The 230,686-nt window shown below is 35.8% G+C and carries 250 protein-coding genes, 3 tRNA genes and 1 other annotated feature (2 of these 254 cut by a window edge); of the genes, 211 read left to right on the top strand and 42 right to left on the bottom strand.

Annotation, left to right across the window (positions count from 1 at the left end; all coding sequences use genetic code 11):
• Nucleotides 1-1,108 carry the 5' portion of a hypothetical protein gene (locus G6534_RS07030; RefSeq protein WP_059073533.1) on the bottom strand. The gene continues 83 nt to the left of window position 1, outside the view, so 1,108 of the gene's 1,191 nt are visible here — the first part of the coding sequence; it begins with the start codon at nucleotides 1,106-1,108; the stop codon falls past the left edge of the window.
• Nucleotides 1,109-1,327: 219 nt separating this feature from the next.
• On the opposite strand from G6534_RS07030, the gene G6534_RS07025 reads away from it, so the two are divergent.
• The 27 genes from G6534_RS07025 (at nucleotide 1,328) to G6534_RS06895 (ending at nucleotide 27,809) form a co-directional block, all read left to right on the top strand.
• Nucleotides 1,328-2,527 carry a metal-dependent hydrolase family protein gene (locus G6534_RS07025; protein ID WP_059073534.1) on the top strand — a complete coding sequence of 400 codons (1,200 nt, stop codon included), beginning with the start codon at nucleotides 1,328-1,330 and terminating at the stop codon, nucleotides 2,525-2,527.
• A 15-nt stretch (nucleotides 2,528-2,542) separates the two neighbouring features.
• Nucleotides 2,543-3,742: a metal-dependent hydrolase family protein gene (locus G6534_RS07020; RefSeq protein WP_182082536.1), complete on the top strand. Its 1,200-nt coding sequence runs from the start codon at nucleotides 2,543-2,545 to the stop codon at nucleotides 3,740-3,742.
• A gap of 114 nt (nucleotides 3,743-3,856) precedes the next feature.
• On the top strand, nucleotides 3,857-5,260 hold the full coding sequence (locus G6534_RS07015) for an MFS transporter (RefSeq protein ID WP_420826958.1): 1,404 nt from the start codon (nucleotides 3,857-3,859) through the stop codon (nucleotides 5,258-5,260).
• Between the two features lie 115 nt (nucleotides 5,261-5,375).
• Nucleotides 5,376-8,033 carry a DNA polymerase I gene (gene polA, locus G6534_RS07010; protein WP_059073537.1) on the top strand — a complete coding sequence of 886 codons (2,658 nt, stop codon included), beginning with the start codon at nucleotides 5,376-5,378 and terminating at the stop codon, nucleotides 8,031-8,033.
• A gap of 17 nt (nucleotides 8,034-8,050) precedes the next feature.
• Entirely contained in the window at nucleotides 8,051-8,869 is an 819-nt protein-coding gene (gene mutM / locus G6534_RS07005; protein WP_238788881.1) for a DNA-formamidopyrimidine glycosylase, read from the top strand.
• On the top strand, nucleotides 8,866-9,459 hold the full coding sequence (gene coaE, locus G6534_RS07000; protein ID WP_059073539.1) for a dephospho-CoA kinase: 594 nt from the start codon (nucleotides 8,866-8,868) through the stop codon (nucleotides 9,457-9,459). The genes mutM and coaE overlap by 4 nt, the downstream gene beginning before the upstream one ends.
• A 21-nt stretch (nucleotides 9,460-9,480) precedes the next feature.
• Nucleotides 9,481-9,954, top strand: coding sequence for a transcriptional regulator NrdR (gene nrdR / locus G6534_RS06995; RefSeq protein ID WP_057815490.1), 474 nt, complete (start codon nucleotides 9,481-9,483; stop codon nucleotides 9,952-9,954).
• 11 nt (nucleotides 9,955-9,965) lie between these two features.
• The gene (locus tag G6534_RS06990) at nucleotides 9,966-11,321 is read left to right on the top strand and encodes a DnaD domain protein (RefSeq protein WP_182082535.1); all 1,356 of its coding nucleotides are present in this window, start codon (nucleotides 9,966-9,968) and stop codon (nucleotides 11,319-11,321) included.
• A 1-nt stretch (nucleotide 11,322) separates the two neighbouring features.
• Nucleotides 11,323-12,231, top strand: coding sequence for a primosomal protein DnaI (dnaI, locus tag G6534_RS06985; protein WP_059073542.1), 909 nt, complete (start codon nucleotides 11,323-11,325; stop codon nucleotides 12,229-12,231).
• Nucleotides 12,232-12,532: 301 nt separating this feature from the next.
• Nucleotides 12,533-14,500, top strand: a complete 1,968-nt coding sequence (gene thrS / locus G6534_RS06980; protein WP_059073543.1) for a threonine--tRNA ligase — start codon at nucleotides 12,533-12,535, stop codon at nucleotides 14,498-14,500.
• Nucleotides 14,501-14,556: 56 nt separating this feature from the next.
• Nucleotides 14,557-15,543 carry a zinc-binding dehydrogenase gene (locus G6534_RS06975; protein ID WP_059073544.1) on the top strand — a complete coding sequence of 329 codons (987 nt, stop codon included), beginning with the start codon at nucleotides 14,557-14,559 and terminating at the stop codon, nucleotides 15,541-15,543.
• A gap of 263 nt (nucleotides 15,544-15,806) precedes the next feature.
• Nucleotides 15,807-16,340 carry a translation initiation factor IF-3 gene (gene infC, locus G6534_RS06970; protein WP_029606492.1) on the top strand — a complete coding sequence of 178 codons (534 nt, stop codon included), beginning with the start codon at nucleotides 15,807-15,809 and terminating at the stop codon, nucleotides 16,338-16,340.
• 14 nt (nucleotides 16,341-16,354) lie between these two features.
• Complete coding sequence (rpmI, locus tag G6534_RS06965; RefSeq protein WP_057815472.1) at nucleotides 16,355-16,552, top strand: 50S ribosomal protein L35; 198 nt, start codon at nucleotides 16,355-16,357, stop codon at nucleotides 16,550-16,552.
• 35 nt (nucleotides 16,553-16,587) lie between these two features.
• Complete coding sequence (gene rplT / locus G6534_RS06960; RefSeq protein WP_010019355.1) at nucleotides 16,588-16,944, top strand: 50S ribosomal protein L20; 357 nt, start codon at nucleotides 16,588-16,590, stop codon at nucleotides 16,942-16,944.
• 68 nt (nucleotides 16,945-17,012) lie between these two features.
• Nucleotides 17,013-17,540, top strand: a complete 528-nt coding sequence (locus G6534_RS06955; RefSeq protein ID WP_059073545.1) for a YqeG family HAD IIIA-type phosphatase — start codon at nucleotides 17,013-17,015, stop codon at nucleotides 17,538-17,540.
• Complete coding sequence (gene yqeH / locus G6534_RS06950; protein WP_119317891.1) at nucleotides 17,527-18,639, top strand: ribosome biogenesis GTPase YqeH; 1,113 nt, start codon at nucleotides 17,527-17,529, stop codon at nucleotides 18,637-18,639. The genes G6534_RS06955 and yqeH overlap by 14 nt, the downstream gene beginning before the upstream one ends.
• 10 nt (nucleotides 18,640-18,649) lie before the next feature.
• Nucleotides 18,650-18,964, top strand: a complete 315-nt coding sequence (locus G6534_RS06945; protein WP_059073547.1) for a YhbY family RNA-binding protein — start codon at nucleotides 18,650-18,652, stop codon at nucleotides 18,962-18,964.
• A gap of 15 nt (nucleotides 18,965-18,979) precedes the next feature.
• Nucleotides 18,980-19,618: a nicotinate-nucleotide adenylyltransferase gene (locus G6534_RS06940; RefSeq protein WP_082666887.1), complete on the top strand. Its 639-nt coding sequence runs from the start codon at nucleotides 18,980-18,982 to the stop codon at nucleotides 19,616-19,618.
• Nucleotides 19,611-20,213 (top strand): bis(5'-nucleosyl)-tetraphosphatase (symmetrical) YqeK, encoded by a 603-nt coding sequence (yqeK, locus tag G6534_RS06935; RefSeq protein WP_059073549.1) that lies wholly within the window; start codon nucleotides 19,611-19,613, stop codon nucleotides 20,211-20,213. Before G6534_RS06940 ends, yqeK begins: the two co-directional genes overlap by 8 nt.
• A 1-nt stretch (nucleotide 20,214) precedes the next feature.
• Nucleotides 20,215-20,571, top strand: a complete 357-nt coding sequence (rsfS, locus tag G6534_RS06930; RefSeq protein ID WP_182082534.1) for a ribosome silencing factor — start codon at nucleotides 20,215-20,217, stop codon at nucleotides 20,569-20,571.
• Nucleotides 20,571-21,302, top strand: coding sequence for a class I SAM-dependent DNA methyltransferase (locus G6534_RS06925; RefSeq protein WP_182082533.1), 732 nt, complete (start codon nucleotides 20,571-20,573; stop codon nucleotides 21,300-21,302). Before rsfS ends, G6534_RS06925 begins: the two co-directional genes overlap by 1 nt.
• Before the next feature lie 8 nt (nucleotides 21,303-21,310).
• Entirely contained in the window at nucleotides 21,311-22,405 is a 1,095-nt protein-coding gene (locus G6534_RS06920; RefSeq protein WP_059073551.1) for a nucleotidyltransferase family protein, read from the top strand.
• Nucleotides 22,405-22,962, top strand: a complete 558-nt coding sequence (locus G6534_RS06915; RefSeq protein ID WP_059073552.1) for a YceD family protein — start codon at nucleotides 22,405-22,407, stop codon at nucleotides 22,960-22,962. Before G6534_RS06920 ends, G6534_RS06915 begins: the two co-directional genes overlap by 1 nt.
• A 68-nt stretch (nucleotides 22,963-23,030) precedes the next feature.
• Nucleotides 23,031-24,455: an NADP-dependent phosphogluconate dehydrogenase gene (gene gndA, locus G6534_RS06910; RefSeq protein WP_059073553.1), complete on the top strand. Its 1,425-nt coding sequence runs from the start codon at nucleotides 23,031-23,033 to the stop codon at nucleotides 24,453-24,455.
• A 198-nt stretch (nucleotides 24,456-24,653) separates the two neighbouring features.
• Nucleotides 24,654-25,340, top strand: coding sequence for a response regulator transcription factor (locus G6534_RS06905; RefSeq protein WP_010019368.1), 687 nt, complete (start codon nucleotides 24,654-24,656; stop codon nucleotides 25,338-25,340).
• Nucleotides 25,337-26,428: a sensor histidine kinase gene (locus G6534_RS06900; protein WP_059073554.1), complete on the top strand. Its 1,092-nt coding sequence runs from the start codon at nucleotides 25,337-25,339 to the stop codon at nucleotides 26,426-26,428. The genes G6534_RS06905 and G6534_RS06900 overlap by 4 nt, the downstream gene beginning before the upstream one ends.
• A gap of 484 nt (nucleotides 26,429-26,912) precedes the next feature.
• On the top strand, nucleotides 26,913-27,809 hold the full coding sequence (locus G6534_RS06895) for a peptidoglycan recognition protein family protein (protein ID WP_182082532.1): 897 nt from the start codon (nucleotides 26,913-26,915) through the stop codon (nucleotides 27,807-27,809).
• A 44-nt stretch (nucleotides 27,810-27,853) separates the two neighbouring features.
• Here the strand turns inward: G6534_RS06895 and yidC are convergent, their stop codons facing one another.
• Nucleotides 27,854-28,849: a membrane protein insertase YidC gene (gene yidC, locus G6534_RS06890; protein WP_059073555.1), complete on the bottom strand. Its 996-nt coding sequence runs from the start codon at nucleotides 28,847-28,849 to the stop codon at nucleotides 27,854-27,856.
• 59 nt (nucleotides 28,850-28,908) lie between these two features.
• On the bottom strand, nucleotides 28,909-29,184 hold the full coding sequence (locus tag G6534_RS06885) for an acylphosphatase (RefSeq protein WP_057815446.1): 276 nt from the start codon (nucleotides 29,182-29,184) through the stop codon (nucleotides 28,909-28,911).
• A gap of 64 nt (nucleotides 29,185-29,248) precedes the next feature.
• Here G6534_RS06885 and G6534_RS06880 point away from each other — a divergent pair, with 64 nt between their 5' ends.
• The 13 genes from G6534_RS06880 to G6534_RS06820 all read left to right on the top strand — a co-directional run bounded on the left by G6534_RS06880 (nucleotide 29,249) and on the right by G6534_RS06820 (nucleotide 41,143).
• Complete coding sequence (locus tag G6534_RS06880; RefSeq protein WP_059073556.1) at nucleotides 29,249-30,010, top strand: TrmH family RNA methyltransferase; 762 nt, start codon at nucleotides 29,249-29,251, stop codon at nucleotides 30,008-30,010.
• 300 nt (nucleotides 30,011-30,310) lie between these two features.
• Entirely contained in the window at nucleotides 30,311-31,357 is a 1,047-nt protein-coding gene (gene pheS / locus G6534_RS06875; protein WP_182082531.1) for a phenylalanine--tRNA ligase subunit alpha, read from the top strand.
• 4 nt (nucleotides 31,358-31,361) lie between these two features.
• Entirely contained in the window at nucleotides 31,362-33,767 is a 2,406-nt protein-coding gene (gene pheT, locus G6534_RS06870; RefSeq protein WP_182082530.1) for a phenylalanine--tRNA ligase subunit beta, read from the top strand.
• Nucleotides 33,768-33,822: 55 nt separating this feature from the next.
• Nucleotides 33,823-34,971 (top strand): endolytic transglycosylase MltG, encoded by a 1,149-nt coding sequence (mltG, locus tag G6534_RS06865; RefSeq protein ID WP_152999943.1) that lies wholly within the window; start codon nucleotides 33,823-33,825, stop codon nucleotides 34,969-34,971.
• 96 nt (nucleotides 34,972-35,067) lie between these two features.
• Nucleotides 35,068-35,544: a transcription elongation factor GreA gene (greA, locus tag G6534_RS06860; protein ID WP_059073558.1), complete on the top strand. Its 477-nt coding sequence runs from the start codon at nucleotides 35,068-35,070 to the stop codon at nucleotides 35,542-35,544.
• A 51-nt stretch (nucleotides 35,545-35,595) separates the two neighbouring features.
• Nucleotides 35,596-35,892, top strand: a complete 297-nt coding sequence (locus G6534_RS06855; RefSeq protein ID WP_059073559.1) for a HesB/YadR/YfhF family protein — start codon at nucleotides 35,596-35,598, stop codon at nucleotides 35,890-35,892.
• A 36-nt stretch (nucleotides 35,893-35,928) separates the two neighbouring features.
• A complete protein-coding gene (locus G6534_RS06850) occupies nucleotides 35,929-38,025 on the top strand; it encodes a peptidoglycan D,D-transpeptidase FtsI family protein (protein ID WP_369833480.1) in 2,097 nt (698 codons plus the stop codon).
• An 88-nt stretch (nucleotides 38,026-38,113) separates the two neighbouring features.
• Nucleotides 38,114-38,263, top strand: a complete 150-nt coding sequence (gene rpmG / locus G6534_RS06845) for a 50S ribosomal protein L33 (RefSeq protein ID WP_010019383.1) — start codon at nucleotides 38,114-38,116, stop codon at nucleotides 38,261-38,263.
• A gap of 50 nt (nucleotides 38,264-38,313) precedes the next feature.
• Nucleotides 38,314-38,892, top strand: coding sequence for a 5-formyltetrahydrofolate cyclo-ligase (locus tag G6534_RS06840; RefSeq protein ID WP_059073561.1), 579 nt, complete (start codon nucleotides 38,314-38,316; stop codon nucleotides 38,890-38,892).
• On the top strand, nucleotides 38,867-39,544 hold the full coding sequence (locus G6534_RS06835) for a rhomboid family intramembrane serine protease (protein ID WP_059073562.1): 678 nt from the start codon (nucleotides 38,867-38,869) through the stop codon (nucleotides 39,542-39,544). The genes G6534_RS06840 and G6534_RS06835 overlap by 26 nt, the downstream gene beginning before the upstream one ends.
• Nucleotides 39,537-39,764, top strand: coding sequence for a YqgQ family protein (locus G6534_RS06830; RefSeq protein ID WP_010019387.1), 228 nt, complete (start codon nucleotides 39,537-39,539; stop codon nucleotides 39,762-39,764). The genes G6534_RS06835 and G6534_RS06830 overlap by 8 nt, the downstream gene beginning before the upstream one ends.
• On the top strand, nucleotides 39,761-40,723 hold the full coding sequence (locus G6534_RS06825; RefSeq protein ID WP_059073563.1) for an ROK family glucokinase: 963 nt from the start codon (nucleotides 39,761-39,763) through the stop codon (nucleotides 40,721-40,723). Before G6534_RS06830 ends, G6534_RS06825 begins: the two co-directional genes overlap by 4 nt.
• 12 nt (nucleotides 40,724-40,735) lie before the next feature.
• Nucleotides 40,736-41,143 carry a rhodanese-like domain-containing protein gene (locus G6534_RS06820; RefSeq protein ID WP_059073564.1) on the top strand — a complete coding sequence of 136 codons (408 nt, stop codon included), beginning with the start codon at nucleotides 40,736-40,738 and terminating at the stop codon, nucleotides 41,141-41,143.
• A 58-nt stretch (nucleotides 41,144-41,201) separates the two neighbouring features.
• On the opposite strand, the gene G6534_RS06815 is transcribed toward G6534_RS06820, so the two are convergent.
• A complete protein-coding gene (locus G6534_RS06815) occupies nucleotides 41,202-41,396 on the bottom strand; it encodes a DUF3042 family protein (RefSeq protein ID WP_010019390.1) in 195 nt (64 codons plus the stop codon).
• Nucleotides 41,397-41,480: 84 nt separating this feature from the next.
• Here G6534_RS06815 and miaA point away from each other — a divergent pair, with 84 nt between their 5' ends.
• The 3 genes from miaA (at nucleotide 41,481) to G6534_RS12285 (ending at nucleotide 44,193) form a co-directional block, all read left to right on the top strand.
• On the top strand, nucleotides 41,481-42,398 hold the full coding sequence (gene miaA, locus G6534_RS06810) for a tRNA (adenosine(37)-N6)-dimethylallyltransferase MiaA (protein ID WP_059073566.1): 918 nt from the start codon (nucleotides 41,481-41,483) through the stop codon (nucleotides 42,396-42,398).
• Between the two features lies 1 nt (nucleotide 42,399).
• Complete coding sequence (locus tag G6534_RS06805) at nucleotides 42,400-43,650, top strand: methionine gamma-lyase family protein (RefSeq protein WP_182082529.1); 1,251 nt, start codon at nucleotides 42,400-42,402, stop codon at nucleotides 43,648-43,650.
• Between the two features lie 411 nt (nucleotides 43,651-44,061).
• Nucleotides 44,062-44,193, top strand: a complete 132-nt coding sequence (locus tag G6534_RS12285) for a hypothetical protein (protein WP_010019394.1) — start codon at nucleotides 44,062-44,064, stop codon at nucleotides 44,191-44,193.
• Between the two features lie 230 nt (nucleotides 44,194-44,423).
• Here G6534_RS12285 and G6534_RS06800 read toward each other — a convergent pair.
• The 3 genes from G6534_RS06800 to G6534_RS06790 all read right to left on the bottom strand — a co-directional run bounded on the left by G6534_RS06800 (nucleotide 44,424) and on the right by G6534_RS06790 (nucleotide 45,343).
• Nucleotides 44,424-44,497, bottom strand: a tRNA-Arg gene (locus tag G6534_RS06800).
• Nucleotides 44,498-44,619: 122 nt separating this feature from the next.
• Nucleotides 44,620-44,693: transfer RNA gene (locus G6534_RS06795), tRNA-Arg, on the bottom strand.
• A gap of 464 nt (nucleotides 44,694-45,157) precedes the next feature.
• Complete coding sequence (locus tag G6534_RS06790; RefSeq protein WP_010019396.1) at nucleotides 45,158-45,343, bottom strand: hypothetical protein; 186 nt, start codon at nucleotides 45,341-45,343, stop codon at nucleotides 45,158-45,160.
• A gap of 187 nt (nucleotides 45,344-45,530) precedes the next feature.
• Between G6534_RS06790 and G6534_RS06785 the strand changes: the two genes are divergently transcribed.
• The 15 genes from G6534_RS06785 to recN all read left to right on the top strand — a co-directional run bounded on the left by G6534_RS06785 (nucleotide 45,531) and on the right by recN (nucleotide 57,444).
• Complete coding sequence (locus G6534_RS06785) at nucleotides 45,531-46,931, top strand: carboxylesterase family protein (protein ID WP_059073568.1); 1,401 nt, start codon at nucleotides 45,531-45,533, stop codon at nucleotides 46,929-46,931.
• A 146-nt stretch (nucleotides 46,932-47,077) separates the two neighbouring features.
• Nucleotides 47,078-47,323, top strand: a complete 246-nt coding sequence (locus tag G6534_RS06780) for a hypothetical protein (protein ID WP_059073569.1) — start codon at nucleotides 47,078-47,080, stop codon at nucleotides 47,321-47,323.
• Between the two features lie 192 nt (nucleotides 47,324-47,515).
• Nucleotides 47,516-48,973: a hypothetical protein gene (locus G6534_RS06775; RefSeq protein WP_152999944.1), complete on the top strand. Its 1,458-nt coding sequence runs from the start codon at nucleotides 47,516-47,518 to the stop codon at nucleotides 48,971-48,973.
• A gap of 44 nt (nucleotides 48,974-49,017) precedes the next feature.
• Nucleotides 49,018-49,085 (top strand) — a sequence feature (ribosomal protein L21 leader region).
• Between the two features lie 9 nt (nucleotides 49,086-49,094).
• Entirely contained in the window at nucleotides 49,095-49,406 is a 312-nt protein-coding gene (gene rplU / locus G6534_RS06770; RefSeq protein ID WP_059073571.1) for a 50S ribosomal protein L21, read from the top strand.
• Between the two features lie 2 nt (nucleotides 49,407-49,408).
• Nucleotides 49,409-49,753 (top strand): ribosomal-processing cysteine protease Prp, encoded by a 345-nt coding sequence (locus tag G6534_RS06765; RefSeq protein ID WP_056945147.1) that lies wholly within the window; start codon nucleotides 49,409-49,411, stop codon nucleotides 49,751-49,753.
• Between the two features lie 12 nt (nucleotides 49,754-49,765).
• Nucleotides 49,766-50,038, top strand: a complete 273-nt coding sequence (gene rpmA / locus G6534_RS06760; RefSeq protein ID WP_057815145.1) for a 50S ribosomal protein L27 — start codon at nucleotides 49,766-49,768, stop codon at nucleotides 50,036-50,038.
• 138 nt (nucleotides 50,039-50,176) lie between these two features.
• The gene (gene efp, locus G6534_RS06755) at nucleotides 50,177-50,737 is read left to right on the top strand and encodes an elongation factor P (RefSeq protein WP_057815143.1); all 561 of its coding nucleotides are present in this window, start codon (nucleotides 50,177-50,179) and stop codon (nucleotides 50,735-50,737) included.
• 27 nt (nucleotides 50,738-50,764) lie between these two features.
• On the top strand, nucleotides 50,765-51,184 hold the full coding sequence (locus G6534_RS06750) for an Asp23/Gls24 family envelope stress response protein (RefSeq protein ID WP_010019407.1): 420 nt from the start codon (nucleotides 50,765-50,767) through the stop codon (nucleotides 51,182-51,184).
• Between the two features lie 5 nt (nucleotides 51,185-51,189).
• A complete protein-coding gene (nusB, locus tag G6534_RS06745) occupies nucleotides 51,190-51,594 on the top strand; it encodes a transcription antitermination factor NusB (RefSeq protein WP_010019408.1) in 405 nt (134 codons plus the stop codon).
• A gap of 38 nt (nucleotides 51,595-51,632) precedes the next feature.
• The gene (locus tag G6534_RS06740; protein WP_082666891.1) at nucleotides 51,633-52,481 is read left to right on the top strand and encodes a bifunctional 5,10-methylenetetrahydrofolate dehydrogenase/5,10-methenyltetrahydrofolate cyclohydrolase; all 849 of its coding nucleotides are present in this window, start codon (nucleotides 51,633-51,635) and stop codon (nucleotides 52,479-52,481) included.
• Nucleotides 52,474-53,823 (top strand): exodeoxyribonuclease VII large subunit, encoded by a 1,350-nt coding sequence (gene xseA / locus G6534_RS06735; RefSeq protein WP_059073573.1) that lies wholly within the window; start codon nucleotides 52,474-52,476, stop codon nucleotides 53,821-53,823. Before G6534_RS06740 ends, xseA begins: the two co-directional genes overlap by 8 nt.
• The gene (locus G6534_RS06730) at nucleotides 53,816-54,052 is read left to right on the top strand and encodes an exodeoxyribonuclease VII small subunit (RefSeq protein ID WP_059073574.1); all 237 of its coding nucleotides are present in this window, start codon (nucleotides 53,816-53,818) and stop codon (nucleotides 54,050-54,052) included. Before xseA ends, G6534_RS06730 begins: the two co-directional genes overlap by 8 nt.
• A 2-nt stretch (nucleotides 54,053-54,054) precedes the next feature.
• Nucleotides 54,055-54,903: a polyprenyl synthetase family protein gene (locus G6534_RS06725; protein ID WP_059073575.1), complete on the top strand. Its 849-nt coding sequence runs from the start codon at nucleotides 54,055-54,057 to the stop codon at nucleotides 54,901-54,903.
• A gap of 10 nt (nucleotides 54,904-54,913) precedes the next feature.
• Nucleotides 54,914-55,738 carry a TlyA family RNA methyltransferase gene (locus G6534_RS06720; protein WP_059073576.1) on the top strand — a complete coding sequence of 275 codons (825 nt, stop codon included), beginning with the start codon at nucleotides 54,914-54,916 and terminating at the stop codon, nucleotides 55,736-55,738.
• Between the two features lie 8 nt (nucleotides 55,739-55,746).
• Entirely contained in the window at nucleotides 55,747-57,444 is a 1,698-nt protein-coding gene (gene recN, locus G6534_RS06715) for a DNA repair protein RecN (RefSeq protein WP_182082528.1), read from the top strand.
• On the opposite strand, the gene G6534_RS06710 is transcribed toward recN, so the two are convergent.
• Nucleotides 57,436-57,756 (bottom strand): hypothetical protein, encoded by a 321-nt coding sequence (locus G6534_RS06710; protein ID WP_059073578.1) that lies wholly within the window; start codon nucleotides 57,754-57,756, stop codon nucleotides 57,436-57,438. The two genes, recN and G6534_RS06710, sit on opposite strands and share 9 nt — an antisense overlap.
• 178 nt (nucleotides 57,757-57,934) lie before the next feature.
• Between G6534_RS06710 and gmk the strand changes: the two genes are divergently transcribed.
• The 13 genes from gmk (at nucleotide 57,935) to G6534_RS06645 (ending at nucleotide 71,290) form a co-directional block, all read left to right on the top strand.
• Nucleotides 57,935-58,546, top strand: a complete 612-nt coding sequence (gmk, locus tag G6534_RS06705) for a guanylate kinase (RefSeq protein WP_082607430.1) — start codon at nucleotides 57,935-57,937, stop codon at nucleotides 58,544-58,546.
• 6 nt (nucleotides 58,547-58,552) lie between these two features.
• Nucleotides 58,553-58,810 (top strand): DNA-directed RNA polymerase subunit omega, encoded by a 258-nt coding sequence (rpoZ, locus tag G6534_RS06700; protein ID WP_057815128.1) that lies wholly within the window; start codon nucleotides 58,553-58,555, stop codon nucleotides 58,808-58,810.
• A 69-nt stretch (nucleotides 58,811-58,879) separates the two neighbouring features.
• A complete protein-coding gene (priA, locus tag G6534_RS06695) occupies nucleotides 58,880-61,288 on the top strand; it encodes a primosomal protein N' (protein ID WP_182082527.1) in 2,409 nt (802 codons plus the stop codon).
• 13 nt (nucleotides 61,289-61,301) lie between these two features.
• Entirely contained in the window at nucleotides 61,302-62,252 is a 951-nt protein-coding gene (gene fmt, locus G6534_RS06690; RefSeq protein ID WP_059073580.1) for a methionyl-tRNA formyltransferase, read from the top strand.
• Nucleotides 62,242-63,564 carry a 16S rRNA (cytosine(967)-C(5))-methyltransferase RsmB gene (gene rsmB / locus G6534_RS06685; RefSeq protein ID WP_182083282.1) on the top strand — a complete coding sequence of 441 codons (1,323 nt, stop codon included), beginning with the start codon at nucleotides 62,242-62,244 and terminating at the stop codon, nucleotides 63,562-63,564. The genes fmt and rsmB overlap by 11 nt, the downstream gene beginning before the upstream one ends.
• Nucleotides 63,565-63,583: 19 nt before the next feature.
• Nucleotides 63,584-64,330, top strand: coding sequence for a Stp1/IreP family PP2C-type Ser/Thr phosphatase (locus tag G6534_RS06680; RefSeq protein WP_182082526.1), 747 nt, complete (start codon nucleotides 63,584-63,586; stop codon nucleotides 64,328-64,330).
• A complete protein-coding gene (gene pknB / locus G6534_RS06675) occupies nucleotides 64,331-66,283 on the top strand; it encodes a Stk1 family PASTA domain-containing Ser/Thr kinase (protein WP_059073582.1) in 1,953 nt (650 codons plus the stop codon).
• A gap of 3 nt (nucleotides 66,284-66,286) precedes the next feature.
• A complete protein-coding gene (rsgA, locus tag G6534_RS06670) occupies nucleotides 66,287-67,180 on the top strand; it encodes a ribosome small subunit-dependent GTPase A (protein ID WP_182082525.1) in 894 nt (297 codons plus the stop codon).
• A 14-nt stretch (nucleotides 67,181-67,194) separates the two neighbouring features.
• Complete coding sequence (gene rpe / locus G6534_RS06665; RefSeq protein ID WP_182082524.1) at nucleotides 67,195-67,869, top strand: ribulose-phosphate 3-epimerase; 675 nt, start codon at nucleotides 67,195-67,197, stop codon at nucleotides 67,867-67,869.
• Entirely contained in the window at nucleotides 67,866-68,525 is a 660-nt protein-coding gene (locus G6534_RS06660) for a thiamine diphosphokinase (RefSeq protein ID WP_059073585.1), read from the top strand. The genes rpe and G6534_RS06660 overlap by 4 nt, the downstream gene beginning before the upstream one ends.
• Before the next feature lie 618 nt (nucleotides 68,526-69,143).
• Complete coding sequence (locus G6534_RS06655) at nucleotides 69,144-69,998, top strand: MetQ/NlpA family ABC transporter substrate-binding protein (protein ID WP_059073586.1); 855 nt, start codon at nucleotides 69,144-69,146, stop codon at nucleotides 69,996-69,998.
• 21 nt (nucleotides 69,999-70,019) lie between these two features.
• Nucleotides 70,020-70,493 carry an S-ribosylhomocysteine lyase gene (locus G6534_RS06650; RefSeq protein WP_010019432.1) on the top strand — a complete coding sequence of 158 codons (474 nt, stop codon included), beginning with the start codon at nucleotides 70,020-70,022 and terminating at the stop codon, nucleotides 70,491-70,493.
• 20 nt (nucleotides 70,494-70,513) lie between these two features.
• On the top strand, nucleotides 70,514-71,290 hold the full coding sequence (locus G6534_RS06645) for an SDR family NAD(P)-dependent oxidoreductase (protein ID WP_059073587.1): 777 nt from the start codon (nucleotides 70,514-70,516) through the stop codon (nucleotides 71,288-71,290).
• Nucleotides 71,291-71,339: 49 nt separating this feature from the next.
• On the opposite strand, the gene G6534_RS06640 is transcribed toward G6534_RS06645, so the two are convergent.
• Nucleotides 71,340-71,846 carry a type 1 glutamine amidotransferase domain-containing protein gene (locus G6534_RS06640; protein WP_059073588.1) on the bottom strand — a complete coding sequence of 169 codons (507 nt, stop codon included), beginning with the start codon at nucleotides 71,844-71,846 and terminating at the stop codon, nucleotides 71,340-71,342.
• A 152-nt stretch (nucleotides 71,847-71,998) separates the two neighbouring features.
• On the opposite strand from G6534_RS06640, the gene G6534_RS06635 reads away from it, so the two are divergent.
• On the top strand, nucleotides 71,999-73,141 hold the full coding sequence (locus G6534_RS06635; protein WP_059073589.1) for a trans-sulfuration enzyme family protein: 1,143 nt from the start codon (nucleotides 71,999-72,001) through the stop codon (nucleotides 73,139-73,141).
• Nucleotides 73,142-73,178: 37 nt separating this feature from the next.
• Here the strand turns inward: G6534_RS06635 and G6534_RS06630 are convergent, their stop codons facing one another.
• Together G6534_RS06630 and rpmB are read right to left on the bottom strand one after the other, a co-directional pair.
• Nucleotides 73,179-73,976: a hypothetical protein gene (locus tag G6534_RS06630; RefSeq protein ID WP_059073590.1), complete on the bottom strand. Its 798-nt coding sequence runs from the start codon at nucleotides 73,974-73,976 to the stop codon at nucleotides 73,179-73,181.
• An 87-nt stretch (nucleotides 73,977-74,063) separates the two neighbouring features.
• Complete coding sequence (gene rpmB, locus G6534_RS06625) at nucleotides 74,064-74,249, bottom strand: 50S ribosomal protein L28 (RefSeq protein WP_010019437.1); 186 nt, start codon at nucleotides 74,247-74,249, stop codon at nucleotides 74,064-74,066.
• Between the two features lie 196 nt (nucleotides 74,250-74,445).
• On the opposite strand from rpmB, the gene G6534_RS06620 reads away from it, so the two are divergent.
• The 14 genes from G6534_RS06620 (at nucleotide 74,446) to rplS (ending at nucleotide 90,034) form a co-directional block, all read left to right on the top strand.
• Complete coding sequence (locus G6534_RS06620) at nucleotides 74,446-74,814, top strand: Asp23/Gls24 family envelope stress response protein (protein ID WP_057815097.1); 369 nt, start codon at nucleotides 74,446-74,448, stop codon at nucleotides 74,812-74,814.
• A 64-nt stretch (nucleotides 74,815-74,878) separates the two neighbouring features.
• Nucleotides 74,879-76,519: a DAK2 domain-containing protein gene (locus G6534_RS06615; protein WP_182083281.1), complete on the top strand. Its 1,641-nt coding sequence runs from the start codon at nucleotides 74,879-74,881 to the stop codon at nucleotides 76,517-76,519.
• Nucleotides 76,520-76,594: 75 nt separating this feature from the next.
• Entirely contained in the window at nucleotides 76,595-78,628 is a 2,034-nt protein-coding gene (gene recG / locus G6534_RS06610; RefSeq protein WP_182082523.1) for an ATP-dependent DNA helicase RecG, read from the top strand.
• Between the two features lie 12 nt (nucleotides 78,629-78,640).
• The gene (gene plsX / locus G6534_RS06605) at nucleotides 78,641-79,645 is read left to right on the top strand and encodes a phosphate acyltransferase PlsX (protein ID WP_059073591.1); all 1,005 of its coding nucleotides are present in this window, start codon (nucleotides 78,641-78,643) and stop codon (nucleotides 79,643-79,645) included.
• Nucleotides 79,646-79,656: 11 nt separating this feature from the next.
• On the top strand, nucleotides 79,657-79,899 hold the full coding sequence (gene acpP / locus G6534_RS06600) for an acyl carrier protein (RefSeq protein ID WP_010019442.1): 243 nt from the start codon (nucleotides 79,657-79,659) through the stop codon (nucleotides 79,897-79,899).
• Nucleotides 79,900-80,478: 579 nt separating this feature from the next.
• Entirely contained in the window at nucleotides 80,479-81,168 is a 690-nt protein-coding gene (rnc, locus tag G6534_RS06595; RefSeq protein ID WP_059073592.1) for a ribonuclease III, read from the top strand.
• A gap of 10 nt (nucleotides 81,169-81,178) precedes the next feature.
• Nucleotides 81,179-84,724, top strand: a complete 3,546-nt coding sequence (gene smc / locus G6534_RS06590) for a chromosome segregation protein SMC (protein ID WP_182082522.1) — start codon at nucleotides 81,179-81,181, stop codon at nucleotides 84,722-84,724.
• Nucleotides 84,725-84,733: 9 nt separating this feature from the next.
• Nucleotides 84,734-86,125, top strand: a complete 1,392-nt coding sequence (ftsY, locus tag G6534_RS06585) for a signal recognition particle-docking protein FtsY (RefSeq protein ID WP_182082521.1) — start codon at nucleotides 84,734-84,736, stop codon at nucleotides 86,123-86,125.
• The gene (ylxM, locus tag G6534_RS06580) at nucleotides 86,125-86,466 is read left to right on the top strand and encodes a YlxM family DNA-binding protein (protein WP_010019449.1); all 342 of its coding nucleotides are present in this window, start codon (nucleotides 86,125-86,127) and stop codon (nucleotides 86,464-86,466) included. The genes ftsY and ylxM overlap by 1 nt, the downstream gene beginning before the upstream one ends.
• A 9-nt stretch (nucleotides 86,467-86,475) precedes the next feature.
• The gene (gene ffh / locus G6534_RS06575) at nucleotides 86,476-87,912 is read left to right on the top strand and encodes a signal recognition particle protein (protein ID WP_119317945.1); all 1,437 of its coding nucleotides are present in this window, start codon (nucleotides 86,476-86,478) and stop codon (nucleotides 87,910-87,912) included.
• 90 nt (nucleotides 87,913-88,002) lie between these two features.
• Nucleotides 88,003-88,275, top strand: coding sequence for a 30S ribosomal protein S16 (gene rpsP / locus G6534_RS06570; protein ID WP_010019451.1), 273 nt, complete (start codon nucleotides 88,003-88,005; stop codon nucleotides 88,273-88,275).
• 57 nt (nucleotides 88,276-88,332) lie between these two features.
• Nucleotides 88,333-88,839, top strand: a complete 507-nt coding sequence (rimM, locus tag G6534_RS06565) for a ribosome maturation factor RimM (RefSeq protein ID WP_059073595.1) — start codon at nucleotides 88,333-88,335, stop codon at nucleotides 88,837-88,839.
• A complete protein-coding gene (gene trmD, locus G6534_RS06560; protein ID WP_182082520.1) occupies nucleotides 88,839-89,567 on the top strand; it encodes a tRNA (guanosine(37)-N1)-methyltransferase TrmD in 729 nt (242 codons plus the stop codon). The genes rimM and trmD overlap by 1 nt, the downstream gene beginning before the upstream one ends.
• 113 nt (nucleotides 89,568-89,680) lie before the next feature.
• Nucleotides 89,681-90,034 (top strand): 50S ribosomal protein L19, encoded by a 354-nt coding sequence (gene rplS / locus G6534_RS06555; protein WP_059073596.1) that lies wholly within the window; start codon nucleotides 89,681-89,683, stop codon nucleotides 90,032-90,034.
• 215 nt (nucleotides 90,035-90,249) lie between these two features.
• Here rplS and G6534_RS06550 read toward each other — a convergent pair whose 3' ends face one another.
• Nucleotides 90,250-90,885 carry a MurR/RpiR family transcriptional regulator gene (locus G6534_RS06550; RefSeq protein ID WP_182082519.1) on the bottom strand — a complete coding sequence of 212 codons (636 nt, stop codon included), beginning with the start codon at nucleotides 90,883-90,885 and terminating at the stop codon, nucleotides 90,250-90,252.
• Nucleotides 90,886-91,011: 126 nt separating this feature from the next.
• On the opposite strand from G6534_RS06550, the gene G6534_RS06545 reads away from it, so the two are divergent.
• Nucleotides 91,012-91,995, top strand: coding sequence for a Gfo/Idh/MocA family protein (locus G6534_RS06545; RefSeq protein ID WP_059073598.1), 984 nt, complete (start codon nucleotides 91,012-91,014; stop codon nucleotides 91,993-91,995).
• Nucleotides 91,996-92,026: 31 nt separating this feature from the next.
• Here the strand turns inward: G6534_RS06545 and G6534_RS06540 are convergent, their stop codons facing one another.
• Together G6534_RS06540 and G6534_RS06535 are read right to left on the bottom strand one after the other, a co-directional pair.
• Nucleotides 92,027-92,581: a hypothetical protein gene (locus G6534_RS06540; RefSeq protein WP_059073599.1), complete on the bottom strand. Its 555-nt coding sequence runs from the start codon at nucleotides 92,579-92,581 to the stop codon at nucleotides 92,027-92,029.
• A gap of 19 nt (nucleotides 92,582-92,600) precedes the next feature.
• The gene (locus G6534_RS06535) at nucleotides 92,601-93,218 is read right to left on the bottom strand and encodes a histidine phosphatase family protein (protein WP_059073600.1); all 618 of its coding nucleotides are present in this window, start codon (nucleotides 93,216-93,218) and stop codon (nucleotides 92,601-92,603) included.
• A gap of 314 nt (nucleotides 93,219-93,532) precedes the next feature.
• On the opposite strand from G6534_RS06535, the gene serC reads away from it, so the two are divergent.
• A complete protein-coding gene (gene serC, locus G6534_RS06530) occupies nucleotides 93,533-94,618 on the top strand; it encodes a 3-phosphoserine/phosphohydroxythreonine transaminase (RefSeq protein WP_182082518.1) in 1,086 nt (361 codons plus the stop codon).
• Nucleotides 94,618-95,787 carry a phosphoglycerate dehydrogenase gene (locus G6534_RS06525; protein WP_182082517.1) on the top strand — a complete coding sequence of 390 codons (1,170 nt, stop codon included), beginning with the start codon at nucleotides 94,618-94,620 and terminating at the stop codon, nucleotides 95,785-95,787. Before serC ends, G6534_RS06525 begins: the two co-directional genes overlap by 1 nt.
• 26 nt (nucleotides 95,788-95,813) lie before the next feature.
• Here the strand turns inward: G6534_RS06525 and lexA are convergent, their stop codons facing one another.
• Nucleotides 95,814-96,437: a transcriptional repressor LexA gene (gene lexA, locus G6534_RS06520; protein ID WP_059073601.1), complete on the bottom strand. Its 624-nt coding sequence runs from the start codon at nucleotides 96,435-96,437 to the stop codon at nucleotides 95,814-95,816.
• Between the two features lie 95 nt (nucleotides 96,438-96,532).
• Between lexA and G6534_RS06515 the strand changes: the two genes are divergently transcribed.
• From G6534_RS06515 to purD, 13 genes are all read left to right on the top strand, one after another.
• On the top strand, nucleotides 96,533-96,775 hold the full coding sequence (locus G6534_RS06515) for a DUF896 domain-containing protein (protein ID WP_059073602.1): 243 nt from the start codon (nucleotides 96,533-96,535) through the stop codon (nucleotides 96,773-96,775).
• 61 nt (nucleotides 96,776-96,836) lie between these two features.
• Entirely contained in the window at nucleotides 96,837-97,058 is a 222-nt protein-coding gene (locus tag G6534_RS06510; protein ID WP_057815059.1) for a YneF family protein, read from the top strand.
• 241 nt (nucleotides 97,059-97,299) lie between these two features.
• The gene (gene purE, locus G6534_RS06505; protein ID WP_059073603.1) at nucleotides 97,300-97,782 is read left to right on the top strand and encodes a 5-(carboxyamino)imidazole ribonucleotide mutase; all 483 of its coding nucleotides are present in this window, start codon (nucleotides 97,300-97,302) and stop codon (nucleotides 97,780-97,782) included.
• Nucleotides 97,775-98,905 carry a 5-(carboxyamino)imidazole ribonucleotide synthase gene (gene purK, locus G6534_RS06500; RefSeq protein WP_082666888.1) on the top strand — a complete coding sequence of 377 codons (1,131 nt, stop codon included), beginning with the start codon at nucleotides 97,775-97,777 and terminating at the stop codon, nucleotides 98,903-98,905. The genes purE and purK overlap by 8 nt, the downstream gene beginning before the upstream one ends.
• 2 nt (nucleotides 98,906-98,907) lie before the next feature.
• Nucleotides 98,908-99,615 (top strand): phosphoribosylaminoimidazolesuccinocarboxamide synthase, encoded by a 708-nt coding sequence (gene purC, locus G6534_RS06495; protein WP_059073604.1) that lies wholly within the window; start codon nucleotides 98,908-98,910, stop codon nucleotides 99,613-99,615.
• A 10-nt stretch (nucleotides 99,616-99,625) separates the two neighbouring features.
• Entirely contained in the window at nucleotides 99,626-99,874 is a 249-nt protein-coding gene (gene purS / locus G6534_RS06490; RefSeq protein WP_010019470.1) for a phosphoribosylformylglycinamidine synthase subunit PurS, read from the top strand.
• The gene (gene purQ, locus G6534_RS06485) at nucleotides 99,875-100,549 is read left to right on the top strand and encodes a phosphoribosylformylglycinamidine synthase subunit PurQ (RefSeq protein ID WP_059073605.1); all 675 of its coding nucleotides are present in this window, start codon (nucleotides 99,875-99,877) and stop codon (nucleotides 100,547-100,549) included.
• Nucleotides 100,549-102,759: a phosphoribosylformylglycinamidine synthase subunit PurL gene (gene purL, locus G6534_RS06480; protein WP_059073606.1), complete on the top strand. Its 2,211-nt coding sequence runs from the start codon at nucleotides 100,549-100,551 to the stop codon at nucleotides 102,757-102,759. The genes purQ and purL overlap by 1 nt, the downstream gene beginning before the upstream one ends.
• A complete protein-coding gene (gene purF / locus G6534_RS06475) occupies nucleotides 102,744-104,150 on the top strand; it encodes an amidophosphoribosyltransferase (protein ID WP_059073633.1) in 1,407 nt (468 codons plus the stop codon). Before purL ends, purF begins: the two co-directional genes overlap by 16 nt.
• A gap of 12 nt (nucleotides 104,151-104,162) precedes the next feature.
• On the top strand, nucleotides 104,163-105,182 hold the full coding sequence (gene purM, locus G6534_RS06470; RefSeq protein WP_182082516.1) for a phosphoribosylformylglycinamidine cyclo-ligase: 1,020 nt from the start codon (nucleotides 104,163-104,165) through the stop codon (nucleotides 105,180-105,182).
• On the top strand, nucleotides 105,179-105,760 hold the full coding sequence (gene purN / locus G6534_RS06465; RefSeq protein ID WP_059073608.1) for a phosphoribosylglycinamide formyltransferase: 582 nt from the start codon (nucleotides 105,179-105,181) through the stop codon (nucleotides 105,758-105,760). The genes purM and purN overlap by 4 nt, the downstream gene beginning before the upstream one ends.
• Nucleotides 105,760-107,301: a bifunctional phosphoribosylaminoimidazolecarboxamide formyltransferase/IMP cyclohydrolase gene (gene purH, locus G6534_RS06460; RefSeq protein WP_182082515.1), complete on the top strand. Its 1,542-nt coding sequence runs from the start codon at nucleotides 105,760-105,762 to the stop codon at nucleotides 107,299-107,301. The genes purN and purH overlap by 1 nt, the downstream gene beginning before the upstream one ends.
• 12 nt (nucleotides 107,302-107,313) lie before the next feature.
• Complete coding sequence (gene purD / locus G6534_RS06455) at nucleotides 107,314-108,570, top strand: phosphoribosylamine--glycine ligase (RefSeq protein ID WP_059073610.1); 1,257 nt, start codon at nucleotides 107,314-107,316, stop codon at nucleotides 108,568-108,570.
• Between the two features lie 51 nt (nucleotides 108,571-108,621).
• On the opposite strand, the gene G6534_RS06450 is transcribed toward purD, so the two are convergent.
• Complete coding sequence (locus G6534_RS06450) at nucleotides 108,622-109,251, bottom strand: lysophospholipid acyltransferase family protein (protein WP_182082514.1); 630 nt, start codon at nucleotides 109,249-109,251, stop codon at nucleotides 108,622-108,624.
• A gap of 62 nt (nucleotides 109,252-109,313) precedes the next feature.
• Here G6534_RS06450 and G6534_RS06445 point away from each other — a divergent pair, with 62 nt between their 5' ends.
• The 19 genes from G6534_RS06445 (at nucleotide 109,314) to ribF (ending at nucleotide 130,486) form a co-directional block, all read left to right on the top strand.
• Nucleotides 109,314-110,042, top strand: coding sequence for a tRNA1(Val) (adenine(37)-N6)-methyltransferase (locus G6534_RS06445; RefSeq protein WP_182082513.1), 729 nt, complete (start codon nucleotides 109,314-109,316; stop codon nucleotides 110,040-110,042).
• Nucleotides 110,032-110,313 carry a GIY-YIG nuclease family protein gene (locus tag G6534_RS06440; protein WP_059073613.1) on the top strand — a complete coding sequence of 94 codons (282 nt, stop codon included), beginning with the start codon at nucleotides 110,032-110,034 and terminating at the stop codon, nucleotides 110,311-110,313. The genes G6534_RS06445 and G6534_RS06440 overlap by 11 nt, the downstream gene beginning before the upstream one ends.
• A 124-nt stretch (nucleotides 110,314-110,437) precedes the next feature.
• Nucleotides 110,438-111,244 (top strand): 30S ribosomal protein S2, encoded by an 807-nt coding sequence (gene rpsB / locus G6534_RS06435; RefSeq protein WP_059073614.1) that lies wholly within the window; start codon nucleotides 110,438-110,440, stop codon nucleotides 111,242-111,244.
• A gap of 70 nt (nucleotides 111,245-111,314) precedes the next feature.
• Nucleotides 111,315-112,190, top strand: a complete 876-nt coding sequence (gene tsf, locus G6534_RS06430) for a translation elongation factor Ts (protein ID WP_059073615.1) — start codon at nucleotides 111,315-111,317, stop codon at nucleotides 112,188-112,190.
• Nucleotides 112,191-112,358: 168 nt separating this feature from the next.
• Nucleotides 112,359-113,093 (top strand): UMP kinase, encoded by a 735-nt coding sequence (pyrH, locus tag G6534_RS06425; protein ID WP_010019489.1) that lies wholly within the window; start codon nucleotides 112,359-112,361, stop codon nucleotides 113,091-113,093.
• Nucleotides 113,083-113,640, top strand: coding sequence for a ribosome recycling factor (gene frr, locus G6534_RS06420; protein WP_059073616.1), 558 nt, complete (start codon nucleotides 113,083-113,085; stop codon nucleotides 113,638-113,640). Before pyrH ends, frr begins: the two co-directional genes overlap by 11 nt.
• 5 nt (nucleotides 113,641-113,645) lie before the next feature.
• Nucleotides 113,646-114,389 (top strand): isoprenyl transferase, encoded by a 744-nt coding sequence (locus G6534_RS12190; RefSeq protein WP_082666889.1) that lies wholly within the window; start codon nucleotides 113,646-113,648, stop codon nucleotides 114,387-114,389.
• Nucleotides 114,390-114,407: 18 nt separating this feature from the next.
• Complete coding sequence (locus G6534_RS12185; protein WP_059073618.1) at nucleotides 114,408-115,202, top strand: phosphatidate cytidylyltransferase; 795 nt, start codon at nucleotides 114,408-114,410, stop codon at nucleotides 115,200-115,202.
• A 20-nt stretch (nucleotides 115,203-115,222) separates the two neighbouring features.
• Complete coding sequence (rseP, locus tag G6534_RS06410) at nucleotides 115,223-116,491, top strand: RIP metalloprotease RseP (protein WP_182082512.1); 1,269 nt, start codon at nucleotides 115,223-115,225, stop codon at nucleotides 116,489-116,491.
• A 14-nt stretch (nucleotides 116,492-116,505) separates the two neighbouring features.
• A complete protein-coding gene (locus G6534_RS06405; protein WP_059073620.1) occupies nucleotides 116,506-118,215 on the top strand; it encodes a proline--tRNA ligase in 1,710 nt (569 codons plus the stop codon).
• 173 nt (nucleotides 118,216-118,388) lie between these two features.
• Nucleotides 118,389-122,687 (top strand): PolC-type DNA polymerase III, encoded by a 4,299-nt coding sequence (locus G6534_RS06400; protein WP_182082511.1) that lies wholly within the window; start codon nucleotides 118,389-118,391, stop codon nucleotides 122,685-122,687.
• A 124-nt stretch (nucleotides 122,688-122,811) separates the two neighbouring features.
• Nucleotides 122,812-123,279 carry a ribosome maturation factor RimP gene (gene rimP / locus G6534_RS06395; protein ID WP_119317972.1) on the top strand — a complete coding sequence of 156 codons (468 nt, stop codon included), beginning with the start codon at nucleotides 122,812-122,814 and terminating at the stop codon, nucleotides 123,277-123,279.
• Nucleotides 123,280-123,289: 10 nt separating this feature from the next.
• Nucleotides 123,290-124,507: a transcription termination factor NusA gene (nusA, locus tag G6534_RS06390; RefSeq protein ID WP_059073621.1), complete on the top strand. Its 1,218-nt coding sequence runs from the start codon at nucleotides 123,290-123,292 to the stop codon at nucleotides 124,505-124,507.
• A gap of 15 nt (nucleotides 124,508-124,522) precedes the next feature.
• On the top strand, nucleotides 124,523-124,831 hold the full coding sequence (gene rnpM / locus G6534_RS06385) for an RNase P modulator RnpM (protein WP_182082510.1): 309 nt from the start codon (nucleotides 124,523-124,525) through the stop codon (nucleotides 124,829-124,831).
• Nucleotides 124,831-125,127 (top strand): L7Ae/L30e/S12e/Gadd45 family ribosomal protein, encoded by a 297-nt coding sequence (locus tag G6534_RS06380; RefSeq protein ID WP_057815008.1) that lies wholly within the window; start codon nucleotides 124,831-124,833, stop codon nucleotides 125,125-125,127. The genes rnpM and G6534_RS06380 overlap by 1 nt, the downstream gene beginning before the upstream one ends.
• A gap of 13 nt (nucleotides 125,128-125,140) precedes the next feature.
• Nucleotides 125,141-127,996 carry a translation initiation factor IF-2 gene (gene infB / locus G6534_RS06375; protein ID WP_059073622.1) on the top strand — a complete coding sequence of 952 codons (2,856 nt, stop codon included), beginning with the start codon at nucleotides 125,141-125,143 and terminating at the stop codon, nucleotides 127,994-127,996.
• A 167-nt stretch (nucleotides 127,997-128,163) separates the two neighbouring features.
• Entirely contained in the window at nucleotides 128,164-128,523 is a 360-nt protein-coding gene (gene rbfA / locus G6534_RS06370; protein ID WP_010019505.1) for a 30S ribosome-binding factor RbfA, read from the top strand.
• A 109-nt stretch (nucleotides 128,524-128,632) separates the two neighbouring features.
• Entirely contained in the window at nucleotides 128,633-129,547 is a 915-nt protein-coding gene (truB, locus tag G6534_RS06365; RefSeq protein ID WP_059073623.1) for a tRNA pseudouridine(55) synthase TruB, read from the top strand.
• A gap of 12 nt (nucleotides 129,548-129,559) precedes the next feature.
• Nucleotides 129,560-130,486, top strand: a complete 927-nt coding sequence (gene ribF, locus G6534_RS06360) for a riboflavin biosynthesis protein RibF (RefSeq protein WP_059073624.1) — start codon at nucleotides 129,560-129,562, stop codon at nucleotides 130,484-130,486.
• Between the two features lie 186 nt (nucleotides 130,487-130,672).
• Here ribF and G6534_RS06355 read toward each other — a convergent pair whose 3' ends face one another.
• The gene (locus tag G6534_RS06355; protein WP_152999947.1) at nucleotides 130,673-130,855 is read right to left on the bottom strand and encodes a hypothetical protein; all 183 of its coding nucleotides are present in this window, start codon (nucleotides 130,853-130,855) and stop codon (nucleotides 130,673-130,675) included.
• 172 nt (nucleotides 130,856-131,027) lie between these two features.
• Here G6534_RS06355 and hrcA point away from each other — a divergent pair, with 172 nt between their 5' ends.
• The 6 genes from hrcA (at nucleotide 131,028) to G6534_RS06325 (ending at nucleotide 139,139) form a co-directional block, all read left to right on the top strand.
• Nucleotides 131,028-132,074 carry a heat-inducible transcriptional repressor HrcA gene (hrcA, locus tag G6534_RS06350; RefSeq protein WP_119317979.1) on the top strand — a complete coding sequence of 349 codons (1,047 nt, stop codon included), beginning with the start codon at nucleotides 131,028-131,030 and terminating at the stop codon, nucleotides 132,072-132,074.
• A gap of 16 nt (nucleotides 132,075-132,090) precedes the next feature.
• Nucleotides 132,091-132,651 carry a nucleotide exchange factor GrpE gene (gene grpE / locus G6534_RS06345; protein ID WP_182082509.1) on the top strand — a complete coding sequence of 187 codons (561 nt, stop codon included), beginning with the start codon at nucleotides 132,091-132,093 and terminating at the stop codon, nucleotides 132,649-132,651.
• Between the two features lie 35 nt (nucleotides 132,652-132,686).
• Nucleotides 132,687-134,552 (top strand): molecular chaperone DnaK, encoded by a 1,866-nt coding sequence (gene dnaK, locus G6534_RS06340; protein WP_059073626.1) that lies wholly within the window; start codon nucleotides 132,687-132,689, stop codon nucleotides 134,550-134,552.
• A 125-nt stretch (nucleotides 134,553-134,677) separates the two neighbouring features.
• Nucleotides 134,678-135,817: a molecular chaperone DnaJ gene (dnaJ, locus tag G6534_RS06335; protein ID WP_010019515.1), complete on the top strand. Its 1,140-nt coding sequence runs from the start codon at nucleotides 134,678-134,680 to the stop codon at nucleotides 135,815-135,817.
• Nucleotides 135,818-135,923: 106 nt separating this feature from the next.
• Nucleotides 135,924-137,771, top strand: a complete 1,848-nt coding sequence (lepA, locus tag G6534_RS06330; protein WP_182082508.1) for a translation elongation factor 4 — start codon at nucleotides 135,924-135,926, stop codon at nucleotides 137,769-137,771.
• A 63-nt stretch (nucleotides 137,772-137,834) separates the two neighbouring features.
• Complete coding sequence (locus tag G6534_RS06325) at nucleotides 137,835-139,139, top strand: dihydrolipoyl dehydrogenase family protein (protein WP_182082507.1); 1,305 nt, start codon at nucleotides 137,835-137,837, stop codon at nucleotides 139,137-139,139.
• Nucleotides 139,140-139,281: 142 nt separating this feature from the next.
• On the opposite strand, the gene G6534_RS06320 is transcribed toward G6534_RS06325, so the two are convergent.
• Both G6534_RS06320 and galE read right to left on the bottom strand, forming a co-directional pair.
• Nucleotides 139,282-139,767 carry a hypothetical protein gene (locus G6534_RS06320; RefSeq protein WP_059075200.1) on the bottom strand — a complete coding sequence of 162 codons (486 nt, stop codon included), beginning with the start codon at nucleotides 139,765-139,767 and terminating at the stop codon, nucleotides 139,282-139,284.
• 224 nt (nucleotides 139,768-139,991) lie between these two features.
• The gene (galE, locus tag G6534_RS06315) at nucleotides 139,992-140,981 is read right to left on the bottom strand and encodes a UDP-glucose 4-epimerase GalE (protein WP_059075199.1); all 990 of its coding nucleotides are present in this window, start codon (nucleotides 140,979-140,981) and stop codon (nucleotides 139,992-139,994) included.
• 146 nt (nucleotides 140,982-141,127) lie between these two features.
• Between galE and G6534_RS06310 the strand changes: the two genes are divergently transcribed.
• The 4 genes from G6534_RS06310 to G6534_RS06295 all read left to right on the top strand — a co-directional run bounded on the left by G6534_RS06310 (nucleotide 141,128) and on the right by G6534_RS06295 (nucleotide 144,845).
• A complete protein-coding gene (locus tag G6534_RS06310) occupies nucleotides 141,128-141,787 on the top strand; it encodes a class A sortase (RefSeq protein WP_082666998.1) in 660 nt (219 codons plus the stop codon).
• A gap of 91 nt (nucleotides 141,788-141,878) precedes the next feature.
• A complete protein-coding gene (recJ, locus tag G6534_RS06305; protein ID WP_182082506.1) occupies nucleotides 141,879-144,188 on the top strand; it encodes a single-stranded-DNA-specific exonuclease RecJ in 2,310 nt (769 codons plus the stop codon).
• A gap of 22 nt (nucleotides 144,189-144,210) precedes the next feature.
• Nucleotides 144,211-144,729, top strand: a complete 519-nt coding sequence (locus tag G6534_RS06300) for an adenine phosphoribosyltransferase (RefSeq protein ID WP_010019526.1) — start codon at nucleotides 144,211-144,213, stop codon at nucleotides 144,727-144,729.
• A 26-nt stretch (nucleotides 144,730-144,755) separates the two neighbouring features.
• Nucleotides 144,756-144,845: transfer RNA gene (locus G6534_RS06295), tRNA-Ser, on the top strand.
• A 113-nt stretch (nucleotides 144,846-144,958) separates the two neighbouring features.
• Here the strand turns inward: G6534_RS06295 and G6534_RS06290 are convergent.
• From G6534_RS06290 to G6534_RS06275, 4 genes are all read right to left on the bottom strand, one after another.
• Entirely contained in the window at nucleotides 144,959-145,558 is a 600-nt protein-coding gene (locus G6534_RS06290; RefSeq protein WP_182083280.1) for an Ltp family lipoprotein, read from the bottom strand.
• A gap of 270 nt (nucleotides 145,559-145,828) precedes the next feature.
• Nucleotides 145,829-146,035: a hypothetical protein gene (locus G6534_RS06285; protein ID WP_059075194.1), complete on the bottom strand. Its 207-nt coding sequence runs from the start codon at nucleotides 146,033-146,035 to the stop codon at nucleotides 145,829-145,831.
• A 36-nt stretch (nucleotides 146,036-146,071) separates the two neighbouring features.
• Nucleotides 146,072-146,566, bottom strand: a complete 495-nt coding sequence (locus tag G6534_RS06280; RefSeq protein ID WP_182082505.1) for a hypothetical protein — start codon at nucleotides 146,564-146,566, stop codon at nucleotides 146,072-146,074.
• Nucleotides 146,567-147,041: 475 nt separating this feature from the next.
• Nucleotides 147,042-147,812 (bottom strand): potassium channel family protein, encoded by a 771-nt coding sequence (locus G6534_RS06275; RefSeq protein WP_182082504.1) that lies wholly within the window; start codon nucleotides 147,810-147,812, stop codon nucleotides 147,042-147,044.
• 117 nt (nucleotides 147,813-147,929) lie between these two features.
• On the opposite strand from G6534_RS06275, the gene G6534_RS06270 reads away from it, so the two are divergent.
• Together G6534_RS06270 and G6534_RS06265 are read left to right on the top strand one after the other, a co-directional pair.
• Entirely contained in the window at nucleotides 147,930-148,709 is a 780-nt protein-coding gene (locus tag G6534_RS06270) for a TraX family protein (RefSeq protein ID WP_059075191.1), read from the top strand.
• 33 nt (nucleotides 148,710-148,742) lie between these two features.
• Nucleotides 148,743-150,671, top strand: coding sequence for a GTP-binding protein (locus G6534_RS06265; RefSeq protein WP_059075190.1), 1,929 nt, complete (start codon nucleotides 148,743-148,745; stop codon nucleotides 150,669-150,671).
• Nucleotides 150,672-150,693: 22 nt separating this feature from the next.
• On the opposite strand, the gene G6534_RS06260 is transcribed toward G6534_RS06265, so the two are convergent.
• Complete coding sequence (locus tag G6534_RS06260; protein ID WP_059073952.1) at nucleotides 150,694-150,984, bottom strand: hypothetical protein; 291 nt, start codon at nucleotides 150,982-150,984, stop codon at nucleotides 150,694-150,696.
• 130 nt (nucleotides 150,985-151,114) lie between these two features.
• Between G6534_RS06260 and G6534_RS06255 the strand changes: the two genes are divergently transcribed.
• Nucleotides 151,115-151,540 carry a universal stress protein gene (locus tag G6534_RS06255; RefSeq protein ID WP_059073951.1) on the top strand — a complete coding sequence of 142 codons (426 nt, stop codon included), beginning with the start codon at nucleotides 151,115-151,117 and terminating at the stop codon, nucleotides 151,538-151,540.
• Nucleotides 151,541-151,581: 41 nt separating this feature from the next.
• Here G6534_RS06255 and G6534_RS06250 read toward each other — a convergent pair whose 3' ends face one another.
• Complete coding sequence (locus tag G6534_RS06250; RefSeq protein ID WP_059073950.1) at nucleotides 151,582-152,106, bottom strand: phosphatidylglycerophosphatase A family protein; 525 nt, start codon at nucleotides 152,104-152,106, stop codon at nucleotides 151,582-151,584.
• A 16-nt stretch (nucleotides 152,107-152,122) separates the two neighbouring features.
• The gene (locus G6534_RS06245) at nucleotides 152,123-152,779 is read right to left on the bottom strand and encodes an HD domain-containing protein (RefSeq protein WP_059073949.1); all 657 of its coding nucleotides are present in this window, start codon (nucleotides 152,777-152,779) and stop codon (nucleotides 152,123-152,125) included.
• 117 nt (nucleotides 152,780-152,896) lie between these two features.
• Here G6534_RS06245 and G6534_RS06240 point away from each other — a divergent pair, with 117 nt between their 5' ends.
• The 3 genes from G6534_RS06240 (at nucleotide 152,897) to G6534_RS06230 (ending at nucleotide 155,543) form a co-directional block, all read left to right on the top strand.
• Entirely contained in the window at nucleotides 152,897-153,460 is a 564-nt protein-coding gene (locus G6534_RS06240) for a peroxiredoxin (RefSeq protein WP_059073948.1), read from the top strand.
• A gap of 349 nt (nucleotides 153,461-153,809) precedes the next feature.
• Complete coding sequence (pnuC, locus tag G6534_RS06235; protein WP_059073947.1) at nucleotides 153,810-154,559, top strand: nicotinamide riboside transporter PnuC; 750 nt, start codon at nucleotides 153,810-153,812, stop codon at nucleotides 154,557-154,559.
• 69 nt (nucleotides 154,560-154,628) lie between these two features.
• The gene (locus tag G6534_RS06230) at nucleotides 154,629-155,543 is read left to right on the top strand and encodes an alpha/beta hydrolase (protein ID WP_182082503.1); all 915 of its coding nucleotides are present in this window, start codon (nucleotides 154,629-154,631) and stop codon (nucleotides 155,541-155,543) included.
• A 46-nt stretch (nucleotides 155,544-155,589) separates the two neighbouring features.
• Here G6534_RS06230 and G6534_RS06225 read toward each other — a convergent pair whose 3' ends face one another.
• From G6534_RS06225 to G6534_RS06215, 3 genes are all read right to left on the bottom strand, one after another.
• Nucleotides 155,590-155,961, bottom strand: coding sequence for a YxeA family protein (locus G6534_RS06225; protein WP_059073945.1), 372 nt, complete (start codon nucleotides 155,959-155,961; stop codon nucleotides 155,590-155,592).
• A 133-nt stretch (nucleotides 155,962-156,094) separates the two neighbouring features.
• Entirely contained in the window at nucleotides 156,095-156,472 is a 378-nt protein-coding gene (locus tag G6534_RS06220) for a hypothetical protein (RefSeq protein ID WP_059073944.1), read from the bottom strand.
• A gap of 375 nt (nucleotides 156,473-156,847) precedes the next feature.
• Nucleotides 156,848-158,029: a tyrosine-type recombinase/integrase gene (locus G6534_RS06215; RefSeq protein WP_182082502.1), complete on the bottom strand. Its 1,182-nt coding sequence runs from the start codon at nucleotides 158,027-158,029 to the stop codon at nucleotides 156,848-156,850.
• 217 nt (nucleotides 158,030-158,246) lie between these two features.
• On the opposite strand from G6534_RS06215, the gene G6534_RS06210 reads away from it, so the two are divergent.
• Nucleotides 158,247-158,456: a hypothetical protein gene (locus G6534_RS06210; protein WP_182082501.1), complete on the top strand. Its 210-nt coding sequence runs from the start codon at nucleotides 158,247-158,249 to the stop codon at nucleotides 158,454-158,456.
• On the opposite strand, the gene G6534_RS06205 is transcribed toward G6534_RS06210, so the two are convergent.
• The 5 genes from G6534_RS06205 to G6534_RS06185 all read right to left on the bottom strand — a co-directional run bounded on the left by G6534_RS06205 (nucleotide 158,442) and on the right by G6534_RS06185 (nucleotide 161,409).
• Entirely contained in the window at nucleotides 158,442-159,389 is a 948-nt protein-coding gene (locus G6534_RS06205; RefSeq protein ID WP_182082500.1) for a hypothetical protein, read from the bottom strand. The two genes, G6534_RS06210 and G6534_RS06205, sit on opposite strands and share 15 nt — an antisense overlap.
• A 98-nt stretch (nucleotides 159,390-159,487) precedes the next feature.
• Nucleotides 159,488-160,156, bottom strand: a complete 669-nt coding sequence (locus G6534_RS06200) for a hypothetical protein (protein ID WP_182082499.1) — start codon at nucleotides 160,154-160,156, stop codon at nucleotides 159,488-159,490.
• A 1-nt stretch (nucleotide 160,157) separates the two neighbouring features.
• Nucleotides 160,158-160,526 (bottom strand): hypothetical protein, encoded by a 369-nt coding sequence (locus tag G6534_RS06195; RefSeq protein ID WP_010019093.1) that lies wholly within the window; start codon nucleotides 160,524-160,526, stop codon nucleotides 160,158-160,160.
• 62 nt (nucleotides 160,527-160,588) lie between these two features.
• Nucleotides 160,589-161,059, bottom strand: a complete 471-nt coding sequence (locus G6534_RS06190; protein ID WP_059074320.1) for an ImmA/IrrE family metallo-endopeptidase — start codon at nucleotides 161,057-161,059, stop codon at nucleotides 160,589-160,591.
• Nucleotides 161,060-161,070: 11 nt separating this feature from the next.
• A complete protein-coding gene (locus G6534_RS06185) occupies nucleotides 161,071-161,409 on the bottom strand; it encodes a helix-turn-helix domain-containing protein (RefSeq protein WP_059074319.1) in 339 nt (112 codons plus the stop codon).
• Nucleotides 161,410-161,552: 143 nt separating this feature from the next.
• On the opposite strand from G6534_RS06185, the gene G6534_RS06180 reads away from it, so the two are divergent.
• The gene (locus tag G6534_RS06180; protein WP_059074318.1) at nucleotides 161,553-161,771 is read left to right on the top strand and encodes a helix-turn-helix transcriptional regulator; all 219 of its coding nucleotides are present in this window, start codon (nucleotides 161,553-161,555) and stop codon (nucleotides 161,769-161,771) included.
• 98 nt (nucleotides 161,772-161,869) lie between these two features.
• The gene (locus tag G6534_RS06175; protein ID WP_010019097.1) at nucleotides 161,870-162,088 is read left to right on the top strand and encodes a hypothetical protein; all 219 of its coding nucleotides are present in this window, start codon (nucleotides 161,870-161,872) and stop codon (nucleotides 162,086-162,088) included.
• Between the two features lie 202 nt (nucleotides 162,089-162,290).
• Here the strand turns inward: G6534_RS06175 and G6534_RS06170 are convergent, their stop codons facing one another.
• Nucleotides 162,291-162,920 (bottom strand): hypothetical protein, encoded by a 630-nt coding sequence (locus G6534_RS06170; RefSeq protein WP_010019099.1) that lies wholly within the window; start codon nucleotides 162,918-162,920, stop codon nucleotides 162,291-162,293.
• A 131-nt stretch (nucleotides 162,921-163,051) separates the two neighbouring features.
• Here G6534_RS06170 and G6534_RS06165 point away from each other — a divergent pair, with 131 nt between their 5' ends.
• From G6534_RS06165 to G6534_RS06030, 29 genes are all read left to right on the top strand, one after another.
• Nucleotides 163,052-163,531: a hypothetical protein gene (locus G6534_RS06165; protein ID WP_010019100.1), complete on the top strand. Its 480-nt coding sequence runs from the start codon at nucleotides 163,052-163,054 to the stop codon at nucleotides 163,529-163,531.
• Nucleotides 163,531-163,713 (top strand): helix-turn-helix domain-containing protein, encoded by a 183-nt coding sequence (locus G6534_RS06160; protein ID WP_010019101.1) that lies wholly within the window; start codon nucleotides 163,531-163,533, stop codon nucleotides 163,711-163,713. The genes G6534_RS06165 and G6534_RS06160 overlap by 1 nt, the downstream gene beginning before the upstream one ends.
• Nucleotides 163,714-163,725: 12 nt before the next feature.
• Nucleotides 163,726-163,959 carry a hypothetical protein gene (locus tag G6534_RS06155; RefSeq protein ID WP_010019102.1) on the top strand — a complete coding sequence of 78 codons (234 nt, stop codon included), beginning with the start codon at nucleotides 163,726-163,728 and terminating at the stop codon, nucleotides 163,957-163,959.
• Nucleotides 163,960-163,971: 12 nt separating this feature from the next.
• Complete coding sequence (locus tag G6534_RS06150; protein ID WP_182082498.1) at nucleotides 163,972-164,223, top strand: hypothetical protein; 252 nt, start codon at nucleotides 163,972-163,974, stop codon at nucleotides 164,221-164,223.
• 61 nt (nucleotides 164,224-164,284) lie between these two features.
• Nucleotides 164,285-164,407 (top strand): hypothetical protein, encoded by a 123-nt coding sequence (locus tag G6534_RS12280; RefSeq protein WP_268750979.1) that lies wholly within the window; start codon nucleotides 164,285-164,287, stop codon nucleotides 164,405-164,407.
• Nucleotides 164,408-164,409: 2 nt separating this feature from the next.
• Nucleotides 164,410-165,339 (top strand): DUF1351 domain-containing protein, encoded by a 930-nt coding sequence (locus tag G6534_RS06145; RefSeq protein ID WP_182082497.1) that lies wholly within the window; start codon nucleotides 164,410-164,412, stop codon nucleotides 165,337-165,339.
• 2 nt (nucleotides 165,340-165,341) lie between these two features.
• Nucleotides 165,342-166,379, top strand: a complete 1,038-nt coding sequence (locus tag G6534_RS06140) for an AAA family ATPase (RefSeq protein ID WP_010019110.1) — start codon at nucleotides 165,342-165,344, stop codon at nucleotides 166,377-166,379.
• Nucleotides 166,376-167,032, top strand: coding sequence for a putative HNHc nuclease (locus tag G6534_RS06135; RefSeq protein WP_182082496.1), 657 nt, complete (start codon nucleotides 166,376-166,378; stop codon nucleotides 167,030-167,032). The genes G6534_RS06140 and G6534_RS06135 overlap by 4 nt, the downstream gene beginning before the upstream one ends.
• A gap of 14 nt (nucleotides 167,033-167,046) precedes the next feature.
• A complete protein-coding gene (locus tag G6534_RS06130) occupies nucleotides 167,047-167,880 on the top strand; it encodes a conserved phage C-terminal domain-containing protein (RefSeq protein WP_202985862.1) in 834 nt (277 codons plus the stop codon).
• A 275-nt stretch (nucleotides 167,881-168,155) separates the two neighbouring features.
• Nucleotides 168,156-168,368 carry a helix-turn-helix domain-containing protein gene (locus G6534_RS06125; protein ID WP_182082495.1) on the top strand — a complete coding sequence of 71 codons (213 nt, stop codon included), beginning with the start codon at nucleotides 168,156-168,158 and terminating at the stop codon, nucleotides 168,366-168,368.
• On the top strand, nucleotides 168,365-168,811 hold the full coding sequence (locus tag G6534_RS06120; RefSeq protein ID WP_182082494.1) for a RusA family crossover junction endodeoxyribonuclease: 447 nt from the start codon (nucleotides 168,365-168,367) through the stop codon (nucleotides 168,809-168,811). Before G6534_RS06125 ends, G6534_RS06120 begins: the two co-directional genes overlap by 4 nt.
• Nucleotides 168,812-168,878: 67 nt before the next feature.
• Nucleotides 168,879-169,640 (top strand): phage antirepressor KilAC domain-containing protein, encoded by a 762-nt coding sequence (locus G6534_RS06115; protein ID WP_182082493.1) that lies wholly within the window; start codon nucleotides 168,879-168,881, stop codon nucleotides 169,638-169,640.
• A complete protein-coding gene (locus G6534_RS06110; protein WP_182082492.1) occupies nucleotides 169,640-169,915 on the top strand; it encodes a hypothetical protein in 276 nt (91 codons plus the stop codon). Before G6534_RS06115 ends, G6534_RS06110 begins: the two co-directional genes overlap by 1 nt.
• Nucleotides 169,905-170,384 (top strand): single-stranded DNA-binding protein, encoded by a 480-nt coding sequence (gene ssb, locus G6534_RS06105; RefSeq protein ID WP_182082491.1) that lies wholly within the window; start codon nucleotides 169,905-169,907, stop codon nucleotides 170,382-170,384. Before G6534_RS06110 ends, ssb begins: the two co-directional genes overlap by 11 nt.
• Nucleotides 170,385-170,399: 15 nt before the next feature.
• Entirely contained in the window at nucleotides 170,400-170,936 is a 537-nt protein-coding gene (locus G6534_RS06100; protein ID WP_182082490.1) for an NUMOD4 domain-containing protein, read from the top strand.
• A 257-nt stretch (nucleotides 170,937-171,193) separates the two neighbouring features.
• On the top strand, nucleotides 171,194-171,379 hold the full coding sequence (locus tag G6534_RS06095) for a hypothetical protein (RefSeq protein WP_010019127.1): 186 nt from the start codon (nucleotides 171,194-171,196) through the stop codon (nucleotides 171,377-171,379).
• 9 nt (nucleotides 171,380-171,388) lie between these two features.
• A complete protein-coding gene (locus tag G6534_RS06090) occupies nucleotides 171,389-171,586 on the top strand; it encodes a hypothetical protein (protein ID WP_182082489.1) in 198 nt (65 codons plus the stop codon).
• Nucleotides 171,587-171,590: 4 nt separating this feature from the next.
• A complete protein-coding gene (locus G6534_RS06085; protein WP_182082488.1) occupies nucleotides 171,591-171,776 on the top strand; it encodes a hypothetical protein in 186 nt (61 codons plus the stop codon).
• 11 nt (nucleotides 171,777-171,787) lie between these two features.
• Nucleotides 171,788-172,156 carry a hypothetical protein gene (locus tag G6534_RS06080; protein ID WP_182082487.1) on the top strand — a complete coding sequence of 123 codons (369 nt, stop codon included), beginning with the start codon at nucleotides 171,788-171,790 and terminating at the stop codon, nucleotides 172,154-172,156.
• Nucleotides 172,153-172,563, top strand: coding sequence for a hypothetical protein (locus G6534_RS06075; RefSeq protein ID WP_182082486.1), 411 nt, complete (start codon nucleotides 172,153-172,155; stop codon nucleotides 172,561-172,563). Before G6534_RS06080 ends, G6534_RS06075 begins: the two co-directional genes overlap by 4 nt.
• A complete protein-coding gene (locus tag G6534_RS06070) occupies nucleotides 172,563-172,769 on the top strand; it encodes a hypothetical protein (protein WP_182082485.1) in 207 nt (68 codons plus the stop codon). Before G6534_RS06075 ends, G6534_RS06070 begins: the two co-directional genes overlap by 1 nt.
• Nucleotides 172,770-172,889: 120 nt before the next feature.
• Nucleotides 172,890-173,135 (top strand): hypothetical protein, encoded by a 246-nt coding sequence (locus tag G6534_RS06065; RefSeq protein ID WP_182082484.1) that lies wholly within the window; start codon nucleotides 172,890-172,892, stop codon nucleotides 173,133-173,135.
• 3 nt (nucleotides 173,136-173,138) lie between these two features.
• The gene (locus tag G6534_RS06060) at nucleotides 173,139-173,339 is read left to right on the top strand and encodes a hypothetical protein (RefSeq protein ID WP_182082483.1); all 201 of its coding nucleotides are present in this window, start codon (nucleotides 173,139-173,141) and stop codon (nucleotides 173,337-173,339) included.
• A gap of 103 nt (nucleotides 173,340-173,442) precedes the next feature.
• Nucleotides 173,443-173,805, top strand: coding sequence for a hypothetical protein (locus G6534_RS06055; RefSeq protein WP_182082482.1), 363 nt, complete (start codon nucleotides 173,443-173,445; stop codon nucleotides 173,803-173,805).
• The gene (locus tag G6534_RS06050) at nucleotides 173,802-174,236 is read left to right on the top strand and encodes a transcriptional regulator (RefSeq protein WP_238788880.1); all 435 of its coding nucleotides are present in this window, start codon (nucleotides 173,802-173,804) and stop codon (nucleotides 174,234-174,236) included. Before G6534_RS06055 ends, G6534_RS06050 begins: the two co-directional genes overlap by 4 nt.
• An 891-nt stretch (nucleotides 174,237-175,127) precedes the next feature.
• Nucleotides 175,128-176,027: a terminase small subunit gene (locus G6534_RS06045; protein WP_182082481.1), complete on the top strand. Its 900-nt coding sequence runs from the start codon at nucleotides 175,128-175,130 to the stop codon at nucleotides 176,025-176,027.
• On the top strand, nucleotides 176,011-177,330 hold the full coding sequence (locus G6534_RS06040) for a PBSX family phage terminase large subunit (protein WP_059074298.1): 1,320 nt from the start codon (nucleotides 176,011-176,013) through the stop codon (nucleotides 177,328-177,330). The genes G6534_RS06045 and G6534_RS06040 overlap by 17 nt, the downstream gene beginning before the upstream one ends.
• A gap of 18 nt (nucleotides 177,331-177,348) precedes the next feature.
• Nucleotides 177,349-178,983: a phage portal protein gene (locus G6534_RS06035; protein ID WP_182082480.1), complete on the top strand. Its 1,635-nt coding sequence runs from the start codon at nucleotides 177,349-177,351 to the stop codon at nucleotides 178,981-178,983.
• Nucleotides 178,983-179,954, top strand: coding sequence for a minor capsid protein (locus tag G6534_RS06030; RefSeq protein WP_182082479.1), 972 nt, complete (start codon nucleotides 178,983-178,985; stop codon nucleotides 179,952-179,954). Before G6534_RS06035 ends, G6534_RS06030 begins: the two co-directional genes overlap by 1 nt.
• Here the strand turns inward: G6534_RS06030 and G6534_RS06025 are convergent.
• Complete coding sequence (locus G6534_RS06025; protein ID WP_182082478.1) at nucleotides 179,929-180,492, bottom strand: hypothetical protein; 564 nt, start codon at nucleotides 180,490-180,492, stop codon at nucleotides 179,929-179,931. The genes G6534_RS06030 and G6534_RS06025 overlap by 26 nt on opposite strands.
• A 165-nt stretch (nucleotides 180,493-180,657) precedes the next feature.
• Here G6534_RS06025 and G6534_RS06020 point away from each other — a divergent pair, with 165 nt between their 5' ends.
• The 24 genes from G6534_RS06020 (at nucleotide 180,658) to G6534_RS05900 (ending at nucleotide 202,743) form a co-directional block, all read left to right on the top strand.
• A complete protein-coding gene (locus G6534_RS06020) occupies nucleotides 180,658-181,308 on the top strand; it encodes a DUF4355 domain-containing protein (RefSeq protein ID WP_182082477.1) in 651 nt (216 codons plus the stop codon).
• A gap of 12 nt (nucleotides 181,309-181,320) precedes the next feature.
• Nucleotides 181,321-181,641 (top strand): hypothetical protein, encoded by a 321-nt coding sequence (locus tag G6534_RS06015; RefSeq protein ID WP_182082476.1) that lies wholly within the window; start codon nucleotides 181,321-181,323, stop codon nucleotides 181,639-181,641.
• Nucleotides 181,642-181,644: 3 nt separating this feature from the next.
• On the top strand, nucleotides 181,645-182,658 hold the full coding sequence (locus tag G6534_RS06010; protein WP_182082475.1) for a major capsid protein: 1,014 nt from the start codon (nucleotides 181,645-181,647) through the stop codon (nucleotides 182,656-182,658).
• 111 nt (nucleotides 182,659-182,769) lie between these two features.
• Nucleotides 182,770-183,126: a phage head-tail connector protein gene (locus G6534_RS06005; RefSeq protein ID WP_182082474.1), complete on the top strand. Its 357-nt coding sequence runs from the start codon at nucleotides 182,770-182,772 to the stop codon at nucleotides 183,124-183,126.
• Entirely contained in the window at nucleotides 183,123-183,446 is a 324-nt protein-coding gene (locus G6534_RS06000; protein WP_182082473.1) for a hypothetical protein, read from the top strand. Before G6534_RS06005 ends, G6534_RS06000 begins: the two co-directional genes overlap by 4 nt.
• Complete coding sequence (locus tag G6534_RS05995) at nucleotides 183,446-183,925, top strand: hypothetical protein (RefSeq protein ID WP_182082472.1); 480 nt, start codon at nucleotides 183,446-183,448, stop codon at nucleotides 183,923-183,925. The genes G6534_RS06000 and G6534_RS05995 overlap by 1 nt, the downstream gene beginning before the upstream one ends.
• 8 nt (nucleotides 183,926-183,933) lie before the next feature.
• Complete coding sequence (locus tag G6534_RS05990; RefSeq protein ID WP_182082471.1) at nucleotides 183,934-184,338, top strand: hypothetical protein; 405 nt, start codon at nucleotides 183,934-183,936, stop codon at nucleotides 184,336-184,338.
• A gap of 60 nt (nucleotides 184,339-184,398) precedes the next feature.
• The gene (locus G6534_RS05985; protein WP_182082470.1) at nucleotides 184,399-185,187 is read left to right on the top strand and encodes a hypothetical protein; all 789 of its coding nucleotides are present in this window, start codon (nucleotides 184,399-184,401) and stop codon (nucleotides 185,185-185,187) included.
• Between the two features lie 26 nt (nucleotides 185,188-185,213).
• Nucleotides 185,214-185,492, top strand: coding sequence for a hypothetical protein (locus G6534_RS05980; RefSeq protein WP_182082469.1), 279 nt, complete (start codon nucleotides 185,214-185,216; stop codon nucleotides 185,490-185,492).
• Nucleotides 185,493-185,871: 379 nt separating this feature from the next.
• On the top strand, nucleotides 185,872-186,372 hold the full coding sequence (locus G6534_RS12180) for a hypothetical protein (RefSeq protein ID WP_238788879.1): 501 nt from the start codon (nucleotides 185,872-185,874) through the stop codon (nucleotides 186,370-186,372).
• A complete protein-coding gene (locus tag G6534_RS05965) occupies nucleotides 186,373-190,965 on the top strand; it encodes a tape measure protein (RefSeq protein WP_182082466.1) in 4,593 nt (1,530 codons plus the stop codon).
• Nucleotides 190,965-191,888, top strand: coding sequence for a phage tail domain-containing protein (locus G6534_RS05960; RefSeq protein ID WP_010019165.1), 924 nt, complete (start codon nucleotides 190,965-190,967; stop codon nucleotides 191,886-191,888). Before G6534_RS05965 ends, G6534_RS05960 begins: the two co-directional genes overlap by 1 nt.
• Nucleotides 191,888-193,672, top strand: coding sequence for a prophage endopeptidase tail family protein (locus tag G6534_RS05955; protein ID WP_182082465.1), 1,785 nt, complete (start codon nucleotides 191,888-191,890; stop codon nucleotides 193,670-193,672). Before G6534_RS05960 ends, G6534_RS05955 begins: the two co-directional genes overlap by 1 nt.
• Nucleotides 193,672-194,376 carry a hypothetical protein gene (locus tag G6534_RS05950; protein WP_182082464.1) on the top strand — a complete coding sequence of 235 codons (705 nt, stop codon included), beginning with the start codon at nucleotides 193,672-193,674 and terminating at the stop codon, nucleotides 194,374-194,376. Before G6534_RS05955 ends, G6534_RS05950 begins: the two co-directional genes overlap by 1 nt.
• Entirely contained in the window at nucleotides 194,376-195,422 is a 1,047-nt protein-coding gene (locus G6534_RS05945; protein ID WP_182082463.1) for a BppU family phage baseplate upper protein, read from the top strand. The genes G6534_RS05950 and G6534_RS05945 overlap by 1 nt, the downstream gene beginning before the upstream one ends.
• Nucleotides 195,422-195,691 (top strand): hypothetical protein, encoded by a 270-nt coding sequence (locus tag G6534_RS05940; protein WP_182082462.1) that lies wholly within the window; start codon nucleotides 195,422-195,424, stop codon nucleotides 195,689-195,691. The genes G6534_RS05945 and G6534_RS05940 overlap by 1 nt, the downstream gene beginning before the upstream one ends.
• Before the next feature lie 17 nt (nucleotides 195,692-195,708).
• Nucleotides 195,709-196,917, top strand: a complete 1,209-nt coding sequence (locus G6534_RS05935) for a hypothetical protein (RefSeq protein ID WP_182082461.1) — start codon at nucleotides 195,709-195,711, stop codon at nucleotides 196,915-196,917.
• Nucleotides 196,918-196,927: 10 nt separating this feature from the next.
• On the top strand, nucleotides 196,928-197,320 hold the full coding sequence (locus G6534_RS05930; RefSeq protein ID WP_182082460.1) for a hypothetical protein: 393 nt from the start codon (nucleotides 196,928-196,930) through the stop codon (nucleotides 197,318-197,320).
• Nucleotides 197,320-197,469: an XkdX family protein gene (locus tag G6534_RS05925; RefSeq protein WP_182082459.1), complete on the top strand. Its 150-nt coding sequence runs from the start codon at nucleotides 197,320-197,322 to the stop codon at nucleotides 197,467-197,469. The genes G6534_RS05930 and G6534_RS05925 overlap by 1 nt, the downstream gene beginning before the upstream one ends.
• A 97-nt stretch (nucleotides 197,470-197,566) precedes the next feature.
• The gene (locus G6534_RS05920) at nucleotides 197,567-197,812 is read left to right on the top strand and encodes a hypothetical protein (RefSeq protein ID WP_182082458.1); all 246 of its coding nucleotides are present in this window, start codon (nucleotides 197,567-197,569) and stop codon (nucleotides 197,810-197,812) included.
• A complete protein-coding gene (locus tag G6534_RS05915; protein WP_010019178.1) occupies nucleotides 197,812-198,093 on the top strand; it encodes a phage holin in 282 nt (93 codons plus the stop codon). Before G6534_RS05920 ends, G6534_RS05915 begins: the two co-directional genes overlap by 1 nt.
• 1 nt (nucleotide 198,094) lies before the next feature.
• Nucleotides 198,095-199,120 carry a GH25 family lysozyme gene (locus G6534_RS05910; RefSeq protein ID WP_182082457.1) on the top strand — a complete coding sequence of 342 codons (1,026 nt, stop codon included), beginning with the start codon at nucleotides 198,095-198,097 and terminating at the stop codon, nucleotides 199,118-199,120.
• Between the two features lie 604 nt (nucleotides 199,121-199,724).
• Nucleotides 199,725-201,653 carry an HsdM family class I SAM-dependent methyltransferase gene (locus tag G6534_RS05905; RefSeq protein WP_182082456.1) on the top strand — a complete coding sequence of 643 codons (1,929 nt, stop codon included), beginning with the start codon at nucleotides 199,725-199,727 and terminating at the stop codon, nucleotides 201,651-201,653.
• A complete protein-coding gene (locus G6534_RS05900) occupies nucleotides 201,637-202,743 on the top strand; it encodes a restriction endonuclease subunit S (protein WP_182082455.1) in 1,107 nt (368 codons plus the stop codon). Before G6534_RS05905 ends, G6534_RS05900 begins: the two co-directional genes overlap by 17 nt.
• Nucleotides 202,744-202,963: 220 nt before the next feature.
• Here G6534_RS05900 and G6534_RS05895 read toward each other — a convergent pair whose 3' ends face one another.
• Nucleotides 202,964-204,253 (bottom strand): glycosyltransferase family 2 protein, encoded by a 1,290-nt coding sequence (locus tag G6534_RS05895; RefSeq protein ID WP_059073943.1) that lies wholly within the window; start codon nucleotides 204,251-204,253, stop codon nucleotides 202,964-202,966.
• Between the two features lie 205 nt (nucleotides 204,254-204,458).
• On the opposite strand from G6534_RS05895, the gene G6534_RS05890 reads away from it, so the two are divergent.
• The 14 genes from G6534_RS05890 (at nucleotide 204,459) to G6534_RS05825 (ending at nucleotide 220,869) form a co-directional block, all read left to right on the top strand.
• Nucleotides 204,459-205,406, top strand: a complete 948-nt coding sequence (locus tag G6534_RS05890) for a LacI family DNA-binding transcriptional regulator (protein WP_059073942.1) — start codon at nucleotides 204,459-204,461, stop codon at nucleotides 205,404-205,406.
• A gap of 93 nt (nucleotides 205,407-205,499) precedes the next feature.
• Nucleotides 205,500-207,158 carry a glycoside hydrolase family 13 protein gene (locus tag G6534_RS05885; protein WP_182082454.1) on the top strand — a complete coding sequence of 553 codons (1,659 nt, stop codon included), beginning with the start codon at nucleotides 205,500-205,502 and terminating at the stop codon, nucleotides 207,156-207,158.
• Nucleotides 207,159-207,173: 15 nt separating this feature from the next.
• A complete protein-coding gene (locus G6534_RS05880) occupies nucleotides 207,174-208,469 on the top strand; it encodes an alpha-amylase family glycosyl hydrolase (RefSeq protein WP_059073940.1) in 1,296 nt (431 codons plus the stop codon).
• A 172-nt stretch (nucleotides 208,470-208,641) separates the two neighbouring features.
• Entirely contained in the window at nucleotides 208,642-209,949 is a 1,308-nt protein-coding gene (locus tag G6534_RS05875) for an ABC transporter substrate-binding protein (protein WP_182082453.1), read from the top strand.
• Between the two features lie 24 nt (nucleotides 209,950-209,973).
• Complete coding sequence (locus tag G6534_RS05870) at nucleotides 209,974-210,837, top strand: carbohydrate ABC transporter permease (RefSeq protein WP_057816014.1); 864 nt, start codon at nucleotides 209,974-209,976, stop codon at nucleotides 210,835-210,837.
• Nucleotides 210,834-211,646 carry a carbohydrate ABC transporter permease gene (locus tag G6534_RS05865; RefSeq protein ID WP_059073939.1) on the top strand — a complete coding sequence of 271 codons (813 nt, stop codon included), beginning with the start codon at nucleotides 210,834-210,836 and terminating at the stop codon, nucleotides 211,644-211,646. The genes G6534_RS05870 and G6534_RS05865 overlap by 4 nt, the downstream gene beginning before the upstream one ends.
• A gap of 57 nt (nucleotides 211,647-211,703) precedes the next feature.
• Entirely contained in the window at nucleotides 211,704-212,324 is a 621-nt protein-coding gene (locus tag G6534_RS05860; RefSeq protein ID WP_152999961.1) for a hypothetical protein, read from the top strand.
• Between the two features lie 88 nt (nucleotides 212,325-212,412).
• Nucleotides 212,413-213,516 carry an ABC transporter ATP-binding protein gene (locus G6534_RS05855; RefSeq protein WP_059073937.1) on the top strand — a complete coding sequence of 368 codons (1,104 nt, stop codon included), beginning with the start codon at nucleotides 212,413-212,415 and terminating at the stop codon, nucleotides 213,514-213,516.
• Nucleotides 213,517-213,575: 59 nt separating this feature from the next.
• On the top strand, nucleotides 213,576-215,819 hold the full coding sequence (locus tag G6534_RS05850) for a glycoside hydrolase family 65 protein (protein WP_059073936.1): 2,244 nt from the start codon (nucleotides 213,576-213,578) through the stop codon (nucleotides 215,817-215,819).
• 62 nt (nucleotides 215,820-215,881) lie between these two features.
• Nucleotides 215,882-216,553: a beta-phosphoglucomutase gene (pgmB, locus tag G6534_RS05845; RefSeq protein ID WP_059073935.1), complete on the top strand. Its 672-nt coding sequence runs from the start codon at nucleotides 215,882-215,884 to the stop codon at nucleotides 216,551-216,553.
• Nucleotides 216,554-216,601: 48 nt separating this feature from the next.
• Nucleotides 216,602-217,588, top strand: a complete 987-nt coding sequence (locus G6534_RS05840; protein ID WP_059073934.1) for an aldose epimerase family protein — start codon at nucleotides 216,602-216,604, stop codon at nucleotides 217,586-217,588.
• Nucleotides 217,589-217,597: 9 nt separating this feature from the next.
• On the top strand, nucleotides 217,598-217,981 hold the full coding sequence (locus G6534_RS05835; RefSeq protein WP_059073933.1) for a VOC family protein: 384 nt from the start codon (nucleotides 217,598-217,600) through the stop codon (nucleotides 217,979-217,981).
• Between the two features lie 126 nt (nucleotides 217,982-218,107).
• Nucleotides 218,108-219,994 (top strand): fructose-1,6-bisphosphatase, encoded by a 1,887-nt coding sequence (locus tag G6534_RS05830; RefSeq protein ID WP_182082452.1) that lies wholly within the window; start codon nucleotides 218,108-218,110, stop codon nucleotides 219,992-219,994.
• A 62-nt stretch (nucleotides 219,995-220,056) separates the two neighbouring features.
• On the top strand, nucleotides 220,057-220,869 hold the full coding sequence (locus G6534_RS05825; RefSeq protein WP_059073932.1) for an HAD family hydrolase: 813 nt from the start codon (nucleotides 220,057-220,059) through the stop codon (nucleotides 220,867-220,869).
• 50 nt (nucleotides 220,870-220,919) lie between these two features.
• Here the strand turns inward: G6534_RS05825 and uhpT are convergent, their stop codons facing one another.
• Together uhpT and G6534_RS05815 are read right to left on the bottom strand one after the other, a co-directional pair.
• Nucleotides 220,920-222,299, bottom strand: a complete 1,380-nt coding sequence (gene uhpT / locus G6534_RS05820; protein ID WP_059073931.1) for a hexose-6-phosphate:phosphate antiporter — start codon at nucleotides 222,297-222,299, stop codon at nucleotides 220,920-220,922.
• A 367-nt stretch (nucleotides 222,300-222,666) separates the two neighbouring features.
• On the bottom strand, nucleotides 222,667-223,347 hold the full coding sequence (locus tag G6534_RS05815) for a YjjG family noncanonical pyrimidine nucleotidase (RefSeq protein WP_059073930.1): 681 nt from the start codon (nucleotides 223,345-223,347) through the stop codon (nucleotides 222,667-222,669).
• Between the two features lie 193 nt (nucleotides 223,348-223,540).
• On the opposite strand from G6534_RS05815, the gene G6534_RS05810 reads away from it, so the two are divergent.
• Together G6534_RS05810 and G6534_RS05805 are read left to right on the top strand one after the other, a co-directional pair.
• Complete coding sequence (locus tag G6534_RS05810) at nucleotides 223,541-224,752, top strand: GH25 family lysozyme (protein ID WP_059073929.1); 1,212 nt, start codon at nucleotides 223,541-223,543, stop codon at nucleotides 224,750-224,752.
• Between the two features lie 190 nt (nucleotides 224,753-224,942).
• Entirely contained in the window at nucleotides 224,943-227,618 is a 2,676-nt protein-coding gene (locus tag G6534_RS05805; protein WP_059073928.1) for a cation-translocating P-type ATPase, read from the top strand.
• A gap of 82 nt (nucleotides 227,619-227,700) precedes the next feature.
• On the opposite strand, the gene G6534_RS05800 is transcribed toward G6534_RS05805, so the two are convergent.
• Together G6534_RS05800 and G6534_RS05795 are read right to left on the bottom strand one after the other, a co-directional pair.
• Nucleotides 227,701-228,108 (bottom strand): iron-sulfur cluster biosynthesis family protein, encoded by a 408-nt coding sequence (locus tag G6534_RS05800; protein WP_059073927.1) that lies wholly within the window; start codon nucleotides 228,106-228,108, stop codon nucleotides 227,701-227,703.
• A gap of 167 nt (nucleotides 228,109-228,275) precedes the next feature.
• Nucleotides 228,276-228,686 (bottom strand): iron-sulfur cluster biosynthesis family protein, encoded by a 411-nt coding sequence (locus G6534_RS05795; protein WP_059073926.1) that lies wholly within the window; start codon nucleotides 228,684-228,686, stop codon nucleotides 228,276-228,278.
• 224 nt (nucleotides 228,687-228,910) lie between these two features.
• Here G6534_RS05795 and G6534_RS05790 point away from each other — a divergent pair, with 224 nt between their 5' ends.
• A complete protein-coding gene (locus G6534_RS05790) occupies nucleotides 228,911-229,870 on the top strand; it encodes a GH25 family lysozyme (protein ID WP_059073925.1) in 960 nt (319 codons plus the stop codon).
• A gap of 38 nt (nucleotides 229,871-229,908) precedes the next feature.
• Here G6534_RS05790 and G6534_RS05785 read toward each other — a convergent pair whose 3' ends face one another.
• Nucleotides 229,909-230,523 (bottom strand): GNAT family N-acetyltransferase, encoded by a 615-nt coding sequence (locus G6534_RS05785; protein ID WP_059073924.1) that lies wholly within the window; start codon nucleotides 230,521-230,523, stop codon nucleotides 229,909-229,911.
• Nucleotides 230,524-230,611: 88 nt separating this feature from the next.
• Between G6534_RS05785 and G6534_RS05780 the strand changes: the two genes are divergently transcribed.
• On the top strand, nucleotides 230,612-230,686 hold the start of the coding sequence (locus G6534_RS05780) for a bacteriocin immunity family protein (protein ID WP_059073923.1). It continues 210 nt past the right edge of the window; only the first 75 of its 285 coding nucleotides appear in the window; the start codon lies at nucleotides 230,612-230,614; its stop codon lies beyond the right edge, outside the window.

Here is a 230,686-nt window from a genome sequence, read left to right as displayed (position 1 = left end):
GTATATTGGCTGTTAAGTAAGCTTCTTCACCCTCATCCGTAGCAACACTATGACAAACTTCAGTTGTAAGAATAAAATCAGCTGGAAAACCAAATAGTGCGGTTAATGAACAGGCAAAAGCCATGTTTTTACTCATACCAAAAGGCTTAGCGAGTGCATATGAAGCTAGGAACATTCCGAAAATTCCAAGAACAATTAAAACTAGAATTTGAACAATGATTCCACCAATAATTTTTGGTGTGGTCATACTTAATTGGGAGAAGATGTATGCTAAAAGACCATACATTAACCAATTAAATACTTTTGCCTTATCCAAAGCACTATCTTCAAAAAAGCCAACTTGATGTGCGATAACACCAAATATTAAACAAATAACATTGGCATTAATAACGCCATTCATTAAACCTGCGACCCAATTGCTAAGCAATGCTACTAAAGCAACGCGCACGATAATAAAGACAGGAGTCTGATACTGAGTAGGAAGATTGAAGACCGGTTTCCTTTTTTCTTCTACGACTTTTTCCTGATTGATCATTTTAGAAACGTCAGAATTAGGATCGTCTTTTTGGCTTTGGTAAATTCCAGCGAGGCGATGTCCCTCTTTTCTGAGTAATAATGATGTCAAAGGATAACCGACCATGGAATGCATAATATACATAGAAACTGGTAGGGCAACTAAAGTAGAGATTCCAGCCGCTTTTAATCCATCTGTCATTAATAATGCGGCTACAAGACCACCAGTTAGCGGTGGGATAGCGGCAACAACGGTGTGCCAATCAAAAATCAAAGTTCCAACTATCAATGTAAAAATCAAAGTTCCAGCAACGCCTAATAAAGCGATACAAACGGCTTTCCATTGATCCAATAATTCTTTTAAATTCATCAAAGTTCCTAAATGGACTAATAACATTGAGACACCAATGCCTATGAATTGAGTATTAAAAGATGCTTGTGAAACGATGTTTTTGGGCAAAATAGTCCAAAAGCCAATGGCAAAACATACTGCAGTAATAAAAATTGATGGGATAAAGGCCTTAGTAGCAGCTGAAACCCAATCCCCGATTAACATGAAGACCATAACAATTGTAAAAGCAATCAGATAATTCATAAGCTATCCTCCTAAAGATTAAAGAATTATTAAAAATTAATTTAATCTTTTTTCATTTATATGTCAAATCTATTTTTGAAGTCATTGAGAAACACTTGCAATCACTGATTTTATAAGGGATTTTGAAATTAATTTTATTATCATATATTTTAATTAAAACGTTGACAATTATTAAAAACAATCTTTGAATTTGGTCAATAATCTTTAGGAGGCATTGCTATGACGCAAACTTTATATAAAAATTTTAAATTATTTGATGGAAATAAATTTAAGATTCAAGAAAATGCTTGGTTCGTTGTTGATAATGAATCAGGTAAAATCACAAAATTAGGATTTAATGAATCACCTGATATGGAGAATGCGGTTGATTTAAAGAATAAGTATGTGATGCCTGGATTGGTAAATGCTCATACACACATTATGATGAATCCTCAGACTAATAAGTTGAACTATCTTTCAGAAGCAGAGGTAACATTTACTGCATTGAAAAATTTAAAGGAGTTGTTGAAGTCTGGAGTTACATATGTGAGAGATTGTGGGTGTGCTTTTGATGTGGATATTAAATTACGCCGTTTACAAGATGAAGGGCAATTAGGTGGAACTGAGATTATGCCTTCAGGACGTCCTATGAGTATGACGGGTGGACATGGTGATTTTACTGAAGGATTAGATGGAGAAACTACTTGGGGTAATTTGGTTGATTCTCAAGATGAAATGAGAAAAGCGGTTAGAAGAGAATTCAAATTAGGAGCAAAAAATATTAAGGTCATGGCAACTGGTGGTGTTATGTCAGCAACCGATCAAATTGATGATACAGAATTAACGGAAGAAGAAATTGCCACCGCGGTTGAAGAAGCACATTCAAAACATATGACTGTGGCGGCTCATGCTGAAGGTGCTAATGGAATTCATAATGCCGTTGTTGCAGGTGTTGATTCAATTGAGCATGCATCTTATATTACTGATGAAGATATTGAACAAGTATTGAAAAAAGGAATTTACGTCTCACCAACATTGATCGCTGCGTATACGATTCCAGAATATGGTGAAGGAAAATTACCACAATATATGCTTGATAAAGCCAATGCATTTATTAAAGACTTTTATGAGCGAATTGGAGCTTGCGTGAAGGCTGGTGTCAAATTGACTTTGGGTACAGATGCTGGAACACCATTTAATGATTTTAAAGATACTGCTAAGGAATTAGAGTTATTAACAACTGTTGGTGCAACGAATGAACAGGCTTTGTCAGCTTCAATCAATAGTTCTAAGCTGATGGGTATTGATGATGAATATGGAACTTTGGAAGTAGGAAAAATGGCTGATTTTTTGGTTTTGGATGATGACCCTGTCGAAGATGTCAAGGCGGTTCAACAGGTTGATAAGATGGTCTACAAAAAAGGTGTCAAAGCATTTTAGAAGGGATTTTAAATTATGACAAAAACTTTTATTCATTTGAATTTATTTAATGGGGTTGATAATAAAATATATGAAGATAGTTATTTAACTGTTGATGATAATGGCAAAATCGTTGCCAAAGGTACGGGTGTTCCTAAAGATTCGACCGCAAAGGTGGATCTTCAAGGTAAATATGTGATGCCCGGATTGATTAATGCACATACGCACATCATGATGAACCCTCAAACAAATAAACTTGAATTTTTATCAGAAGCCGAAGTTACATTTACAGCTTTGAAAAATCTAGATACTTTGTTACATGCCGGTGTTACCTATATTAGGGATTGTGGTTGTCCTTTTGACGTTGATATCAAATTGAAAAGACTTCAAGAAGCTGGTCAATTAGGAGGAACAGAAATTGTAGCCTCTGGTCGTCCAATGACAATGACTGGCGGACATGGTGACTTTAAAGAAGGATTAGATGGAAATGTTACTTGGGGACATCTAGTTGATTCTCCAGATGAAATGAGAAGAGCGGTTCGTCAAGAATTCAAAATGGGTGCTAAAAATATTAAAGTTATGGCTACAGGTGGTGTTATGTCATCAACTGATCAAGTGGATGACACTGAGCTTACTGAAAACGAAATTCATGTAGCGGTACAAGAAGCACATACTAAACACATGACGGTTGCTTCCCATGCTCAAGGAAATAATGGCATTCAAATTTCTTTAGATGCTGGGGTAGATTCGATTGAACATGGAATTTATGTTGATGAAAAGCAAGCTGATTTTATGAGAGAACACAATGTCTTTTTAGTACCAACCTTGAACGCTTGTGCAGGTATTGACAAATATGGCGTTGGTAAAATTCCAGATTACATGATTAAAAAGAATGATTTAGTGAAGAAAGATTTCTTTCAGAATATAGGGATGGCTTTAAAGAAAGGTGTCAAGGTAGTCGTTGGAACGGATGCTGGAACGCCATTTAATAGCTTTGAAACAGGAACTACAGATGAATTGGAATTGATTGTTGGCTTAGGAGTTAGTCCATATCAAGCTTTATTAGGTACAACTCAGTATGCTGCTGAACTGTTAGGTATTACAGACAATTATGGTAGCTTGGACGTTGGTAAAGTAGCTGATTTCTTGGCTTTGGATAAAAATCCGTTGGAAGATATAAAATTAGTTTCCCAACCTGATAAGGCTATTTATAAAAAAGGTGTTTTAGTAAAATAAGTCTATTTCTCTAGAAATAATAAGTTTGTTTGTTTATAATAAACAACATAAATAAACCAAAAAAGCTATGACAGAGCAGATTGTCATGGCTTTTTTTACGATTTGAAGAGAGGTATTGGTTTGAAAGATTCTGTATCAACAAGAGTGAAGCTATCCATCTTGGCAGTCGGTTTACTATCATTTACTGGTATTCTAATTGAAACGTCAATGAATGTTACTTTTCCAACTTTGACTAAAGAATTGAATGTTTCTTTGGGAACGGTTCAATGGTTAACGACGGGTTATTTGTTATTAACAACGATTGTTATGAGTACGACGGCTTATGTTTTAAAAAAATTTAATCCTTTGAAGATTTTTATTTTTGCGGCGACACTTTGTTTAGTTGGCTCGTTAATTTGCTTTATGGCACCTAATTTTCCGGTTTTGATGGCTGGTAGGTTGCTTCAAGCGGTGGCAACTGGATTGTCGACACCATTAATGTTTAATTTGATTTTTGAAGAAATTCCACCTACGAAACTAGGCCTTTACACAGGCTTAGCAGGAGTCGTTATTTCATTAGCTCCCGCACTTGGTCCAACTTATGGCGGCATCATTAATCGTTTGTGGACTTGGAGAGAAATTTTCGTTGGAGTTTTGCCATTAATTATTATTTTATTCGTTATTGGTTGGTTTACGATTCGGGGCAAAGCTTATGGTACAGAAGGGATTTCCTTTGATTACTTGAGCGTTGTTGGTTTAGCAATTATTTTTTCAGTTATTCTATTTACCTTTGATCAAGCTGGTAGTCATGGATGGTTATCAAGTCGATTCCTACTATGGGTAATTATTTCAGCAATTATCGTCGTCATTTTTGCTCGCTATAATAAAAAAAGTCAACGACAATTGATTGACTTTTCAATTTTGAAATTACCAGTTTTAAGATTAAGATTGTTTGGTTATTTCAGTTTGCAATTTATCAATATTGGATTATCGTTTGTTTTGCCAATTTTTGCCCAAACGGCTTTAAAACTAGATTCCGCTCAAGCTGGATTGATGCTCTTACCAGGTTCACTCATGGGAGCAATCGTAGGTCCTATCGCCGGTCATTTGTATGATAAAAAAGGTGCTACTTTTCCTTTAATGATCAGTGGAATTTTATTGACAAGTGGTTCATTATTGTTTTGGTTCCAGAGCGAGAAACTCACGTTGTTAAGCATAACTTTGATTTATATTGTAGTTAGATTAGGCTTCAACTTTGGTTTTGGACCATCATTGTCTGATGGAAGTATGCAAGTTCAAGGACGCAAAAAATCTGATCAAAATTCTTTGTTTAGTATGATGCAGCAATACGCCGGTTCTCTTGGGACAAATGTGTTGTCAGTTGTTATTTCGGCGGTAGCTTTAACTAGTGGTACTAAAAATGAAGTACTAAATACTGTTTTAGGAACAAAAATAGATTTTATCTTGTTAACAGTATTGTCGTTGTGTGTTTTGGTATCAGTGATTTACGTCTATTATCGTTATGAAAAAGAAAATTAATTAATCAAAGTCCTGTAAAATTTAATCAGGACTTTTTTAGTTGGTCGTAAACTGTTACAACAACTCTGTATTTGTTAAAATAGAGGTAGTTAATTTCGGTTTTATTGGAGAATATATGTCAAAAAATAAAAAATTACTTTTAATAGATGGAAACAGTGTCTCATTTCGAGCATTCTTTGCGATGCACAATGTTTTAGATAAATTTGTTAACGGCGAGGGTATCCATACAAATGCTTTGTACGCCTTTAATAACATGTTGGAATTAATCCTAAAGGATGAAAAACCAACTCATGCCTTGGTGGCTTTTGATGCTGGTAAGACTACTTTTAGAACCAAGATGTTTGATGAATATAAAGGAACTCGGGCTAAGACTCCTCAAGAGTTAATGGAACAACTTCCTTTGATTCAAGAGATGTTGAACTATCGTGGCATCAAGACTTATGAATTACCTGATTATGAAGCCGACGATATTATCGGAACGATGTCTCACAAAGCTGAACTGGACGGCATGGACGTGACGATTATTACTGGTGACCGTGATTTGACGCAGTTGGCTACTGACAAAGTAACTGTTAAAGTCAATGTCAAAGGGGTAACTGAAACAGAAAGTTATACGCCAGAACACGTTCAAGAAAAATTAGGTATCACACCTAAGCAAATTATCGATATGAAAGGTTTAATGGGTGATAATTCTGACCATTATCCAGGTGTAGAAAAAGTCGGTGAGAAGACCGCTATTAAGTTGCTCAATCAATATGGTAGTGTTGAAGGCATTTACGAACATGTTGATGAAATGAAGAAGAGTAAGTTAAAAGAGCATTTGATCAATGATAAAGATAAAGCGTTCTTAAGTAAGAAGTTAGCTACAATCGATTTAGAAGCACCGGTTGAGTTGCAATTGGCAGATCTTGAATATCGTGGTGATAATCAAGAACAATTGATGCAATTTTATCAAAAGATGAATTTCAAGACTTTCTTGAGTAGAATGGACATCCCTCAGGAAGATACAGCTGAAAAATTGGCTGATATTAAGGTTTTGGAATTAAATGATGAAGCAGTTGAAAAGATCGTTAATAGTGACAAAGTTCATACCTTGATCGTGGAGGGTTTTGGCGAAAACTATCATACGTCACCAATTATTGGTCTATTGATTTCTGATGGCGAAAATTATTATGGTACGACTGATTTTTCGATCTTAGAGAATTCTCAATTGAAAGATTGGTTAGCTGATGGTTCCAAGGAAAAATACTTGTTTGATAATAAAGCAACGATTGCTCAATTGATCCGCTATGGCTGCAAACTAAGTGGTGTTACTTTTGATATGTTGCTAGTGGCATATTTGCTGGATACTAATGACAACAAACAAGATATTGGTCTAGTTGCCAAAAACTACGATATTAATTTGCCTACTGAAGAAGAATTCTATGGTAAAGGTGTCAAAAAAGCTGTCCCAGAAGATGATAAAGTCTTATTGAATTTCTTGGCTCAAAAAGCTCAAGTAATTGATACTTTAAAAGACAAAATGATGTCTGAACTAAAGGATAATGATCAAGATAGTCTATATGATGAAATTGAATTGCCATTATCGATTGTTTTAGCGGAGATGGAAATTAAAGGTATTACGGTTGAGGTCTCGAAATTAAAAGAGATGGAAAATACTTTTGCTACACGTTTGGCTAAGATTGAACAAGAGATTTATCAAGAAGCTGGTAAGGAATTCAACATCAATTCTCCCAAGCAATTAGGGGTCGTTTTATTTGAAGATTTGAAACTACCAGTTATTAAAAAGACGAAGACTGGTTATTCAACTTCAGTAGATGTTTTGGAGAAATTAAAAGATAAATCGCCAGTAGTTCAAAAAGTGCTCGATTATCGTCAAATTTCTAAGATCCAATCGACATATGTCGTTGGTTTGCAAAAATTTGTTCAACCAGATAACAAAATTCATACTATTTACTTGCAGACTTTGACTCAAACGGGACGTCTATCATCAATTGAGCCTAATTTGCAAAATATTCCAATTCGAATCGATGAAGGAAAGCAAATCAGAAAAGCTTTTGTACCGCAACATCCGGACTGGGAAATCTTTTCAGCCGATTATTCACAAGTTGAGTTACGTGTTTTAGCACACATTTCTGGTGATGAGCACATGCAAGAAGCTTTTAATGAAGATTATGATATTCACGCTCATACGGCTATGAGAATCTTTGGACTTGATAGTACTGATGAAGTAACTCCTAATATGCGTCGCCAAGCCAAGGCTACTAATTTTGGTATTGTTTACGGAATCAGTGACTATGGTTTGTCACAAAATATTGGCATTAGTCGTAAGAAAGCAGCTGAATTTATTGCTTCATACTTTGAACAATATCCTGGCGTTAAAAAGTATATGGATGATATCGTTAAATATGCTCGTGAAAATGGTTATGTAGAAACAATCATGCATCGTCGTCGCTATTTGCCAGATATTCATTCTCGTAATTTTAATATCAGAAACTTTGCTCAAAGAACGGCGATGAATACACCAATTCAAGGTAGTGCGGCAGATATTATCAAAGTGGCCATGATCAATATGCAAAAGATGCTCGAGAAGGAAAATCTCCAAGCTAACTTATTGTTACAAGTACACGATGAAATGATTTTTGAAGCACCAAAAGCTGAAATTGAAACTCTTGAAAAATTAGTACCAAGTGTGATGGATTCAGCAGTCAAACTCGATGTTCCTTTGAAAGTAGAAACTGCTCACGGCAAAACTTGGTATGAAGCGAAATAGGTGATAAAATGCCAGAAATGCCAGAAGTAGAAACAGTTAGACGTGGATTGATTTCTCAAGTCAAAGGTCGAAAAATAACCCACGTTGAAATTCGATATCAAAATTTGATCACTGGGGATGTTAACCAGTTTGTTGAATTCGTAACTGGAGCAACAATCACTGATATTGGACGTCGAGCCAAATTTTTATTGATTCATTTGGATAATGGTTATACAATAATTAGTCATTTACGAATGGAAGGTCGTTATAAAATTTCTAGTGACCCTAGTGCAATTGATAAGCATTCTCACGCCATTTTTACGTTAGATAACGGACAAAAGATGATTTATAATGATGTTCGAAAATTTGGTCGAATGCAGCTTTGGAATACTGACGATTTAAGCAATAATAAATCGATTCAAAAACTAGGACCAGAGCCTTTATCAAAAGACTTTACTTTTGAAAATTTGAAGCCTAGAATTGTACGTCATCGTAAAGATATCAAGACCGTTTTGTTGGATCAATCGGTAATGAGTGGTTTGGGGAATATTTATGTTGATGAAGTTTTGTGGAAAGTAAAGATTCATCCAGAAACACTTGCTAGCCACTTAACCGATGAAGATATTCAAAAGATTATTGAAGTGTCTAATGAAGAGATGAAACAAGCTATTCAAGCTGGTGGATCAACAGTTCGTTCATACATCGATGCTAGTGGTCACAAAGGTAATATGCAAAATAGTTTGAAAGTCTATGGTAAAGAGGGGACACCTTGTCCAAGATGCGGAACAAAAATCAAGAAAATTAAAGTTGGCGGTCGTGGTACGCATTTTTGTCCAAAGTGTCAAGTAATCAAATGAGTAAAATATATGGATTAACTGGTGGAATTGCAGCTGGAAAATCAACCATTTTGGATTTTTTTAAGACTTATGGTTGTAAAGTTTACGATGCTGACCAAATTGCACGCCAAGTCGTTGAAGTTGGAAGCATTGGTTTAAAACAAATAGTCGAAAAGTTTGGTCAAGAAGTCTTGAATGCTGACGGGACTTTGAATCGTAAAAAATTGGCTGGAATCGTTTTTTCAGATAGCGAGCAACTGAAAAATCTGAATAACATTACTAGACCTTTGATTAAGAAACGAATTTTAAAAATAATTGCCGATACTAAGGCATCAGATGAGAAAAACATTTCAATTTTTGAGATTCCTTTGTTATTTGAAGGTGGATATCAGCAGTATTTTGACGGTATAATAACTATTTATGTTAGTGAAGAAGTACAGTTAAAACGTTTAATGAATAGAAATAATATAACCAGAGAAGTTGCTTTAAATAGAATTAATTCACAAATGTCGATGTCAGAAAAACGAGATCGAGCTGATTTTGTGATTGATAATTCGGGAGATTTAACCCATTTAGCAGATGAGTTTGATAAGTTGATATCGCAACTTTGATTTGGAAAAGAGGTTAGAATTTTGATTTGTCCACATTGTCATCATGATTCATCAAAAGTAATCGACAGTCGTCCTAGCGATGAGGGACGCGCCATTAGAAGACGTCGTGAGTGTGAATTTTGCGGCACTAGATTTACGACGTTTGAAAGACTTGAGAAAGCACCATTATTAGTAATTAAGAAAAATGGTAATCGTGAAGAATTCAGTCGTGAGAAATTATTGCGGGGAATCGTCCGTGCAGCCGAAAAACGTCCAGTTACCATGGATCAAATGAATGGAATTGTCGATAAGGTTGAAAATGAAATTAGATCAACTGGTGAGAGTGAAGTGCGCTCACAATTGATTGGTGAACATGTCATGAAGATTTTAGCCAAAGTTGACGATGTCACTTATATTCGTTTTGCCAGCGTTTATCGTGAATTTAAAGATATGAATAGTTTCATGAAAGAAGTTCAAGAAATGATGGCGAACGGAAAAAATATTGATAAGAAGTAAGGGGTGGGCGTGTGTCTAATAATTCAACCGATAGTTTTACACCCTTAGTGGGATATTGGTGCCTACCTAGTGGACGTCTCAATGATGAGGATCGTCACATTTTGACAGATTTATATTTACCAATTTTAGGTACAGAAGCATTTAGTCTGTATCTTTTGTTGTGGGAAAAATTACCTAATAAAGAATTGGTCACTCAACGTAAGCCACATGCAGAACTATTGAGTTTATTGAGTATTGACTTGAAAAGATTTTATGAGGCGCGTATCAAGTGTGAAGCTTTAGGACTGATTCGTACTTTTAGAAAAAAAGATGAGTTAGGGCCTTACTATGTCTATCAATTGTTTGAGCCTTTATCACCAGATGATTTCTTTAAAGACGATTTATTGAGTATTTTTTTATATGAGCAAATCGGCGATAAGAAATATCGTTTATTGGCTGATAAGTACAGTCATTCAGAGCGGATCTTGCAAAATTCTGATGAGATTACTAAAGATTTCTTGGAAGTTTTCAAATTGAATAATGACGATTTGATCAACACTCCTACGGATGTAGAAAATATTCGTAGTGAATTCTCGAAGACCGCTAAGACGCAAAAACCAGTGTTGAATGAAAATGATATTCAACCGCTTGATTGGGAATTGATTTCTGATCGAATTCAACAATCATTTAAGATCAGTCCAGATAATTTATTGGAAAATCAAGATTTGATTATCAATTTGCATGCGTTTTATGGCATCGATGAAATGACGATTATTGAATTTATCGGTAAAACTTGCGATATCGTCAATAATAAAATTGATCCTAATCGCTTGAAAAAGTCTATTCAGGATCGATTTGAGAAGAACGCTAATATATCTGCACGTCAACAACCAGAAACGGTTGAAAATAAAGACGATGAGACACATAACTTTAATCGTTCGGATCAATTGATTTTGCAACAAGCTAAGAAATTAACTCCAGCGGACTTTTTAGCCGCTCAGAAGCAAAAGAGTGGTGGTTTTGTTGGTAAAGTCGAAGCTAATGCTTTGCGAGATATGGCAATGAAGGCATATTTGCCATCTTCTGTTATAAATATTATGGTTTATTATATTTTACAAAGCGCATCAGTTTTATCGACACCATTTTTAGAGACCGTGGCAAATGACTGGAAACAAAACGGCGTTAAAACGCCAGAGCAAGCACTGCAAAGAATTACTGATTTTCAAAATCGGCCTCGTGGCAAACGACGTTATAACAATAAAAACCGTAAAGTCGAACAAGCAACTGATTGGTCGAAAGTTAAAGCTAAAATTCCTACAAATAAGCAACAAGACAATGGAGTTCAATTACAGGATAGATTAAAACGATTAAGAAATAAGGATAAATAACATGGAAAATTTAGGAAACAGACTGGCAGAATATTTAAATTCAAAAAATTTAACGGAGGATTATCGCCGTTTACTTAATGGTGCATTAAAAGATCCCGACGTACAGAAGTTTCTCAAGGAAAATAGTGATTCAATCAATCCCAATGCTCTTTCAACGAGTGCTGCTAGTATTTATGAATTTTATAATAATAAGAATCATGCCAGCGAATTGTCCAAAGGCTATTATCCTAAATTGATCGTCAATAATCACAATATTGAAGTGGCTTATTATCCTAATGAAAGAACTCAAAACAAGGAGAAACGTGATCAATATGAAACTGGTTTTGTCTTGATGGATATGCCATCTGATATCAGAAATGCTAAATTAGATGACTATGGTGGTAGTGGTCGTCAAGATGCATTAGGAAAAGCTTTAGATTTTATCGATAATTATTTGAATCAAAAAAACTTTGTGCCAGGATTGTATCTAGCTGGAGATTTTGGCGTTGGTAAAACATATTTGTTAGGTGCAATTGCTAATGAATTATTCAAAAATGATATTCATACAACGATGATGCATTTTCCAACCTTTGCCGTTGAAATGAAAAACTCTATCGGTACGAACAGTGTCTTGGCGAAAGTGAATAAAATCAAAGGCGCCGAAATTTTGATGCTAGATGATATTGGGGCAGACTCAATGTCTAGTTGGATCAGGGATGAAGTTTTAGGAGTTATTTTGCAATATCGCATGCAAGAGAATTTACCAACCTTTTTCTCTTCCAATTTTTCAATGAAAGAATTGGAAAAACACCTTGCTATCAACCAGCGCGGTGAAGAAGAGCCAGTTAAAGCAAAACGTATTATGGAGCGAGTTAGATACCTCTCTAGAGAAGTAATTGTAACTGGTCCTAATAGAAGATTTGAAAAATAACTTGCATTTCTGAAAAATAAATGTTTCAATAAAGCCATGAAAGATAACACTTCGGTTCTAATTCAGGGAGGGTACGATTACTGGAAGCTTACCCATTACTGGAGTTACCACTTTCACGTAAAACTGTATAATGGCCGGTTACTTTATAACCAAATGAGAGAAAACTGTTATTTGTTGTACAGTTTTAAAGTGGGTGGAACCGCGTAGAAAATACGTCCCTGAAGTATGCACATATCGATTGATATGGATGTACTTCAGGGACGTATTTTTTTGTTATCTAATACTTAGGAGGAAATAGTCTATGTCAAAAATCAAGTTAACATTCCCAGACGATTCAGTTAAGGAGTTTGACGAAGGCACAACAACCTTGGATGTTGCTAAATCAATCAGTACATCTCTAGGCAAAAAAGCTGTTGCCGGTAAAATCAATGATGTCCTAGTAGACCTAGAACGTCCATTGAAACAAGATGGTAAAATCGAAATTATCTCAGCAGAAGATAAAGAAGATGCTCAAAAGGTATTGAGAAATACTGCTGCATTGGTATTCAGTGCTGCTGCTAAGAGTTTCAAGAAAGATCTTCACTTCGGTGAAAAACACACAAATGATGATGGTTTCTTCGTAGATACTGATAGTGCTGATGGTCAAATCAGTGTTGATGAATTACCAAAGATCACTGCTTTGATGAATAAGATCATCAAAAACAATGACAAGATTGAAAGATCAATGATGGACAAGAAAGATCTTGCTGATATGTTCAAGGACGATCCATACAAGTCATCATTGATCAACGCAATTGACTCAGTTCAAATTCCTGTTTACAAATTAGACGATTTTGTTGACTTTGGTTACGATGCTGTACTTGCAAATCTTAAGGCTTTGAAGCATTTTGAATTACTTTCAGTTGCTGGTGCTTATTGGCAAGGTAAGTCAAGTAATCCAATGCTACAAAGAATTTATGGTACAGCCTTCTATAAAGAAGATGGACTAAAAGCTGACCTTAAACGTCGTGCTGAAATTAAAGAACGTGATCACAGAACAATTGGTCGTGATCTTGACTTGTTCTTCGTTGACCCAGAAGTTGGTGCTGGTCTTCCATACTGGATGCCAAATGGTGCAACAATTCGTCGTGTTATTGAAAGATACATCATCGACAAAGAAGTTGCTTGGGGTTACCAACACGTTTACACACCAATCCTAATGAACTTGAATGCTTATAAGACTTCAGGTCACTGGGCACACTACCGTGAAGACATGTTCCCACCAATGGATATGGGTGATGGCGAAATGCTTGAACTACGTCCAATGAACTGTCCTTCACATATTCAAATTTACAAGCACCACAACCGTTCATACAGAGATTTGCCTCTACGTATCGCTGAACTTGGTATGATGCACAGATATGAAAAATCAGGTGCTTTGTCAGGACTACAACGTGTTCGTGAAATGACTCTAAATGATGGTCACACATTCGTTGCTCTTGACCAAATTCAAGAAGAATTCAAACGTACACTACAATTGATGGTTGAAGTTTACAAAGACTTTGATATCACAGATTACACATTCCGTCTAAGTTACCGTGACCCAGCTAATACTGAAAAGTACTTCGATGATGATGAAATGTGGAACAGATCACAATCAATGCTTAAAGCTGCTATGGATGACCTTGGTTTGAAGTACTACGAAGCTGAGGGTGAAGCTGCTTTCTACGGTCCAAAACTTGATGTTCAAACAAAGACAGCTCTTGGAAACGAAGAAACACTATCAACTATCCAACTAGACTTTATGCAACCAGAGAAGTTCCAACTAACATATGTTGGTGCTGATGGAGAAGACCACAGACCAGTTATGATTCACCGTGGTATCGTTTCAACTATGGAAAGATTTATCGCTTACCTAATTGAAATTTACAAGGGTGCCTTCCCAACATGGTTAGCTCCAACACAAGTACGTATCATTCCTGTTAACAACAAACTTCACGCAGATTATGCAAACGAAGTTCTTTCAGAATTACGTGCTAAGAATATCCGTGCTGAACTTGATGACCGTGATGAAAAGATGGGTTACAAGATCCGTGATGCTCAAACAATGAAGATTCCATATACAGTTGTTATTGGTGATGAAGAATCTAAGAATGCCACAGTTTCAGTAAGAAAATATGGTGAAGATGATTCAGCTTCAGAAAATGCTAAGATGTTCGTCAGTTCAGTAGTTGCTGATATTGCTAACTACAGTCGTAAAGATGTTACTGACAAAGCAGACAAAGACTAATCAATAAAGCAAAATGTAAATTCACATTGTGGATTTACATTTTTTTTGGAGGAAAAATGAAAGCATTAACAATTACCCACGATAAAACTCAAATAGCCGATGCAAAAATTACTCAAGTTGCTAAACCTACTATTAATAATGATGAAATTTTAATTAAGGTAAAAGCAGTTGGATTAAATCCAGTTGATTATAAACTAATTGAAGATCATCCACTCAATTGGAATGATCCACATGTTTTAGGGTTAGATGCTGCTGGAGAAATTGTTTCGGTGGGGAGCAAAAATCCTAAAAATTTTCAAATTGGCCAACGAGTCTTTTTTCACAGTGATTTAAATAAAGATGGCGTTTATGCTGAATATGCTAAAGCTAAGTACAATGTCGTAGCCAGGATTCCCGATAATGTTTCCTATCAATCGGCAGCAGCAATTCTTTGTTCAGGATTAACGGCTTATTCTGCCTTGTTTCGAAAAATGAATTTGACTGGTAAACAAAATGTCTTGATTCATGCTGGCGCTGGTGGAGTAGGTAGCATTGCCGTTCAATTAGCAAAATACTTAGGCTTAACAGTAATTACAACTGTTTCGACTAAGAAAGTTAGCTTTGCTAAGAAAATTGGTGCCGATTTTGTGATTGATTATAAAAAGCAAAATACTTCCGAAGAGATCAATAAGATAACTGATGGCGTTGGAGTAGATTTGATCATCAATTTGGTTGGTGGTGTTGAAGTTCAAAAAGATTTGTCGAGATTGGCATATAATGGGGCGGTTATTGATATTTTGAACACACCTGATTTGTCCAATTATGATTTAACCGTTAAAGGTCAAAGCGTACTAAGCGTTAATTTAGGTGGAGCTCATAATGGTGGCAGTATTAGTCAGCTCAATGATTTGTCAGTTATGGCCGAATCATTAGTTAAATTAGTATCTGAAGGAATTGTTGATCCATTGATAACCAAACAAATCAGTTTTGAAGAAATTCCAGATGGGTTACAATTGATCAAAAATCATCAAACTGAAGGCAAAATCGTGGCTGTTTTGGATTAATGTCGAGTTAACTTGATTGTAAAGAATGAAGAATTATGTTAAATTAGAAAAGTTGAAAACGAATTAATTATATTATTTTGACAAGTTATATTGACACTTGGCATTATTATGGTATAGTTAATAACTGTTGAGATTAAGCAGAAGCGCCCGCTTCTCACCTATGCATTCGCCTCTAGGTTAATACGATTGCGTAAATAATATAGTGGGCATGCTTGTGCAGCCCGCTTTTTTTGTGGGCCAAATTACTCCGGAGGTGACTACTCATAGCAAGAGATTTATTAATAAATGATCAAATACGTGCAAAAGAAGTACGATTGATTTCTGAAAATGGGGATCAAGTTGGTGTTAAACCAAAGGCTGAGGCACAACGTTTAGCTGAAGCTGCTAATATGGACCTAGTTCTAATGTCACCGGGTGCTAAACCACCTGTTGCCAGAATTATGGATTATGGTAAATATAAGTTCGATCTACAAAAGAAAGATCGTGAAGCACGTAAAAAACAAAAAACTGTTAGTCTTAAGGAAGTACGTTTAAGCCCAACTATTGAAGAAAACGACTTTAATACAAAGCTTAATAATGCTCGTAAGTTTTTGGCTAAGGGTGATAAGGTCAAAGTTTCTCTTCGCTTTAAGGGTAGAGCAATTACTCATAAAGAGATAGGTAAGGAAGTCTTGGACCGCGTCGCTGATAAGACTAAGGATGTTGCTACAGTAACAACTAAGCCAAAAATGGACGGTCGTAGTATGTTCTTAATGCTTGATCCAATTAACTCAAAAGATAACAAAAAGAAGAAATAGTGGAGGGATTTTCAATGCCTAAACAAAAGACACACCGCGCATCAGCAAAAAGATTTAAGATCACTGCTAATGGTGGTTGGAAGAGAAGCCATGCATATACAAGTCACCGTTTCCACGGTAAGACTAAGAAGCAACGTCGTCAATTAGCTAAGCCAGGTATGGTAGGCTCAAGTGATTTGAAACGTATGAAACGCATGCTCGCAACATACTAATTATTTATTCTTTATAATCAAAAGGAGGAGTCATTATGCCACGTGTAAAAGGTGGAACAGTAACTCGCAAACGTCGTAAGAAAGTTTTAAAATTAGCTAAGGGATATCGTGGTTCAAAACATATCACTTTTAAAGCAGCTCATACTCAAATCATGGTTTCATACCGTTATGCATTCCGTGATCGTCGCCAAGTTAAGCGCGATTTCCGTAAGTTATGGATTGCTAGAATCAATGCCGCTGCAAGAATGAACGAAATCAGTTACAGCAAATTAATGCATGGTTTGAAATTAGCTAACGTTGACATTAACCGTAAGATGTTGGCCCAAATTGCTATTGAAGATCCAAAAGCATTTACAAGTTTAGTAGATACAGCTAAGAAAGCTTTAGCTTAATTTTAAAAACGTAATTTGGATAAACCCAAATTACGTTTTTTTACTAATTCGAAGACGAGGATTAAATTATGTTTAAACCCTATATTATGCTCGATAAAATTACTGATCTGACTGTAGAAGATCTTCAAGAACTACATATTACTAAGATCATGACAGATTTGGATAATACCCTTTTGCCATGGAATAGTAACGAGTATGATTTATCATTGCGTAAATGGCTGAATTTAATGGCCCAAAATAATATTGAAGTGATGATTGTTTCTAATAATAGTTATGAACGTGTAGAAAAGGCCGTTAAAGACTTGCCTGTTAGTATCGTGGCACGTGCGGTGAAACCTTTGCCATTCGTAATCATGAAGCATCTCAAAGAAGAAAACATCGATCCTAAAAATGTTTTATTTGTTGGTGATCAAGTGATGACCGATGTTTTAGCAGGCAACATGGCTAACTTAAAGACCGTCCTAGTCAAACCCTTAGTCAAGACAGATGCCAAGAAGACTCGTATTAATAGATTTTTTGAACGTCCTATCTTAAAAGCAATGCAAAAGCGTGATAAGAATTTATACTGGAAGGATTCATTAAATGACAGAAGATAATGAATTGTACTGCATAGGTTGTGGTGCAAAACTTCAAACAGAAGATAAAGACAAACCAGGTTTTGTTCAAGCTTCTACTTTGAAAAAATATACCGAAGATGATTCAAAAGAATTACTCTGCAAGAGATGTTTCAGACTTCGTAACTACAACGAAATCACTGACGTTGATGTTTCTGATGACGACTTTTTGAAGTTGTTAGACTCAATTTCTCAAAAAGATGCCTTAGTAGTTAACGTAGTTGATATTTTCGATTACGAAGGTAGTGTAATTCCCGGATTGCAACGATTCGTCGGTGACAAGAAGATTTTGATGGTTGGTAATAAAGTCGACTTATTACCAGCTTCAGTTAATCAAAATCGTCTTTTGAACTGGTTGCAACAAAAGAGCAAAGAAAACGGTATTAAATCAGTTGACCAAATTATGGTTTCAGCTGTCAAAGGTATCAACATCGATAAATTGATGGACATGATCGAGAAATATCGTGATGGAAAAGATGTCTATGTTGTCGGAACTACTAATACTGGTAAATCAACTTTGATCAACCGAATTATTAGTTCTAATTCTGATATCAAAGATTTGATCACAACTTCTCGATTCCCAGGAACTACTTTGGATCGAATCGATATTCCTTTGGATGATGGTCATTCATTAGTTGATACACCCGGAATTATTCACCGTTATCAATTAGCTCATTTCTTGAATGCCAAAGATTTGAAGACAGTGACACCTAAGAAGCCATTACGTCCTGCAACTTTCCAATTGCGTGATGGACAAACAATCTTTGTGGCTGGTTTAGCTCGTTTGGACTTTCTAAATGAAAGAACTAATGTAACTTTCTACGTCAACCAAGGATTGCCATTGCACAGAACGAAGACCGTAAATGCCGATGAATTTTATGAAAAACATCTCGGTGATATTTTGACACCACCAACTGATATCAAAGAATTCCCTAAATTCAAGAGTCAAATCTTTTCAGCGCATGAAAAATCAGATATCGTTATTTATGGTTTAGGTTGGGTCACAATTCCGGCTGGAACTAAAGTCAAAGCCTACGTCCCAGATGGTGTTCACGTATCAATCCGTAATGCGATAATTTAAGGAGAATTTAATGATAATTAAAGGAAAAAAGAACCGTTATTTAAGAAGCCAAGCAGCAACGATGAAGCCAGTTATTCAAGTAGGTCGCGATGGTATTACTGAAAACTTACTTAAACAATTGGAAATGTTAATCGAAAAAAATGAACTTATTAAAGTTTCTTTGCTTCAAAACACAATGGTTGAACCACAAGATCTAATCGAAGCTTTAAACGAATTCGATTCAGGTATCGTTCACATTCAAACAATCGGTTCCAAAATGGTTTTCTATAAGAAAGCTTCAAAGATCAAAAATCGTAAATATTCAATTGAATTAGAGAAAATGTAATTTAAGTGACTAATTATGAATACTCAAAAACAATTATTAACTAAAGAAAAATTAGAATTTCATAGTAATTTGCCAAAGCGACACGTCGGAATATTAGGTGGCACTTTTAATCCAATTCATTTAGGACATTTAGTGATAGCTGAACAAGTTTATGAACAATTGTGTTTAGATAAAGTTTTGTTCTTGCCTGATAAAATTCCACCTCACCGTGGCGTCAAGAAGACTATTCCTGATATTAAAAGCGATGATCGGATTGAAATGATCAAATTAGCTATTCGTAACAACATGCATTTTGATTTGGACTTGACCGATATTCGTCGCGGCGGTGTTAGCTATACTTTTGAAACAATCAAGATGCTCAAAGACTTAAATCCTAATACAGAGTATTACTTTATAATAGGAGGAGACATGGTAGAGAATTTGCCAAAATGGTCTCATATTGATGAATTAATTCAAATGGTACATTTTGTTGGAGTTTGTCGAAAAGGCTTTGAGGAAAAATCAAAGTATCCTATACTTTGGGTAAATACTCCGGAATTGGAAATTAGTTCGAGTATGATTCGAGAAAAAGTCAAACAGGGACAATCAATTAAGTATTTGGTTCCTGATGATGTAGCTTGGTATATCAAGGATAGGGGGCTTTATCGTGAGTGAATTTAATTACGAAGGCATCAAAAGTGGATTGAAACGAGCAGACATTTTGAACAGAATGAAAGACACCTTGAGTGATTTTCGTTATAATCATTGTTTGCGGGTTGAAAAAACTTCACGTGCTTTAGCTGCCGAATTTGGTGGCGATGTAGATCGAGCTGGTTTGGCTGGATTATTGCATGACTACGCAAAAGAACGAAGCGATGAAGAATTTATTACTGAAATTAACAAAAAACATTTAGACCCAGAGTTGTTACATGCTAATAACGCTATTTGGCACGGAATTGTCGGTGCTGAGATTATTAAGGATGAGTTGGGTATTTATGATGAAGATGTACTAAACGCTATTAGAAGACACACTGTTGGCTCTACAAACATGACACAAGTAGACAAATGTGTCTTTGTAGGTGATTTTGTTGAACCAGGTCGAGATTTTCCTGGTATCGATGAAGCAAGAAAATATGCTGAAAAATCACTTGATAGTGCTGTAACTTTTGAACTAAAACATTCGATTCAACATTTAGTTGATACAAATAAAGAAATTTATCCAGCAACTTTTGTTAGTTACAATTACTGGATCAAAAAAGGAGAATTATAATTTGGACTCAAAAAAAATGATGGAAATTGCTGTGAAAGCAGCTGATGAAAAGCACGCTAATGATATCAAAGTTCTAAATATCAGCGAAGTAAGTATTATGGCTGACTACTTTGTAATCATGGATGCCGGTTCACAACGTCAAGTTGATGCTATTGTGCAATCTGTTTTGGATAAAGCAGGCGAAAATAACATTGAAATTGGTCACGTTGAAGGAAATCGTAACTCTGAATGGGTTTTGATCGACTTGCATGATGTTGTTATTCACGTCTTCACATCTGAAAAACGTGATTTCTACAATCTAGAAAAACTTTGGTCAGATGCTCCAGAAGTTGATATTTCTGATTTGGTAACTGAATAATGATTTATAATTCTTTTGCCAGCGTTTATAGTGAATTGATGGATGATTCATTGTATAGCAAGTGGGCACAGTACGTCGAAAAACAAGTTACAGGCGACAATAAAAAATTATTGGATGTAGCTTGTGGAACTGGTGATTTAACAATTCTGTTGGCTGATAAATTTCAAGTTACTGGAACTGATCTTTCTGAGCAGATGTTGAAGATTGCTGAACAAAAAGCTCAAAAAGCCAATCAAAAAATCCCCTTTATTCCTAGTAATATGATGGATTTATATGACTTTGATAAGTACGACGTTATCACTTGTTTTGATGATTCAATTTGTTATTTACAAGATGAAGATGAACTAGCAATTGCCTTCAATCAGGCTTTACAACATTTAAATGATGGCGGTAAATACTTATTCGATGCACATTCGCTTTATCAAATGGATGAAGTCTTTCCTGGATACATGTTCAACCATCGGACTGAAGATTCCGCTTTTATGTGGAATAGTTTTGAAGGTGAATATCCACACAGCATCGAACATGAATTAACGTTCTTTAATTGGGATGAGAAAATCAAAGGTTATTCAGTTAATACTGAATTGCACAAAGAAAGAACTTATCCGATTGAGACATTTGTAGCTATCTTAAAAGATATCGGCTTCAAAAAGGTCTCAGTCAGTGCCGAATTTGGTACTTCAGAGGTTAAAGATGATTCAACTCGTTGGTTCTTTGCTGCTGAAAAATAGAGGTTTCTATGACAAAAGTTTATGGTGTAGTGGCCGAATTCAATCCGTTTCATAACGGTCATAAAATTTTTATCGATACGATCAAACAAAAATATCACCCTGATGTCTTGATTGCCGTGATGTCAGGCAATTTTGTACAGCGGGGTGATTTTGCTGTTTTAGATAAGTGGAATCGAGCTAGATTAGCAATTGATTTAGGCGTTGATTTAGTTATCGAATTACCACTAGCTTTTGCTGTCCAACCGGCAGAGTTATTTGCTCAAGGTGCTATGAAGTTATTGAATTTATTAAAAATTGATACCTTAGTATTTGGAACTGAAAAAGAGCTTGATTTTGTCAAAATTGCTCAAAAGATTTTAACAGCCGATAATCAATTCAAACAAGATTATCAACAAAATTCAGCTACTAATTTAACTTCGTATTATCAGCGTTTAGGTATCGATATTGCTGATTTACCTAATCAAATGTTAGGTTTAAATTACGTTCAACAAATAGAGAAGAATCATTATCCAATTAATTTTCAAACGATTCTTAGAAAAAGTGGATTTAGTGCTACTAGCGTTAGAACTGATTTGAAATTAGGTTCTTCTGTTTCTTCTGAGGTGCCTGATTTAACTAATCAGTTGATAAATAAAAATCAAACGTATACTTGGGATGATTTTTATCCATATCTACGTTATCAAATCATAAATTCCGATATTCCAGAACTTCATTCAATCTATCAAATGGTCGAAGGACTAGAATATAAGCTGAAAAAGGAAATTATGATCAGCAATGATTTTGAAGATTTCCTGGACCGAGTGAAGTCAAAGCGTTACACAAGAGCCCGTTTGAGACGTTTGATGATTTACACTTTAATGAATATTCAATCTGAAGAGATTGATAATGTTTATAAAAATCCTTATTTACGAGTATTAGGATTTAGTGGAAATGGTCGTAAATATTTAAACCAACACAAAAAAGACTTTAATTTAATTACTAAAGTTGGCAAAAAAGAGGCCCAAACTTTAGAATTAGAAGTCAGAGCTGATCAAATATTTCAGCTTCAAAGTAAAAAAACACAAGATTTTGGAAAAATGCCTTATATGAAAGGGGTAAATTAATGCTAAATTGGGATGTTCAAGACGTTCGTCGCTACAAAGACAAACCGTTTGAATTTGAGGAAGAACTCGATTTAACTAAAGAATTAACTACACGTTCAGAGGATGTTTTGGACGCTGACAAAGTTTCTGTCAAAGGTCAATTATTCAATGACAATGGTTTAGTTATTTCTGATGTAAAAATCAAGACTACATTGACTGTTCCTTCAACTCGTAGTTTGTTGCCAGTAAAATTACCAGTTGATGTTCGAGTTAATGAAGCTTACAACGTTGATAGCGTGGCCGATGAAGAAGAATTGGAACAATACAATGTTGTTATACCCGTGGATGATGAAAATCCAACTATTAATGTTTATGAATCAGTGATCGATAATATTTTGTTGAGTATTCCTTCAAAAGTTTTAACTAAGAAGGAAAAGGAAGAGAATATTATGCCTTCAGGTAAAAATTGGGAAGTTATTTCTGAAGATGACTTTAAGAGTCAAAAAGAAGAAGAACACGTTAACCCAGAATTTGCCAAATTAAAAAATTTATTTAATAATAATGATGATAAGGAGTAATTATATACTCCTTTTTTATTTTTTTGTTACTATAGGTATGAGAACAAAAATCGGAGGTAGTTATTATAATGGCAAAACCACAAATTGGTGTTATCGGTATGGCTGTTATGGGTAAGAATCTTGCCCTAAACATTGAAAGTCGTGGATATGAAGTAGCAATCTACAATCGTACAGGTTCAAAGACTAAAGCGGTTGTTGAAGAACATCCCGACAAGAAATTGGTACCAAGTTATACAATTGAGGATTTCGTTGACTCACTAGAAAAACCACGTCGTATTATGATGATGGTTAAAGCTGGTGCTGGTACTGATGCTGTCATCAAGCAACTATTGCCTTTGTTGGACAAGGGTGATGTCTTGATCGATGGTGGTAATACATTCTTCGAAGATACTATGGAACGTAATGAACGTTTGGATAAATCTGGAATCAACTTCATCGGTATGGGTGTTTCCGGTGGTGAACTTGGTGCCTTGCATGGTCCTTCATTGATGCCAGGTGGTCAAAAGGAAGCTTATGACTTAGTTGCTCCTATTTTGGAACAAATTTCTGCTAAAGCTGACGAAGATGGCGCACCTTGTGTTACATACATCGGACCAAATGGTGCTGGTCACTATGTCAAGATGGTTCACAATGGTATCGAATACGGTGACATGGAACTTATCGCTGAAAGTTACAACTTGTTGAAGCACTTGTTCAACAATGACGTTGAAAAGATTGCCGAAGTATTCCAAGACTGGAACAAGGGTGAACTTTCAAGTTACTTGATCGACATTACTTCACAAATCTTAACTAGAAAAGATGACGAAGGTACTGACGATTACATCGTTAATAAGATTATGGATAAAGCTGGTAACAAGGGTACTGGTAAGTGGAGTTCACAAAGTGCTCTTGAACTAGGTGTTCCACAATCATTGATCACTGAATCAGTTTACTCACGTTACGTTTCTGCCTACAAAGACGAACGTGTTAAAGCAAGCAAGGTTTTGCCTGCTCCTGAAACAAAACCAGTTGTTAAAGATGTTGACGACTTAGTTGCTAAGATCCGCAAAGCTTTGTACTTCAGTAAGATTATCAGTTATGCTCAAGGATTTGCTCAAATGAAAGCTGCTTCAGATCACTATGATTGGGATCTTAACTATGGTAAGATTGCTCAAATCTGGCGTGCTGGATGTATCATTCGTGCTCAATTCCTACAAAAGATTACTGATGCTTATGATGAAGATCCAAAACTAGATAACTTGCTACTAGACGATTACTTCAAGGGTATCGTTAAAGAATATCAATCAGATGTTCGTGACGTTGTTAGTTTTGCTGTTCAAGCAGGTGTTCCTGTTTCTGGATTTATGGCTGCTATTTCATACTACGATCAATATCGTTCAGAAACATTGCCAGCTAATTTGACTCAAGCTCAAAGAGATTACTTTGGTGCTCATACTTATGAAAGAAACGACAAACCAGGTACATTCCACTATACTTGGTATGAAGAGCAATAATTATAAGTTGATATTAAAATTGGGGCGAAAAATCGCCTCTTTTTTTATGTTTAAAAAAAAATAAAATAAAAGCTTGTCTTCTTTTAATTTTTGCTATATGTTAAAATCATTAATGCATTGCCAAAAGCGTGACACATTTTAATTAATGATTAAGCTATAATTAAAGATAATTTAATATTTTATGTATAGGAGATACGTATGGCTAAAATACTTGTTATTGAAGACGAAGAGAATATGGCAAAATTCGTTCAACTCGAACTTCAACATGAGAATTACGAAGTGACTGTTGAACGTGATGGTAGAACCGGACTGGACGCAGCTTTATCTGAAGATTGGGATTTAATTCTTCTAGATTTGATGCTTCCTGAGTTGAATGGTATCGAAGTTTGCCGTCGTATTCGTCAAGAAAAGAACACACCAATTATTATGATGACAGCACGTGATTCAATAATTGATCGTGTATCAGGATTAGACCATGGGGCTGATGATTATATCGTTAAGCCTTTTGCAATTGAAGAATTGCTAGCTCGCATTCGAGCATTGTTACGACGAATCGATTTGGATATCGATGTAACGAGAAATAATGATCAAGTGCTTAAATATAAGAATTTGGTAATTGATAAGACAACTCAAACATTGAAACGTAATGGTGAAGTGATCGATTTGACTCGCCGTGAATATGATTTGTTGAGTGCCTTGATGGAAAATGTCGGCACAGTCTTGAGTCGTGATGACTTATTAGAACGTGTTTGGGGAACAGGTTCATCAACTGAAACTAACGTTGTGGATGTTTATATCAAATACCTTCGTAATAAAATCGATCGCCTCGGTGCACCTAGTTACATTTCTACTGTCCGTGGTAAAGGGTATGTGATGCGTCGATGAGAATTTCGATTAGATTTAAATGGACCGCTTTGATTTCTATTGTAATTTTGTTGGCTTACATTTTTGTCAGTGTTCTAGCAATGAGAACTGTCCAAAGTGTTGCTTCAGTCAATGAAATCAATAATTTTACTCTGAAATTGGTTATTGGTGGAGTAGTGGTCTTTTTATTGGGAATTGTTTTGTCATTTTATGCTGTTACTTTGGTTTTGAACGATTTAAAGAAAATCAATAAAACAATCGATGACTTGAATAAGAAACCAGACTCAGACTCTCGTATTAAATTACGTAAGAGAAATGATGAAATTTATGATTTAACTATTAATATCAACAAGATGCTCGACCGTATGCAGGCATATACTAATCAGCAAAAAGAGTTCGTGGAAGATGTTTCACACGAATTAAGAACGCCAGTGGCTGTGTTGGAAGGTCATTTGAGTATGTTGCAACGCTGGGGTAAAGATGATCCTGAAGTGTTGAACGATTCAATCAATTCTTCTTTGCAAGAATTAAAACGTATGCAATCCTTGATTCAAGAGATGCTAGATCTTACACGTGTTGAACAGATCGACAGTGCATATTTGGAGCAGACAACTGAAGTTAAGCCTTTGTTTACGCAAGTGGCAAACGACTTCAAAATGTTGCATCCAGATTTTGTGATCAATTTCGATGACGATATCCGTGAGGGTAGTGAAGTTAAGATCTACCGTAATCACTTGGAGCAAGTATTGGTAATTTTGCTGGATAATGCTTTCAAATATTCAGCCGACCGCAAAGAAATCAATTTTGCTGCTTCAACTAACTCAGCTTTGTTAGAGGTGGTAGTCCAAGATTATGGCCTAGGAATCGCAAAAAACGACCTGAAACGCATTTTCAATCGTTTTTATAGAGTTGACAAGGCTCGCTCTAGAAAACGTGGAGGAAACGGTTTAGGGCTTTCTATCGCTAAACGCTTGATTGAAATCTATCATGGTAGCTTAGAGGTTGAAAGCGTCGTTGGTTCTGGGACTGTTTTTAAGATTGAATTGCCATTAGTGCAAGTTAAACCTGAAGAAGAGCAGACTGAAAAAGAAAATGAAACTGAAAAATAATAATATTTATCCAGATTTACTTTTTCTTAAATTAGATTAGTGATAGAATTCCGTCCTCCATAGCAAAGAAAATTTGGCTGGAACAATGTGGGCATGACTTGGAGCCTTTGCTAAGACCAAAACCGGGCAAAGTCTTCAAGCTCGGCCTTATTCTAAGCAATAAATTGCTAAGAATAATTTCACATTTGAGCCAATTTTCTTTGCTATTCCGGACTAGATAGTGGTTTTAATTTAAAAGTTGATAGCGTCTATTCGGTGTCCATTAGGGGTGCCTGAATGGGCGCTATTTTGATTTGTTCGTAATAAATAAATACAGTACTGATCTACAAAACAAAACGGACGACGGCAATTTAACGCTAACCAACTTTTAGTAAGAGCCAAATTGTCCGCAAGTAAAAAAATATTCCTAATATTAAGTTATTGTTACAGCGCTTGTAATAAAGCATTTTTACTAGTAATTTAAAGCTTATAAGGGGATAGAAAAATGAAGAAAAAACTAGGGATAGCTGTTTTAGCAGTGAGTTTTTTGGCTTTTCTATTTATGGGGACAACACAAAATGCTTCTGCTCAAACAGTCAACGATTATATTATTAGTAATCAGATCAAACCGGCGACAATTCAAAATCGGGAGGGGACTTTTAGTGAATGGTTTCCTTACGAAAATGGTGTCGGAAAGCCAGAAGGAATCGTAATTCATGAAACTGCTGATAATAATGCGACAGCTGAAGATGAAGTGAGTTTTTTTAATAACAATTGGCCTAGAGTTGAGGCTTATGTACACGCTTTTGTCGATAACAATGAAATTATCAATATTCACAATACTGACTATGGTGTTTGGGGTGCTGGTCCTACTGCCAATTCCAAATTTATCCAAGTAGAATTGTGTCGGACACATGATTATGATTCATTTGCCCGCTCTATTGCTAATGATGCCTATTACGCTGCTAGCAAGCTGTTACAATACAACATACCTGACAAGCCTGAAAAAACCATTGTTTCACACAACCAAGTGAGTCTCACATATCATGAAACAAATCACAGTGATCCAACGGGCTATTTTAAAAATCAAGGTTACAGTATGTATCAGCTCTACGACATGATTGGATATTATTACAATAATTTAAAGACGACAGGTAATGCTTATGGTGTCAGTGCTGCTACTCAAGAAGCCGTTAATCCTAATTCTACGATTAAAGTTGACAACAAGAATGGCAGTTATGTACCATTGGTTGCCTTTAGTAATAATCAGATGATTAAAATTAAGAACCGAGCACTGGCAAATCATACTGCTTGGTACACTGATCAGACTAAAAATATCAGTGGGGTAACTTATCACCGTGTTGCTACAAATGAGTGGGTTGCCGCAAGTTATCTAGAGTAAAAAAAATAAGTAAAACTCAATTGTGTAGAGTTTTACTTATTTTTTTATTTCTTGTTGCGATTTTGTTTGCCCTTATTCAATTCACGAATGTTTTTGTGCATTTCATTAGCTTCAGCTTTTTGTTTAGAAGTATTAGCTGTAGTACCACTTGTTGTACTTGTACCATCTGCTTGTAGCATTTCATCAAGCATTTCCTTAGTAACAACAATCTTAACTGGATTCTTAGCTAACTCTTCATCAGTTTTCTTTCTGATTCTAGGAGTAACTACATAGTTAGTAATGAGTTGTTGAATGACAATAACGACACCACCAACTAAGAAGTAAAGTGCAAGGGCTGCTGTTGAAATCATAGAAATGAAGAAAGTCATCATTGGACTCATCAACAACATAGTTTGCATTTGTTTTCTTTGTTCCTTTGGAACGATTTGAAGTGACATCCAACCTTGAACTAAGTAGAACAAGGTAGCAACAATAGCAATTACTATACTAGGTTTGCCAAGTGGGATTGAAAGGAATGTAGCTGAACCAATATTTTTAGAATATTGAACGGCTTGATAAATACCAATCAAAATAGGCATTTGTAATAATAGTGGCAAACAACCCATACCACCAGTCAAACTCAAATTGTTAGCCTTGTAAACTTGCATCATTAAGCTACTGATCTTTTGTTGAGCATCAGGACCCTTAGCTTTCTTTTGTGCTTCTTGAATCAATTTCAATTGTGGTTGAACAGCACGCATTTTTTCTTGTTGAGTTGTTGATTTATATTGTTGGTTCAATGATAAAGGAACCAAAATCAAACGAACTACAAAAGAGATAATCATGATTCCCCAAGCGTAGGCATTTGTACCACCGACTGCTTCTGCGGTCTTCATGATCAAATTTTGGAACGGAATCCCTAGCCATTTGTAAATGAAACCATATGGCCCACTAGTTGGAGCATGAAGGTTAGTTGTACCTTGTGCACACCCCGTCAAAACTAGTGTCAGTACTAAGACTAAAGACAGTACTGATAAATATTTGACGTATTTTTTATTCACTTAAATAAACCACCCTTTTAATCGTATACAAAGTAATATACGTTAACTCATTTGACGTTTCAACCAATCACAGTGAATTTTGTGTAATGTTGTAAGTCGTCAGAAAAAGTATAGTCCATTTTGGTAACTTTTCCAAAGGGTGAAGGTGAAGATTTAACACGATTTAAAAAAATATAAAGTACTTTTTGATCTGCTTCAGCCTCAATTGAAACGGATCCGTCGATCTCATTTTGCACGGTTCCATTGACGCCCAGTTCTTGAGCTACTTGAAAAGTTGAGTAACGAAAGCCCACGCCTTGAACGAGTCCATCAACATTAATGGAAAGATGTTTCACACGTATCACCTCAAATCTTTGAATGTGTTAATATCTATATTATAGAACAAGAGGGATGGATTATATGAAGTATATCGAATCGAAAAAAAATGACGAAATTAAACAACTAAAGAAGTTGTCTGCAACTAAAAACATTCGTAAGACTGGTACATACATGATTGAGGGTTTCCATTTAGTTAGAGAAGCCGACCAATATGAACAAGATTTTGTAAAATTATTGGTAACTGAAAAGTACCAAGAAGACCGTCTCGTTAAAAAATATCATGAAATTGCTGTAACTATTTCTGAAGATGTAGCTAAAGACTTGTCAGAAACAAAAACTCCACAAGGAATCTTTGCAGTCATCAAAGTCCAAAATAGTGACGATCTGACAGAATTTTCTGGTAAGTGGGTCATGATGGATGATGTCCAAGATCCTGGTAACGTGGGAACAATCGTTAGAACTGCTGATGCAGCTGGATATGATGGTGTAATTACAAGTATGGATACCGCTGATTTTTACCAACCAAAAGTCCAACGTTCAATGCAAGGTAGTCAATTCCATTTGCCAATTTATCGTATGGATATCGACAAGGCTATCAACTTGGCTAAGAAATCTGGTTTAACTATTTATGGATCAGAGGTAAATGCTCAGGCTAAACCTTATACACAATTAGAAAAACAAGACCAATTCGCTTTGATCATGGGTAATGAAGCCCACGGTGTCAGTCAAAATGTCTTGAACGCTACCGATAAAAATATTTATATCCCAATTCTAGGAAAAGCTGAATCCCTTAACGTAGCGGTTGCAGCTGGAGTTTTGATGTACGGTTTACAAACATTATAAACTTGCGAAACTTTTTAATTTTTGTATAATCATTTGTATAAATAATATTTAAACTTTGACGAAAAATAGTAACTGTGGCATTTATAACAGGAAGAGCCGTTAACTGAGATAGGCTTGATAAATAAAACAGCGAATTCACTTTCTGAGTTTTTAGTTAGTTACTATATAACTACTTGAGTGCATGTTTAACATGAACTAGGGTGGTACCGCGAGTCCTCGTCCCTTATTTGGGATGGGGACTTTTTTATGTGGATACATTTAAAAATTCCAGAATCAGTTTTATCACCAAGGAGGAAGAAAATGTCATTAAATGATACGTTAAAGAATTTAAGAGAAAATGGTATCGATGAAGCTAAACGTGCACAAAAGCTTCAAGAATTAAATGATTTAAGAGTTAACTTATTAGGTAAAAAAGGTCCAATCACTAAAGCCTTGCGTGGTATGAAAGATGTTCCAGCTGAACAACGTCCAGAAATTGGAACTTTAGCTAATAACGTTAAAAAAGATATTCAAGCTGCTATTGAAGAAAAAATGGCGGAACTTAATCAAAAATTAATTGCCAAAAAACTTGAAGAAGAAACAATCGACGTTACTTTACCAGCTACAAAAAAGGTTCAAGGAACAAAACATATTTTGAACCAAACGATTGAAGATATTGAACAATTCTTCATTGGTTTAGGCTATGAAGTTGCTGGTGGCTATGAAGTTGAAGAAGATCACTATAACTTTGAAAGATTGAATATCCCTAAAGATCATCCGGCTCGTGATATGCAAGATACGTTCTACTTGTCAGATGAATTATTGATGAGAACTCAAACTTCAGCTCAAGAAGGTCGTGACATGGAAGCTCATGACTTTACTAAAGGTCCTTTGAAGATGATCTCACCGGGTGTTGTTTACCGTCGTGATGATGATGACGCTACTCACTCACATCAATTCCATCAAATTGAAGGTTTAGTTGTTGATAAGAATATCTCTATGGCAGATTTAAAGGGAACGCTTGATGCATTATGTCGTCACGTCTTCGGTCCTGATCGTGAGATCCGTTTCCGTCCAAGTTACTTCCCATTTACCGAACCATCAGTTGAAGTTGACGTTTCTTGTTTCAATTGTGGTGGTACAGGTTGTCGTATTTGTAAATATACTGGTTGGATTGAAGTATTAGGTGCTGGCTTAACACATCCAAACGTTTTGAAGATGTCAGGCATCGATCCTAATGAATACAGTGGTATGGCCTTTGGTCTTGGACCAGAGCGTTTTGCAATGCTTAAATACGGAGTTAACGACATTCGTGATTTCTATCTCAACGATGTTAGATTCCTAGAACAATTCAAAGGAGTAAATTAAGATAATGAAAATTTCTGTTAATTGGCTAAAAGAATACATTCCAGTCGATCACACGGTTGAAGAAATTGCTAATAAAGTTTCTCTAACTGGTATCGAATCTGGCCCAGTCAAACTCGGTGAGGAATTGACTAATTTGGTTGTCGGGCACATTACTAGCGTAGTACCACATCCAGATTCAGATCATTTAAAACTTTGCCAAGTTGATGTTGGTGAAGAAGAAGAAATTCAAATCGTCTGTGGTGCTCCTAATGTGGCCGCTGATCAATACGTAATTGTAGCCTTGCATGGTGCTCATTTGCCAAATGGCGTGCGTATTAAACGTGGTAAACTTCGTGGACAAGAATCTAACGGGATGATTTGTGGACTTGATGAAGTCGGTGTTCCTGCTCAATACATGCCAAAAGAATTCGAAAATGGTATCTATGTCTTCGATGAACCACAAACACCAGGACAAGATGTTTATGATCTATTAGGTCTTAAAGACGAAATGGTCGATATCGATATTACTCCTAACCGTGCCGATACTTTAGGGATGCGTGGTGCTGCTTGGGAAATCGGTGCAACTTACGATGAAAAGCCTAAATTTACTAAACCAGAATTAAATCAAAGTAAAGTTAAAGATTTGACTGATGCGACTGCAACAGTTGAAGAAAAAGACTTGGTTCCAGATTATTTACTTCGTGAATTAAAAGGCATCAAGGTTACTAAGAGTCCACTTTGGATGCAAAGAAGACTTTGGAATCAAAATATCAGACCCGTCAACAGTGTTGTCGATGCAGCAAATTATGTGATGATCGAATACGGTCAACCAGTTCAAGTTTACGATTTGGACAAATTACCTCAAAAGAATTTAACCGTTAAACTTGCCAAAGATGGCGACAAATTAGTATTAGCTGATACTGAAAAATCCTTAAATCATAACGATTTAGTAGTTACATCTGGTGATGAAGTTTTAGGTTTAGCTGGTATCATTAATGGAACTCGTGCTGCTGTTGATGAAAATACTACCAATATCTTAGTAGAAGCTGGTGTCTTTGACGGAGCCTTTGTTAGAAAAGCTGCTCAAAGACATGATTTGCGTGACGATGCCTCAAACCGTTTTGAAAAAGGTGTTGATAATGGAATCGTCAGTGAAGCCTTAGTCCGCGCTACACAATTGATTGACCAAGCTAGTGATGCCAAAGAAATTTCTGAGGAAATTATCGGTAACTTTACTAAAGCTCAACCTACTGTTATCAAAGGTAGTATCAAGCACATTAATCATTTGATGGGGCTAGAACTTTCAAGTGATGAAATTCTTCAAATCTTTGATCGACTTGGTTTTACTAGTGAATTATCAGGCGATGCGGTAACTGTGACAATTCCTACACGCCGTTGGGATATGGAAATTGAGGCTGACTTAGTTGAAGAAGTAAACCGAATTTATGGTTATGAAAACTTGCCTAATACTTTGCCAGCTGGAATGGAAACTCGCGGTGGCTACAGCGCTAAGCGTGAATTGAGTAATAAATTGCGTGATGCCTTGTTGGCTAGTGGATTGGATGAAGTTATCAATTATTCATTATTGAACAAACAAGAAGTTGATGATTTCAATATTTTAAATTCAGAATATACTAAATTGCTTCACCCTATGACTGAAGATCACGAATACTTACGTAACAGCTTGATTCCAGGCTTAGTCAGAGATATTGCTTATAACCAAGCTAGAAAGAACGATGATCTTCAAATATTTGAACAAGCTCGAGTATTTGATCGAGAGACTGGAAATGATCGTCCAAAAGAATTACCATTTATTTCTGGTGCCATCAGTGGTAATGTCATTGAGGATGCTTGGAACAGTAATGCTAAGCCAGTAGACTTTTATTATGTTAAGGGAATCGTTGAAGAATTGTTGTCATACGTTAATGCTGATGCTGAATTTTCATTTGTTGCAACGGCAGATTATGATAATCTTCATCCTGGACAAACGGCTAAGATTTTGGCTAATGGTCAAATGGTTGGTATTATCGGTAAATTGCATCCAAATTATCAAAAAGCACACAATGTCAATGACACATTTGTTTTTGAATTGAATATTGATGCCTTATTCGACTTGAATACTAGAAATGTCAAAGCAACTAGCGCACCTAAGTATCCAGAAGTCAGCCGTGATCTAGCTATTTTAGTAGAAAAAGATGTTGAAAATGGTCAAATTATTTCTGATATCTTTAATAATGGTGGTAAATATTTGAAGGATGTTAATATCTTTGATGTTTATGAAGGTAAGAATATCAAACCTAACCATAAGTCACTCGGTTATCACTTAGTATTCTTGAATCCTAATGATACTTTGACTGATGAGGAAGTAGAAAAGGCCTTTACATTAGTCAAAGACAGTCTAGTTCAAAAATTTAATGTGGAAATTAGATAAAATTATTGCCAAACTAATGGTATAATTCTAATAAATTAACTCGGGAGGCTGTGTCTTGAGCCAAAAGGATGAAAAAAAAGAAGCATTGAAGCATGAGTCAGATGACAAAATCAAAACTCGCGCCGAAGAAAGATCAGTCGCTAATCATATTGCGTATTGGATTGTTGGTGTGATTGCGGTTTTGGCAGTCGTCGTTGCTATCATTGGCTTTAATTATGTGAATAGTTCATTGCAACCATATAATGCGAATAGTAAAGAAGATATTGTTGTTAAAATCCCAATAGGTTCTTCTAGTAAAGAAATTGCTAAGACTCTTGAAAAGGATAAAGTTATCAAGAGTGCGACAGTCTTTAATTTCTACGTTAAAGCTCAAAACTATACTGATTTTCAAGCAGGGTATTATACTTTCAAGCAATCAATGGATATGAACCATGTTGTTAAGCAGTTGCAAAAGGGTGGTAGTGCCGAACCAACTGGAACAGCTTCGAATACTGTGCTAGTTCGTGAGGGTGTTACAATAGACCAAATTGGTGATCAGATTCAAAAATCAACTAAGTTTAAGAAAAAAGATTTCTTGAAACTGATGAAGGATAAATCTTACATGAAACAACTTCAGAAGAAGTATCCTGAATTGTTGGATTCATCAATGGCTAAGAAAAATGTTAGATATCATCTAGAAGGTTATTTGTTCCCAGCTACTTATGGTCTTTACAAGGGTGAAACTCTAAAAGAATTAGTTAACCAAATGGTCGAAAAAGACAATGAGATCATGAAGCCTTACTTTGAAACTATTAAAGAAAAAGGCTTAACAGTGCAACAAACACTTACTTTGGCATCATTAGTTGAGCGTGAAGGTGTTACTGAAAAGGATCGTAAGAAGATTGCTGGTGTATTCTTCAACCGTATTGATATCGATATGCCAATTCAATCAGATATTTCAGTTATGTATGCATTGAATACTCATAAGACTAAATTGAGTAATAAAGATGTTAGAGTTGATTCTCCATATAACTTGTACAAGAATGCAGGTTATGGACCTGGACCATTTAATACTCCAAGTGTGCAAGCAATAGAGGCTACTTTGAATCCTAGTGATAGGGATGAAAATTATCTATACTTTGTTGCCAACTTGAAGACTGGTAAGGTATATTATTCACATACATTGCAAGAGCATGAAAGTAAAAACTCATCTCTAGGTCAATAATGTATAATTACAGATAATAAATGTCATCTAATCATTACAGGTTAGATGACATTTTGAAATTATCACAATAATGATTTTAAAAAGGAAGATATAACAATGGCAGACAGAAGTTATCCTATGACAGCTGAAGGTAAGAAGAAGCTGGAAGAAGAATTAGAAAATTTAAAGAAGGTTAAACGTCCAGAAGTTATCAATCGTATCAAGATTGCTAGAAGTTTCGGTGACCTTTCAGAAAACTCAGAGTACACATCTGCAAAGGATGAACAAAGTGTAGTTGAGTCAAGAATTTCTCAAATTATTGAAATGCTTCAATACGCTAATGTTATCGATGCTGATGATGTAGCTCATGATGAAATTTCAATCGGTAAGAAAGTTACTGTTCAAGAAGATGGCGAAGAACCTGACGTTTATACAATCGTTGGAGCCGCAGAATCAGATCCTGACAGTGGTAAGATTTCAAACGATTCACCAATTGCTAAGGCTTTATTGGGCAAGCATACAGGTGATGTAGTTACTGTTGAAACACCTGTTGGTAGTTATGAAGTTACTGTAAAAGCCGTTGAAGTTGCTTAATGAAGACGTTTTCTGATATGTTTATCTTAGAAAAAAATTGAGGTGGACGTAATGGAAATTAAGCTAACAGATGAAGCAATCAAATGGTTTGAAAAAGAGTTGGACTTAGTACCCGGTGACGGTGTACATTTTTATGGTAAGGTCTATGGAAAGACTATGGTTCACGATGGTTTTTCAATCGCTATGCGTAAAGAAAAGCCAGTTGATCCAGTAGCCAGTACCGTAGTCGATGGTGTGGTTTATTACATCACTGACAGTGATACGTGGTTTTTTGCCAGATATGATTTGTTGGTAGAGTATGATCCAGACCTCGATGGGCCTAAGTATATTTTTAAATCGAATGAATAATCGTTCGTTTTTTGAAGGATGAATATGAGAAGAATACTGGATATAATAAAGAAAAGAACGGGTAGTCAAGCGAAGTCTACTATTCCATTTCGTCTAAACCTGCTTTTTTTTATTGTCTTTGTGCTATTCGCAATGTTGGTCGCTCAACTTGCTTATTTGCAAATCGTCTATGGTGGCAAATTTGAAGCTGAAGTTGATCGGACAGACAAGACAGTAATGACAGGCAGTGTACCACGTGGAATGATTTATGATTCAAAAGGTAGACTTTTGGTTGGTAATTCAACGCACAATGCCATCACTTATACGAAGAGTGGTAGTGTTAGTTCGTCTGATATTTATACGATTGTTAACAGATTAACTAAGTATATTAGTGTTGATCCTAGTGATTTAACTAGTCGTGATAAGGCTGATTATATTTTGTCAGCTCCAAACAAATCGAAGCAAGTTATTAAGCAAATGCCCAAATCGTATCGTGTTGATAGTAATGGGGATGCTTTGTCTACTACTAAGATTTATGCTAACGAAGTTAAGTATGTTGAAAAACAGGGTATTCATTTGAATGATAAAGACATGCAACGTGCTTCATTATTCAAAACTATGAGTTCTGCTTATTCACTTTCAACGGTATTTTTGAAGGATAAGAATTTAAGTTCTAAAGAAATCGCACAAGTGAGTGAGCATTTAACAGAACTGCCAGGTGTAAGTATCGGTAGTAATTGGGAACGTGATTATCCACAAGGTAAGTCAATCGCAAGTATTATCGGTAGTGTATCAACAGAAAAGCAAGGTATTCCTGATGATGAATTGAATACAATGCTAGCTAGTGGCTATTCTCGAAATGACCGTGTTGGTACTAGTTACTTAGAGAAGAGCTATGAATCGATTCTTTCTGGTACTAAGAGTCAAAAACAAGTTCAAGTTGGTTCCAATAATCAAATTAAAAAGAGTACTACCTTATACAAAGGTCAAAAGGGTGGCAATCTTAATTTGACGATTGACTCTAAGTTCCAAAAGAAGGTTCAAGCCGCTCTAGAAGAACAATATAGTGCTGCTCAATCTGCCGGAATAACACAATATTCTGATGGTGCTTATGTAGTAGCGATGAATCCAAAGACCGGTGCTATTTTAGCTATGGCTGGGATTCACAATAATCCACAAACTGGTAAAACGTCTGAAGATGCTTTAGGTGTTATCAATCGTACCTTCGTTATGGGGTCTGCTGTCAAAGGGGCTACTGTTTTGGGTGCGATGATGGATGGAGTTATTTCTCCAAGCAACAATACTCAAGCTGATGATCCAATTTATTTGCCAGGTACTCCGGTTAAGAAATCAGTTTATCCAGCAGGAACTTTCAGTAGTTTGAATGCCATTCAAGCTCTACAATTTTCATCTAATATTTACATGATGAATTTAGCTTTGAAAGAAGCTAATGCTAAATATACGCCAAATTCATATATTCATATGGATGATGATATCTTTGATAAATTACGTGGCTACTTCAATCAATTTGGTTTAGGTGTCAAAACAGGTATCGATATTTCTGGTGAAACAGCGGGTATCGAAGGTGCTACTCACAATAGTAATGGCTCTTTGAAGACTGGTTCTGCACTGGATTTGTCCTATGGAAACTATGATGCTTATACGTTGATCGAAATGGCTCAATATATTTCAACCATTGCTAATGGTGGTTATCGCTTGAAACCTTACGTCGTACAATCAATTCAAAAGACTAAAGATGATGGAACTAAAGGTGCTTTGACTTCAGTTACTAAGCCTTCAGTCTTGAATAAAGTTGGCGTAACAAACGATGAATTAAATGTTGTTAAAAAGGGTATGTATGCAGCCGTACATGGTAGTGGTTATTGGACAACTGCTACTCGTCTAAAGGATCTTTCACCAGCAGTAGCTGCTAAGACTGGTACAGCTCAATCATTCTACTACAACCCTGATAATCCTTCTTCTGATCCACCAGAAACAATCACTACTAGTTTGGTCAGTTTTGGACCTTATGATGATCCAAACATTGCAATGGCAATTGTCTTCCCTAATCTAACTAGTGAAAGCGGGAGTTATCCTCAATTGCTTGCAAAACAGATTTATACCGACTATTATAAAATGACGGGTCAGAAATAATCTGAATTTAACCTTTTAATATACCCGAAAAAATGATATATTTAATTAGTTGAATTTAGTTAAGTATTTATGAAAGGATGTTCCAAAGATGAGAGTTAATATAACAATGGAATGTACTTCATGCCATGAACGTACATATCTAACAAGCAAGAGCAAGCGTAACAATCCCGATCGTCTTGAACTTAAGAAATATTGTCCACGCGAACGTACTGTTACATTGCATCGTGAAACAAAATAAACAACAGGTTAAAATCCCTGTTGTTTTTTTTTCTAAGGAGTGATCATTAGTTGGATAAAGTAAGTTTCAGAAAAAAACAAATTGATCTTGTGAGCGATTTTATGAAGTCTGATAAGGCTCAGAAAGAAATCAACAACCTTTATTTTCAATTATTTAATGATTTAGATTTTCAAAATGCGCCTTCAGTTGGAATCACTATGAGTACCAACGATGAAATACCGACTTTTCCAATTATCAATCAATGTTTTGAAATGGGAAAAGAAGTCTATATTCCAAAGACTTTTTCTGATTATTCAATGTCTTTTGTTAAATACACGCAAGATACTGAATTAATTGAGTCGGCTTTTGGCGTCAGGGAACCTAAAGATTATGAAAATAACGTGATGAATCCACCTGATCTTTTGATTGTTCCTGGATTGGCTTACTCCCAAGATAAGAATCGTTTGGGATTTGGCTCAGGTACTTTTGATAGATATCTAGCCAAATTTCCAACGAAGACTATCTCCTTAGCTTTAACTAGCCAATATTATTCAGAGCCACTTTGGCCAGTTTATGTGCTAGACAAGCAAATCGATAAGATCATCGTTGCAAAGGATGAACAAAATGCAGATAATCAATCGGCGCTCTAACGCCTACGTAACTTGGTCTTTATTAGCGGTAACCGTGGTAGTTTTCTTACTAGAGACAATTAGTGGTGGTTCACAAAATTTATTAACTTTGATTCATTTTGGAGCCAAAACTAATTATTTAGTACAAGAAGGTCAGTGGTGGCGCTTAATAACACCAATATTTTTACACATTGGTATCTTCCATATTCTGATGAATGGGTTTACACTATTATATGTCGGTCAAATACTTGAACCAATGATTGGTCATTGGAGATTTTTGATAGTTTACATGTTGAGTGGAATTATGGGTAATTTGGCCAGCTTTGCTTTTGGTAGTAACAATGCTATTTCGGCAGGGGCTAGTACTTCATTGTTTGGAATGTTCGCCGCATTCTTATCACTGGCAATAATTTATCGTGAAAATCGTTTTTTGACAGAATTAGGGAAGAGTTTTCTAGGTTTGATCGTCATTAATTTATTGATGGATCTAACTATGTCTGGAATTGATATCTGGGGACACATTGGCGGTGCCGTTGGGGGGCTGCTTTTGGGATATGCTTTGGGTTTACCAAACATTTCTCGTCCAAAGATGATTTTTCGGGCTTTAGCAATAGTAGTAGTTGTTGTGATTTCTTATTATATGTATGCAAAGGGTATGATCGTTTATGGATAATAAGATGAGCTTTACGACCCTCTATGATGTACAACAGTTACTCAAACGTTTCGGTACTTTTGTCCATCTTGGTAAAAGATTATGGGACATTGAACTGATGTTTATTGAGGTCAAACGTTTGTACAAAGATGGATTGATCGACAAAAAGACTTTTATTAGTGCTCAATTGGTCTTAAAACGGGAGCATAGAAAAGAAGAAGAAAAGGACAGATCAAAGTGACAGACAAAAAGTTAATCGGTGTTGACCTTGGTGGTACAACAATTAAATTTGCTATTCTTACTGATAAAGGTGAGATTCAACAAAAATGGAGTATTGAAACAAATATTCTATCTGATGGACAATTGATTATTCCTGACATTATTGATTCAATTAATCATCATATCGACATGTATGATATGAGCGTTGACCAATTCGATGGTATCGGATTAGGTTCACCTGGTACAATCAATCATGAAAAGGGCACAATCAAGGGTGCTTTTAACCTTAACTGGACTAATGAAGTTTATCCAGTACGTGATATTGAAAAGGGAACTGGCCTACCAGTTGTCATTGAAAATGATGCTAACGTTGCTGCTCTTGGCGAAAGATGGCAAGGTGCTGGTAACAACGCTGACGATGTTGTCTTTGTAACACTTGGAACAGGTGTTGGTGGTGGTATCATCGCTAATGGTAAGTTGATTCAAGGACAAAATGGTGCTGCTGGTGAAATTGGTCACGTAACAGTTGATCCTAATGGTTTCATGTGTACTTGTGGTAAGAGAGGCTGTCTAGAAACAATCGCTTCAGCTACTGGTATCGTACGTGTTGCTAGAGACCGTGCTTCAGAATATGCTGGAAATTCAGAATTGAAGGCTATGCTTGATGATGGTCAAGATATTTCTGCTAAGGACGTATTTGATCTAGCCAAGAAAGATGATGACTTGGCCATGATGGTTGTCGATTATGTTTGTGACTCACTTGGATTTGTTCTAGGTAACATCGCTAATACCTTGAATCCTAAGTTTGTTGTTATCGGTGGTGGCGTTTCAGCTGCTGGTGATTTCTTGCTAAACAAAGTTGACAAAGCTATGCGTAAAAACGAATTTGCTACAATCAAGGATTCAACTGAATTAAGACTAGCTAGTCTTGGTAATGGTGCTGGTGTTATCGGTGCTGCTTCATTGATTAAAGTTGATTAGGAGTTTGTATTAATGCAAGTTTTGAATGCCGTTTTATATGTTATTGTAATCGGCTTTTTGGTTTATTGGGTTGGTTCATGGCTCTACTTCTGGTTAAAGGGTAGACAAATGCACGGCGCAATTGATCAAAAGACCTTTGAGGAAACGATGAGAAAAGCTCAAATCGTTGATTTAAGAGAGAAAAATGCTTTTGATGCTAAACACATTTTGGGTGCAAGAAACCTTCCATTTACGCAATTAAAGTACAATGAAGGCGAATTGAGACCTGATCTTCCAGTTTATCTTTATGGAGATAACAAGAACATGTGTGTTCGAGCAGCTCTTAAAATGCAAAAGAAGTGGGGCTTCACTGACGTTAAATGGTTAGAAGACCGTTTTTCCGACTGGGAAGGTAAGACAAAGAAAACCACTAAAATCTAAAAAAATGCTGTGCAGAAAAAAATCTGACACAGCATTTTTTAGTATAATGTTTTTAAGTTTAGCCTTGGTGTGCTTGTAAACTCTTACGGTTAGCACGTCTGCGGTTAGCTTCAATACGTTCGTTTTCTTGGTTTTCTGGTTCGATGACCTTCTTCTTGAAAGCATGTAATGCTCCATAAACTGCTGTAGCTGTTGTTAGTGAACCAACAAGGAAGCCTTTAACAAAACGTAAGTGTTTTTGATTTTTTGCCATAATACATTCCTCCTGTCTTTAGTTCTCATTATGGCGTATTTCCTTTAAAATATCTATAAAAGACTGTCTAAGAGAGGTAATTTTTTGATAAAAGTAGTTGCAATAGTAGGACCGACCGCCGTTGGCAAGAGTGCCTTAGGTTTAAAATTGGCTCAAAAATTCAATGGTGAGATCATTTCCGGTGATTCAATGCAGATCTATCGGAAATTAGACATCGGAACGGCTAAGGACACTCCAGAAGAGTTACAGACTGTTCCACATCACTTGGTAGACATTTGTGATGCCAGTGAACGTTATACAGTTAAAGATTTTCAACAAAAAGCTCGACAAATCATTACTAGTTTAGCTAATGATCAGAAACTGCCTTTGGTTGTTGGAGGAACGGGTTTTTATTTGAGTTCTTTGATCAACAATTTAAATTTAGGTGGTAAGTCAGATAGTGATCCAGCTTTACGTAAAGAACTGATGAAAATCGAACAGACTGGTGGTGTTGACCGATTGCAAAAAATGTTGCAGTCAATCGATCCGAAAGCTTTTGATAAAATTGACATTGATAATACACGCCGTTTGATCAGAGCGATTGAAGTTATGAAAACAACTGGCAAATCGATTACAGAACAGGATAATGGTGAAAAATGGGCTGACTTTTATTTGGTAGGTTTAACGGATGATCGTCAAAAATTGTATGAACGTATTAACCATCGAGTGGATATAATGGCTGAAAATGGCTTAATTAGCGAAGCTAAGTACGTTTATGACAATCGTGATAAATTCCCCCAAGCTAGTAAAGGAATTGGTTACAAGGAACTATATCCCTATTTTGACGGTACAGCTGATTTGACAACTTGTTTGTCAGAAGTTAAAAAGAATTCCCGTCATTTCGCTAAACGTCAATTTACGTATTTCCGCAATCAAATGGATGTGGATTGGTATAATATTAGTGATGATAACGATTATCAAGAAATAATTGAAAAAAATATCGTTAATTTTATGGAGGGGTAAAATGACTAAGTGGAATGCTGCATTTCCAGACAAGTTAAAAAAAGTTATCCAAGAGGTTGATCAACAAATTGCACCAAAACTAGCTGAAATAGATGAACAAGTTTTGGACAATCAAAATAAAGTTTTGGCTGCTTTCCGAGAAGAAAATATCGATGAAAGTAGTTTGCTAGGAACGACCGGTTATGGGGATGATGATCGTGGACGTGATCAATTAGAAGCAGTTTATGCTGATGTTTTCAAAACTGAAGCGGCTTTGGTTCGTCCACAATTCGTTTCGGGGACCCATACATTAGCAACTGCATTGTTTGGGATTTTGCGCCCAGGAGACAATCTTTTGTACGTTACGGGAGAACCATACGATACAATGCAAGAAGTTATCGGGATCGCTGGTAACAAACGTGGCTCTTTAATCGATTATCAAGTTGGTTTTGATTCAGTCAAAATGGATGGAGATAAGGTTGATTTTGATTTGGTGAAACAAAAAATCAAAGAACAAAATCCTAAAGTAATTGCTATCCAAAGATCTCGTGGTTATTCAACTCGCAAAAGTTTGACGGTTAAAGAGATTGCTGAAATCATCAAAGAAGTGAAGACTGTCAGTGATGCAATAATTTTTGTCGACAACTGTTATGGAGAATTTTCAGAGACGGTTGAACCAACTGAGGTCGGTGCTGACTTGATGGCCGGTTCATTGATTAAAAATGCTGGTGGTGGTTTGGCTAAAGTCGGAGGATATATTGTTGGTAAAAAGGATTTAGTTGAACTAGCTAGTTATCGTTTGACTGCACCTGGAATTGGCGCTTCAGAAGGGGCTACAATTGATCGTCAATCAGAAATGTTCCAAGGATTTTTCTTAGCACCCAGAGTAACTGGTAATGCAATTAAAGGCGCTGTTTTTGAAGCAGCTATTTTTGAAAAATTAGGATTAAATGTTTCACCTAAATGGAATGATGATCGAACTGATTTGATTCAAACAATTGAGTTCAATGATCCTGATAAGATGGTTCATTTTGCTAAACTTGTCCAACAATTTTCACCGATAGATTCCAACGTTTCTCCAGAACCTAGCGCCATGTCGGGATATGAAGATCAAGTTGTCATGGCTGCTGGAACTTTTGTTTCTGGAGCTAGTATCGAGTTTTCAGCCGATGGACCTATGAGACCACCATATATTATTTATATTCAAGGTGGTTTGACTTATGAACATGTTAAGATTGCCATTAGTAATGCATGTAAAGAGTTGTTCTTCTAAAGAGTTCGACCTAATTGGTCGGGCTTTTTTTGTTTTATGAAACATTTTTGAGTTAAATTCCCAAAAAATGTCCAAATTCCGAACGTTGTTACTAAATTTAAAAGAGAATCGTAATAAAGGATAGACCATTCTTCTAATATTAGGAAAAAATATCTTTTTATGCCAAAGAAACCGATTAATATTACAACTTTGTGACAAATACTTAATAGACTGGCTAAAAGAAATAATTAATTAGGCTTAACTAAATTATTGATTAAGATTTACTGCAAAGAAGTTTAGTCTTAATAATATGGGAAACAAGAAATACTTTGACCGAACTATTCTCTAAATAAAAAATAAAATAGTTTGTTTCTATTGATTTTTTTTTAAAAGCGAGTATGATAAATAATCAAATGATAGGAGGTAAGCAATATGAGATATAAAGTTACACTTGATACTAAACGTCAATTGTTTACCGTATTTGATAAGAAAAACACTCGGGTTTCTGCATGCGGTAAGTCAATTGAAGAAGCTATGAATAAATTGTTGAGAATGAGCGCATAAAATTTTACAAATATTAGATTTAGAATACAGTTAGTTTACACTTGCTCTAAATCATAGATATGTGCAAGAAGAGATGTTATATTTAACTAGCAACGAAAGTTGCAATTCTATCCTCAACGATAACTAAAAAAGGCCTTTTCCTTAATTGGAAAAGGTCTTATTTTTTAGAAAATGGCAAAAAAAATAATCTATGACATCAGACTAGACGATCATAGATTATTTCGATTAAATGTCACAGGTGAGATTCGAACTCACGACCTACGGTTTAGAAGACCGTTGCTCTATCCAACTGAGCCACTGTGACATCACTCGTACTATTATAGAGAAAAGGATTTGATTATGCAATAATAAATTTGAAATTTTTTAATTAAAAGTTTACTGAAGACAACAAAAAAATCGCCAGATTACTCTAGCGATTTAAAGGTATGTCACAGGTGAGATTCGAACTCACGACCTACGGTTTAGAAGACCGTTGCTCTATCCAACTGAGCCACTGTGACAGCACATTTATTATTATAGATAAAGCAGTCGCTCTATGTCAATCTAATTTTTGATATAAATTAAAAAAAATCTTAATTTGGGCAAAATAAAAGGTTCACTTAAACGTTTAAGTGAACCATCCCTATAAATAATTTACTGACTAACATTACTTTCCGTAAATGAAAGGCTTGTTTTCAGCCTCTAATTCACATAATACCTCACGGTCTTGTGTGGAAGTCTCAGTTCTTTCGGCTTTAAATAATGATTTGATCCATACTGTCAATTTCATGATTGTCATCTCCGAAAATAATGCAGCTTTTAATGTCATCAGCATCTGGACAGAACACAACAGATAAGGTTTCCTTCTCCCTTATCTAACAAAATTATAACAGAATTATTACAAATGACATAAAAATAAGCCTTATTTCAGTAAAAAAATCAATATTTTAAAATGTAATGGTTTACATTTTTTAAATTTGACTATTTAGGGTTCAACTAATTCTTTGCGACGATTTTCGATAATATTTTGAAGTTCTTCGAGGTCTTCAAGAGTTGACTTTTTTCTAATAAAACTACGTGCTGATGAGCGCATGGCGATATAATTTGCGCGTTCACGATGATTCCTGTGCCATTTTTCGTTAGCACGTTTTTGTGCGTCTGTTAATACCATTTATATCTCTCCCTTAAAAACATATCTTTGAAATTATATACAAGGTTATTTAAGTAAACAAGGGAAATTATGAATTTTTTCACACAACTTGTTCTTAAAAATGGTTACATGAAATTCTTGTACAATAATGATATTAGTTTAGAATGTTAATTAATTGATATTTTGTTCATTGGGGGGTCTATTTTTTATGAAGAAGATTATGAAAACTACCACAGGGACATATCACGGGATTGTTGATCATCAACACCTTGATTTTTTAGGAGTTCCGTTTGGATATGGACGTCGATTTAAGCGAGCTGAAGAATTTTCTATGTCAAAATTTGGACCAAATGAAATTAATAAAATTCATTATGCGGTGCATCACGGTGTTCAACCAATGCAAAAAGATGCACTTAACCAAAATAGTAAAATAAACTTTGGTGAAAATTGTTTGAATCTTGATATTTGTACCCCTGATGTAGAAGGAAAGTACCCGATTGTCATCGAATTTTATGGCGGTGGCTTTTTGCGGGGAGGAAATTATACTAAACAAATGTCGTGGCTGGATCATCAGTCCGTTGTTCACGTTGTACCAAACTATCGATTAGGTTTGTTTGGCTGGAGCAAAGTTGAAGGCGGTGATACTAACGTCGGTATGTCAGATCAATTGATGGCAATTCAATGGGTCTTGGATAATGCTGCTAGTTTTGGTGGTGATGTAAAAAACGTTACCTTGGTTGGTATTTCAGCCGGTGCTAAGTCAATTTCAGCGTTAATGGCTTCTAATGCAACTGTTTTGGATCGAATTCAAAAAATCATCTTATTTTCTGGTGGCGTTCAGACGATTCGTGACATGACTACGGCAAAAAAAGTAACTGATATGATTTGTCAGGCTAGTGACATTAAATCAACGAAAGACTTATTTAATTTAACAGACGATGGTCTTCAAATTGTTCAAGAACATTTACTTGATCAACACGTTGCTACTAATTGGTTTGGTCCAGTGATCGACGATGATTTGATTTCAAAAAACTGGCACGAGAAGTTACTTCAACGAGTAAAGAAGACACAGTTTAAGACAATCATCTCTGCAGGGAGCAATGAATTAGAAACTTATAAATCAATGAACATCAATCATCTAGAAAATGATGTTTTCCCTGATTTATTCGGTAAAAATACGAAGGTCTTAAGAGCTGCCTTGTTAAATGACCAGTATTCAAAAAATGATTTTGTACAAATGCTAGGAAATGCTATGTATACTTTACCAGCTAGAAGATTAGCTGAATTATTGACGCAGGAAAGCGATGCTGAAGTTTATTGCAACTACGTCAAAGTAGCTAAGGGACAACATGGTGGAATTCTTCAGTACTTGAATACACCGGTTGAAGAATTAAATATCGACTATCGTAAGAATCAGCAACATTTCTTAAACCTATTATTCGAATTTATCAATGAAGGTAAGCCTTACGAAGAAGATATTAAGTATGAATGGCCAGTATTCGATGACGATCGATTAGTTCTTGAATTGGATCCAGATGATTTAAAGAGTGTTTCCGTCATTAGTCGTAGAATTCCGACTGAATTACCTTGGCAATCATATCTTTTATAAAAAAATAAATATTGATAGATAAGCATTTATAGTGGGACATGAAAAAATAATCTTGCAAACAATAATTTTTAATTTTACAATAAAGTCGTTGTGCTTAAACATTAGGCATTTTTTGTGGTGCCTATAACTTTAGAGGTGGACGAATTTTGAAAAGAAAGTTTGCATTTTTTGTAACGATTGCTTTCATTCTAATAGATGTTTTAGCTGCGTTTTTAACTCAACAAGCGATTATTAGTAATTTGATGGGTATTCTAATCGGAATTGGTCTAATTGTTGCCCTCATATTGATAACAAGAATTCTAACTAAGATGGATTTAAAACGGGGAAAGCTAGTTTTTATGGCGATTTTCTTTTTCATTGTTTTAGGACGCTTGTTTATGACAGTTGCTTAGAAAAATAGAAAATGATTGGGGATTGTGTTTAAGCACAGTCCTTTTTTAGTATAATAATGTCATTATTTAATAAAGGGGTTCTCCGTGATGGCCAGTCGTTCATGGAAAAAGATCATTTTAGGTCTAATATTTTTAATTCTAAGCATTCTTTACACGATACTTTTTTTTAACAAAGCTAGTTTTGGGGAAACAATGACGTTTAACATCGCACATTTAAAAAGCCTTTCTAACGTGCTTGTTTCACCAATCAATTTTGATTTTTGGAATCATACAGGTAGCCAAATGAATTTATTCAGTCCTTGGTTGACGATCTTAACGGGGTGGATGTTCGTTCAGTTTAATGTGATTTATGGGTTCAGTGTCTATTTGACAATAGTTACATTTTTGACATTAGTCAGTGCTTACTTTTTTATGAACAAATTCCACAAAGATACGTTTGAAGCGCTTTTGTTTGCTATTGGCTATACATTTTCTCTAAATCGACTTTTATTGGTTTTTTCCAATCAAAGATTAGAGAATTATTTGGTTCTGATATTTTTGCCGATGGTTTATTTTGGCGCATATCAGTTCTTTACTAATCACGCTTGGAAAACTTTAGTCTGGGGTGAAGCACTAATAGTTTGGACTTCACCATATGTTGCTATAGCAGTGGCTGCAACGTTAGTTGTGGCGTTTGTTTTAATGCCATTTAGTCGTTTAAGTCATTCATGGAATTACGTGAAGAAAACATCACTTAATGTACTCAAAGTAATTAGTATGGGCGTTATAACGACGATTGGCTTTATTGGTCCCTTAGTCATGAAACAGTTGAATTCAAAATGGCAACAGGATCCAATCAAAAACTTTGATTATCTCGATTGGTTTACAAAATTACAATTATCACGTATGCAGTGGTATTTGATGATAGCAATCAGCGTTTTGTTATTGTTATTGATTTTAATGATTTTTTTACAAAGTTCTTTTGCTTATAAAATTATTATTTTCGAAATGATTCCAATAGCATGCCTGTTGATACTGCAACCCAAAATATCAAATGTAGATATTAGTCGCTTGATTTTTGCTTTCCAAAGTATTTTTGATTTTTTCTTCATTATGGTTTTGTGCCGGATGATCATGTTAGTCTTTCAGGAAAGTCCAGCCATCTTGAAACTAGTGATTTTGCTTATTTCAATCGGTGGCTTAGGTTATGTTAATTACAGTCAAGTAAGTACTAGTCCTAAACGAAGTCTTGAAATGGCTGATTCAGTTGATTACAAGAAGTTTGTAGTGAATTATCATGACGTGGCTCAAAAAAATAATAATAAGTTTCTAATCAACGGTAAGCAGGAAAAAGTTTCTTATTATACCAAAGGGTCCGATTATTGGATTCAATACATTAATCCTCAAACGACAACGATCGATATCCCAATTCAATATTCACCTAATTATCAAATTCAAATTAATAATGAATCAGTGTCTGCAAAGAAGACAAAGCAAAATACCGTTCAACTCAAAACTAATCCGGGTAAAAGTATCATTGAAATCCATTCTCGATATGATTGGTGGGGATTAGGATTTTTATTGGTTAATTTATTTGGATTTATGCTGTTAATTTATTTTAGCTTGCAAAACATTCCCTTGAAAAATAAAAAAAATCCTGAGAATAGTTGAAAAAGCAAGTAAAATTTGCTATATTTTATAAGTTGCAATCACTATTGCATCTACAACCGCTCAAAATTAGGTTTAAGCTTAGTGCACCTAGTTGGCGAGTCTTAGAAGGGAGTGTACGTTTATGTACGCAATTATTAAAACTGGTGGTAAGCAATATAAAGTTGAAGAAAACTCTTCAATTTATGTTGAAAAGCTTGATGTCAAAGAAGGAGACGCAGTTACATTTGATGATGTAATCTTAGTTTCTGATGGCAAGTCTGTTAAAGTTGGTAGCCCTGTAGTTGAAGGCGCTAGTGTTTCTGGTAAGGTTGAAAAACAAGGTAAGGAAAAGAAAGTTGTTACTTACAAGTACAAACCTAAGAAGCATTCACATACAAAGACAGGTCACCGTCAACCATATACAAAGGTACTTATCGATAGTATCAAGGCTTAATCATGATTAAAGCTAGTTTTCACCAGAATTCAGATAAACAGATCGATTCCTTTTTAATTAAGGGACATGCTGATTCAGGACCTTATGGTCAAGATTTAGTTTGTGCTGCTGTTTCGGCAGTTACGATCGGTACGATCAACAATCTGGAAAAACTCACTGGGGCTAAGCCTCAAGTGGTCATGGATGAGGTAAATGGCGGCCATCTAGGTTGTCAATTTGACGAAGCAATATCACACGATACTGCCTTGTTATTGGATAATTTGTTTTGGACTCTTAAAGATGTCGAAGGAAGTTATGCCAAAAACATTGAAGTTTCAGTACAAAAAAATAAAATAGATCTTGATTAGGAGGTAAACTTCATGCTTAAGATGAATTTACAATTTTTCTCTCACCACAAGGGTGGTGGATCAACAAGTAACGGCCGTGACTCTGCTGGTCGTAGACTAGGTGCTAAGCGTGCTGATGGCCAAGCTATCACAGCTGGCTCAATTATTTACAGACAACGTGGTACAAAGATTCACCCAGGTGCTAATGTTGGTCGCGGTGGCGATGACACATTGTTCGCACTTACAGATGGCGTTGTTAAGTACGAAAGACTTGGCAAAGACAGAAGAAAAGTTTCAGTATATTAATATATTGATGAAAAAAGAGGACAATGTTCCTCTTTTTTTTATATAATAAGTATGAGTTATTGCCATTAACACCGAAATATTGGTAAGATATTGTATGGTGCTTTATCGGTAAAAATTTACGAATCAAGGGAGAAACAAATGTCAATTTCAGTAAATGATTTTAAAAACGGTTTAACAATTGAAGTAAAAGATGGTATCTGGCGTGTTGTTGAATTTCAACATGTTAAGCCAGGTAAGGGTAGTGCTTTCGTACGTTCAAAGTTAAAGAACTTGAGAACTGGTGCTGTTCAAGAAATGACTTTCAGATCAACTGCTAAAGTTGAAAAAGCTAATATCGAGAACAAGAAGATGCAATATCTTTACGCTGATGGTGATAACTACGTGTTCATGGATACAACAACTTATGAACAACTATCACTTCCAGGCGATGAAATTAGAGACGAATTGAAGTATTTGAAAGAAAATATGGAAGTCAGTGTCATAATGTATGGTGGCGAAACACTTGGTGTTGAATTACCTAATACAGTTGATCTAAAGGTTGTTGAAACAGAAGCTTCAATCAAGGGTGATACACAATCAGGTGGTTCAAAACCAGCTACAATGGAAACAGGTGTTGTTGTGCAAGTACCATTCTTCGTTAACGAAGGCGATATGCTAACAATTAACACACAAGACGGTACTTACATTTCACGTGCCTAATTAATAATTGATTATGGAGATAAGTTTATGGCTGAACAAAAATATGTTTCTCTACAACAAGATAGTGGAAAAATAAACGGTAATGTTGAAATATCACATCAAGTTATTGAGATCCTTTTAGGAATTGCTACAAACCAGGTTGAGGGTGTTTACGAAATGCGTGGAACTATTTCAAGCCGAATTGATTCACTCTTTGGTAGAATCAACCATGGTAAGGGAGTTGATGTGTCGTTTGCAGATAATCAAGTGTCTGCTGATGTCTATGTTTATCTAGAATATGGCGTATCGATCCCTAAAGTATCCTTAGAGATCCAAAAATCAGCCATTGAACAACTTGAATTCATGACCGATTTAGACTTAAGTGAAATCAACGTACATGTTGTCGGATTAATCGCTAAGAAAGAAACTGGCGATATCGAACGTGTAACAACAGATAAAAAGGAATAAAACTAGTGATAAGTAGACATAAGATCAGGGAACTCGCAGTTCAATCACTATTTTCCATCGAAACTACTAAAGACACTCCAGAAGACGCTATCGCATCTACCATGCAACTATGCGATTTGACGACTGAAGCAGTGCCAGATTATTTGACATTCTTGGTTTCGGGAACAAATGAACATCAAGAAGAGCTTGATGAAAAAATTGCTAAGTATTTGAAGAATAAATGGACAGTTCAACGCTTGTCCAGAATTGACCGTGCAATTTTACGCGTTGGGTTATTTGAAATGGAAAACAGTTTAGAAGTACCAAGGAAAGTAGCTATTGATGAAGCAATTCAAATGGCTGGTGACTTTGGCGATAAGGACTCAAAGTCCTTCATAAATGGAATTTTATCTAATTTTGTAGAAGGGTAAAGGCTGATAAATTTATCAGCCTTTTTATGGTGATTAGTATGAAATTATTAGAGGGTAAAAAAGTAGCACAAGCTTTGGATGAAACAATGACTAAGCGAGTTGAAGAATTAAAGAAAAAGGGCGTAACTCCTGGATTGGCCGTTATTTTGGTCGGTGACAATTCAGCCAGTGCCGTTTACGTTCGCAACAAGAAACGTCGTGCCGAAAAACTGGGAATTGACTTTCAATTGATTCATTTTGATGCCACTGTAACTGAAGATGAACTTTTGAAGAAAATCGATGAATTGAATCATGATGAAAATGTTGATGGTTTTATCGTTCAATTGCCAGTTCCTGATCATATCGATGAGGACAAAGTTATTGAAGCTATTGATCCAAGAAAAGACGTTGATGGTTTTACTCCTATTAGCGTTGGTAATCTTTGGATTGGGACACCTTTAACTAAACCGGCAACTGCTTCAGGAATTTTAATGATGCTTGACCATTACAACGTTGATTTAGATGGTAAAAACGTCGTTATCGTTGGTCGTAGCAATATCGTTGGAAAACCAACAGCTGCTTTAATGTTGGATCGTAATGCCACTGTAACGATCACACATTCACATACTAAGAACTTAAAAGAAATAACAAGTAAGGCTGATGTGCTAGTTGTAGCCATTGGAAAGGCCAAATTTATCACTAAAGAATACGTCAAAGACCAAGCAATCGTCGTTGACGTTGGTATGGATCGTGATGAAAATGGCAAGCTTTGTGGGGATGTCGATTTTGATGACGTTAAACAAAAGGCTGCTATGATGACTCCCGTTCCTGGTGGTGTTGGTCCAATGACAATCACGGCCTTAGTAGACCAAGTGATTGAATTAGCCGAAGGCAGGGCAAATGGATAATGAGCAATATTTAACAGTTACCGCTTTAAGCCAATATTTGAAGAGAAAATTTGACGTGGACCCTTATTTGGGACACGTCTATTTGATGGGGGAGATTTCTAATTTTCGATTACGTCCCCATGCTCATCAATATTTTTCTTTGAAAGATGATAAAGCTAAGATTTCTGCGATAATGTTTAAGAGCAATTTTGAAAAAATTAAATTTAAACCTGAAGAAGGAATGCAAGTTCTCGTTCAAGGTCGAATTTCTTTGTATGAGCCAGCTGGATCATATCAGATCTACGTCGAATCTATGGAACCCGCTGGATTAGGAGCTTTGTATGTTGCTTTCGAGCAATTGAAGAAAAAGCTTTCTCAACAGGGTGTTTTTGATTTGCCCAAAAAGCCGATTCCTCAGTTCCCAAAACGAATTGCGGTTGTAACCAGTGAATCAGGTGCGGTTATTCATGATATTATGACGATCGTTGCTAGAAGGTTTCCAATCGTGCAATTAGTCTTGTACCCAGCTCAAGTTCAAGGTGATGAAGCTGCCAAGACTATTGTTGCTCAACTAAAAAGAATCAATGAGGACGGTAATTTTGATACGATCATTATCGGTCGTGGTGGTGGATCGATTGAAGATCTTTGGCCATTTAATGAAGAAATCGTTGCTCAAGCTATCGTTTCAAGCAAGATTCCAGTAATTAGTTCGGTTGGTCATGAGACAGATACGACTATTGCCGATCTAGTGGCTGATTTACGTGCTGCTACGCCGACTGCTGCAGCTGAATTAGCAACACCTGTCTTGAGTGATGTCTTAGAACACCTTCAAGACTTGCATACGAGACTTTACAGCGCTCAAAATAATTTGATCAACAACTACAAAGACCGTGTCCAAACTTTGTCTCAGAACGTCTTTTTACAGCATCCAGAGCGAATTTATGAAGTATATTTGCAAAAAGTCGATAGTTTAGAGGATAAATTACGTCAAAACTTGAATAATTCGTTGAATCGTTCCAAAACTGAATTGATTCAGTATGCAAATCGATTAGTCAGAGTTTCGCCGCGTGATCAAATTTATAGTTATAACAATCAAGTTAATCGCCAGTATCAAATTTTGATTAACAATATCAATAAGATCCTTAATAAAAATCGTAATGTATTTAATAGTCAAGTAGCTACTTTAGATTCATTGAGTCCTTTAAAGACTTTGAGTCGTGGATTCGCTATTCCGATGAACCAGAAGGGCAGAGTGTTGACTAAGGCATCTGATTATCAAGTCGATCAAACGGTGAATTTGAGAGTTAAAGATGGTAATGTTAAATTAATAACCAAAGAAATAAGCGAGGATAATAATGGCTGAAGAAAAGAAAACATTTGAAGAAAATTTGGCAGATTTAGAAGAAATCGTCAAAAACCTTGAAACTGGGAATGTTCCATTGGAAGAAGCCATGGAAAAATTCAAAAAGGGTGTTACCTTGAGTAAGGAACTCGAAAAGACCCTCAGTGAAGCCGAAGAAACGGTTACTAAGATCATGACTAAAGACGGTCAAGAAGTTAATATGAAAAATGATCAAAGTAAGGACGAATAGTTATGGAAATTAAAAAGTTTTCTGATTTTTGCGAGCAAGTTTTGCCAGATTTTAATCAATTCTTAAATGATCGATTGAATTCTGAGATTAAACAAGAAACTTTGAAACAAGCTATGCTTTATTCCCTCAATGCTGGTGGCAAAAGAGTTCGTCCAATGTTGTTTTTAGCTGTCGCTTATTCATCCGGAGTTAAGTTAAAAGACTTACCGAAATACTTCGATATTGCTGGTGCTATCGAATTAGTGCACACTTATTCCTTGATTCACGACGATTTGCCAGAAATGGATGATAGTGATTATCGGCGAGGCAAGTTATCCAATCACAAGAAATTTGGTGTTGGTCCAGCAGTTCTAGCTGGGGATGGTTTGTTGACACAAGCTTTTTATTGGATTGCTAAATCTAGTTTGAATACCGACAAACGAATGGCAGCAGTGAGAATTTTATCGCACAATGCAGGACCTATGGGAATGGTGGCTGGTCAAATGACTGACATTACCATGGAAGATAAAGTGTTGTCCGAAAGTGAATTGACTACCTTGCATAAGGAAAAAACGGCTGACTTAATGATGGCAGCTATTACTATGGGAGCCTTTTGTGCAGATCATGAGTTATCCAAAAACCTAGTTTTGTATGCTCAAGATGTTGGTTTAGCTTTTCAATTGAAAGATGACTTAGATGATTGTGGCGATGGAGAGGATGCAGACAAAAATACTTTTCCAAATCTGATTGGCAAAGAAGCAACTGAAACTAAATTAAATGAATTAGTTAAAGAAGCGTTCAATGCTGTTTTGAAGGAAGACAAATTCGATAAAAACTTACTAGTAAGCTTTTTGGATTATTTTAAAGAATAGGTGACAAATATTGGCAAAAAAAAGAATTGATGTTTTATTAGTTGAACAAAATTTATTTGAATCTCGTGAACAAGCTAAACGCTCAATTATGGCTGGTGAAGTTTATAATCAGGATAATTTGCGTTTTGATAAACCGGGCGAAAAAGTTGATCCAGAGACAGTCTTTCATTTAGCTAAAAATGCTCATTCCAAGTACGTTAGTCGTGGTGGCTACAAGTTAGAAAAGGCCTTGAAGTCATTTGATATTGATTTATCTGACCGTATTTGTTTGGATATTGGTTCGTCAACCGGTGGTTTTACCGATGTGGCTTTGCAAAATGGTGCTACTAAAGTCTATGCTTTGGACGTTGGTTACAACCAATTAGCTTGGAAACTACGTAAAGATGAACGTGTTGTCGTTATGGAACGAGTTAATTTCCGTTATAGCAAACCAGAAGATTTTCACGAAGGTTTACCACAATTTGCGATGACTGATGTTTCATTTATTTCTTTGGAATTAATTTTGCCACCAATGTTCAATATTATTTTGCCTGGTGCTGATGCAGTTTGCTTGATTAAGCCTCAATTTGAAGCTGGTCCAGAAAATGTTGGTAAGCATGGTATCGTTAGAGATCATAAAGTTCATCAAATGGTACTTGAAAAGATCACTAACTTCGCTAAAAATGCTGGTTTTATCGTTTCCGGATTGGACTTTTCACCAATCAAAGGTGGCGAAGGCAATATTGAATTTTTGATGCACATTCAAAAGCCTAAAGAGCCACAAGATGGTGAAATCTTGAATACCGTGTCAATAGAAAAGACCATGGAAGCCGCATACTCAAATCTAAATAAATAGGTGAAATTATGCTTAAAAAACTTATAATCAACAATTTTGCAATTATTAATAAATTACAAATTGATTTTCATCATGGCATGACTGCTTTAACTGGTGAAACTGGTGCCGGTAAGTCAATTATTATCGATGCCTTAGGATTGTTAGTTGGAAGCAGGTCTTCAGTTGATTTTATTAGAACAGGTCAAGAACAATTGAAAGTGCAGGGACTATTTGAAGTAAAATCGAGTAGTCCTCTTTTTGCTATTTTGGATGAATACGGCATCAATCATGAAGATAACCAACTGATCATTAAGCGTGAGATCAACCGCAAAGGACGTAATGTTTGTCGGATCAACAATGAATTAGTGAAAACTAATGTTTTACGACAAGTTGGCAAATTTCTAGTTGAAATTCACGGTCAAAATCAACAACAAGAATTACTGGACGAAGATAACCATATTAATATCTTGGATCGATTTTCCGATGATGATTTTCAAAAAGATTTGTTGGACTATCAAAATATTTTTTCCGATTATCAAGATAAGCGTAGTCGCTTACGAACGATTCAAAAGAATTCTCAAAATCTCGTTCAACGGATCGACATGTTAAAATTTCAAATCGAAGATATCGACAGTGCCAAAGTTGAAGCTGGAGAAGATGATAAATTAGAAGATGAAAAAAATCAGTTGTCTAATTTTGAGAAAATCAGTTCAGCTTTACAAGAGAGTTATCGTGGTCTATCGGAAAATAACGTTGGTGTCGTTGATGCTTTAGGAAATGTCAGAGATCAATTAGAAGACATCATGGATTATGATGATTCATATAAAGAATTGTATGATTCTGTCAATGGCGCTTATTATCAACTTCAAGATAATGCCGCGACGATTGCTGATCAGTTGGAAAATCTAGATTTTGATGAGAATCGTTTAGACAATATTCAAAAACGCTTGATTACTTTAGACAATTTGAAAAAGAAATACGGTCCAACCTTAGATGAAGTGATTGAATTTGGCAAAAAAGCTCATCAAGAACTATCAGAGATTGATATTGATGATGACACTGAGGTTAATTTGGAAAAAGAAATTCAACAGTTGCAAACTAAACTCTTGGATTTGGCCAAAGATTTGTCTAAGAAGCGCCATAAAACAGCAACGTCTTTGGAGAAATCCATTAATCATCAATTAAAAGATTTGTATATGCCAAACGCTAAATTTGGTGTTTCATTTAGTTCACTTGATGACAATAATTTGTCTGACAAAGGAATTGACCAGATTAGATTTGATTTGAAGACTAATCTTGGAGAAGATTTTAAACCTTTGGTAAAAGTTGCCTCTGGTGGTGAATTATCTCGTGTTATCTTGGCTTTTGAAGCTATTATTGCTGCCAAAATGAATGTCGAAACAATCGTTTTTGATGAAATCGATACTGGTGTCAGCGGCCGTGTAGCCCAGGCGATTGGCGATAAAATTTATAAAGTTTCACAATTTCTGCAAGTTCTCTGTATTACGCATTTACCACAAGTGGCAGCTATGAGTGATATTCAATTTGAGATAAAAAAAGAGACCGTCAAAGACAAAACTGAAACTCAAGTTTCGTTGCTTGACGATCTACAAAGAATTGAAGCGATATCCTTAATGTTGGCTGGAACTAAGGTGACTGATTTAACTAGAGAGCATGCTAAAGAATTGTTGGAATTAGCTCAAGGCGAACAAAAACGTTTAGACTAAATTAATTGACTTCAAATTGCCCAAAGTAACTATGCTAAAGAGGCTATTGTTGACTTTGAAAACGTATTTATTTTGATTAACTTGTGAAATAAATTTGCCATGAAGTTGATTGTCGTTTAACATTGTAATAACGACAGAATAATTTCTTTGGAAACTTTGTTCTGCAAAAATTTGTAATTGCATTAATGGCATTTGTTTAAATTGAGTCTTTGTTTCATTCTTGAGATTAAAATCGAAATTATTATTAATAAAACTAGTGGTGTTGTTGATTAGATTTGTAGTGAAACGATTGTGTAATTGTCTTGCTTGCATTTTTAAACCCCCGAACGCTTGTTTGTACCTTCATTATACGAACAAGTGTTCGAAAGAGCAACTCTATTTTTATATTTCTTAAGAAATTTTTATCTTGACGTGGTTCAAAGTCTTGAAAAACATACGAATTTATTGCATTATAGATATCAATATTAAAATAGATAGTAGGGATAGTTTAATTATGTCAAGGGGAATGTTAATCGTTTTATCAGGTCCATCTGGAGTTGGTAAAGGAACTGTTAGAAAAGCAATGTTGAAGAATTCATCAATTAAATTTGATTATTCAGTTTCGATGACAACGCGTCAAATGCGTCCTGGAGAAGTCGATGGAGTCGATTATTATTTCCGAACAAATGAAGAATTTGAAAAGGAAATAGAAAATGGTGGCATGCTTGAATATGCTAAGTATGTCGATCATTATTATGGAACTCCTTTGAAGTATGTCAATCAAAAGCTTGATGCCGGAATTGATGTGTTATTAGAAATCGAAGTCAATGGTGCTATGCAAGTTCGCGAGAAGATGCCTGATGGCGTATTTATTTTCTTGACACCGCCTGATTTGACAAGTTTACGAGATCGTATTACTCACCGTGGTACTGATGATGAGAAGACAATCGACAAACGTATGGAAAAGGCTAAAAAAGAAATTCAAATGATGACTAGCTATGACTATGCCGTTGTAAATGATAAAATACCTAATGCAGTCGAAAAAATTGAAGGTATAATTAAGAGTGAACACTTGAGAGTGCCACGCGTAATTGACCAATATAAAAAAATAATAGGAGATTGATAATTTATGATTATTTATCCATCAATTGATAAACTTTTAGATCGAGTTGACTCTCGTTATTCACTAGCAGTTCTAGCTGCCAAACGTGCTCACGAATTGGAAAATGGTGATGTTGAGTTATTGAGCCATTATGAATCACCAAGAACTGTTGGTCGTGCATTTGAAGAAATTGCTGATGATAAAATCGAAATCGATCCTAATTCAATTCTTCTTGAAAAAGAAGCCGAAAAGGTTGAAGAAGAGAAAAAAGAAGAAAACGAATAAAATTATTCCTTCACTGATTTGCGAATTAGTGAGGGCTTTTTTATTCTTAAGGAAAAATAGGTGGTTTTTATGTCAGTAGCAGAGATAATCGTTGATGTACCGACGATGCAAACAAATCGACCATTTGAATATGATATTCCTGAGAGTTTATCTGAAGTAGTTGTTCCAGGGATGCGAGTTGAAGTACCTTTTGGACGTGGTAAGAGAAAAATCCAGGGCTTTGTTATGAAAGTAAAAGACAGCAGCGACTTTCAAGGAAAGTTGAAACCAATTACTCGTGTGATAGATTTAAAACCAGTCTTGTCAAAAGAAATGCTACAACTGTCGTACTGGTTAGCTGATCAAACTTATTCTTTTCAGATTTCCTGTCTACAAACGATGTTGCCTAGTGTCATGCGGGCTAAATATCAACAATTCGTAATTCCAATAGTAAAAGATGATCCAGAAGTCAAAGTATTATTATCCAATCAAGATAGTCTAGAGATTACGAGTGCGCTCGATGACCAAACGATTCGCTTTATCAATAAATTACGAAAGAATAATAAAGTAGACATTCAATACGTTGTAAAAAATAAAGCCGTTCAAGTAAAACGACAAGCTGTTACAACGGATTTGAATGTCATCCAGCTGCATGAAGCCAAGAGTAAATTGCGAAAGAATGCTTCTTCCCAAATTAAATTGTTAGCTTTTCTAGCTGATCATTTACAAGAATTACCGATAGAATACAACGTTTTAGAAAAAGACCATGGCATCTCAAGATCAGCCATTAAGACAGCAGAAAAAAATGGCTTGCTCAAAACGGTTGAAGTTACAAAATTACGTAAGCCAGTTGGTATCACGCCGGAACAAACGACAAAATTGGCTTTAACGTCTGAACAACAAGTTGCTGTTGATGAAATTTCTCAAGCTATTACTAATGAAGATCCTCAGACTTTTTTGATTGAAGGAGTCACTGGTAGTGGTAAGACGGAGGTTTATTTACAGACAATTAAAAAAGCATTGCAACAAGATAAGACCGCTTTGATGCTAGTTCCAGAAATTTCATTAACGCCTCAAATGGTCAACCGTGTTGTCGGCCGTTTTGGTGATCAAGTGGCGGTGTTACATTCTGGTTTATCCAATGGCGAACGCTACGATGAGTGGACGAGAATTGAAAACAATGAAGTCAAAGTTGTTGTGGGAGCAAGAAGTGCCGTCTTTGCACCATTAAATAAAATTGGCCTAATAATTATCGATGAGGAGCATGAAGCTAGTTACAAACAAGATGATAATCCTCGTTATCATGCACGTGATGTAGCGTTATGGCGGGCAAAAGTCAATAAATGCCCAGTTGTTTTAGGTAGTGCTACGCCATCTTTGGAGTCGAGAGCTCGGGCTGAAAAGGGCGTTTATCATCTGATAAGGATGAAAAAGAGAATTAACAATCAGACTTTGCCACATGTACAAATAGTTGATATGCGCGATTCCGAAAACTCAGCTGTGAAGGGTGATTTTTCGCCAACTTTACAAAAGAGTCTCCAGGAAACACTCGATAATCACGATCAATCGATTGTTTTGTTGAATCGTCGAGGCTATTCATCCTTCATGATGTGTCGTGAATGTGGGTTTGTTTTGAAATGTCCTAATTGTGATGTTTCATTGACATATCATAAAGATTTGAGAAGAATGAAGTGCCATTATTGTGGACATGAGGAGCCAGTTCCTAATATGTGCCCTAATTGTCACAGTAAAAAAATCGGCTTTTATGGTACCGGGACGCAAAACATTGAACAGCAATTAAATGATTTATTTCCAAAAGCTCGTGTCTTACGAATGGACGTTGATACAACGAGAAGAAAGGGTGCTCACGCAAAGATTTTGCAACAATTTGGACAGCATAAGGCTGATATCTTGTTAGGAACACAAATGATTGCTAAAGGACTAGATTTTCCTGATGTAACCTTAGTTGGAGTAATTAATGCTGATACTACTTTGAGTTTGTCAGATTATCGGGCCAGTGAAAGAACCTTTCAATTGTTGACTCAAGTCAGTGGTCGTGCTGGTCGAGCCCAAAAAACTGGCCACGTAGTGATTCAGACCTTTAATCCTGATCACTATGCAATCAAAGACGCGGCTAAACAAGACTATGAAACTTTCTTTAAACAAGAGATGTATCTACGTCACCAATCCAATTACACGCCATATTATTTTACGACTTTGGTCAGTGTCGCAAATCAAGACGAAGGTCAAACTCTGAAGCAAGCTTATTGGTTGAAAAAACAGCTCCAAACAGCTTTATCTAAAGATGCGATTCTTTTAGGTCCAAGTCCAACGATGATTTCTCGGAAACAAAACAAATATTATTATCAAATTATTGTAAAATATAAGCATGAGCCGAAATTGCACGAACGATTGCTTGAAATTTTAAATGAGACCCAAGCGGATGCCAAGAAGGGTTTTACGATTGCAATCGATAATGAACCACAACACATTGATTAGTGAGGATGATTGAATGACGAAAATTATATTTTTAGGAACACCAGATTTTTCTGCAACAGTTTTGAGGGGATTACTAAAAGAAGGTTATGACGTAATTGCTGCAGTTACTCAACCTGATAAGCCTGTTGGTAGAAAACAAAAACTTCAAAAGAGTCCAGTTAAGTTAGTAGCTGAAAGTGAAAACATCAAACTTTTCCAACCTGCTAAATTGCCTGGTAGTCCAGAAGTCGAAGAATTAAAAGCATTGCATGCAGATTTGATTATTACGGCTGCTTACGGCCAATTTTTGCCAACTAGCTTTTTGGAATCAGCAAAAGTAGCTGCTATCAACGTTCACGGTTCACTTTTGCCAAAATATCGTGGTGGTGCACCAATTCAATGGTCACTAATAAATGGTGATAAAGAAACTGGAATCACGATTATGTATATGGTTAAAGCGATGGATGCTGGAGATATTATTAGTCAAGAGAAATTGCCAATTGAAAAAGACGATGACAATGGTAGCTTATTTGAAAAAATGGCAATCGTTGGTCGTGAACTTTTGTTGGATACGATTCCTAAGATTCTAAGTGGTGATATCAATCCTATCAAGCAAGATCCAGACAAGGTAGTCTTTTCGCCTAATATTTCTAAAGAACAAGAACATATTGATTTTACTAAGCCTGCCGAAACAGTCTTTAATCAAATTCGTGCGTTAAGTCCTGATCCAGGTGCTTGGATGATGTTAGATGGTCAAAGAACAAAATTATATAAGACAGAAGTAATTGAATTAAACTCCAATCAAGCTGTGGGCACAGTAGCAGATTTGAGTAAAAAGAAATTGGTTATCGTTGCTGGTGATGGTCAAGGTGTTTCTATTAAAAAAATCCAACCAGCTGGTAAAAAAATTATGGATATTGCCAACTATATGAATGGTTTAGGTAAAAATCTAGAAAAAGGACAACAAGTAATTGATGAAAAATAATCCTCGTGAACTAGCCGTAGAGGCATTAACTAGAGTTTTTAAAAATAAGGCCTATTCAAATATTGAAATCAATAATATTTTGAATAACTCGGATATGTCCGATGTTGACAAACGTTTGATGACAAATATCGTCTATGGCGTTATTCAACATAAATATGTTTTGGAATATCAACTAGAACCTTATTTGAAGGATAAGAAACTCGACTTGTGGTTAGATTTATTACTTCAAACAGCAATTTATCAACTATCATATCTCGATAAGATCCCAGAACATGCTGTTTTGAATGAATCAACTGAAATTGCCAAACAAAAGGCCAATCGTGGTGCTGGTAATTTAGTTAACGCTGTTTTGAGAAACTTCCAACGTCACGGTGCTAGAGAAATGTCTGGTAAAGATACTGTCTATGATTTGAGTAAGTTTTATAGTGTTCCCCGTTGGCTCGTGCAGTTGTTTATCGACCAACAAGGTATGGCTAAAACTAAGGAAATTTTGAAGTCAATTAATCAACCTTCACACGTATCTATTCGAGTTAATACTAATAAGACGACGGTATCGAATTTACAAAAGACACTTCAAAGCAAAGGTTTTGATGTAAAACCAAGCAAAATTTCTTCAGTTGGGTTAATCTGTGAGAGTGGAAACTTAGTTAATACTGATGAATTTAAAGATGGCTTGTATACGATTCAAGATGAAAGTTCAATGCTTGTTGCTCCAGCTCTCGATTTAAAACCCGATAGTCGAGTTTTAGATGCCTGTGCTGCACCTGGTGGTAAAACTACTCATATTGCCAGCTACATCAAAGATGGTGAAGTAACGGCTTTAGATATTCATAAACACAAGACCAAGTTGATTCGTGATAATAGTCAAAGAATGGGCTATAGCGATATCATTAGTACTGGAGCAATTGATGCCAGAAAAGCTAAAGATGTCTTGAATACGACTTTTGATCGTATTTTGGTCGATGCCCCATGTTCCGGTCTTGGCTTGATCAGAAGAAAACCAGAATTAAGATATTTCCGCCAAGAAGAAGATTTGATGAATTTGCAACGAGTTCAATTGCAAATTTTGGATAGTATGGTTGATTTATTAGAGGTCAATGGTAAGTTAGTTTTTAGTACTTGTACTTTTGATGATGAAGAAAATGAAGCAGTCGTAAAGAAGTTCTTAGCTGATCATAAAAACTTTGAGCTTGAACCTGTTAAGCATGAAGCTGTTATGGACAAATCAGTCAAAGACGGCATGTTAAAAGTTCTACCTAGTGATTACTTTACAGATGGTTTCTTTATAGCTACTTTCGTTAGAAAAAATTAAAGAGGTAAGGTCTAAACTGATGGAATATGCGTTACTAACTGATGTTGGAAAACTCAGAGAAAACAATCAAGATTATGTGAATGTTTTCAAGAACAAAAAAGGAATTGTCTTTGGAATTGTGGCCGATGGCATGGGTGGACACCGTGGTGGAGATGTTGCATCTGACATGGCAGTATCTCATTTAGGACATAATTTTGAGGAATCAGAAGTTGACGAAATTAGTGAACTTCGTGAATGGATTATTCGAGAATTAAGTAAGGAAAACGATCGAATCGTCTCTGTATCGAATCAATTTGATGATTTAAACGGTATGGGAACGACGATGGTTGGCGTATTTTTTGTTGGATCCAAAATGATGGTCGTCAATGTCGGTGATTCAAGATGCTACATTTATGCAAATGATGAATTGAAACAATTGAGTGTTGATCATTCATTGGTTCATGAACTTTTGGAGACTGGGCAAATCAGTCCTGAAGAAGCTGAAAATCATCCGCAAAAAAATATCATTACACAAACTCTTGGTGTGTCACAAACGGTTCAACCAAGAGTAAAAGATTTTGATTTGGTTAATAATGCCATTATTCTTTTGTGTACTGATGGCTTGACTAACATGGTTCCAGAAAATGAAATTAAAGATATTTTATCCAAGAAGATGAGTCTTGAGACAAAATGTCATCTTTTAATCGACAAAGCAAATACTGCCGGTGGAAGAGATAATATTACCGCCTTACTCTTTTCTACGAAGGACGACGGAGGTAATCATTAGATGGAAAAAGGTTACCTAGTAGGCGGTCGTTATGAGATTCTAGGTACGCTTGGTGAAGGCGGTATGGCTAATGTTTATTTAGCTAATGACACTTTGTTAAACCGTAAAGTTGCTGTTAAAGCGTTACGGTATGATCTTCAAGATGATGAATCCGTTAAAAGGAGATTTGGTCGTGAAGCCAAGGCAACTAGTGGTCTCTCCAATCCCAATATCGTCAACGTTTTGGATGTTGGTAATGACAACGGAGTTCAATACATCGTTATCGAGTACGTTGACGGTCCTAATTTAAAGAAATATATCCGCACACATTTTCCAATCCCATATCATGAAGTAGTTGATATTATGAAGCAGATTTGTATGGCTGTTTCTGATGCTCATGAACATGGAATTATTCATCGTGATTTAAAACCAGAAAATATTTTGGTTGATGAGAAAAAGGACCCAATTCAAGTTAAGGTATCTGACTTTGGAATTGCCTTAGCTTTGAGTGAACGTTCAATTACTCGGACTAACTCTTTATTAGGTTCAGTGCATTACATGTCTCCTGAGCAAATTAAGGGACGTCCAGCGACAGTGTTGTCCGATGTCTATGCTTTAGGAATTGTTTTGTTTGAATTATTGACGAAACACGTGCCATTTACTGGTGATACAGCTGTGACAGTAGCTTTGAAACATTCCAAAGAGGAAATGCCGGATTTGAAGAAAATCGATCCTGATATTCCTCAACCTTTGGAAAATGTTGTATTGAAGGCTACTGCTAAAGATCCTGATCAGCGTTATCAATCAGTTAAAGAAATGTGCGAAGATTTGAACACATGTCTGATGCCTGAACGCAGTGACGAACCGAAGTTTATTCCAACACCAATCAATGATTTGGAAGAAACTCGTGTAATGGAGCCTATGGACACAAAGCATGAAGAAGATGCTCCCGTTAAACAAAAGCCCAAAATGAGTCACAAAAAGAAAATGATTTTGATGCTTTCGATTATTCCTATCGTTTTGATTTTGTTTATCATCGCGATGGTTATTAAGAGTAATCAAGAGACAACAGTTCCTGATTTATTCAATTTAACGGTCAAACAAGCCAATGTCATGCTCAAAAGTTCTAATTTGACTACGGGCGATATTTCTAAAGAAAATGATGACGATGTTGAAGCTGGTCATGTAATTAAGTCAGTTCCCGCTAAAGGCTTGAAGTTGAAAAATGGGGCTAATGTCAATTTAGTAGTCAGTTTAGGTGCTAAATATTACAAGATGCCAAAATTGATTGGCCAAGATTATGATGATGTTTCCGCTAATTTGAAGAAACGTGGATTTAAGATAAAAATACGTTACAAAGCGACAAATGACTATACGGCCGGAATAATTATTGATCAAAGTATCAAGAGTGGTAAAAAGGTCGTTACTAAAGACAAGCCATTAACTATAACGATTGCTAAAGTAAAAACGGTTAAACCAAAAACGGTCAAAGTCCGTGATTTAACTGGTTATAATTTAAAGAGTATTCAAGATTATGCTACTGAAAGTCATTTGAGACTTGATACTTCGTATGCATATTCTAGTGATATTGAAGAAGGTTTATTAATCAGTCAATCACCAGATGCAAATACAACTGTTGATCAAGGTGCTACTTTGACAGTAGTAATATCTAAGGGTCCAGATCCAGAGAAATCCTCTGATAGCGATGACGAATATTCAAACAATAATACTAGTTCGAATACTACTAAGACAGTCACTAAGGATATAACAATTCCTTATGACGAAAGTGGTGATAACAGTATTACGATTTATATTTCAGATGCTACGCACAGCATTAATTCGCCATATCGGACAATGACTATTAGTGAAGATACACCAGTAACATTAAGTTTTAATTTAAAAGATGGACAGACAGGATCCTATATAGTCGAACGTGATAATAAGACTGTATTAGGCGGTTCAGTCAATAGGTGATGTATGGAAAAAACAGGAAGAATTATAAAATCAATCAGTGGATTTTATGATGTTTTAGATGATGAAAGTAACGAATTGATACGGACTAGGGCGCGTGGAAATTTCCGTAAGCGTAAAATCAAGCCTTTAGTCGGTGATAAAGTTAGTTTTGATTCTACAGGTGATTTAGGCTATATCTTGGAGATATTACCTCGTGAGAATAGTTTAGTTCGTCCGCCAATTGCAAACGTCGATCAAGCGATTGTCGTAACTTCAGCAGCGGAACCTAATTTTTCGAGTAATTTATTGGATAAAATTTTGGTAAATATCGAGCATAATGATATTGAACCCGTAATTTATTTAACAAAGGCTGATTTATTATCTGATGAACAATATGAAAAGTTAAAGACGACTTTAGAAGGTTATCGTGATCATGCGGGGTATCAAGTCTTTTGTGATCGTGACAGTTATAATGATCAACAAGTATCGAAGTTAAAAGCGACATTTGCTGACAAAGTAACAGTCTTTACAGGTCAATCGGGTGCTGGTAAGTCCACGTTACTAAATCATATTGATCATGATTTAGGTTTGGCTACGGCAGAAATTTCTCAAACATTGAATCGTGGTAAACATACAACTCGCCAAGTTTCATTATTTGATATTGAAGGTGGCTTGGTTGCTGATACGCCGGGATTTTCTTCAATTGATCTACAAAATATTGCTGTTGAAGAATTGCCTAAGCTTTTTCCTGAATTTTTGAAGTACAGTAACATGTGTCAATTTCGTGGTTGTCGCCACGTGAATGAACCTAACTGTGCTGTAAAAGAAAAACTTTCAGAAGGTCAGATAATGCAAAGTCGTTATGACAATTATCTCTACTTTTTGAATGAAATTAATTCGTACAAAAAAAGATATTGAGGAGTTGATTTTTAATGACAGTAAAGATTGCACCATCAATTTTATCTGCAGATATTATGAACTTGGAACGAGATGTAAGAGCTGCTGACAAAGCGGGAGCAGATATCTTCCATATCGACATGATGGACGGAAATTTTGTCCCTAATATGTCCTTTAGTCCTAGCGTGGTTGAAGGGATGCGTCGCGTAACTGACAAGCCTTTGGATATTCATATGATGATGGAAAATCCAGATGCTTATATTAAGCCAGTGATCGATGCAGGGGCTGATACGGTCTTGATCCATGCTGAAAGTACTCAACACATTTATCGCTCAATCGATTTGGTAAAAAGTTACGGAGCACGTGCCGGGGTAGTTGTTAATCCTGGAACACCACTAGAAACTGTAAAAGAACTTTTCCCAATTATTGATCAAATCCTTGTTATGACAGTTAATCCAGGTTTTGGTGGACAAAAATTCATTTCTGGAATGACTAAGAAGATTCAACGTTTGGATCAATTGCGTCAAACAGCTGCTGATGACAATTTTGAAATTGAAGTCGATGGTGGAATCAATGCTGACACAATCAGTCAATGTGCTAGAGCTGGAGCTGATATTTTTGTAGCCGGTTCATATTTGTTCAATGGTGAAGCTGGTCTAGAAAAGAGAATCGATGATATTCGTTCTTTGGCTGTGGAAGCAAAACAATGAAACGAGTAAATATTTTGCTAGGGGGTCCTACTAGCGAGTACCCTGACGAATTAAGTAAAAGTATTAAGGGTATCCCTGGTCCTTGGGTTGGAGCAGATCGAGGTAGTTTGCATTTGATGGCTAATGGAATAATTCCTGAAATTGCAATTGGAGATTTTGATTCTATCAGTAAAAAAGAACAAAAACTTCTTCAAGACAATGTGCCAGTCTTTGAAAAGTTTCCCCCTGAAAAGGATGATACGGATTCTGAGTTGTGTTTATTAGCAGCTAGGGAAAAGTACAATGCCCAAGAATATTACGTTTATGGAGCTACTGGTGGTCGAATCGACCATTTTCTAGTTAATTTATTCTTACCATATGACTCTAGATTTTTAGATTTTTATGATAAGTTGTATTATAAATCTGCCACGAATACGATTAGATTCTTCAAACCTGGTCGTTATACGATTTATCATGAGAACTCAATGAAATACGTGGCTTTCGTTAATTTGGGACCCGTGACACATTTAAATTTGTTCGATGCAAAGTACAAATTAAATGATTATAGTGTGGCACATCCCGTTAGCTGGGCTAGTAATGAATTTGTAAAAGATACAATTGATTTTAGCTTTGAAAGTGGTATTGTGGCAGTTATTCAAAGTAAAGATAAAAAATAAATTTAAGACATTTTCTGATGGAAGATGTCTTTTTTTAATGCCTATTAAATCAGGGATTTGAGGAAGTTTTTAAAGTAAAGTTAAATGCCAAAGGGAAATTATTTTCAAAATAACGTTGACAAAGAAAAACTACTAGAGTAAATTAATCACCAATCAAACGATTAAAAATTAATTAATCTTATTAGACGTTGAAGAGAAGAGTAGATCAACTATTAGTTTGAAGAGTGACCATCGGATAGTGAAAAGGTGGAGCGAACGTTGATTGAAGATGAGCTTGGAGTCTTACCTAGGTGCAAGCCAAAGGTACGCAAGGATGCGATATCATCCCGGACATGTTAGTGTCGTTGAGGTATTTTGTGTAAGCAAAATATAAATTAGGGTGGTATCACGGGAAATCGTCCCTACAATTCAGATTTAGGTCTGTTTTGTAGGGGCGATTTTGCGTTGAAGGGGACTTTTAATTTTCCCACAACGTATTGGGGTAGCTCAGTCCCCATAATCAACATCAGAATTTGATATTAATTATTTAACCAATCGAGGAGGCATTTTTATGAAAAGTCTATGGCTTAGACCAACATGAAAAATTAGAGGATTATTAGAATAGAGGAGGAGAAGGAAATGAGAAAAGGGAAAAGTTTAATTGTTACAGTACTTTTAGCACTGTCGGTTATTTTATTGGTCGGCTGTGGAAATCAATCAAAGGCGGCCGATGACGATACCATAGTTGTTGGTTCACAAGGATCCGACCTAGATATTTGGGAACACATTGCTAAGAGTTCCCAAGCTAAGAAATTAGGCTTGAATATCAAAACTAAGGAAATCACTGATGGGGCGCAACTAAACTCTGCCACAAGTCAAGGTCAAGTCGATGTCAATGCTTTCCAATCATGGTCTTATTACAAGGCTTACAACAAACAAAATCCTAAAGGAAAATTGGCTGCTTTAGGAACAACTTATTTGGAACCTTTAGGAATTTATTCAAAGAAGTACAAGAGTGTGGAAGATATTCCCGATGGAACGACAATTGCTATCGCCAACAACCCTGCCAATACATCACGAGGTTTGTTGTTATTACAAGAAGCTGGATTGATCACTTTGAAAAAAGGTTTTGGAGCTTTAGACAATACCAAAGATATTACTGCTAATCCTAAGAACCTTAAATTCAAAGAAATCGATGATACCACCGGTCCTAGAGTTTTAAATGATGTACCAGTAGTTCTCATTTCTAATACAGTTGCTTTGGAAAGTGGACTTCATGTTTTGACCGATTCAATCTACCACGAAAAAATCGATCAAAGTACCAAAGAAAACGTCAATATCCTAGCAACTGCTGATAAGAATAAAAATAATGCTAACTACAAGAAACTAGTTAAGCTCTACCACAACAAGAAGATTCAAGAATACATCAAGAAAAAGTATTACGGAACTAAGATTGAAGTTAATAAACCATTAACATATTTAGAAAATAAATAAAATTTTAAGGAGATAATTATTATGGCTAAAGTTGAAAGTTTTACATTGGATCACACAAAGGTAAAGGCACCTTATGTTCGTTTGATTACTGAAGAACACGGAGCAAAGGGCGATGCAATTTCAAATTATGATTTGCGTCTAGTACAACCTAATGAGAATGCTATTCCTACTGCTGGTTTACATACAATTGAACATTTGTTAGCTGGACTTTTGAGAGATAGATTGGATGGCGTAATTGATTGTTCACCATTCGGTTGTCGTACAGGTTTTCATTTGATTACTTGGGGCGAACATTCAACTACTGAAGTAGCAGAAGCTTTGAAAGGTGCTTTGACAGATATTGCCGAAAATATTGAATGGAAAGACGTTCAAGGAACTGACAAATACAGTTGTGGTAACTATCGTGATCACTCATTGTTCTCAGCTAAGGAATGGTCAAAGAAGATTCTTGAAGAAGGAATTTCTAACGACCCTTACGAACGTCACGTAATCTAAATTAGTAAAGAAGGTTAATCATGAGTCTATTTACATCTTTAGAGAAAAAAATTATCCTCGTCACTGGTGGTTTTCAAGGTATTGGACGTGAGGTAGTGACAACTTTTCAAAACGAAAAAGCAATTGTGATTGCGGCTGATTTGTCATATCAAAATAATGATTTGAAACGATTGAATGACTTCGAATATCAAATTCATCTCGATGTCAGTGATGAAACTAGCGTCAAAAATTTAGCAGCTCAACTAAAAACTCAAAATCTTACTCCCAACATTTTAGTTAATGTAGCTGGAATTTCGACGATGGATTATTTGATTGATAGTCAGACGAGTGATTTTGATAAGACTTTAGCTGTCAATACTCGTGGAACTTACTTAGTCAGCAAGTACATTGTCAAATTAATGGTTGCTGCCAAGCGTCCAGGGAAAGTAGTTTTGATAGCCTCGCAAGCTGGTAAGAATGGCTATCGTGCTATGTCAGCGTACGTTGCTTCTAAGCATGCTGTCCTTGGCTTGACGAAGACTTTAGCAATCGAGGTAGCTAAGGACCAGATCAATGTCAATGCAGTTTGTCCTGGTATTATTGAAACTTCAATGAAACATCGTGAAAGAAAAGATGGTGCAAAAATTAGAGGTTTAACAGCTGATGATATCGAAAAAGAAGATAACAGCCAGGTACCACTAGGACGGACAGGAACTCCCAAAGATGTTGCCAATGTCGTGTTGTTCTTAGCTAGTCCATTGTCAGATTATATGACGGGACAAGGAATCAACGTTACTGGTGGAATGACGATGAATTAAAAAAATAAGCTAGCCAATTTTAAATAACTGGCTAGCTTATTTTAGATAATTATTGTAATTCATTAACGATAGCTTTGTTAAAGGCATCCAAGTCATCAGGAGTACGACTAGTGATCAAGTGACGATCGATAACTACGGGTTCATCTTTAACGATACCGCCAGCGTAGTAAAGATCAGTTTGAACAGTCTTATATGAAGTTAAAGTTCTACCCTTAACTAAGCCTGTTTGCATCAAAAGTTGTGGACCGTGGCAGATTGAAAAGATAGCTTTATCAGCAAGCATAAATTTCTTAGCAAGTTCAACGAATCTTTCATCAGCACGAAGATTATCAGGTGAAAAACCACCAGGAATTAGTAAAGCATCATAATCATCAGCATTGATGTCATCGATACCCTTATCAGCGGTAAATTCTGTTCCATGTTTACCAACTAATTTTTCATTAGCTTTAGTTCCAACTAGGGTTACCTCGTTACCTGCGTCAGTCAAAGCCTTTTTAGGGGATGTGTATTCGATATCCTCGACATCATTAGCCATTACAGCAATAATTTTACTCATAAATTTGTTTCCTCCTCATTAATATAGTAATAGTTTACTCGTAGGGGGTAGGGATAAGTCAAATAATTTCCATTATGAATATTTTTATTGTCTAATAGTAACTCGTGTGAGATAACAGAGTAGTTTGTGAATTTGATTTATGGAGGATTAATATGACAAGTTTTAATACAAAATTGGTTCATGGCGAACCACAAAATGATAACAATACTGGGGCAGTCAACGTTCCAGTTTACAATTCTTCAACTTATATTTATCCATCAGTTGATGCTAAGGTAAAATACGATTATGCACGTTCAGGTAATCCGACGAGAAATTATTTGGAAGAACAAGTAGCACAGTTGGAAAATGGCTGCCGTGGTTTTGCTTTTTCTTCAGGGTCAGCGGCAATCCATGCTGTGTTGGCAATCTTTAAACCAGGCGATCATTTGATTATCGGCAAGGAAATCTATGGTGGAACTTTTAGAATTATCAATGAATTCTTTAAACGTTGGCAGATTGAATTTACTGCTGTCGATACTCAGAATTTAGATGAAATTCGACAGGCAATCAAACCTAATACGAAGGCAATTTATTTTGAAAGTTTTACCAATCCTTTGTTGCACGTGACAAGTGTTGCTGGCGTAAGTAAAGTAGCTAAGGCTAATAATCTTTTGACGATCGTTGATAATACGTTTCTATCACCATATTTACAACGACCACTAGATTTAGGTGCTGATATTGTGATTCATTCAGCCACGAAATATCTCAGTGGTCACTCAGATGTAATTGCTGGTATTGCCGTCGCTAAGGATGAAGACATTGCCGATAAAATCTATTTCAATCAAAATGCTATTGGGTCAACTTTATCTCCTGAAGATTCCAATTTAGTACGTCGTGGGATTCAAACATTGTCAGTGAGAATGGATCGTCACTTGAGTAATGCTCAAAAGATTGTCGAATTTTTACAGACTCGTCCAGAAATTGCTAAGATTTATTATCCTGGTATTGCTGGTAGTAAGAATCATGAAATAGCTGCTAAAGAAGCTGATGGTTTTGGTGGTATCGTTTCTTTTGAATTAGCCGACGGATTGGATTCAACTAAATTTGTCGAGGGGACCAAATTGATTCAACTGGCTGTTAGCTTGGGTGCTGTCGAAAGTTTGATTGAGTTGCCTTACAAGATGACTCATGCTGAACTTTCACCTGAAGAGCAATTAAAGGCTGGTATCACACATCAATTAGTTAGATTGTCAGTCGGAATTGAAGATGTGAGTGATTTGATTGATGATTTAGCACAAAGTTTAGACAGACTATAAAAAATCCCGATAGAATGTAATTACATTTTATCGAGATTTATTTTTTTAGATTTTTTCCATCAATGCTGATTTTTGATTTCTTATCGAACTTAAAATCAATTTGCTCCGTTTCTGGTTGAAAGTCATCAACATCAAATTGACTTTCCAAAATTCTTACTTGTGGTTTATCGTTTACGAAAATAAGATCATTGCCACTGATTTGAGATTTAGTCTTAACCGCTAAGTCATTTTTATAGTCGGTAGTAGTTGAATCAATCGTCAAATTTTTAAAGAAAGTTTTTGAACCTTGGCGTAATTCAAATTTATGCAAAATAGTACAATCCTTTAAATAGACCGTGGAATCTTTTTGAAATAATAATTGAAATTCGGTATTGTCAGCGAATAATTGGCTCTTTTCTAAAGACAAGCCGATAGCTTTAATTTTTTTACCAGTTAAAATTTTTGAATCTTTAAATGAAAAATAGGCATTTTGTCCATAGATCGTATCCCAATAGTCACTCGTTTGCCGGTCAATGATAATGTTTTGTCCATAAACTCTAGCCCCGTCGTAAGCTGACATGGTATTTTCATCGTTTGCAGGGTAGATGATACTTAAATTTTTAAAAATCAAAGTATTTTTAGCGCCAACTGTGAAACTACAATACAGTTTAATGTCTTCTTTATTTGAAGTTTTACCGATGAATGAAATATCACGTCTGATCGTACAAATAAAGGGATTATTTCTGGAAAAGTAAGTTCCAGGCAGCAGTTCGATTACGTCGCCATCTTTGGCGTTGACGATAGCTTGCATCAATTCTTCGTCATTATTTTTTTGAGTGCCAATAGTGATTTTCATAAAATCCCTCCCTTAGTTGATTATTATAGGATAAAATAAAAGAGACCAACAATAAATGTTAGTCTCTTTTAAATTATTAAGTGATAATTATACACGAGTAACTTTTCCTGATTTCAATGCTCTAGCTGAAACCCATACACGTTTTGGCTTACCATCAACCATGATACGAACTTTTTGCAAATTTGGCTTCCAAGAACGTTTTGATTGGTTAAGAGCGTGTGAACGTTTGTTACCGAACACTGTTTTACGGCCTGTAATAATATCTTTTGCCATGGGACCGACCTCCTTTGGCTACATGTTTTTCTTTAAAATATCACCTGACTAATTTACCATATATAAAAGGTTAAAGCAATAGAGTAATTATGGAATAATCGACTTTTATCTAGTTTAATTCTTTAATTAGATTTGTTGCTATGATAGAATTTTATTGTTTATGATAGATTTGGTCCATGAATAGGAGGATCCAGAGATGGCAGTTACAATTAAAACAAAACATGGTGAAATTGAAGTTTCAACAAATACTGTTGCTACAATTGTCGGCGGTGCTGCTTCTGATATCTACGGTATCGTAGGTATGGCAAGTAAGAACCAACTACGTGACGGGATGAATACGATTTTGAACCGTGAGGACTTTTCTAGAGGTGTAGTTATTCATCAAGAAGATGGTAAACTGGCCGTTGATGTCTACATAATCGTTGGATATGGTATTAAAATATCCGAAGTAGCGAAAAATTTAAAAGAAAAAGTAAAATATAACCTAGAAACAATGCTTGGAACGCCAGCTGGCACTGTTAACGTTTATGTTCAAGGAATTAAAGTTCTGGACGATATCGAATAGGTAAAGCTGGTTGGAGGGGAAACTTTTGAGCAAAGAACTAATTACAAAAAAAGAATTTTCAGATATGGTGCGTGTTGCATCGCACAGACTTGAAAAGAATGCTAAGTTTGTAAACTCACTTAATGTCTTTCCGGTTCCTGATGGCGATACCGGAACCAATATGAGCTTAACTATACAAAGCGGTTTTAAGGCCGTAAATGAATCAGAGAGTAATCACGTAGGAACACTTGGAAAAGCTCTTGCAAAAGGACTTTTGATGGGTGCTCGTGGAAACTCAGGTGTTATTACATCACAAATCTTCCGTGGCTTTTCAAAGAGTATCGAAGATAAAGAGTCTTTGACAGCGATGGATTTGGCTAAGGCTTTTGATGACGGTGTAAAAACCGCTTATAAAGCAGTTATGAAACCTGTTGAAGGAACAATTTTGACAGTTGCTAGATTCGGTGCTGAGTCTGCTATGGAAAAAGTTAAGACAACTAATGATACAGTAGAAATCTTAAAAGCTGTTGTAGCCGGAGCTAAAGTAGGACTAGAAAAGACACCATCACTATTGCCAGTTTTAAAAGAAGTTGGTGTAGTTGACTCTGGTGGTCAAGGTTTAGTCTTTATTTATGAAGGCTTTTTAGAAGGTTTAAGTGGCGTTGCCAGTGACGAAGAAGAATATGTCCCTGATGAAAGAGACATGGCTGAAATGGTCAATGCTAACCACCACCAATCCGTTCAAGGTCAGTTCAATACAGATGAGATCAAAAATGGTTACTGTACAGAAATGATGGTTGAACTGGGCAAGAATCCAACTTCTGATGAAAAATTTGAAAATGATAAGTTACGTAGTTATTTAGATAAAATCGGTGACTCTTTAATTGTCGTTTCAGATGATGAAGTTGTTAAAGTTCACGTTCACACTAACTATCCTTACAAAGTTTGGGCAGCTGGTAGAAAATACGGTTCACTTTCAAAAATCAAGATTGATAATATGCGTTTGCAACATGAAACAATCGTTGATGATGACGAACCAATGACACCAGAAGCACAACCACAAGCAGCTATTGACTATGCAGTTATCGCTGTTTCATCTGGTGACGGCTTGACAGAACTCTTCAAGAGTTTAGGTGTAACGCACGTGATCAGTGGTGGACAAACAATGAATCCATCCACTAACGATATTGTCGATGCCATTAATAAATCAAATGCTAAACGTGCCTTAGTATTGCCAAACAACAGTAATATCATTATGGCTGCTAAACAAGCGGTTGATTTAGTTGATATTCCAGTCGCAATCGTTGGTTCTAAGACTATCTCTCAAGGAATGACGGCTATGCTTTCTTTCAATCCTGATGCAGAACTTTCAGAAAATGAAGCAAACATGGAAGATTCTTTGGATACAGTTAAGAGTGGTCAAATTACTCAAGCAATTCGTGATACTGAAATCGATGGTCTAAAGATCACTAAGGGTCATTACATGGGAATTGTCGATGGTAAGATTTTGGTTGACGACGAAGATATCATTTCAGGTACTGAAAAAATGCTTGATAAGATGATTGATGAGGATAGTGAAGTAATCACTATTTTAATCGGTGAAGATGGCAACCAAGATGACGCTCAAAAGATTGCTGACTACTTAGATGATAAGTATGATGACTTAGAGACAGAAATTCACCAAGGTGATCAACCAGTTTATCCTTATTTGATTTCGGTTGAATAATTTTTTAAAGGAGGCAATGATGAAACGTTTGTTTTGTCACGCCTTTTTTTAATTTCAAAGGAAAGGGGAATGTAAATGGATTTAAGAAAGGTGTCACTAGCGCAGTTGCCTAGTGTTGGGCCGAAACGGTTAGAGGCGTTACAGTCATTAGGAATCAACAACGTTTATGACTTGCTGTTTTATTTCCCTTTTCGTTATGAAGATATGCAGGCCAAATCTTTAGATGACGCAGTGGATCAAGAAAAAATCCTTGTTAAAGGCGTAGTTGCCAGTGAACCAGTCGTATCACGCTTTGGCTACAAGAAAACACGTCTAAATGTTCGTTTGATGACTGATAATGAATCAATCATGGTGACTTTTTTTAATCAGCCTTGGTTAAAAGATAAGTTTAAAACAGGTAATGATGCTGCTGTATACGGCAAATGGAATGCCAATCGCCGTTCCTTAATGGGCATGAAAGTAATCGGCATTAATGATAATTCAGTCGATTCAGTTTATTCTGTTAACAAAAATATTCATCAAAAAACACTGATCAATCTGATTAAAGTAGCTTTTGAGAAATATCATGATCAAATTGATACGGTTGTTCCTAGTTACTTGCGACTGAAATATAAATTATTGGATGATGAACAGATTGTTTCGGGAATTCATTTTCCAAAAAATGAAGAACAAAGTGAAGAAGCCAGACGAAGTGCCAAATTTCGAGAGTTCTTCTTGTTCCAATGCGGTTTGCAAAGTATCAAACGAAATGACGATAACAAAAATATCGGTATCGTTGAAAAATACGATCAAAAGTTCTTAGATGACTTCATCCAGAGCTTGCCATTCAAGCTGACTGATGCTCAAAATCGCGTTGTAAAAGAAATTTTGCAAGATATGGCTTCTGATCATCATATGAATCGCTTGTTGCAAGGAGACGTTGGTTCTGGTAAGACGATTGTTTCAGTAATTGCTATGTTGGCTTCGGTGACAGCAGGTTATCAAGCAGCCATCATGGCACCAACTGAAATTTTGGCTCAACAACATTTTGACAAAATCAGTAAGTTGTTAACGCCTTTGAAGATAAGAACTGCTCTGTTAACTGGTTCTTTGACAAAAAAAGAACATGATTTTATCGCCGGCGATATTTTAAATGGTAAGACTAATATCGTGGTTGGAACTCATGCTTTGATACAAGACAGTGTTGAGTTTAAAGATTTAGGCTTTATCGTAATTGATGAGCAGCATCGTTTCGGAGTTAATCAAAGAAAAGCACTGCGGCAAAAAGGCGACAATCCCGACGTTTTAGCGATGACTGCAACACCGATTCCTAGAACTTTGGCAATTACGACTTATGGTGATATGGATGTCTCAAGAATTGATCAATTGCCTGCTGGTCGTAAGAAAATTGAAACTTATTGGATTCGCAGTCAAAAGATTGAACAGATGTATCAATTTGTGGCTAAAGAATTGCAAACGGGTTCACAAGTTTATGTAGTTACACCGTTGATTTCTGAATCAGAAACAATGGACTTAAAAAATGCTGAATTGATTTTTGATAAATTTACAGAATTATTTGGTAAAAAATATAAGATCGGTTTATTGCATGGTCAGATGCCAAATGACCAAAAAGAAGCCGTTATGAATGATTTCAGCGATAAGAAAATCGATGTTTTGGTATCGACAACTGTTATTGAAGTTGGTGTCGATGTTCCGAATGCTTCAGTAATGGTGATTTATGATGCTAATCGATTCGGATTATCACAATTGCACCAATTACGTGGCCGTGTTGGTCGTGGCGATAAACAATCTTATTGTATTTTGATTGCTGACCCTAAGAATGAATCGGCAGCTGAGCGAATGAAGATTTTGACTTCAACTAATGATGGCTTTGTTCTAGCTGAAGAAGATTTGAAAATGCGTGGTGCTGGTGACTTATTGGGAAATCGTCAATCAGGTTTGCCAGAATTTAAAATTGGTAATCCAATCAATGACATCAATATTTTGGAAGTGGCTCAAGAAGAGGCTAGTCGCTTGTTTAATGATGAGAAACTATTCAATAGTCCAGAGACTAAAAATTTGAAGTCGTTTATTAATGAAGAATATGATCAACTAAATAATTTTGATTAGTGAGGGAAAAATATGAAAATAGCTGTTGATGCTATGGGTGGCGATAACGCTCCTAAAGTAATTGTTGAGGGAATCGAAAAAGCTCGCGATGAGTGGAAAGATTTAGAATTCGTTCTCTATGGTAAAGAATCAGAAATTAAGAAGTATTTGCAAAATGACGAAAGAATCAAGATAGTTCACACCGATGAAGAAATCCTTGGAACTGATGAGCCAGTTAGGGCTATCAGAACTAAGAAAAATGCTTCAATGGTCTTGGCTGCTAAATCAGTCAAAGACGGCGAAAACGATGCCTTATTCTCATTGGGTAATACTGGAGCTTTGTTGGCTAGTGGAATCTTTATCGTTGGACGTATCAAACAAGTGTCTCGTCCAGCATTGATGCCAACTTTGCCAGTTACTAATTCTACTAATGGAGTTAATATGCTCGATGTTGGTGCTAATGCAGAAGCAAAAGCAAGTTACTTACAACAATGGGCCATTATGGGTTCAATCTATGCGCACGATGTTAAAAAAATCGACCAACCAAGAATTGCTTTGTTGAACAACGGAACTGAATATGACAAGGGTGATACTTTGCACAAAGAAGCTTATCAACTCTTAAAAGAAACTGAAGGCATCAACTTTATCGGAAACGTAGAATCTGGCGATATTTTAGCCGGAGTTGCGGATGTCATCGTAACTGACGGATTCACTGGAAACGCTGCCTTGAAGGCTACTGAGGGAACAGCAACGATATTGTTGAAGCAATTAAAGGACGCCTTGCTAAATAATGGTATCTTTACTAAAATGGGTGCAGCTATCGTTAGTCCATCACTAAAGGGTATGCGTAAGATGTTTGATACTTCTCAAGCTGGTGGAGCCGTATTGTTAGGCTTGAAATCTCCAGTAATCAAAGCCCACGGTGCAGCTGACAGTAAGACAGTCTATTATACTGTTAAACAAATTTATGATATGTTAACTAACGATACAATTAACAAAGCTAATAAATATTTCGAAAAAATGAACGCCGAAAAATAGGGAGAGTTTTTATGACAGAACAAGCTGTATTTGACAAAATCAAAGCATTGATTGCTGACAAATTTGAAGTAGATGCATCAACAATTACTAAAGAAACATCATTTACAAAAGATTTGGATGCAGATTCTATCGACCTTGTGGAATTTGTACTAGAACTTGAGGATGAGTTTGGTTCAGAAATTCCTGATGATGATGCTGAAAAGATTACAACAGTTGGTGAAGCAGTTAGCTATATTTCTTCACATCAAGGATAAGATTTTTATTTGAATTTTGGTTAAGTATGCCGTCGTCCGCAAAAGCTCTGTGATTGGCTGGAACGCTGCCGACACGACTTGAAACCAATACATGGAACAAAGGCGTATTGTTTCCAAGTTCGGTCTTATTCTAAGCGATAAATCGCTAAGAATAATTTGGCGGCTGAGCCATCACAGAACTTTTGCTACCGACTAGTTTCAATTATTTATTTTAATAACATTGGATTTGCATTAATTGAATGGTGATATCACTGTTTATTTCAATCAGTTAAATGAAATAAATTTAGAAACCACTATTTAATCGGGAGTGAGAGCCCTGGAAAATGCTCAGCCGTGAAATTTCTCTTGGCAATTAATTGCCTAGTGAAAGGTCGAGCTTGAAGACTTTGCCCGGTTTAAGCTTAAAAGGCTCCAAGTCGTGCCCACAGCATTCCAGCGTTTTCCAGGGCCGAACGGACGATGGCAATTTTAATCAATACAATAACGAAATTTAAGGCCAAGCGGTCTTATTTTTTTATCCAGCTAATTATTTAATAGAAAAGTTTAGTATAATTAATATTATTGGAAAGGGGACACGTTATGTTAGATCCAAAATTTTTAGAATTTTTAGATGAAAAGTATGGAATCAAGTTTAACAATAAAAAACTAGTTCAAAGAGCTATGACACATTCCTCATTTGATAACGAGCATAAAGGGCTTGGCATTGGGGATTATGAACGTCTAGAATTTTTGGGGGATGCAGTTTTGGAAATCAATATCTCCCGCTATCTCTTTGAAAAGTACCCAGAATTGCCAGAAGGTAAATTGACACGTTTAAGATCAGATATTGTCAGAACGGACAGCTTTGCTCGTTTTGCCAAAGAAATCCAAATCGATAAGTATTTGTTGATTGGTAAAGGTGAAGAAAAACAAGGTGCCCGTCAAAGACATACTTTGCTTGAGGATATTTTTGAAGCCTTTAACGGAGCTTTGTACTTGGATCAAGGTAATGAAGTTGTTAATGAATTTTTGAAAAAAGTAGTTTATCCACATATTGATTCAGGTGAATTTTCTGAAGATACTGATTTTAAGACACATCTTCAAGAAAAATTACAACAATCAGGTGAAGTCGAAATCGATTACAAGGTGATTGATGAAGAAGGTCCTGATCACGATAAGAAATTTAAAGTTGAACTAATTGCTAACGGTAAGATTTTGTCCAAGGGACTTGGATACAGCAAGAAACATGCTGAACAAATGGCAGCCAAAAGAGCATTAGATGAATTATAGGAGTTAAGTTATGCCATTAAAATCATTAACGATCAATGGGTTTAAATCATTTGCTGATAAAACGAAGATTGATTTCACAAGTGGAATCACAGGTATCGTTGGACCCAACGGGAGTGGAAAATCAAATATTACTGAAGCCATACGTTGGGTAATGGGTGAACAATCAGCAAAGAGTTTACGTGGAGACAAAATGGTCGATGTGATTTTTGCTGGAAGTGCGACTCGTCCCCAAATGAATCGTGCGGAAGTAATTTTGGAATTTGATAATCGCAATAAAGAATTAAAAACAACTCAAGATGAAGTTGTAATTTGTCGTCGGCTCTTTAGAAATGGTGATACGGAATTTTTGATCAATAATAAGAATTGTCGTTTACGTGATATTACTGAATTATTCATGGATTCTGGGATGGGTAAACAATCATTTTCAATTATTTCCCAAGGTCGAGTTGAAGCAATCTTTAACAGTAAGCCAGTGGAAAGACGTAGTATTATTGAAGAATCAGCTGGTGTGTCTTTATTTAAGCAAAAAAAGCAACAGGCTGAAAATAAATTATCCGATACAACTGACAATTTACATCGTGTTTCTGATATTGTTTCAGAATTGTCAAAACAAGTTGAACCACTAAAGAAACAAGCTAGTATTGCTCGTGATTACAAAGAACAAAAGAGTAAGTACGATGATATTTATCAAAAAATCTTAACGATTGAAATTAGAGATTTATCAAATCAAAAACATCAAATCGACAAAGAGCTACGAGAAGTCAAAACTAGCTTACAAAATATCTCTCAACAAGTAACACAGGCTAACCAACAAGTAGAAGATAATAACCAAGCCGTTAGAACTTTAACCAATCAACTAGATGAAAAACAGGCTAAATTAGTTGAAGTAACGAAAACCTTAGAAATTTACAATAGTAAAATTGCCGTCGCCGATGAAAGAACCGGTTTTAATTCGACGACAAAGTTGACTTTGACCAATCAATTGAAATCAGTTGAAGAACAAAAAGTAAAAAACGATGCAAAGTTGGTTGAATCAAATAAAAAATTAGCCCAATGTCTAGAAAAAATCACTGATTTTGAAAAGAAATTAAAAGATTTACAGCAATTGAAACAAAAGACACCAGCTGATATTAAGGATAATATTGCCCAATTAAGAACTGATTACATCAATCTTCTCCAAGACCAAGTAACGAATAATAATGAACAAAAATTTTCGCAAAGACAATTAGAACGAATCAATGCGGGGATTTCTGAACAAAATTCTCAACTTAAAGAAGTAACGACTAAATTAGAAAGTTATAAAGAAGATCATCAAAAAATTGATGCTGAAATCAAAAAATTAGTTGATGATAATCAAGCACTTTTGACACGCAATCAAGAGTTAGAAAAATCAATTCAAGAAATTACGGAAACGGGTAAGAATGAAAATAATAACTATCTGAAGATTTTAGAAAACCTTCAAGAAATTAAAGCTCGTAAAAAAGTTCTCGAAAATATGGAACAAGAACACGCTGGTTTCTTCGAAGGTGCTAAGAATGTTTTAAATAATAAAGCACGTCTTTCCGGAATCGTTGGTGCCGTTGCAGAACTCATTTCGGTACCGCAAGATTATCAATTGGCTATTCAAACTGTTGTCAGCAATCAATTGCAATCGATCGTAACTGAAGATGAAGTGGCTGCTAAACATGCCATTGCTTACTTACGTCAAAATCGCGGCGGTCGTGCGACTTTCTTACCACTTAACATTATCCAAGCTCGTACCATCAACACTAATGATTTGAACAAAGCTAAAAGGGTCACAGGTTTTGTTGGAGTCGCTAGTGATTTAGTGACCTATGATGGAAAAGTTGAGAATATTGTTAAGAATATTTTGGGTAATTTATTAGTTGCTAAAAATATCGATGATGCAACAAGTATCTCAGCAGCAGTTAATCGCAAATTCCGCGTGGTTACTTTAGATGGAAATGTTGTTAATGCTGGTGGTTCTTTAACTGGTGGACAACAACGTCGTGTTAATTCAAGTATTTTGAGTCGAAAAGATGAGTTAGCAGATTTGACTAAGCAACTTTCTAAACAAGAATTGTTGATGGATCAAAAACAAGCACTAGTTCAAGATTTAAGAAATCAATTGGTACAATTCAATGCCGAAAAGAAACGTATTGATGCAAAGCTTGCTAATTTCAACCAGTCTAAGAGTAAATTTGAAAATGAAATTTCAACTTCTCAAAGTGAAGAAAAGCATTTTAGTGAACGTTTAGATGTTATCAAATACAATTTGAGCAAGAATCAAGAAGAGCAAGCACAAATCAATCAAGATTTGGCTACGCAAAAGGCCACAGCTGAGAAGATTCAAAAAGAAATTACTGCTACTCAACAAGAAATTGATCAAAAGCAAAAATTGTTGACTGACTTTGATACACAGCTCAATAAAATCAATCATCAAGAGCAAGAATTACAAACTAAATTAGCAGTTATCAAGAATAATCATGCGAATGAATCCGATCAAAATAGCTATTTGAAGGAATCGATTTCTCAAGCAACTGAACAGATTTCTGAATTACAAGGTAAGCTAAATGACCTAGATTCAGAAAAGAATCAGTTAGATTTAAGTAATACTGAAGTTAAAAATCGTATCAAAGAGTGTCAAACTGAAATTAAAGATTTGCAAGATGTTGTAGCTAAGTTAAAAGCTGAGCGTGAAAAGCAGCAAGCTTTGTCTACTGAGTTAAATTCCAAGGCACAACGTAATTTTGATTTGCAAAAAGCAGCAGCTGATCAGCAAGAATCATTGGCAATTCAAAATACTAAGTTGTCCAACCAAATCGACAGTCGCTTGGATACCTTGTCGCAAGATTATCAGTTGACTTATGAAGCATCGCTTCAAGATTTAAAGCGTGGAGACTACGATCCAGAAGCTTTGAAGAAAGAGGCACGATTGCTCAAAATGGGAATTGAGGAATTAGGAACCGTTAATTTGTCGGCTATTGATGATTATGACAAGGTCAAGGATCGTTATGAATTTTTGACACAACAACAAAATGACCTCTTACAAGCTAGAAGTCAGTTGTTAGACACGATGTCGGAAATGGATAAAGAAGTAACGACAAGATTTAAGAAGACATTTGATGAAGTATCAGAAGCCTTTGAGAAAATTTTCCCAGAAATGTTTGCTGGTGGTCGTGCTAAGTTAGTTTTAACTGAACCCGATAATTTATTGGAATCAGGAATTGAAATTATTGCTCAGCCACCCGGGAAGAAATTCCAACGACTAAGTCTATTATCCGGTGGAGAAAAAGCTTTAACGGCAATTACTTTGCTCTTTGCAATTATTAAAGCCAAACCAGTTCCATTTTGTATCTTGGATGAGGTTGAAGCGTCACTTGATGATGCTAACGTTTATCGTTTTGCTAATTATTTAAATCAATATGATGACAATACTGAATTCATCGTTATTACTCACCGTAAAGGAACTATGATGAACGTAAATCGTTTGTATGGTGTAACTATGGAAGAATCTGGTGTTTCCAGAATGTTATCAGTTAAAGTCAAAGAATAGGAGAAAATAATGGGATTATTTGATCGAATTAAAAAAGCTTTTACCGGTAAAGATGATTCTGAAGAAAAAGAACTAAAGAAAAAATCTTCAGAACAAGCCCCTGAATCTGACCAAAACTCAAAACCAGAATCAGCTTCTCCTGAAGAGAAAAAAGAATCTACGACAGAGGCTCAACCAGAGGAAGCTACTGAAGATGAATCAATAGTTGAAGAAAAGCCCGAACCAGCAGAACCTACTGTTGAAGAACCTGAATCAAAAACGGTAGAATCAGAGACAAATTCTGAAGCTGAACCTGAGCAGACTTCTGAAACCGTTAAGGAAGAACCAGAAAGCACTCCAGAAGAATCAGCTCCAGAGGAAGTTTCTGAATCAGATGAAAAGACTGAAGAAGAAACTACTGAGCCAGCTACTGAAGAATCCAAAGAAACTGAAGAAGCTGAAAAGCCAAAGGATGATGTCAAAGAATACGATGAAGGTTTAAAAAAGAGTCGTAATTCCTTTAGTTCTCGTTTAAATCATTTCTTAGCTAACTTTAGAAGTGTCGACGAAGATTTCTTTGATGATTTGGAAGAATTGTTGATTGAATCTGATGTCGGTTATGAAACTGCAATGCGTATTTCTGATGAGTTACGTGAGGAAGTTAAGTTAGAAAACGCTAAGAAGAAATCCGATGTATCTAACGTTATTGTGCGTAAGTTAGTTGATATGTACGGTGAAGAAGGCAAGGATGAAGATAACGATTTGAAGTTCAGTACTGATAAGACGCCTACTATCTTCTTGTTTGTCGGTGTTAATGGTGCTGGTAAAACTACCACTATCGGAAAACTAGCTCATCGTTATCAATCAGAAGGTAAAAAAGTCTTGTTGGCAGCTGGTGATACATTTAGAGCTGGTGCTATCGAACAATTGCAAGAATGGGGTAAACGTGTAAATGTTCCTGTTCAAGCAAGTAAAGCTCACACTGATCCGGCTTCAGTCGTTTACGATGCTGTTCAACGAGCAGTCAATGAAGATTTTGATATCTTGTTAGTTGATACGGCCGGACGTTTGCAAAATAAAGAAGGTTTGATGCGTGAGCTAGAAAAAATCAAACGTGTCATTACTCGTGAATTGCCAGATGCACCACAAGAAGTCTTGTTGGTACTCGATGGTTCAACGGGACAAAATGCTTTGAGTCAAGCCAAGCAATTTAACGAAACAACTGAGGTTTCCGGGATTGTTTTGACTAAATTGGATGGAAGTTCCCAAGGTGGTGTCGTCTTGGCAATCAGAAATGAATTGCACATTCCAGTTAAATTAGTTGGTCTTGGTGAACAAATGGATGACTTACGTGACTTTGACCCAGAGAAATTCATTTACGGTTTGTTCAAGGATTTGATTGTTGGAGCCTCTGATAAATAATGGATATTGATGAAACGACTCGAATCAATCTGTTATATAATTTTTATCATTCATTATTGACGAAAAAGCAAAGCCGCTATATGGATCTTTATTATGTAGAAGATTTTTCACTCAGTGAAATCTCTGAACAATTAGATGTTTCTAGACAAGCGGTGTTAGATAACTTGCATCGGTCTGTCAATTTGTTAGAATCATTTGAGAAAGAACTCGGTTTAGTTGAGAAAACTCAAGAAATTGATGATATTTCAAAAAATCTCAGTCAATTGGTTCAAACTAAATATGCTGATGATAAAGAATTATTAGCATTAGTACAAAGAATTTCAAAAATAAATGAAATGTAGGAGTAGAGTATGGCTTTTGAAGGATTAAGCGAACGTTTACAAAAAGTTTTTTCTTCCTTAAAGGGAAAAGGTAAGCTTTCTGACGAAGATGTTCGTAAAGTAATGCGTGAAGTTCGAATGGCCTTATTGGAAGCCGATGTCAATTTTGACGTTGTTAAGACTTTCGTTAAGACTGTTCGTGAACGTGCTTTGGGCGCAGAAGTAATGGAAAGTTTGACTCCTTCACAACAAGTTATCAAGATTGTTGATGAAGAGTTAACTAAATTGATGGGACAGGAAGCAGTTCCATTGAATAAGGCACCACACATTCCAACGATTATTATGATGGTTGGTCTCCAAGGTGCTGGTAAAACTACTACAGCTGGTAAATTAGCTAATCGTTTGAAGACAAATGACAAGGCTCGTCCATTGTTCATTGCCGGAGATGTTTATCGTCCTGCTGCTATCGAACAATTGAAGACTATTGGTCAACAACTTGACGTACCAGTTTATGACGAGGGAACTGATAATGATCCAGTAGAAATCGTTAAAAACGGTTTGGCAGTGGCGAAAGAAAATAAAAATGACTATGTAATTATTGATACGGCCGGACGTTTGGAAATCGATGAACAATTGATGGAAGAACTTCAAAAGATCAAAGATTTGGCACATCCGAATGAAATCTTGTTCGTTGCTGATTCAATGACTGGTCAAGTGGCTGCCAAAGTTGCTCATGGATTTGACGAACAACTAGATATTACTGGTGTCGTTTTGACGAAGTTAGATGGTGACACACGTGGTGGTGCCGCACTTTCAATTCGTTCCGTTACTGGTAAGCCAATCAAGTTCATTGGACAAGGTGAAAAACTCGATCAATTAGATGTTTTCCATCCTGACCGTATGGCTAACCGTATCCTTGGTATGGGTGACATGTTGACCTTGATTGAAAAGGCTCAAACTGATTACGATGAGAAGCAAGCTAAAGAAGTTGCCGAAAAGATTCGTGAAAACAGTTTTGATTTCAACGACTTTATTGATCAAATGGATCAAATTCAAAAAATGGGTCCTTTGGATGAATTGATGAAGATGATTCCAGGAATGGCTAATAATCCTGCCTTGGCTAATATCAATATTGGTGAAAAAGATATTGCCCATTTGAAGGCTATCGTTTATTCTATGACACCTAAAGAACGTGAAGATCCAGATCTTTTGAACCCTTCACGTCGTCGTAGAATTGCGGCTGGTTCTGGTCAAAGCGTTCAAAACGTTAACCGGATGATCAAGCAATTCAAGCAATCCCGTGACATGATGAATAAGATGAGTAAAGGTAACATGGCCGGGATGGAACAATTGATGGGAAATGGTGTTCAAGGTCGATTAGGTAAGATGGCTATGAAGTCGATGGTTCGTCGTAATAAAAAGAAAAAGAAGAAGCGCTTAAAGAAGATTAAACGTTTTAAATCATAAAAAAAATAGATGCTGTCAAGAAAAAAACTTTACAGCATCTATTTTTTTGTGTATACTAACAAAGTTAAGTATTTAGGAGGAAACAAACATATGTCAGTTAAAATCAGAATGAAACGTATGGGTAGTAAGTTAAGACCATTTTACAGATTGGTAGTTGCAGATTCACGTTCACCACGTGATGGTCGCTTTATCGAACAAGTTGGTTACTACAACCCAATTTCACAACCAGAAGAAATCAAGTTGGATGATGACAAGATCGTTGAATGGTTAAACAAAGGTGCACAACCTTCAGATACTGTTCGTCACTTGTTGAAACAACACGGAATTATGCAAAAGTTCCACGAAAGCAAATTTACAAAATAGTAATTTTTAATGGGACCAGACAATTGTCGTGGTTCCATTTTTATTCACGGAGGAAAAATGACTGAAAAATTATATCGTGTTGGTACTATCGTAAATACTCATGGTATTAAAGGCGAATTAAGGGTAATCCCAATTACTGATTTTCCTAAAGATCGTTTTAAATCAGGTGCAAAGTTGTTCTTGAAAGATAAAACTGAATTTGTCGTTGAATCATCACGTCCACACAAAAATTTTGTTCTAGTTAAATTAAAAGGCTATGACAATATTAATGATGTTGAAAAGTTCGTTAAATCAGAATTGTTTGCTAATGGTGAAGAAGCTAGCGACTTAGAAGATGGCGAATTTTTATACAGTCAAATTATCGGTTTGAATGTGATTGACAAAGATTTAGGCGAAGTCGGCAAAATCACCGAAATCATGGAATTAGGTTCCAATGATGTTTGGGTCGTCAAGAGTCCAAAGTATAAGGAAATTTTATTGCCTTATATTGATGATGTAATTAAAGAAGTTGACCTTGAAAATAAAGAGGTCAAAGTTGAAATACCGGATGGGTTGATAGATTAATGGATATTACAATTTTAAGTATTTTTCCAAAAATGTTTCAGGCATTAAATGAGTCATTGATTGGAAAAGCACAAGAAAAAGAACTCGTAAATATTGATGTCGTTGATTTTCGTGATTTTACTACTAATAAGCAAAATCACGTTGATGATGCGCCATATGGTGGTGGAGCTGGGATGTTGTTGCAGGCTCAACCGATTTATGACGCAATGGATTATGTTGAAAAGAAAAAACCAGGTAAGAAACGGGTCGTTTTATTAGATCCAGCTGGTAAAACTTTCAATACAAAAATGGCTAAAGATTTCGCTAAAGAAGATCAATTGGTATTCATCTGTGGACATTACGAAGGCTTTGATGAACGTGTCAAAGATTTGGTGACTGATGAAGTATCAATCGGTGATTATATTTTGACAGGTGGCGAATTGCCAACAATGAGTATGATCGATGCAACATTGCGGTTCGTGCCAGGTGTATTGGGGAATTCATTTTCCGCAGAAGAGGAATCTTTCTCAAACAACTTGCTAGAATACCCTCAATATTCACGTCCGGCCGATTTTCGTGGCAAAAAAGTTCCCGACGTGTTAATCAGCGGGGATCATGAAAAAATCCGTCTCTGGCGTTTAGAACAAGCTTTGAAGAAGACTTTAGAGCGTCGACCCGATTTATTGGAGCATGCTTCATTGACTGACGAGGAAAAGAAGCTTTTACACAAAATTCGTCAAAATAACTAGTTTACAATTAAGTTCAAATAAAGTATCATATTAAGAGTGTTTGAACGCACATATTAACGATATTCCGCTGTATGTCCGAGATATATAAGAGTGTCGGTAGGGAGAAATTATTTATGAATAAATTAATTCAAGATATTACTAAAGAACAATTACGTTCTGATATTCCTGACTTCCGTAGTGGTGACACTATTCGTGTACATGCTAAGGTTGTTGAAGGTTCACGTGAACGTATTCAATTATTCGAAGGTGTCGTAATCAAGAGACATGGTTCAGGAATCAGTGCAACATACACTGTTCGTAAAGTAAGTAACGGTGTTGGTGTTGAAAGAACATTCCCATTGAACACACCTCGTGTTGAACAAATCGAAGTTATCAGACATGGTCGTGTACGTCGTAGCAAGCTTTACTACCTACGTGCTCGTACAGGTAAGGCTGCTCGTATTAAAGAACGTCGTCGTGACATCTAATTTAATGCAAACAGTGAAGTTAAACTTCTAAAAAAATAAACCATCCGTAAAAGGTGGTTTATTTTTTTTGCTCTGAAAATCTAGAGTCAGAAAACAATTTTTCAGATGCCAAGCGATGTCGTTGGTTATTGTCGTAATTAGCCACGAATAATCCTGAATACAAGGTGTTCAAGACGTAATCGATAGCAACACTTGAAGCAAAGGGTGAGATTTTATCAGTCGAACTTTCCGAGTCGTTTGAGTCGTAAGATTTTTGTCATTTGATAAGTACTTTTCGTTTGGCCACTGTAAAAAATTACAAGAGCACAGTCATCTTTTTGAAAATTAGCTGCTAGAAAGTTACTTTCTTCAACTAAAGTTGGCAACTGGGCATGAAAATTTATTTTCATTAATTTGTTTTGAAAACTTAGAGCAGAAATATAAGTATCACCATATGCAAAAATACCTAAATTTTTAGCTTTTAAAATTAAGCGAATGGCTTTCTCTAGTGTGGAATTATCCAAAAGTTCACTCGTTTGCTTGATTGATGTTTCCATGACACTAGCAATCTTTTGGGCGATTTCTTTGTTAGAGTCATCTTCAGTAAAGGGAAAATCAGGATCGATAGTTGATATATCGTCGTAATGCTTTTGCAATTCAGCTGATAATTTGATTTTGAAGTCTTTGAAACCTTTCAAGCCAATTTTTCGACAAAGTCTGACAATCGTAGAAGTTGAACTGAAGGTATTAATAGCCAGCTTTTGAATCGATAAATTTAAAACGTCTTCTTTATTTTTTAAAATGTAATTGGCTAAGTCTTTTTCGGAACCGTTGAAATTATCTTGAGCCTTTAATTGGTTGATAATTGTCATAATGTTTCACCTAATTTGTTTTTAGTATAAAAATAATTGGAACATTTTTACCGTTTTGTATATATTACGTTATTACTTAATAAGTCGTGGTTCAATGGAGTTGATAAAAGATTTGGAGGCATGAAAATGAAATTAGCGATTATTGGTTCAGGAAATATTGTACATGACTTTTTGACGATTACTAAGGATTTAAAAGAAACACAACTGACGGCTATTATCGGTACAAATAGAAGTATTGATATTTTGAAGCAACTACAAAGTGAATATCATATCGGACAAGTGTTTACTGATTTTGATGAGGCTTTAAAGAAGAGTGATTTTGATACCGTCTACGTGGCAGTTCCTAATTTCTTACACTATCAGTTTGCTAAGAAGGCTTTGGAGAATGGGAAGAATGTCATTTCCGAAAAACCTTTCACAGTTAAGTACGAAGAGTTCGAAGATCTAAAGAAAATTGCCTTAGAAAAACATCTCGTTTTGTTAGAAGCAATTACGACTCAATATTTGCAAAACTTCCTCGACTTAAAAAAGAAGTTGCCTGAATTAGGTGATTTGAAAATTATTGAGAGCAACTATTCCCAATATTCATCTCGGTATGATGCCTTTAAAGCCGGAAAAATTTTACCAGCATTTGATCCTAAAAAGGGTGGTGGAGCCTTGATGGATCTCAATATTTATAATATTCACTTTATCGTTGGTTTGTTGGGACGTCCTAAAAAAGTAACGTATTTGCCAAATATCGAACGTAATATCGATACATCAGGTATTTTGACTTTGGATTACGGCTCTGTTAAAGCAGTAGCTATCGGTGCTAAAGATTCCGTCATTCCGTTTAGAAGTAGCGTCATTCAAGGCAACCATGGATCAATCGTAGTCAATGGTCCAACGAATGAAATGAAATCATTTGATATTTATGACAATGACAAAGAATTAGTTGAAAAAATCGATCACAATGTTTATCCACATCGGATGTATCAAGAATTTGTTGAATTTGAAAAAATTATTAGAACTAACGATTTACAAGCAGTCCAACAGCATTTGCAGCACAGTGAAGACGTCATGTGGGTTGTGAAGAAAGCCTTAGAATCAGCCGATTTAAAATTAGACTAAAAAAATCCGTTATCGTTTGATAGCGGATTTTTTAAATGCTCTTTTTCACCATTCGCTCAATTCCGTAATTAGATAGGGTGTATAAAGAGTCAAATAAAGCTTGTCCCAAAGTAGAATTGCGTTTTATTTTACTGTTGTTATTATTCGGAATATTTTTTAAAAGAGAATCAAGTTTTTTAATATCGCGGTCAGAATAAAATTGACTGTCTTTAAGGTGATGAGTTAAAGCCACCAAAAAAGAATACTTTGGATTGATTTTTTTCAGCTGTTTCAATTGTTCAATCGCAATTTTGTCTAAACCATTTGGATAGATGATTTCTGAATATCGCTCACGTAAATTAGCATAGACATCGCCAAAATGTAAGATCCAGACAATAAAATCATCAGAATTAACGTATTGTAAACTTAAACTAACTTCTGAGTAATTATTAACTTTCTCTAGAATCTTATTTTCAATCAGCCAATCCATGAAACCATAAAAATATTCTTCAATATCGCTGTTTCTAACACTTGCTAAACCACTTAAACCAGTAAAACTCCTAATTTTTTGCTTGATAATTTCATTTTCTAATTGTTGAATTGTCACATTTTTTCATCTCGAAATTTTAATTAAAGACTTGGTTATAATACTCTAAATAAAACTCTTTATCACTAACACTAGTTATTTTGGTGACGCTAGTGTTTCTCGGTTCTGGAAGACTCATAGGATCTTTAGGCTTCAGAACATCTAAAGCACTAGCTTTAATGGTGAAACCATGCGTTACACAGATAATTTTGTCGTTAGGATACTTATTAGTAGCTTCAATCAAAAATTCATGTACGCGGTTGATTACGTCATCAAAAGTTTCACCATCTTGAGCGTATTTAACATACATTGGTAAAACGTCGTCCCAATAATTATTATAAGCATCAGGGTGTTGTTTTCTCAAGTCGGCGTTCTTTTGGCCGTCCCATTGACCATACGAGATTTCTAATAAACGTTTATCAAAACTGACGGGTAATTGAGCTTTTTGATTGAGAATTTCAGTTGTTTGTTTAGTCCGATTCAAAGGACTAGAAATAATCCTGTCCGCAAAGCTGATATCAAAGTGGTCACGTAAGGTTTCGGCTTGTTTTTGACCATTATCATTGAGATAAGTAATTTCTGAATTAATTGTGCCTTGCTTCATTTTTAGGACGTTAGCTTTCGTCTGTCCATGACGAATAAAGTAAAATTGAGTCATGTTTCCTCCTAGATGATTGTCATAAATTAATTATATTCATAATAAATAAAGATTACTAGTTGACAATTATTAAAAGAATGTTAAAGTTTATTTAAGTTAATTGGAGGTTCTTTAATATGAAAAATATCAAAAGTACATTAAACCTTACAGTCTCCTCCAAGTCTACACGTATATACATGTAGGCTTATTAACTAAACCTCATGTATGAAGCCAAATTCATAGCTGTGGGGTTAATAATTTAAGTCAACTAGTTTCCTCACAGAGATTTTATCTGTGGGGATTTTTTTATCTAATTTTTTAAGGGAGTGGAGTTCATGGTAGTTTATAATTTTTCAGCTGGTCCAGCTGTTTTGCCAGATGAAGTCATAAAAAAAGTAAAGGCCGATTTACCATCTTATGATAATTCAGGTATGAGTGTGATGGAAATATCCCACCGTTCTGATTTATTCGATAACATTATCGACCAAGCACAACAAGATTTGCGAGCTTTATTGCAAATACCAGATAATTATCGAGTTTTATTTTTCCAAGGTGGATGTACTTTACAGTTTAGTGCAGCTCCCTTGAATTTAGCAACTGAGCATAAAAAAATTGCTTTACTAGATAGTGGCCATTGGGCTGATCGAGCTAGAGACGAGGCTAGTCGTTTAGGCATTGGGGTGGACGTTCTAGATTCAACTAAGAATCTTCATTACACCAAATTACCTGTATTAAAAGACTTGCCACAAAATACGTATGATTACTTACACATTACTACTAATAATACGATTGAAGGAACTGCTTATAGTAGTTTGCCTAAGACTGGAAAAACTCCATTAGTAGCTGACTTATCGTCTAACTTTTTAGCTCAAAATTATGATTTTTCTAAATTTGATTTGATGATGGTTGGAGCTCAAAAAAATGTTGGAATCGCTGGCTTAACTATTGTCGTAGTCAAAGATGATTTGATTGGCAAAGCTAAAAATCTTCCTAGTATGATTGATTATGAACTATTTGCTAAAAAGAATTCGATGTTCAATACGCCACCTGTTTTTGCCATTTACGTGGCTGGATTAGTTTTAAAATGGATAAAACAACAAGGTGGAGTTGCAGAAATGGATCGTCGCAATCGTAAAAAATCTGATTTATTGTACGATTTTTTGGACGATTCTAAATTATTTACAGCACCAGTTATAAAAAAGGACCGCTCTTTGACAAATGTACCTTTTGTAACGGGAAATAAGGCATTGGATCAAGAGTTGATCCAACAAGCTGGTGAAGTCGGTTTATTGAATATCAAGGGCCATCGTTCAGTCGGTGGAATGCGCGCTAGTTTGTACAATGCGATGCCCTTTAGTGGCGTTGAAAAACTAGTTGACTTCTTAAATAAATTTGAAAAAGAATACTGGGGGAAACACTGATGTATGATGTAAAAACTTTTAATGCAATTGCCCAAAGTGGCTTGGATACTTTTAGAAATGATTTCGAAATTAATAAGACCGATGATCCGGATGCCTATTTGATTAGATCAGTGAACTTGTTGGAAGCTGATTTTCCGCAGAGTTTAAAGACTATCGTCAGAGCTGGCGCTGGTGTCAATAATATTCCGTTAGACCGCGTAACTGAAAAAGGAATTGCCGTCTTTAACACTCCCGGTAGCAATGCTAATGCCGTTAAGGAATTGATAGTTGCCTTAATGATTGCTACAAAAAGAAACCTCTTTGCAGCTCATCGATATTCAGATGAACATACAGAGGCTGATGTTTCCCAACGAACTGAAAAAGATAAGACTAAATTCAATGGCACAGAGTTAGCCGGTAAAAAGATTGCAGTGATTGGCCTAGGACATGTCGGTTCCTTAGTTGCTAATGCTGCGTTAGGATTAGGGATGAAAGTAATTGGTTATGATCCTTATTTATCAGCCAATGCTGCTTGGAGAATCAACAATAAAGTCAAACGAGTTGATACGATTAAAAAAGCGGTGAAAAATGCAGATTTTGTTACTATCCACGTGCCTAAGAATGAAGAGACAATTGGTTTGGTTAGTACTCCAGAAATCAATGAAATGAAAGATGGCGTAGTTCTGTTCAACTATTCAAGAATTGGAATCGTCAATAATAAGGCTGCTGTTAAAGCCATTCGTAATCAAAAAATCAATCATTATTGTACTGATTTTGGTGAACCCATTATCGCTGATAATCCACAAATTACGATTACACCACACATTGGAGGTTCAACTTTAGAAGCTGAATCAAATGGGGCTATTCAAGGAGCAAATACTGTTATGGATTATTTGCAAAATGGTGATACGACTAATTGTGTTAATTTACCAAACATGCAAGTGGCATTTGAAACGGCCTTTCGAATTACGGTAATTCACCAAAATGTTCCTAACATGGTAGGGCAAATTAGTACTCAATTAGCTGATCGTCAAATCAATATTGAAAATATGGCTAATGCAGCTAAGGATAAAGTGGCTTACACAATCGTTGACGTTAATGATTTAAATCAAGACGATGCTGAAGGGTTGATTCATCATTTGAATTCTATTCCCGAAGTTTATCGTGTTCGTTTGATCAAACATCAATAAAAAAACCACTCAATTAAATGAGTGGCTTAGAATATTTGTGAACGATATAATCCAACGACTTTTCCTAAAATCTCAACATTGTCTAAGATGATAGGGTCCATTGTATCGTTTTCTGGTTGTAGGCGGTAATGTCCATTTTCTTGATAAAATCTCTTGCAAGTAGCTTCGATATCTTCAGTCATCGCAATAATAATTTCACCGTTGTTAGCAAAATTTTGTTCGTGAACGATAACGTGGTCGCCATCGTAAATTCCAGCGTTGATCATACTTTCACCATGAATTTCTAGCATGAATAGTTCACCAGACTCACGATTTAAATCGGGTGGGAGTGGGAAGTAACCATCAGGATTTCTTTCAGCAGTAATTGGTTGACCAGCCGCAACAGTACCTAAGATAGGAATTTGTTTTGACTTGATTCCAATCGAGCTGAGTCCAATGGTCGTTAACTCGATGGCACGTGGTTTAGTAGGATCACGTTGGATGTAGCCTTTCTTTTCAAGACGAGATAGATGACCGTGGACCGTTGATGTTGAAGATAAATCTACAGCTTCGCAGATCTCTCTAACAGTAGGCGGATATCCATGTTCGTCTAAGTAATCATAAATGCATTGTAAAATTTGTGACTGTTTAGAGCCTTCAGCTTTTGACATTAGAACACCTCATTGTTAATATCTTAAATAGATTGTATCAAAATTTGAATACAAGTTCAAACAAGTGTTCGATTGTATTAGGGAGATTTGAGAAAATGAACGAACAAGACGAATTACTTAAGAAAATCAACGAGTTAGCGCACAAAGCAAAAGCTGGCACGATTACTAAAGAAGAAGAAGATCAACAAGCAGAACTTAGAAAAGAGTACTTGAAGAACTTCCGTGCTAGTTTTAAATCACAAATTGAAATGTTGCGTGTCTTTGATAAGCAAGGAAATGAAGTTACCCCTGAAAAAGTCAGAGAAATTCAACGCAAAAAGGGATTACGTGACGATTAGACTTTCATTTATTGAATTTTTTTTGTAATATTAATAAGTATATGGAAAGGGTGAAACATAAATGGGAACAACAATAGTCGTTGGTATTTTAGCTTTGTTGGTTGGCCTAGTTGGTGGTTTCTTTGCAGCTAGATGGTATATGAAGAAATATTTCCAAGACAATCCACCAATCAGTGCTGATATGATTAAGCAAATGATGGCTCAAATGGGACAAAAGCCTTCACAAAAGAAACTTAATCAATTAATGAATACTATGAAGAATTCACAAAAGAACAACAAATAGTTAAAGCAAAATAAGCGATATGCATATTTTTATATGTGTATCGCTTATTTTTTTATGTTTAAAATTAACCAATCACTAAATTACGAACTAAATATATTTATATAATTATAATCGATAAAATGTAAACGATAAACACGAATAATAATCAAAAAATAATGCATAAAATACGCTTTTAGCGTTGAAAGTAAATGAAAATCCTGATAAACTTTGGATACCAAAGCAAGAAAGGTGGAAATTTTTAATGTCTGATGTAGCGATAGTTATGGGTTCCATTTCTGATTTAAAAGTTATGCAAGCAACAATTGACGTCTTGCAAGAGCTTGGAGTCAGTTATGAAGCCAAAGTGATTTCAGCGCACCGTACGCCTCAAGAAATGCTCGATTTTGCGAGAGGTGCTAAGGATACTTTCAAAGTGATCATTGCCGGAGCAGGGGGAGCTGCTCATTTACCTGGCATGATCGCATCATCAACAATTTTACCGGTGATTGGGGTACCGGTTCCATCGAGATATCTTAAAGGGATGGACTCATTGCTTTCAATAGTACAAATGCCAGCAGGAGTTCCAGTTGCAACTGTTTCCATTGGTGAAGCTGGGGCAAAGAATGCGGCAATTTTAGCCACTAAGATTTGCGCACTACAAAATGAAAATTATCAAGAATCATTAAGGAAATATGTTCAAGCGATGCACGACAAATCGCTAGAAAGTGGGAAAGACCTTGGATAAGACAATTTTACCTGGCTCAACAATTGGGATTATCGGCGGTGGTCAATTAGGTCAGATGATGTCCTTTTGTGCCAAAGAAATGGGTTATAAAGTGATTATTTTAGATCCACAAGAGAATTGTTCGGCCGCACAAGTGTCTGATGATCAAATCGTAGCTGAATATTCGGATGTTGATCAACTAGTTGAATTAGCTAAAAGATGCGATGTTTTAACTTATGAGTTTGAAAATGTCGATGCGGCGGCTATCAATGAAGTTAAGAAATACACTCAAGTGCCTCAAGGTACTAAGGCTTTGAAGGTTACTCAAAATAGAATTTCTGAAAAAGATTTCATCGATGCTAATGGTTTTTCAACCGTTCCGCACGTTGTGATTGAAAATATTTTTGAGTATCACCGTGGCGTAGAAAAATTAGGTGCTCCAGTAATTTTGAAGACGATTCGTGGCGGCTATGATGGGAAAGGTCAAATTTTGATCACAGATCCCGAAGATGTTTGCTTTGCTGATATTGAACATTTATTGATGCAAGGACCTTGCATGTTGGAAAAGAAAATCGACTTGGAAAAAGAAGTTTCGGTTGTCGTTTCTGCTAACAGTAAGGGCGAAAAGTCAATTTTTCCAATTATTGAAAATGTCCATCGTCACAATATTTTACATTTGAGTACTTGTCCAGCTCAGATCAGTGAAAAGAGTGCTCGGCACATTTACAACGTTGCTGAAACTTTAGCTGAAAAACTCGAGTTGGTCGGTACGATGTGTATCGAATTCTTTATTTCTGATAAAGATGAAGTTTTTGTTAATGAGATTGCTCCAAGACCTCATAATTCGGGCCATTTGACGATTGAAGCATGCAACATTTCTCAATTCGATGCTCATATCCGAGGAGTTTGCAACCTAGCAATGCCTAAAGTTGAACTTCTCAAACCAGCTGCTATGGTCAACCTTTTGGGTCAACATTTAGAACCCGCTAAAAGGGAATTAGCTCAACATCCAGAATGGCATTTCCACGACTATGGAAAGGATGCCGTTAAAGAAAATCGCAAGATGGGTCACATCACAATTTTGAGTGATGATCTTGAAAAAACTAAACAAGCTATCGAAAATAATTCAATTTGGGACGTGTAAAAATGACAAATGAAAAGTTACTTTACGAAGGAAAAGCTAAGAACGTGTATCAAGCTGAAAATGAAGATGAAGTTTTGATGGTTTATAAAGATCAGGCAACAGCTTTCAATGGTAAGAAAAAAGAAATCCTACCCGGTAAAGGTGTTTTAAACTGTCAGATCTCCATGTTAGTTTTTGATTATTTAATCAAGAATGGCATTAAAACTCATTTAGTAAAAAATCTTTCCGATCATGAACAATTAGTTAAAAAAACTAATGTCTTTCCTTTAGAAGTAGTTTTAAGAAATATCACTTCCGGTTCTTTAGTAAGAAAATTCCAAATTGAAGAAGGTCAAAAATTATCGACTCCAATTATCGAATTTTATTATAAGAGCGATGCATTAGACGATCCCTTTATCAACGAATCACAAATTCATGCCTTAGGAATTGCTGATAATGCAGAAATCGAAGTTATCAAAGAACAAGCTTTAAAGATCAATCAATTATTGATTCCTTTCTTTGCCAAAGCTGACTTTGATTTAGTTGACTTCAAACTTGAGTTTGGTAAATACAATGGTCAAATCATTTTAGTAGATGAATTTTCACCTGATAATTGCCGTCTATGGGATAAAACTAGTCACCATTCGATGGACAAAGATGTCTTTCGTAAGCACGAAGGCGATTTAGTTGAAACATACCACGACGTCTTGCAACGACTACAAGATAAATAGGAGAGAAACCATGAAATTAGTTAAAGTTTACGTTACTTTGAAGGATTCCGTTTTAGATGCACAAGGAGAAGCCATCAAGTCTGCTATCAATACGATGGGCTATGACAAAATATCCGATGTTCATATGGGCAAGTACTTTGAATTGAAATTTGCCAATGATTATCAAGAATTAGAAAACGATGTCGATAAAATTTGTGATGACCTTTTAGCAAATCCTAATATTGAAACTTATCGTTATGAAATTACGGAGGCTGAGTAAATGAAATTTGCAGTGGTAAATTTTCCGGGCTCCAACTGTGATATGGATCTCTTTTATGCGATTCGTGATGGCATCAAACAAGCAGTTGAACTAGTCGATTATCGAGCTACCTCTTTGGATGGTTTTGATGGCGTGTTAATTCCCGGTGGTTTTTCATACGGTGACTATTTGCGTAGTGGAGCAATTGCTGTACACGCACCAATCGTTAAAGAAATTATTCGTTTTGCTAATGAAGGCAAAATCGTTTTGGGAATCTGCAACGGTTTTCAAATTTTAACTGAGTTAGGTTTGTTGCCTGGTGCTTTGATTCAAAATGAAAAGAGTCGTTTTATTTGTGAGACTGTCGACCTTGAAGTTGAGAACAATCAGACTATTTTCACAAGTCGCTATCAACCAAAAGAAATAATCAAAGTTCCAATTGCCCATGGTGAGGGACGTTATTACTGTGACGAAGCAACTTTGCAGGAATTAAAAGAGAATCATCAAATCATTTTCAAGTATAAAGAAAATATCAATGGCAGTGTGGACCAAATTGCTGGTATTGCCAACAAAGAAAAGAATGTATTGGGAATGATGCCTCATCCGGAAAGAGCAATTGAAGAAATTCTTGGTTCTGATGACGGTCTAAAATTGTTCCAATCGTTAATCAATCCAGAAGTAAAGGTGAATGACTAATGACTGAACCTACTGCAAAACAAATTAAAGATGAAAAGATTTATCAACAATGGGGACTAACTGATGAAGAATATAACTTGATCAGTGAAAAGATTTTACATCGTCTACCAAACTACACAGAAGCGGGACTTTATTCCGTAATGTGGAGTGAACATTGTTCTTATAAAAATTCCAAAAAAGTTCTTCGCAAGATGCCTAATCACAGTGATCGCGTTTTAGCAGGTCCAGGTGAAGATGCAGGTATTTTAGATATTGGTGATAATCAAGCTGTCGTTTTCAAAGCTGAAAGTCACAACCATCCATCAGCCGTTGAACCTTATCAAGGGGCTGCAACTGGTGTTGGGGGAATCATTAGAGATATTTTCTCAATGGGTGCTCAACCAATTGCTTTGATGAATAGTTTGAAATTTGGACCATTAAAAGATGGTAAAACTAAGCATTTGGTTAACGAAGTAGTTGCAGGTATTGGTGGTTACGGAAACTGTATCGGTTTACCAACTATTGGGGGAGAAGTTTCTTTTGAAGATTGTTATGAACACAATCCATTAGTTAATGCAATGTGTATCGGTTTGTTGAACAGCACTGATTTCAAGCATGGTACTGCAAGTGGCGATAAGAACTTGATTGTTTATGTTGGTGCGAAGACTGGTCGTGATGGGATTCATGGGGCTACTTTTGCTTCAGATGAATTTACCGACACAAAGAACAAACAACGTTCAGCTGTGCAAGTAGGTAATCCATTCATTGAAAAATTATTGATGGATGCTTGTGTTGAAATTATCGAACAACATTCTAATTGGATCTTAGGAATTCAAGATATGGGTGCAGCTGGATTGGTTTCTTCAACTGCTGAAATGGCTTCTAAAGCAGGATCTGGTTTGAAATTGAATCTAGATCGTGTGCCACAACGAGAAACTGGCATGACAGCTTATGAAATGATGCTATCAGAATCTCAAGAACGAATGGTCTTATGTGTAAAACCAGAATTTATCGACGATGTATTGATGTTCTTTAGACATTTTGAATTGGATGCAGTTGTCATTGGTGAAGTTACTAATGACAAACAATATCGTATTTACCATCACAATGAACTAGTAACCGATATTCCTGTCGACAGTTTGACTGAAGATGTTCCGGAATATGATCGAGTTGAAAAACAGCCACAAAGAATGATTGATGATAAAGACTTCCACTTTGAACCAAAGATTTCCTCATTGAAAGAAACTTGGTTGGACATGTTACGACGCCCTAATATTGCTAGTAAAAAATATTTCTATCAAACTTATGATTCTCAAGTTAAAGCCAATACTTTGGTTCGCCCCGGTAGTGATGCTGGCGTGGTTAGAATTCGAGGAACAAAAAAAGCCATCGCAGTAACTAACGATAGCAATTCAAAATATGTTTATTTAAATCCTTTTGTTGGTGGACAAATTGCTGTTATGGAAGCAGCAAGAAATATCGTTGCCAGTGGTGGTCTACCAATCGGTATTACTGACTGTTTAAATTACGGCAATCCCGAAGATCCAGAAGCCTTTTATGAATTAGACAAGAGTGTCGAAGGAATTGCCAGTGCTTGTGAAATTATTGATACACCAGTTATCTCTGGTAATGTTTCACTTTATAACGAATATAACGAAGTGGCCATTTATCCTAGCCCAATGGTAGGGATGGTCGGCTTGATCGATGATATCAAAAAAGTTACTACGAGTGATTTCAAACACAGTCAGGATCTGATTTATGTATTAGGTCAGACGAAAGACGACTTCAATGGTTCAGAAATCCAAATGGCACAAATGAAACAATTAAAAGGTGATTTAAGACCATTAGATCTAAATAAAGAAAAATTGCATCAAGATTTGATCAGACAAGCCATCAATCAAGGTTTAGTGAAGAGTTGTCATGATCTTTCAGAAGGTGGTTTAGCAGTTGCCTTGTCAGAATCGGCCTTTCAAAATGACCTCGGGTTTGAAGTTGAAACTAAATTAACTTCTCAACAAATGTTCTCAGAAACTCAATCACGATTCTTAGTAACAGTGGCACCAAAGGATCAAATGGCCTTTGAAAACCTTGTACAAAGAGATTTCGAATTATTAGGTTTTGTTAGTTCCCAAAATATTTTCAAAATTACTACAGCCGATGAAACAGTTCAAATCGATGGACAAACAGCTAAGAGTAATTGGAAAGAGGCGATTGCGTGCTTAATGAAGTAAAGAGTTTGAATGAAGAATGTGGTGTATTTGGTGTCTGGGGCGCTGAAAATGCTAATTACCTAACTTATTTAGGATTGCACAGTCTTCAACATCGTGGCCAAGAAGGTGCCGGAATCGTTGCCAATGACGGTAAAAGATTACGAACTTACCGTAATTTAGGATTGTTAACACAAGTTTTCTCTAAACCGGAATTTCTCAATAGTTTAGTTGGAAATTCAGCAATTGGTCACGTTCGTTATTCGACTGCTGGTGAGAACAAAATCGAAAACGTTCAGCCACTATTGTTTGACTTTACAGACAGTCAACTCGCCTTGGCGCATAACGGTAACTTGACTAATGCCATCACACTCAAAAAAGAATTAGAAGAAAAAGGTCATATTTTCAAATCTAGTTCTGATTCAGAAGTTTTGGTACATCTGATTAAGGTCTCTAATGCACCAACTTTACATGAAAAAATTATTGAAGCACTTAACAAGATTCAAGGTGGATTTGCCTATCTATTGTTGACAAAAGACTCTTTAATTGTAGCTCTTGATTCACACGGATTTAGACCCTTATCAATTGGTAAATTGCCTAACGGAGGTTTCGTAGTAGCCAGTGAGACTTGTGCTTTGGATGCTGTCGGAGCAACTTTAGTCCGTGATGTTAAACCAGGAGAATTGATCACTATCTCAGATTCTGGTATGGAAATTGATCAGTGGACTAAAAAGACTCAATTAGCTATTTGTTCAATGGAATTCATCTATTTTGCTCGACCAGACTCAGATATTTTAGGAATCAACGTTCATTCAGCTAGAAAACGTATGGGTGCTAATCTTGCCAAAGAAGCTCCAGCTGACGGAGATATTGTCGTAGGTGTTCCTAACTCTTCTTTGTCAGCAGCTAGTGGTTATGCTGAAGAGATTGGCTTGCCTTACGAAATGGGCTTGATCAAGAACCAATATATGGGTCGAGAGTTTATCCAACCAACTAAAGAATTGCGTGAAAAGAGCGTTCGTCAAAAGTTGGCCGCTGTTAAAGGTGTTGTTCGTGGCAAACGAGTAATTTTGGTCGATGATTCAATCGTCCGGGGAACTACTTGTGCTTATATCGTGCAATTATTACGTGATGCAGGGGCAACAGAAGTTCATCTAAGAATCGCTTCACCACGTTTCATGCACCCATGTTTTTATGGTATCGATATTCAAGAAAAGAGCGAATTGATTGCTGCTCACAAGTCGATCCCTGAAATGAATCAAATGTTTGGGTCTGATTCATTGAAGTTTCTCAGTGAAGATGGCTTGATCAAAGCAATTGGTTTAAATACGGATGCACCATATTCTGGTTTGGATATGTCATATTTCAATGGCGATTATCCAACGTATCTCTACGACTACGAGTCCAAAAAATGAGGAGGCATCAAGATGTCCAATCCCTATCAAGATGCGGGTGTTGATATTCAATCAGGCTATAAGATTTCTAAATTTGTTAAACAAAACACTCACAATAAAAATATCGGCAATTTTGGTGGCGTTTATGAGATTCCCGAAGGCTACAAACATCCAGTTCTAGTTTCTAGCGATGATGGTGTTGGGACAAAACTGTTACTGACGAATGAAGCCAAGAAGTGGGATACGATTGGTATTGATTTGGTAGCAATGTGTGTCAACGATATTTTGTCACAGGGAGCTATTCCTCAATACTTTTTAGACTATATTTCAACTGGCAAAATCGATCAAAAAGTCGAAGAAATCCTTAAAGGTGTAATTGCTGGGTGTAATCAAGCAAATGCCGCTTTAATCGGTGGCGAAACAGCAGAAATGCCCGGTGTTTATAGCGAAAAAGATTACGATTTAGCAGGTTTTTCAGTTGGTATTTGTGAAAAAGACGACTTATTGCAAAAGGAAAATCTACAAAGTGGTGATGTCTTGATTGGTATTACTTCTAGTGGAATCCATTCCAATGGTTATTCACTCGTTCGAAAGATTTTCTTCCAAGATAACGACTTTTCTATCAATGACGTGTTGCCAGAAGCATCTGGAAAAACTTTAGGCGAATTGTTATTAACACCAACGAAGATTTATGTTGAAGATGTTGTTCCATTGTTAGAGGAACGTTTGATCAAAGGCATCAGTCATATCACTGGTGGGGGATTTCTTGAAAATATTCCTCGGATGTTACCCGACGATTTAGCAGCGTCAATCAATGTTGACGTTTGGCCCAAGCTACCTATTTTTGATATTTTGCAAAAATATGGACAGTTGGAACTATGTGATATGTATAACATTTTCAATATGGGTATCGGGATGGTCATAGCTGTCGATCCTGCTAGAGAAATCGAAGTTTTGGAATTATTGAATGAAAATAAAACTAATGCTTATACAATTGGTGAACTAGTACCAAGAGAATCTCAAAGTCTGATTTTGAAAGGAGATAAGCTATGAGAGTAGCCATCTTTGCTTCCGGCAGCGGCAGTAATTTCGAAGCCATTGCCAAATCGGATGAGTTAAGGAATTTAGGTTTAGAAATTGAAGTTTTAGTTTGTGATCAACCAAAAGCTCATGTTTTAAAGCGAGCTGAAAAGTATCAGATCCCCGTGTTCGTTAATCAATTAGCTGATTATCCTGATCGCAGTACTTATGAACAAGCAATCATTGATAAGTTAAAACCGTTGAAGATCGAATATATTTTATTAGCAGGCTATATGAAGGTTGTGACACCAACTTTATTAGCAGCTTATCCTAATCGCATTATCAATATTCATCCATCACTATTACCGAAGTTCTCAGGCCTTGAAGCAATTGAAAGAGCCTTTAAAGCAGGGGATGAAGTAACTGGTGTAACGATTCATTATATTGATGAAGGGGTCGATACAGGACCAATTATCAAGCAATGTAAAGTTGTTCGTTTAAGAAATGATACTGAAGCTAGTTTGGAAGCAAGAATTCATCAAACCGAGCATCAGATGTATCGCCAAGTAATTCTTGATTTATTAAATAAAAATAATGAGGTGGCCAAATAATGAAGAGAGCTTTAATCAGTGTTTCAGATAAAACAGGTGTTGTTGAATTTGCTAAAGGTTTAATCGCTAATGATTTTGAAATTATTTCTACTGGTGGTACATACAAGAAACTCCAAGAAGCAGGCGTTAAAGTAACTGAAATTGATGAGGTAACTAAATTTCCAGAAATTCTCGATGGTCGTGTAAAAACTTTGCATCCAGTCGTTCATGCCGGATTACTAGCTAAACGTGATAATCCTGAGCATATGAAGACACTTGAAAAGCTCAATATTAATACAATTGATTTAGTTTGTGTCAATCTTTATCCATTTAAAGAAACTATTTCAAAAGAAGATGTTACTCCAGCACAAGCTATTGAACAGATCGATATCGGTGGTCCTTCAATGATTCGTTCTGCATCTAAGAACTTTAAGAGTGTTTATGTAGTTATTGATAATAAGGATTATGAGACTGTCCTTGAAAGTATTAAATCAGATGAAGATGATACTGTTTTACGTCGTCGTTTAGCTGCTAAAGCTTTCCGCCATACAGCCCAATACGACAGCATTATTGCTCATTATTTGACAGATTTGAATGGGGATGAATTCCCAGACGTTGAAGTTTTAGGATACGATTATCACCAAGAATTAAGATATGGTGAAAATTCTCATCAAAAAGCTGCCTTTTATCAAAGTGCTATGCCAAGTGAATATTCAATCGCTTCTGCAAAACAACTTCATGGTAAGGAATTATCATTCAACAACATCAAGGATGCTGATGCTGCTTTAAGAATTGTAGCTGATTTTGATCAACCTTGTGTAGCCGCTTTGAAGCATATGAATCCTTGTGGTGTTGGAGTTGATGATGAATCAATTTACAAGGCATGGAGAAAAGCTTATACAGCTGATACGATGTCAATTTTTGGTGGTATTGTAGCAGTCAATCGCGAAGTTACTAAAGAAATTGCTGAAGAAATGCACAAGATTTTCTTGGAAATTGTAATTGCTCCTAGCTTTACACCTGAAGCCCTAGAAATTCTAGAAGCTAAGAAAAATATCCGTCTTTTGACACTTGATTTCTCTAAATCTAAATCTGCTGACAAATATGATTACGTATCTGTCATGGGTGGATTACTAGTTCAAGAACGTGATAGTACTGTTGATCAAATGGACGAATTTAAAGTTGTTACTAAAAAAGCTCCAACTGATGAAGAAATGAAGGCTCTATTATTCGGTCAACAAATTGTTAAGCACGTTAAGAGTAATGCTATCGTTATTTCAACAACTGACAAGACACTCGGTATTGGTGCTGGTCAAATGAATCGTATCGGTTCAGTTAAAATTGCGATTGAACAAGAGGAACAAGCTGATGCCCATGCACCTTTAGTTATGGCTTCTGATGCTTTCTTCCCAATGGACGACTGTGTTCAATATGCTGCCGAACATAATATCACAGCTATCGTTCAACCAGGTGGTTCTATCAAGGATCAAGATTCAATTGACATGGCAAACGAACACGGCATTGCAATGGTCTTCACAGGTAGAAGACACTTCAAACACTAGAGAGGTTTTTTAATGAAAATACTTGTTGTTGGTTCTGGTGCCAGAGAAGACGCTATTTGTAAGGCATTATTGAAAAATGATAGTAATACAGTTTTCTGTGCGCCTGGAAATGATGGAATGAAATTATCAGGTATCAAAACAATTTCAATCAATGAAGATGAATTTGATCACTTAACTAACTTTGTTCAAACCAATGATATCGACTATACGATCGTTGGTCCGGAAGAGCCTTTGGTAAATGGAATTGTTGATTTCTTTAAGGAACGTAAATTAAAGATTTTCGGTCCTAATAAATTAGCTGCTCAGGTAGAAGGTTCAAAAACTTTCACTAAAAAAGTAATGGCTGATGCCAATATTCCCACAGCCAATTATCGTGAATTTACTAACTTGGAGAATGCGATTGAGTATTTAACCGTTGAATCAAGTTTTCCAACAGTTATCAAAGCTGACGGTTTAGCTGCGGGTAAGGGTGTCTATATTGTTCAAAATTTGGACGATGCTTTGGAAGTAGTCAGTGAACTATTGGACGGGCATAAATTCAATACTAAACGAGTGGTGATTGAAGAATACCTTGAAGGTGAAGAGTTCTCACTGATGGCATTTGTCGACCACAAGCGCTTTTATCCAATGCCTTTGGCCCAAGACTATAAGAAAATCTTTGAAGATGACAAAGGTCCTAATACCGGCGGTATGGGTGCTGTTTGTCCAGTAAGCAATATTTCTGAAGACATCAGACAAATGGCAATTGATCAAGTTTTGAAGCCTTTTGTCCACCAATTGTATCAAGAAGGTATTAAGTATACGGGTATTTTATATGCTGGCTTAATCTTGACCAAAGATGGGATCAAGGTAATTGAATTCAATGCTCGCTTTGGTGATCCAGAAACAGAAGTAGTCTTGCCACGTTTGAAATCTGATTTGTCTGATATTTTTGTAAAGATTTTGAATCATAAGAAGATTACTGAGATTAATTGGGAAACCAAAGGTCTTAATCTAGGTGTTTTTGCAGTCAGCCAAGGTTATCCACAAAAGCCAATTTTTGGCAGTCTAGGTAAAGTTGATGATTTCAAGAATTGCCCTTTGACGATCAATTTTGCGGCTGTTCGTAAACAGGATGATGAATTGATTAGTAATGGTGGGCGCTTGTACTTAATGCAAACACAAGCTGATTCCTTGAGCCATGCTCAAGCTGACGTTTATCAACATTTGCAACGAATGAATCAAGAGAATATTTTTTATCGCCGTGATATAGGTAAAAACTCCATATAGAAGAAAAAGACGACAATTCAATTTGAAATGTCGTCTTTTTTATTTATATAATTATTTATGTTTCTTTTTTGGTGGGATATATTCAAAACTAGGATCGATTTCGTTATCGATTTTGTCCCAAGCCTTTTCCATATCTTCATTAACTTGCTTAGTTTGCTTTTCATCTAATTTAGCTTTGAAGTCAAAGTCGATTTCGGGACCAACTCCAATGGTGATTCGTTGATGTTTCAATAATCCACCGAATGTTAACGGTCCTTGATAAACAAATGGTACTAATGGAGCTTTGGATAACTTAGCTATCAAAGATGCACCACCCTTTAAGTCTTCTGAGTAACGAGTTCCAGAAGGAAACATTATCAAAACTTTACCTTCTTTTTTCAAAGCTTTGACAGGTTTTTTGATAACTGAGGGACCGGGATGTTCTCGATCAACTGGAAAAGCGTGGGCATGGACTAGGATGAATCTTAAAATAGGATTCTTGAAGAGCTCTTTTTTTGCCATAAAAGTTGCATCGCGTGGTGAAATTACCAAAGCAAAAAAGATTGGTTCCCACCAAGTTCGATGCGGTGCTACTAGAATATAGGGCTTATCAGGCAAATTTTCCTTGCCAACTACGTGATAACGCCCGTTTAAGAGGAAGACTAATCCTCTCACTAAAACACGAATTACTTTATAAAACATAAAAATATCATTCTCCCAAAAATAATTTTCACTTATTTAAAATACCATAAAGCAGGTGTAACATGTCGATTAATTCTCAAGATACGATTGCAAATAGTGGTGTCAAAATCAATCAAGATAAAGAACTCTACTCATTCAATCTTGATACTATTTTACTCTATAATTTTGCAAATCCCGCAAAAAAAGGCAAAGTTGTTGATTTATGTGCAGGAAATGGGGCAATCGGTTTGTCTCTAACTAGTAAGACTTCTGCCAAAATTTATTTAGTCGAAATTCAAAAAAAATTATCAGATTTGGCTCAGCAAAGTATTATTGACAACCATTTATCCAAGCAAGTAACTTTAATCAATGATGATTTAAAAAATGTTCAGCAATACATTGCCCATGATACCGTCGATACGGTTGTCTGTAATCCACCATACTTTAAAGTGACGGATCAAACTGCAATTAAGGATAATTCCGTCTTGGCCATTGCACGCCACGAACTAAAAGCTAATTTAAAAGACATTTTGTCAGCCATTAAAGTTTTACTCAAAGAAAACTCTCACGCTTATTTAGTTTATCGTCCCCAACGTCTAAGCGACTTATTAGTGACGATGGCAGAAGAAAAGTTGCAAGCTAAACGCCTACGATTTGTAAGGACAACCGCTAATAAGGATGCTAATTTAGTATTGGTCGATGCGATTAAGACTGTTAAAACTGCATCCTTGAGAGTGGAACCAGATTTGGTTATTTATGACGAAAATCATCAATTAAGTAAAGAGGCTAATTTAATAATCAATGGAAAGTAAATACTACGTTTACATGTTATTGTGCAGTGACAAGACTTTTTACACTGGTACTAGTAACGATGTGAAAAAAAGAGTAAAAACGCATAATGCTGGAAAGGGCGCTAAGTACACGAAAGTAAGACGTCCAGTTAAACTCATGTATACTGAAGAATTAGCCGACAAATCAGCGGCTTTAAAACGGGAAATTGCCATAAAAAAGCTAACTCGTCTCCAAAAAGAACAGCTTTTAAAAAGCCATGGAATAAATTGGCAGGACTACTTGATTAAATAGTGGTCTTCATTTATAATATTAAACCGTATTGAATACACACACTTAACGATTTGGTTGATGGTGCGCAAGTCGCGTTTCAATTGAATAAGACTTAAGTGGAGGTAAAAACCAGGAGGAACTTTTTATGTCAGTTATTTCTATGAAACAACTTCTTGAAGCCGGTGTACATTTCGGTCACCAAACAAGAAGATGGAACCCTAAGATGAAGCCATTTATCTTTACACAAAGAAATGGTATTTACATCATTGATTTACAAAAAACAGTACGCATGATCGACGATGCATACAACTATATGAAGGCTGTTGCCGGTGATGATGGAATTTTCCTATTCGTTGGTACAAAGAAACAAGCCCAAGACGCTGTTGCTGAAGAAGCTACACGTGCCGGTCAATACTACGTTAACCACCGTTGGTTAGGTGGAACTTTGACTAACTGGAACACAATCCAAAAACGTATCAAGAGATTAAAGGACATCAAGGCAATGGCTGAAGATGGTACTTTTGATCGTCTACCTAAGAAAGAAGTTGCTTTACTACAAAAGCAACAAGCTAAGCTAGAAAGATTCCTTGGTGGTATCGAAGATATGCCAAGAATCCCAGATGTTATGTTCATTGTTGATCCTCACAAGGAAAACATTGCTGTTAACGAAGCTAAGAAACTTAACATTCCTATCGTAGCTATGGTTGATACAAACACAGATCCAGATCCTATCGATGTTATCATTCCTTCAAACGATGATGCTATCCGTGCCGTTAGATTAATCACATCTAAGATGGCTGATGCTATCGTTGAAGGTAAACAAGGTGAAGAAGCTGTTACAGATGCAGACTTTGCTAAGGATGACAACAACGACGAAAATTCTGATGCTGCTGATGCAAAATCTATCGAAGATTTAGCACAAGCTAAGAACACAAGCGAAGATAACAAATAATTAAAATAATAAACGTAAAATAGAGTCATCTGAGTAAGATGGCTTTATTTATACGACTGGAGGATTACTAATGGCTAAAATTACTGCTGCTCAAGTTAAAGAATTACGTGATAAGACAAGCGTTGGTATGATGGATGCTAAGAAGGCATTGGTTGCTGCTGACGGTAATATGCAAGAAGCTATCGACAAACTTCGTGAAAAGGGTATTGCTAAGGCTGCCAAGAAGAGTGGTAACGTTGCTGCTGAAGGTTTGACACATATCGAAATCTCAGGTAACAAAGCTGCTATCATCGAAGTTAACTCAGAAACTGACTTTGTTTCATCAAATGATAAGTTTATCAATTTAGTAAATAGTATTGGTAAAGCTATCGTTGAAAATGAACCAAAGACAATGGACGAAGCTTTGGAACTTAAGATGGGTGACCAAACAATCAACGAAGCTATCACTGGCTTAACAGCTGTTATCGGTGAAAAGATTTCATTGAGACGTTTCAAGGTTCTTGACAAAACTGACTCACAAGTATTCGGTTCATACCTACACAATGGTGGTTTGATCGGTGCTATTGTTACTCTTGAAGGTGCTGATGAAGATACTGCTAAGGACGTTGCTATGCACGTTGCAGCTATCAACCCTGAATTCATGGACCGTGATCAAGTTCCTGCAGATCGTCTAGAACATGAAAAAGCTATCTTCACTGAAGAAACAAAAGCTGAAGGTAAACCTGAAAAGATCATTCCTAGAATCGTTGAAGGCCGTCTAAACAAATTCTTGTCAGAAATTAGTTTGGCTGACCAAGAATTCGTTAAGGATTCAGATATGACAGTTCAACAATTTGTTGAATCAAAGAATGGTAAGTTAGTTTCATTCGTTCGTTACGAAGTTGGCGAAGGTATCGAAAAGAAACAAGAAGACTTTGCTGAAGAAGTAAAGAACCAAATGAAGTAATTTTTTAACAATTTCGAGAAAGGTCGCTTAATTCAATTTGAATTAAACGACCTTTTCTTTGTATAAAGGGTTGTATCCGAGCAAATTTTATTTAAAAATAGTGTTTAGATAAATTTAGTGTTTCTAATATGTTAAAATGTTTAATAGCAAAATTAAAGGAGAGTACTTATGCCTAATATCAAGTATAAAAGAATTATTTTAAAAGTTTCTGGTGAAGCTTTAGCTGGAGAAAAAGGATTTGGCATTAATCCCCCAGTTATTAAAAAAATCGCTGAACAAATCAAAAGTGTTCACGATTTAGGTGTTGAGGTTGCCATTGTTTGTGGCGGTGGAAACATCTGGCGTGGCGAAACTGGTGCTGAAATGGGTATGGATCGTGCTCAAGCAGATTACATGGGTATGATGGCTACAGTTATGAATGGTCTAGCATTACAAGATGGTTTGGAAAATATTGGTGTACCAACTCGTGTGCAAACTTCAATTGAAATGCGTCAAGTTGCAGAACCATATATCAGAAGAAGAGCCGTTAGACATCTAGAAAAGGGCCGTGTAGTTATCTTTGCCGGTGGAACTGGTAATCCATACTTCTCAACTGATACTACTTCAGTATTACGTGCTGCTGAAATCGAAGCCGATGTTATTTTGATGGCTAAGAATGATGTTGATGGAGTTTATTCAGCTGATCCTAAGAAGGATCCAAATGCTAAGAAGTATTCAGAATTGTCACAACTTGATATTATCAATAAGAATCTCGGTGTTATGGATACAACAGCTTCTTCATTGTCAATGGATAACAATATTCCATTGATCGTCTTCAACTTGAATAAACCTGAAAATATTAAGAAGGTTGTTCAAGGAGAAAATATTGGAACAATTATAAAGGGTGGTAATGATGACAAATAAAGCTATTACAAAAGCAAAAGAGAATATGTCTAAGTCAGTCGACGTTTTAAGTCGTGAACTAGCTAATATTCGTGCCGGTAAGGCTAATGCTTCAATTTTGAGTAACGTTAAAGTTATGTATTACGGTACAGAAGTACCATTGAATCAAGTTGCTTCTATCAACATTCCAGAAGCACGTGTTTTGATGATCACACCTTATGACAAATCATCACTAGATGACATCGAACATGCTATCAACTCATCAGATTTGGGACTAAACCCTGCTAATGATGGTAGTGTTATTCGTTTGGTTATTCCACAACTTACTGGTGAACGTAGACAAGAAATTGCCAAGCAAGTAGGTAAAGAAGCCGAAAGCGGACGTATTGCTGTTAGAAACGTTCGTCGTGAAGCTATGGATGATTTGAAGAAACAAGAAAAGGATAATGACATCACAGAAGACGAATTGCACACTTTGGAAAAAGATGTTCAAAAAGTTACTGATGATGCGATTGCCCAAATGGATAAATTAGCTGCAGATAAGGAAAAGGAAATTACTGAAGGCTAATTTATATGACAGAAGATATTAGGAAGAGATTAGATCCAGAGGCTTCGATTCCAAAGCATGTAGCAATTATTATGGATGGTAATGGTCGTTGGGCTAAGAGATTGGGCCAACCAAGAATTGCTGGGCATAAAGAAGGCATGAATAATGTCAAAACAATTGCAACTGCTGCCAGTCATTTAGGTGTTAAAGTCTTGAGCCTTTATGCCTTTTCAACTGAAAATTGGAGTCGTCCTAGCAAAGAGGTCAATTTTTTGATGCGCCTACCAGTTGACTTCTTTGGGACATTTATGCCCGATTTAATCAAAGAAAATATTAAAGTATTGGTAACCGGATTTACGGACCATTTGCCTGATAGAACGAGAAAAGTAGTTATGAAAGCAGTTGAGGATACGAAGGATAATACCGGTATGATCCTCAACTTTGCTTTTAATTATGGCGGTCGTGCTGAAATTGTCCATGCAGCAAAAGAGTTGGCAATTAAGGCTCAGGATGGTTCAATAAATCCAGAAGATATTGACGATGAATTGTTTTCTAGTCAATTATTAACTAGTCAATTGGGTGAATTAGCTGACCCAGACTTATTGATTAGAACTAGTGGCGAAGAGCGAATTTCTAATTTCATGTTATGGCAATTAGCCTATTCGGAAATGGTCTTTGATGAAACTCTTTGGCCTGATTATTCGGTTGATAATTTGATTGAGGATATTCAAGAATTCGATAGAAGAGATCGCCGTTTCGGTTCGGTCTAGTTAGTTTGGGGGAAAATTATGAAACAACGTGTAATTACTGCCGTTATTGCATTAGCAATTTTTATTCCCATATTGCTTGCAGGTGGAATTTGGCTAGAAGTTGCAGCAGCAGCACTAGCAGCAGTCGGTGTATTTGAAGTTTATATCATGCGCAAGAGAATCATCGTTTCGGTTGACTTTTTAGTGACGATTTTAGGAACGTTGGCTTTGGTAGTACCAAATGGTTTTTATAGTGGCTGGTTGCCAAAGAGTTTCTCACGTCTTGATTTGTTTTATATCTTTGCAATTATTTTGTTAGTCATTACAGTTTTGACTAAGAACAAATTTAATTTTGAAGATGCAGGTGTTTCAGTAGTTTCAATGCTTTATATTGGAACAGGATTCCATTATTTAGCAGCTGTCAGAAATTCACAACCAGGACTAGGTCTGTTGATGTATGCTTTGATCGTTGTTTGGTCAACTGATATTTTTGCTTATACATTTGGTAGAAAAATCGGTAAGCATAAATTATGGCCTGCTATCAGTCCTAATAAGACATGGGAAGGAACAATTGCCGGGATTATTATGGCTTTAGTTCTCTCTGGTGTTTATATGATTTTTGTCCCACAAGAATATTCCATCACTTCAATGTTGATGATTGCTTTTGTCTTGTCAATTATGGGACAAATGGGCGATTTGATTGAATCTGCCTATAAGAGATTTTACAAAGTTAAAGATTCAGGAAACATCCTGCCAGGTCATGGTGGAATCTTGGATCGTTTCGATAGTATGTTGATCGTACTACCATTGCTACACATTTTTGGTTTAGTCTAAATTAGCTCGTGGAGGTTAAAATGACCGCGATAATTACATTTATAATCGTTTTTGGAATTTTGGTAATTGTTCATGAATTTGGACACTATTACGCTGCAAAAAAATCAGGAATCTTAGTTCGTGAGTTTTCTGTTGGTATGGGACCGAAAATCGTCGCTTACCGCAAAAATCATACGACCTATACTTTGAGACTGCTACCTTTGGGTGGTTATGTCCGCATGGCTGGTGCACAAGAAGATGATTCTGAAATTCAACCAGGAACGATGGCATCGTTAGTAATTAATGATGACGATAAAGTAACAAAAATTATAACTTCAAGTAAGGTTTATGATGCAAACGCGGTTCCAGTTCAAATCTCTAAAGCTGATCTTGTTGATGATTTAGTAATTGAAGGATACGAAAATGGTGATGAAACTGTCACTAAGAAGTATTCGGTTGATCATGATGCAACGATTGTTGAAGAGGATGGTACGGAAGTGCAGATTGCACCTCGTGACGTTCAATTGCAATCAGTTTCTGTCTGGAAGCGAATGATCACGAACTTTGCTGGTCCATTTAACAATTTTGTTTTAGCAATCGTGGCTGCAATTATTGCTGCCTTTATGATGGGATCAGTTGGGAATGGTTCTAATCAATTGGGTAGCATTCAAAAAGATTCAGTAGCTCAAAAAGCTGGTCTAAAGGCCAACGATAAAATTTTAAGTATTAACGGGAAGACAACTGCTTCTTGGACTGATTTATCAGAGAATATTCAAAATAGTCCTGGTAAAAAATTAACGATGAAAGTTCAATCCGGTAAAAAGATTGAAACAATCAAAGTAACGCCTAAGACAGTTAAATCTTCAGGTCAAAGTTATGGCTTGATCGGTATCATGCAAAAGACCGATTCTTCTGCCATGGCTAAAATCAAATATGGTTTCATTTATAGCTGGAGCACTTCTTTAACAATTTTCCACGCTTTAGGAAAGATGGTTTCAGGTGGGTTTAGCATTAATCAATTATCTGGTCCGGTAGGAATTTATTCGATGACTTCTAAAGTCGCCTCAACTGGTTTGATCAACATTATTTTCTTCACATCGATGCTGTCAATGAACTTAGGAATTGTCAATTTGATTCCAATTCCAGCGTTAGATGGTGGAAAAATCTTGTTAAATATTGTTGAAGCAATTAGAAGAAAACCAATTCCAGAACAATATGAAAATGTGATTACCTTAATTGGGGTCGGAATCTTAGTTCTATTAATGATTGCCGTAACCTGGAATGATATCCAGCGCTTCTTTATAAAATAGGGGGATAAAAGAACTTGAAACAGTCAAAATTATATATTCCAACATTAAAGCAAACTCCTTCAGATGCTGAAGCAATCAGTCATCAGTTGATGTTGCGTGCCGGTTATATCAGACAAGTCTCTGCCGGTGTTTATGCTTACTTGCCATTAGCTTGGTCAGTAATTCAAAAGATCGAAGGACTTATCAGAAAACAAATGAAGGACATCGATGCTGCTGAAATGCGTATGCCAGCTATTTTGCCAGCCGATCTTTGGAAGGAAAGTGGTCGTTACGCAACTTATGGTGACAATCTTTTCAAATTCAAAGACCGTCATGATCGTGATTTCATTCTTGGACCTACACACGAAGAAACTTTCACAAGTATCGTCAAAGAAGGTTTGAATAGTTACAAGAAGTTGCCAATTGCTATGTATCAAATTCAAATGAAGTATCGTGATGAAGACCGTCCTCGTAACGGTTTGCTGCGTGGTCGCGAATTTATCATGCAAGATGCTTATTCATTTACTTCTAACAAAGAACAACTTGATGTTATCTTCAATCAAATGGAACAAGCTTACCGCAATATTTTTGACGCTTGTGGTTTGAACTATCGTGTCATTATTGGTGATGCCGGTGCCATGGGTGGTACTGATTCTAAAGAATTCTCTGCCATTGCTGATATTGGTGAAGATACAATTGCTTATTCAGATGATTCAGATTACTCAGCTAACCTAGAAATGGCTGCAAGTAAGATGGATGAAAATCCTGTTGAGGATAAGAAAGAAATGGAAGAAGTCGACACACCAAACGTTCATACGATTGATGCTTTGGCTCAACTTCTTAAAGTCGACGCTTCAAGAATCATGAAGGCTGTAGCTTATATTGCTGATGAAAAACCAGTTATGGTCATGATCCGTGGTGACTACGACGTCAATGATGTTAAGTTGAAAAATTATTTAGGTGCTGATTTCTTACGTGAAGCAACTAATGAAGAAGTAACTGACGTGTTTGGCAGTGTTCCTGGTTTCATTGGACCTAAGGGTATCAAAGAAGACGTTAAAGTCCTATACGATAGCTCATTAGTTGGTTTGACAAACTTTGTTGTTGGACCTAACAAAGAGAATCGTCACTTTATCAATGCTAACTTTGAAGATATCACTGACGAAATGCCAGAATTTAGAGACCTCCGTGTTATCAAAGAAGGCGAAACATCACCAGATGGTCACGGTAAGATTCAATTTACTCGTGGTATTGAAATTGGTCACATCTTCAAACTAGGTACTAAATTCTCTAAAGCATTAGGTGCAAACTTCCTAGATGAAAATGGTAAGTCAAATCCTATCATCATGGGTAGTTACGGTATCGGTGTTTCAAGATTATTGACAGCTATCGTTGAACAACACAGCGATGAAAATGGTATCGTTTGGCCTGTAAGTTTGGCACCATACCAAGTTCACGTTGTTCCTATCAAGTACAACAATGACGTTCAAGGCAAATTAAGTGACGAAATTGTTGAATTGTTAGAAAATGAAGGCTATGACGTCTTGCTTGATGATCGTAAAGAACGTCCTGGTGTTAAGTTTGCTGACTCCGATTTGATTGGTACACCAATCAGAATCACTGTTGGTAAAAAAGCAGCTGACGAAATTGTTGAACTAAAGCTTAGAAGTACTGGCGAAACAATCGAAGTAAGTAAAGATGAATTAGTAAATTCAGTAAAAATATTGCTTAAGAATCAGAAATAGATTTTTTTAGTTAAGTATGGTTAGTGTAGGATTCCATCCTCCATAGCAAAGAAAATTTGGCTGGAACGTAGCGTCCACAAAGCCGAGCGGACGACGGCATACAGCAGTAACCTAACTTAGGAAAAATCATAAAATGAGGCTTAGGCCTTTTTTTATTTTTTGAAGGGTAGAATATGGCAGATACAAAACAACTTTTTGAAATACTAGTTAAGCAAATCAAGTTAGATCAATTATTAGAATCTAATGATTCATTTGCCGATGGTAAATTGAATAAATTGGAAGTTCATAAGAATAGTAAGCGTTGGACTTTTTATTTTGAGTTCAAAGATGTTTTGCCATTTAATGAATTTCTAACCTTTGTCAAAGCGTTAAAGGCTAGTTTTCAAGGTATTGCGCAGGTAAATTTTGAAATAAAAACTACCCACGCACAATTAAAACAAAAAGATATTACTGATTATTGGAATTATGTCTTGAATGATTGCAGTGTCGAATCACCAATGGTTTTGGACAAAATCAGTCAAACACCACCACATATGGAAAATGGTCAAGTTTTTTTGGACGTTTCCAATAGTTTCATGGCTGATATTGTTGATGGAAAATTGGTCAATGGCTTGCAGTCAGAATATAGTAGTCTAGGATTTCCTGATTTTCGAATCAGAGCCAATATCGATGAATCGAAGAATCAGGAAAAAGAAGCTGCAATGAAAGCCATGAGTGTGGAAAAGAACAAACAATTCCAAGCTAAGGCTAAAGAAGTCAGCGAGAAAAAAGCTGCTAAACCAACCAATGTGTCAAAAGTTGGACGCAAGATTCCCGATGATCAAGAAATTACACAAATGGTTGATATCGTTGAAGAAGAAAGAAACAAAGTTGTCGAGGGCTATGTTTTTGATATTGATGTCAGAAAACTGAAGTCAGGCCGTTCATTATTGATCTTGAAAGTTACTGACTATACATCATCATTTAGTATCAAGAAATTCTCAAATGGTGAAGATGATGAAAACTTCTTTAATTCCTTAGACAAGGGTGCTTGGATCAGAGTTCGTGGAAGTGTCCAAGAGGATAACTTCTCACGTGAATTAGTTATCATGGCAAATGATATTAATGTTATCAAACACCAACCAAGACAAGATACTGCTGAAGATGGCAATAAGCGAATTGAACTGCACGCCCACACGAATATGAGTCAAATGGATGCTATTCCTAGTGCAACGGATCTAATCAAACGTGCTAGTGACTGGGGACAAACTGGAATCGCCATAACAGATCATCATGCCTTACAAGCATTCCCTGAAGCTTTTAATGCAGGTAAAAAGTTCGGTGTCAAAATTGCCTATGGTGTTGAAATTGATTTAGTTGATGAAGGCAATCCAATTGCTTATAATCTTCGTGATCAAAAATTAGCTGGTTCTGAGTATGTGATTTTTGATACCGAAACAACTGGTTTATCAGCTGTGTATGATTCCATCATTGAAATTGGTGCTACTAAGATGAAAAATGGCGAAGTGATTGATCGATTTGATAAATTTATCAATCCTGGTCATCCATTATCTGAAGTAACAACGAATTTGACTAGTATCACGACCGAGATGGTTGAAAATGAACCTGATGAAACTGTAGTTGTCGGTGAATTCATGGACTTTATCGGTGATGATATTTTAGTTGGTCACAATGTTACTTTTGATATGGGCTTCATGAATGCAGCTCTGACGAGAATGGGTCGAGATCGTTTATCAATGCCCGTTATTGATACTTTGGAAATGTCACGAACATTGCATTCAGAATATCGTAATCATAAGTTGGATTCGTTGGCTAAACGTTACAATATTGTTTTGGAACATCACCATAGAGCGGATTCCGATGCTGAAACAACGGGTTATTTGATGTACAAATTGTTTGAAGAATTGGAAGACAAATTTGGAACTGATAACGTTGAGCAGTTAAATGACCATATTGGTGGTGATGAAGCATACAAACAAGCTCGTCCAAGTCATGCTATCTTGTTGGCTAAGACTCAAGCTGGTTTGAAGAATATGTTTAAGATTGTTTCTTATTCAATGACGCAATATTATTATCGAACAGCTCGTGTACCGAGAAGATTATTGAATAAATATCGTGAGGGTATTATCGTCGGTTCTGCTTGTGAAAATGGTGAAGTCTTCACTAGCATGATGCAAAAGGGTTATGACGATACTAGAGAACTTGCTCAATATTATGATTATCTGGAAGTTATGCCAAAGACTCTGTATCAACATTTGATTGATATTAAAATTATTAAAGACGAAGCAGCTCTTGAAGAAATTTTGAAGAATATTGTTAAATTGGGTAAAGAACTCAATAAACCTGTTGTTGCAACAGGAGATGTTCATTACTTAGATCCACACGATAAAGTTTACCGAGATATCGTGATCAAGGCTGTTAAGAGTAATGCTTTGGCTCGTCGACCAGAGTTGCCTGATGTGCAATTTAGAACTACTAATGAGATGTTTGATGAATTTAGTTATATGGACTCACAAACTCAACAAGAAATTATCGTTGATAATCCTAAGAAGATTATGGACTCAATTGATGAAATATCACCGGTCAAAGACAAACTTTATACGCCTAAGATGGATGGGGCTGAAGATGAAATCCGTAATTTGACCTTAAACAAGGCTCACGAATTGTACGGAGATCCTTTACCAGAAATCGTTCAGGAGCGAATGGACAAGGAATTAAAGAGTATCATCGGTAATGGATTCTCAGTTATTTACTTGATTTCACAACGTTTGGTTTATAAATCAAATAAAGATGGATATTTGGTAGGTTCTCGTGGTTCCGTTGGTTCAAGTTTCGTTGCGACAATGACGGGTATTACGGAAGTTAATCCTTTGCCTCCACATTATCGTTGTCCTAAATGTAAGTATTCCGAATTCTTTACTAAAGGTGAAGTTGGTTCTGGATACGATTTACCAGATAAGAAATGTCCTAAATGTGGAGCTGATCTTAAAAAAGATGGTCAAGATATTCCTTTCGAAACTTTCTTAGGTTTCAAGGGTGACAAGGTTCCGGATATTGATTTGAACTTCTCTGGTGATTATCAACCAGTAGCTCACAATTATACGAAAGTACTATTTGGTGAAGATCACGTATTTAGAGCCGGAACGATTGGTACGATTGCTGATCGAACTGCGTTTGGTTACGTAAAAAATTATGAGGAATTGACTGGTCAAAATCTTCGCAATGCTGAAGAAGAGCGCCTAGCTATGGGATCAACTGGTGTCAAAAGAACGACGGGTCAACATCCAGCTGGTATCATTGTTGTGCCAGACTACATGGATATTTTTGATTTCACGCCGATCCAATATCCAGCTGATGATCAAAATGCTGCTTGGAAGACAACTCACTTTGATTTCCATTCTATTCATGATAATATTTTGAAATTGGATATTCTGGGACATGATGATCCAACGATGATTCGTATGCTTCAAGATTTATCAGGCATTGATCCTAAGACTATTCCAGTCAAAGATCCTGGAGTTATGGAATTATTCAGTGGAACAAAATCTTTAGGTGTTACTCCTGAACAAATCTTCTCAAAGACTGGAACTTTGGGAGTGCCAGAATTTGGAACTCGTTTTGTTCGAGGAATGCTTGAAAAAACTCATCCAACGACTTTTGCTGAATTATTACAAATTTCTGGATTATCTCATGGGACTGATGTTTGGTTAGGTAATGCGGAAGAGTTGATTGACAAAGGTATTGTTACTTTGAAGGAAGTTATCGGTTGTCGTGATAATATCATGATGGATTTGATTCACTATGGTATGGATTCACAAATGGCCTTCCAGATTATGGAGCACGTTCGTAAGGGACGGGGGATTCCTGATGATTGGAAACAAGCTATGAAGGATGCTGATGTACCTGATTGGTATATTGACTCTTGTTTGAAGATCAAATACATGTTCCCTCGAGCTCACGCGACAGCCTATATTATTATGGCTTTACGAATTGCTTACTTTAAGGTACATTATCCACTTTATTATTACAGTGCTTACTTTACAGTTCGTGCCGATGACTTTGACTTGGTAGCGATGACGACAGGTAAAGATGCTGTCAAAGCTTCAATGAAAGCTATCAATGATAAGGGAATGGATGCTTCTACTAAAGAGAAGAATTTATTGACTGTTTTGGAGTTAGCTAATGAATGTTTGGAACGTGGTTTTAAGATTAAAATGGTCGATATTGAAAAGTCAGATGCTTTTGAATTTAAGATCATCGATGATAAGACACTTCTTGCACCATTCAATGCAATTCCTGGACTAGGTGACAACGTTGCTAAGCAAATCATTGCTGCACGTGAAGAACAACCTTTCTTATCTAAACAAGATTTAGGTACACGTGGTAAGGTTTCTAAGACTGTTATCGAATATATGACAGAAAATCATGTTTTAGATGGCATGCCAGATGAAAATCAGTTATCATTATTCTAGGTATGGTTGTTATAAGTTGATTTAATAACAAATATATGTTAAATTAACTACTAGTTAATTATTGATTAATGAGTGAGCAGAAATGCTCACTCTTTTTATTGCCGATTACTTTGGAGGAATGTCCTTGGATACAAAAGTTGAAGAATTAAAAGCCATTTTACAACCCATTTTGGAGCAACACGATTTCTTTTTAGTTGATTTAGAACTCGTGCATGAACATGGGGATTGGTATTTGAGAGTTTATGCAGATAAAAAAGGTGGAATCAGTATTGATGATTGTGCCGTTATTAGTGAGGAATACGGAGAAAAACTGGATGAATTGGATCCAATTGAACCAGCTTATTATCTAGAAGTTTCATCTCCTGGTGCAGAACGTCCATTAAAGAACGATGAAAGTCTAACTAATTACGTTGATGACTACGTTCATGTTTCTTTATACCAAAAAGTAAATGGTGAAAAAGCTTTTGAAGGAACACTTACAGAAGTAACAGACACAGAGATAACTTTGATCGTAAAAGTTAAGAATTTAAAGAAGCAAGTAGAAATTAGCCGCAAAAATATCGCTAAGATTCGTCTTGCAATCGAATTCTAAGGAGAAAATCATGAGTAAAGAAATGGTTGAAGCCCTCGATGCGCTTGAACGCGAAAAGGGTATCAAAAAAGAATACGTTATTGAATCATTAGAAGCTGCCTTAGTTGCGGCTTATAAGAGAAATTACAACCAAGCCCAAAACGTTGATGTTGAATTTGACGCTAAAAAGGGTAATATACATGTTTATGCGGTTAAAGAAGTTGTCGAAGACGTTGTTGATGATCGTCTTGAAGTAAGTCTTGAAGACGCTCAACAAAAGAGTAAAGGTTATGAAATTGGCGATCATATCAAAGAAGAAGTAACGCCAAAAGACTTTGGTAGAATTGCAGCGCAAACTGCTAAGCAAGTGATTATGCAACGTGTTCGTGAAGCTGAGCGTGATATCATTTATAATGAATACAGTCAGTATGAACACGAAATTATCCAAGGAACCGTCGAACGTAGTGACAGTAGATATGTTTACATCACTTATGGACGTATCGAAACAGTTATGCCTAAGGCTGATCAAATGCCTGGTGAAACATACAATTCTCGTGATAGAATTCGTGTTTATGTAACTAAAGTTGAAAATGCTACTAAAGGACCACAAGTGTTTGTTTCTAGAACCGATCCAGGTTTGGTCAAGAGATTATTTGAACAAGAAGTTCCTGAAATTTATGATGGAACTGTTGAAATCGTCTCAATTGCTCGTGAAGCTGGGGACAGAACTAAGATTGCTGTTAAGTCAGACAATCCAGATGTAGATCCTGTTGGTACTTGTGTTGGACCAAAAGGGTCACGTGTACAAGCAGTTGTTGATGAATTGAACGGTGAGAATATTGACGTTGTACCATATGTTGATGATCCGGTTGATTTCATTGCTAACGCCTTGAATCCAGCTGAAGTAATTGCGGTTCAATTCGATGAAACTGATAAGAAACAATGTATTGTAATCGTTCCTGATTACCACTTGTCACTAGCAATTGGTAAGAAGGGTCAAAATGCTCGTTTAGCTGCTAAGTTGACTGGTTATAAGATTGATATCAAACCAGAATCACAAGTTGAATTCGTTGATGATAACGACGAAGATGTTGATTTAGACGACATTGAGAGTGGTAAAATTGACATAGAAAAGACTCGTGAGAATGCTGCTAATGCAGACGACGCAAAGAATCCTGCTGCACAAGATGACGAAGATAATGATACAGACTCAGATGATGTAGATAGCGATTCTGATTCAGAAAACTAAAAAGGGGTGATGGATTTGGCAACTCGTAAGATACCTATGCGTAAAGATGTTTTGACAAACAAGATGTATCCAAAAAGAGAAATGGTAAGAATTGTCAAAGATAAAGAAGGCAATATTTCGATTGATCCTACTGGAAAGAAACCTGGCCGTGGGGCTTATGTAGGTCTAGATCCAGAAGCCGTTAAAAATGCTAAATCAGCAAAAGTTCTGGAAAAAGTATTTTCACATGCAGTTCCAGAAAATTTTTATGATGAACTATTTGATTTCGTTGATCACCAAAAGGCCCGTATGGATCTTTTTGGAGATTTAGGTAAGAAACATTAATGAAAAACTTTTTAAATTTCTTAGGTATTGCAGTTAGAGCTCGAAAATTTATTAGTGGAACTGAACTGACTATTAATGGAATGCGCAGTGGTGAGGTAAAACTCGTTATCATGGCGCAAGATTGTAGTGCTCGAACAAAAAAAGATTTGCACAATAAGGCAAGTTATTATAATGTACCTGTGATAGATACGATAAGTAGTGAAGAGTTAAAAACGGCTATTGGAAAAGACAGAAAAGTTATGGGAATAACAGATTTTGGATTTGCTAAAAGGTTAAAAGAACTTATGGACAATTAAGGAGAGTGATAGGATGGTCAAAAAAAGAATTTATACTATTGCAAAAGAAAATAGTGTTGAGAATCAAGTAGTACTAGATGCCGCTGCAAAATTGGGCATTGATGTGAAAAACCATATGTCATCAGTAGATGAAAGTGTAGAAAAGAAAATCGTTGGTAGCTTAAAGGGTGGTAAAAAACCAGTTAAAGCTCAACCAAAGAATCAAGCTAAAGCACAACCTAAGACTGATGAAAAACGCGAAGGTAGTAATCACAATTCAGGTGATCACAAAACTAAGATCAAGATTACTGCTGTAAGAAGAGATACTAATAAGGGTAAAGGTCATTTTGACCATCGTAACAATAATCACAACTCCAACAGTAATCGTCCAAACAGCAATAATAATAACTATCATCGTCCAAACAATGGTAACAATTCTCACAATTCAAACAATAATAATAGCAATAGAAACGATAACCGTAATTCACAAAATCGTGATAACCGTAATCGTAACAATGAAACACGTAACAACCGCAATGGCGAGAATCGTAACAATAATCGCAATCGCAACAATAACAACCGACGTGATCGTTCAAGTGTGCAAGGACAAGCTCCACGTCCAAGACAAAGTGCTGGTAACAAGTATCTAGAACAATTTAAGACCAACATCGCTGATGCTAGTCATATTCCTAGTCATCCAACTAGAAATCACAACAATCGTTCTAACAACAACCGCACTAACAATAGTGACAATGCTCATAGAAACAATCACCGTCCTAACAATAATAACGAGAATAACAATCGTTATAACAAGAATAACAACAACCATAATGTAAATAACCGTAACAACAATAATAATCGCAATAACCAAAATCAAAACAGAAGACCTAATAATAACAATAATGCTACTAAGGCTAACGAAAATCACAAGTCAACTGTAGCAAACGTTAATATTCCAAAGCCAGAATACAAGAAGCCAAAGCCAACTAACAATAATCGTGACTTTGGACACAAACAAAATCTTGCTAATCCATTTGGTAGTCGTAAGAAGAAGAAAGAGCGTAAACGTCAACAACAACGTCAACGTAATGAACCTAAGAAGCCAATGCCACAAAGAAAGGAACGTCCATTACCAGAAACACTTGTCTATACAGTTGGTATGAACGCTCAAGATATTGGTAAATTGATTCATAGAGAACCAGCAGAAATTGTTAAGAAACTATTTATGCTTGGAATTATGATCAACCAAAACAAGTCATTGGATAAAGATACAATTGAGTTGTTAGCTGAAGACTACGGTATTAAATCACAAGAAAAAGTTGAAGAAGATGTTGCTGATATTGACAAGTACTTTGATGCTGAAGTTAATACGACAGAAAATCTTGTTACACGCCCACCAGTAGTTACAATCATGGGTCACGTTGATCATGGTAAGACAACCTTGCTTGATCACTTGAGACATACACATGTTACTGCCGGCGAAGCAGGTGGTATCACTCAACATATTGGTGCTTATCAAGTTCGTCTAAAAGACAGATTGATTACCTTCTTGGATACACCAGGACATGCTGCCTTTACTAATATGCGTGCTCGTGGTGCTGATATTACTGATATCGTTATCTTAGTTGTTGCTGCTGATGATGGTGTTATGCCACAGACAGTTGAAGCTATCAACCATGCTAAGGCTGCAAATGACCCAATTATCGTAGCTATCAATAAGATCGATAAACCAGGTGCAAATCCACAACACGTAATCGAAGAATTAATGCAATATGACTTAGTTCCTGAAGATTATGGTGGGGATACTATCTTTGTTAATATTTCTGCTAAGATGGGTACAAATATTGATGAATTGCTAGAAATGGTTCTTCTAGAATCCGATGTTCTAGAATTAAAGGCTAACCCTAAACAAAAAGCTATCGGTACTGTTATCGAAGCTAAGTTGGACAAGGGTCGTGGACCAGTTGCTACATTGTTAGTTCAACAAGGTACATTACACGTTGGTGATCCAATTGTTGTTGGTAATACCTTTGGTCGTGTCAGAACTATGACTAACTACAATGGTAAAGAAATCAAGAGTGCTAAACCATCAGAGCCAGTTGAGATCACAGGTCTTAATGAAGTTCCAGAATCAGCCGACAAGTTCGTTGTCTTCGATGATGAAAAGACAGCTCGTGCTGCTGGTGAAGAACGTGCTAGTCGTGCTCTTCAAAAGGAACGTCAAAACACTAACCCTGTAACACTTGACAATTTGTTCGAAACAATGAAAGAAGGAGAACTTAAACAAGTCGACGTTATTATCAAAGCCGATGTTCAAGGTTCTGCTGAAGCCATTGCCGGAAGTTTGAAGAAGATTGAAGTTGAAGGCGTTCGTGTCAATATTATTCACTCTGCCGTTGGTGCTATTACTGAAAGTGATGTTAACTTAGCTGCTGCAAGTAATGCTATCATCATTGGATTTAATGTTCGTCCAACTGCTCAAGCTAAGGTTCAAGCTAAGGATGAAAATGTTGATATTCGTCTACACAGAGTTATTTACAAGGCTATCGACGAAGTTGAAGCTGCTATGAAGGGTATGTTGGAACCAGTTTACGAAGAAAAAGTTATTGGTAACTTATCCGTTCGTGAAACTTACAACGTATCTAAGATTGGTACTATCGCTGGTTGTTATGTCAACAGTGGTAAGATTCAACGTGATAGTGGCGTAAGACTTATCAGAGATGGTATCGTTATTACTGAAGGTAAACTAGCTTCTCTAAAACGTTTCAAAGATGACGTTAAGGAAGTTGGTTCAGGATTCGAATGTGGTATCACAATCGAAAACTATAACGATATTAAGATCGGTGACGAAATCGAAGTTTACGTTATGGAACAAGTTCCAGTTAAATAGTTAATTATCTAATAAAGTCGGAATGCTGTTGAAACATTCTGACTTTATTTTTTTGACAAATTATTAAGAAAAAAGAAATCTCGTAGTATTGTGATATAATCAAGCAGTGATGATTAAAAGATGACAAGTAAACTAGAGATAGTTTGAAAAATAATGGAGGTACAAGCATGGTAAAACATCGTATTGGTCGTGTTGAACAAGAAATTCAAAAAGAAGTCAACGACATTCTTCTTAAACGTGTACGTGATCCTAGAGTTCAAGGTGTTACAGTTACAGGTGTTGAAATGACCGGTGATTTGCAACAAGCAACGATTTATTACAGCATCCTTTCTGAAAAAGCTAGTGATGTTGAAAAAACTCAAGCAGGACTAGATAAGGCTAAAGGTTTGATTCGTCGTGAATTAGGTCAAAAGTTAACCCTTTATAAAGTTCCAGAACTTGAATTCAAGCAAGATCAATCAGTTCGTTACGGAGAAAAGATTGATAAATTGATTGCTAAGTTACACCAAGACGAAGCTAATCGTTAAAACTAACAGGTAAGAATATTTTTCTTGCCTGTTTTTTTGTGGAAAACTTTCTATTGTTAAGGAAGACTAGTAAAATTGTTAATGATATTACGAAAAATGGAGATTTGTTATGGACGGAGTAATTCCATTAAATAAAGAAATCGGACAAACTAGTTCGGATTATGTATATAAGTTAAGAAAAATTTTGCACACAAGAAAGATTGGTCACACAGGAACTTTGGATCCTTTAGTTGATGGGGTTTTACCTATCTGTGTTGGACAAGCAACTAAACTGGTCAATACTTTGACTGGTTCTCCTAAAGAATATGCCGGAGAAATCACTATTGGACGTTCAACGACTACAGAAGACCGTGAAGGTGAAACTGTTGAAGAAAAGAAATTGACAAAGCCATTCACTAGTGAAGAATTAGAGAAAACTTTTAATCAAATGACTGGTGATTTAAAGCAGATTCCACCAATGTTTTCAGCTGTTCGTGTGAATGGTAAGAAACTTTATGAATATGCTCGGGCCGGTATTGAAGTGGAGCGACCAGTTCGTCAGATTCATATTTGTAGTTTTTCAATGACCGCTGAACCAAGTTTTGACGAAACTACTGGTTATCAAACGATTAAATTTCACGTTAAATGTTCTAAAGGAACTTATGTCAGAACTCTAGCAGTGGAATTTGGTAAATTATTAGGATATCCTGCTTTTATGTCACAGTTGACTCGAGTAAAGAGTGCTGGTTTTCCAATCGAAGAAACCTTTACTTTAGGTCAGATCGAAGAAATGATGGAAAAAAATGATTATCGTTTTTTGAAGTCGATTGATGAAGTTTTACAAGATGTGCCTAGTTTAGAGTTGAATGATGAACAGTGGGATGTTCGTGTCAGTCACGGGGGATTCTTAGAAGAAAGTGACGTTGATTCGGACAAAACTAAAAAATTACGAGTACAAAGAGATGGCGTTACCAAGGCACTTTACAAGTATGATAAAGTTAGAAATATGTGGATTCCAGATTTGATGTTATTGAACAACAAGTAAAAGAGGGTAATTATGCAGATTATTAATGTTAAACATCCGCTAAAAAAAGAACAATTGCCGACTGAAGCAACAGTTTTGATCATGGGCTTTTTTGACGGGGTACATTTGGGACATCAAAAAGTTATCAAAACGGGTGTGAAATTGGCCAAAGAGCATAATTTGAAATCGATTCTCTTAACTTTTGATCGTTCACCTAGAACTGTTTATCAACATGAAACTAATTTTAAATATCTTTCAACGAGAAGTCGTAAAGCTCAATTGATCGAAGGACTAGGAGTGGATTATCTTTACTTTGTAAAATTCACGCCTGACTTTGCTCATCTCAAACCCCAAGAATTTGTAGATCAGTATATGATTGACCTCAAGGCTAAATATATTGTTGCAGGTTTTGACTATACTTATGGCAAAAAAGATGTTGCTAATATGGCTAATTTACCCAACTATTCAAAAGGTAATTTTGAAACCGTCATGGTGCCAGAACAATTGATCAATGATCAAAAAATTGGTTCAAGTGCTATTAAAGAATTCATTACAAATGACAAGATTGCCGAAGCAAATGAGTTTTTAGGCTACAATTATCAAAACCAAGGCAAAGTCATTCATGGTCTACAACGCGGGCGGACACTCGGCTATCCCACAGCCAATATAGCTGTCGATGGTGATCAAGTGATTCCTTCAATTGGTGTTTATGCTACTAAAATAAAAGTAGATGGGGTTTGGTACAATTCAATGACCTCAGTAGGTTACAATGTTACTTTCAAAGAAAACACTGGTATTACGATTGAATCCAATATTTTTGATTTTAATCGAGATATTTATGGAGAACCAGTAGTAATCGAGTGGGTCAAATATTTACGTGGCGAAGTGAAATTTGACGGAGCAGACGGTTTGATCAAGCAATTAGAATTAGATAAACGTAATTCCTTAAAAGTATTGTAAAAGGAGAACTTGAGGTGCAAATGGGTCTTTCTTGAGTTAGGTTACCGACTAGATAACATTTTTTATTACTTATTTCGTGTAATTCAAAAATAGCATCTACTTTAAATATAGTGCCCATGCTTACTTGCACACTATTATCTAAGTAGATGTTTTTAATTTATTGATATAAGAAATAAAATCACTGCTCTAGTCCGGAACAGCAAAGAAAATTGGCTCAGTAGTGAGGTTATTCTTAGCAACTTGTTGCTTAGAATAAGGCCGAGTTTTGAGATTTTGCGCACTTGGTTTATGCAAAAGCTCAAAATCGTGCCCACTACGTTCCAGCCAAATTTTCTTTGCTGTGGAGGACGGAATTTTATCGTTAACCAAAGAAAGAACCTGCAAACCAAGTAGTTCTCTTTTTCAACGTTGATAATAATAAAGGCTTTTATGAAATAATTATGAAAAATGAGCGTGCATACTTGACACTATAAGGATAGATTGTTATATTTTACATTGTTAGCACTCAGGTATGAATAGTGCTAAAAAGGAGGACGGTATAATGCTATCACAACGTCAAGATGCAATCTTGAGAGAAGTCGTGCGCATATTTACAGATACCGGCCAGCCGGTTGGGTCGAAGACATTGATGAATGAATTACCATTTCATGTAAGTTCTGCGACAATCAGAAACGAAATGGCTTTACTTGAAGAAGTTGGGTATCTCGAGAAGACTCATCTTTCTTCAGGTCGAATTCCTTCAGCAATGGGATATCGCTATTATCTTGATCATCTGGTGCAACCAACTAGTGTGCCACAAGATATTGCCCAAAGAATTGACGAAGACTTCGGTAAAACATATCATCAAATCGGTGATATTATCGAACAATCCGCCAAGATCTTATCTCATTTGACCAGCTACACCGCAATTACATTGGGACCAGAAAGTAGTTCGATCCGTTTGACTGGATTTAGAATTGTCCCTTTGAACGCACATCAGCTTATGGCAATCATTGTCACAAGTGATAATAATGTAGAAAATAATATTTATACTGTCGATGATGATTTTGATACTTCATTAATTGAAAAAATCGTCAACATCGTGAATGACAAATTGGTTGGACAACCCCTTAATAAAGTTCTCCAAATGCTTCATAGCGATGTCCCAGCAATTCTTTCCGAATATATGTATTCAACAGATGGTTTGTTGGATATGATGGATTCACTCTTTAAGAAGGCTGAATCAGAGAAGTATTATGTCGACGGTCAATTGAATCTTTTGAATTATGCTAATAGCGACGATATGTCGGAAGTTCAGTCATTGTTCTCGATTATTAATCAAAGCAATGATTTGAGAAAATTATTGGATCCATCAATTTTAGATGATGGAATCAAGGTTCGTTTAGGAAGCGAATTAGGTAGTGATGCACTGAAGAATTACAGTATTATCACTGCTAATTATGATGTTGGACATCACGGTAAAGGTGTCATTGCCTTACTTGGTCCAACGACGATGCACTACTCGCAATTGATTGGTTTGTTAGGCGAATTTAGAGTTGAGTTAGCAAAAAGATTAATTGATTATTATTCAAGGTATGATGATTCTTGAAATTTAGGAGGAAGTAATGGCAGATAAACAAAAAGATCAAGATTTGAAGACTGCTAAAGAGGAAGCTTCAAAAAATGATAAAAAGGCTGAAAAAAAGCCAGCCGAAAAAAAAGTTGATCCCAAAGATGCAAAAATTAAGGATCTAACAGCCAAGAATGCGGACTTGGAAGATAAGTTCTTAAGAAGCCAAGCTGAAATTCAAAATATGAATAATCGTCATAAAAAAGAAGTTGCTGGCATGCTTAAATATGACGGACAAAAGCTAGCTACTGAAATTCTTCCGGTTTTAGATAACTTGGAACGTGCTTTGAATGTTGAAGCTACCGATGACTCAAGTAAACAATTGAAAAAGGGTATCGAGATGGTTCAACAACACATGGTTAAAGCATTGGAAGACAATCATGTAAAAGCTATCGACAATGCAGGTGAGAAGTTTGATCCTGCAGTTGCTCAAGCTGTTCAAACTGTTCCCGCAGATGATGATCACAAAAAAGATACTGTTGTTCAAGTCCTACAAAAGGGATACAAACTTGAAGATCGTGTCTTACGTCCAGCAATGGTTGTCGTTGCACAATAATAAGTAAATAAAAAATTAAAAAGAGGTTTAGGTTTATGTCTAAAGTTATTGGTATTGATTTAGGTACTACAAACTCTGCTGTAGCCGTTTTGGAAGGCGGTTCTCCAAAGATTATTACAAACCCAGAAGGTGCAAGAACAACTCCTTCAGTTGTTGCATTTAAAGATGGTGAAATTCAAGTTGGTGAAGTTGCCAAGAGACAAGCTATCACAAACCCTGATACAGTTTCATCAATCAAGCGTCACATGGGTGAAGCAGGTTACAAAGTTACTGTAGCCGGCAAGTCATACACACCACAAGAAATTTCAGCTTTCATCTTACAACACATTAAGAAGTTCTCAGAAGACTACTTAGGTGAAAAAGTTACAGATGCTGTTATCACAGTTCCTGCATACTTCAATGATTCACAAAGACAAGCTACTAAGGATGCTGGTAAGATTGCTGGATTAAACGTTCAACGTATCGTTAACGAACCAACAGCTTCAGCACTTGCTTATGGTCTAGATAATGACAAAGGTGATGAAAAGATTCTTGTTTATGACCTTGGTGGTGGTACATTTGATGTTTCTGTACTTCAATTAGGTGACGGTGTCTTCGAAGTACTTTCAACAAATGGTGATACACACCTTGGTGGTGATGACTTTGACCAAAAGATCATCGACTGGTTAGTTGAACAATTCAAGGCTGAAAATGGTGTTGACTTGAGTCAAGACAAGATGGCTCTTCAAAGATTAAAGGATGCCGCTGAAAAAGCTAAGAAAGACTTATCAGGTGTTGCTCAAACATCAATCAGTCTTCCATTTATTTCATCAGGTGCTAATGGCCCACTTCACTTGGAAGAAACATTGACACGTGCTAAGTTCGATGAATTGACTTCAGACTTAGTTGAAAGAACAAAGATCCCTGTTGACAATGCTTTGAAGGATGCTAACTTGACTACTTCAGACATTGACAAGGTTATCTTAAATGGTGGTTCAACACGTATCCCTGCTGTTCAAGATGCTGTTGCTAAATGGACTGGCAAGGCTCCAGATCACTCAATCAACCCTGATGAAGCTGTTGCTTTAGGTGCTGCTATTCAAGGTGGTGTTATCTCTGGTGATGTTAAAGACGTTGTTCTACTAGATGTTACTCCACTATCACTTGGTATCGAAACTATGGGTGGTGTCTTCACTAAGTTGATCGATAGAAATACAACTATCCCAACAAGTAAGTCACAAGTATTCTCAACTGCTGCTGATAACCAAAGTGCTGTTGATATCCACGTTCTTCAAGGTGAACGTCCAATGGCTGCTGACAACAAGACCTTAGGTCGTTTCCAATTAACAGATATTCCTGCTGCACCTCGTGGTGTACCTCAAATCCAAGTTACATTCGATATTGATAAGAACGGTATCGTTAATGTATCTGCTAAGGATATGGGAACAAACAAGGAACAAAAGATTACTATCAAGAGTTCATCAGGTTTGAGCGATGAAGAAATCGACCAAATGATGAAAGAAGCTAAGGAACACGAAGAAGAAGATAACAAACGTAAGGAAGAAGTCGATGTTAAGAATGACGTTGAACAAACATTGTTCGCAACTGATAAGACTCTAAAAGACGTTAAGGGTAAAGTTTCTGACGATGAAATCAAGAAGGCCCAAGATGCTCGTGATGCTTTGAAGAAGGCTCAAGACTCAGGTAATCTTGAAGACATGAAGAAGAAACGTGACGATTTGAACAAGATTGTTCAAGACTTGTCTGTAAAACTTTATCAACAAGCTCAACAAGCACAACAACAAGCTGGTGGCGATAATGGTGCTACTGGTACAGGTTCAACTGATGGCAAGAAGTCAGGCGACGACAATACAGTTGACGGTGACTTTTCCGAAGTAGACCCTGATAAAGATAAGAAATAATAATTGTGATAAAGAGCAGTGGTTTAATTACTAAAACCAGTTATGGTATAGTAAGAACAATAACTGCTCTTTTGAGCGTTAAAAAGGAATAGGACGTAAAAGTCCTGTCGCATAAAGGTGATTTAATGGCAGATAAAAATCCATATGACGTACTAGGCGTTGATAAAAACGCTTCTGATGACGATATAAGAAAAGCATTTCGTAAACTTTCTAAAAAGTATCACCCTGATTTGAACAAGGCTCCTGATGCTGAAGAAAAGTTTAAGGAAGTTAATTCCGCTTATGAAATTCTAAAAGATCCTCAAAAACGTGCGCAATATGATCAATATGGTTCTGCCGGCATGAATGGTGGCCAAGGAGGATTTGGTGGCTTCGGCGCTGGTGGTGCTGGAGATCAATTCGGTGGTTTTGAAGATATCTTCAGTCAATTCTTCGGTGGCGGCGGTGCTGCTCGTCAAAATCCTAATGCCCCAAGACAAGGTTCCGATCTTCAATATCGCATGGACTTAACTTTTGAAGAAGGTGTCTTTGGTAAGAAGACTAATATTTCTTACAATCGTGAGGAAGAATGTTCTACTTGTGGTGGTTCTGGTGCAAAGCCTGGAACACATCCAGAGACTTGTTCAAAATGTCATGGTTCAGGTTATGTTGAAGTTGATCGTCAAACTCCACTTGGTCGTATGCGTACACGTGTTGTTTGTGATGTCTGCAATGGTACTGGTAAAGAAATCAAAGAAAAGTGTAACGTTTGCCAAGGTTCAGGTAAGGTAAATGAAAAACATGAATTGAAGGTTACTGTACCAGCTGGTGTTGAAGATGGACAACAAATGCGCTTAGAGGGCCAAGGTGAAGCCGGAACTAACGGTGGACCTTACGGTGATCTATACATTGTCTTCCACGTTGCTCCAAGTAAAGAATTCAGACGTGATGGTTCAACCATCTACGCTTCAGTAAATATCAGTTTCCCACAAGCAACATTGGGAGACGAAATCAAAGTCAACACAGTTCACGGTCCAGTCAACTTGAATATCCCTAGTGGTACTCAAACTGGTACAACATTTAGATTGCGTGGCAAGGGTGCTCCAGTTCTTAATAGCAAGAGTATCGGAGATGAAAAGGTAACAGTAAATATTGTTACTCCACGTAAGTTGTCAGCTGAACAACGTAGTGCTTTGAAGAAATTCGCTGAAGCCGGCGGAGACAAAGTTAAAGAAAAAGATAGTAACTTTTTCAATAAAGTCAGAGATGCTTTTAAAGGCGAATAAATTAAAAGAAGGGGTTTTGGCCTCTTCTTTTTTGTTGTCTAGAACATCGGTGTACAATAGTGTAAAATAGAAAGAATGATAAATTTCTGATAGAAGGGAATAATTTATGGATTTAGATCTCGATAAATTAAAAGAACGACAAAAAAGAATTCGTAATTTTTCTATCGTAGCGCATATCGATCATGGTAAATCAACGATTGCCGATCGAATTTTGGAAAGAACTAAGACAGTTTCAAAACGTGAAATGAAAGCTCAGATTCTTGATGACATGGATTTGGAGCGTGAACGTGGAATTACTATTAAGTTGAATGCGGTCGAACTAGAATACGAAGCCAAAGATGGACAGACTTATATCTTCCATTTAATCGATACACCAGGACACGTGGACTTTTCTTATGAAGTTTCACGTTCCCTTGCTGCCTGTGAGGGTGCTTTATTGGTAGTAGATGCTGCTCAAGGTGTCGAAGCGCAAACATTGGCTAATGCTTATTTAGCAATTGATAACGACCTAGAAATCGTACCAGTTATCAATAAGATCGATTTGCCTTCTGCTGAACCAGATAAGGTCAAAGAAGAAATTGAAGAGATGATTGGTATCGATGCTGAATCTTCAATCTTGATGAGTGCTAAGACTGGTATCGGTGTTGATGAATTGCTTGAAAGAATCGTTTCCGATGTTCCAGCACCAACCGGAGATTTGGATAAGCCACTTAAGGCTTTGATCTTTGATTCGGTTTATGACAGTTATCGTGGTGTTGTCCTTGATGTACGTGTTCGTGAAGGCGTTGTTAAGGTCGGAGACACGATTGAATTGATGAGTAATAAGAAGACCTTTGAAGTTACAGAAGTCGGTGTGATGTCTCCTAAAGCCGTTAAACGTGATTACTTGATGGCAGGGGATGTTGGTTATATTACTGCCAGTATCAAGACTGTTAAAGATACTCAAGTTGGTGATACAGTTACTTTAGCTGACAATCCAACTGATGCACCTTTGACTGGTTATCGTAAGAGTACGCCAATGGTTTATGCTGGACTTTATCCAGTTGACAATGCCAAATATGAAGATTTACACGAAGCTTTAGATAAGTTGCAACTAAATGATGCCGCTTTGGAATATGAACCAGAAACTTCGCAAGCTTTAGGATTTGGTTTCCGTGTTGGATTCTTAGGTTTGTTGCACATGGACGTTGTTCAAGAACGATTGGAACGTGATTTTGACCTCGATTTGATCACAACATCACCGTCAGTTGACTATCATGTTACGAAAACGGATGGAGAAGAAATCATCGTTGATAATCCGGCTGAATTACCAGATGCAACTGATATTAAGGAAATCCGTGAACCATTCGTTCGAGCTGAAATTATGGTTCCAGAAGACTTTGTTGGTCCAGTAATGGAGCTTTGCCAAAGAAAACGTGGTGAGTTCATTACAATGGACTACTTAGATAAGTATCGAGTTAATGTGGTTTATAGATTGCCATTGCTAGAAATTATCTTTGATTTCTTCGATGACTTGAAATCTAATACTAAAGGTTATGCATCATTAGACTACAGTGTCGATGAATATGAACCGAGTGAACTAGTTAAGATGGATATCTTATTGAATGGTGAACCAGTTGATGCTTTGAGTTTTATCGTTCACAAAGATTTTGCTCAAAAATGTGGTCGTGATATTGTAGCTCGCTTGAAGGAAGTAATTCCTAGACAAATGTTTGAAATTCCAATTCAAGCTGCTATCGGTAACAAGATCGTCGCCCGTGCAAATGTTAAAGCTTATCGTAAAGATGTTACTGCTAAACTTTATGGTGGTGATAGAACTCGTCGTGATAAGTTGTTGAACAAGCAAAAAGCTGGTAAAAAACGTATGAAGGAAGTCGGAAAAGTTTCCGTACCACAAGAAGCCTTCATGTCAGTCTTGGATCTTAACCGAGGCAAAGATGACAATAAAAACTAAGAAAACACTTATAATGTAACTATACGTTGCATTATAAGTGTTTTTTATTTGGAGGAGATTTGTATGGAAAAATTCGATACGATTATTATCGGAGCAGGACCTGCAGGCTTGGCTGCTGCTTATAATTTGAAAGGCAATGGTCAAAAAGTTGCCGTGATTGAAAATAACCTCTGGGGTGGAACTTGCCCTAACCGTGGTTGTGACCCTAAAAAAGTCTTATTGAGTGGTGTCGAAGCAAGAGATAGAATGGCACAACTTCAGGGTAAAGGTTTTGATGATGTACCTTTCGTTAACTGGGAACAATTGGAGACTTTTAAAGAAAAATTTACAGCACCAGTTTCTACTGGCAGCCGCAAGGGAATCGTTGATGCCGACATCACAGCCATCGACGGTCAGCCTAAATTTACTTCTGAGAATACTTTAGTCGTTGATGGAACTGAGTATCAGGCAGATAAATTTATTATCGCTACCGGTCAACGTCCCAGCTATTTAGATATTGCTGGAAAGGAACATTTATTATCTAGTACTGATTTCTTATCACTTAAGAAAATGCCAGACGATATTACTATTATTGGTGCGGGATACATTGCCTTTGAATTAGCTACGATTGCTAACGCTACTGGAGCCAAGGTTCATATTATCCACCATAATGACCATCCATTAAAAGCATTTGATCAAGAATATGCTATGGAATTAGTTAAACAACTCGAAAATAAAGGCGTTGATTTTAATTTTAATGTCGATACGCAATCCATCTCTGCTCAAGATGGAAAATACATTTTAAAAGCTGATAATTTTGAATTGAGTACTGATTTAGTAATTGGTGCCACAGGTCGAATTGCTAACGTTGATTTCTTAGACTTAGAAAAAGCTAACGTACAATTCAATCGTCACGGGGTAGTCGTTAATGACCACTTGCAATCAACTAATGAAAATATTTATGCGATTGGGGATGTCGTTGCCACTAAACAGCCTAAATTGACTCCAGTGGGTGGTTTTGAAGCTGGATATGTTAGTGACGTTTTATTAGGAAAGACTGATAAGAAACTTGAATTGCCTTTGATTCCAACCGTTGTGTATGGCAGTCCCAAGCTTGCTAAAGTTGGTGTTCAAACTGGCGATAAAGTAGTCGAACAGGATGTAACTAGTTGGTTCACTTACAGTCACACTAACGAACCAGTTGCCAAAGTAAAGATTGTCTTGAATGATAAGAAACAAATTATCGGTGCAACTTTATTGAGCAATGAAGCCGATAGTTTAATTAATTTACTAACATTAGCGATTAAACAAAAGATGAGTCACGAAGATGTTGTTAAGCAAATTTTTGCTTATCCAACTGCTGCTAGTGATTTGGAATATTTGATTTAAAGTCAAAAATAGCATCTATTCAAATTTTTTTCTTTGTGTGCAGTGCACTGGAGGAAATATTTGAATAGATGCTATTATTTTTAAAATTTATAAAAATGTTTAACTTTTTTTAGTTGAAAAAAATGGGAATAAAATACTTATCTTATACTAAATCTCCTAATGCAACGAATTCATCTGTTGCAACACGACAATATGTGATTTTATCAACCAAGATTGATCTATCAGAATACCAGCTTGAATTAGGTGCTAAAGCTCTATTCTTAATTTCGTTACCGTTATGATCATAAAGATGTGTTGTATGATTAGCAGTTGTTATTGTCTGTACCATTGGTAAATATAAATAACCAAAATTCTGATTAACAAATATATTAGATGCTATTTGATAATTGATTTGGTCTTGATGGTAAAATTCGTTACTTACTTTCCAGTCTGTTCCTGCCTTTAATGCAGTAGCTGTGGTATTGCCGTTCATATCAGTAGTTGTAGCATCTTTTGTTACTGCAAAACAATATTTGTCATTAGGAAGTGGTGATGAAGAGGCAGCTTTGACGTTAGTTGCTTCTGCAAATCCTTGGATTCCTAATATTAAAGTGGTAATTAGTAAAAATTTACGTATATTCTTTTTCAAGATAACTTCCCCCTACGATTTCAGTGTACTCGTCTTTTTTATAAAAATAAAATTGGTATAATAATTCATTGAACAGGTATTGATGGAACCATTATTAATAAATGGTGTACAAAAATAGAGTTGATTGGTATTTTGCCATCAACTCTATTTTTTATATAACTTATTAAAACCACTATGAAGGAAATTTATTTTAAGAAAGACTCCATTATTTGCGATTAATTTTTTTAGTTTTCATAACCATTCAAATGTTTAGATTTAAAATTCCAAGCATCAGTGATAACTTTTTGAACGTCATCATATTTAGGTTGCCATTTCAAAATAGTTCTAGCTTTAGTTGAATCAGCAATCAAAGTACTTGGATCTCCAGCACGACGTGGTCCAATTTTAGCGGGAATTTCTTTACCAGTAGCTTTACGGGCTGCTTCAAGGATTTCTTTATTTGAGAAACCAGTTGAAGAACCAAGGTTAAAGACATCACTGTTGTTACCAGCACGTAAGTATTCCATTGCTAGTCGGTGGGCTTCAGCCAAATCTTCTACGTGGACGTAATCACGGACGTTAGTACCATCTTTAGTGTCATAGTCGTCACCAAAAATTGTCAATTCATCACGTTGACCAGCAGCGACTTGTAGAACTACTGGAATCAAGTGAGTTTCTGGATTGTGATCTTCACCGATTGTACCGTCAGGTTTAGCACCACCAACGTTGAAGTATCTCAAAGCAACAAATTTGATACCGTAGGCAACATCACACCAGTGCATGATTTTTTCCATGGCTAGTTTACTTTCACCATATGGATTAGTTGGAACGGTTGGATCAGTTTCTTTGATTGGAATTTGTTTAGGTTCGCCATAAGTTGCTGCAGTAGAGGAGAAGACGATGTGTTTAACTCCAAAGTTGTGCATGACTTGTAGTAGAGAAATCATACCAGCAGTATTATTGTCGAAGTATTTGAGGGGATCTTTCATTGATTCTGGTACGATAGAAAAAGCTGCGAAGTGAATAACATCAGTGATATCTTCATTTTGGAATAATTTGATTAAAAATTCCTTGTCACGGACGTCACCTTGATAAAATTTGGCCTTAGGATTAATAGCTTGTCTATGACCTGTTGCTAAATTGTCTGCTACAATGACGTCGTAATTCATTTCACATAAATGATCGACTGTATGTGAACCGATATAACCAGCGCCACCTAAAACAAGAATGCTCATATAATTACCTCCAGATTCATTTATAAGTACATTATAACTTACTTAGAAAAATTTAAAGTTAGTAAAAATTAAAAACTACACTTTTCTTTGTAGATGTTTTAAGATTGAATATATATTGTAAATTCATGGAACAAGGAATGGAAAAAATGAAAAAGTTCTTTTCGATTTTTGGAACAATTCTTTTATTATTGGTTGCTGTTGCTTTAATCTTTAATCAACCAATCAAAGAATATGCGGTCAAAAGAATTTCTGATCACAATTTGACTACTTTGACTGCTAAAAAAGCTGCTAGTAATGCCAAGAAAAAAGGTGAATTTGATTTTAATAAAGTAAAGCCAATTTCAGCGACTCAAGTTGCCAAAGCTTCAGTGAACAATGATGCAGCGGTAATTGGAAAAATGGCAGTCCCTTCAGTTAACTTACGTTTACCAATCGTTGTTGGTTTAAGTGACAATGCGCTGTCAACTGGTGGCGGTACGATGAAAGAAAATGAGAAGATGGGCAAATCCAATTATGCCTTAGCTGGTCATTATATGACTAATAAGGGTGCACTGTTTTCGCCATTAGAGAATGCTAAAATTGGTGATTTAGCTTATATAACTAATATGAAACGAGTTTATACGTACAAAATTTACTATAAGAAAATCGTTCCACCAACGGCCGTCTATTTGTTAGATGACGTTGAAAATCAGAGCATTTTAACTTTGATAACTTGTGCCGATGGTGGTACTAACCGTTGGGCTTTACAAGGAGCACTTGTGAAGAGCCAACCAGCCAATAAAAATACTTTAGCGGTATTTTCTTAAATACTCCTTAAAAAGTTTTGGAATTAGTTTCAGAACTTTTTTTTTGCATTAAAAAATTGCTATAATTGAATAATTGTTAGTAGGTGATGGATTGACATTAATTAATTGGGAAAAGCGAAAGAATCCCACAAAACAAGAGATAGATAAATTTGCACAAAGTAAAAAGGTTACACCAGTAGTAGCAGAATTATTGCTGGAAAGAGATATCGTTGAAGATAGTGATATTGAAGCTTTTTTGCACAGTGATGTGACTGAATTACAAGATCCTTTTGGACTTCATGACATGGATAAAGCTTTGGAGTTGATTGATGAAGCCGTCGAATCAGAAAAAAAGATTGCCATCTATGGTGATTACGATGCTGACGGTGTTACTAGTACTTCAATCATGAAATTGACTTTACAAAAACTCGGCAATAAGCCGATTTTTTATGTTCCTGATCGTTTTAAAGACGGTTATGGACCTAATTTGGAACGCTATAAAGAATTAGCCGATCAAGGAATAGATTTGTTGATCACGGTTGATAATGGTGTCAGTGGCAAAGATGAAATCAAATATCTTAAGGACCGTGGCGTTAAAGTAATTGTTACTGATCACCATGATTTGCCGAAAGAATTGCCTGAAGCTGATGCCATCGTTCATCCTAGCATTCCCGGTGCTGAATATGTTTGTCCTTACTTATCTGGAGCTGGGGTGGCTTTTAAGATTGCTGATGCTTTATTAGGCGATGAAGCCTTGCAATTGATTGATTTAGCTGCTATTGGAACCGTCGCTGATGCGGTAGCTTTAAAGGGTGAAAACCGAGTCATCGTTACCGAAGGTCTCAAGCAAATGAAAAATAACAATCACGTTGGTTTGAGTGCTTTATTAGATAAGTGCAAAGTTAGATTGTCCAATGTAACTGAAGAAGATATTGGTTTTCGAATTGCACCTAGGATCAATGCTCTTGGTCGCTTAGAAAATGCCTCTTCTGGAGTTGAATTGCTGACGACGGGTGATGAATCTTTTGCTAAAGAAATCGTTGATGAGACAGAAGATATCAATGCTAGAAGACAAGATTTAGTTGCCAGTGCTTTTGCCGATGCTCAAAATCAAATCCAAGCTCAAAAAGATAATGGTGTAATTGTCTTAAAAGGTAATGGTTGGCACCAAGGTATTTTGGGAATCGTTGCTAGTAGAACGATGGATCAAGAAAATAAACCTGTCCTAGCTACGCAATTTGACGATAATAGCGGTGTCATGAAAGGCTCTGGTCGCTCTCCAGAAGGCTTCAACTTGTTCACTGCGTTAGATAAGCATCGTGACTTATTTACAGCTTTTGGTGGACATGCGCAAGCTTGCGGTTTTTCAATTGAAGAAGATAAGTTAGATGAATTAACGAAATTATTGCAAGATGAACCTTCACAACAGGGTTTTGACCCTAAGGCACCGGTTGTTAAAAATTATGATTTGCAATTAAATATTGCAGATTTGAGTATGGATTTAATCAAGCAAGTTCAACAATTAGCACCTTTTGGAATGGGTAATCCCAAACCTATCATTAAATTAGGCAATGTTTCATTGTCACAGATGCGTTCGATCGGTAAAGATGCCAGTCATTTGAAAACACAAATTACGGATGAACAGCACAGAATCGATGCAATAGGCTTTGGGATGTTTGAAAAAGCCGCTAGTTTAACGACTAATTTATGCGATGTTTATGGAGAATTAGGAATTAATGAGTGGCGTGGCAAAAAGAATCTTCAGTTGATGATCGATGATTTTCAAGTTTCACCACAAGCGCAAGTCCTCGCAGATTTAAAAAATGTTTATTTAGATTATCGAAATAAGGGCTTGTCGACCAAAATCTTAGAACATTTCGATGCAGTAGTCTTCTTTAATGAAGCATATTTAGAAGCAGCCAAGCGTTTCAATGTGAAAACTGATTTAATTATGTATAATGAAAACTGTGATGGTAAGAATGTTTTGATTTATGATCGACCTCACAATTTAGAATTATTCCAAAAATTTATCAAAAATAATAAGACTCAACATACAGCTTTATTTTTCCATACTGATTTGACAAGTAGATACTTGAAGCCTGATATGATAAAGATGAAAGCGCTTTTGAAATATCTTTACTCCCATCAAAATATTACGATGGAGGGGATGGATTTAGTTGCCAAATACTTGAATATGCAAAAAAATGACGTAGATTTTTATTTAAAAGTGTTTTTTGAGTTAAATTTTGTTAAAATAGTAAATGGTTTTGTTGAAAAAGCAAATGCTTCACAACAACGTGAATTAATCGAATCTCCGACTTACTTGAAGAGATTACAGCGTAATGACGTTGAAAAAATATTAATTGAATCTAGTTTTGACGATTTGTTATCATGGATGAGTGATTACGATTGTCACTGTTAGATTGAATGGGGAATTTAAAAAAATGGATATTGATTTTAAGAAATACGTAGCTAATGTTCAAGATTTTCCAGAACCTGGTGTACTATTTCGAGATATTTCACCATTAATGGCTGATGGCAAGGCATATGCTGCCGCAACCGATAAGATTGTGGAATATGCAAAGAGCCGTGGAGCCGAAATGATTGCTGGACCAGAAGCCCGTGGATTTATCGTGGGTTGTCCAGTAGCTTACAAGATGGGCATCGGTTTTGCTCCTGCTCGTAAAAAAGGTAAGTTGCCTAGAGAAACAGTTTCTGTTTCTTATGATTTGGAGTATGGTCAAGCATCACTTTATATGCAAAAAGATGCTATCAAGCCAGGTCAAAAAGTCTTAGTAGTAGATGATTTGATGGCAACTGGTGGTACTTTAGCCGCTACGATCAAGTTGATTGAAAAATTAGGTGGTATCGTAGTTGGAACGGCCTTCTTAATTGAATTAACTGATTTGCACGGTCGTGATAAAATTAAAGGGTATGACATGTATACTCTTATGCAATACTAATATAAAAAGGCTTAGGCCTTTCTTATGGAGAGTTGGCAGAGTGGTAATGCATCGGACTCGAAATCCGACGAACCTGTTTTATAGCAGGCGCGCAGGTTCAAATCCTGTACTCTCCTTAAAATACAAAAAATAGAACACCTTTGTGTGTTCTATTTTTTTGTTTAAAATGTATCAATCTATTGATGAATATGGGATTTTATGAGTTATTAAAAAATAGAAATTTTCTTATTTATTCTAAGTGATTTAAAGCATATTGGGCTTCTTCTTCAGTAAATTTTTCACCGTAAGTTGACGTTAATTGTTCTTTGACCGAATCCTTGGACATATGTTGGTCGTTATAATATACCTTTGCCTTAGCTAAGGCGTTTTTATTATAGTTTGCTTTCAGATTGTCAACGGCATATTGAGCTTCCTCTTCAGTAAACTTTTCTCCAGAATCCGAGGTTAATTGATCTAGGATACCTTGTTTTGACATGTGTTGATCTTGTGAATATGATTTTGCCTTAGCAAGGGCATTTTTCTTATAGTTTGCTTTTAAATTATTCATTGCATAGTTAGCCGCTTTTTCACTAAAACCTTCTCCTGAATCTGACGTTAATTGTTTATAAATAGAATCTTTAGACATATGCATAATATTTGAATAATTTTTTGCCTTTATTAGGGCATTTTCGTACTCTTTTGGAGTTTGCTTTTTCTTAACTTGTTCTGTTTTCATAGAACTACTAGAACTTGTTGAAGAGCTGTTTCCCTTCGGAACAATAATAAAAATTACAATAACTATTAATAACCAAAACCACCATTTTTTAAAAAATGGTTTCTTTTTTCGCATGTTCCTTTGACTTCGCATATTGAAGTTTCCTCCTAAATATATTTTCAGCTTTTTGGGTCATCAGAATTTGGACTATTAAACATAGTAACCGAATTCATAAATAAATTTATTACATATATATAATACTACGATAATTGACTTTTAAAAACATTGTGATGAAGTATATGGAATTCAAAAAAACGATCCTACTAAAAATTGATTTTTAGTAGGACCGTCTGATTATGATAAAGCAATTAATTAAAAGGTAGAGTTAAGGGATTTTAAGAAAGATTACTTATCATTAAATTCTTCTTCTTCATTAGATTGAATACTACGCAATTTAGAAATTGGTCTTAATAACATCTTTTTCGAAGTTGTTACTTGGCGCACGTGAGAGTCTGGTTCATTATGATGATGCAAAAAGAATAAGTCGGCTGCAATTATTGAAGCTGTCAAAAAAGTATTTAACTGTAAGATCCGTTTGAATCTCTTTTTCAATATTAATTCCTCTTTTTAGCTAAACTATAGCATATTTTAGTCGTACCATTTTAATTCTTTGGTATTTAAAAATACTGAACGACCTAAACGGCTGCCATCAAGATAAATAATTGAACTGAGGCCTTCCATGTAATCGTTAGGAGAGATATCAAGTACTTTGAGCACTTCTGATAAAGAAATACGTTGAACAGTAGCCACAATGAATTCTCGCTTTTTATCGCTGAGTTTTTTAAAGTTAGGATTCACATAGATTTCTAATTGATTATTTTTTAAATAGTTAATGTTTTTTACGTAAGTCATCCATGAATTTTCCTCGATGTTGTTTTTTTTCTGAGGATGTTCTCTAAATTCATAAATTTTCTTGTTGAGTGCGTGATTGATTTTTTTGATTTTGTTGGATAAATGATTATCTCTTTTTTCCTCGATAGACAGATTGTCTGTTGAGTCTTTTTTGCTCGCATAAACGTTATTAGAAAGACCAATAAAAGTAGTCAAAGCTAGTAGATTAAGCAAAATGAGCTTTATTTTCATTAATTTACTCCTAATTATTTTGCACCATTATAGCCGAAGTAAAAAGGAGTATTCCACACGAATTTGATATATTATTTCAATCGAATTTTTTTAGGAGGGTACGATTATTTAAATAAAAAAAGACCACCTCAAAGTGACCTTCTTTAATGAAAGAGATATCTGTGAATAGATTTTTCTAGGTTTTAAATGTAATATCTCTATCGATATATATTATATAACAAAAATATGATAATGTAATATGCCAAATAAATATAAAAAAAGAACGTTGCGATAAGGTAGCGTTCTTTTGGTTAGGAGAATATTCTATAGAAGAATCGTACTAATGAGAATTTTAGTTTTAATATTGCATATTTTGGGATTCTCCTAACAAATTTATTATATTACAAATCACTGAAAAATAAGTAAAAACTTTGCAAAAATATAAAAGAAAGCGTTATTAAAATATAATAATTACTATATAAAAATATATTAAGTATTATTTAAGCTTTTTATCGTTTTGTCGCTGCTTTAATTGCTTGATTTCCTGACGCATTTTTTGATTTTCGGTTTCTATTTTATCTAGCTTAGATAAAATTTGTTCTAGCTTATCATCATTTTCATGGTTGTGTTCGCTAGTAAAGTAACTGGTGATGGTACTAGTCAAAGTTCCAATGAAGCCGATACCGATGATCATCAGAGAGACAGCTGCCAGTCTTCCTGCCAAAGTTTGTGGCGCAACATCACCGTAACCAACAGTAGATGCCGTCACGATAGCCCACCAGAAAGAGTTGCTTAAAGAAGCTTTTTCGGCTAGTGAATAAGTGATAGCAGACGTCACTAAGACGATTCCACAAATAATCAATAAATAAATGAAACCATTGATTCTTAAAAACTTTTTAGCGTTCTTTTGCATCTTGCCGGCAGTTCCAATCAAGCGAACGAGGGTGAATATTTTGGAAAAACGGATAATATGAAAAACTCGGAAGAATCGAAAAATATTAAAAATTGTAAAGAAAGGCATGATCGCTAAGAGATCAACGATATTGTGTCTGAAAAAACGCATTTTATTTTTTGCTAAAGCCAATCTTCCAAAATAATCAAAACCAAAAATTAGTAACGTTGTAAAATCGATTTCGATATATGGTGATTTGGAAATATCAAAACCGGGAATAAAACTCAAAACTAAAATTACCAATGATAATAATCCTGCTAAAACAATAACGACGTAGTAACTATCTGAATGTAAGAATCGATTGAATTTTTGCATAATTTGCCCCTTAACCTTACTAATTTGTAATATAGCACTAACAGTTGTGTCAGGTATATTTACAAGCCTTAGTGAAATTTGGATAATGTGAAATATTGATAAAAGAGGAGATTATGTATGCAACAATTCACACCGAGTATTTCTCATAAGGCGATGAATCGCGAAACTTTTAAAATCATCTTAATGGGGTTGATGGTTTTAGATCATATCGAATATTTTATTTCCCCATATTTAGCAGATTTCTTTCATATTATTACTAGAGTTGTGGCTGTGGGATTTGCGTATTTAGTAGTAGAGGGAATGCATTACACTCACAGTCGTAAAAATTATCTAACACGTTTGATTGGTTGGAGTATTTTTATGGCGTTGGGGAATTGTTTATTAAATATATTTGTTTTACGACAACCAAATCAAATGTCCATCTTAGGGGATAATATTTTTGCCACCTTAGCTTTAGGATTAATAGTAATTTGGCTTTGGGATAATCAAGTTCAAGACTTAAAAGCTAAGAAAAAATTACAGATTCTGTCAGTAGTTTTATTGATTTTTAGCATCGTACCGATTTTTGAAGGTAGCATGGTGGTAGTGCCATTTATGTTTATTACGCAATTAACGCATCAAAATATTAAAAAGAGAAATTTATTTTACATAGGTTTAATGGTATTTCTAGCATTAATTGAATTGCCAATGGCTTTAACTGTTCCAATTAACAATTCTTTGATGCTATTTGACAGTATTGCTATGAATGCCAGCGATATTTTCTTTATTTTAATAATTCCATTTTTACATTTCTACAATGGTAAAATCGGACCACACAGTCGACAATTGAAGTACTTATTTTATATTTTTTATCCCGCTCATCTATGGTTAATTCATCTAATTATGAACGCGCTATGATAAACTATTTGCAGTAGCTCTGGAGGAATTAAGATGAAGCAAATAGTAACAGGAATCGTAGCGCACGTTGATGCAGGTAAGACGACTTTGTCAGAAGCCTTATTGTATCAAACGGGTGCACTTAGAAAATTAGGAAGAGTCGATAAGGGGAGCGCCTTTTTAGACCCAGATGCTTTAGAGAAAAAGCGCGGAATCACGATTTTTTCTCATCAAGCTAATTTACAATATCAAGATTTGAAATTGACACTCTTGGACACTCCAGGACACGTCGATTTTGCCTCCCAGACAGAACAAGTCTTGAGTGTTTTGGACTATGCGATTTTGGTGGTTTCAGCGACTGATGGCGTGCAAGGATATACGAGGACCTTGTGGCGACTATTAGATCATTATCAAGTACCAACTTTTATTTTTGTGAATAAAATGGATGCATTAGGAACTGACCAACAACAAATTTTGAATGATTTACAAAATAATTTGGCTAGTGGCTGTATTGATTTTGAATCTGACAATTTCAATGAAGATGTAGCAATGACTGACGATAATGTTTTAGAACAATTTTTAGATAGTGGAGAATTGATAGATACAACGGTTCAAAAATTGATTCGCCAACGTAAAGTCTTTCCTTGTTTCTTTGGTTCAGCTTTGAAAATGGAAGGTATTGAAGAATTTTTACAAGGAGTTCGGCGTTTTTCAATAGAAAGCAATTATCCAGAAGAATTTGGTGCTAAGGTTTTTAAAATTTCTCATGATGGTAACGAGCGTTTGACTTGGGTCAAAGTTACTGGTGGAATGCTTGAAAATAAAGCTGTTTTATATAATGAACAAAAAGCTAACCAACTAAGAGTTTATGATGGCTCAAAATTTGATTTAACTCAGAGTTTAATCGCAGGAGAAGTTTGTGCAATTACGGGATTGTCCGATACTTATCCGGGATTAGGTTTAGGAAAACAAATTAACAGTGAAAAACCGACGATTCAACCAGTTTTAAATTTTGCTTTGGATCCCAAAGACAACGATATTCACCAATGCTTGGAAGCACTGCGTCAATTGGAAGATGAAGATCCACAATTGCATGTTCAATGGTCGAGTCACTTACAAGAAATTCGAATCCAAGTTATGGGACAAGTACAATTAGAAATTATTCAGCAGTTATTGTTAGATCGATTCAATTTAGATGTTGGTTTTGGTGAGGGAAGTATCTTATACAAAGAAACTATTACGCAACCAGTTGAAGCCGTGGGACATTTTGAACCTTTGCGTCATTATTCCGAAGTTCATCTATTATTAGAACCGGGACCAATCGGTAGTGGTTTAAAATTTGCATCGAATTGTAGTTTGGATGTTTTGGCCAGCAACTGGCAACATCAAGTTTTGAGTAATCTGCAGTCGAAGGAACATTTAGGTGTACTGATTGGGGCACCTATTACTGATATGAAAATCACTTTGATTGGTGGGAAAGCTAGTAATGTTCATTCAGTTGGTGGAGATTTCAAAGAGGCAACTTGGCGAGCAGTCAGACAAGGCTTAATGGAGTTAAGAGATACTGGCAGTCAATTGTTGGAACCATGGTATCAATTCCGTTTGGAAGTACCACAAGATCAAGTTGGTCGGGCTATGAATGATATTCAACAGATGAATGGAACTTTTGAAAATCCAGAAATGGTTGATGAATCAGATTTAACGATAATTTCAGGGACAGCACCGGTAGCAACAATGCAAGGCTATTCGCAAACCGTTAACTCATACACTCATGGTTTAGGGAATTTGGAATGTGTTGTACTTGGTTATCAGGCTTGTCACAATGCAGAAGAAGTCATTGAGAATCGAGATTATGATCCGGTGTCAGACTTGGAAAATACTCCTGATTCAGTATTCTGTGCTCATGGAGCCGGCTATCCAGTTTCTTGGGATGAAGTCCCACAAATGGCTCATGTGCCTTATTTATATCCAATAAAAAAATGATTCCAATTACGGAATCATTTTTTTAATAGAAATTATTATTAGCATATTCTTCACCAGCAGAATTTAACATTTCCTGCCAAGAAGAAAAAATAGTTGATTTTTTTACATGTTTTTCCCAAGCATCAAGCGGTAGACGTTCTAAGGCCCTTTGACTAGTCACACCAATCGACTCGAAAAATTCTTCAATACAGAAGAATTGCGTATTTTCTTCCATGAATTGATTGGTAAAGTAATGAGTGAATTGAATTTCTTTTAAATCATTTCTAATCTGACATTCTTGTTCGATAAGCTCCAGTCTTTGTTTGGTTTGCATAATAACTAATCCCCTATAAAAAATTATTTACTATTCATTAATAAGTATATCAAATTTGATATATAAAATTACCATCTTTGTCCGGAACTTGGTAAAATTTATGTAAAGGATTTAAAAGGAGGTTTTAACCGTGTATAAAAAAATATTAGTAGCTATCGATGGTAGTCAAAGTTCATACAATGCCTTGAATGCAGCGATTGATATGGCTAAACAATTTAAATCAGCCTTATATTTAGTTTCAGTCGTAAATACAGCTAATTTGCCGATGAATGTTGGTGTTTCTTATGCACCTGGGTTAGTTAACGATTTAAAGGCTAGTGCTCAAAAGGATTTAAACAAAGCAACAGACATCGCCAAACAAGCCGGAATCTCACCTTATGTCCAACTCTTAGATGGAGAGCCTAGAGAACAATTGACTAGGTTTCCTAAAGAAAATGATATTGATCTGATTGTCATGGGAAAGACTGGTACTAATTCGTTTACTAGAGTATTTGTTGGATCAGTCACACGTTATGTTTCTGAACATAGTAATATTAATATCTTAATTGTGGTTTAAAAATAATCCTATCAGAGTGTCGTTACTCTAATAGGATTATTTTATTTCTCTTGGTTTAACAGTTCTTGAACTTCATGTTCATTGTGAGCCAACCAACCACAAGCACCAGCAGCGATAGCACCAACTAGGTCATCTAAGAAGACGTTGATTTTTCCGGTAGATTTATCGTTCAATTTGCCTAGAACACCATGCTTCAATTTGTCCACGTAACCATAATTAGTTACTGAAACTGATCCGTAAAGACTGGCTAAAGTGATTGCCATATTTTCATCGATACCGTAAGTCGACTCATCAGTTTCCATTATTCGTTGCATGGGAGCAGATAAGAGACCTTTTTCAGCTAAAATATCGAGTTCAATTCCGGTCATGATGGCATTTTGAGCTTCACGTTTGTGGAGGACTTTATTGATAGCGTGAATAGAAACTTCTTCATCAAGTCCTTTAACGTAATCTTTTTCTAGGAACATAACGATTTCAGCAATGTCCTTTAATTCAACGCCACGATCCTTCAAATTACGAATAATGTGGTCGTAGTACTGCTTATCTAATTCTTCATATGAAACCAATTTATTTACTCCCTCTCTATTTTTCACTATTCCATTCGGCTTTAAATTCGTCGAGAAAATCAAGCATGTATTGATGGCGTTGCTCGGCAATTTTTTTGGCTGTAGGAGTATTCATCATACTAGTTAATTTTAATAATTTCTCGTAAAAGTGATTAATAATCGTCTCATCAGATAAATTACGATATTCTTTTTTATCCATTTTTTCTCGAGGTAAAATTTTTGGATCATAAATCGTTTCAGAGTTAGCACCACCATAGTAAATTGCACGGGTAATGCCAATTGCTCCAATAGCATCTAGTCTGTCAGCGTCTTGAACAATTTGTCCAGCAAGGGATAATTTTGGAGGATTTTTGCTCAAAGATTTACTGAAGGATAAGTTGTGAGTGATGTAAAGTATTTCATCGATTTGTTCAGGTGTGAAATCCGTTGCTTTTAAAAATTGGCGGATCTCAGTTTCTAATTTTGCCGGATCTTTGACTAGTTTGTCATCGGCTACATCGTGCAAGTAGGCAGCTGATAAAGTAATGACTGGATCGGCCGTTTCTGTTTTTAATAATTTTTGAACCGTTTTGATGACTCTTTGAATGTGATCAAAATTGTGACCAGTTGAATCATTTTTCATCTTATTGTAAGAAAATTCTTTTACTTTTGAAAGTTGGTTTTGATTTGTCATTTCCTCATCCCTCATTATCAGAATAATTCTATTGTCACACAAAAGGTCTTTTATTTAAAATAAAGAAAAAGTTTGGTATATTATATATGTGTTTAAACAAAGTCTAGGAGGCACAATATGAACTATATCAATAAAGAAATTCCTGATTTTACTGTTAATGCTTATCAAAAAGGGGAGTTGAAGACTTTTAACAAGTCAGATCTGCTCGGCAAATGGTCAATCCTTTTCTTTTATCCAGCCGATTTTTCATTTGTTTGTCCAACTGAATTGAGCGATTTGCAAGATTCTTATGACGACTTCAAAGCTGCCAACGCTGAAATTTATTCATGTTCAGTTGACAGTCAATTTTCACACATGTCTTGGGCTCAAACGACTGATACCATAGGTAAGATTCAATATCCAATGTTATCGGATCAAAAACACCAATTGACTGATTTCTTCAATATTTTAGATGAACAAAGTGGTCAAGCTTATCGTGGTGTCTTTATAATTGATCCAAAGGGACTTATCAAATCTTACACAATCAACGCTATGGGAATTGGACGTAATGCTCGTGAAATTTTGAGAACCTTGCAAGCTGCTCAATTCGTCGAAGCACATGGCGATAATGTTTGTCCTGCTAATTGGCATCCTGGGGAAGAAACAATCAAACCTAGTGGCGACTTAGTTGGTAAAATTTAAAAGCATATATATTGAAGCTACATGCCGATTTGGGCATGTAGCTTTTTTGTTATAACGGTAAAATCGCTGAAGTCTAGACCGTTACAACAAGATATAGTGTTACAAAAAGGTAAAAATCAATATCTTGTATCAAATGATAAATTACTATCGCATCAACAAAGGTAAACGCTTTACATCGATATGGCTTCATGATGCCAAATATTTCGGCTCGCAATTTGGTTTCAATTGGTGGTATGATTTTAGCTGTCGTTAAATTTGTATTTGAATATAAATACAGTTTGAGGGATAAATTAATTTGATTGAATTTGGTTATTAATTAATCGATTTCAATCTAAGAGGAGATTGAACCATGAGCATTTTCAACCCAAGATGGTATGTTGAACAAATGAAACATTGGAGTTTCAGAAGTTACATGCTATTAATGTTTGGTCTAGGGGCCATTACTGCATCAACACTTTCACACCAAATCACAGGTATTGCTATTTGGACTTGGTTAGCCGGTACGCTTGGTTTTACTTGTACCGTAGCGATTACTAATGCTAAGCCTTTAAACGGTGTCTTAGGACTAGTTTCAGCACTTATTTACATTTTCGTTGCTATCAACGCTAAGAACTTCTCAGATGTTGTTTTGCAATTAAGTTATATTGTATTATTGGATATTCCAGTTTTGATCAGTCCACAATGGGCTAAGGATGCTGAAAAGCATATTCATGGATTAACTGGTAAGAAATGGCTTTTAACAGCTGTCTTCTTCTTTGTTGTTTGGGGTCTATTGTACTTGATGGATACTAATTTATTCATCAGTCCACGTCCTATCATCGATTCAATATCAGCCGCTATTGGCTTTACAGGCGCTTTGTTGTGTACTTTGCGTTTCCGTGAACAATACTATTTCTGGACAGTTCAAGGTGTTATGTCAATCGTACTTTGGGGTGTTACAGCAACTCAAGGTGACGCTAGTCCAGTCTTGTTCTTGACATACATTATGTACTTCATGAACGATATGATTGCCTTCTTTGATTCACACATCCACTGGTTCCACAGTGACGCTAACGAGAATCGTGCTCGTGATGAAAAAGTGGCTAACGAACAAGCATAAATAAAATTTGCAATTAATTTGTAAAATAGCTTATGATTATTGAGCAACAAATTATAAGTGGGTAGATTTATGCGAGTAAAAAAGTATGTTAAAGTTATTCTTTCTATTGCAATTGGGGTTGCATTAGTAGCTGATATTGGTGGTAGTGGTTATTTATTCCATTACGCCTTCAGTAAAAATGGTTATAGCAGTAAGCCACAAGGACCATTGTCAAAAGATGATAAGTGGTTCGTGAATTCTAAGACTGAAACTTGGCAACAAACTTCAAAAGATAAACTGAAGTTAAAAGCTAGGTTTTTACCAGCCGAAAAGAAAACTGCTAAAACTGTCGTTGTGATTCATGGTTATGGTACAGGCAGCAGTTACATGGGTGACTACGCTAAAATGTTCCATGATGCAGGTTACAACGTCTTAGCACCGGATAATCGTTCCTTCGGGATGAGTCAAGGGAAATACGTCGGTTATGGTTGGAAAGATCGTGACGACATTATGAACTGGATCAAGCAGATTAATCAAAAATTTGGTCAGAAATCAGAGATTGGTTTGTTTGGAGTCAGTATGGGAGCAGCAACGGTAATGTACACTTTGGGTAAACATCCAAGTAATGTAAAATTTGCGATTGCTGATTGTGGATATTCCACTATCTCAGGTGAGTTGAATTATCAAATTAAAGATATGTTCAATTTACCAAGTTTTCCACTCGTACCAACGGCTAGTTTATATGGCGATGCTCTAGCTGGTTATAATTTTTATCAAGCAAGTACTAAGGATACTTTAAAGAACAACAAAGTACCTTTGTACATCATTCACGGTTCAAAAGATAAATTTGTTCCAACTGAGAATGCTTATAAGAATTACCAGTACGACAAAGGTCCAAAGAAACTCTGGATAGTCAAAGGAGCAGGACACGCCGAAGCTAAAAAGGTCGCCGGTCAAAAGTATGTTACTAATACGATCGACTTTGCTAAAGAGTACTTTAAATAGAAAAAAGGTAAGTAAAATGGTTTTTAGACCAATTTTACTTACCTTTTTATTTGTTTATAGCATCGAATGATTTGGTTGGTACTTCATTTTTTTGAACTTTTTCCCATGATAAAACTAAATCTCGTTTTTTATTATAAGTTACTTTGATGAAGTTATCTGGTTTGATAGGGCGGCCAATAGCACTATTAAATTTTAGAAGTTTTTCATTACCATCTTTATCGTATGATTTTTGGCGATAATAGTAAGCACGATAGTCATTGCCTGAGTCGTCTTTTTCAATTACTTCCTGATACGAATCGCCTACAAAAGTATAGTAATCTTCGCCAGCATAATTAGGTACATACCACAATTCATATCCCAAAAATGGTATTAATAAAATTATTCCTACTATTAAGATAGACCCGATTTTTTTACTCATATTTATCCCTCCAAAGCTTATAAGGATAGTATCATGCTTTAAAAAGCTTTGATACTAACGTTTTTGTAAGATTTGTAAGAAATAAAACACAAATATTATAATTGCAGTATATTAATAGTAGAAAAATGTTAGATTACAAATCGAATTTCTCCGTGTAATGATTGAGTTGATCGTGATAATCGATTGAAAGAGCTAGTTTTTTAGCACCATTGATTTGAAAGAAATATCCTTGATTAGGTGCAATTATTAATTGAGCTAAGGGCAGTTTCTCAGAAGAAGTTATTTTATCGATTGTTAATGGTACTTGGCCGATGTTACGAATTTCTAATTGATTGTTATTTTTGGTACAGTTCAAATAAGCTCGACTGACTTGCTGAAGCATTTGATTACGAAACTTTAAAGAGTGAGAAATTTTAAAAAGGGCTATCGAACCGAGAATTACGCCGACTACTAGGGCAACAGCGATGATGATAATGGTGATGTTAAAAATCATTTGCGTTGGAAAAAGCATTTTATCACTTCCATATTAGTATATTTCTAGTATTTCATAATTAACACAATCTTACAATTCTGTCACATAAAACTAACAATTCAGTCATAAAGGTAATCAGATATTTACAGAAAATAAAATAAAGTGAATAATGATAGTCAACAGATATCATAGATATTTGTTAAAAATAAAAAAGTACATGCAATAGTTATGTTGACTCCGTAACTAAATATGTAGCGCTGTGTAGGAAAATGCAACGGTATGTAAAAAAGCCCTTATATCAATGGTATAGGGGCTTTTTTGTGTTCTCTTTTTATTTTAGATATGAAATACTATGTATTAAAATGCACCAAAATGTAACTCTTTGTTGTCACGATGTTGTCACGGTTGTCACTATTATTCTTTTTTGCTTTTGTTTGATGAGTTAGAAATGTCATCCACTTTTTTTAAGGCCTCCATCATTTTATCATCAGATTTATTTGTAGCATGAAGATAAGTATTGATTGTTGTTTGTAGGTTCTTATGTCCTAAGCGCTTTTGAAGGTCTTTGAAAGTCAAATCACTATTGTTGTCTAAAAGAAGTGTTCCATGCGTATGACGAAATCCGTGTAATGTCACATTGTGGTCCAACTGGATATCGTCATTTATCTTTTGCTGCCATCTTCTTGGAACCTCAAGAGAGAAGTTAGATTTAGTTTTTGGATTCATAAAAATTAGCTGATTTTCTTGTTCATCACTTGGACTTTCATTTTGTTGTTGCTTTTTCCACTCATTCAAAATGTCAATGGTTCTTGGATCAATAATCAGGTTTCTGATTTCGTCATTCTTAGTGGACTGAATTTTGTATCCTTGACGGTCAATCCGAACAAGTGCCTTATTAACACGTAGCATATCGTTTTTTAAGTCATTCCACTTCAAAGGTAGCATTTCTTCACGTCGCAATCCTGTGAATGCTAGTAGACGAAAAAAAGCATATTTTTCGAAATTATAATTTTTTGCATGATTCAAAAACTTCTCTTGTTCTTCAATTGTATAAAAGTTTCTGTGATTATAATTTTTCTTTGCTTTCTCTTTATGCTTAGTTTTTTTGGGTACATCTAATTTATCCATTGGATTAATTGATATATAATCACGCCTTAAAGCCTCTTTAAAAATTAAATTAGCATAATTAAACACTTCTTTGTAGTGAACTAAATTACTTACCCATTTATTTAAAGCTTTCTGACATGTATTAACATCAATGTCTTTAATATATTTGTCTCCAAAATGGGGAAGTACGTTGCACTTGAATAGGCTCTTAGTTTTATAAAAAGTTGATTCTTTCACAGTGTTTTTATAGCTTTTTAGCCAATCCTTGTAGATCTGATTGAATTTTACATAACCTCCGTGTTCATTATAGTCATCATCTAAAATCTTCTTTCTGAGGTTAATATATGCTATTTCAGCTTCTTCGACTGTATAGAAACCACGTCGAGTAGTTGTGTGTGTGTCATCGACCCTTATAGCAAATTTATATCTAGTTTGGCCATTCTTTAGAACATAGGGTTTTATTGTTTTTGAAACTCGCTTTTTAGGCATAAAATACAACCTTTCATAAAAACGCAAGAAATCACGTTTTTTAATTTTATATGTATGTAATTGGTACACTTAAATAATTAATTTTCGAGAAAGCAGGAGATATTTTGAAATTTAGGGGCACATATGTTCTTTTAACATTAAAAATAAAAAGCCAAATTGTAGGCTTGATATTATGGTAATAAATAATTATTGTTGTTGTAATGGAAGGTAGATAAAAATGAAAAAAGTTGAATTATCTAAAAATGAAATTAGTTATTTAGCAAATATTCTCAATGAAAAGATTTCTTATTATAATGATGATTTATATTACGATGAAGATGATAAACCATTTTATTTTATGCCTGATGGCAGTATTTCATATGACAGTTTTGAATTAAATGATTTACCAGTGGCAAATGGTATTTTAAAGAAGCTATACACTCTGTAGGTAAATACCATTATAAATATCAACAATTCCTTGAAGCAGGGTGTCACAGAGTCCCTTATTAGAATAACCACTATTAAAATGGTCAACTGAGTTTCTTAAAAGGAACATTGCCTCAAGTTGGCTTCTTTGTCTATCATCAAATCTCGGCAAGCATTTTGATAATGCATTAATATAATTAGTTTTTGTTGGCCCTTTTCCTAGTTGTCTAAGAGGACGTTGTGGATTGGCTTCAGAAGGTGTCCATGTTTTATCTAAATTTGCTATGGTTAGATAAAGAAGGTGCTCTATAACACTACCAATTCCTGTACTTGCAACAAACCACATGCCACTCTCATATGCTTTAAGACAATCTTCTAATTCATAGGTGAATTGATCATCATTTATATTTGATTTTATTTCATTGAAATGGTATCTGTCTGTGAAATATTTTGATTTAACAAAATTTAAATTGGTTTGAGAAAATAAATTTTCACTTAGTGATTTTTTAGATAATTTATACTCGTTATCAGCAAAATTAGTCGCATATTTTGAAATGTCGCTATCTTTAAGGTTAAAACGAGCAATTAATTCCTTCATTAGTGAGCTTTCTACTAATGTTGGAGTCCTTATTAAATTATTTTTAATCAAATATTTTAGATTGTCTTTTACGTCATATAAACTATCGTATTCAAAATTCTTTGTTTTCTTATATAAATCTAAGTAAGTTAATTCATCTTTGCCCGTTGTACTTGGTTCAGCAAAGAATATAATCCCTTGTACAATGTCATTATCTGAAGAAGTATGTGTGAGAATAACATTGAAATGCAGTTTTTGACTTTTCCATGAGAATATATTTTGCTCTTCAGAAGGGTCAATATATTTAGCTCGCTGTTCGTATTTATCTTTGAGCACTTTTAAAAATTCCAATTTTCCATCATTTGTGGATAAATCCATTATATTCCTCCCTTATCATGCCACGGCATGACTTTTATATGCCCAAAATTCGTTTCTTTTAAGATTGACTAAAATAAAAAGCCGTTTCCGGCCATTAATTAATTTAAATTTAAAGTGATGTCATAACTGTGGTTAGCATTTTCATCTTCATAATCATCTGTATCGTAGTAAGCATCAAACTTAAGACGTAATGTCTTCATATCACTGATTTTACTTAGCTTTTCAATAGGAAAGAGGATATCACCTTGTTTTGTAACACCCTTGGAGATTTCTCCCGCCCAATTTTCTTTATAACCTTTTACAGTGTCAAGAACAGCATCTACTTGTTGTCCGTCGTTTGTTACTAAGGTACCTTGATCAGGATAAGTCGTAATGTCTCTGTTAGCTGCGACACTCATATGAATGATAATATAGCCCTCAGCTTTAGTATTTGAGTCATCATCTGAAGTGTATGGATTCAATTTAAAGATAGATACCTTTGAGACTTTAATGTTGGCTGGTTGCCAAGAGTTATCATTAAATGAAACGTCATAAGATTTTTGATCTAAAATCTTGTGATTATCGTAATTGATATCCAAGGTATCTTTATTTGAAGATGATTTTGCACCTTTTTCTGTTTGTGTTGTAGTGTGTCCAGATGCCTTATTAGAAGTATCATCATCAGATGAACTTCCGCCGCCACCAATCATTCCAAAAATAATAACAACTAAGACAACGACAATTAACCAAAACCACCAAATTTTATAGAATGGTTTACCTTTGTTCATATTAATTTACCCCCTTAGCATTTTTTGATGGGTGATGTAGGAATACGAATACAGTTCCAACGATTAATACAACCATAGCAGGGAATGCCATAGCACCTGACAAGAAGAATAGAGCATTACCAATAATTCCTAGAACAGGTCCAACAATTGAAATATTGTGTTGTTTACTTTGAATTAGAGCAATAACATTAATAATTAAACCGATTGCGGCCATAACATAGAAGAATGTTCCTGCGCCGTTTGTCATACTTGTACCATCAAATGCATCACTTGCAGCCGTACTAAAAATAACAGGCCATGAAACTGCAAACAAAACACAGTTAATAATATCTAGAATCCCAGTCCAGATGTTTATTTTTAGATTTTTCATAATAAAAAAATCCCCCCTAAATATAATTTCAGCTTTTAACGTCATCAGATTTTGGACCATTACTATCTTGATTTTACTCTAATTCTAGCCATATTAAATCCACGTCTTAAATCAAAGTTATATCCTTTATAGTCAAAGTTTTCCCCATATTTAATCTTATATGTATCTAGTGCGTTCCAAATATAATCGATATCACATTCAAAATAATCAGCTATATCCCAAGGTGTTGCAATACCTTTTTTAAAGCAATCAATTAATCCATCAAGGCTAACGATCATCATATAGCCAAATTGACGTGCTTCGTGTTCTTGTTTTTGATCATACAATGTTGATTCCTTTCGAATATCACCAGACGTTGTTTTCCAATGTCCAATTTCCTCAGCCAAATCCTGAAGATTTTGCCTGTAATCTCGATTAGAGTTTATATAAACCTCATTATTAAATATGTATGCTCCCTGAAAAAGTGGCATTCTGTTGGTAAATGTAAATGATAATTCAGGATAATTACTCATTAACTTTTCTAGTTTGTTCAATAAAATCAGTCCTATTTATTGTTTCTCTTCTTGTTTCTAACATAGTCGGCAAAATCATCCACCTGTTTTTGTTCTTCTGGAGATAAGTCTGAATATTTTTTATCCAAATGAGCCGCCATTAATTCTGGTTCATTATCTGAAGGAGGGAGTGGATTATTAGTTCTACCACTCATGTAATCTAAAGTTACATTATAAAGATCAGCAAGTTTGTTTTGAGAAGAAATATCTGGTTCACGTTTACCTTGTTCCCACGAAGCATATGTAGTAGGAGCAACACCGATTTTTACTGCTGCTTCTTTTTGTGTCATTTTTGTTTGACTTCTTAAAAGTTTTAATCTTTCAGCAAACATGTTAATCACCTCGATATAAATATACTACACAAATTGTGTATTTAAATTAAATTACACAAAAAGAGTAGAAACTCTTTACAATACACATAATGCGTAGTATATTATAAACATAGCAACACGATATGTGTAGAAAGGAGAAAGAAATGAAGCAAAGAAAATGGTTAAAAGAAATACGTGAGCAAAAAAATATGACCCAATTAGAATTTTCAGAGCTTCTGAATATTCCAGTAACTACGTATGCTTCATGGGAACAAGGAGTAAGAAATCCAAGTATCGATAAAGCAAAAGATGTATCTGAAATTTTAGGAATTGATTGGACTATTTTTTTTGAACACGAACTACTCGAAATGAGTAGAAAGTAATTTATTACCTTTTTTGTTCTATGCATAAAGTGTAGCAATGAATTACTTCAATTGTAAACAACCGTTGGAGACAAATAAACGAGAAAGGGATGATAACGGTGAAAAATGAAGAAATCGAGTTATTAAAAGAATTAAAGAATGAATTAATTAAAACTCGAAGAATGATTTTCTTTATACATTGTCAAAATTATTACGATAAATATGGTATTTATCCTGATGCACTATATGAAGTTGATCCTGAAGAATTAAAAAAAGTCGGTATCAATTTAGATACCGACAAAGATATTTACAACTATCAGAAGGAATCAAGAAAATGAAAACAAGTAAACCGAAAATTAATATTGATGTTCATTTAAATTCTTTAGATGAACAAAAAGGGTTGCTACTTCAGATTCTCTAAGGAGGTAGTAGAGATGATAGACCAAGGTGAAGAATACTTTATATTTTCATCAGCAAGAAGATTCAAAACATATGAGGACGCAAGTGATTTCCGAGATAAATATTTTCCTGGAGAGCCAGTTATGACACTTCTTTCACGTGAAAAGGCAGAGAAACTTCTTTTGTCTCGGAAAAAACAAAACCACGCTTTGGACGTAAACACTTTGGAACGAAACGTGAATGACGAAGGCGACCAAGTAAATTATGAGGTTGAGCAAGCTTCATCAAAACTATCCCATTTTCGCATGGTTCCTTGGAATGAAAAATTAAATCCAGTTGAACAAAACCGTGTGATTGTACGGTTCCATAGTTGGCCTGTGGCAGCCATACTGCAATTGGTTCATTGGATATTCCGTCGGCATTAACGGGAGTAATTGATTCAGCCTTTATACCGTTTAAGTTATTCATGCTGTTAAATGTGAGATTTGTGTAATAAAAAACTTCATGAGTATTTAAAGTTACTCTGAGATCAAAAAAACTTACATCATCTTCTGAAGGATTAATAAGCCACACAGATAAACGCTGAGTACTTGATTTTTTATTAACTAGGGAAGTTCCATTATTTAGGCCAATTTCAGAGATTCGTTGAGTTTTTTCGTCAGCTCGCACAATTAGCTTTGAATGTTCCTGTTTCCAAGCTATAAAGCCAGCTATTGCAGTAATAATCGCAATCCATTGAGTAGATATTTGTTTTATAAGCCAATCAATCATTTTTTACCTCGTTAAATGGGAAAAGGTTTAATTGTTTTATCTTAGTTAGATTCATGTTATTCACTACCTTTCTTATTCAAATTATAGACGTTATGTCTGAATACGAAAGAGCCTTAAAGGAGGTGATTGTTTTGAACGATGTGGATATTTTCGCAGAGTTTTTAACAATGAAATATGAGAAAAATATAAGTCCTGGGCAATTAGCAAATGCCGCAGGCGTCAGTGAACGAAGTACATACGATTGGATGTATAACAAGCATATTCCAGACAAGTATTTGGATTCAATCACTTCATATTTTAAAGATGGATTCTTTACTTACGCTGTAATTTGCTACAAATACAATTATCCGTTTATTGATTTTAGAAAGAGATACCGAAGTGATTCATTATCAATGATTCTTGCTTGCGTTAAAGAAGCTCACGAAAGTGATTTAGCTTTTAACGATTTGGAAGAAATCCTTAGTCAGGTTGAAGATGATGACACTGTTAGATATTCCAGGGATGTTAAAGAAGTAACAGAGTCAGCGGCAATATCCTTTATAATCTCGATTCAATTGGGATATGAACGACACATGACACCAAAACTAGTAATGATTGAAGGTCGAAAATAATGGCAAAAGCAAATGAATTCTTAACCGTCGATGAAGCTGCAGCATATGCATTGGTTAAGCGTAGAACCATCTACAACTGGTTACATCAAGGCTTGCCAAGTTACAAGTTAGGCAGACGTCGTATTGATCCAGATGATTTAGATGAGTTCATCAGTAAGAAAAAACAAAATATTTTAATTTAAGGAGTTTTGATTATGTTTGATCCAGAGGAATACAAGAGACAAAGAAAACTAGCAAAGAGCTCTTTCAAAATTGAACAGGTTCCAGAAAAGACACTATTACTAATCAAACAAGGGTTCTCAAACATGGAGGAATCATTTGATACGCAAATACCTGAAGAACTCATTTACGAATGGTCTGAAGCTGATTTAAATGCAAGCTTGATTCGTTCAGAAAAGGATAAATATACGTACAGATTCACATTTTAGGAGGTGATTTGAATGATTACATCAGATATTATTTTTGGCTTTGGGATGTTTACCATCGTTGGTTTAGGTATTGGATCAGTTGCCGAAGAAGAAGGCGGTTTTCTTAATTTATTTGATATTGATGATAAGAAACGTAAATCAGTTCAAAAGTTTTGGCACAAGCATCTTGATTCATTATTTGGCAAAACTGATAAGGTCACTACTGATACTTATACAGATCGTACACCTGAAGCCATAAAAAAAGACTCTCTATCCACTAAATAGAGAGTCCAAGGTATTACTAATAATTTATACATTTATTTTAACACAAAAGGAGAATCACACTATGGGTGATTTTAATTATGATAATCATTTATCCGATGAACAAAGCAAGATTGATGAAGATAGCTTATATGAACGTAAGCAAGAAGAATGGGACATTTTAGCAGATAAGGGAGAGGAGTTTTAGACATGTCTAACGAAGTTGAAACTGTTTCAAATGAATTTAGTGTCACATACAAGCCTTCAGAATTAAAAATCAATAACTTCGCTGAATTAAAGGCAAAAGTTCAAAACTTTTCTGATCAGTATAAAGACTTAGTTGCCACTGATGAAAGTTTGGCTGGCGCTAAGAGTGCTAAAGCAGAACTTAATAAATTGGTTAAGGCTATCGATACCGAGCGTAAGAGAATCAAGAAGGAATACAACGAGCCTTATAACGATTTCAAATTAAACATAGATGACCTTCAAACTATATTGAAACAGACCATTGGTCCAATCAGTGAACAAATTGCCAATATCGAAACCCAACAGCGTAATGAGCGAGCTAATAAAGTCAGGGAATTAATCAATGAGATGGCTCCTGAATATGGAATTAATCCGGATACTATTGAAATTGAGCACGAGTGGACTAATAAGACGATGAGCCAAACAAAGCTCATTAGAACGCTCAAAGATGGCTTTACTGCTCTGAAACATCAGCAAGAATCATTGGAACTAAATAAAAAATTAGTTGATGAACATTGCAAAACAAAAGGTATTGATTCGTCAGGCTGGTTAAGTCAAATTGACCAGGATACCGACATCAAACAACTTCTTATATCTATTGATAGGGCTGTTGAAGATAAAGCACGTAAAGAGCAGCAAAAGAAGAATGAGCAAGAGTATGAAGATGCCATTCGCAAATCTCAACAAACCAAAGTTGAAGATAAAACTGTTGATCAAGAGACTGGTGAAATTGTTGATGAAGAAGAGGCTATTGATGATGATGCACCAAGTCAATGGACAATGGCTTTTAGAGTTACAGGTGATTTTGACAAGCTCAAGTTACTTAATGATTTCATTATTAAAAACAACATTAGTAACGAAATGATTGAGCCATTAAAAGAATTGGAGGATTAATCATGGAAATAACAATTGCTAAACGTGAAAAAATTAAAATTCCTATTTTGGTTACAGGTGCATCAGGTTCTGGCAAAACGGCTAGTTCACTGATTATGGCCAAAGGAATCATTGAAAAGATGTTTCCGAAGTTGTCCGAAGAAGATCAATGGAAAAAGATTGCTGTCATTGATACAGAGCATGAAAGGGCTAAATATTATGCTGATACAGAATTAGCTGGAGTCCATATTGGTGAGTTTTATCACGCCAATTTTGAACCACCATACAATGACAAAGCCTTAATGCAGGGTGTTAATGAACTTAAAAAAATGGGTATTGAAGTTATTATTTTGGATTCCCTATCACATCTCTGGAGTGGTAAAGGTGGCATTCAAGATATCGTCGATGATATTCAACGTAAAAATTCAAAAGCTCAAATGACAGCTTGGAATAAAGTAAAACCTAATATTAACAACATGTTGCATACGTTAACGGCTAATTCAATCTATATCATTAGCACAGCACGTAGCAAAACTGGCTATGACATGGAAAAAAATGATAAAGGAAAAGTTGTTCCCGTCAAGGTTGGATTACAGCCAGAAATACGAAGTGGATGGGAATATGAATTCGCTATTAATTTCAATATTAATCAGGACCATACGGCCGAGGCTGTAAAAGACAATACAAATATGTTTGATGGTGTTGAGCCTATTACTAAAGAAACAGGATACAAAATTTACGAATGGTCATCAGAAGGCGTTGATCCTGAAGAAGAACGTCAAGCACTGATTGCTAAGGTTCAAGAGCTTTTTAATTTAGATGATGAAAATAAGAGAACTGTAGTAGGTTGGGAGAATCAATCCAATATTAAATTTGAACATTGGGATAAGAACCAATTGCGCTATGCTATTTCAAATCTTCATAAAATTGATTCAGTCGTTAAATTACCATCCAATAAAGAACAGACAACACAATCATTTGAAGAGGTTCCTAGCAAGCAAAAAGAATCCGAAAAGATGGGCATGGCAGAACAATTTGAAAGAGCCACTCAAAAAGCATGAGGACTTTTGCCAAGCTGCTAGGAATTCAAGGTAAGAAGGTTAGCTTGGAACTTGATGATGATTTAAATATTTTAAAAGTAACTAAGCTAGCTGCTAATAAAAGACCAACAGTTGAATTAAATATTGACGATGGACGTTCAATTAGCCCTGATCAAAGAAAAAAGATTTATGCGATTATTGGCGATATTAGTAAATGGAGTGGTTACTCTGTTGAGAAAGAAACACCTCAAGTCATGAAATGGACCTATTTAACCAATACGGGTGCTGACATGTTCAGCCTATCGAATTGTTCAATGACACAGGCTAATAAGTATCTTAGTTGGTTGTTGGATTTCTGCTTTGAAAATGATGTTCCATTTAGGTCGAAGACCTGGGATATGTTGCCAAATGATTACGCTATGCAATTAAGATGTTTGGAACATAGAAAGTGCTGTATTTGTGGTAAACACGCTGACATAGCCCATTATCAAGCTGTAGGGATGGGAAGAAACAGACACCATATAGATCATAGTAAATTCTATTTTATGTCACTATGCCGAATACATCACACTGAGCAACACAAAATAGGAATTAAAACATTCCTTCAAAAGTATCACATTAAACCAATCAAATTAGACAAAGAGGACCGCAAGAAATTGCATATAGGCGGTTAGAGGAGAATAAGACTTTGGCTGAAAAATATCAACGTGGATTCAAAGGAATCTGGATACCTGCTGATTTGTGGTTTGATAAGAATTTAAAAAATAAAAATGAATTAATTCTTTATCTCGAAATAGACAGTTTATCCACGAAGGAGCAAGCATGTTTCGCATCAAATAATTATCTTGCTGAATTCATGAATCTTTCTTCTGGCAGGGTTTCTCAATTGATCTCCAGTTTAGAAGAAAAAGGATATATTAAAACGCAAAAAATATATTCAAAGAAAAATCCTAAGCAAGTCGAAAAAAGATATATGTACCCAGTTAGAAAATTAAATAGGGGGGTAGTTAATAAATTAAAGGACCCTACTAAGTTTTCTAAAGGGGGGTACTTAGAAAATGATAAGGGTAGTGTACTAGTTTTAGATAATAAAAAGCATAGTAATAAAAATATTGTCGAGCAAGCACGACCAACCCCACCTTACAAACAAGTAATCGATTATTTGAATCAAAAAGCAAACAAGCACTTTAGATACGCTGAGACCAGTAAGAAGCACATACGTGCTCGCTGGAATGAAGGCTATCAATTGGACGATTTTAAGAAGGTCATTGATATAAAGTGTGTTGATTGGCTAGTTGATCCAAAAATGAATGAATACCTGAGACCCTCAACCCTTTTCGGTGCTAAGTTTGAAAGCTATCTAAACAGTAAGCCCAGGAAGAAGAAAAACGGATATCAAAAGAGCCATATTGAAACGGCTACTAATTGGGATGAGGTTAAAGCTGAAGAAGTTCCAGAGAATTCACAAGAATTACAGGAAAGATTAGCAAAAATGAGAGGTAGAAAAAATGCTACAAATTAATCGAAAAGAGGCGCCGTATAGGCGTTCTCAGTCATTGAGTTCAGACGAAAGACAAGCGATTATAAAGAAGGTATCGATAGATTCCGTCAAATTTAACACTAAGATTCGTGAAATGGAACATGAATTTGAGAAAGATACCCAATTCAATAAAGAGCACAAAAATAGGGCTTATGGTCCAATCTTTATGAAAAATCTTAGAGAAACAATTAGCAAGATGTATCTTCTGCAAGATTGCTACGATTCTGAAATTAGAAGACTGAGCGAGGTGAATAGCAATGATCAACTTTAATTTAAGATCTCTTTTGATTCCTAGAAAAATGACTATTCAAAATTTAGCAGATGCTTCAGGTGTTGGATATTGGACCTTAGTTCATATGTCACAACTAACTTACAAGTCAATCAAGTTCCAGGATGTTCAAAAGATTTTCGATGCCTTAGACATTACGCCACATGAGCTATTTGGATATAAAGAGCGTGTTACTCAATGAAATTGAAATTAGTGATTGAAGGTAACCCCGTTTCAGCATCCAGACCAGGATTCAATTCAAAGAGTTTTAAGAGAAAAGCATACACCAAAGGAAAATATCGAGTTTACAAAAACAATATTGAGATTCTGTATTGGGATAAGTACCACAACAAACAGCTATTTGAACGAGGAATACCACTAATAGCACATATACATTTTTATCGACCAATTCAAAAGAGTTTAAGCAAAGTAGAACATGCTAGAAGGGCTAATCATGAAGTTAGACCAACGATTAAGCCAGACTTAGACAATTACACCAAGGGTGTTCTAGATGGCTTAAAACGTGCCTGGTTTGATGATGGCCAGATAACTGATTTTGATATTAGTAAAGATTATGACGAGCATCCAAGAGTTGAAGTAGAAATTGAAGAATGGAAATTTGAACAAGAGGAGAGATCAAGATGAGTGTAGTAATATTAACCTTCTTATTTGCATTAATTATAGGGAGCTTTTTTGACGGAGGGCACAGAAGATGATGAATGAATTAATTCCAACCGAGAAAGATAAACAGGGAAATATCTTAGTGAGCGGTCGAGATTTACATAAATTTCTAGAAATTGGAAAAGATTTCTCAAATTGGTTTAAGGATATGATCAAATATGGATTTGAGGAAGGAAAAGACTTTACGCCGTTTTTGGCGAAAAGCCATGGTGGCAGGCCTAGAACCGAATACGCAATGACTTTAGACATGGCCAAAGAAATTTCAATGATTCAACGTAACGAAAAAGGCAAACAAGCACGCCAGTATTTCATCAAAATCGAAGAGACTTATAAGCATGAAAAGCAATTAGGATATTCAACTAAGAACGTTGGTGGTTATCAAGTTCCTGATGATTACAGAGGAGCTCTACTTTTAGCCGCTGATCTTCAAGAGCAAGTTGATACTATGAAGCCCAAGGCTAGTTATTATGATCAGTTAATTGCTAATAAGTCATTGATGGTCACAACCGCTATTGCTAAAGATTACGGAATGAGTGCTAAAGAGTTCAACAAGGTACTTCATAAGTTGAAAATTCAATATAAATTGGGCGGTCAATGGTTCTTATATTCAAAATATCATAACCGTGGTTGGACAAGTTCAGCTACTCGGATTGTTGACGGTACGCCTAGAATTACAACCAAATGGACACAAAAAGGCCGAGTGGGTCTATACAGACTACTTAAGAAGCATGACATTGTTCCTATGATTGAAAAATTGGATATCAAGACGGTTGTACTTGGAGGAGTTAAATAATGGATAAGAAGGAAAAAATGTTAAAACGGGCAACTCAAATATTAAATGAAGCTTTTGATAGTGAAGAACCCATCATCTTGACGACAAACACTAAAACAGGGACAAATATATTTTCTGTCGGCAATGAGTGGCAAATAAGAAGCTTAGTTTTAAGCTGCGCCGTACATATATTGACGGGATATTATCCGGAATACGATATTGACGAAGGAAAGCTGTTTAATGATTTGAATGACGTCTTTAAAAAATATTTGGGGGTGAGTGGCAATGATAAATAGAGTCGTATTAGTAGGACGTCTGACACGTGATCCAGAGTTGAGATATACAACTAATGGTGCAGCAGTTGCCAGTTTCACGATTGCTGTAAACAGGCAATTTACTAATTCTCAAGGTGAACGTGAAGCCGATTTTATAAATTGTGTCATTTGGAGGAAAGCTGCCGAGAATTTCACTAATTTCACTCATAAAGGTTCCCTTGTAGGAATCGATGGACGAGTTCAAACACGTAACTACGAGAATCAACAAGACCAGCGTGTGTATGTCACTGAAGTAGTTGTTGAAAATTTCTCATTACTTGAAAGTAAAAATGCTAGTTCAAGTAATAACGCTCATGATAATTCAAATAATCAATCGAACAATAGTAATAGCAACAATAATCAATCTAACAATTCAAACAATAATATGAGCGATCCGTTTGCTGACAACAGTAAACCAATGGATATTAGTGATTCAGATTTGCCTTTCTAATTAAGGAGGAGACTAATGGAAGTATTCAAGCCAATACCAGAATATAAAGGAATTTACGAAGTAAGTAATAAAGGAACTATAAGAACGGACAAGGATAAAACTACATACACAAAAGGTATAGGTGTTAGACATTGGAAGCAAAGAATTATGAAACTCAAAACTGATAAAGGCGGCTATAAGCGAGTAACTCTTTGGAAAGATGGAAAAAGTAAAGATTTCTTAGTACATAGGTTAGTTGCTACGGCTTTTATTCCTAATCCTAATAAATTTGAGCTTATAAACCACTTAGATGGTAATACTTCAAATAACAATATTGAAAATCTCGAATGGACTGATTATTACGGCAATTTAATGCATGCTTATAATCACGGCCTTAATAGCGAAGCTCAACCAATTGTTTTAGTTAATAGCAAAACTAAAGAAAGTCACTATTTTTACAGTAAGGCAGAGGCTAGTAGGTTTCTGAAACATAATGATGGATTTATAAGCATGAAACTTAAAAATAATAAGAACGTTGTTGGAGATTATAAAATATTTGTTTTAGCTGGCTAGGAGGTTAATTATGGATATAATTTCGATAGTTCAATCAATTGAAAACGAGTAAGGAGGCAAAAAGATGAATTACGAAAAAATCTATAAGTTATACATAAGGTCAGCATTTAGCGATGAATGTCACAACATTGTTCGAGCAATTATTTATATTCAAAAGCATTTTTATGCCATGCCAAAAGAGTTTCGAAATGCTGACAGAGAGCTTAGTGATCAGACTAAGAACAGAATAATTCAATCAATTCTGTGGGAGGACGAACTTGCTAACAGATTTAAATTGTGCCGTGTATGAAATGCGTTGCAATAAGTATCCGTGTGTTGAAATTGCTGATGCTTTACATATTAGCGATGAAGATGTTGAGTTTATTGACAAGGCCAATCAAGAACATTTGGCAAAATTAGAAATGATTAGATTAGGAAGGTTAAATCTTAGCGATTTTAATTAGATGATGAAAATGACAGATGATAATTTAGCAGTCTATCAAATGCGTGAAAATAGATATAAGAATAAAGAAATAGCAGCTGCTATGCATAAAGAGCTTTTTTATATAGAAGACATAATACGTCAAAATAACAGGATCGGTAAAAAATTATATAGAGAAGACGATGAATGGCAGCGGTTGAATGCTAGAAGAAATAAGCAAAGGAGATAGAGATATGATCCAAGATATTAACTTACAAGTTTACGAAATGCGTAAAAATGGCTACACATTTGCTGAAATAGCTGATGTATTAAATTATAGCGACGAGGATATTAGAAATATTGATGATGTTAATAAAGCTAACTTAGATGTTCTTTCGGGCTTATACGATGGAACTATGACGTTTAGTGATATTAATTAGGAGGGCTAATTATGGATAAATCAAGAATTATTGAACTAACTCAAGAATTAGCAAGCGTACCAGACACTGATACAGGCTACACTAAGCACTACATACTCGAGGATATTGAGAATGAATTGTATGCAAAGCCAACTATGCCAAAAGTTTTTGATGTTTGGTACAAGGATGTAACAGCGGAATCATCAGATATTCAAGGAATCATTAATTCTTTTAATTCGACGATTGACGGAGAATACAACAGCTATGAGCCAGAAAGAGAATTGTACATATTGGTGCATAGCGGCAAATACAACAGAGTTCTTGGCATGAATTTAGTTGATGAGAACAGATATAGAAAATGTTTAGAAGCTATTTTGTACGGTTATGAGGTGGATAAATGAAAAAATATAAATTAAAGCTACATTACACGGCAGACGAATTACAGGAATTAAAAGAACTAAGCAAAGATTACCGTAGTCCTATAAATGCACTACATCAGATAATTATAGTAGCAAGTTGTGACGACCCACTCAGAAACCTACGGGCAAAATATTTTGAAATTAAACATGAAGACGAATTTGATTTTATGACAGATATTAATAATGCGGTAATGGGAACTGCTGTTTTTCCTAATAAACTGTATATTGTTCATGACACTAATACGAACAGCGTTATTTACCATGACGATATCAACAACAAATTAATTTGGGCTCCATTATGTTTTTATCGTCCGGTTAAAAATACCAAAGAGGAATGGTTAGCAATTAACCCAGCATACGAACCAATGCTAGAAAAGGTAGAAAACTAATGAATAAGTTAAAATTAGATTGGACAGATTCAGAAAAATCGCAATTGCAAACTTTAAAGAGAGAAGAAACATTTAATCAAACTATAAAAGACTTGCTAGATCGTGGTGCTGCAATAGGCCAAAAGTTTAATTGTGCTGATCAAGATACACAAATTGAAATTGTTAAAGATATTGTTGATTACTTTCAAAATAAGGCAGGCATTTAAGGTTAAGTGAAATTCAAACGTTAATAATGGGAAGGGTGAGCATCATTAGAGCTGGAACGAAAAAACGAATTGGGACGATTATTAAATGTAACGAATGTCCTGAATGTGGGAGGAGATTAAATGAAAGAATGTAAATATTGTGATTTTAAAATAAAGGATTATAACGATGATTATGAATCAACGTTAGGGTTTAATAATCGATGGAGTGGAGCCAATTTACTAGAATGTACAACAACGCATGAAGAAGTTGATGCAGAAAATGGTGTTTTATACGAAGGAAAATACTACCTATCAGTAGGCGGCGACGATGAAGGTTTTTTTGAAATTCATTATTGCCCAGTGTGTGGACGTAAATTGGAGGATTAAATTATGTACGTTGCTAAATTAGGAAATTTGTATTTAGAGAGCATACAAACAAGTATTACAGGCAAAGTTATAGAAATGACACTTACTTCAGAAATAGCAGAAGCAAATGTATTTATATCATTATCAGGTTTTAAAGTTGTAAAGGAATGTGGGCTTAAGCTTTATAAATTAGTTGAGAAAGAAGTTAGTGAGGGAGCAGAATGACTGAGATTAAACCGTATTTAATTAATGGCATTTCAGCGTGGTCATATTATGATCCAAAATCTAAATTAGTAACCGGAAAAATTGATAAGGATGGTGACAATGAATGAGCTTAATATCATCAATTTTGATTGGAGCACTTGGAGGAATCACAACGGTTTTTTTATTAAATGCTTTTGATAATAAAAAGCATAATGTGAAAACCTCCGAAAAAAATCTCGGTAGAATTCCTAGCCAAGACGAGACAAAACTATCGTCGGTAGTTGCAATTAAACCAGCATTATTCATTCGAACCGCGACGGGCAAAGCTATTTTTAGTAAAGAAGATTCACCATCAATCACTATTCACAAGCAATCTGGAATTGTTGAAGTTGAAACTAATAAAGAAAGTATTATTTTTAGCATGATTAACATTGAAAGAATCGATTATGATCCAGATAAATGTAATGTCTATTTTGAGGGAGAGTGAGCATTATTAGATCAGGAACAAAGAAACGAATTGAAGAAATTTTACGAGATTATCCCAAAATGGATAAATACATAAATGATCGTAGACAAGAACTGATGTATCCTATTAAGCCTGACGATGAGAATGTAGGCGGTGGCAAGTCATCTAAGATTTCTAAGCCACAAGAACAGATACTTATTACTATTGACGAGGACAAGCAGCTAAAAGCTTTAGAACGGGAGCAAGAAGCAGTAGCAATCAGCTTAGCTGATAGTGATGCCGACACTAATGTTATCGCTGAAGAATTATATTTCAAGAAACATCCAAAGTATCAAATGGATGGATTGATTGAAGACAAACTAATACATTGCAGACGTACTCAAGCATTCCAAAAGAAGTCTAAATTGATTAGAAGAATCGCAAAAGAAATGGGACTATATGATCCTTATTAAACCGTACTAATTGCGTACGCACAGACCCTATTTAAGAGTTAAATTAGTAGTATAGAAAGTTAGCGAGATACTAGCTTTCTTACCTCATAAATTAACGACGACATAAACGTGCGCGGAAAACATGTTTATGGTGCAGGCAATCTGGCCAAGCTAATGGAAATTAAGTAATTTAATCAATTATCGTGTTCTGAATAGCTTTCGAGTTCAAATCTCGATGCCTGTATTGTGGAAGTTAGACCACTTTCACAACATACATAATCCTCTGAAACAAGAAAAGGCTGGATGATGACTAGAACGGTAATAGTAGTAGAAATTAGTGTATCTAAGGTAGTGATTCTACGTCGGTGGTTCGATTCCACCTCATCCAAGTGACCGGCGGAAAACGGTCTAAACTAAAGGGTGTCTATTCCCTTTTAAAAAAACAACAAATTATCATACTTTTTGATAACTGGCAGTCAGTGGCGCAAAGGGTAACGCTAAATACAAATGATGGTGCATGGTTCGATTCCATGTCTGGCTATAGATACATGCGGTTACTCTACCGATTAAAAAAGGAGCAAACATGGGAAGGACAACCCATTCAACCAAGGTCCACGACAGATAACAATCGTCTTGGCAGACGTTAAACAACTGTTTTAACCCTCAGTGACCAGTGATGATAAAGCTGGTCATGCTATGTGGATGCATGGCTACTGTTAAGCAAAAAAATTCTCCCTTTGGATCATTACATAATAATTGTAGACATTCCTTTAATTTATTTTGAATACTAACTTAGTTTTAAGACTTAGCAATCCGGTTCGATTCCGGATATCCACGTATTAATTTTAGATCAGTCAATTGTTACTGGTCTTTTTGTTTACCTAAATTTTAGAAGGAGGTAGGTGCCATGTAATGAAAAAATGGGAAGAAGCCGAAAAAGATTATTTAGCTGGGATGAAATACAAAGATATTGCCAGTAAGTACAATGTTTCAATCAATACAGTCAAATCGTGGAAGAGTAGACATGGTTGGCAAAGAGGTGCACCTGCTAAAAAGAGTGTGCATACAAAACCCAAAAAAGTTGCACCCAAAATAATAGATGAGTTAGAGGCAAATAGTGAGCTTAATGATAAGCAAAAACTATTTTGCCTTTTTTATTTGCAACGGTTCAACGCTACTTGGGCATACCAAAAGGCATACGATAGTGATAGTGAAACAGCTATGGTAAATGCATCTAGGATGCTAAGAAATGCTAAGGTTAAAAAACAGTTAACCATTTTGAAAAAGCAATTATCAACAGAGCTATATTTTGATACAGCTGACATAATTAGGCAGTATATTCAGCAAGCCAATTCGGATATTTCTGACGTGGTAGATTTCAAAACTGTTAAGAAACACGAATGGTATAAGGTTCGGTCTGAAACTGGTAAATATATAGATAGTGCTGGTAATTTCAATTGGGTTCCTAAGATTGATCCTGACACTGGAGAGCAGTCCTATTATTATGAGAATATTGTTAAATTACATGATAGTGATGATATTGATACTTCAAATATTAAATCTGTTCGAATCGATAAAGGCGAGCCTGTTGTTGAAATGTACGACAAGCAAAAGGCACTTGATTCATTAATGAAATACTTCAAAGATGATGAGAGCATATCCAAGGCTAAACTTCGTAAATTGACGGCTGAAGCAAAACTTGCAGAAGTCAAAGCACATGATGCTGGTATCAATGATGATGGCCAAATGACTGCAATTGGTAATTTACTAGATAAAATACAGGAGGATGTAGCTGATGACGACACTGAATAAGTTATTTACTCCCAAGCAATTGAACGTTTTAGACCAGGTTGTTAACGATTCAACTTGGAATTTGATGATAAATTATGGTGCTGTTCGTGCCGGCAAGACATTTGTTGATAATTTTGTATTTTTACTAGATGTTAGACATGCTGCTGAAATTGCACAAGGTCAAGGGGTGTTACATCCGCAATATATTTTAGGTGGCGTTTCAAGTAAAACTATTCAAAACAATGTTTTGAATGAAATAGAAAATACATTTGGACTAAGCTTTCATTTTGATAAACATAATTCGTTTGAAATCAAATTTCCAAATTTACCAGGTGTCAAAATAGTTCAAGCCTTTACAGGTTCTATTGCTGGATTGGGTGCTATTCGTGGTATGACCTCATATGGAGGCTATATCAATGAAGCTTCACTTGCCACTGAAGATGTTTTTGATGAAATTAGAAAACGTTGTTCACCTGATGGGGCTAGAGTTATCTGCGATACTAATCCGGATATACCAACTCATTGGCTTAAAAAGAAATATATTGATAATCCTAACCATTCCAAAGCTATTCGAAGCAATCACTTTAGGATTGACGATAATACTTTTCTATCTAAAATCTATATTCAAAATCTCAAAGAAACTGAACCGGCTGGGATGTTCTATGATCGTGCTATTGAAGGAGAATGGGCAGCTGCTGAAGGTATTGTTTACCAGGACTTTAATCAAAAGACTATGATTATTCCACGTTCACAAATCCCTGATAATCTCACTATTATTTGTGGAGTTGATTGGGGATATGAACATAAGGGATGTATTGTGGTTGCTGGTGTTGATGATCAAGATAGGTTCTATATTCTTGAAGAACATACTGCACAATTTAAAGAAATTGATTATTGGACTGATTTGGCCAAGGATATTCAGAAAAGGTATGGTGACCGTGTTCCATTCTATGCTGATTCAGCCAGACCGGAGCATGTAGCTCATTTTAATGAACAGGGTATTAATTGTATTAATGCTTATAAAAATCGTTTAACAGGCGTTGAGTACGTAGCTAAGGCTATGAAGTCTCACGCTTTTTTTGTTGCTAAAGATGCGATTGATAATACTGGAATCAACCAGGGTTCTAATAAGTATCACTGGTTTTTAGATGAAATATATCAGTATGTTTGGGATGACAAAACTGGCGAACCCTTAAAAGTAAATGATGATGTTATGGATACAATCCGTTACATTATTGCTACTTATAAACGTGTTCAAGGTATTCCAAAACCAATGGATAAACGTAAAGGAACAAACAGTTTAAGAAAACTCGGTTTGATTTAACCAGAAAGGAGTGATGAAATGGCGACAGATAAAGACCCTTACGCATTAGGGCAGTCAATTAATATGTTGAATGGTAATCGTTGGGTAGGTGGATTAATAAAGGCAAACAAACAGTATATGATTCCTGAAAGTAAATGGAATGATATTAAGAATGACCCAAAAGAGATTATTCCAATCTTAAAATATTTTCTAACGCAACATTATCAGTATCAACTACCACGAATCTTGGAGCTAGAAAGGTATTACAAGGGTGAAAATGATATACACTTCGCTAATATTAATATTTCAAGTAATAGGGCAGACAATCGTGTTACTGCTGGCTTTCCTAAATTTATTACTAACACCCGTGTTGGTTATTCTGTCGGTAATCCTATTAAGTTTCAATACAATGAAGACAAAGGTAAGGATGATGACTTGGAAGAAGCTTTGGCAGAGTTCAATAGCCAAAATGATGAAGAATATCATGAGAAGGTAATGAAGAAGAATCTAAGTGTTACCGGTCGTGCTTATGAACTTGAATATATCAAGCAAGATACTAATGAAGTTGCTATTCGTCCTATTGATCCAGCAAATGCCTTTGTGGTATACGATACGACAATTGAACAGCATTCATTGTTTGCGGTCAGATATTACTTAATCGATTATCAGAATCAGCCAAAATACTATGCTGAAGTTTATACTGACGATTCAATTTACTATTTTAGTGATGGTAAAACACCTGGTTCAAATTTAAAACTTGATAATGCTGAAGAACATTATTTCTTTAGTGTTCCATTGACTGAATATATCAACAACGATGAAAGAATGGGCGACTGGGAAGCTTCATTAGATAAGATTGATGCCGTTGATAAAGCCGTTTCGGAAATGGCCAATTCTCAAGAAGATTTTGCTAATGCCATTTTGAAAATTGTCGGTGATTTTGATGTAACTGATAGCAATGGTAATACTTCAGAACATCCACAAATTGACCGAAAAAATGCCATTATGTGGTTAAAACCAGAAGTAAGAAGTGATATCAATGGTTCATCATCTGTGATAACTCCGGATGCCGGTTACATTACTAAGGATGTCAATGTTTCGGAATGGAAGGTATATGTAGATTGGTTATCAGCTCAAATCCATAAGGATACCAATACACCTGATACTTCAGATGAGAATTTTGCATCTAATTCTTCAGGAGTGGCCATTCTTTATAAATTGTGGGGAAGCGACCAGGAACGCTCAATTCAAGAAAGTTTGTACACTCGTGGTCTAATGAGACGGCTTAGAGTTCTTGGCAACTATCTTGAAGTTACTGGACAAATCTCAAGCGCTGATGATGTTGAAAATTACAAAATATTGTACACACCAAACTTACCTAAGAATGATACTGAAACGCTTCAAAATGCTCAGGTACTTGCTAATCTTGGAACTGAATCAAAACAAACTATCCGTGAAGTAGTTCAAAAATATACAGGTATTAACTCTGATACCGAAGAACAGCGTGTTGAAGATGAGGACAAGAAGGATTTGGATGCTGATCCAATGCAACAAGTATTCAAACGAGTTCCGGATAATTCTAACGAAAATGAGCCTAAGGATGATGATAGTAAAAAAGCCGATAATCCATCTATGTTAGATAAGATTAAAGGCTTTTTTGGTGGTGGTAAGTAATGAGACTAACCGAAAAGCAAGCTATTGAAATTGCTCAGGCTATCTATGGCAAGCAGGATGAGAGAGTAAAGCAAATTGAACAGCTTTATAAGAACAATCAGCAAGATGTCATTGATATGATTGCTTCGTTTGTTGCAAGTGATTTATCCTGGAGCTCTAATGCTAGTCCGGACGATGTTGCCACAGTACTATCGAATATAAAGGAAACCTTTGAAAACGTTAGTAAAGATGACCAGAGCTTTATTAGAACGGCTTTTAATGGCAAAAAATTAAAGACCAACGGGGATGTTTTAACAGCAAAGATAACTCAAGAATTTGTTAGACAAATGCTAATTCAAAAGGTTCAAATCACTGTTAGTACTGAGTATATTCCCGATGTAGTTCATTCTAAGAATTACAAAAGTGCAAAGAAAAAAATCAATACTTATAATCGCAAAACAAAGCGGTCAATGAGTATCGATTCTATTCTTCAACGGTCAGCTAGAAATGCCGTGTTAGATCGTCATGTTGATTCTAATATGTTTAGTTCAATCAATAAGCAGACACTTCAAATCATTAGGCGAGTCAATGAAGTTGCTGAAAGTGCTGCTAAATCTCCAAAGGACTCATTAAATTGGCAAAAAGAAGTGGCTAATATTCTGACCGGTGGAAGCAAATCCACTAATGGCCAAATGGGAAGGGCTGCTGGAATGGTTAGAACAGCCACAGCTCAAACTCTAAACAGAACACGATTAGAACAATTTAAGGATGACAAGGTAAAGAAATATAAGTTTATATCTCTTGAAGCACCAACAACATGTCAAGATTGTGCCAGTTTGGATGGAAATATCTATGACGTTGCTGATGCCGAAGAAGGCGTTAACTTCCCTTTAATGCATTACAACTGTCAATGCACTGTTATTGAAGCTAATGATGACGATGATTGGGATACTTCTGATCATGATGTTAGTGAAGAATTGGATAATCTGTAATTTTTTTTATTATCATTTTTATACGAGCAGCATGTTCATTTAAGGTTTCATCCTCGAGTTGTTTGCCTATGTTATTTCTATTGTTATAAACATTTTTACTGATTTCATCGTATGCTAAATAAATTGTACGCAAATTTTTAGGACTTAAGTTATTTACATTGTATTTGCTTTTTATGGTTCCCTTTAATAAGGGATATACGCTCAATGCTAGTCCAGTAAGTTCATATGTTTTTAAATCAGTGGTATTTTTTTGAGTATTGATTAACCAATCATTAAATTTATAAAAATTACTGCCGAATTGTGATGAAGAAGTTAATTTTGATTTTGCACCAAGAATATTGTTATATTCAAAAAAATCTAATATTGTTTTTTGAACAAGTTTCCTTTTTATCTTGATTAAATCGTCTTCTTTTTTGTTCTTAAAATATTGATATATAAACGGGACTGCTAGTGTAGCCAAAACGGCTAGCAATGGCGCAGATGCTTTCATTGAATCAATTAGTAATCTTACTAGTTGCGTTAGTTCTTTTATAGTCATTTTTCACCTCGTATTTGTTTATATATCAATCATAGCAATTTTAGACAAACTATTTGCATCCAATTTTGGATGCTTTTTTATTGCCATTTTTTCGGTTGCTGGCATTAAAAAACAGCTGATAAATAGTTATACCACTTAAAAAAAGTATGTAGGAGGAATTTAAGTATGAAATCACTATTAAGAACACCATTAAAACTAAATCTTCAATATTTTGCAGAAGAAGGGGATGCCGGTAATGCTGCCGGTTCTGATAATTCTAATGCTAATGAACCTAATGATGATAATGGCGATAAAGACAATGAAGATGGAGACGGAAACGAGGATAAAAAATATACTCGTTCCGATGTTCGAAAGATGTTTGCCAGTCAAATGAATGACTTTAAAAATAATGAATTGCCTGGATTGCTTGATAAGGCTCGCAATGAAGGTGAAAAACGTGCCAAGATGTCCGACAAAGAGCGCAATGCAAATGATATGAAGGAACGTGAAGACGAATTAAATAAGAGAGAAGCAGCCTTAAATCAGCGTGATGCTCTTAACGATACTAAAACACGTTTATCAAATGATGGACTTCCAACAGACTTCGCAACAATGTTGAGTGATCTCAATGAAGAAAAGAGAGCCGAAAACATTGCCAATTTCAAAAAGATATATAACAGATCAGTTCACAATGGTGTTCTTGAAGCCACAAAAGGCAAGAAAACGCCTAATGTCGGCACAAATGATAATCGTACTCAAAATTCTGGTTCCAAATTTGCAGAAATGGCAAATAAACAAGACCAAGAGTCTCCAAAAGACCCATGGGCAAGAAACTAAGGAGGAATAAATATGTATTTTGGTAGTAATAAACACGTCGATGAAATTAATTTTTTCGATAGTGAAAAATTTGTATCTTTTCCAACTCTTGTAGATGATAAAACACCAGGAGTTGTTGATGGAATTCTTCCAGCTGGTTCAATCGTTCCAGCTAATGATGCAACAGCAACGGCCGTAACAATCAACGATGTTGACGTTTCACATGGTCCTGAAATGGTTGGGGGAATCGTTGATGGTTTCTTAAATGCGTCAAGATTGCCAGTACAACCGTCTGCCGAAGCAGTTGCAGCTCTCAATAGAATTACATTTTCAAATCTCAAGGAGGAGGCTTAATAAATGCCAGCTATTTTAGATTTATTCAATCAAAAGTCGGTTCTATCTTATGTAAAGAATCGTCAATACAAGCAATACATTGGTGATCTTTTATTTCCATCACGCAAAGTTGAAAGCCTAGATATTGAAATTTTAGAAGATTCAACATCTACACCAGTTGTTGCACCAATCTCAGCCTTTGATGCTGAAGCTCAAATTGGAAGCCGTGAAGCCAACAAGCGTACCGCTGAACTTGGTTATATCAAGCGTAAAGTACAATTGAAAGAAAAGGATTTAATTGGATTACGTAACCCACGTACACCAGAAGAACAAGAATATTTGACTCAAGTTGTTTATGCTGACACTGATCATATGGTTCAAGATGTATTGGCTCGTGTTGAATTAATGCGTATGCAACTACTTTCAACTGGTGTTGTTACTCCTGATGATTCCAAAGTAGATTGGAAATTAGATTATCAACTACCTAAGGAACATAAAATCACTGTTAAAAAATCATGGGATGACCCTACAGCCGATGTTATTAACGATATGTTTGATTGGGCCAACGAATTCGATTCAGACCCTACTAAAATTCTTACATCACGTAAAGTGGTACGTGCTTTGCTTAAAAATGAAAATCTTCTTGCATACTTCAAGAGTGTTGGTCAAATTGCTTCAGTTGCCAACCTTAATAACTATCTTGAAGGTCAAGGATTGCCAACAATCGTTGAAAACAATCTCAAGTATCGTGTCCAAAAAGCTGATGGTACATATGAAACTAAGACGTTTTTCCCAGAAGATAAGTTTGTTCTTTTCAATGACGACACATGTGGTAATACGGCATTTGGACCAACACCTGAAGAAAACAGACTCATGTCTACAGGTAGCCTAGATAGTGTTATTGGAAATGTGTTCGCAACAATGTACGAAGAAGGCAATGATCCAGTAGGTACTTGGACAAAAGCAGCAGCTTCAGCATTGCCAACATTGGCAAACCCACATGAATTAGTTCAATCATCTGTATTATTGTCAAAATAGACACGCCATCAGGTTCAGGTGGCGCTAAAACAAAACCAGCAAAGCCAACTAAGGTAACTTCGATGGCCACTGCCGATGGAGCTATTATTTCTGCAAATTAGGAGGTATTAAATGGCTGAAGAAACTAAAATAGAAGATTCAATTTTGAATGATTTCAAATCCTTGAAACATATCAAAGACAACTCAATGGATAATATTTTTAAAATTTATATCCGGCAAGCTAAGCAAGAAGTTGAACTTTATATTGGTCAAGATACATTGCCTAATATTTTGAGCGGAGTTATAACTCAAATGGCCGAGGCTAAATTTACTAAAGCTGGTTCAGAAGGTACTACATCTTCAAGTGAAGAGGGATTATCTTATTCGTTCAGTGAGAACGATTTGAAGCCATTTTTCCCAGTACTTAATAGATATATTGATAATCTAAGAGGTAGCGGTGACCGTGGAAGGATAGTGACGTTCGATTGATGTTAAAAGATGTCGTTTTGCTAACAAAAGATAATGACAAGAATAAAGATCCTTTAAATCATATTGTAAATTATTCTGAGCAAATCCTACATTCTGCAAGAGTTACCGAGCTCAATGGAGCTACGGCTCAAAATAACGCTGTTGGTAAGCAATATGACCACTCTTATGTAATTAGATTAGAAGGTATTTACAATGCCGATAAGGTAGCTTTTTTGGATGATTATCGTGCAAATAAGTCCGACGTTTTACAAATATCTCAGCTCAGAAGACATCATTTTAAAACTGATATCTACTGTGGTGATACCGAGGTGAGAAGCTGATGGCTTGGGATAATGAACATGTGCCAGTAGTTCGCATTCAAGCTAAAGATAATTTCAGCGATGATCTAACTGCAATGGCTAGAACATTAAAGCAGTCAGGTAATGAAGACTTAGCTAAGCTAGTTCTCCAGTATAAAGCAAGATTGAAGAAGAACATTCCTAAGGCAATTAACAAGATAGCTAACGATGAAGTTGACGGCGCTCAAAAGTTAATTAAGGAGCGGCAGTATCACTCGAAATCTGGCTACGTTGGTCATGGTAATTTGTGGAAGTCGGTGGACAAGCATTCAAGTAAAGACGGTATGAAGTCTGATATTTATGCTAATGCTGAATCTAAAGACGGATATGAGTATATCCAGGCTTTCGAATATGGATTGAAGAATAAAAATTATCCTGCACATCATGTAATGCATGATTCAGGGATGGTTCTTGATGTAGATAAGTATTCAGATGAAATTATTAAAAAATCTATAAAGTAGGTGATTAATTGATTTCACCACAACATGACATGCTGCAATCAGCAATTAGAACGTTAGAGATTATCACGGATGCCCCTGTATTTGACTTAAATGCAGTTGATAGTAATGAGTATCCTCAAATTATCGTATCAGCAGGGCAAAACAACAATGCTGAACGTGCTAAGAATGAACAGCGTTCTACATATACGCTTTATGTTGACTACTTTGATGATGTTGATAACGATCATGGCTTGATGATGGATACATTATTTAGTATCCGTGAGTATCTCAAGTATTTGAGATTGTCCAATTACAATTGCCAATCTTATGCGTTTAATCAATCATCAGAAACAATTGATAATTCAACTTCTAAATCGCTGAGACATGTAACAATTACATTTGATTATCACATTACAGAAAAATTAATTATTTAGACATTCATTTATAAAATGGGTGTCTTTTTTTATGTAAATTATTAGAAAAGAGGAATTTAAATGGTAGATACAGCAGTATCCAACAAGTTTAAAGCTGAAGTTCGTGGCCGTGATGCCGATAACATTATTTATCTTTACAAACGTATCAAGCACGAACCACTAGCAAATAAGATTCATATTTTAGGACTCCAGGGTGCCACATCAGGAACTAATACACGTACATTACAATCTACAGCAACTAAGAGGGCCAATATTAAAGGTGTCGGCTCAATCAACCAACAACGTACTGTAGATGTAATCTTTTCTGCTCCGGAAAAGAACAAGAAAGATTTGTATTGGGACTTATATGCAGCCTGGGAAAAGGGTGAATTAATTGGTCTATGGAGAATGGATCTAAACACAATGCACGGTACTAAGCCGCATCGTAAGATTCAAGCACAATTCTCACAAAGTTTTGTTCCCAACCTTCCTAACACAGAAGCATTGGGTGGAACAATGACATCCAATCTCCAATTCGAAGTCAATGGTATGGAACGTGCAATCAATTCAGATGAAAATGCATTCGAGCTTGATGAAGAAGATCTTGATGATGGTATTTTGGATGACCTAGCCAAGTTCTATAACTTCTCACATGGTACTGATTTGGGTGTTGATGACAATGGTGACTTCGTTGATAAAACTGTTGACGATGACACCATTGAAGTACAAGACACAACTACTGGTGAGGACGTAATGGGCCCAGCTTATAAGCCTGTTGACGATGATGCAGGCAGTGAAAAAGCTCCAGAAGAACCGCAAAATGTTCAATCTAAGGCAACCGGGACAGGTGCAGATGTTTCATCTAGCTAAAAAATAATTAAAGGAAGTATTCAAATATGGCAGACAGAACTAATCAAACAGAAATTATTTACGACAAGACTGGCAAAAAAGTTGTTGAAGGAACTAAAGGCGACCTTTCTACAGCAATCACTGGCCTAACCGGTGGTACTACTGTTACTGACGGTGATTACAAGATTTCTTTTAAAGATGCAACAACCGGACTTGAATCAGAAAAAGTAGACGTTCCAGGATTCACAGTTGAAAAAGCTCCAGACAAGCCAGCAGATGTGAAAGCAGACGCAACTAGTGACGGGGCAAATGTCTCAGCTGAATAGCTAATTTAAAAGCATTCTCACTTTCTTGAGTGGTGGCGGTTGGAATCAAATTCATTTTTAGGAGATTTAAAATGCTAACTCTAAAAATCAAAGATACGGAAGTTGAACCAACATATAATTATCGACTTTATAAAAATATTGCCGGTGACGATAAAGATAAACGAAAAGAAAACTTTTACAGCTTTTTAGATGGTCTTTTTAGCGATGACTCTATTACAATTATTAATTTTTTTAAAGCAGTGGCTGGAAAGGACTTGTCTGAAGATGAAGTTGTTGATCAACTAGACGAAAATGGTCTATTTGATGATGTCCATAAAACTACTGATGAAATTATTACGGGCTTAGCTACATCAGGTTTTTTAAAATCGGAAATCAAAGCTTGGAAGAAATACGGAGATCGTTTACTAGAGAGTATGAAAGCCAGTTTAAAGCTCAAGTCTATCAAGCAAGAGGACAAAGAAATGACTCAGATTCAAATCAACCAACTCGAAGAAAACAAGAAGAATATCGAGAGTCGAATGGATCTAATCAAGTAAACGACTTTGATTTAGATGAGCAAATAACTAGAGCCAGAAGAATAATTGGAATTACCAATATTGATGATTTTTGGAAGCTCACTCCTAATGAATTTGATGACCTGTGTAGAGGTGCCTTACTAGCTCAATACGACAATTTAACTAATCAGCGTGTATCTAATTCAATGGTTCGGCCAGTTGGTCTAATTGATGATATTCAAGGTCAAAGCCAGCAAATAGATACAGTATTGAGTCAAATTAAAGATTATGCGGAGAAGTTTGGCAAAGAATCCGACGATTCCGAAAGAAAGCAGATGGATGTAAAGGCATTCTACGAATTGGTTATGCAAAGGGGGCGAGAATAGATGTCGGATATTGTTGTTAATAAGATTATTAACTTTAAGGGTACTGATCAATTAACGCCAACAGCTAATAAGGTCAAAGAGGCCATTGATGGTATCAAGGATAAGAAAGTAAAACTTGGTGCTACTCCAGAAGAACAAGGAATTACTTCCTTTGGCCAAAAGCTTCAAGGATTGCCTAAAGATGTCCAAACTACATTGAAGGCAATGGCTGAAAAGAATGGTTTTGATACCTTTGAAGGCTACATGAAGACCGTCCCTAAAGATAAATACACTCAATTAAAGGCTAACGTTGAAAAAGGTGGATTCCAGGCATTTAAGAATGATTTGGAAAGTCTGCCACGTAGTCAACAATCCACATTAAAGGCTATGGCTGAAAAGGAAGGCTTCACTACCTTTGAGCAGTACTATCAAAAGGTGCCTAAAGAAGCACGTACAAAGCTCGATGCGATAGCTGATACACATGATGTTGATGACTTCATTCGTGAAACTGACAAGATTCCTAAGCATGTGAATACCAAAGTTGATGCTGATGTTAACAGTGGTAACAGTGCTCTAAGTAATTTTAGTAGCCATATTGATAAGGCTAAAGAAAAAACAAGTCAATTTAAATCTATCCTAGCAGGTAGTTTTGTTGGATCCATGATGACGACTGGACTCATGTCAATCGTTGGTGGTTTGAAGTCCGCAACTTCAGCGGCGATGGAATACGCCAATGCACAACAAACTATGAATGCTACTTGGAAAACTTTGACCGGTAACGCTAAAGATGGTCAAAAAATGGTAGATATGACCAATAAAATGGCCATAGCTGCTAATAACTCGACTCACATGGTTGATCAATTGAATCAGAAATTCTATTCGGTTAATGATAGTGCTGCAACGACTAAGAAATTGACGACTTCAGTATTAACACTACAGGATGCATTCGGTAAAACTGATGATGAAGTTGAGAACTTCGGAACTCAGTGGGGTCAGATGGTTGCAAATGGCAAGGTTTCAGCTCAAGATATGATGTCTTTTGTTAATGTCTTTCCTAAGTTGAGAATTGAGCTACTTAAGACCGAGCAGAAGATGACTGGTAACAAAGATTTAACCATGAAACAGCTGAACGATATGATTTCAGCCGGCAAGGTTTCATCTGATACAATGGATAAAGTTTTGGAAGACACTGCAACCAAGTATGGCAAGGCTACAAAGAACTTTAGTGCCACAATTGCTGGTATGAAGCGTACTATCCAAAGTCAAGTTCCTGTTTTACTATCAGCATTCACTGAGCCATTTTTAAATGCACAAAATCCAATTTACAAAACTGTATCTGATTGGGTTGCTGACAAGCGCACAAAAGATAAATTCAGCGACTTAGGTAAAACAATATCAAGTGGGATGTCTGATGCCATGAGTGCTCTTTCTGGTGGTACTGGCGGACAAAAGGACTTTGCAGCAAACCTGAATAGGGGTATCGATTCAGTTAATAAAGGATTCAAAGTATTTTTTGGCTACATTACTGACCATGCTAAAGATTTGAAGACTGTCGGTAGTAGTTTGAATGAAATCCTAAAAGTATTTCTTAATGCAATCTGGAAAGATGCTGGTTCTATTATCACTACAATTGGTAGTGGCTTAGGATTAATGAAAGACAGCTCTAAAGATGCAAGTGATCCACTACATGCAGTTGCTGATGCCTTAAAAGGTATTGCTAAACATAAAACGGCCATTAAGGCTATTGCTGGTTATCTTGTTGCCATGAAAACATTCAAAATGGCTAAGGGTGCATTTGACCCACTGCTAAAATTGGCGGGCATTCAGTCAAAAGGTGGTGGCCTGCTAACTAAAGTTATCGGATCTGGAGAAAACAAGAAAACTGTATTCAGATTCGGTACTGAAGGAATTGCAGAAACAAAGAAGCAATTGCTTAGCTTAAAAGATCTATTAAGCAAAGTAACTCAAGGCGGTAAATTCTCAAAAGTTAATATTGGCAGTATGTCTAAAGGTGCCAAAATTGGGACTGGCGTGGCTACTGCCGGTATTGCTGCTAGTGCTGGATTAGATATTGTCGGTGCTATTAAAGCTAAAAATCCAGAAAAGAAATTTGAAGGATTTGGTAAGGCTGCCGGTACTGCCATTGGTGGTGGTGTTGGATTCATGCTAGGTGGTCCGGCCGGTGAAGCTGCTGGCGCTATGTTAGGCCGTGTAATTGGTAAATATGGTGGTAAAGCTGCTAAAGAGTTTACTGATGGATGGAATAAAGCTGGACGTGGTGCAAAGCCACCAAAAGGAATTATTCAAAAGGCTGGTTATTACTCAAGAAAAGCTGGAGATGCTGTAGCCGAATGGGCTAAAGGAATTGTTAGTTTTGGTAAGAAACACAAGCAAGAAATACTACTGACACTGGTTAATCCATTTGCTGGCGTTGGTGCCTGGATTCTAAAAGATACTAAAGTAGGTAAATCCATTCAAAAATGGGCATCTAATTTAGTTAAGGATTTTCAAAAAGGCTTTAAGTCATTTACTAAAAATACTGCCAAAATTGGTAGTGATATTGTTAAAGGCATCGTTAAAGGGATGAAAGGCTTTGGTAAGTTAGCACTATATGCTTTAGCTTTCCCCGTTGGTATTGGTGTGAAGATAACTAAGCCACTTGTTAAGCCAATTAAAAAATCAATTTCTTCATTGGTTAAATCAATCAAGAAAGATTGGAATGGACTAACAAAATGGCTCGGTAAAATCTTTGATCCAATAGCTAAAAGCTGGCAAAAATCTTGGAAGAAAATTTCTAAAGCTATTGATATGAAGAAATTCTCCAAAGATATGTCCAATACTATGTCAGACATGTCCAAATCTATTCAGAAATCATCTGATGATGTTGGTAAACAGATGTCTAACATGTCTAAGTCAGTCAAAAAATCTAAATGGGCTAAGGATTTAAAAGAGAAATTCAATGAAGCCCAAAAGAATGCAGATTCTTGGAGTGCCGGCATGGATGATTGGTGGTCAGGATTTAGCTCTGGTTTCTCAAAATCTTGGAACTCAGTTTGGTCTGGCGTAGGTTCATACTTTAGTAAGAAGTTCAGTGGATTATCTAAATGGTATAGCAATTTTTCAAGTGGTATGAATTCTTGGTGGTCTGATTTCAGTTCTAACTTCAAATCAGCTTGGCACTCAGTCTGGCAAGGAGTATCTGACACATTCAAAAATATTTTTGATGGATTAAAGGATATTGCTAAAAATTCCTGGAATGGAATCATTGGAATCGTTAATTCAGGTATTGGAGCTATCAATGGCGTTATCAAAATGTTCGGTGGAAAGAGCTTAGGAAAAATTAAGACTCTTGAAACTGGATCCAATTACCACAGAGGTGGATTAGCAAAGATTAATGATGCTCACTCTAGTGTTTATCGTGAAATTGTTAAATTACCAAATGGACATATGTTCTCGCCTCAACAAAGAAATGTTGTACTGCCATTACCACAAGGTTCATCAGTTTTACCTGCTCAAGCAGCAAGACCATATGTTGAAACTGGTTTAATTCCTCACTATGAAAATGGTATTGGAGATAGTTTATCTAATTTCTTTGATATGGCCAAAAACGGAATATCTGATGCGGCTAGTGGCGTAGGCTCTTGGGTATCTTCTAAGATGAAAGAAATTGGTGGAGATATCGAAAAAGGTATTAAATTTGCTAAGGACTTTATTAAAGACCCTGTTGGGAATTTATCTAAGGCATTCGAATCAGTCACAAATGGTAAATTTGCTAAAGAAGAATTTTCAAGCAAAATGGGACCTGCTACTGGTCATGGAATTGTTAAAGCTGTTGCTGATAAGGTTAAGAGCTTGGCTGAAAGCTTCAAGAAACAACTTCAATCAGTCACAGTTTCTGGCAAAATGCCTGCTACTGCATACGGTCCAATGATTAAAGCTGCCGCTGCTTATATGCATCAATCAATTACCGATTTTAATGTTGATATGATTGAAAGAATCATTGCTAATGAATCTGGTGGTGATCCTAATATCACAAATAATTGGGATAGCAATGCTAAAGCTGGCCACCCATCAACCGGTATTCTTCAATATATAGAACCAACATTCATGCATTACGCCATGCCGGGTCACACTAATATCCATAGTGCCTTTGACCAATTAATTGCATTATTTAATGATGCTACATGGCGTTCTGATATGGGTATGGGATATAACGGAAAATATGGCGAATGGCGTGGGCAAGCTTCAGGTCCTAGTGGTCCAAGATTAATGGCCAACGGTGGTCATGTATTTAATGCTACAAGTGCCATTATCGGTGAAGATGGTGATGAGTTTGCTATTAATCCATCTAAACCTTCCGCCATTCCACTTCTTGGCGATTTGATTGGTAGAATGGCAGACTTCCATCCAGAATTTAGAATGTCATCAAACATAACAAGTAATATTTCTTCAGACATTGGTAGAAAGCTGGATAGTGTTATCAATTTGCTTGGTTCAATCAATGGAAAGGACTTCCAACCAGAAGTAAATATTGCACGTACATCAAGCAACTTGAATCAGCAAAATAGACGTGATACTGATATTTATGCTTATCAGAGAGGGATGAGACAATAATGACAAATCAAGTATTTAAGGATGAATTGACTAATCCAAAGCCACATGCATACGGATTCAGCCATGGGCGAGATAGTCTATCATCTTTACCTGAAGATCCAATTGAAGTGGCCATTAGTAGTGACGGTGTCAATTGGAAATCATATTATGACGTTCAAGATTTGTTTGGGGTTCATTGCTATGATTGGGATGTTGCTCAAGCAAATCCTATTGATAACTTCCAGAAAATTAATACTAGAGATGGTCAACATTTAACATCATCTAATTTTGATAGTAGAGATATCAATTCTACCTGGATGGTAGATGGAGAAAATGAAACAGAATTCAGAATGTTATATTCTGAATTGCATAATTTCTTTATGACTCGCAGTGGCTTTTGGATTGTATTCGGAAACGAACCGACTTTCAAATATCGGGTTAAAACTAAAGTATTTGCTCCAACGTATTTCAATGAACATCAAGCCAGCTTGATTATTACATTTAATAATTACACTGGAATGCGTGAGAGTGTTGGAACGTCACTAGAAATATTTAAAAATAAAAACTTCTTTTCATTTGGCATGGGAATACCTAATAAAGATATTTCCTTCGAGTCCAAAGAAAAGAAGTTTTCTATTTATAATCCTAGTTCTGTGAGAATTGACCCATTAGGGCAAGATCACGTACTAAAAATTCACATTACAGGCGTTGGTTCGCCAACCCTTACCAATAAGACTACAGGAGAAGTATTTACCTATAATCGAGTTTTAAGTACAAATGATGAATTGATTCTTAATGGTGTTAATCCATATATTAATGGCCAACCCGATGGGATTAACAGCAATCATGGAACAATTTCACTTGCAAAAGGCGATAACGAGTTTGAAATTTCTGGCCTATCAAATTCAGATATCTCTTTTGAGTTTTACTTCATTTATTTCTAATGGCTTTTAACGGACACAAAATTTACATTCAATCATTTGATGGCCAGAAAGAAGAATGGTTGACGTGTCTAAATGAAGATTCTTTTCAAGTCGATTGGCAAGTGAGTTCTAGTTTTCAAGTGTCTTTCACTGCCTATCTTAATGATCATGACGGCGTGTCTTTCGATATGTTGGAAAATGATACGTATATCGTATTTGATGGCCAACGCTATCAAATCAAGCAGAGTGTACCTAAATACATTGATGACCTTGTTACTAAAGATGTCACTGCTACACATGAGATCTTCAATATTCAGAATTTCAGACAATTCAAGGTCAATAAGGGAAGTCAAAGCTATTCTATTGATTCAATGCTGAGTTTTATCTTTGGTAGTCAGTACAATACAAACGGTTTTACCTATCAAATCAATGGTAACTTCAACAATATTGATATCACCGATTGGGGTAATTGTTCCGGACTTGATGCAGTTCAGAAGGCTGTCGATTCATATGGTGCCAAGTGGTATCCGGACGGTAAAACAGTCATGATTTTTGATAGCAATAGTTATAAGAATATTAATAATAAACAATATATTTGGTCGCATAACACGAATGACATCGAATTATCTGTTGATTCTACTTCAATTGTTAATGGTGCCATGCTTTACGGTGCTACGGTTGATGATGAACATAACACTACCGCTGATGGTGGTGCCTCATCTGATTCCACGGGTACTACTAGCGGTGGTGGAAGTACTTCAGCAGCTACCTCAACCGGTAACGCCAGAGGGACTATCTCAACGATGGAAGATGGCGGTGCTCCCGTTTATAGTTCACCAGTTGGAAATAGCTCTTTAACAGGTCAAAAACTGCCAAACGGCTCTAAATGGGCAGTTGATGAACAGGTTTCTATTGATGGCGTAATTTGGTATCGGGTTGGAATTAATGCATGGATCAATTCGAAATATATGCCTTTTAATAAGTCTGACGATATCAAACCAGAAAGCCATGTTGTTGAGCAAACTTGGGGGCAAGGTACTATCAAAGCCGCTGACATAACAACTGGCAGTGGGGATGATGAAACTACCACAGCACCAACCTCAGCTAAGATATATGATTCCCCATATTCCGGACAACATGAGATTACTGGTAGAGTTTTGGACAATGGTACACAGTGGAAAATCAATGGAACTGTATCAGATGGATACGGTGGGAAAACTTGGTACCAGGTTGCTACAAATGAATGGGTATGTGCCGATGATATCAATTTCGATGGTGATACTGATGTTGAACCGACTGCAGTAGAAACTGCAACGGATGACACAGCTAAGACAGAAACAGACGAAGTTAAATACTACTTCGAGCCGTTTTTTTACTACAACGCTAAATCTAGTGCTAAACACGGTTTGATAATCGGTGAAGATATTACTAATGACCAAATTAAAGATGCAGCTGCGATGAAAAAATATGCTGATTCAGTTATGCAGACGGAGCCAATTGTTGAACTAACAATCAACGTGAGTTTTCAAGATGATACGTTGAAATTAGGTGACACAAGCTATTTGAATGCAGAGCCTTTAGGAATTCAAACAATGATTACTTTGAATGGTGTGAGCGGTAATCCTTTAACAAACGATTCACCTATGACATTGACTCTGGATAATTCAACAGTGTCCAGAACCAATATCAATTATGACATGTCGGACAAGATACGATTATCAAACAGAAATAATAAGCTTCTTACTAAAGAAGTTCAAAAATTATCAGCAAAAATAAGAAAATTAGAAAGTCAGGAGGGGAGTTAATGCAAGGATATGATGGAACAAGTCAATTTTATTCTCCAGACTTACATCAGGATGTCCAATTGATTGAGTATGGTAGACTGCCTAACAATCAAATAACGCCAACATCTAAGACTGGCACTACTTACATCGATCAGGCTAATAATCAAATTACTGAAGTTATTGGTAATGATCAAGCTGGTAGAACAGTAGTAAAGCATTACAAATTGATTGATTTGAAGCAAGTATTGAAATTTCCAAATCTACAAAACATTACCGGATTTGACGGCAATCAAGTTCATTTAGACCGACTAACTCAAGAATTAGTAGGGCCTTCGATGTTTCATTCGAATAGCTACAACATTGAGACAGTCGAAAAGGCAATCAATTTATTGCTAAAAAATCAAGCTGTTCAAGCAGACAATGAAAATTCAATTATTAAGTTTTTCAAACAATTAACTGATGAACAATTATCTGAATTAACTCAATCAATTTCTAAATTAATCGATGAAAGATACTACTCAAAATCAGAAGTAGACGGGAAATTGAAGTATATCCAAAGGCAGATTGATAATCTCAATCACTATATTGGTGATAGACCTCAACCAAATTCCAATTTTGCTCAAGGATTTACGGGTAATCCTGATTATAATGATAAAATTTACGATTCTAAGATTAATGAGAAAGTTGATCGAATGAGTGACGAAGATGAGAAAGGAGAAAATTAATGGTATTGGATAATAGTGTCAATACAGACATGTCTACTGATGATCCAAAGGGAGCACCAGCAGTTAAATATCGAATTCCTTCAGTTGGTGCTGAGTACAGAACACTTGATACGGATTTGCCATTAGAACAGCCTTTGATTTTCTATTTAGATGGATCAAAGGCTTTTTATTTGCCACACGAAGACACTTCTGACGAAAGTACTCACAATAATCCACAAAGTGTTTTAAATACTTTGACCAATAAACGTATTTTCCAATTAATATCAATCCGACAGGGACAATCTGGAATGTTACATGTTCCAATCACGTTTAAAGATATCAACGGTAATGTTCCAATGGATGGCTATCTGATTCGATTCGAGGGTCGTGATGGTGATGGCAACATTATCTACGACGATGAGGGATTCAACGTAACACAGGCAAATTTAGGCTACATCGATTGGACTCCAAGTGCTGTTATTTCTCAATCGGCTGGGTATTTTAAAAATGCTCATTTTGTTATTGAGAATGCTGATAGAACAAAGATTCTAACTACTCTAGATTTCTCAATTAAAGTAATTGCTAACGATGTTGCATTGCCAGTTGTCCAAGAATTTTACGCCTCAGAGTATGTAAGACTCCTGGGCCATATCAAAGAAATGGAAACATCAGCAGATCATCAAATTAATTATTTATTGAATGCATATGCTGCCATTTTTGCCTCAGAAATTAAGCAATTAGATGAGCATGTTCAAAATGAAATCGACAAAGTAGATGCGACATTAAAAGCTGGCACTGATAAAGTTGATGGATATATTAGTGAAAGTAAAGCTAAGCTAAATACTTTGAACACCGACATTGATACAGGTCAAGCTCGCATGGATGCGCTAGAAAAGAAAATCAGTGATAATGGCCTAATTACTAAAGCCGGATTAAATACAGCTGTTCAACTTGGTATCAATACTGGTGAAATCGATGTAAATATTAACGATGTAATTCTTGATAAGGACATTTCTTCCAAAGTGGACATCTTAACAGGAATTTTGGAAGGGAGTAGTGAAGGTTAATGAGTGACTTAGACAGAGTTGCCAAGTTGGTAACCAGCTTGCCGATTGGTATCAAGATGACGGATGATTCTGGCAAAATTGTTAAATTGCCAATCGACAAAACGGACAACTTTATTAATTCATCTGCTTATTTGATGAGTGTTACAGGTGCTCAATCTTTAGTGAAAACTGAAATTGACAAGATTGATACTACAGACAAAATTACCGATTCAGCGGTATCAACTAAAATCGATACGCTTCAATCTGCACTTGATACTACGACTGCTTAAAAGGAGGAATTTAAAAAATGGCAGAAAACGCTTTAACTAAAGTTGCTCGTATTGCTGCTGGTTCTGCGATGGGAGCAATTTTAAAGGATAAAGATGGTAATGATAAAATCATTAAACCTGATGGAAATGCTAATTATCTCGATTTAAGAGATATCGTTGCTAGTGGTTCTGGTACTGGTGGTGGAGATAATCCTAATCCGGATAATCCTAGCGCTGGTGCTGACTATTATGCAGGAAGCCTTGCTGATGGTGAAATTACTGAGCGTAATTTGGAATGGTCAGGAACTGATGATCCAACTAAAGATTTAACAGTTACTTTCAAGGATGACCCTGGGTCAAATCCATTTGGCCAATATTCAGGACTGACCATCATTGGACATATTCAAAAGACTGTGATGACATCAGGAACTAAAGGTGCGGTATCAAATCTTGAATTGAATTACGACCCAAGTAATGCAACTAAAGATGGATATTTTACAACAACAAGCCCATATCCAATCTATATTTCTCAATCTGATATAGCATCTGGTCAAGAATTAGATGTTCCTATTAATGGAATTGGTGAAGGATTGAAGGGAGATAATACTAAGCCTGCTATGATTCATTTGAAATATAATTCTGATAGAACAATGACTATTAGTCATGAAGAAGGATATGTTAACGATGGGATTAGTGCAGGTGCCACTGGTGCTAACTATTCATTTGTAGTTGAAATTGTAGCTACATTTTCAACTCAAAAGGCCGTGGCACAATTACCAGAGTCTATTAAATTATTTTCAGGAAGTACACGAACAGATAAAGCCAATATTCTTACTTTAGATGGTACCTCTGATTATTATGAGAATGTCTCCGATGGCCTTTTAATCAATTTAAAAAAGTATGCATATACTTTGTATAACAATCAAGAACATGGAAATAGAATTTCTAATGATGATATTGGAATTTTAGCAAATTATGTTATTCCTAAAGAAAAATTAATCGTTGGAAACAAAATTCCATTTCAGTCTCATAACACTATTACGGATAATAAAAGCGTTCCAGCAGAAATACATTCTTCTGGAACTTGGAAATCTGATGGTACTTATACATTGCATGCTCCAAGCCAAGCATATGTTTTAATAGAAAAAAATAAAATTACTGTTCAATTTGTTTTTCAAATTAGTTTTGGAAGTCACTATTATAATGCCTTTTTAGACATTCAAAGTATTACACCTTATAGAAAATAGGAGGTAAATAATGAAAATAGCAGTTCAATTAGATGATGATAGAAACATTACAGGAATTTACGGTTCCCCAGAATCAGGAGCAGAAAAACAATCTAAAATTGATGGTTGGATACTAGTGGATAGTGATCCAGCCTTTTCAATCGATGAAATGTATAAGTGGACAGTTAGAGAATCTGATGGATTGTTAGTCCATATTTCAACTGGTATGACGCCAGACGAAGAGAAAACACAAGCTGATGCATTATTAGGAAAAAATGTAGGAACCGCTTTGGCAGCAGCACAAGGTGCGGATAAAAAAGCAGATAATGCGGTAGCAGGATTGGCACAGTTTGGAAAATTAGTTGCTCCTTTGTTAGCTACTCCACAGCCAAGTTCAAATACAGATGACGGAGGTACTAAATAATGTTTGATTTTATTAAATTTATGTATTCAATTGGTGGATATCAAAATAAAGATGTCGGAGATTTCGTAGTTATCGGTAATATCGATGACAAACAATATAAAGAAATTACTGGCGAAGATTATAAGAGTGATAAAGAAAGAGTAGCCTAACGGCTACTCTTTTTTTGCATTCAAGGAAAGAAGGCAAAATATGCCACCACATGCATTCTTAGGCTACTCACTTTCGGAACTTGGAAGTATTTTCCTTTTGATAACTGGTTTTGGTGGGTGGTTTATTTGGCTAGTCAATCATTTCATAACTAGGCCCCTTCAAGATTCAATTAATAATTTGGCAAATACGGTTCAAGATTTTAAAAATTCTTCAAAAGAAGAACATAGAGAATTTAAAGAGCATTTTGAAAAGCTTGATAAAAAGCTAGAGGAGCACGAATTGAAATTGACTAAAGACAATGAGGAAATTAAAACTTTATTTAATAGAAAAGAGGAAGGTTAATGATGAAGAATAAATTAACATTAGATGTCCATTCAAAAGCGTGGTGGGTATCGTTAATTTCTTTAATATTAGTATTTGGCCAGCAAATTGGTCATTTGTTTGGTTGGGAAATCACTTCTGATCAAATCAATCAAATTATGGGAATAGTAAATACTATCTTATTAATTGGTGGTTCTCTTGGTTTAATTACTGACACATCAAAGGGTAATACGAATAGTAATACTCCCACAGAAGTACAAACACCAACTTATTCAAATTCAACAAATTTAAGGAGGAACTAGCATGACTAAATATTTTGCAGACATTTCGAGCTATCAAAGAGATGATTTAGCATTCTTCCAAAATTTTGTAAATTCTGGTGTTCAAAGCGTTTTGATCAAAACTACTCAAGGAAGCGCTAATGGATCTAACTATTTAAGCCCTAAGGCGTTGACTCAAACTAGGAATGCGATTAAAGCTGGTATGAATGTTGGATTTTACCATTATTTTCTAGCGATTAGTGTTACTGATGCAATCAATGAAGCAAAATTCTTTGAACAGTCAGTTGTTAATTTAGGTTTTGGAAAAGATACACCGCTTTGCGTTGATGTTGAGGATCCATCATTAAATACGTCGGCAGTAGCGAGCTATGTTGATACTTTCATTAATTACCTTGAAACACAAGGTTATACAAATGTATTCCAATATAGTATGGCTAGTTGGTTCAACCAAGGTATCTTAAATGCTAATAAGCACCCGACTTGGGTAGCTAGTTATGGGTCAAGGGATTGTGGAGCAAGAGGTAACATTGTCGCTTGGCAGTACACATCAAGCTGGGGAGGCGGTTCTCAAGATATGAGTTATGACTGGGGAATCTTTGATAAGCAACCAGCTAAAACTGAAGCAACCACGCAACCTACAATTGAACCTGAAAAACCAAAAGTAGAAAATGTTATCAAGCTGACGGAACAAACCCATCCAGTGGATAGGTTAGGAATTGAACGACCTGAAACGTATGAGGCAGGATCAACTTGGAAGAGTTCAGATATTAGATTGATAAATAATGAACCTCATTATCAAATTGCTACGGATATCTTTGTTCCGCTATCAAAAACGACATTTAAAGATTTAATCATAGTTAAATATATTGATGATTCACCGGCACCGGTCTTCAATAAGAATGGAAAGCGTGTACAGAATGCGTCTGTCAGCACTGGTAAATCCTTTAAAACCGCTGGATTAAGGGTTATTAACGGGATTCCAATGGCAAAAATTGCTACTGATCAATTTATTCCATTCGAGTATACTTCTGGCTCAAGATTTGAATAGTAAAGACTAGACAAATATAATAATATGCGTTATCTTAATGTTGTTCATTGACGTGGACAACATTGTAAATTACCTTGATTTTTAATTAACTTTGATAGTGTTAAAAGAGCCCATCATCTATTAATTTAGATGGTGGGCTTTTTTGTGCTATTTAAAAAAATCAATTTTAAAGATATAATGGGTAGTAAAATATAACAAAAGATAAGGCTTTGCGCACATTTTTTGCATTTGTCAAATAGGGGGTACATATGTTCTTTTAATGTCAAAAACAAAAAGCTGATTAAGGCTTAAAAGAATAAAACTTTTATCAAGATTGCTACCACGCGGGATGCAATTATAGTAATAACCACATTGATTTTATGATCTAAGTTATCAATTTTTGTATCTGTAACATCAGCACGATGCCTTAACTCAGGCTGTGGGTAATGTTAGTGATTTAACCAGTAAGGTTGCTAAATTAACTGAAAATGCTCAACAGTTACAATTAGCGGAAAAGGTGTTAACGAGTCTGAACCAGTATAAACTGTTAACAGTGAGCAAAACAATGAAGAAAAACAGGAACATGGAGCTATTTGGAGATGGCTTCATGGAAAGGATTGATTGAATGGCACGAGTTGAAGGGTCTACGGATTTATGGGTGGATCACTTATTAAATGATTCTAAGATTGATTTGGACTATCAAAGCTCTCACATAAAAAATATTGATGATGCACTTCATACTGCTAGTAAAAAATTAAATAGGAAATCTGGTTATCCTGAGTATGTTGGGGTCGTAAAGGACTATTTGCTGGTGATTGAAGATAAGGCTGATATTTCCAATCATGTTTATACTGATCACGATGTTATTACGACTGATGATCCGGTGATTGTTCCTAAATATGCGTTAAATGGTGCGTTGCATTATGCTCGGCATATTTTGGAACGTACTTCGTATAAGAAGTGCTTTGCTTTTGGTGTTTCGGGTAATGAAAAGATGCATAAAATCACCCCAATGTTTGTTAACGAACGTGGTGACTATGATGTGCTACCAGACGTTGAGTCTTTTATTAGTTTTAACGAGAAAAACATTGATGAATACTATCTAAAAGAAGTCCTTCATGAGGATACCAACGAGGAAAAGACTACTGCCGACATTCTTAAAGATGCTGCACAACTTCACGAGAATTTACGGACATACGGTCAGTTAAAAGATGTTGATAAACCGTTGGTCGTATCTGGTATTCTTTTAGCTTTGCGTGAAGGAGAAGCACGTAATTTTAGCATTGATTCATTAACCGGCGATACGGTTACTACTGACGGAGATAAGCTAATGGACGCCATTAAATCTAATTTGCGGCGTTCTAATGTCCAACCACAGACCAAGTTAGATAAGTTATTGAGTCAATTCAGCATCATCAAGGATTCAGCTAAGCTGAATACTAAAGATGCTCGACTTGGTATGACTCCATTACGTTATTACACCGAGTTTATCAATCGTACTATTTATCAAGATATTCGTTATACCAACTCTACAGAGGACTATCTGGGTCGGTTCTATGGTAAATTTATGAGTTATTCAGGTGGTGACGGGCAAAGTTTAGGTATTATTTTGACGCCTAAGCATATCACAGAGCTGTTTTGTGACCTTGTAGACCTAAAACCTACCGACCATGTATTTGACCCTACTTGTGGGACTGCTGGCTTTCTAATCGCTGCAATGCACAATATGCTTAAACAGGCCTCTGATGACCAGCAGCGACGTGATATTCGTCGTAATCAGCTATATGGAATTGAATTACAAGATTACATGTTTACTATTGCTACAACGAATATGATTCTCCGTGGTGATGGTAAGTCAAATCTGAAGAATGAAGATTTCTTGCAACAACCGGCTGCAAAGCTCCAGACAGAGACAATGTCTACCGTTGGTATGATGAATCCACCATATTCTCAGGGGTCAACGAAGGATTCATCGCAGTACGAAATTAACTTCATTAAACATTTACTTGATAGCTTATTACCTTGTGCAAGAGCTGCTGTAATTGTTCCACAGTCGACTATGGTTGGTAAGTCAAAAGCAGAAAGACAATACAAAGAAGCAATTCTAAAGGATCACACTTTGGAAGGGGTCATAACGTGCAATCCGAATACTTTCTATCGAGTTGGAACTAACCCGGTTATTGCTGTATTTACAGCTCATGAACCGCACCCGGCTAACAAAGAAGTTAAGTTTATTGATTTTCGTAATGATGGCTATGAGGTTAGCCCACATATTGGGCTGGTTGCGACTTCACGTGTTAAGGATCGTAAACAATATTTACTAGATGTTTGGCGTGGCAATGTCGAAGCACCGACTAAATTCTGTGTTAAATCAACGGTTAAACCAACTGATGAATGGTTGCATAGTTTCTATTACTTTAACGATGAAATCCCTACTGATGCAGATTTTGATAAGTCAATTAGTGATTATTTAGACTTTGAGTTCTCAATGATTATGGCTGGTCGTGAATATCTGTTTAATGATAAGGCTGGTGATCATGATGAAACTGACTGATCGAAAATGGAAAACGTTTAATGCGTTTGGTGAGAATGGACTGTTTGACATTCATACAACGTCAAGTAGTATTGACAAGAATAAGCTGATTGCTGGTGGTGCTAATGTAGTTCCTTATGTGACCCGTTCTGGTGGTAGCAATGGTGTTTCTGGCTTTGTTAGTGCTGCTAATTATGAATATGGATCAGATAATGGTGGAAGTATAACCGTTGGCTTGGATACGCAAACAGCATTTTATCAACCTTATAAGTTTGTTACTGGACAGAACGTTCATGTTATTACTGGTAAGCAATTGACACCGTTGGTGATCCAATTCCTGTTGCCATTGCTTCGTTCTCAAATGACTGCTAAATTTAACTGGGGCGGCAATGGTGCTACATTGTCACGTATGGAACGACTGCAAATTATGCTACCAGTTGACGATAACGACCAACCGGATTATCAATTTATGTCTAGTTATGTTAGAGAACGATTGGACCAAAAGCAGCGGGCTTATTTGGATTATGCTCATGCCCAATTAGCAAAGTTAGGTGATATTCAACCAGTGGCGGCTATTGACTCTGTGGACTGGGAACCTTTTACCATTGGTAACTTGTTTTCTAAATTAGTTGGTGGTAAAGGGAAAGGCTTAGTTCATTTACACCAGGTTAGTTCTGGTGGCATTGAGTATTTGGGTGCAACTAATCGTAATAATGGTGTTTTGTGTCGTGTGGCATTAGATGATACATCTAAACTTATGGTTCAACCGGGAAATTGTATTGGCTTTATAAAAAATGGTGATGGTGCTGCTGGATATGCTATTTATAAGAAAGAATCATTCATATCAACAACCGATGTTATTTATGGATATGCTGATTGGCTGAACCTTTATACGGGTTTGTTCTTTGTTGGAAGCCAAGACTTGATTAAACCAAAGTATGGCCATGGTTATAAACGTAACGCTAAACATTTACATGTTGATCGAGTTATGCTGCCGGCTAGTTCTGATGGAACACCAGACTTTGATTATATGGAACAATACGTTAAGAACAAGATGATCCAGAAGTACAATGACTATTTACAATACATTAATGGTAGATTGCAAATTTAATCCGATCTTTTTTATCCGAACAGCGTTCGGATTAATTTTACAATCTACCATATGTAGGAATTAGGCAAAAAATTGCTTTATGTTGTCACTGGTGTTGTCAGAACATTTTTGAATCTCTTAAACCGTTCATGTAATCGCAATCTGACAAGATTAACAGAAGTTATGTTGACTCCGTAACTAAAAAAATAGGCCATTCCTTTTATTGGGAATGGCTTATTTTTTAGTTGCGTTTAGTTTTAACCCAGTGAGTGTTGCCACGGATTTTAGAATAAATAGACTTCATCAGACTCAAAAATAAAACAACATAGATATAAGATAACAAACCAACAGTCAATAAAAATTTGCCAATTTTCATATCCAAATTCAACATGTCACTTTCTTCAATAGCAATATCAGCTTTTTGAGTTATCCTCAGCTCGTGAAGATAAATCAAAGTGAAGATCATTCCAAAAATTGAACCGATTATGATTAAGAAGAATAGGGAAATAACGAAGAAACTTGGATTTCCAATCGCATAAATGACGTACTTTATCGTCAAATAAATAATACTGAAATCAGCTAAGACATTTAATAATGGTTGAGTTAAAAAGAAATAAGTATCAAATTTTTGTGCATTGGACATGATAGGTGACTTTGTGACTCGAAATAGATATTTCCAACAATCTAATCCGCCTTGAGCCCAACGTGATCTTTGTCTGACTAAAGCCTTAAAATTTAATAAGGCTTCTTGGTCAACATAAGCATCGTCTAAATATTTGATTCTCAAACCATTTAATTCGAATTTCAAAGTAAGTTCGAAATCTTCCAGTAAGGCATTGCCCCAAGGTTGAATTCCCATTCTTTGGGTAACGGTTTTATATCTGAAAAATTGTCCGTTGCCACAGAGAGCGACCGCATGCATTTTGCCACGGATCAGTTGAATCAAGTGATTGATCGTGTAAAATTCGATATCTTGAAAAGTTTGTAAAACGGTCGTCGGTTGTTTCATTTTGACTCTTAATTGAACAGCATCGACGTTTTCATCTTCAAAGGCATTGTTTAATTTGTAAATACAATTAGCACTTAAAATTCCATCGGCGTCGATGACACCAACAATACATTTTTTCGGATCAAGATGTCTTTGTTTAATTATTTTGTGTACTAAAGACATCGCATTGTTCAAAGAATCACCTTTACCAGTTCTAGCGTTGGGTAATTTTCTTTCCACTGTACTAATAGGTCCTGACATTGCTTTAATTTTTTGAACGGTTTGATCATCTGAATCATCATCAATGACAATGATTTCTTTTTGACCAGCTAAGTTTAGCAAATTTTGTAAAGTATTTTGGATAACTTTTTCTTCATTTAAACAAGGTACAAGTAAGAAATAAAAGAATTGATCTAGATTATTATTTACATGATAGGCGGCTGCCATTTCTGATTTAAATAGCTTGTGATCTTTGAAATAAATAAAATACATAATTGCGCATTGGATAATAAAGATAGTAATTGCAATCAAGTAAATAATCATATGCATCATCTCGTTAATAGTTTATCCAACTAAATTTTTGCACATGAACCGAAGATGTTCAAACAAGTTGTTTAATATAATTGTTGTAAATAAAAAAGATGTACCAATATAAAAATAATTTAAAAATGTTGATAATTTTATAAAAAAAAGACTGCAAAGGCTTTAAATTGGTATAATAAAATTGTGGTATATGGAGGGGAAGAGCATGACTACTTTAGTTGATGTTGCAAAGAAAGCCAACGTTTCAAAGATGACTGTGTCTCGAGTTATCAATCATCCAGACAAAGTTACCGATGAATTGAAGGCGTTAGTTTATGAAGCCATGCGTGAATTGGATTATCATCCAAATATGATTGCTAAAGCGTTGGTGGATAAAAGTACAAGAATTATCAAGCTATGTATTTTGGAAGATATCGATACAACTGAACCGTACTACATGAATTTAATGATTGGTATAGCTAAAACTTTAGATTTACACCAGTATTCATTGCAATTGGTTACTCGCAAGAACTTTGACATTGGTAATTGTGACGGTTATATTATCACTGGGATGCGTCAACAAGACGTTGACTGGATCAAGAATTTAAAAAAGCCGGTCATTATTTTTGGTGAAAATCGTTATGGATTTGATTTTGTGGATACTAACAATAAGGCTGGTCTTTATAAATTAGCAGAGTTAGCTTTGCAAAAAGGCTATGAGAAACTAGTTTATATTGGAATCGACAGTAAGGAATCATTTGAATATTCTCGAGAAGCTGGTTATTTACAACAAGTCCAAGAGCGTCGGATGCTTCCAGAATTGCATCGATTCGATAACCATAGCCATTTGGCAGAAGAATTTATCGAATCTAATTGGAAGAAAATCAAACCCAACACTGCCTTTTTATGTGCCTCAGATCGTTTGGCCATTGGTATTCTACGGGGAATCGTACGTTCTGGTGGCAAAGTTCCAGAGGATTTTGGCGTAACTGGTTTTGATGGTGTCTTTTTGAATCAAGTGGCTTCGCCAAAAATTACGACGATTAAACAATCGATAATTGAAATGGGGAGTGCTTGTGGTGAGAACTTACTAGATAAAATTGAAACTAAAGAAAGCCAAGGAGCTTTAGTCTTTGAACCCAAGATTAGTTTTGGCGGTACTCTTAGGGATTAACCTGTTACCGATAACATTTCAGATAGTCTTGCTTAGGCGAGGCTTACTTTTTTATACTGAGGTGTAAGGGTTTACACGAAAGGGGCAACTATCATGAATTGGTATGATCAAGCAATAATTTATCAAATCTATCCTAAGAGTTTTCAAGATACTAATGATGATGGTATTGGTGACATACAGGGGATTATCAAACATTTAGGTTACATTAAAGATATGGGATTTAATACCATTTGGTTGAATCCAATTTTTGTCTCACCACAGATTGATAATGGTTATGATGTTTCTAATTATTTTGCCATCGATCCAATTTTGGGGGATACAAGTGATTTTTCGGAAATGATGACTAAGGCTCATGAATTGGGACTTCATATTATTTTAGATTTGCCAATCAACCATACGTCCGACCAACATCCATGGTTTCAAGATGCTTTAAATAATCCACATAGTATTTTTCGAGATTACTATATTTGGCATCCAGCTGTTGACGGACATGAGCCCAACAATTGGGGATCATTCTTTGGTGGTAGCGTTTGGGAGAAGAATCCAACCAATCCAAACGAGTATTATTTTCATCTTTTCGATAAAAAAATGCCTGATTTGAATTGGAAAAATCCAGAGGTTCAAAAGTCAATCGCTGATATTGCTAAGTTTTGGCTCGAAAAGGGCGTTGACGGATTTCGTTTGGATGCCTTCATTCATATCGCTAAGGCAAATTTTGAACAGAACTCGTTGGATAGTAGTACTAAATTTCCAATTGATGACCAATTCTATGCTAAGTTGCCCGCAGTAAAAGACTATATGTCAGGTTTTGTTAGAGAAATCAAAAAAATTAAGCCAGATGTATTCTTGTTTGGTGAAGCGTCATCTGCCCAGGCTCGTGATGCTGCTGAATACACACGACCAGATGAGCACGTTTGTGATGTGGTCGTTAATTCAGATAATTATGGTGAAGTTTATGATGATAGTAATCCGGATATACCTAAGTTTTTCCAAGATCGAAAGTTATCGCTTGATAGTTTGAAAAAAACTTATGTAACTTGGGAAAGTATTTTGGATCATGTCAGTTTGCCAACTTTAACATGGGGCAATCATGATATTAGTCGAGTTTTGGATCGACTGAACTTGCCAGTGCATGATGATAAAATTACCAAATTATTAGCAACAATGCTATTTTTACAACGTGGAATACCAGTAATTTACTATGGTGAAGAAATCGGTATGCACGGATTGAAGTATCAAAAGGTTGCAGATTTCACTGATCAAAGAGCAGTAGATCTGATTAATAATTTGCGCCACAAGTCGTTTACTGATGACCAGATTTTACGACTGTTGAATAATCAAGATGAGATGACAGCTCGAGGTCCAATGCAGTGGAATTCAACGAAGTATCGAGGCTTTTCTGAAGAAAGACCTTGGAATTGGGCCAAAGTTGATTCCAATTGTGTCGATCAAGAGATTGCTGATCCCAATAGTATTATGAATTTTTATAGAGAACTTTTAAAAATAAAAAAGCATGACTGTTTTACTAGTGGCGATTATTGTTTACTAATTACTGCCCCAAATATTTATGCTTATCAACGAAAGACAGCTGATAATCAAGGTTTAGTTGTAGCTAATTTTTCTGATAAGAAAGTCAACTTTACTTTGCCAGAAGGTGTTTGGGAAAAAGTGTTAGCTAACGAATCTAGTGAGGTTAAGGATGGAATCGTCAAACTAGGTGCATGGGGTTGTTGTGCTTTTGAATCTAATTAGAGGGGTGTGTAATTAATGGCAAGTCAAACAGATGTTAAATTAAGAAAGATGCAAATTTATTGCATTTTTGTAAGAAATCATACTAAAAAAGGTACTTTAAAAGCAATTGAACCGGACTTGGATCGAATTAAGAGTTTGGGTACTGATTGCATTTGGTTGATGCCTATTTTTCCAATTGGTAAAAAAGACCGCAAAGGTAAGCTCGGTTCACCTTATTCAATCAAGGACTACCGTGCTATCGATCCAAAACTAGGAACATGGCAAGATTTTCTAGAGTTAGTAAAATCTATCCATGATCGTGGTATGAAAGTTATGTTGGATATTGTTTACAATCATACTTCTCGTGATTCAGTATTATTACAAGTACATCCAGAATGGTTCTTACATGACCATGAAGGTAATTTGTACAATAAGAATGAAGACTGGACAGATGTAGCTGAATTAGATTATTCTCACAAGGCTTTGTGGAATTATCAAATCGAAACTCTTAAACGTTATGCCAAAATCGTTGATGGTTTCAGATGCGATGTTGCTCCACAAGTACCAATCGAATTCTGGAAGGAAGCCCGCAAAGAAGTTGCTAAGGTTAACCCTAAGACCATTTGGTTAGCTGAATCTACTGGTCCTGATTATATTAAGACATTGAATGCCAAAGGGTATCACGTTTCTTCGGATGCAGAATTATACAGTGCCTTTGACATGACTTACGATTATGATATTGACCAGACTTTCCGTAAATATGTTAAGGGTGACTTGCCTTTAAAGAAGTATGTTGAAGCTTTGAATACTCAAGGAGTAATTTATCCTTCAAATTATATTAAGATGAGAGCTTTGGAGAATCATGATCAAGAAAGAGCTCATAGTCTCTTTATCAATGAAAATGATGTCTATAATTGGACAGCCTTTTCAGAATTTCAGAAAGGTTCAACTTTAGTTTATGCTGGTCAAGAGTATGGATTTAAACACACACCAAGTCTTTTTGATAAAGATAAATTGGACTGGGATGATAAGAAGATGAACCTCAGTTCTTTGATTTTCAAGATGCATCAGATGAGTCAGAGTGATATTCAAGTGTCAGGAACTTATAAGATTACTGCTCTAGAAAATGATATCGTTGAAGTAACTTATAAGATGGGAGACATTATCAGAATTGGTATCTTCACTCTTAAAGGGATGCCAGGAGAGGTTCCTGTAGCTTTGGCAAGCGACAGTTACACTAACATGATTGACAATTCCTTGATCAAAGTTAAGGATGGAATCGTGATGTTAGACTATGATCCAATTATCATTCAAGGTAAAAATAACGAATAACAAAAAAGCAGTCGATTAGATTAATAATTGACTGCTTTTTGAATGCCTTAAATTTCAATCGTGTTACAAACCTGTTATCGGTAACATCGAGAAAGCGGTTGCAAAGAAACCTTTTTAGAAACATAATGGAAACTGTAGTAAGGAAATAATATTTTTATAGGGGGCTTTGGTAATGAAGAAGAACTTCTGGAAACGCTTTGGAAAGCGTATAGCAGTTGTTGCTCTGGCCGCTAGTGCAGCGTTTATGCTGGCAGCTTGTGGTAATTCATCCTCAGGTAAGGATGTTAAGATTACAATTCTTCAAGGAAAGGTTGAGAACAACAAGCAATTCAAACAAATTGCTAAGGATTATGAAAAGTCACATCCACATGTAAAGATTGAAGTTACATCAATCGGTGGTGGTACTCAATATGATCCAGTTCTAAAGACCAGAATTTCATCTGGTAATGCACCAACAATCTTCAGTTTGGCTGGTCCAGCTGATGTGCAACAATTCAAGGCACATGAAGCAGATTTGTCAGACACAAAGGCAGCAAAAGCTGCACAACCTGGTACTTTGAGCGCTGTTAAGACTGGCGGCAAGACCGTTGGACTTCCATTCAACGTTGAAGGTTATGGTTTGGTTTATAACAAGCAAGTCTTCCAAAAGGCTGGCATTGATCCAAACAGTTTGACAACTATGGATAAACTTGAAGCAGCTATCAAACAAATTGATGCGCAAAAGAGTGAATTAGGTATCAAAGGCGTCTTTGCTACACCTGGTAAAGAAGCTTGGGTATTCTCAGATCACTTAGCTAACCTATACATTGGTCAAGACTTCAATGGTAACGCTTTGAAACTTTACAAATCAAAGAAGATGCCATTCACAAAGGCTAATGATATGAAGACTATGATTGATCTTGAAAAGACTTATTCTATCCAACCAATCATGCAACTAGATTACTCAGCACAAGTTAACCAATACTTCTCACAAGGTAAAGTTGCTATGATTCAACAAGGTGACTGGATCTATCCTACAATCGAAGGTATCGATAAAGACTTTGCTAAGAATGACGTTGGTATGATTCCTATTCCTGTACCTGGTGAAGAAGGCAAGATGCCTGTTGGTACTTCACTATACTGGGCAGTTAATAGCAAGAAATCAACACAAGAACAAAAAGCTGCTAAAGACTTCTTAGACTGGATGTACACATCTAAAGAAGGTAAGAAACAAGTTGTAAACAAGTTACACTTCGTACCTGCATACAAAGGTTACAGTAACTTCAAGATGAGCGATCCATTGACATCAGCAGTCTTTGAATACTCACAAAATCACAAGACAACAGGCTGGGCATTCCCAGGATACACTGGTACTTCATGGGATCCAGACGTTGCACAACCAAATCTACAAAAGTACTTATCAGGCAAACAAAGCTGGGATAAGACAGTTCAAAATATGAAAGATGGTTGGGCAAAACAACAAAAATCATCTAATAACTAAAAGTAACAAAAGAGGGCAATGAATATGAAAAATAGAAGTCTTTCGTTTTGGCTATTTTTAACACCAACCCTCATTGCGTTAGCTTTGGTAGTATTTATTCCGGTAATTGAAGGATTGTTTTACTCATTTACTGATTGGGACGGTTTAACTTTTACCAAGATGGTAGGATTTCAAAATTACATAACATTGTTCCACGATAAGGCGTTTATTAACGCCTTTTGGTTTACAGTGGGGTTTGTAATTGTCACTGTCATTATGCTGAACGTAATAGGCTTGGGCTTAGCATTATTAGTAACACAAAAATTCAAGGGAAATAATTTCTTACGTACCGTTTTCTTTATGCCAAATATGATTGGTGGTTTGATTTTAGGTTTCATCTGGCAATTCATTTTTACTCAAGGTTTTCAAGCTTTAGGTAATGCCTTGCATATGCATTGGCTATTGAATTGGCTAACAAATGAAACAACTGGTTTCTGGGGACTAGTTATTGTTACAGTTTGGCAAATGAGTGGTTATATCATGATCATTTATATTGCTTATCTACAAAATATCCCTAATGAAATCATTGAAGCTGCAAAGATTGACGGAGCTTCAGCATGGCAACGTTTCACAAAAATCACGTTCCCAATGATTGCTCCTGCATTCACAGTTTGCATGTTTTTAACTTTATCAAATGGTTTTAAGATTTATGATCAAAACTTGTCATTGACAAATGGTGGTCCTTACAATTCAACACAAATGTTAGCGATGGATATTGTTAACACCGCTTATAACTCAGCTAACTTCTCCTTGTCAGAAGCAAAAGCTATTGTATTCTTCGTAATTGTTGCTGCTATTTCACTATTGCAAGTTGCTTATAACCGTAAGAGGGAGGCTGATCTCCATTGAAAACAAAAGGTAGAACCATTATTGGAATTGTCGGGCTCTTGTTAGGTATCTTATGGTTGTTCCCATTTTATTTGATCGTATCAAATTCATTTAAGACACCAAAAGGTATCTTTGCATCAGTTTTGTCATTACCACATCCAAGTACAACTGATAACTATGTTAATTCGTTTCAAGCGTTGCACTTTATCGCTTCATTGACGAATTCATTGATTATTACAATTTGCAGTGTGTTAGTCATTATTTTAGCTTCATCAATGGCTGCATATGCACTTCAAAGAAATCATAGTAAATTGAGTAGTGGATTGTTGTTACTATTTATTTCCGCTATGTTGATTCCTTTCCAATCCGTTATGATTCCTTTGACAGCTAACTTCGGTGCTGTACATTTTCTAAACATGTGGGGACTTGTCATCATGTATCTAGGTTTTGACTGCAGTTTGTCAGTCTTCTTGTATCAAGGTACATTATCAAGTATTCCTATCGCAATGGATGAATCAGCTGAACTAGAAGGGGCAAGTCGTTGGCAGATCTTTACTAAAGTTATCTTCCCAATGCTCAGTCCTATCACAGTTACCGTAGCAATCTTGAATATCATTGCTATCTGGAACGATTATCTATTGCCATCACTAGTATTGCCACAAGCGCAATACACAATTCCACTTCAAATGTTTAATTTCTTCGGTGAATACACAAAGCAATGGCACTTAGCCTTAGCTGGTATCACTATTTCCATCATTCCGGTTATCCTATTTTATCTATTCGCACAAAAATGGATCATCAAAGGTGTTACCGATGGTGCTGTTAAGTAATTAAAGAAAGGACAGATTATTGTGATCAATCTAAAATCGAAAAATGGACAAAGATTAATGGCGAGTGGTAACTGGCTTTGGTCATTATTTACCATTAACTTCTCATTCTTTATTATCAATTTTCCAGTGATATTGACTGCAATCATCTTGTTCAGTTTGAAGTTTTCAGCTACTTATACGATGTTGTTAGTTATCGTATGGTTGATGTTATCAGTTTTTACAATTCCTGGATTGGTTGCTAGTTATGCAGCTGTTCAAGAATGGCAACTAAACGGTAGTGTGAGTTTTTTTAAATATTTTTTTAAAAAATGGTTTGATTTTCAGAAAAACTATCTTCTCAATTTTGGTTTAGGTTTCGTTGCAAGTTTGTTCATTTTATTAAATAAAGTTGCAATGGGAAATACGCAGTGGCACGTAGCAGTGATGATTTTAACATTTGTTTATTTCATGGCTTTAGTCGCTGTTAGTTTCCAACTGGCAACAAATGAGTTTGAAAGTATTTTAACTTTATTCGTTGAAAAGCCTCTACCAATTATAATCTCAGTAATAGTATTTTTAATCTTGATATTGTTGAATTTCGTTTTGCAATTGGCCTTCTTGAGTGTGATCTGCAGTGTCTCGCTTGCAACGTATGTCTCATACAGATTATTAGGTGGTCAAGTAGCCAAAAAGGATTGACTTTGGGTGTGGAGGACACATCTAGATTGATTAGTAAGATTAAACTTATTAGTTAACTGGAAGTCAAAAAATAAAAGGAGCGTTAAAAATGGTAAAAATTAATTTGGATCACATTTACAAACGCTATCAAGGTAATACTGACTATTCAGTTAGTGATTTCAACCTAGACATTAAAGATGGTGAATTTATTGTCTTCGTTGGACCTTCCGGATGTGGTAAATCCACCACATTACGTATGATAGCGGGACTAGAGGATATTACTAAAGGTGACTTTAAGATGGATGGCAAGGTCATGAATAAGGTTCAACCAAAAGATCGTGATATCGCGATGGTTTTCCAAAACTATGCCTTGTATCCACATATGACAGTCTTTGATAATATGGCTTTTGGTTTAAATATTCGTAAAAACGATAAGGAAGATACTAAGAAACGGGTTGATAATGCCGCTAAAATCTTAGGATTGACACCATATTTGAAACGTAAGCCAGCCGCTCTATCAGGTGGTCAAAGACAACGTGTTGCTTTAGGTCGTGCCATTGTCCGTGATGCAAACTTGTTCTTACTTGATGAACCATTGTCAAACTTGGATGCTAAATTGAGAGTTCAGATGCGTACTGAAATTGCTCAATTGCATCAACGTTTGGGACGTAACTTTATCTATGTTACTCACGACCAAGTCGAAGCTATGACTATGGCTGATCGTATCGTTATCATGAATGACGGTATGATTCAACAAGTTGGTACTCCTGCCGAGTTGTACAGCAAACCAGAAAACAAATTCGTTGCTGGGTTCATTGGTTCTCCGGCTACTAATTTCTTCGATGTTAAGATTGAAGATGGCAAGATTGTCAATGACGGTGGTATCAACATTGCCATCCCTGAAGGTCAATACAAAGTGCTCGAACAAAAAGGTTATGTTGGTAAGGATGTCATATTTGGTATTCGTCCAGAAGACATTCATGCCGAAGAAGTTGCAATTCAAGCTTTCCCTGATGCCATAATTAATGCTAAGATTCAAGTTTCCGAATTGCTAGGTGCTGAATCAATCCTTTACTCTAATCTCGGTGGAACTGACTTTATTGCAAAAGTTGATGCACGTGATCATAGAGAACCTGGCGATAACGTTCAAATGGCTTTTGAAATGACAAAAGCACATTACTTTGACAAAGATACAGAAGAAACAATTCTTTAAGGATTATAAAAGGTAATTAGGTGTTTACCTAATTACCTTTTTTTATAGGAGGTGTCAAAATGCAAAGGATTTTTGAAGTTAGTCCTTGGAATGTTTTAACCCACAATTTAGATAAAGATAATAAAAGACTCCAAGAAAGTATTACGAGTTTAGGTAACGGATACATGGGGATGAGAGGTAATTTCGAAGAAGATTATTCAGGGGATAGTCTTCCGGGAATTTACTTAGCAGGGGTTTGGTTCCCTGATAAAACACGTGTCGGTTGGTGGAAGAATGGCTATCCTAAGTATTTTGGAAAGGTCATTAATGCAGTCAACTTTATTAAAATGAATTTCTTGATCGATGGATCAAAATTAGATTTAAATAAAGATACAATTAGTGATTTCACTCTCGACTTAAATATGAAAGATGCCACTTTATCGAGATCATTTATCGTTGATAAAGATGGTAAGAAGATTAAATTTAATTTCATTAGATTTTTGAGTGCTGCTCAAAAGAATTTATCAGTTCAAAAAGTAACTTTTGAGAACCTTTCTGATCAAAATGTGACTGTTAAGGTCATCTCAAGTATTGATGCTGACGTAAAAAATGAAGATGCTAACTATGACGAACGTTTCTGGCAAGTTCTAGAAATTAACGAAGACTATTTGATTGCTAAGACTAAGCCTAATGACTTTGGTACACCAAGATTTACTTCGGGGATGGATGCCAAATATGTGACAGACTTAGATGAAGTTGATCAAAAGGTTACTGATTTAGAAACAAGCAGAACTTTCCAAAAGACTTTGAAACCAGAAGAAGTCGGTTCGATCGAAAAGCGTGTCGTTGTTTTGACATCACGCGATTATGAAACAGTTGATGATCTAAGAGATGCACTAGAAGCTGTCAGTGCTAAAACAACCAAATTCTCTTATGAACAATTGCTTAGCGAGCATAAAAATGTTTGGGATCAACGTTGGAGCCAATCAGATATTAAAATTGATGGCGATACGGATGCTCAACAAGGTATGCGTTTCAATTTATTCGGTTTATTGACAACTTATTCTGGAGAAGATTCTCGTTTAAACATTGGTCCAAAGGGCTTTACTGGTGAAAAGTATGGTGGTGCTACTTATTGGGATACCGAAGCCTTTTGTATTCCAGTTTACTTAGGTATCACTCAACCAGATGTTTCGAGAAACTTGCTAATGTATCGTTATAACCAATTGGACGGAGCTTACGTCAATGCCAAAGAGCAAGGATTAAAAGGTGCTTTGTTCCCAATGGTTACTTTCAATGGAATTGAATGCCATAACGAATGGGAAATCACCTTTGAAGAAATTCACCGTAACGGTGATATAGCGTTTGCTATTTACAACTATACTCGTTATACAGGTGATAAGTCCTTTGTTCTCAATGAAGGTAGTAAGATCTTAACTGAAATTTCTCGTTTCTGGGCTGATCGGGTTGACTATAGTAAGCGTCATGACCGTTATATGATTTTCGGCGTTACCGGACCAGATGAATATGAGAATAATGTTGATAATAACTGGTATACGAACTTCTTAGCTAAGTGGACTTTGAAGTATACGTTACAAATTCTCGGTGAAGTTTCAAAAGAACAATTTGATAAGCTAGCCGTTTCCAAAGCTGAAATGGATCAGTGGCAAGATATCATTGATAAGATGTACTTGCCATATGATGAGGATTTGGGTATCTTTGTTCAACACGACGGATACTTGAATAAAAATCATGACCCTGTTTCAACTATTCCAAAAGATCAATTGCCAATCAACCAGCACTGGTCATGGGATAAGATTTTACGTTCACCATATATCAAACAAGGTGATGTTCTTCAAGGAATTTGGGACTTCATCGACGAATTCAGTGAACGTGAAAAGAAGCGTAACTTTGACTTCTATGAACCTATGACAGTTCACGAGTCAAGTCTTTCACCTGCAATCCATTCAGTTTTAGCAGCTGATCTTCACTACGAAGAGAAAGCGGTTGCATTATATGAGAGGACCGCTAGACTAGACTTAGACAATTATAATAATGACACCGCAGATGGTTTGCACATTACTTCAATGACCGGTGGCTGGCTAGCAATGGTTCAAGGGTTTGCTGGTATGCGTGTAGCTGATGATGGTACGCTTAGTTATAAGCCATTCTTGCCTAAGAAATGGAATAGTTATTCATTTAGACAAGTCTTTAGAAATCGTGTAATTGAAGTTTCTGTCTCAAGCGATGGACCACAATTCAAATTGATTTCTGGAGAACCATTACAGATTCAAGTTTACGGTAAGCCACAAATGCTTAAATAATTGTGAAAATAAAGGTGTCTGGATAATTTTATTCAGGCACTTTTTTATCAAAGGAGAATAGTATGGTTAAATTTGAACAAATTAAAGGTTTTATTTTCGATTTAGATGGTGTAATTGCTAATACGTCACTTTACCATGGTAAAGCTTGGCATCAATTGGCCGATGAATTAGGCGTTACTTGGACAGAAGATTTAGCCAACCAGCTAAAGGGTGTAGCTAGAATGGATTCTTTGAATTTGATCCTTAAAGCTGGCGGCAAAGAAAATGATTACACGGAAGATGAAAAAGAAAAATTAGCTGCCAAAAAGAATGATAATTATTTAGGGCTGTTGGACTCTTTGAGCCAAGATGATATTTTGCCAGGAATGAAAGAATTTATTGAAGAATTATCAGATCATCATTATTTAATTTCTTTAGCTTCTTCTTCAAAAAATTCACCAATTGTCTTGAAAAAATTAGATTTGGCCAAATATTTTGACGGAAAAGTTGATCCAGCTACTTTGACACACGGAAAACCCGATCCAGAAATTTATGTTCGTGGAGCAGAGGTTTTGAATCTAAAGCCTGAGGAATGTATCGGTTTAGAAGATGCGATTGCCGGGATTAAATCAATCAACGGTGCACATGAAACTTCTCTTGGAATCGGTGATCCAAAGATGCTTAATGAAGCAGATTTAAACTTTAACGATACTTCTGAAGTAACACTTGAAAATATTAAAAAGGCTATGGATTAATTATCTAATCACAGTATCAGATATTGATTGCACAGAATGGGTAGAAATATGACAGTAACGAAGACAATTTTTGGGGAAATTGGAACTGATCCCGTTTATTCATACAAAATAACTAATAAAAATCAAACTAGCATCAATGTTTTGACTTACGCTGCTACATGGCAAAATTTTGAAGTGGTTGAAGATGGCGTGAAGCACTCGTTGATTGAGCATTTCAATGATTTGGATGATTATATTAAAACACCTTATATGGTAGGTAAAACAATTGGACGTGTCGCAGGTCGAATTAAAGATGCTAAGTTTTCTATTAATGGTGTTGACTATCAAATGACACCCAATAATGGCAAAAACGTCATGCACAGTGGTGACCATGGATTACAGAGTCAAAACTTTGACAGTACGATTGATTCGGACAATTCGGTTTTGTTTACACATACAGTCAAAGGTGAGGATGAATTTCCCGGGACGTTGATGGTAAAAATCAGATACAGTCTAAATGATGACGATGAAGTACAAATAACTTACAGTGCTGAGACTGATCATGACACGCTATTTAATCCAACTTGTCACGTTTATTTTGACATTGATGATGAGAATATTCGCCAGCAACAATTGAAAATCAATTCGAAGCGTTTCGTCGATGTTGATGCTGAAAAGATTCCTACTGGAAAATTGTTAGCAACGACCAATGCTTATGACTTTAAGAATTTCAAAAAGATTGGTCAAGGATTGAAGCAGCTCAAACCATTAGATAAAGTTGAATTCGATGATGCATTTGTTGTGGGTAAAAAAGCTGCTACGTTGAAGTCAGAGCATCGAGCAATTGATTTGTACACTGATAGAGGTGGATTAGTTATTTTCACCGCTAATCCAATTGATTCAGTAAAAGCTCAAAATCATGAATTCAGTTCACTAGCGATGGAGCTACAAACTTTGCCAGATGCTATTCATCATCCAGATTTTGGAAACACAATTCTACCTGCCAATCAGAAAGTAAGCTACACTAATAAATATAAATACAGAAAATTAGATTAGAGGGGTTTTATGAGGATAGAACACGTTGGTCTTTTTGTTCGCAATTTAGATAGAACTGTCGAGTTTTATGAAACTTATTTTGAGGCAAAAGCTTCAGACAAATATCACAATCCAGTAACGACTTTCTCTTCACGCTTTTTGACTTTTCCAGATGGGGCAAGATTAGAAGTTGGTACTAGAGATGACTTGAATCGGCACCATGAAAAAGGGTATCCACTCGGGTATATGCACATTGCGATTGCCTTAGGCTCAAAAGAAAAAGTTGATCAGTTAACTGAAACAATAGAAAAGGCTGGTTATAAACATCTCAGTGGCCCAAGGGTGACCGGAGATGGTTATTACGAGAGTGTTGTTTGTGATCCAGAGGGGAATCAAATTGAATTAACAGTTTAAAAAAATCGGGCATCCAAAGGGATGTCTTTTTTTATGTCTTGGAATCGTTTTCTTTAAATGGTATAGTTTTAATTATCATTGTTAGTACACCGATTTTCTCTAAAATGATAAGAAAGGTATATACAAATGGTTGATGATTTTACTAAAAGAAACGAACTCAAGACGGAATTGATCAATTTATCGGCGATTTTAGGTTTGCCGAAAGGAACTGAAGTTTTTGTCAGTGATATTCATGGTGAATATGATGAATTTGCACATATTATGCGTAATGGCTCTGGAAACACTAAACAAAAAATTGCGGAATTATTTACTGGTCGGTTATCTAGTGTTTCTCAGAAAAAATTAGCTTTTTTAATTTATTATCCGTCAGAAATTTTAAAACGTACGAAAGCTCAAATAAGAAATAAAGATGATTTGACACAATGGTATATGGATACTTTTAATAATTTGATTGAAATGTTAAGGTATACTGCCAATAAATACACGCGTTCTAAAGTTAGAAAGACGCTTAATCCAGAATTTGTCTACGTAACGGAAGAATTACTTTATGCTGATAATAATGCGGAAACGAAACAATTGTCTTATCAAAATATTTTAGATGGCATTATTGATTTAAAGATGGCGGATGATTTCATTATTGCTACTTGTCATTCTATTCAACGTTTAGTGGTGGATCATGTTCACGTTATTGGCGATATTTATGACCGTGGACCGCATCCGGATTTCGTGATAGAACATTTGGTCAAACATTGGCAAAGTTTTGACTTTCAGTGGGGAAATCATGATATTTTGTGGATGGGGAGTTTAGCGGGTTCAAAATTATGTATACTAAATCTTCTCAGAATTTGTGCCCGTTATGATAATTTAACGATTCTGCAAGATGCCTACGGAATTGATCTACAAAAAATAATTGATTTTTCCTTAGAGAATTATCATAAACAAATTACCTTTTTACCAAAATCAGATACGGGTAAAAAAATCACCACTGTACGAGAAGAAATTGATAGTTGTGTTCAACAGGCTGTGGCCATTATGCAATTTAAATTGGAAGGTCAGACGATAAAAAGACATCCAGAGTTTCAGATGAATAATCGACTTTTATTGGAAAAAATTGACTTTGATCATCAGACAATTACATTAGCTGGTCAGACTTATCCTCTTCAAGACGGCTGTTTTCAGTTAGTTGATCGAGAAAACCCTTATCAATTAACTGAAGATGAAAATAGGATGATTGACTATTTGATGAAACAATTTGCTAAATCGAAGAAATTGCACCGTCATATCAACTACTTAGTCGATAATGGTTCAATGTATTTAAAATATAACGATAATCTCTTATTGCATGGTTGCATTCCCGTAGATACTGAGGGTAACTTATTAAGTTTAGAAATTCATGGGCATAAATATTTTGGACATGCGTTGTTTGATTATTTTGATAAGATTATTCGTCAAGCGTTAAAAGATCAACAATCTAGTCAAAATATCGATATGATTTGGTATTTGTGGACAGGAAAATTGTCGCCTTTGTTTGGAAAAGACCAGATGACAACATTTGAACGTTATTTTATTGCTGATAAAAGTACTCACTTAGAAGTTTTGAATCCTTATTATTCTTTAAGGCAAGAGGAGTGGTTTGCAGATAAATTATTGCAGGATTTTGGATTGAAAAATGGTCATATCATTAATGGTCATACGCCAGTCAAAGCGGGCGAATCGCCAATTATGGCTAATGGAAAAATTTTTGTGATAGATGGTGGGATGTCAAAGCCTTATCACAAAACGACTGGTATCGGTGGTTATACATTGTTGTCTAATTCTTACGGATTGCAATTAGTAACGCATGAACCCTTTACGACTAGGGAAAAAGCTATTAGAGAAATGACTGATGTAGTTTCAACCAAACGGGTGATTGAACAAGCTGTTAGTCGAAAAAGAGTCGCCCAAACGGACGTTGGGAAAAAGTTAATACAACAAAGAAAAGAATTACTCGAACAATTGGCACGAATAAAGTAACCGATTACAAAAACTTTGCTACAATAGATTATGAAGTTAATTAAAAATCGAGGGAAAAATTTATGCCAAAATATTTAGTATTTATGGATCTTGATGGAACGCTTTTAGCGAGTGATCATAAGCATATTTCTCCACGAACTAAAGAAACAATTGAGAATCTACAACAAAAAGGAGTAATTTTTTACATTGCGACAGGGCGGATGTATGAATTAGCTAAAATTACGCAGAGATTGTTAAATCCTGATGTAAAGATGATAACGTCTAACGGAGCTGTCTTTGATGGTGCTAAAGGTCGAGAGGTTACTAAATTAGGTTCAAAGGCGGTTGATTTGGCGTATAAAGTAACGGCTAAATATCAATTGCCAATGATGCTCTTTACACCAGAGAAAGCTTATTTCACAAGAAAAATTCCTGATTTCATCGCCCAAAATGCTGGTAATTTTGATGAAGATTTTGGCTATGAGGAAGTCGAAAGCTTTTCAGAATTAAAATCAGTTACTGGCGATATCACTAATGGCGTAGTTTTGAGTCGTGGTGATATGTCAGAGCTTCATATTGTTCGAGATGAGTTGATCGATAGCGGTTTAATGGAAATGTCATCTTCTAGTCCAGATAATTTGGAAATGATTCCACTGCAAACAGATAAGGGAACGGCAGTTAAACGAATTCAACAAGAATGGGGCATAGATTACGACCATACTTTCGTTTTTGGTGATGGAATGAATGATGTCGGGATGATGAAGGAAGCTAAGTATTCAGTTGCCATGGGTAATGGGTTACCCGAAGTTAAAAAAATTGCTAATTTTGTGACTGAAACTAACGCTAAAGACGGCTTAGCCAAATTTTTAGAAGATTATTTTACAAAAGAAAAATAAAAAACAGGTTTGATTTCGAATAGGAAAATCAAACCTGTTTTTGTATCAAATTAATTTAATTGTTGACGAATCCGTTTTTCTTCACCGACAGCAATAATAGCTAAAATAATGATACTCAATACGACCGCCATGTAGAAGACAATGAAAGTATCATTCCAACCATGAAGGTTCATGCCAAGAATTGAGAGACCATTTTGCTTAGGATCGGCAATGGCCGCAAAACCAACTTGTGCCATCAAATCGCCGAAGATGTAAGCAAAGGTACCAGTCAATCCATCAGACACGTTTAGAGCATTTTTAGGTACGAAACTGATAACAGAGACACCGATCAATAGTTGTGGTCCGTAAATCAACATACCTAAGAAAAACAAAGAAGTATTGATCATCATAGGTGTTGTCCCGTAACGATAACCCAAAACAACGAAGGCTGTCAGAGCTAAACAAATGATTGAAACAACAGCCCGACGACCCTTCAAAAGATCTGAGAACCAGCCCCAAACAACACTACCAATAATTCCACCTAATTGGAAAAGCAATAAAGTATTGGCACCTTGAGCTACTGTGAAGTGAAGCTGTTGAACAGTGTACAAGGGAGCCCAGTTGACGATACCGATTCTAACGACATAAACGAAGACGTTAGCGATACACAATAGCCAGACCCAAGGACTCTTCATGACGAAAGTCTTAAAAATAGTCCACTTACTCATCTTGGAAGCAGATTGATCAGCTTTTGAAATATTTTCACCAAAGATGATTTCACTAGGGTCCCAACCTAGTTCTTGTGGGTCATCAGCCCCGAAGAATAATCCCCAGAAACCGACGATTAAACCAATAATGGCGGGAAAAATAAACATACCACCGACGTTACCGCCAAAGAGATGATTTGCACCCCAAAGAGCGATAACACCAGCAACAGCACCACCGAATTCGTGAGAAATGTTCCAAATTCCAATATAGCGTCCACGAGTAGTAGTTGTCGTCCAACGTGAAATGGTGGATAAAGAAGCTGAGCCACCAGGAGATTGGAAAATACCATTCAATGACCAAAGTACTAAGATCAATCCGACAGGAGCTTGATTCATTAATAAGGCAACCCCAATAATTAACGTCATAATAGCAGCGAGAATCAAAAGGAACGACATGAATTTCTTAGTATTCTTACCATCAACGACGTAGCCTAGAACAGTTTTACCGATCCCGTAAGCTAGTGAGAATCCATAACCAATCCAACCTAGTGCAGTTGTAGAAATCCCATCTTTAACTAACAAAGGTTGTGCTGCAGAAAGATTATTCCGAATCAAATACATGCAGAAGTAAACGAAGAAAACGACCAAAAATGACTTTAAGAATTCACGAAACCAACGACTCTTTTGTTCGTTAATTGATAAACCCAATTTTTGAGGACGTTTCAGGTCAAAATAATGTAACATAAAAATCCCTCCCCAATAAATTTATTTATGACCAAATCGATTATAACGCAATGAAAACGGATAAACGCTGTAATCATGGTTATTCTAGTCTATCGAACCGGTTCGATAACAATAAATTTTCAGAAAAAAGGGAGAGATTTAGGTTTGTGGCTCTTTCTTAAGTTAGGTTAGTAGTAATATTCCGTCCTCCATAGCAAAGCAAATTTGGCTGGAACGATGTGGGTACGACTTGGAGCCTTTGCTATTCCGGACTAGATAGTAATTTTATATTTTTAATGACTGAGTAAATAGGCATCTATTTAAACAATAGTCAAAATGACTATATTTGAATGGATGCTATTTTCGCTCTTTTATTAATTGAATCAGTTTATTTAATAGTTGCGCAAATATCTGCTAATTTAGTCACTTCATAAGTGGGCTTAAAATCAGTCTTATTATTAATCTCATTCTTGTTATACCAAAGACTATCGATATTACTATAATTAGCACCAGCAATATCTGAGGAAAGTGAGTCGCCAATCATTAAAAAGTCTTCAGGTTTTGCCTGTAATTCATTTTCAATGGCTTCAAAGAATTTTTTGTCAGGTTTATCGAAACCAATATCTTCTGATAAAAATATCTTTTCAAAGTATTGGTCAATTTTTGCGCCTGCCGTTTGGGAATATTGTTTATCGCCGGTTCCGTTTGAAGCCGCAAATAGACGATATGTTTTATTTAATTCCTGTAGGATCTCTTTAGCGCCGGGCATCAATTCGTGCTGTTGATTTAGTACATCAAAGTATTGTTGATTTATGTTGGTAGTATCGATTTTTTTGTTGAAATGACTAAATAGATTTGGAAAGCGACTGTCCATCAATTCTTGTCGACTAATCTGCTTTTCTTCCAATTGTTTCCACAAATAGTCATTCATTTGATACCAATATTGAATTTGTTCATCATTGAATGGAAAATCAACATATTTAGCCATTTCTTTTAAAGCATTATGTGTATTGGCCCTTGTATCTAGAATAGTATCATCAAGGTCGATTAAAATATATTTGTAGTTCATAAAAATCCTCCGTAAATAAGTAATAATTGCTGTTAAAAATAAAATTCAAAAAATACAATAAATCAAGTTAATTTTTGATTAAATAATAGTTACTATGTTAATTTATAAGTACAATCATGTAATTTTTGGTTCATTTTTTAATACCAGTTCTATAATTCTTTTGTTGTGATAACAACAAGAGGGAGATTTGATAATGGTTTTAAAAAGAAAAACGACAATTCTTTTGGCGACAATATTTTCGTTCTTGATAGTACTTTTGGGAGCTACTAATGTAAGCGCTGCTAGAACAGATATGGTCGATGTGTCCAATAATAATGGAGCCATGACTGTTGCCAATTTCCAAGATATGTACAACAACTATGGCGTTAAAGCGATTGTAACTAAAATTAGTGAAGGTACTTCTTTTAAGGATAGTACAGCTGCAAATAACATTGCAAATGCTCAAAAAGCCGGCATGTATATTAGCGGTTATCATTTTGCTCACTACAATAGTGTTGCTAGTGCGATTGCCGAAGCGGATTATGCTGGTAAATTGGCTCAAGCGGATGGCTTACCCGAAGGGGCTGTATTAGCTACTGATGTTGAAAGTTCCGAGCAAAGTTCTGTGTCTGAAGCACAAAATGATGCTGATAATCAAGCTTTTATGACAGAAGTTGCTAAATATGGTTATCGTTCGACAATTTATACTATGGGTTCTTGGGTCGGCAGTGTAATGAGTGTCGATACCGGTTGGATCGCATCATATCCATATAATCCTTCTGGACAAGAATGGTATACCTCTAATCATGGCTGGCAATGGTCGAGTTCTTATACTTTTAGCGGAAGTAGCGGTTATTTTGATGTGTCTGAGTTGTATGATGATTTCTTTACATCATATCAGTCACCTAATTCTTCAAGTACGACTACAACAACTACGACAACTTCAACTGATAATGATTCAGCCGTAACTGATAGTGGATCTACTAGTTCTAATGTAATTGAAGTAGATAATTCTTCTAGCAGTTATGTACCATTGATGGCTCTACAGGATGATGGAAGTATGACAACAATAACTAATCGAGCATTAGCAAATAATACATCATGGCAAACTGATCAAACAAAAGTTGTCAATGGAACAACATATTATCGAGTAGCTACGAATGAATGGGTAGCAGCACAATACTTAGCTGGAAATTCTTCAACTACTGATGCAGCTAGCTCAGCTAATGTTATCAAAGTAAATAATTCAAATTCTAGTTACGTTCAATTAGTTGCTTTGCAAGATGACGGAAGCATGACAACGATAACTAATCGAGCATTAGCAAATAATACATCATGGCAAACTGATCAAACTAAGGTTGTTGATGGAACAACGTATTATCGAGTAGCAACCAATGAATGGGTTAATGCCGAATATATAATTTAATTTATTGCATCTTTTCTTTGATTTAAATATAGATTTTCGATATACTGACCTTAAACAAGGGAGTAACTTGCAGAAGTTGCCTGCGACAAAATCGTCAGCAAGACGTAAGTCTGGTTTTGTCTTAATTAGTGAGACTTGTACGCTATTTGGCGTGCAGGTCTCTTTTTTTAAATCAAAGGAGGGGTTGAATTTGAAAGATACTCGATATTATGCACTGGATAAAACTTCACTGTTGGATAAATTCCAAACTAGTGAAGCCGGATTAAGTACTGACCAAGCTAAAAAACGTTTGGAAGAAAATGGGCCTAATGCTTTAGCACAAGGTAAGAAGAAGAATTTGTTCCAAAGATTTTTTGATCAATTTAAAGATTTTATGATTATTGTTTTATTAGTGGCTGCCTTGATTTCAGGATTTGTTGCTCAAGAATGGGCTGATGCCGCTTTGATTTTGGCCGTAGTTATTATCAATGCTGTTTTTGGGGTTTTCCAGGAGTCAAAGGCTGAGGAAGCTATTGATGCTTTGAAGGAAATGTCGACTCCTGAAGCTCATATCAAGCGAAATGGCAAACTGGAGACAGTTAGTAGTGAGGCTTTAGTGGTCGGAGATGTTGTTTTGCTAGAAGCTGGAGATATTGTGCCAGCGGATATCCGCTTGATTGATTCGGCCTCGATGAAGATTGAAGAAGCTGCTTTGACTGGTGAATCAGTTCCGGTTGAAAAAGAAGCAGAAACTCTACCAGATGAGGATATTCCACTAGGTGATCGTAAAAACATGGCTTATATGAATAGTAATGTTACTTACGGTCGTGGAGTCGGTATCGTAGTTGGTGTTGGTATGAATACACAAGTTGGTCAAATTGCTGGAATGATCAATAAAGCTGAGGAAACAAGCACACCTCTGCAAGATAATTTGAATTCTCTTGGTAAAACTTTGACTTGGTTGATTCTTGGAATCGCTGCAGTGATTTTCGCAGTTGGTATTTTCAATAATCATTCGGGATTGCCAATGAATGAATTAGTCATCAATATGATGTTGGTCGCAATTTCATTAGCCGTTGCTGCAATTCCGGAAGGTTTACCAGCTATCGTAACGATTATTTTAGCGTTAGGTACAACAAGAATGGCTAAGCGTAAAGCTTTGGTTAGGAAGCTTCCTGCAGTTGAAACGTTGGGAAGTACTGATATTGTTGCTTCTGATAAGACTGGTACGTTAACTCAAAATAAGATGACAGTCGAAAAGTTTTATCAATATGGCAAACTAAATGATGCCTCGTCAAAAATCACTGGAGCTGATAAAGTTCTACAAGTTATGACGTTTGCCAATGATACAAAGATTCAAAATGATGGAGTTTTAGTAGGTGATCCAACTGAAACAGCCTTAGTTCAATTTGGATTTGATCACGACTATCAAGTTGAAGACGAGTTGAAAAAGGAACCACGTGTTGCAGAAGTACCATTCGATTCAGAACGTAAGTTGATGTCAACGATTCACAAGTTATCTGATGGTAAATTCTTAGTAGCGGTCAAAGGTGCTCCTGATATGTTGTTGCAACGAGTTACTAAATTGCAAAAAACCTCTGATGAAGTAGTTGATTTTACTGAAGCCGATAAGACAGAAATTTTAAAGCAAAATAAAGCAATGGCAACTCAAGCTTTGAGAGTTTTAGCCATGGGTTATAAGATTATTGATGAAATTCCACAAACCGTTGATTCAGAGACCGTTGAAAATGATTTAGTCTTTGCAGGTTTGATTGGGATGATTGATCCAGAACGTCCAGAGGCTGCCAAAGCGGTTGCTGATGCCAAAAAAGCTGGTATTCGTCCAATGATGATTACTGGTGACCATCAAGATACTGCCGAAGCGATTGCAGCTCGTTTAGGAATCATTAAAGCAGGCGATGATGATGCTGTCATTACTGGGGCTCAATTGGATCAAATGAGTGACGATGAATTCGAAAAGAATGTTCAACGTTATTCAGTTTATGCGCGTGTATCTCCAGAACATAAAGTTAGAATCGTCAAAGCTTGGCAAGATAAAGGTAAAGTTGTTGCCATGACTGGTGACGGTGTCAATGATGCACCAGCTTTGAAGTCCGCTGATATTGGTATCGGTATGGGTATTACTGGTACGGAAGTTTCTAAGGGAGCTTCTGATATGGTATTAGCCGATGATAACTTTGCAACAATCATCGTTGCGGTTGAAGAAGGTCGTAAGGTCTTCTCTAATATTCAAAAATCGATTCAATATTTACTTTCAGCTAACTTAGGTGAAGTTTTGACATTGTTCATGATGACTTTGCTAGGCTGGGATATTTTACTACCGGTTCAGTTGCTTTGGATCAATTTAGCAACCGATACTTTCCCAGCAATCGCTTTAGGTGTTGAACCAACCGAACCAGGTATTATGGATAAAAAACCACGTGGGCGCCGTTCAAGTTTCTTAGGTGGAGGAATTGGTTCTTCGATCGTTTATCAAGGTATCCTTGAAGGACTGATTACTTTGGGAGTTTATGGATTAGCCATTATGTTCCCAGTCCACACAGCTAATGATGCAATGCATGCTGATGCTTTGACAATGGCCTATGCAACATTAGCTTTGATTCAATTGTTCCACGCATTTAACGTTAAATCGACGTATCAATCGATCTTTAAAGTTCATATGTTCAAGAATAAGATGTTCAACATTGGTGTATTAACATCATTTATCATGGTGGCAGCGACAATTGTTGTTCCTGGATTTAACAGCTTGTTCCACGTTACTGAACTGAATCTAGAACAATGGTTGATTGTCCTTGGCGCTGGAGTATTGATGATTTTGATTGTTGAAATTGTTAAATTCTTCCAACGTCGTACTGGTAAAAAGTAATAAATGGAAAGAAAGTAAGGCCCCGATACCGAAGTAGATATCGAGGCCTTTTTTATGTATTTTTGAATTTCTTAGTAAATGATTAGCAGATTTGGTCGCCAAGTTTTTCCATCTTTTGACGACGTTCTTCAGCGGTTTCAGGTTTAACATTTCTCCAGTCAACAACTGAAAGGGCACCATCTAAGATACCTGAGTTGTCTTTAAGAGCTAAAGCATTGTGCCATAGGGAAATGTTAAGACCAGCAGTAAAGAAGTCTGTATATTGAGGTTCAGTAGCTAGTTTGTAGCCAGCATTATTTTCGATCGGAACAGTATATTTAGGATCATTTTCATTAAGAATAACTAGTTGAAATTTATCACCAATAGCACAGCTACCACCAAGACTTGAGTACTTGTTTGAACCATCATCGGTAGTCAAGATCATTGTGCTTCCTGCTGGGATTTTATCAGCTAAGTATTTTTGTGCATCGTCTTTAATATTAATTTTCATAAATTAAGATCCTTTCCGTTACAATAATTTGAATTGTGCAACACTGATTAGTTTACAATCATTCTCATTACGCTCTTTAAGTTACAGCATATTGTGAATTCTTGCAAATTATCAGCTCAATAAAACAAAATATATTTTTGATATTTAGTAAATTAACCATAAATTGATTAACAGATTTGATCACCAAGTTTAATCATTTTGTCGCGGCGTTCTTGTGCAGTTTCGGGTTTAACATTTCTCCAATCAACAACGGCTAGTGAACCATCAAGAATACCAGAATTATCTTTAAGAGCTAAAGCATTGTGCCATACGGAAATGTTAAGACCATTACCTAATAAGTCAGCATCAGATGGGGAAGTCTTAAGATCAAGACCAGCGTCATTTTCTAAGTCGATTGTGTAATTAGGATCATCATCCTTTAAAATAACGATTTGGAATTTATCACCGATAGCACAACTACCACCAAGGCTTGAGTATTTATTTGAACCATCGTCAGTTGTTAGAATCATTTTGGCATTTGTTGGAACTTCTTTATTTTTTAAATATGTTTGAGTTTCTTCTTTAATATTGATTTTCATTTTATATAAGATCCTTTCGGGAACTAAATTTAATTGATTGCCAAACATTAAGTTGTGTACAATCTTTATTACAGTTAATACTATATCACGTAAATTGGTTGTGCACAACTTAAATGACTGAAATAATTATTATATTGTTCTTAAGCTTTGTGAAAATCCCATTATATCAACGATAAAGAGGGTATACTTTAAATAAATAATTTTTTTGTTATAGGGGGAGAATTATGTCTAAGAAGAAAATTTCTGCAATTATTGCAACAATTGTTTCACTAGTAACGTTATTTTTCTGCGTTACCACGGTTGATGCTGCACGTATGGATATGGTCGATGTCTCCAATCATAATGGAGCTATGACAATCGCCAACTTCCAAGATATGCATAATAATTATGGTGTAAAAGCTGCCGTTACTAAGATAAGTGAAGGAACTACCTATAAGGATGCTTATGCAGCTAACAATATTAAAACGGCTCAAGCTGCTGGACTTTATATTCATGGTTATCATTATGCTCACTATAGTAATGTAAACGAAGCTATTGCTGAAGCTGATTTTGCTGCTCAGACTGCTAAAGCCGATGGATTGCCAGCGGGAGCTGTTTTGGTAACTGATGTTGAAAGTACTGAACAACAACATAACAATCCAGAAACAAATACTCAAAGCAACATTGCTTTCATCAATCAAGTAGCAAAGTATGGTTATCGTTCTGATATTTACACGATGGGCTCTTGGGCCAATTTGGTTATGCAAGTCAAGAAAGGTTGGATAGCCGCTTATCCTTCTGACGCTACTGATCAATATTGGTATCCAAATGCTCATGGATGGCAATGGACGAGTCATTATCAATTCGATGGTAGTTATGGTAATTTTGATGTTTCTCAACTTTACGATAATTATTTTACGAGTTATCAAGCACCACAAACTGTTAGTGTAGATAATAGTAATCAAACTAATAATAATTCGACAAATAATGCAATTTCCTCAAAAGGAGTAATTAGCGTAAATAATGCTAATGGTAGTTATGTACCTTTAGTAGCCATTCAAAATAACAGTACTAAGACAATAACTAACCGTGCCTTAGCCAACAATACTCCTTGGGTAACTGATCAAACAAAGACTATCGATGGTGTTACTTATCATCGTGTTGCTACAAACGAGTGGGTTGATGCTAAATATATTGTTGGATAAAAATAAACCAATTGGGATTTCCCAGTTGGCTTTTTAATTTACAAAATATTTTTATATAATAGGAAACAAGTTAACGGTGTTGAATCTTTTTCATCTAGAGTGACATCAATTTGATCAAAGATTTTAAATCCCCTTTTCAAATAAAACTGATAATCACAATTCGAATCAGTGAAGACATAGATTAGTTGATTTTGAAGTTTATTTTCTAATGCCTCGAGTAATTGTGTACCGATGCCTTGGTGTTTGATATTAGAATCAACAGCAAAGAAGGTAATCTCACCGTCAGGTTTGTTTTTCATAAATCGTTTGAGCATTCTTTGATTGGCTTGGTCATAAGTTTTTGCCATATCGTCATTGTCAAAAAGATTAATTAACTTATTACCTAAATTGACGGTTAGATTTCTCTTTAGAGTGGAGTATTTTAATCTTTGAAAATTAACTCTCGCAAAAATGAATCCAACTAATTTGTTTTCTAAGTAAGCTCCTAAGGCAATAGTGGAGTTCTTTAATTCCATTTCCGCGACTATTTTACCGTAGAAATACAGGGCAAATTTATTCTCGATGTATTTGTCGAATTGCATGCCTGTAGTAGCAAATTGACGGACTTTTTCGAGATCTGTGGGATTGAATTCTTTAATTTGGATTTTAGTCATTTAAAACTCCTTTATTTGAATATGCGTTGAGCGTCATTGGAATATAAATAATTTAATGTTAATCTATGAATATTAGGGAGATGGGAAAATGTCAGAAACAAAGGAACAAGCATTAATGCAAGCCATTAAAACAGCTATTCAAGATAAGCAAATCAAAAAATAT

This window comes from Companilactobacillus pabuli (assembly GCF_014058425.1).
Taxonomy (GTDB): Bacteria; Bacillota; Bacilli; order Lactobacillales; family Lactobacillaceae; genus Companilactobacillus; species Companilactobacillus pabuli.
This window is presented reverse-complemented; position numbering and strand designations above follow the sequence as displayed.

Coding starts and splice junctions, on each gene's coding strand:
- ffh (WP_119317945.1), top strand. CDS start 86,476: ATGGCTTTTGAAGGATTAAGCGAACGTTTACAAAAAGTTTTTTCTTCC.
- ylxM (WP_010019449.1), top strand. CDS start 86,125: ATGGATATTGATGAAACGACTCGAATCAATCTGTTATATAATTTTTAT.
- G6534_RS06260 (WP_059073952.1), bottom strand. CDS start 150,984: ATGCAAACCAAACAAAGACTGGAGCTTATCGAACAAGAATGTCAGATT.
- G6534_RS06040 (WP_059074298.1), top strand. CDS start 176,011: ATGACGACACTGAATAAGTTATTTACTCCCAAGCAATTGAACGTTTTA.
- G6534_RS12185 (WP_059073618.1), top strand. CDS start 114,408: ATGAAACAACGTGTAATTACTGCCGTTATTGCATTAGCAATTTTTATT.
- G6534_RS06030 (WP_182082479.1), top strand. CDS start 178,983: ATGAGACTAACCGAAAAGCAAGCTATTGAAATTGCTCAGGCTATCTAT.
- purM (WP_182082516.1), top strand. CDS start 104,163: ATGTCCAATCCCTATCAAGATGCGGGTGTTGATATTCAATCAGGCTAT.
- pyrH (WP_010019489.1), top strand. CDS start 112,359: ATGCCTAATATCAAGTATAAAAGAATTATTTTAAAAGTTTCTGGTGAA.
- ribF (WP_059073624.1), top strand. CDS start 129,560: ATGCAGATTATTAATGTTAAACATCCGCTAAAAAAAGAACAATTGCCG.
- recN (WP_182082528.1), top strand. CDS start 55,747: ATGCTTAAAAAACTTATAATCAACAATTTTGCAATTATTAATAAATTA.
- G6534_RS06310 (WP_082666998.1), top strand. CDS start 141,128: ATGAAAAAGTTCTTTTCGATTTTTGGAACAATTCTTTTATTATTGGTT.
- G6534_RS06730 (WP_059073574.1), top strand. CDS start 53,816: ATGGCTGAAGAAAAGAAAACATTTGAAGAAAATTTGGCAGATTTAGAA.
- G6534_RS05825 (WP_059073932.1), top strand. CDS start 220,057: ATGCCAAAATATTTAGTATTTATGGATCTTGATGGAACGCTTTTAGCG.
- G6534_RS06110 (WP_182082492.1), top strand. CDS start 169,640: ATGGATAAGAAGGAAAAAATGTTAAAACGGGCAACTCAAATATTAAAT.
- G6534_RS06925 (WP_182082533.1), top strand. CDS start 20,571: ATGATTTATAATTCTTTTGCCAGCGTTTATAGTGAATTGATGGATGAT.
- G6534_RS05980 (WP_182082469.1), top strand. CDS start 185,214: ATGGCAGACAGAACTAATCAAACAGAAATTATTTACGACAAGACTGGC.
- G6534_RS06510 (WP_057815059.1), top strand. CDS start 96,837: ATGGGAACAACAATAGTCGTTGGTATTTTAGCTTTGTTGGTTGGCCTA.
- recG (WP_182082523.1), top strand. CDS start 76,595: ATGGATTTAAGAAAGGTGTCACTAGCGCAGTTGCCTAGTGTTGGGCCG.
- G6534_RS06210 (WP_182082501.1), top strand. CDS start 158,247: ATGAAAAAAGTTGAATTATCTAAAAATGAAATTAGTTATTTAGCAAAT.
- tsf (WP_059073615.1), top strand. CDS start 111,315: ATGGCTAAAATTACTGCTGCTCAAGTTAAAGAATTACGTGATAAGACA.
- G6534_RS06265 (WP_059075190.1), top strand. CDS start 148,743: ATGAAGCAAATAGTAACAGGAATCGTAGCGCACGTTGATGCAGGTAAG.
- fmt (WP_059073580.1), top strand. CDS start 61,302: ATGACGAAAATTATATTTTTAGGAACACCAGATTTTTCTGCAACAGTT.
- G6534_RS06060 (WP_182082483.1), top strand. CDS start 173,139: ATGTACGTTGCTAAATTAGGAAATTTGTATTTAGAGAGCATACAAACA.
- dnaK (WP_059073626.1), top strand. CDS start 132,687: ATGTCTAAAGTTATTGGTATTGATTTAGGTACTACAAACTCTGCTGTA.
- G6534_RS06750 (WP_010019407.1), top strand. CDS start 50,765: ATGGCTGAACAAAAATATGTTTCTCTACAACAAGATAGTGGAAAAATA.
- G6534_RS06945 (WP_059073547.1), top strand. CDS start 18,650: ATGATAATTAAAGGAAAAAAGAACCGTTATTTAAGAAGCCAAGCAGCA.
- G6534_RS06230 (WP_182082503.1), top strand. CDS start 154,629: ATGCGAGTAAAAAAGTATGTTAAAGTTATTCTTTCTATTGCAATTGGG.
- G6534_RS06820 (WP_059073564.1), top strand. CDS start 40,736: ATGCAAGTTTTGAATGCCGTTTTATATGTTATTGTAATCGGCTTTTTG.
- G6534_RS06955 (WP_059073545.1), top strand. CDS start 17,013: ATGTTTAAACCCTATATTATGCTCGATAAAATTACTGATCTGACTGTA.
- G6534_RS06055 (WP_182082482.1), top strand. CDS start 173,443: ATGAGCTTAATATCATCAATTTTGATTGGAGCACTTGGAGGAATCACA.
- G6534_RS06445 (WP_182082513.1), top strand. CDS start 109,314: ATGTCGATTAATTCTCAAGATACGATTGCAAATAGTGGTGTCAAAATC.
- rplS (WP_059073596.1), top strand. CDS start 89,681: ATGAATAAATTAATTCAAGATATTACTAAAGAACAATTACGTTCTGAT.
- dnaJ (WP_010019515.1), top strand. CDS start 134,678: ATGGCAGATAAAAATCCATATGACGTACTAGGCGTTGATAAAAACGCT.
- G6534_RS06380 (WP_057815008.1), top strand. CDS start 124,831: ATGAAAAACTTTTTAAATTTCTTAGGTATTGCAGTTAGAGCTCGAAAA.
- G6534_RS07020 (WP_182082536.1), top strand. CDS start 2,543: ATGACAAAAACTTTTATTCATTTGAATTTATTTAATGGGGTTGATAAT.
- G6534_RS06075 (WP_182082486.1), top strand. CDS start 172,153: ATGAAAAAATATAAATTAAAGCTACATTACACGGCAGACGAATTACAG.
- G6534_RS06115 (WP_182082493.1), top strand. CDS start 168,879: ATGATGAATGAATTAATTCCAACCGAGAAAGATAAACAGGGAAATATC.
- G6534_RS05860 (WP_152999961.1), top strand. CDS start 211,704: ATGGCGAGTGGTAACTGGCTTTGGTCATTATTTACCATTAACTTCTCA.
- G6534_RS06270 (WP_059075191.1), top strand. CDS start 147,930: ATGCAACAATTCACACCGAGTATTTCTCATAAGGCGATGAATCGCGAA.
- G6534_RS05935 (WP_182082461.1), top strand. CDS start 195,709: ATGGCAGAAAACGCTTTAACTAAAGTTGCTCGTATTGCTGCTGGTTCT.
- truB (WP_059073623.1), top strand. CDS start 128,633: ATGGACGGAGTAATTCCATTAAATAAAGAAATCGGACAAACTAGTTCG.
- G6534_RS06620 (WP_057815097.1), top strand. CDS start 74,446: ATGGCAGTTACAATTAAAACAAAACATGGTGAAATTGAAGTTTCAACA.
- G6534_RS06065 (WP_182082484.1), top strand. CDS start 172,890: ATGAAAGAATGTAAATATTGTGATTTTAAAATAAAGGATTATAACGAT.
- G6534_RS05850 (WP_059073936.1), top strand. CDS start 213,576: ATGCAAAGGATTTTTGAAGTTAGTCCTTGGAATGTTTTAACCCACAAT.
- G6534_RS06325 (WP_182082507.1), top strand. CDS start 137,835: ATGGAAAAATTCGATACGATTATTATCGGAGCAGGACCTGCAGGCTTG.
- G6534_RS06185 (WP_059074319.1), bottom strand. CDS start 161,409: ATGTTTGCTGAAAGATTAAAACTTTTAAGAAGTCAAACAAAAATGACA.
- G6534_RS06880 (WP_059073556.1), top strand. CDS start 29,249: ATGAAGTATATCGAATCGAAAAAAAATGACGAAATTAAACAACTAAAG.
- polA (WP_059073537.1), top strand. CDS start 5,376: ATGTCAAAAAATAAAAAATTACTTTTAATAGATGGAAACAGTGTCTCA.
- G6534_RS05895 (WP_059073943.1), bottom strand. CDS start 204,253: ATGATTATTTACTTGATTGCAATTACTATCTTTATTATCCAATGCGCA.
- rseP (WP_182082512.1), top strand. CDS start 115,223: ATGACCGCGATAATTACATTTATAATCGTTTTTGGAATTTTGGTAATT.
- plsX (WP_059073591.1), top strand. CDS start 78,641: ATGAAAATAGCTGTTGATGCTATGGGTGGCGATAACGCTCCTAAAGTA.
- G6534_RS06290 (WP_182083280.1), bottom strand. CDS start 145,558: ATGCGAAAAAAGAAACCATTTTTTAAAAAATGGTGGTTTTGGTTATTA.
- thrS (WP_059073543.1), top strand. CDS start 12,533: ATGTCAAAAATCAAGTTAACATTCCCAGACGATTCAGTTAAGGAGTTT.
- pgmB (WP_059073935.1), top strand. CDS start 215,882: ATGGTTAAATTTGAACAAATTAAAGGTTTTATTTTCGATTTAGATGGT.
- G6534_RS06915 (WP_059073552.1), top strand. CDS start 22,405: ATGCTAAATTGGGATGTTCAAGACGTTCGTCGCTACAAAGACAAACCG.
- G6534_RS06145 (WP_182082497.1), top strand. CDS start 164,410: ATGTCTAACGAAGTTGAAACTGTTTCAAATGAATTTAGTGTCACATAC.
- priA (WP_182082527.1), top strand. CDS start 58,880: ATGTCAGTAGCAGAGATAATCGTTGATGTACCGACGATGCAAACAAAT.
- hrcA (WP_119317979.1), top strand. CDS start 131,028: ATGCTATCACAACGTCAAGATGCAATCTTGAGAGAAGTCGTGCGCATA.
- G6534_RS06645 (WP_059073587.1), top strand. CDS start 70,514: ATGAGTCTATTTACATCTTTAGAGAAAAAAATTATCCTCGTCACTGGT.
- G6534_RS05800 (WP_059073927.1), bottom strand. CDS start 228,108: ATGAAAATTAATATTAAAGACGATGCACAAAAATACTTAGCTGATAAA.
- G6534_RS06245 (WP_059073949.1), bottom strand. CDS start 152,779: ATGACAAATCAAAACCAACTTTCAAAAGTAAAAGAATTTTCTTACAAT.
- G6534_RS06070 (WP_182082485.1), top strand. CDS start 172,563: ATGAATAAGTTAAAATTAGATTGGACAGATTCAGAAAAATCGCAATTG.
- G6534_RS06025 (WP_182082478.1), bottom strand. CDS start 180,492: ATGACTATAAAAGAACTAACGCAACTAGTAAGATTACTAATTGATTCA.
- G6534_RS06535 (WP_059073600.1), bottom strand. CDS start 93,218: ATGACTCAATTTTACTTTATTCGTCATGGACAGACGAAAGCTAACGTC.
- G6534_RS05785 (WP_059073924.1), bottom strand. CDS start 230,523: ATGACTAAAATCCAAATTAAAGAATTCAATCCCACAGATCTCGAAAAA.
- G6534_RS06300 (WP_010019526.1), top strand. CDS start 144,211: ATGGATATTGATTTTAAGAAATACGTAGCTAATGTTCAAGATTTTCCA.
- G6534_RS05790 (WP_059073925.1), top strand. CDS start 228,911: ATGTCTAAGAAGAAAATTTCTGCAATTATTGCAACAATTGTTTCACTA.
- G6534_RS06905 (WP_010019368.1), top strand. CDS start 24,654: ATGGCTAAAATACTTGTTATTGAAGACGAAGAGAATATGGCAAAATTC.
- uhpT (WP_059073931.1), bottom strand. CDS start 222,299: ATGTTACATTATTTTGACCTGAAACGTCCTCAAAAATTGGGTTTATCA.
- G6534_RS06830 (WP_010019387.1), top strand. CDS start 39,537: ATGGATAATAAGATGAGCTTTACGACCCTCTATGATGTACAACAGTTA.
- G6534_RS05835 (WP_059073933.1), top strand. CDS start 217,598: ATGAGGATAGAACACGTTGGTCTTTTTGTTCGCAATTTAGATAGAACT.
- G6534_RS06195 (WP_010019093.1), bottom strand. CDS start 160,526: ATGAAAAATCTAAAAATAAACATCTGGACTGGGATTCTAGATATTATT.
- G6534_RS06680 (WP_182082526.1), top strand. CDS start 63,584: ATGGAATATGCGTTACTAACTGATGTTGGAAAACTCAGAGAAAACAAT.
- G6534_RS05855 (WP_059073937.1), top strand. CDS start 212,413: ATGGTAAAAATTAATTTGGATCACATTTACAAACGCTATCAAGGTAAT.
- rpmI (WP_057815472.1), top strand. CDS start 16,355: ATGCCTAAACAAAAGACACACCGCGCATCAGCAAAAAGATTTAAGATC.
- G6534_RS05955 (WP_182082465.1), top strand. CDS start 191,888: ATGGCTTTTAACGGACACAAAATTTACATTCAATCATTTGATGGCCAG.
- G6534_RS06895 (WP_182082532.1), top strand. CDS start 26,913: ATGAAGAAAAAACTAGGGATAGCTGTTTTAGCAGTGAGTTTTTTGGCT.
- G6534_RS05795 (WP_059073926.1), bottom strand. CDS start 228,686: ATGAAAATCAATATTAAAGAAGAAACTCAAACATATTTAAAAAATAAA.
- infB (WP_059073622.1), top strand. CDS start 125,141: ATGGTCAAAAAAAGAATTTATACTATTGCAAAAGAAAATAGTGTTGAG.
- purE (WP_059073603.1), top strand. CDS start 97,300: ATGTCTGATGTAGCGATAGTTATGGGTTCCATTTCTGATTTAAAAGTT.
- ssb (WP_182082491.1), top strand. CDS start 169,905: ATGATAAATAGAGTCGTATTAGTAGGACGTCTGACACGTGATCCAGAG.
- acpP (WP_010019442.1), top strand. CDS start 79,657: ATGACAGAACAAGCTGTATTTGACAAAATCAAAGCATTGATTGCTGAC.
- G6534_RS05950 (WP_182082464.1), top strand. CDS start 193,672: ATGCAAGGATATGATGGAACAAGTCAATTTTATTCTCCAGACTTACAT.
- G6534_RS06205 (WP_182082500.1), bottom strand. CDS start 159,389: ATGGATTTATCCACAAATGATGGAAAATTGGAATTTTTAAAAGTGCTC.
- G6534_RS05915 (WP_010019178.1), top strand. CDS start 197,812: ATGATGAAGAATAAATTAACATTAGATGTCCATTCAAAAGCGTGGTGG.
- G6534_RS05875 (WP_182082453.1), top strand. CDS start 208,642: ATGAAGAAGAACTTCTGGAAACGCTTTGGAAAGCGTATAGCAGTTGTT.
- G6534_RS05810 (WP_059073929.1), top strand. CDS start 223,541: ATGGTTTTAAAAAGAAAAACGACAATTCTTTTGGCGACAATATTTTCG.
- G6534_RS06085 (WP_182082488.1), top strand. CDS start 171,591: ATGATCCAAGATATTAACTTACAAGTTTACGAAATGCGTAAAAATGGC.
- G6534_RS06975 (WP_059073544.1), top strand. CDS start 14,557: ATGAAAGCATTAACAATTACCCACGATAAAACTCAAATAGCCGATGCA.
- G6534_RS06725 (WP_059073575.1), top strand. CDS start 54,055: ATGGAAATTAAAAAGTTTTCTGATTTTTGCGAGCAAGTTTTGCCAGAT.
- G6534_RS05815 (WP_059073930.1), bottom strand. CDS start 223,347: ATGAACTACAAATATATTTTAATCGACCTTGATGATACTATTCTAGAT.
- G6534_RS06150 (WP_182082498.1), top strand. CDS start 163,972: ATGATTACATCAGATATTATTTTTGGCTTTGGGATGTTTACCATCGTT.
- rpoZ (WP_057815128.1), top strand. CDS start 58,553: ATGATTATTTATCCATCAATTGATAAACTTTTAGATCGAGTTGACTCT.
- G6534_RS05870 (WP_057816014.1), top strand. CDS start 209,974: ATGAAAAATAGAAGTCTTTCGTTTTGGCTATTTTTAACACCAACCCTC.
- purD (WP_059073610.1), top strand. CDS start 107,314: ATGAAAATACTTGTTGTTGGTTCTGGTGCCAGAGAAGACGCTATTTGT.
- rbfA (WP_010019505.1), top strand. CDS start 128,164: ATGGTAAAACATCGTATTGGTCGTGTTGAACAAGAAATTCAAAAAGAA.
- G6534_RS06790 (WP_010019396.1), bottom strand. CDS start 45,343: ATGGTATTAACAGACGCACAAAAACGTGCTAACGAAAAATGGCACAGG.
- G6534_RS06155 (WP_010019102.1), top strand. CDS start 163,726: ATGTTTGATCCAGAGGAATACAAGAGACAAAGAAAACTAGCAAAGAGC.
- G6534_RS06005 (WP_182082474.1), top strand. CDS start 182,770: ATGGCTGAAGAAACTAAAATAGAAGATTCAATTTTGAATGATTTCAAA.
- yqeH (WP_119317891.1), top strand. CDS start 17,527: ATGACAGAAGATAATGAATTGTACTGCATAGGTTGTGGTGCAAAACTT.
- pheT (WP_182082530.1), top strand. CDS start 31,362: ATGAAAATTTCTGTTAATTGGCTAAAAGAATACATTCCAGTCGATCAC.
- purS (WP_010019470.1), top strand. CDS start 99,626: ATGAAATTAGTTAAAGTTTACGTTACTTTGAAGGATTCCGTTTTAGAT.
- coaE (WP_059073539.1), top strand. CDS start 8,866: ATGAGTAAAATATATGGATTAACTGGTGGAATTGCAGCTGGAAAATCA.
- G6534_RS06525 (WP_182082517.1), top strand. CDS start 94,618: ATGTATGATGTAAAAACTTTTAATGCAATTGCCCAAAGTGGCTTGGAT.
- G6534_RS06015 (WP_182082476.1), top strand. CDS start 181,321: ATGTATTTTGGTAGTAATAAACACGTCGATGAAATTAATTTTTTCGAT.
- greA (WP_059073558.1), top strand. CDS start 35,068: ATGGCAGACAGAAGTTATCCTATGACAGCTGAAGGTAAGAAGAAGCTG.
- G6534_RS06120 (WP_182082494.1), top strand. CDS start 168,365: ATGAAATTGAAATTAGTGATTGAAGGTAACCCCGTTTCAGCATCCAGA.
- lexA (WP_059073601.1), bottom strand. CDS start 96,437: ATGTCAAAAGCTGAAGGCTCTAAACAGTCACAAATTTTACAATGCATT.
- G6534_RS06200 (WP_182082499.1), bottom strand. CDS start 160,156: ATGAACAAAGGTAAACCATTCTATAAAATTTGGTGGTTTTGGTTAATT.
- G6534_RS12285 (WP_010019394.1), top strand. CDS start 44,062: ATGAGATATAAAGTTACACTTGATACTAAACGTCAATTGTTTACCGTA.
- pnuC (WP_059073947.1), top strand. CDS start 153,810: ATGAGCATTTTCAACCCAAGATGGTATGTTGAACAAATGAAACATTGG.
- rplT (WP_010019355.1), top strand. CDS start 16,588: ATGCCACGTGTAAAAGGTGGAACAGTAACTCGCAAACGTCGTAAGAAA.
- purQ (WP_059073605.1), top strand. CDS start 99,875: ATGAAATTTGCAGTGGTAAATTTTCCGGGCTCCAACTGTGATATGGAT.
- G6534_RS06835 (WP_059073562.1), top strand. CDS start 38,867: ATGCAGATAATCAATCGGCGCTCTAACGCCTACGTAACTTGGTCTTTA.
- G6534_RS06035 (WP_182082480.1), top strand. CDS start 177,349: ATGGCGACAGATAAAGACCCTTACGCATTAGGGCAGTCAATTAATATG.
- G6534_RS06090 (WP_182082489.1), top strand. CDS start 171,389: ATGACAGATGATAATTTAGCAGTCTATCAAATGCGTGAAAATAGATAT.
- rpe (WP_182082524.1), top strand. CDS start 67,195: ATGACAGTAAAGATTGCACCATCAATTTTATCTGCAGATATTATGAAC.
- G6534_RS06135 (WP_182082496.1), top strand. CDS start 166,376: ATGAGGACTTTTGCCAAGCTGCTAGGAATTCAAGGTAAGAAGGTTAGC.
- efp (WP_057815143.1), top strand. CDS start 50,177: ATGTCAATTTCAGTAAATGATTTTAAAAACGGTTTAACAATTGAAGTA.
- serC (WP_182082518.1), top strand. CDS start 93,533: ATGGTAGTTTATAATTTTTCAGCTGGTCCAGCTGTTTTGCCAGATGAA.
- gndA (WP_059073553.1), top strand. CDS start 23,031: ATGGCAAAACCACAAATTGGTGTTATCGGTATGGCTGTTATGGGTAAG.
- G6534_RS06280 (WP_182082505.1), bottom strand. CDS start 146,566: ATGAAAATAAAGCTCATTTTGCTTAATCTACTAGCTTTGACTACTTTT.
- G6534_RS06160 (WP_010019101.1), top strand. CDS start 163,531: ATGGCAAAAGCAAATGAATTCTTAACCGTCGATGAAGCTGCAGCATAT.
- G6534_RS06010 (WP_182082475.1), top strand. CDS start 181,645: ATGCCAGCTATTTTAGATTTATTCAATCAAAAGTCGGTTCTATCTTAT.
- frr (WP_059073616.1), top strand. CDS start 113,083: ATGACAAATAAAGCTATTACAAAAGCAAAAGAGAATATGTCTAAGTCA.
- G6534_RS05925 (WP_182082459.1), top strand. CDS start 197,320: ATGTTTGATTTTATTAAATTTATGTATTCAATTGGTGGATATCAAAAT.
- G6534_RS06920 (WP_059073551.1), top strand. CDS start 21,311: ATGACAAAAGTTTATGGTGTAGTGGCCGAATTCAATCCGTTTCATAAC.
- smc (WP_182082522.1), top strand. CDS start 81,179: ATGCCATTAAAATCATTAACGATCAATGGGTTTAAATCATTTGCTGAT.
- G6534_RS06440 (WP_059073613.1), top strand. CDS start 110,032: ATGGAAAGTAAATACTACGTTTACATGTTATTGTGCAGTGACAAGACT.
- G6534_RS06940 (WP_082666887.1), top strand. CDS start 18,980: ATGAATACTCAAAAACAATTATTAACTAAAGAAAAATTAGAATTTCAT.
- rimM (WP_059073595.1), top strand. CDS start 88,333: ATGACTGAAAAATTATATCGTGTTGGTACTATCGTAAATACTCATGGT.
- xseA (WP_059073573.1), top strand. CDS start 52,474: ATGGATAATGAGCAATATTTAACAGTTACCGCTTTAAGCCAATATTTG.
- G6534_RS07025 (WP_059073534.1), top strand. CDS start 1,328: ATGACGCAAACTTTATATAAAAATTTTAAATTATTTGATGGAAATAAA.
- G6534_RS06655 (WP_059073586.1), top strand. CDS start 69,144: ATGAGAAAAGGGAAAAGTTTAATTGTTACAGTACTTTTAGCACTGTCG.
- G6534_RS05930 (WP_182082460.1), top strand. CDS start 196,928: ATGAAAATAGCAGTTCAATTAGATGATGATAGAAACATTACAGGAATT.
- G6534_RS05960 (WP_010019165.1), top strand. CDS start 190,965: ATGACAAATCAAGTATTTAAGGATGAATTGACTAATCCAAAGCCACAT.
- G6534_RS05880 (WP_059073940.1), top strand. CDS start 207,174: ATGGCAAGTCAAACAGATGTTAAATTAAGAAAGATGCAAATTTATTGC.
- G6534_RS06045 (WP_182082481.1), top strand. CDS start 175,128: ATGAAAAAATGGGAAGAAGCCGAAAAAGATTATTTAGCTGGGATGAAA.
- rnc (WP_059073592.1), top strand. CDS start 80,479: ATGTTAGATCCAAAATTTTTAGAATTTTTAGATGAAAAGTATGGAATC.
- G6534_RS06900 (WP_059073554.1), top strand. CDS start 25,337: ATGAGAATTTCGATTAGATTTAAATGGACCGCTTTGATTTCTATTGTA.
- rpsP (WP_010019451.1), top strand. CDS start 88,003: ATGTCAGTTAAAATCAGAATGAAACGTATGGGTAGTAAGTTAAGACCA.
- G6534_RS06650 (WP_010019432.1), top strand. CDS start 70,020: ATGGCTAAAGTTGAAAGTTTTACATTGGATCACACAAAGGTAAAGGCA.
- G6534_RS06855 (WP_059073559.1), top strand. CDS start 35,596: ATGGAAATTAAGCTAACAGATGAAGCAATCAAATGGTTTGAAAAAGAG.
- G6534_RS05900 (WP_182082455.1), top strand. CDS start 201,637: ATGATGAAACTGACTGATCGAAAATGGAAAACGTTTAATGCGTTTGGT.
- G6534_RS06630 (WP_059073590.1), bottom strand. CDS start 73,976: ATGAAAATCACTATTGGCACTCAAAAAAATAATGACGAAGAATTGATG.
- G6534_RS06640 (WP_059073588.1), bottom strand. CDS start 71,846: ATGAGTAAAATTATTGCTGTAATGGCTAATGATGTCGAGGATATCGAA.
- G6534_RS06615 (WP_182083281.1), top strand. CDS start 74,879: ATGGTGCGTGTTGCATCGCACAGACTTGAAAAGAATGCTAAGTTTGTA.
- G6534_RS06400 (WP_182082511.1), top strand. CDS start 118,389: ATGGCAGATACAAAACAACTTTTTGAAATACTAGTTAAGCAAATCAAG.
- G6534_RS06450 (WP_182082514.1), bottom strand. CDS start 109,251: ATGTTTTATAAAGTAATTCGTGTTTTAGTGAGAGGATTAGTCTTCCTC.
- G6534_RS12190 (WP_082666889.1), top strand. CDS start 113,646: ATGACAGAAGATATTAGGAAGAGATTAGATCCAGAGGCTTCGATTCCA.
- G6534_RS05840 (WP_059073934.1), top strand. CDS start 216,602: ATGACAGTAACGAAGACAATTTTTGGGGAAATTGGAACTGATCCCGTT.
- G6534_RS06240 (WP_059073948.1), top strand. CDS start 152,897: ATGAACTATATCAATAAAGAAATTCCTGATTTTACTGTTAATGCTTAT.
- G6534_RS05945 (WP_182082463.1), top strand. CDS start 194,376: ATGGTATTGGATAATAGTGTCAATACAGACATGTCTACTGATGATCCA.
- G6534_RS06125 (WP_182082495.1), top strand. CDS start 168,156: ATGATCAACTTTAATTTAAGATCTCTTTTGATTCCTAGAAAAATGACT.
- G6534_RS06660 (WP_059073585.1), top strand. CDS start 67,866: ATGAAACGAGTAAATATTTTGCTAGGGGGTCCTACTAGCGAGTACCCT.
- G6534_RS06775 (WP_152999944.1), top strand. CDS start 47,516: ATGACGTTTAACATCGCACATTTAAAAAGCCTTTCTAACGTGCTTGTT.
- G6534_RS05985 (WP_182082470.1), top strand. CDS start 184,399: ATGGTAGATACAGCAGTATCCAACAAGTTTAAAGCTGAAGTTCGTGGC.
- nusA (WP_059073621.1), top strand. CDS start 123,290: ATGAGTAAAGAAATGGTTGAAGCCCTCGATGCGCTTGAACGCGAAAAG.
- rpmA (WP_057815145.1), top strand. CDS start 49,766: ATGCTTAAGATGAATTTACAATTTTTCTCTCACCACAAGGGTGGTGGA.
- G6534_RS05905 (WP_182082456.1), top strand. CDS start 199,725: ATGGCACGAGTTGAAGGGTCTACGGATTTATGGGTGGATCACTTATTA.
- G6534_RS06140 (WP_010019110.1), top strand. CDS start 165,342: ATGGAAATAACAATTGCTAAACGTGAAAAAATTAAAATTCCTATTTTG.
- purL (WP_059073606.1), top strand. CDS start 100,549: ATGACTGAACCTACTGCAAAACAAATTAAAGATGAAAAGATTTATCAA.
- G6534_RS06220 (WP_059073944.1), bottom strand. CDS start 156,472: ATGCTTTTTCCAACGCAAATGATTTTTAACATCACCATTATCATCATC.
- G6534_RS05890 (WP_059073942.1), top strand. CDS start 204,459: ATGACTACTTTAGTTGATGTTGCAAAGAAAGCCAACGTTTCAAAGATG.
- G6534_RS06815 (WP_010019390.1), bottom strand. CDS start 41,396: ATGGCAAAAAATCAAAAACACTTACGTTTTGTTAAAGGCTTCCTTGTT.
- G6534_RS06635 (WP_059073589.1), top strand. CDS start 71,999: ATGACAAGTTTTAATACAAAATTGGTTCATGGCGAACCACAAAATGAT.
- rpsB (WP_059073614.1), top strand. CDS start 110,438: ATGTCAGTTATTTCTATGAAACAACTTCTTGAAGCCGGTGTACATTTC.
- G6534_RS12280 (WP_268750979.1), top strand. CDS start 164,285: ATGGGTGATTTTAATTATGATAATCATTTATCCGATGAACAAAGCAAG.
- G6534_RS06550 (WP_182082519.1), bottom strand. CDS start 90,885: ATGACAATTATCAACCAATTAAAGGCTCAAGATAATTTCAACGGTTCC.
- purN (WP_059073608.1), top strand. CDS start 105,179: ATGAGAGTAGCCATCTTTGCTTCCGGCAGCGGCAGTAATTTCGAAGCC.
- G6534_RS06805 (WP_182082529.1), top strand. CDS start 42,400: ATGACTAAGTGGAATGCTGCATTTCCAGACAAGTTAAAAAAAGTTATC.
- purC (WP_059073604.1), top strand. CDS start 98,908: ATGACAAATGAAAAGTTACTTTACGAAGGAAAAGCTAAGAACGTGTAT.
- G6534_RS05910 (WP_182082457.1), top strand. CDS start 198,095: ATGACTAAATATTTTGCAGACATTTCGAGCTATCAAAGAGATGATTTA.
- G6534_RS06710 (WP_059073578.1), bottom strand. CDS start 57,756: ATGCAAGCAAGACAATTACACAATCGTTTCACTACAAATCTAATCAAC.
- G6534_RS06170 (WP_010019099.1), bottom strand. CDS start 162,920: ATGATTGATTGGCTTATAAAACAAATATCTACTCAATGGATTGCGATT.
- G6534_RS05940 (WP_182082462.1), top strand. CDS start 195,422: ATGAGTGACTTAGACAGAGTTGCCAAGTTGGTAACCAGCTTGCCGATT.
- G6534_RS05965 (WP_182082466.1), top strand. CDS start 186,373: ATGTCGGATATTGTTGTTAATAAGATTATTAACTTTAAGGGTACTGAT.
- G6534_RS06080 (WP_182082487.1), top strand. CDS start 171,788: ATGGATAAATCAAGAATTATTGAACTAACTCAAGAATTAGCAAGCGTA.
- G6534_RS06545 (WP_059073598.1), top strand. CDS start 91,012: ATGAAATTAGCGATTATTGGTTCAGGAAATATTGTACATGACTTTTTG.
- mutM (WP_238788881.1), top strand. CDS start 8,051: ATGCCAGAAGTAGAAACAGTTAGACGTGGATTGATTTCTCAAGTCAAA.
- rplU (WP_059073571.1), top strand. CDS start 49,095: ATGTACGCAATTATTAAAACTGGTGGTAAGCAATATAAAGTTGAAGAA.
- lepA (WP_182082508.1), top strand. CDS start 135,924: ATGGATTTAGATCTCGATAAATTAAAAGAACGACAAAAAAGAATTCGT.
- trmD (WP_182082520.1), top strand. CDS start 88,839: ATGGATATTACAATTTTAAGTATTTTTCCAAAAATGTTTCAGGCATTA.
- G6534_RS06765 (WP_056945147.1), top strand. CDS start 49,409: ATGATTAAAGCTAGTTTTCACCAGAATTCAGATAAACAGATCGATTCC.
- purH (WP_182082515.1), top strand. CDS start 105,760: ATGAAGAGAGCTTTAATCAGTGTTTCAGATAAAACAGGTGTTGTTGAA.
- G6534_RS06785 (WP_059073568.1), top strand. CDS start 45,531: ATGAAGAAGATTATGAAAACTACCACAGGGACATATCACGGGATTGTT.
- galE (WP_059075199.1), bottom strand. CDS start 140,981: ATGAGCATTCTTGTTTTAGGTGGCGCTGGTTATATCGGTTCACATACA.
- G6534_RS06215 (WP_182082502.1), bottom strand. CDS start 158,029: ATGCCTAAAAAGCGAGTTTCAAAAACAATAAAACCCTATGTTCTAAAG.
- G6534_RS05995 (WP_182082472.1), top strand. CDS start 183,446: ATGGCTTGGGATAATGAACATGTGCCAGTAGTTCGCATTCAAGCTAAA.
- pknB (WP_059073582.1), top strand. CDS start 64,331: ATGGAAAAAGGTTACCTAGTAGGCGGTCGTTATGAGATTCTAGGTACG.
- rpmG (WP_010019383.1), top strand. CDS start 38,114: ATGAGAGTTAATATAACAATGGAATGTACTTCATGCCATGAACGTACA.
- rsgA (WP_182082525.1), top strand. CDS start 66,287: ATGGAAAAAACAGGAAGAATTATAAAATCAATCAGTGGATTTTATGAT.
- G6534_RS06225 (WP_059073945.1), bottom strand. CDS start 155,961: ATGAGTAAAAAAATCGGGTCTATCTTAATAGTAGGAATAATTTTATTA.
- G6534_RS06275 (WP_182082504.1), bottom strand. CDS start 147,812: ATGCAAAAATTCAATCGATTCTTACATTCAGATAGTTACTACGTCGTT.
- rpmB (WP_010019437.1), bottom strand. CDS start 74,249: ATGGCAAAAGATATTATTACAGGCCGTAAAACAGTGTTCGGTAACAAA.
- pheS (WP_182082531.1), top strand. CDS start 30,311: ATGTCATTAAATGATACGTTAAAGAATTTAAGAGAAAATGGTATCGAT.
- G6534_RS05885 (WP_182082454.1), top strand. CDS start 205,500: ATGAATTGGTATGATCAAGCAATAATTTATCAAATCTATCCTAAGAGT.
- G6534_RS06740 (WP_082666891.1), top strand. CDS start 51,633: ATGAAATTATTAGAGGGTAAAAAAGTAGCACAAGCTTTGGATGAAACA.
- ftsY (WP_182082521.1), top strand. CDS start 84,734: ATGGGATTATTTGATCGAATTAAAAAAGCTTTTACCGGTAAAGATGAT.
- G6534_RS06020 (WP_182082477.1), top strand. CDS start 180,658: ATGAAATCACTATTAAGAACACCATTAAAACTAAATCTTCAATATTTT.
- G6534_RS06100 (WP_182082490.1), top strand. CDS start 170,400: ATGGAAGTATTCAAGCCAATACCAGAATATAAAGGAATTTACGAAGTA.
- G6534_RS05830 (WP_182082452.1), top strand. CDS start 218,108: ATGGTTGATGATTTTACTAAAAGAAACGAACTCAAGACGGAATTGATC.
- dnaI (WP_059073542.1), top strand. CDS start 11,323: ATGGAAAATTTAGGAAACAGACTGGCAGAATATTTAAATTCAAAAAAT.
- G6534_RS06515 (WP_059073602.1), top strand. CDS start 96,533: ATGAACGAACAAGACGAATTACTTAAGAAAATCAACGAGTTAGCGCAC.
- G6534_RS06180 (WP_059074318.1), top strand. CDS start 161,553: ATGAAGCAAAGAAAATGGTTAAAAGAAATACGTGAGCAAAAAAATATG.
- grpE (WP_182082509.1), top strand. CDS start 132,091: ATGGCAGATAAACAAAAAGATCAAGATTTGAAGACTGCTAAAGAGGAA.
- rsmB (WP_182083282.1), top strand. CDS start 62,242: ATGAAAAATAATCCTCGTGAACTAGCCGTAGAGGCATTAACTAGAGTT.